Source organism: Paenibacillus tyrphae (assembly GCF_024158745.1).
In the GTDB taxonomy this organism is placed as follows: Bacteria; Bacillota; Bacilli; order Paenibacillales; family NBRC-103111; genus Paenibacillus_G; species Paenibacillus_G tyrfis_A.
Genome location: NZ_JAMZAW010000006.1, coordinates 1 through 230,686, shown reverse-complemented (window position 1 = coordinate 230,686; position 230,686 = coordinate 1). Strand labels below are relative to the sequence as shown.

The following is a 230,686-nucleotide window of genomic DNA, read 5'->3' as shown; positions in this document are numbered from 1 at the left end:
TCATCGCGCGGCAATGAAGCCGCATCCGTGCGATTTCCTCCCGCGTATAGCCCGCAAGCTTCTCGAACGCTGGATTCACATCCATGTAATAACCGTCCAAATCCAACACAAACATCGGATCGGGATGATAGTCAAACAACGAACGGTAGCGCCGTTCGTACAGCTGCGAGCGACCAGGATCGCAAGCCGCGATATGTGCAATATAGCAAGTAAGCGCTTCATTCTGTTCGTGTAAATAGCGTGTCACGCTGATCAAAACAGGTACGGCGTCCCCTTCCCGATGAAGGAAGCGAAGAGATCGTTCGCGAGGACTTTCATCCCGGACATCGTGCGTCAATTCCTGCCAAAACTCGGCCCAAACGGCGCCATCGTCCGGATGGCAAAGCTGAGCTACCTCCCGCTCTTTCAAATTCGGCTCCGTCTCATCCAAGAGCCGGCACAACGCCGGATTGGCCGCAAGAAAGCGGCCGCCGGCAGAAACGAGAGCTATCGCATTTGGACTATATTGAAAGGTTCGGTAAAAAAGAGCATGTGAAGTGAGGTCCAAGTCCACGTCAAAGTTCATGCGTGCCTCCTGTTTCGAGCCTACAGCAGCTATCAGAAATGATCGATCATCGAGAGGCATCCGACCATTGCGGGCTGCCATGTCCTATTAGTTAACATTCTATGGAAAAGTAGTTTCTCCTCCCGTTTTCACAAAAAAAGAACAAGAGCGCAAACGCTCCGTTTCGGAACGCTGCGTCCTTGTTCGCAAAAGGATTATCGTTTGCCGGTTTCGTAAGGCTCGCCAAGCGAAGCGGGCGGCACTGCCCGGCCTACAGCGCCGGCAAGCACCAGAATCGTCAGCACGTATGGCAGCATGAAGAGAAATTCCATCGGAATGCTCTTGGCAAAATCGAACAGCTGCACGAAATTGCGGAGCGCTTGAGCAAAACCGAAGAAGAGCGCGGCGCCCAACACGCCGACTGGATGCCATTTGCCGAAGATCATCGCCGCAAGGGCAATAAAGCCTTGACCGGAAATCGTATTGTGCGAGAAGCTGCTCGTCGTCGTCAGCGTAATCGTCGCCCCGCCAAGACCTGCGAGCGCACCGCTGATCATGACGCCGATATACCGGTAACGGGAGACACGGACGCCCATCGTGTCGGCTGCGCTCGGATGCTCCCCGACCGATCGCAAACGCAAGCCGAACGGCGTTTTATAGATGACGTAATACGTAACGGCCACCAGAATGAGGGCCAGATACGTCGTAGGATAAGCTTTAAAGAAAGCCTCGCCAATCAGCGGGATGGAAGACAGTCCCGGAATCGCCACTTTGGTGAATACCGCATTCAGCGTCTCCGTTTGCCCCGACCCTTCAAAAAGGATTTTGACCAGATATACCGTAAGCCCGGCCGCCAAAAAATTGATGACGACGCCGCTGACGACTTGGTTCGCATTAAACGTAACCGTCGCCACGGCATGAATCAAGGAGAAGGCAATCCCGAAAATAAGGGCGGCGACCAGGCCGATCCACGGCGCCGCTCCATCCATCCCCGACTTCTCGGCGAAATGCGTGGCGATGGCGGCGGCGAACGCGCCGGATACCATCAGCCCTTCCAAGCCGATATTGACGATGCCCGACCGCTCGGAGAAAATACCGCCCAAGGCGGCAAAGATCAGCGCAGTGGAAAACACCAGCGTGGTGTTGATCAGCTCGCCGAAAATATTCAATGCCTCCATCTAAGCCGCCTCCTCTTTTTTCCGTTTGGCGTATATCGGGAGCAGAACCCAGCGCACGATACCGTGAGTCGCTACAAAGAAGATAACCGAGCCGATGACGACGCGGATGATTTCCGGCGGAACGTCTGCGGCGAAGCTCATCCCGGCGGACCCGTACGTGAGCGAGCCGAACAACACGGCGGCCAGCACGACGCCAAGCGGAGTATTGCCGCCCAGCAGCGCTACCGCGACCCCGTCGAAGCCGTAGCCCGGCGAAGCGGCCACCACGGTTTGATAATGGAACACGCCCAGCACATCGACGACGCCGGCGAGTCCTGCGAAAATGCCGCTGATAAACATCGATTTGACGATATTGCGGTTCACGTTCATTCCCGCGTAGCGGGCGGCGTGCGGATTATGTCCGACGGCGCGCAGCTCATAGCCTTGCTTCGTCTTCCACAGCAGCACGTAGAATACCGTTGCTGCCGCCAAGGCAATCACCGTCCCCCAATGCATCCGGGCGTTACCCATCAATTCGGACAGCCAGCCGAACGAGAGCGAGGCGGAATCCTGCGTCGGGTATGAACGCTGCTGTCCCGGCTGCAGCAGAAATTGATTGACCACATAGTTGGACAAAAACAACGCAATCCAGTTCAGCATAATCGTGGTGATAACTTCGTTCACGCCGCGCTTCGCCTTCAAATAACCGGCGATCGCGCCCCACAGCCCGCCGACCAGCGCACCGGCTACAACGGCGAGCGGCGCGTGGATAAACCACGGCATCTGCAGCTTGATCCCAATGACGGAGGCCGTGGTCATCCCCATCATGAACTGTCCTTCCCCACCGATATTGAACAGTCCGGTCCGGAATGCAAAGGCGACGGACAGTCCCGTCAAAATAAGCGGAGTAATCTCACGGACCGTCTCCCCGAAATCGTAAGGGTCCCCGAATACTTTGCCCACCAGCGCGCCATAGGCGGTCAGCGGATTGTAGCCGCCGGCCAGCATCACCAGCGCTCCGAAGAGCAGTCCCATCAAGATCGCGACAAGCGGGACCAACGCCGAATCTTTGGTTACGATTTTAATCAATTTATCCATGGTCGGTCCCTCCTTGTCCATGTCCGCCGGCCATCAGCAGCCCCAGCTCTTCTTCATTCGTCGTTTCGGGATCCACCTCGCCGACAATTTGGCCGCTGTGAATGACCGCAATCCGGTCGGATACGTTCCGAATCTCATCAAGCTCGAACGAGATCAGCAGCACAGCTTTCCCATGGTCTCTGGCTTCGATCAGCTTACGGTGCACGAATTCGATGGCGCCGACGTCCAGTCCCCGGGTCGGCTGCGCCGCGATCAACAGCTCGGGATCTTTGTCCAGCTCGCGGGCGATGATCGCCTTCTGCTGGTTCCCGCCCGACAGCGCGCGCGCCTTCGTATGAATGCTTGGCGTACGCACGTCGAACTCGCTGATCAACCGCTGCGCCTGCGTCTCGATCGCTTCGCTGTTCAAGAAGCCGCCGCGGTTATACTTCGGCTGATAATACGTCTCCAACACCATATTCTCGCTCATCGAGAAATCCAGCACGAGTCCGTGTTTGTGCCGATCCTCCGGAATATGCGATACGCCTGACTCGGAAATGAACCGTGGGGACCGGTTGGTCAGCGGCTTGTCCTTCAGCACGATCTCTCCGCCTTCCACGGATCGCAGCCCCGTCAGCGCCTCGATCAGCTCGCTTTGCCCGTTGCCATCCACACCCGCGAGTCCGAGAATCTCTCCGGCCCGCACCTCGAGCGAAAGGCTGTTCAAGGCGGGAAGGTTCCGGTTATCCTTGACCGTCAGGCCGCGGATCTGCAGCACCGGAGCTCCCGGCGAAGCCTTGGTCTTATTGACCTTGAACGTGACGCTGCGCCCGACCATCTTCTCGGCTAGCTGCTGCGGATTCGTTTCGGCGACATTCACCGAATCGATAACCTTGCCGCGCCGGATAATCGTGCAGGTGTCGGCAATCGCCATAATTTCCTTCAGCTTATGCGTGATCAGAATGATGGATTTCCCTTCGGCGGCGAGCCGGCGCAAAATATCCATCAGCTCTTGAATTTCTTGTGGCGTGAGTACGGCGGTCGGTTCGTCGAAAATCAGGATGTCCGCTCCGCGATACAGCGTTTTCAAAATCTCGACGCGCTGCTGCATACCGACGGAAATATCTTCTATTTTTGCTTTCGGATCGACCATCAGGCCGTACTGCTCCGAGATGTTTTTAACCTTCTCGTTCGCTTCCTTATAGTTGATGGAAGAACCCTTTCGGGGCTCGCTGCCGAGAATAATGTTTTCCGTCACGGTGAACGGCTGTACGAGCTTGAAGTGCTGATGCACCATGCCGATCCCCAGCTCGATCGCCTTCGTCGGGCTGTCGATGGGGGTTTTGCTGCCTTTAACCCAGATCTCGCCTTCATCCGGCTGGTACAGACCGAACAAAATGTTCATCAGCGTCGATTTACCTGCTCCGTTCTCGCCCAGCAGCGCATGGATCTCTCCCTTGCGCAGCTTCAAGCTGATGGAGTCGTTGGCCGTAATGCCGGGAAAACGCTTCGTAATCCCTCGCAGCTCGACCATCATGTCGGGTGAACTCATGAGCTTCCCTCCCCGCAAAATGTACAAGTAAGTTCAAGGTGCAAATCAAACGACAAGGCCGGTGGGTCACCAGCCTTGTCGAATTGGAATTTATTTTTCCGGTACTTTGATTTCGCCTTTAACGATCTTTTCTTTATATTCATCCACTTTCTTCAGCACGTCGGCCGGTACGTTCTTCTTGGAGGTTTCCGGCAAGCCTACGCCGTTGTCTTTGAGACCGAGAACAACGTTTTTGCCGCCTTGGAATTTGCCGTCGATCACGTCCATGGTCACGCGTTTCACCGCTTGGTCGACACGCTTCACCATCGAGGTCAGCGTCACATCGTCGCCGAATTCAAGCGACTGGTCCTTGTCCACGCCGATGACCCATACTTTTTTGCCTGATTTGACACGGTCCTTCGCTTCGTTGAACACGCCGTTGCCGGTTGCACCCGCCGCATGGAAAATGATGTCCGCGCCGTCGTTAAACATCGTTGCCGCAGCAGCTTTGCCCAGGTCCGGCTTGTCGAAGGCAGCCGCATAGATAATGTTTACTTTCGCGTTCGGATTTACCGCCGCAACCCCTGCCTTAAAGCCCACTTCGAAACGCTTGACGACCGGAATTTCGAGGCCGCCGACGAAGCCGACTTTGTTCGTCTTGGTCATCAGACCGGCAACGACGCCGGTAAGGTAAGAACCTTCCTGCTCCGCGAACGTTACGGATTCGACGTTCGGCCCTTCCACAACGTTATCGATAATCGCAAAGTTCGATTTCGGGTTTTGCGAAGCAACCGTCTTGATGGCGTCGCCCATCAGGAACCCGATCCCCCAGGTCAAATTGTAGTTATCTTTCACGTATTGATTGAGGTTAGGAATAAAGTCCGCGTCGCTTTTGCTTTGCAGGTATTTCACATTGGCACCGGTTTCTTTCTTAACCTCGTTCAGGCCTTCCCACGCGCTTTGGTTAAACGACTTGTCGTTTACGCCGCCGATGTCGGTAACCATGCCGATGTTAAATTTTTCCCCTTTTTTGCTGGCTCCCGCTGAAGTCTCCGCTGGCTTTGAACCGCTGCCAGCCGCATCTTGCGGCGCCGGCTTCGTTCCGCATCCGCTCAGGACGAGCGTAGCCGCGAGCATGAGGCCTGCCGTCGATTTGAACCATGTTTTCATTTTTGTTTTCCCCTTCCATGTATCTGTATGTAAGCGTTAAAATAAGTGCTGTAGCAATCTCCATTATAAAGGTTTTATTTAACCATCGTCCATATGTTTCTGAACAAAATTTCAAAAAAAACGCAGATTTTGTTACAAATCTGCGCCTTGTGTCATATTTCCTTATTAGGAAAGGTTATTTTGCTTTTGTAGATCACCGCAGGCCTGCAATGATATAATGAAAAATAGCAACAAAGTACAGGAGGGATACGTTCATGATCCATTTCGGCGCGCTTCATCTGCAGGCGGTATCGGGGATCGGCATGGCGGCGATGGCGCTGCTTGCGATATTTGTTCGGGCGCGGGCCAGCCGCAAGCCGGTTTCCCCGGTGAAAATCGTTATGCCGCCAATCGGCATGAGCACCGGCTTTCTCATGTTTGCCGTACCGGCCTTCCGGGTCCCTATGCTGTGGGCGCTGATCGCTTTGGCTGCGGGGCTGTTATTGTTCTCTTACCCGCTGATCCTCAGCTCCAAACTAGAGCTTCGCGGCGGCGATGTGTACGTTAACCAGTCCAAATCGTTTATGTTCGTGCTGCTCGGGCTCCTCATCTTGCGCCTGGCGCTGCACAGCTACATCGAGCAATATATATCGATTCCGCAGACGGGAGCGCTTTTCTTCCTGCTGGCTTTCGGAATGATCGTTCCATGGCGGGCCGCCATGCTTCTTCAGTACCGCAAGCTGCGGCGAGCAGCCGCTTAACGGGGCAACGGTCCATGTGAAAAGGCAGTCCTTCGAATGCGAAGAACTGCCTTGTTTCGTTATTACAGCCTGACGACTTGACCTGTAGCCTGCGATTCGAACGCCGCCAAAATCACCTTCAGCGAACGCATGCCTTCTTCCCCGGAAATGCTCGGCGGGGTTTTCGTCACGATCGATTCCACGAACGCGTCGATCACGCCGCTGGCCGTCTGCTTCTCGTTGGTGGCGATGGCGCCCACCTTATGCCGCTCGATCGAGCCGTTGCGGAGCTCCACGATAATTTGATCGTCCGGGTGCGTATCGATTTTCATGATGCCGTTCTCGCACCAGAGCACCGTGCTGTTGTCCCCGCCTTGGTAATAGGTCCAGCTTGCGACAAGCGTACCGATGATTCCGCTCTTCATACGGAGCACGCAAGCCGCGTTATCGTCAACATCCGTTCCCGCTTTGTCGAGCGTGCCGATAAAACCGGCGACATCCGCCACTTCGTCATCGAGCAGCCAACGGATCAGGTCGGATTTATGCACGCCCAGATCGCCCATGGCGCCCATAATCGCTTCATCCTTGCGGAAAAACCAGCTGTCCCGGCCGTCGACGCTCCAGCTTTCCGGTCCCGGGTGTCCAAATGAAGTACGGAACGTCAGCACTTTGCCGAGAGCTCCCGCGCTCAAAATCTGTTTGGCCTTCATATGGTGAGGCATCAGCCGCTGGTTGTGGCCGACCATCAAATAAACGCCGTTCTCCTTCGCCGCTTCGATCATCGCCAGCGCCTCTTCTTCCGTCGCAGCCATCGGCTTTTCGACCAGCACATGAGCGCCGGCCTTCGCTGCTGCAATCGATACCGGAGCATGCAGGGCATTCGGGGTGCACACGCTCACCGCATCGGGTTTTACCTCGCGCAGCAGCGTTTCATAATCGGTGTAAGCTTTTGCTCCGTACTGCCCGGCGTAATGCTCGGCTCTCTCCTTAACCGGATCGCAAAAAGCAACCAGCTCCACATGAGGATTTGCGGCATACTCGGGAATATGACGGTGTTTGGAAATGGCGCCGCAACCGATTACGGCCACTCTCAATTTGCTCATGGAATTCAATGCTCCTTCGGTTTGTTATATTAAATATGTTGCAAGTAGTTCGTTTTCACCCACTGCAAGCTGTTCGCCACGCTTTGCAGCGGAGGCTTCTGGCATACGTCCTGCTCTACGACGAGCCATTCCACTCCTGCTTCGGACGCGGCGGCGATGACCTTAGGCAGGTCGACAACCCCTAAGCCGAGCTCCAGCGTTTTCATCTGCCCGTTGTCGTCTTTGCCGAAATCTTTCAAGTGCAGCAGCGGCAGCCGGCCGGCGTATTTCGGAATATAGGCCAGCGGGTCCTGTCCGGCGAACTGCACCCAGCAGACGTCCATTTCGACCTGCACCGCTTCAGGAGAAGTCGTTTCGTACATCGCATCGAACACATAAGAGCTGCCGACGTTCATCTCGAATTCGAAAGCATGGTTGTGATAGGCGAAAATAAGCCCCTGCTTACGCACTTCCGTTCCCGCTTCTTGCAGGAAAGCAAACAGCGATTTCCAATCCTCTTCGGTACGGCGGTCTTCCTCGGCCACATAAGGACAAATCAAATATTGTCCGCCGATCGTTTTTAAATAATCGATTTGGCCCTGCAGATCGTCCCGCAGCTGCTGCAAGCCGACATGGCTGCCAATCGCTTTAAGTCCAAGCTCCTGAAGCAAATCTCTCAGCTCTTCCTTCGCCAACCCGCCGTATCCGGCAAATTCGACGCCTTCGTAGCCGAGCTCGGCTACTTTCCTCAACGTGCCGCGGAAATCGGCGGCGGTTTCATCCCGCAATGTGTAAAGCTGAAGCCCGATGCCCATTCTTCTCATCGTGAACACTCCCTGATTAGGAATAGATTGCTTATTTGCTTTCATCATACACGAGAATAGCCTAAAATGAACATAAACGATATAATCGTAACATCAACAATTTTGCTATAACTTTTTACGAATCGGAGAGACGGCGATGGAAGCGGAAGTGTTCACATGCGGTTATTCGTATCATGCGCAGCGGTTTCATACCCATTATAAAACCGGACTGCCGCTCTACTTGTTCCGGCTGCAGACGGAAGGGGCCAGCGAGGCGGTGATCGACGGCAAAACGCACCGGCTCGGACAAGGGGATCTGCTGCTGCTGAATCCCGGAAGAACCTACGAGCTATTCGTAGACGAATACGAAACGACATCCAAGGGAAGATCGATTTCGAGCGGGGATTACTATTTGATCTGCGGAGGCCGTTGGATGGATCAATGGTGGAAACGCGGAGACAAGCCGACGCTCTCGCGAATCGATCCGGGAGAACAGCTGTTGACGCTGTGGCGGCACTTGATTATTGAAAAGCAGCGCCCGGCGGACAAGCAAACCGGCGAGCTCATCAGCTGCTTGCTGCAGGCCCTTTGCCTGTCGCTGGAGCGCGCGGCGACGGAAAGCGCCCCCTCCTATGGCCGGTCCTTTACGGCGCTTCGGATGAAGCGGTTCGTGGAGGAGCATGCCACTTCGACGTTCAAGGTAGAGGATGCCGCGCGTCAGGCAGGGCTCAGCGTATCCCGGGCGGTTCATCTATTCAAGGAATGCTACGGCAAGACGATGCTCGAATACGCGCTCGAAATCCGGCTGGCCGCCGCTCTGGAACGGATGAAATATACAGCCATGACGCTCGAACAAATTGCCGAAAGCTGCGGGTTCGGGGGATATTCATATTTTCACCGGGTATTCAAGGACAAGTTCGGCATCTCCCCCGGCGCCTACCGAAGCGGCGAACGCCGGGAATAAAAAAAGTCTCTCTAATTTAGTAGAGAGACAAAGCAAGCGAATCTTTTTCGTTAAACGAATGCAAAATGGCCTCGCAACCGATCACTTCGATGCTGATTAACGTTTGGAGACATTTTTTCAGCGTCTGTCTTCCGTTTTCTACCTTTTTATCCAGCGCCAGCTTAAGGAGCTTCAATGTTTTTTTATTCAAGTTGTCGGCGAAAACGGGGACCTGTTTGTTTTGAATGGTTACAAAAACTTTCATCCTCACACCGTCCTACATCATATTTTACTAGTTACTAATAGGATAAATTACGATCATTAAAATAAGCTTAAAATAATATTACAATTTGTCAACAAGTTTCTTAACCCTTTCTTAAAGTCCTGTTCGCACGGTGTTTCCTCCGCTCGTTTCGCAAGCGTTATTTCCCGGAAATCGGCAGGCCAAGTAAAAGGAAGTATGTTTTCCCCGATTTTTCTCATACTAATGCGGGATTGAATGTGTGATGGGATGGAGGGAACGGCATGCGCCGTATCGCATGGATCATTATCTTATCGCTGATGTTGAGCCCGTTTCAAGCCAGCGCCGAGCCCTCGTCGGAAACCGAGGAAGTCCGCAATTTTCTTACGGAATTATACCGGGCTCGATCGGAATTTCTAATCCGGAACGTTCCGATAGATACCTTTTATTTCGAAAAGGTGCCAACCAGCCAACAAGCCTTGTATCTTGAAAAAAAACGGAAGGCTTATTTTCAGGCTTGGGCCAATAAAAGAGACATCATCGTTCATACCGCCGAAGGGACGCTGAAGATCTTTCGTATCAGGCCGACCGATTCGCTGATCAAAGTATCGCTCGTGCACAGGCTGAAAGTCGCTTATTCGTATGCCCCGGGGAGCAAAACGCCGGCCGAGTTCGGGCTCGGAACACGGCACGTTCTTACCTTGAAAAGAGAAAACGGGCAGCTGCGGGTGCTTAAAGAATGGTATCTCGACCCGCTCGACATCGATTCGGACGATGCCTGGCTCCACCAGCCTTCGGTCGTATCGGAGCCGGAAACAGAAAGCCTGAAGTCCGGTACGGTCCCTCAATCCCCGAAAAAGAGGCGATACAACCGCGAGAAAGCCGTGGCGTATGCCAATAAGTACGCCGGGTCGGCATGGGGGGCCGGAAACGATAACCGTTACAATCCGAAATACCGCGATTATACCGGTATCGGCGGCGATTGTACGAACTTCGTTTCCCAAGTCATCGGCGATCCGGCCGAAGGCGGCGGGCTGCCCATGACGCACACGTGGAGATACAGCGGCGGCAACGGGAGCCGGGCATGGGTAAGCACCGACGCTTTAAAGTCGTTCCTCCTTTATTCCGGTTACGGGAAAGTCGTTGGCAACGGCACCTTCGACCAAATCGTGCGCGGCCCTTCGGCGCCCAACATCTGGTCCAAGCTGCAGCCCGGCGATCTGATTGCTTATATGTACAATAACGACGTGGACCATTTTGCCGTCGTCGTGGGTAAGGATGAGCGGGGACTGCCCTTGATCAACTGCCACACGACGGACCGTTACCACGTTCCCTTTGATCTTGGCTGGGAAAATTATACCCACTATGTATTGATTCATATCGCCGATTAGAGAAATCATACGGCCGCCGCCTTGGACATAAGATGAGAGTGGACAACACTTTTCCGTCCGGCCGAGGTGGTGATGCGGATGATTCTGCCCCCGATATTCAAACAGATGGCGCTTCGGACAAGCGCAATGTTAATTGTGAAATTGCTCGGGCTGCTCCTCCGCATTCCGTTATTTCGTTATTTGGGTCCGGAAGGGGTCGGCTTATATCAGATTGCCTACGCGTTTTACGGCCTCGTCTTGACCTTGCTCACCGGCGGTTTGCCTATGGCGCTGACCTTATCCACCGCTAAAAGCGCCGGAAACGGCTGGCGGATTTACCGCAACATGTCCTTGCTCTACATCGGGGTATGTACGCTGCTGTGCGCAGGCTTCTTCCTGTTCACGAACGAAATTGCGGTTCGGCTCGGCAATGGAAAGCTGGAGCTGCCGATTCGCATGTTCTTGCCGGCGCTGTGGCTCGTGCCGCTGCTAAGCCTGCTCCGCGGGTATCTTCAAGGCCTGGAAGCGTTCGGGACTATCGCCGTCTCCGAACTTGTCGAGCAATCGGTCCGGGTCGGGACCATCCTGCTGCTCCTCTCGATCGGCACGAGCCTCAGCATGCCGCAAGCCTTAGGTACGGCTGCGCTGGGCGCATCGACGGGGGCCGGCTGCGCCTTGGCTTTCCTGCTTGTGATGCTGCTTCGCCATTCACAGTCTTCCGCGAGTGCGGTCTCAGGCCAAGTAGAGCCGGATCGCAGTCTCCGCTTGTTCACGCATACGGCGCTCGCCTTGACGGCCACCCGGCTCATCATTCCTTTGTCGGATTTTCTGGAAGCGTCCATCGTTCCGATGCGGCTCCAGGCCTCCGGACTTTCGTCGGGACAAGCACTTGCCATATTCGGCGAAATGACGGGCATGGCGATGACGATCGTCTATATCCCGACCTTGATCACGTTTTCGCTCACCCATACGCTTTCCCCAAAAATCGCCGCCGATTGGCAGACCCGGCGGTTCGACCGCGCCTTCCGGAGAATCGGCAAGGCTCTAAACCTGAGTATATTATGGGGAATCAGCGCGGCGCTCTTCCTGTTTACCTTCGCTGAAGAACTGGCGCGCCTGCTATTCGACCAAGAGAAGCTTGCGACAGCGATTCGCTTGCTTTCGCTCTGCCCGCTGCTTGCGGGATTGCGGGAAGTGACGACGAGCGTTCTGTGGGCCGTCGGCCGGAAAAAAGAGCCGATGCGCGGCATTCTCGTCGGCATTGTCTGCTCCATGATGATGCTTTACGTATTGACCGGGATTCCCGGATGGGGCTATACCGGGATCGCGGCAGGCGTGCTGCTGTTTGAAACGATCCCGGTACTGTGGAATCTTAACGTACTCCGCCGCGATCTGCAGCTATCCTTCTCCGGGAAGACGCTTGTGATGAACGCCGTCGTCCTGCTGCTGCTCACCAGTGTCGTCACGCTTTGGGGAGGCCGACTGCTGCCCGCCGCAGGCTTCTCCGGAATGCCTCTGCAGCTAACGCTCATGCTTCTGACGTTCGCTTGCTCCGCCGGTTACGTTGCACTTGTCGCGCTAACGCGTCAAAAGTAACGAGGCACTGCGCCGGAAACGACGACAGCCTGATCCCTTTCGGTCGTGAAAGGATTCAGGCTGCTTCGATTTAGCGTGCGCCGGATTGGATTTGCTGCTCCGTCTTCCCCTTGGTGTTTGCAGGGGTAAACTTCGGACCGGCAACCGGTTCGGAGGAGGTTTGTGCGCCGGAAGCGCCGCCTGGCGTTCCTCCGCCGGCTTTGGACGCGCTGCTCGCCGGAAGCGGCGGGCCTTGCATCGGAAGGTCGAGCTGCACTTTTTTGACGACCGGCTCGCTGGCTTTGCCGTATTTGTTCTCCGCCTTGATCTCGATCGTATTCTCGCCGATCATCAGGACGACGGGAGCAGATACTTGTCCGCTGCCGACGTGCTGCCCGTTCACGAAAATGTTCGGGTTCGGATCGTAGCCGCCGTCCGTCGCGCTTGCTTTTACGGTAACAACCGGCTGGGCCGTTTTTTCCGGCAGCGTCTCGACCGTGAGCGTGGGCGCTGGGCGAAGAATCGCTCCCATCATCGGCGTCCAGAACGTGGACAACAGAATGATGATAAGCAGCAGCGGAAGCACGAGAATGCCTAGCCGAAAAAGTTTTCTTTTACGCCGCAGTACAAACTGGATGATGCCCGGGTCCTGCTTCAGCTTGATTTCTTTAAACACGGCGGCGAACGCTTCGTTCGGCACGCCAAGCAGCAGCTCCTTGATCGGCTTGTTCTTGAACGCCTTGGAATCGTGCCGGTCAAAATACCGCGTCAGCGCAGCGCGGTAGTGAACGTCAATTCCCGAGCCGCCGGAAAACCGGGAATCTCCCGCGCTCCATAGCATAAATTCGTAGATCGTATCCGTCCCCCGGGTCTGGGCGGCTACGTACTCCAGCATCCGGTCGAAGTCATACCCGGCTTCGTATCCGCCCCCGCCCCGGACTCCCGCATCCGGACGGCTGAAGGCGTAGGCGATTTTGCCGAACGTCTCCGGTCCTATCTTATCGCCGAGCGTCTTCTTCAGCAGCTCCTGCGCCCGTTCCAGATCCAGCGGACCAAGCCGCTCGATGGTTGCTACGACATCGGACGGCTTGCGCCGCTCCAGCGTCAGCACCCGGTACACGGCGGTCAGCAGATCCAGCGTCATGCGTCCGCCGCTGTTCAGGTTGTGCAGAAGCTCCGGCTGCGGCGGGTCCAGCATAAACTCAAGCTGCAGCAGGTCTTCGTAGCTCAGCCCAGTCGGGGTCAGATCTTCCAGCAATTCGAGCTGGATTTCCAGCTTGAGCTGCATGCAGAAGTCTTCGAACTGCGGCTTTCCTTCGCGCTCCGGCAGACGGTCGAAGTAGATGTATGTATTTTTGGCCACTTCCATCCGTCTGGATTTCTCCGCCTTGAGCAGCTGCTTCATTTTTTTCAATACTTCATTGCGGAAAAAGTGCTGCAGCAGCAAATCATCCGCGGACATCAGCCAAAACTTGATTTCTTCCAAAAACTCCTTGACCGATCCGCTCGCCGTGATGCGATAGGCTGCATACTGCTCCGCCGTCTGGGGATGCTGCTCGTGCAACTGCTTCAGAACGGCGAGAAAGACCGCATTCTGGTTCCGCAGCGGATCGATCAGCGGAACCGCCGCGCGGATATCGCCGGAAGCCGCAGACGCCGCCCGCCGGATATAAAGCGCAAAGCTGGCGATCAGCAGCGTCTTCGTCCCCTCGTCGGCAAAAGCGTAATAATCCAGCAGCGGCGTAACGAATTCCGCGGTAGGTACACTGTCCCCATCCATCAATTCCTTGCGGATCAGCTTGCCGAGCAAATCGTTCAGCCGTTTTTTCCGCCCTGCGGTTTCCGCGGTCAAGTACTGAAGAATGCCCTTCACAGTGCCTGCCCGATTCTGCTCGTACAAGCCTTCCTGGCCCTGCTCGATCCGGAACAGCTCGCTCAGCTGGGAATAGGTCGGAACGGCGAGCGCGACGGGATGGCCAACGTCCTGCAGCGCTTCCTCGCAAAAGTCGTAGAACCGCTCCAGACCTGCCTTATCTCCCCGGTGCTCCCAGACGTAGTCCAGAACCGAATGCTCGGTGCCGGACACGTCCACACCATGAATCCGCTCATTCGGCAGATCGAACAAATAATCTTTTTCGAGCTGACGGTCGGGCAGACGAATGCTGCCCTTTTCCACGAACATGACATGGTAATGCTGCTTGCCTTCCGGCTCGCTCTGGTACGTGACGAATCCGAGCTGCCGGCGCATCGCATACGGCAGGCAGCGGTAAACGAGCTCCATCAGCCGTTTCGCTTCCGCGCTCCCGGCCGACACGTCCGCGTCCAGCGCGACGTACACCTTCTTCTTGTTCGTGAGCGACGCCATCACGGCGCAAAGCAGCTGCAGAAAGCGGGTGCGGTCCAGCTTCAGTCTGCCGAGCAGCCGGTCCGGGTTCTCCGGTTTGGCCGCGGTGTCGTAACCCAGCTCGTCCAGCTCCGGAATCGACTTCCCGTCCTGAATATCGTAGCTGCTTCGGAAGTCGCGAATAGCAAACAAACGTTCCGGCTCGCGTACGAAGGCCTCTTGACCTTCCTTGGGCACGACGTAATGATGCGTGAAAAAAGCGCTCCGCTGTCCGGTAAAGTCGGCGCTGACGTAAACGGTGCGCCCGATCACAAGCTCCCCGCTGTCGGTATGGAAGACGCCGAACGCTTCCGGATACCGGCTCTCGTCCGCCTCTCCGCGTGTGAGCAGCTCCTGCGGCGCCTTATACACGCAGTACGGATGAAGCGCCGCTTTAATAAAACCGTTATCGAGCCCGGCGGATTTCGCTACCGTATCGAACCCTTCGTTCGTGCGGAAAATTCCTTCCCGGTCCCGGGTAAAATAGTGCTGCTGAATGTTTCGGTCCCGGCTCACGGCGCATCTCTCCTGTCGATGTAGTCGAGCTGGTGAAGCAGCCAGATGAACGGTTCGTCCACCCGGGTTGGGCTAATGACACCGGTCACCTGCCGGTTTACCGGGTTCGAACCAAGCGCGGATACGGCGAAGTAGGCGGTGTTCTGGAAATACACGTCGACCGCATCCTTGAACGGCCGGTCCACCTTCTCGATAAAGCGGCGGATTTCGCCGTTAATGTTCTCAAACTCGGTCTGGTCCAAATAGCCTTTGTGAATCACGTTGCGGAACACGTTGCTGTTGGACTGAATATATTCGCTGTCTTCCTCTTTCAAATATTGCAGCATATCGCTCTTCGTCAGAACGATGGCCGTCGGAATTTTCGTCTTGCTGCCCTGCTGATGGGCGATGAAGTTTTCGAACAAGCTGATGACAACCTCGCGCGGCTCGTCATAGCGGCTTGCGAACTCGCCTTCTTCCTGGCCGACGTTCAGGCGGATTTTGTCGCGGATCGTGCGGATTTGCAGCGGATCGACGAGAAACAAAATGCCCGAGGAATTTTTAATATGCGACGCATAGATTTCCAAATAATCGCGCTCCACCATGCCCTCGCCCGCAACATCGAAGAACACGAGCGTGAGCGGCGCGCGCTGTTCGTCCTTGAATACGAACTGGAAAATAAACGGCTCCTGCTGCTCGTTCGGGTTCGTCGACTCCAGCATCATGCCGCGGTCGAAGATCGGCTCCAAATAATTTTGCCGGAACTTCCGGCTGATTTCGGCGCTGAGCGGCATGCAAGCCGCGTCGAAATTCGAAGCCGTCGAGGATTGCAGCGTATGGATCAGCGACGTCATATAGACCGATTTGCCGACCTGCGACGCCCCGACGATGGAGATGATGTTGCTCGGCATTTTGCCGGCCGAAATCGGCAGCTCGTTGTGGCAGCTCGGACAGAGCCGCCGCCGCGTCGCCACGCCATAACGGTCGATGACCGCCACCAGCACGTTTTCCGAGTACACGTGGTTCTCTTCCGGGATCGTGTGCGGCTCGATCACCGCCTCCATGTCCTGCTGCGACAGATTGAACTTGCGCCGCCATGCGTTCAGCCGCTCGTCTTCCTGCAGCGTGAATTCGTCGTCGTTCTCCTTCGTATGCACGGCGCGGAACACGACCTCGTCCGGCTCGAATTTATGGAAGCAGTACGGACAAACGATGCTGTAATAAGGCGGACGTTCTTTTTCCACAGGCTTCTTTTCGAAAAATTGCTTAAAAAACCCCAACATGCCCAGGTCCCTCCTTTAGTCCGGAATGAGTTCAAACCGCTCGCCATAGATCGGTCCGTCGGTAAAAAACAACCGGATATAGTCGTTTTTGCCGACCTCGATGGGCGGCAGCTCCGTGCGCCCCGGCGGAAAATCGTTCATGAACGGATAAAAGGTCCCGTCTTCCTTATTTCGCGGGGCCGCTCCTTCTTTTTTCACGTAGCACAGGGCTTCCCGGGGGACCGGAATTTCGCAGAACAGCCGGATCTGCACGGTTTTATATTTACTGAACCAACCGCCGCCGTATTTGATGCCGTAACGGATTTTCGCCCGGCCTCCGCTGACGCGGGTCAGATTGTCTCCGTCCCGCTGCAGCAGCGGGGTCAGCCGTCCTTCCAGCATCACGCAAGGATAGATCCGGTAAAAATACGGCCCCGTAAAGTCGACACGGGCTCGGTAGCCGGCTTTCGCCTTGTATTCCTCGCGAGTAAACAGCTTGAGCCGCTTCGGGTCCAGCCCGTCCGGGGGCAGTTCGCCCCCGTCTTCGAAGCTGTCGATGTAGACGTAATTGATTTCCTTCGGCCAATGCCACGTCAGAAGACATTCGCCTTCCCTGACCTCGGAGGCCGCTTTCGTAATCCGGTACCGCTCGTCAGGTTCGCTCCATTGCATCATCTGCCAGCCTCCCGTCGTTACCGGAACCGTTTGCCGGTCCGGCTGCCGTCTCTTCCGCCATAGCGGCTGCTCTCGCCATCCGAACCGGCATACAGCTCGCGCGGTCTGCCGCGGCGAAGACCAGTGTTCGCGCCGGTGCTTTCATGCACGGCGAACAGCAAGGTGGACAGCGACAGCACGACGGCCAGAATAAGGTCCGCTATAGCGCGCACGGTGCTCGGATGCTCTGAAGGCAGGCCGTATTCCAGCGTCAGGCCTGCGAGCAGACCGGCTATCATGCCGCCGACAACGAAGCTGCGCGCCAGGAAGCGGTTATCGAACACGATGCCAAGCGACAGCCCGAGCAGCGCGCCGATGAACAGAATCAGCACGACCCGCAGCGCCGCATGCCAACCGCTGCCTTGCATCTGTCCCTGCCGTTCGTTCATGAGATGGAAATGATGGTCTTTCAAATAAATGTTGCGGAATGCGTCCGTCACCAGCTCGGCCTGCTTCACCTCTTGGAACGTTCCGCCCGTCGCTTCGGCGATCCGCTGCAGCAGTTGGCTCCCTTCCTCGTTCGGCTGCTTCATCCCGATCGTGTGTATGGCGATATTTTCCAAATTATAAGGCTGTACGACTTGCGCGATATCCACATCGCTGTAGCCGTCCGAGATGAGAATGACGGCTCCTTTGCGGTGCGATTCCTTCTGCATATGGTCGATCGCTTGGGTAAGCGCCTGCGCAATGTCGGTCCCCCCGGTCGGGGCGGGAATCGCGTCGATCTGCGCCAGCACTTGGCTTTTGACGGCTTCGCTGCTGAGCTGCGTCAGCTTCTGCACCCAGGTCACCGTATCGTTGAACGTCAGCACGCCGACCCGTTTGTTGCTGTCCATCTGCCCGATCAGCGACTTGACCGCCTGCAAGCTCTGCTTGTTCGGATCGTTCTGCTTCATGCTCTCGGACGTATCCAAAATGAGCACGTAATCTTGCGGCCGCCCCGATTTCGCAGAATCGAAATACAGCCCGTAGGCCCATTGAAACAGCGCCCCCGCCCCAAACAGAAGAAGAAGCGTGCCGGGAACGAGCAGCTTCCATCCGTCGGAGGCATAGCGGAGACGCCAGTTTCTTCCGTTCAATTGCGGTGACAGGATCTCCGCCAGCAGACAGCACAGCCCGACGATCAGGGCGAACACCCCGAAATATAGCCCCATCAGCACAGTTTCGTGCAGCGTTCCTTCCCACCGGCTGAGCATCATTTCCCCTGCGATAAATCCTAGAAAGCCACCTACGATGCTGAGTCCGGTCAGCAGCGGATTCCATTTCCGACGTTTCATCGGCCTTCCTCACTTTCCACTTCAAACGTCCTCGTCCAAAAGCGAAAACATTTGATGATCTTCCCAAACCCCGTTGATTTTCACGTTTTTGCGCGCCAAGCCTTCCGGGCGGAAGCCCGCCTTCTCCAGAACGCGCAGCGAGCCTGCGTTGCGAGGCATCGCGCCCGCTTCGATCCGGTGCAAGCCGGCCTCTTTAAACGCAAACTCCACGATCAGCCGCACCGCCTCAGACGCGTACCCTTTCCCGTTGTGCCGCTGATCCAGGGAGTAACCCAGCAAACATTTTTGCAGCGGACCGCGCTTCACTTCGAACAACGAGATTTCTCCGATCAGTTCATCCGTCTCCCTCAGGAAAATACCGAAAGGGTACCGTTTGTCCTGGCTCCGCTCGTCTTTTCCAGTGCCGATGTTCGCAAGCTGGGTTTCCAGCGTATAAAAAGATTCGTCGCGAGCGGGGTTATACATTTGAAAAAACTCCCGGTTATTCAGGTGCAAAGCGAGCAGCGCCTCCGCATCCGAAGGTTCGTAAGCACGAATATAAATGCTTGAGTTCTTATCGTTCATGCGTTCCATTCACCCTTCCGCCGCCGGTTCTTCCGGCATCTCGCGTCCGTGAAACTCGTATCCGCTGTGCACATACGTATCGTAATACCGCCTGCCGTTCCGGTAGTACATCAGGTCGGCCAGGCGGAATCCACCCATCAGATTCAGCTTCTCGACGCCGCTCTGCTTCTTCTCATGGATGCAGCCCAGCTTGTAGGTGCGACTGCCATGATCGACGCTGTACGCATACTGGATCAATTCGCTTTGAAAATCCCCGAAAAAATATTTTTCCTCGTACCGGTGCTTGTGCGTATAGTTGTAGACGTCCAGCCGGATCGCCGCCTCGCTCTCGAGCGTCACGTACAGATCGCGGTACAGTTCTTCTTTCGTCAGCACCTCGCGGTTGTCGTAGCTGACCGCCACGTTCGCCCTCGCCAGCAGCTCCTGCTCGAACGGCTGATGGAACAGCGGATGGACGAACCATTCCCGCTTCGCCGCCGCAATCAGCCTGTCGACCAGAGCTTCGTCGCTTTGCGCAAGCAGTGCGGTCACGTTCCCGACCCACCGTTCGTCAAAATAAAACTGCGGCCCCCGGCGGTTTTCCGTTTCGGCGGCGATGACTTCGACGACATGGCCGTAGTATTCGTTAATGTTGCGTCCCAGCTCGTCGTTCGTCTCCGAGATGCTCCGGCGGCTTGCGTCGAGCAGCGCCGCTTCGATGTCGTGGAGCCGCTGGACGTACCGCTTCATCCGGTCATGGATCTCATCCAGCTTCCGCTCGTAGCTTCGAAGCTCGCGGATGGTCAGCTCCAGCAGCAGCAGCTCGTATTTCAAGCCGTAGATTTGCTCGAGCATTCCACGGGCCAACGGTTTTACCTGACTCTTGGGCGAAAGAAATCCGAGCAGCGAGCCTTTGGCATACCGCTGATCTTCCACCCGCTCCTCGTACAACGCTTCGAGGTCCAACTTGCCGTCTTCGAGCTGCCGCTCGGCCTCCTTGCGCCACTCCCGGACCATGGTGACGAGACTGGGCGTCTCTGCTCCGCGTTCCTGCTCCGAGGTCCACAGGTACATGCAGTAGCACCCGTACGACGGATGATCGACCGCCTTGCGCTGCAGCGTTTGACCGAGCCTTCCGGCCCCGTCCCGCGCCTCAAGCGCCGCTTCCATGACCCGTACGGCATTCGTCTCGAAGAAGGTCCGGGCGTTCGCCCCGAACAAAGCCGCCTCCGCCTGCCGCAGAGACATCGACCGCAGCTCGTGGTGTGGCACGTTCTCATAGAGCAAGCCGTACATGGCGTCGACCGGGTTCGCCCGTTCACCCGTCACGGCCCGGACGCTCGCCTCCGCCTTCCTCGGGTCCAGCTCGGCCAGCTCCAGCAGCTCCGTTTGATGAATTACCGCGTTATCCCGCATCCGCTGCAGCATCCCCCGGTACAGGTGATACAGCACCGTCAAGGCGATCGCCTGATTGGGCCGCGTTACCTTGGCGAACCCCGCGGAGGCGTAAATGCCTCCCGCTTCGCCTGGCGGCATCATGTTTTGCTTGAACTGCTGGTGATTGTAAGCACCGTGCCTCGGATCGACCTCGTCAGCGGCTTTGCGGTTCTTGAGCAGGTTCAAATGGCACACGATTTCGTAGCACCGCTGCATGCCGCCGGCCGCAAATAGCCCGCGCTCGTCCTTGTCTCCGACCATATACACCGTGTCGAACAAAGCCGCGTCCCGGTGCTCGACCGGCAGCCGGATGCCGTCGCCCGTCACCTGCAGCTCCGCGGCCAAGCGGAATTCCCGCTGCTGGACCACATCCAGCTCGCGCATAAAGCTGACGCCGAGCGATGCCGCATACGCGAAATCGTCGCCCGGCTGCTGCTCCTGCAGCAGTCCGTAAAGATCTACGACCACGGAGCGGAAGCTCTCGCCGAAGATCGATTTCATCAGCACCGTCAGCTCGGGCACGAGCGCGTTGAGCGGATCGTCGACCCGCGTGACTACGGCGATATTGACCCGCTGCAGCGAGGCGTACAGCCGTCCGAACTCCGAGATGCGGCTGTTCATCTGCCGCAGAAGGACGTTCAGTTCAAGCAGCTTCGCCTCGTTTCGGTAAAACTGCCTATATCCTTCGGCGCGCTGCGTTTTTTTGTCTCCGCCGCCTCCGCCGAGATACCAGCCGTAGACGTTGTCCCGCGCGGCGGCCTCCTGTGTGCCGGCCTCCGTGCCGATATGTAAATAAACGACGCCGGCGCTGTTGTTCCACTTCTTCCGGTTCAGGTCGTACACCTGTTCCAGCGCTTCTGCCGACCGGTCGCCGACGAACAGGAACACGAGGGGATGGTTGATGCTGCGAAGCTCATCCCCGCCCGTTCCCATGCTGTCTGTTTCCGCGGCGTATGCGCTCGCGAATTGCATCAATTTCTCCCGCATGATCCTGACCCTCCAATCGAGAGGAGTTTGAGATTTCGCCGTTTGTTGGAGCGGTGACCTATCCCCCTCCAGCCGCTCTTGAAACCCATGAATGTCGATTATATTTTAAGGAATATTCATGGGTTTCAAAGGCGGACAGCGCAAGCGCTTCTTCCGGGGGACAGGTCACCTGTTTCACGACGAAATCTCAAACGAAATATAACTAAAAAACCGCCGCAGCCTTGGATCGGCTGCGTATTTAAATGCTGTCGCTATGACTTACGAAGCTTCTATTTCAAGCTGCGAAGGATATCGCTCACCTTGCTGGCGATTTGCTTGTAGAATTGGTACATGTCTTCGCCGTCGACGTATTCGCCGCGGTCGTAGTCGAGCGCGGACTTGGCGTCCTGGTAGGCGCCGGCCATGTCCTGCAGCTTCGTCAGCAGGCCGCTGATGTCTTCTTGCGCGGTAAGCTGCTGGCTGAGCTTCGACGATTTGCGCTGGAGCAGACCGAGGCGCTTCGCGTCGAGGGCGCGGATTTTGCGGTAAATTTCGTATTCCGGGAATTTACCGGCCTGCATCAGGTTGACGAACGGCTCCCACGGGTCCTCATCTGCGTCATGGTCGTACACGTACAGCGCACCTTTTTTGACGATCGCGCCGGTATACATCGCTTCGATGAACTGCTGGATGAATTTCTCCTCGTCCTGATGGGCGGCGAGCACCTGCTCCAGCTCGGCGATTTTCGCTTCGATCCGGCGGTACTTGCCTAGCTCCTCGCGGACGCGGCGCAGAAGCTCCGGCGAGCGGATCAGGTTCTCCTTCGCCATCTCCTCGTTCACGCTGCCAAAGATGTCCTTCAGGCCGTCCTGTTCCAAACCGTTTGCCACAAGCTCCTTCAAATCGGCGACGCAGCGCTTGATTTCGCCGAGGTTCGGCTTCGCCGCGTCAAGCTGCATCGGGTACGACGCCAGCTTTTGCTCCAGATCGAACGGCTTCGTGAATACGCACTCGTACCGGCCCGTTGTGCCTTGATCCGCCGACTTCTCGCGGATAATGCGCAAGGCCAGCGATTGGTCGAACATGCTGCGGACGTCGGCGTTGTAATGTTTTACGCGTGCGTTTTCGTACGTATCGCCCCACGATTTTTCCGGAATCGGCGACGGCAGGTACGTCCAGTTCGTCTTCTCCGTTTGGACAAGATGGCGTCCGACGCCTTCCGGCTCCAGAATCGAGCGCTCGTAGCTTTCCTCGTACACTTTCAGCGGCGTATACAGGAACAGCGGAATACCGTTCTGGGTGTTCAGCCAGAAGACGCGGTTTTTCACTTCGCTCTCCTTGATCGTGAAGCGCGAGTTCGCAATGGCATTATCCTGGAAGTTGCGGATGCCCTTGAAAATATTCGGCGCCTTCACCGGCACGGAGACGAAGCCCCACGACGGGAAGTTGAAATGGCCCGAGCTGTTGGTCAGATGGAACACCGGCTTCGCTTCCTCGTACAAACGGCCTGCGATCTTCTGCTCCACCAGCTTCTCCAGCGAATCCTCGTGACCGTATTTGATGATCAGGAAATCCTCCATCGACTTCGTGATCAGGTCGCTGAACTGCTCGGTCAAAAACTCGGAAATCGAGCTGACGACGTCCACTTCCTGCTCCTTGATCCACTGGTTCGACTTCTCCAGCAGCTCCTGCGTAAAGTCGCGGATCAGCTCGGTGACGTTCTTCTCGTCGGTCACGTCGCCGATCAGCTTCGCCATATCCGGCACGCTGACAATGTTCCAATAGTACGTGCGGTTGCCCTTGTGATCGACTTCCTCCTGCCCTTTGGTAAGGATATCGCCGTTTTTCTGGAAAATTTTGTTCAGCTCGTTCAAGATTTCGGTGAACACTTGATAAATACGCGAGTTGTCGTTGTTGATGAGCGTATACAGATCCTCGTAGAACTCGATCATCTGCTCCATTCGCTCGCGGTCGGAGTGCAGCAAGTACTCCTGGATTTTCGCTTCAATATAGGCGTCCTTCTTCTTGTCCTTGGAGATGAACGCGCTCTTCGCTTCGGTCAGCTTCTGCATGGCGGTATCGCCCGCCGCCTCGATATCCCGCGGAATGCGGTACACATTTTCCTTCAGCGATTCGATGTACGACGAAATCAGCTTCAGCAGGCAGAAGCCTTTATCCTGCAAAATGATCCGCGACACGTAAAACGGCCCCTGCTCGGGATGCCGGAACATTTTGCCCATCTGCTCGGCGAACACTTCCCGGATTTGACCCGGCAGCTGCTTGCGGGCCTTGATGTACTCCTCCCGGGCCCGGGACAGGTAACTCTGCTCCAGCTCCGTGTCGATATGAACGATCTGCTGCTTGACGACGTTGTTGTAGCTGAGCCGCTCGCTGTTCTGGTAACCGGGCAGCGGCTCCGGCACGTTTTTGTCGAATTCGCGATGGATCGAATCCGGGTCGAGGCCCAGCTTGTGCGCCAGCTTCTCGACGTCCTCCTGACTCGGACCCGCCTCGAACATCGTCGACATGCGCTGGAACACTTTGTACGCCAAAAACGTCGTCATTTCCTCGATCGGCAGAACCGCGGACGACGCGCCCAAAATATTGTATTGATAGTTCGCCGCATACGTCTTCGGCATCTGATTGATGTTCGTGCGGATGTTGCTGATATAGTCGTGAATGGCGAATTCCTCGCCGGACTGCTTTTGCTCGCTCGCCATGAAGTTCGTGATGTTCTCCGCCGTCACGTTCATGCAGTAGTCATACGCATTTTCGAGCTGCTTGCCTTCGAGGTTTGTCGCTGAAATAAGATGCGCGAGGTTAAAAGGCGGCATTGGCGAGTTGACCGTCAAAATGTTCGCGTACTGCTGCTTGAACCGGTCGCCGCGTTCGTCTACGTTCATCCAGTAGTCAAGCTCCTTGAGCGCCGCATAGCCGTTTTTCTTGATATATTCGCGCGAATGCTCGGTCAATGCCTTGTTCGCCAAATTGACATCCGGCGTGAACAAGTAGCCGAGAATGCCGACTTTGTCGACGCCGGCCGAGCCGTAATCCCGCTCCAGAATGCCGCGCACGATATACGCGATGTCGAGGAAGCAGCCACTGCCCGTGCCGCCGGAGATGCCCGTCAGCAGGAACACCATCAGCTTCTTGTTCGTGCCTACCGACAGCGTCTTGATTTTGCGCTCGATCGTTTGCACGACCTGTACGATCTTTGTGAACAGCAGCAGCCGGCCCGCTTGCCGAACACCGGAAGCGCCGTTGATGCCGTCCGTAATCGTCAGCTCCGGTGACAGCCATTCTTTCATATACGGCTCCAAAATGCTGCGGTTTTGCAGCACGCTGCCGATCTCCGCGTTCGACAGCAGCACGAATTCGGTCATCGGATCGAGGCCGATACCCTTGTACCGCTTGTTGCGGTCGTGCTCGTTCGTCTCGAACGCGAGAAACTCGATGTTGTCGGGCTTCTCGCGTTTTTTCTTCGTGAACGGGTCCTCCGGCAGCTTGAACCGCCGGTTCACCTGATACTTGAGCCGCAGCAGCGCATCAATGCCGGTTCCGCCGAGACCGATGACCAGCATCGGGTTGTCGATCGTGTCGACGCGGATTTTCTCGCTGACAATGCCGCCGCCCAAGGATACGTCCAACTGCTGTATATGCTCTCTGACTACTGCTTTCATGTCCGGACTCCTCCTGTTACCAAGGCCATATAGGATATTTATTTCAAGTATTCGACGCTTATCGACTTATTGACGTTTTGAAGCGCGATTTTGATGCGGTCATTTGCACGAATTTCTTTTCCTTTGGCGGCATCGAACACCCGTCCGCCTTTTTCGACGACGCAGGGCGTCGCATTGTGCAGCAGCACCGTGTCGTTCGGACCGGGCCGGAAGACGATATCCTTCGTTTCCGCAAACTCCGGCGCGAGCTGGAGCAGCTGATGCAGCGTCACTTTGCCCTTGAACGCGTTCAGCTTGCGGTACTGCGGGTTGGCCCGCTCGCCCGTGTCCTCGTCCTTGACCTCGATCACGAGCTGCCCGACGAAGCCCTTGTTCGCTTTGCGATAAGCCGACAGCGCGTACAGGACGGCTCCCGCAAGCACAAGCACCCCGGCGATGATCGCCGCCCATACGGTCGGGCTGAGCGCACCGGCCGCCGGCTCCTTCGCCGGCTCGGGCGCAGGCTTGGATGCCGCTCCGCCGGATTTGGCCGTGAGCTTCACGGGCGCCGTCTCGCGCAGGAAGTTCGCGCCCTCCGCCTTGATCTTAAGCTCGTAGTCGTGCGCATCCGCGACCTTGAAGCTGCCCGCGATACCCTGTGCGCCGATCGTCAGGGGCTTCTCCTCACTCTTCTTCGTATCCAGGTCCGTCAAGACCGCCGACGCCTTCAAGCCCTTGTACAAATCCGCATCGGCCGTCTTTTGTCCGGCGGTCTGCAAATACGCTTTGACCTGCACTTCGTCGCCCGGTTTTAACGTCGTCGATGCCAAGGGCTCCATAACGAGCTGGAGGTCGTAATTGTACACGAGGTTAATGTTAATTTTTTCCTTCTGGACGCCTTTGACCTGCAGCTTCCAATCGCCTTGCGCCGGAGTCAATACTTTCAATAAAGAGTAGGCGCTCGAAGCCGTATAAACGACGCGGTCGGACGGAATTTTCTGCTCTTTGCCGGACGGATCGAACAGCTTGACCTCCACCGGCTTCGCGGACATGATCGAGATGTTCGCTTCCTGCACGCTGGCGTTCGGAATCGTCACCGTCACATCCTGAAACTGCCCGTTCGCCACAAAGCCGGTCAGCGGCACGACCTTCAACTTGAAGTGGCTCGCATAAATTTCGCTCAAAATTTGCGGCAGATTGTCCGCCGTGCTCGTGATGAACGATTTGCCCTTCGTTTCGTGTGAAATGCGCTCCAGCACCGCCTTGTTCAGCTTTCCGTCGGCATTGAGCCCGATCGTATAAATCGGGATGCCTTTGTCCTGCGCTTTCTTGATCGCATCGGCGAGCTCTTGATCGGACTGCTGCTGCGTGCGGCCGGCGTTCAGCCAGTTGTTGCCGTCGGTCATCAGCACGATAAGCGGAACATGCCCTTGCTCCGTACCGGATTCAAGCACCTTCACCGCTTCGTTTACGCCGACGGCGATGTCGGTGTAAGGCCCCTTGGACAGCTTGTCGATGAATGATTTCAAGTCCTGCTTATCCGCAGCGGAGTTGATGGTGAGCAGCGCCTTTTCGCGCATCACTTGATCGGTATAGGCGACGATGCCGATTTTGTCGCCCTGCACGGACGCCATGTCGACGAACATTTTCATCGCTTCGTTGCTGACCTTGTTGACGTCGCTTTCGTTCATGGACGTGCTGACATCCACCGATAGAACGGCATCCATCTTCATATCGACTGCGCCTGCCGGAGCAGCTGCGGCCTGAAGCGGCATCAGGACGGCGAGCAGCAGAGCGACGGCGGGTCGGAGCAGCGCTTTGATGATTTTCACGGGGTTCATTCCTCCAAACCTATGGACGGCCCGATGTCGAACCATCCCGAACCAATATGGTATAGTGTAGTAAATTGCCGTAGAGGGTAGTACAATGGAACTGCATGTCGTCTACTAATCTACATATTAACTGGTCACAAAGTAAAATTCCACTAACGAAACCTTACAGAATTCTTAAATTATCGCCTTTCAAATTCGAAAATACCGGGGAGAGAATCATGCTGACCGTAGCTGTGTTGGCTCTTGGAGCCCTGTTTCTTCTAGCATTTTTTATGTATTGCTCATATAGCCGGAAGCAAGACGTCCCGCTTGCAGACATCGATGCCGCATTCGCGGCAAGATTAAATCAGGGTGAAAGCCATGACGACTAAAACCGCCGTTCAATTCCGCAAAACGCAGGCGACCTCGCATTTGTTTGACCGCTTGCAGCAGTGCCGGCGCTGCAGCCGGTATTCTTGCCTATGGGACGACCGCTGCCTCTCGTGCGAAGCCGAGCAAAGCCGCAGCGCCGTCCCCGAGCAGGCCGGAGCGGTTCTGAAGCACCGCAGGCAGACCGGCATGCTGGCCGTCGGCGCGATCGGCGCCCTCGCCTTCCTGCTCGCCCGCAACGCGGAGCAGATGATTTTGTCCGTCGTCGGTGCCGCTCTGCTGCTCGCGCTGTTCGTTTTTTTGCATAAGCGCTATGAGGCTATCTTATATAGACGTACGCTAAGCCGTTTACTCCTGCAAGATCAGCAAAAAATTCGCGAAGGCCTGCTGCTCGACATCGATGATGCGGAAGCCGACCTCCGGGCGGAAGACTTTAAGACCGCCTATGAAAAGTTCCGCGAGATCGGTTATTTCATTCAAGACGACTCGATCAAAATTTTAAAGGTATACTGCCTGAACAAATTTATTTTGCGCAGCGATATGGACCTCGAGCTCAGCTCCCTTCTGCCGAACCGTTTTGACAAAGACGTGATCGAATACATGCATGAAATCGGCAAAGTGCGTCCTCAGCTCATTACCCGCGAAGCGCTCGACTACGTCATGAAATACCGGGGCATGATCGAAAGGCTTCCCGAGGGAAGAGACGTTCTCACGGCGGCGGCCGGAGCCGCGCTGCGCGTGAAGTCCAATTTGCACGCATACCGCAGCCTGCTGCTGGACCACGCCCAGGAGCTGCCGAAGGAACGGCTGCTTCGGCTATGCCGGCTGCTTGCCGAGCAGCCGGACGCCGACCCCGAGCTGACCCAGAAAGCGCGCGATGCCGTGAAGCTGAAATACGACTTCGATCCGGAATTCCAAGGCATCCTGTAGAAAGGAAAGGAGGCTGCCTATGTCTATCTCTACGTATAAACGGTCTATCCGTTACAGAAACGCTGCGATTGCCGTCCTCGTCCTCCTGCTCTTGGCGGCGGGCGTCAAAGTCTACGCCTGGTGGCAAAAAGCGGAGCTTTACCAGCAGGCGGCAGCGCAGCTTGCCGCAGGCAACGCGGTCGAAGCCGAGGAGCTGCTCCTCAAGGCGCAAAAAATCGGCTTCGTCGATTATAAAGAAGCGGAAACGGAGCAGGCGCTCAGCGCTCTTCAGCCGGTTACGCAAGCGAAGCGGCTGTTCTCGTCCCTGACCGACCAGATCGCGTCGGCCGTTGCCGTAAACGATGCCGGCAGCTTGGTGAAAGCGTACGACTCGTATCAAGGCGCAAAATCGCAAGTTGCCAAGCTGGACGAAGGGTCGCAGAAGCGGTTCGCGGAAACGGCGGCGTCCTACAATATCGACCAGCGCTTCGCGGAAGCGTTCGGCTCGGTCAAGACGGCGCTGATCCAGAGCGTCGAAGGCGCCGTCGCCAAGAAAAAATTCGACGCCGACACCGCTGTCGGCTTCCTGCTGCAAATTCCCGCGGTCTATTATAAAGACGAAGCGGCGAAGCGGAAAGCGTTGAACCCGCTGCTGCAAAAATACGATCAAGGCCGCCTGGACGCACTCGTCAAATCCAAATCGCTGGACGAAATGTTGAAGGAAGGCGAAGGGCTGCAAAAATTTTATAAGGATCGGGGCTGGGAGGCTCCTTGGGTCGCTGCAAAACTTGAGAAGACGACTCAGGACACGCTGGCCAAGCTGGAGAAAAACGATCTGGGCGGCTTTCTGGCCGCTGCCAAAACCGTGCAGTCCTATAAGGAGCTCTTCGGCAACAACAGCAAGCTGAACGGATATATCCAAACGGTGGTGAACGGCCGATTGGCCCGGGCGGAGCAGCTGATTGCCGCGAAAAAGTATGCGGAAGCGGGCGAGCTGTACAAAACGCTCGGCGCGTACCGCGACACGTCCAAAGAACTGCAGGCGCTCGATCAGCGCCGGTTGGAAAGCGATCCGGCCGTGTTGCTCCAAAAGGCCGGCATCGAAGGCGCCCTCACCGCCGCCACGAGTCTGAAAGGGACGAACGGCGCGCAAACGGCAGCGGCCGCCATTACGGACAAGAAAAAGCTCGTGCTCGTCCGCTTGTTCTCAGACCAGCGCATCGAGGTCGTAGAAGGAGCGATTCCGGGTGACCTGACCGCTGTCAAAGCGATTCGCCCGGCTGACGAGCTCAGCCCGGAAGGACAGCCCGTGCTGCTGCTCGAAGCGGCTTCCAAAAAGCGAAAGGCCCGCTATGTCGTGTTCGAAGCGCACGGGTCCGAGCTTAAGCCGATTCTCGATCTGGAGGCCGATAAGCTGGAATCGGTGCGTCCGGGTGTCGTAAGCGCCGATAATCCGGTGCCTGAACGGCCGGAGAAGAACGGTACTGACAAGAACAGTACGGACAAGAACGGAACGGAATCTACAGGCTCCCAATCCGGGGCGAAAGCGATCTACGAATACCGCAGCGGACGGTATGTCTTCGCCAAGTCCGAAGAAAACGGGAACAACGCTGTCACGAATGGAAACAGCGACGTGAAGCAGGACGGGGACAAAAAAGATCCGAAAGATAGCTCGGTTAAGGATGCCAAGGAAGGCGCGAAAGAGGTCAAAAGCATTACGGCCAACGAGCTGCCGAAGTACAAAAACGCGAAGGTCGTGTTCCAATGCGACATCCAATCGGTTGCGGACAATCGGGCCATCGTCAAGTTCGACGATCTGTACATCGTGTTGACCGGCAAATTCAAGTTCGGCACCGGGCCGGCGGTCGTCACGGGCACGTACACTTCCACCGAGGATTTGAAGCAAGGAAACAAGACGGTTAAAGCTTACGTCGTGCAAGTATCGTCGCTCGTTCAGGACGAAGAGGCGTAAGCCGACCATTCGGCGTTTAAAAAGGGAAGATTTTTCGCCTTTGGAGGCGGGGTCTTCCCTTTATTTAGTTCCATGCTGCAACAAATGACCGGGCTTTTCCGTATGAGGAGTATATCAATTTGAGGATCGGAGTTTGAAGGATCGTGTTCGATGACGAAGCTTTGCTGAACAAAATACGGGATCATTTTCAATTGCCGGCGTTCGCCGGCTTGCGCCGAGTGCAGCACGAAGAAGAGCCGGACGACCTGCGCATTATTTTTAAAGCAACGACGTCCGACGGACAGAGCTATGCCGTGCGGATGATGTCCAACTCCTATTCGACCTTGGAGGACCTTGCAGGGCAAGCCTCCTTGTGCGAGCTGCTTTCCGGCGGCGGACTGAATGTCCCGACGCGCTTGTACGGAAGCGACGGACGTCCTTACCTGATTTTATCGCGGAAAGGATGCGAGGTTTGGACCACCGTGGAAACCTGGCTGCCGGGAAAAGAAGCGGAAAGCTTGACAATCGGCCTCGCCGAACAAGCGGGCGAATGGCTTGGAGCGATGCATCGGATTGCCGGTCAGGCACTCGCACCGATCCCTTTTACCTCCGAGAGCCCGTGGAGCCTGTTCGGCTCGGAAGACGAGCTGGACCAAGATGCCCAAGCCTTGGAAATGACGCTCCAGACTAGCGGCGCGGAACCGCTGCTGGTACGGGAGTTGTTCGCCCTGTACAGGGAAAGACGCCTCAAGCTGCGGACAAGCTGGCCCGAACTGCCAGGCGGTCCGGTGCAAGGAGATTTTTCTTTAAACAATTTGCTTGTGGACGAAAACGGACGTCTGTGCGGCGTGATTGATTTTCATCTTGCGGGAACCGACGTCTTTGTCGGCCATTTGGCGGGGGAAGCGTCGTTTCTGGCTTATGCGGCGGATAAGGAAAACGCGGAAACCTCCGAAGCCGCAGGGAATCGATACTTGGGTGCCCTGATGGCCGGCTATGAGCGGAGCCGTCCTCTGAGCATGCAGGAACGGAGCGTGCTGAACGACTTGATCGGTTTGCGCAGGGCGTTTGCCTGCTATCAGGTGGATGAAGTGCTCGGAGAGATCAAGGCGGGAAATACGAAGCAGGTGAATCGGGAGCTAAAAAACATGATTTTATACTTAAAAAAAGATTACCGCCGAACGGCGTTGTAACCTCCGTTCATGCAGAAACCGGGAGTCCGTCTCCCGGTTTTCCTTTTTACTGATTCTGCTGCGGCTGCACGGGCTGAAGCGTGCCTTGGACCATCCGATTGTTGACCAAGGCGTCCCCGGCCCGATGGCCGACGCTGCGCCCGACCGAGCTGCCAACAAGTCCGCCCAGCACCGCTCCGACCGCTGTTCCGAAGCCCGGAAGCACGGTTGACCCGAGCATCGCGCCGTACTCTACCCCGGCCATAACGCCGACGGCCCCCGTCACATTTTCTACGGTTTGCACAGCATATTCCTTTGTCTTCATCTGCCCTTTGGCCAGCGCATTTGTATCCTGTATTTGAGACAAGCCGCCCGAAATCAGTCCGGTCCATACGGAACCGCTTTGAAACATGATCCCACCTCATTTCGAGTCATCCGGCCATAGCATGGCCGTTTTGTTAGCTTGCCCTGCTCTCGTTCAAAACACTCGAAAGAAAAAACCTCTGTCAGACCCTCGGCTTACTTCCGCAAACCTTCCACCGTGTCTTTGGCCTGCTCCGTCAAATTCAACACGGCTTCCGTCCCTTTCACCGCAAATTTGCGCATCGTTTTCCGGGCTCCCGGGGAAAATGCCAGCATCATCGCGGCACCCGCAAGTACATAACCGATCGGCAGCTTCGCCATGGTCTCACCCTTTCAAAAAATAATGTACTACAGATCATCCCACATTGACGAAAAATTATGCATGAACACGAGCTGCATAAATCGCCAAAGGCTGTGTATACTAGCGAAAATCAGCCCTAGACTCCAAAACGAGGAAGCCCAAGGAGCGTATGTATGCCTACGGAAAGCTTGAAACATCGACGGTTTGTTCGAATGCTGCCAGGACGCATTCGCATCGAATTTTACGGTCTTCATAACAATCCGGATACGGCACAGCGGATTCAGGCCAAGCTTTCGGTCTGGACCGGAATCACCCTTGTCCGCGCTTGCCCGCTTTCAGGCAGGGTCCTTCTGACATACGATCAGCGGCAGCTTAAGGCGGAGCAAGTCCTCGAACGCATCGAACGGCTGGAAGAGGAGCTTTCGCAGCCTTGCGCCGACGCAGGACCGTTTCGGATCGATGATGCTCCTCCAACTTGCGGGCAGTCCTCCCCTTCCCCGGATGCATCGTACGTCAAGCGGGAAGCCGCAGCCGCGGCAGATCTGCCCGGGGCGTCATGCGCAGCGCAAGCTGCAGGCCGCATGCCTATTCCCCTTGCGCTCAGCATGGGCGGACTCGCTGTGCTCGGTGCGAAGCAGCTGCTGCTTGGCAGATCGGCTTTGGCCCGCAGTCCGGCTCCCTTTTATTTATCCGCCGGGCTCTCTGTCATTACGGGCTATCCGCTGCTGAGACGAGGGTTTCAGAGCTTTGCCAAGGAACGCAAGTGGAACGCCGACCTGCTTCTGGGTACCGGCGCGTTAGCGCTTGCTTTGGTGCGGGAAAATTTAATCGTTTTGGTGGGAATCAGCCTGCTGCAATATGTGGAGTGGAAGCGAAATCAGTCGACGGCGAACCACTCGCCGGCGGTGCTTCCACCTGAAATTCGGCGGTATACGGAGCAAGCCAACAAGTGGGGGCTGATCGGCGCCGGAGCGACTCTTGCGCTCACGCGCGACCCTCTGCGCGCGGTTGCGGTACTGCTTGCCGCCAACCCCAGACCGGCATTCATTCCGGCGGAATACGGCTGGCAGCAGGCGGAGCTTGTGTGCGCCGAAAATCGAGCCTTGCTGCCGGACAGCGGCTCCTTGTCCAAGCTGGCAAGAACGAAAACGCTGCTCCTGGAGGATGCTTCGGCGCTCTATCGGGTTGAAAACGAGGAAATTCAATGTTCGACGAAAGAAACGGCGGCAGACAAAGTCATTTGCTTAACGGCCTCATTATTTGAAAAAAGCAGCCATTCGTGGAAAGCCGAGCTATCGGAAAAAGCCAGACGAACGTGCCGGACCCTCCGGAAAGCGTTTCAGGTTGAAGAGTCCGAGGAGGGCCTGCAGGGTAAAATCAACGGGGCCCGCGTATTCGCCGGGAGCTATGCCTACTGCCAGAAGCAGGGCATCGACTGCGAAATGTACGAGCTGGAGGCTAAGAGATTGGCGAGGCACGGCTCGGACGTGCTCTTCGTCGGGGTTAAGGCCGAAAGCAGCGGGGGAACCTGCATCGGATTATTGAGCAAGAAGCGACAGCTTCATTCGGCGCACACCCCTTTGATTCGCGAATTGAAAGCGCAAGGCTGGTCGGTCGGAGCCTTAAGCTGCAGCGAAGGGACGGACATCCCGTTGCTGGAGCGGCATGGTCTCGATACGGACTGGCTATCGCTTCAGCCGGGCGAATGGGCCGAACGATTGGCAGCCGGCGTTCCGCGTGGAGAGAACGCATTGCTGGTAACCTGTGGCGATACCTCGCCGGTTCATGCCCTGTGCCGGGAATACGGCATTCCATCGATCACGGTGCAGCAGTTGTCCGAGCTTCCGCGGACGCTGGAACTGGCCGGCCGCATGGACCGCAGCGTACACCGGAATTACCGGCTTACCGCGATCTGGAACATGCTCGGCTCCGCTATGGCGGCGCTCGGCTTCATTCGTGCGCCGCTCGTCAATTTGGCTTCCGACGCCCTTTCGTTGGCGTTTATGTCCGCTTTCCGGCAAACGAGCGAGCGGGCGGCTCTGCCCCAGCTTACGACAGGCCACGGCGAAGCGGCTGCTGCGGCAGAGGCGGCGCCCGTTCTGTGGCACGAGGCTCCGTGGGAGCGGGCCGTCAGCCATTATGGCACCGATACCGGGCGCGGGCTCAATGCGAAACAGGTTCGTGCGATGCGATGCGCTCACGGTAGCAATCATTTGGAAGCACGACCGCCGGCGCCTTGGATCGTCTCCTTTTTGGGACAGTTCAAAGAGTTTACAACCTTAATCCTCCTTGGGACGACGGCTTTGTCGTTTTTTACCGGCGGTCTGTACGACGGTATTGCCATGGGGGCGGTGCTGCTCGCCAATGCGGCAGTCGGCACGATGCAGGAGCGCAAAGCGGAACAAGTCATCGAATCGCTCAACCGGTACCAGCCCCCGACCTGTAAGGTGCTCCGTAACGGCATGCTGGAAGAGATCTCCGCGCTGGAGCTCGTCCCCGGCGATATCGTGCAGTTGGAGGCCGGCGACCGCGTACCGGCCGATATCCGGTTGGTCGAATCGTATAACTTACAGGTCAGCGAAGCAGCGTTGACGGGAGAATCGGTCCCTGTCCCGAAACAGGAAGCCCCCGTCGACGGAGCGCTCCCGCTGGCGGAACGCTCCAATATGATCTATATGGGAACCGATGTTACCCGGGGCAAAGCGACCGGTGTCGTCGTCCAGACCGGCCTGCATACGGAAATGGGCCGTCTCATGTCCTTGCTGCAGAGCGATGAAAAAGAACTGACACCGCTGCAGCGGCAGGTCACCTCCATCAGCAAAAAATTCATTAAAGGAGCGTTGTTCGCCTGCGGCATCGTGTTCGTCACGGGACTGCTGCGGGGCATTCCGCTGACGCAGATGGTCTCTACGTCCATCGCGCTCGCGGCTTCGGCCATACCCGAAGGGCTGCCCGTAACCATTACGATCGCGCTCAGCGCCGGCATCTTCCGAATGGCCCGAAAGCAGGCGCTCGTCCGAAAGCTGTCCGCTCTGGAAACGCTCGGCCGGACGACGGTCATCTGCTCCGACAAAACCGGAACGCTGACCAAAAACGAAATGACCGTCCGACACGTCGTCTCGTTGAGCCGGAGCTGGGAGGTGGGCGGTACCGGGTACGCCCCGTCCGGGGAAATTCGCCGTACGGCCGTCTCAGCCCGGGCAGCCGCGGCACTCGAACAGAGCCCCCAGCAGCCTGAGCTGGCCCGCATCCTGCAAATCAGCATGCTGTGCAACAATGCCAAGCTAGAGCAGGACGACGAAGGACATTGGACCGTCAAGGGCGATCCGACCGAAGGTGCGCTCCTTGCTTTTGCCGCCAAAGCGGGCATACATCCGGAAACCATGCGGCAGTGGCATCGCGGCAAAGAAATTCCTTTCGATTCAAGCACCGGCAAGATGAGCGTCGTGTGCAAGGATACGGCCGTGACCAAATCCCGGAACTGCTATGTTTTCACCAAAGGGGCTGTAGAGATGCTCTTACAGCGCTGCAGCCAAGTTCAGTCGGATGGCCAACTGCTCGAACTGACGGAAGAACGCAAACGAATCATTTTGGAGCAGAACGGGAAGCTGTCGGGCGAAGCGCTGCGCGTGCTCGGTTTCGCCTATCGTCCGCTCACGGATGGAGAACTTCCCGAGCCGGACGAGCGGGACATGATTTTCGTCGGTATGGTCGGCATGATGGACCCGCCGAAGCCGGAGGCGGCGCACAGCATCCAAGAAGCGCTGTCGCTCGGCGTCAAGCCGGTTATGATTACAGGCGACCATCCGATCACGGCCATTTCGATCGCCAAACAGCTCGGCATGTACGACGGCTCGCAGCGGGTGCTCTCGGGCCATGAGCTCGACCGGATGACCGACGAAGAGCTCCAAGAAGCGGTCGAGCATACCGCCATTTATGCCCGAGTTTCGCCGGAGCATAAGCTGCGCATCGTGCGCGCTTTTCAACAGCGCGGCCACCTGGTGGCGATGACGGGGGACGGGATTAACGACACGCCCGCCATCAAGCAAGCCAATGTCGGTATCGCGATGGGAAGAACCGGCACCGAGGTGACGAAGCAAACGGCGGATATGGTGCTGAAGGAAGACGATTTCGGCACGATTGTCGAGGCCGTAAAGGAAGGCCGGACGATTATGGGCAACATCCGTAAGGCGCTCGGCTGCCTGCTCACCGGCAATCTGGCGGAAGTCATCGTGTCGAGCACGGCGGTTATTCTGGGCATGCCGCTGCCCCTCGTCCCCGTACAGATTCTGCTTATGAACCTGATCACGGATGCGCTGCCTGCCATGATTCTGGCCGTCAATCCCGGGAATAAAACGAAGCTGACGGAGCGTGTCGAAATTGCCGACGGCAATCTGTTTCGTAAAGTCTTCACGCGCGGCGCACTGCTCGGCTTAGGCTCCCTTGGACTGTTCGCGGCAAGCCTTGCGTCCGGAATTCCTCTCCCGGCAGCCCGGAGCATTGCTTTTGCCACGCTGGTGTCGGGCCAGCTCATGCAGACGTTCTCGTGGCGGCAGGAGGGCTCGACCGAGTCGGTCAAGGATTGGAGCCGGGACCGCTTTCTGGTCGGAGCGCTGGCCGTATCGTGGCTCTCGCTGCTCGCCGCGCTGTATATACCGCCGGTGGCCCGCTTCTTCCATGCAGCCCCGATCGCATGGAGCCACTGGATCCCGGTGCTTGCCGTTGCCGGCTCGGTAACGCTGCTGTCGAAGCCGATCGTGGCCTGGGTCGAATCGGGACGCCAAGCGGCACCGAATCCGGTTCGACAAATGCAGACGGCCATCGTCGCATAGCTTGCTGCCCATTCGGAGGTAAGAATCATGAGAGAACAACAGATCGAGAAATGGCTGGTAGGCGCCGCGCTTGCGTTTGCGGCGTCGGCGCTCCTTCCCGTTGTCAAAACCACGCTGCTTCCCGTTGCCGAGGCGGGTTACCAAGGCCTGCGGAGCGCGGCGGGCGCAGCCCGTTCGTCCTTGCAGCGGGCTCGGGAGGAGCTGGAAGATATCGTCGCGGAAGCTCAGTTCGAGCGCATGAAAAAAAAGCTGGACCTCGAAATCGCCTCTTCCGGGGACGAGTTCGGACCGGTGCTGTCCGGCAGCGAGGCGGGGGAAACTGCGCTTGAAAGATGACTCTGTCGAATTTCACTTGAAACAGGCGCGGCTCCATCTGGAGCAAGCCTTAACCGTGACCAAGTTACAAGCTTTCAACGAGGAAGCGCACCAATCGATGTCGGAGCAATGGGGGCATTTTTTCGCCTTTCTGATCGGAGACGGCCATCGAGAAACGGAAATAAAGGAGATTTGAAGCATGCAGGAACCCTCTGTCGATTTCCATTTGCGCGAAGCGCTGTCCCATTTGGGCGCGGCGCTGAATAAAAGCATTCTTCACGTCCAAGCGGACGCGGCGGCAAAAAAAGAAGTGGGACAGCAGTGGGAACGATTTTTAGGGGAATTTTTTCAGCAGGTCCGGGAAAAGGGAAAGCAATCCAAGCTCAACCTGTGGAGTTGGGTCGCTTTCCCGCGTATTCGCTAAGCTCGTCGGTCCGATCGCAGCGTAAAGCCGAACGGCTTACACGAAGGCTTTCGTTTGCCATGACGGTCAAAGTGAAGCGTGGCGTTGATCTCGCCGCCCAGAATCATCACGATGCTGGACAAATACAGCCACGTCAAAAGCACGATGATACCGCCGATGCTGCCGTACGTTTTCGTATAGCTGCCGAAATGATTGACATAGTAGGAAAATAGCAGCGAAGCGGCGATCCATCCGGCCGTGGCGAATAAAGCGCCGGGCAGCACTTCGCGGAACGTCAGCCGCAAATTCGGCGTGTAGCGGTATAAGAGGACGAATACGACAGCGATCGTGACGAGCGGAATCGCATATTGGATAAATCCCCACAGCAAATCGAAATTTCCCGGGAAATGTACAAATTTGTAAACCGAGGCCCCGACGATCTTGCCGAAGATTAGCAGCACGAATGTGAACAAAACGACAATCGCTAGAACTAAGGTAAACAGGATGGAAATCCCTTTGACCTTCCAGAACGGACGGCTCTCTTCCTCGTCATACGCCTTGTTCAACGCCTTCATCACCGCGCCGATGCCATTGGAGGCCGACCACAAGGCGGCAAGCAATCCGATGGAAAGCACGGAGCCGCTGCGCGACCGTTGAATTTCCTCGAACGCGTTCGCAACCGCCCGGCTCGACAGATCCGGCATCATGCGGGCCATGCTGTCGATGACCTCCGATGCCGAAATCTCGGTGAAGCCGAGGAGTGCAATGACGAAAATTAGAAAAGGAAAGAAAGCCAAAATCAAATAATACGTAAGCTGTGCCCCCAATGCGGGCACCTCGTCGTCTTGAAAGCGGCAGTACAGCTGAACCAAAAAGGCCGCGCAGCCCATCCGCCTTTTCCTCCGTCCGAAGGACGTCCGTGAAGCGCTGTCAATTCGGGTCCCGCTGAACGAAGCCCCCTTCCGATCCCGAGGCTCTACGGTTCTCGCCATCATCCCAGCCTCCTTCCGCTGCGTAAGCTTGGAAAGTCTTTGCTTGGATAGTTACTTAACCGTAAAGGACCTTCGCTGAATCAAGAGTGCAGAACCGGGGTCCCAGGCCTGTCCTTGTCCCGTACCGCGGCCGGCACTTGCGGAATCAGACGGGGGAACGCTGCTTCTCCATAAACCCGGCGGCATCTTGGTCGGCCTTGCTCTGGTTGCATGCATAACAGGAGCATACGCAGTTCACCGGCGTCGTATGGCCGCCTTTCGATTTCGGGACGATATGGTCGATCGTATCGCCGTATCCGCCGCAATAGCGGCACGTATAACGATCCCTGGTCATAATCATAGTCCGGAAATCATCATTGCTGTACAGCCGACGAATCATGTATGGCGTCACGACAACGGCCGCCTGTTCCTCCACCAGCAGCACCGCGAGGCTCCATTCGATCTCTTGCATCCACGGCCTGCCGTTGTTGCTCTTCCCCTTCATGCGAATCATGCCCTGCCTGTCTTGTCTTAGCAGCTTCGCCGCGCGAGGTATCGGGGGCGCTTGCGGGACTTGCGCGGCCGGCTTGCGCCGCTCGCATTTGCGGCATACGCTTTTGCGGGATGCTCCGCTTCCTTTCCGGCCGCCCCGGGGCGGGAACTGCCGGTAATATTTGCTTTGTCCGCAGCGTTTGCACGCTTTGTACAGGCTGCAGTAGGCTCCAGTCATGTTGTTCCTCTTCTTTTCGTCTGACATCGCTAAGGTCTAGTATAACAGGTTTGCCGGGATTTCCGCATGTTCCATTCTTTAACGGACCTTATCGTTGATCCTGTGCATCATTAACGGCGCAAAAAAAGCCGGAGAGTCCCTCTCCGGGTGATTGTTGAGCAAGTGGTTATATTGAAGTAATAGAGGTGTACGAATGGGTGGGGTATCCACTTCCGACCGCTGTTGTCATCGGGAAATTTTGATTGGAAGCCGCTTAGTAGCGGACATTTCCCGAAGACAAAGGCGGACGCTATCGCTTCTCCAGTGGATACCCCACCTACGTATGTTTCTCTATTTCAGTCAAAACCGCTTTCTCAACACTCTATTCGGCCTCCGGCCTACCCGCTAACCTCCGTTTGCGATTTCACGCCGGGCTGCGTGGTAATTTGTTTATAGAGCATGAAAAACACAGCGACCACGATAACCTCAAATGCGCCTGCCCAAAAGTACATCTGTCTGACCCCGAGGCGGTCGGTCAGAAAACCGGTAAAAAAACGGGACAACGGCGTAGAAGTCATGCTAATCGCTGCAAACAGACTGCCGACCCGCGCCATGTAGCGGCTGGGCACTTCTTTTTGCATCATCGTGCGGATAAAAATGTTGACCAACGCCGTACATACGCTCAGCCACGCGAAGTTTAGACACAAAAATACAAGGGTCGAAGTAAAGCATACCGTTAAAATCGCCAATCCCTGGCCCAAAAATCCGAGCAGTACATATAGAAAAGACGGCTGCTTCACGCTTTTCACCGACAATAAACTCCCGCAGACGATCCCGGCAGCGGCCTGCCAAGTATAAATATACGACATATGCTGCGCATCCCAGTTCATGCTTTTCATTAGAAACGGAAGCAGCAAGCCGTTGCTGTTCGCCCCGATATTTACACAAAAAATAAGCCATAGGAGCGTCATCATCATTCGGCTGTTCCGAATAAAGACCCAGCCCTCCGTAAGGCTTTGCGTATAATGCTTCCATTTGCCGGATTCCGGTTTAGGTTCGGTTTGTACCTTTTGAATACGAACGAAGAGAAGAAGCAGTGCCGATGCCGTATAGCATCCGGCCATACAAAGAAAGGAAGCTTGAATGCCGAGCAGATTCATGCATAGTGCGCTGATGGAGGGGGCAATCAGGGACAAGACGCGGGCAAGGGTGTACCACACGCCGTTCATTCGGCTTAAGTGATCCTCGGACACAAGCTGAGGCTTGATCGTTTCTACCGCAGGATAAAAGCTGGCATCCGTGATGGCAAAAGCGATAGCGATCAGCAGAAGCACATACAAGGACGGGGCCTGGGCCATGCTCACAAGCATCAGTCCAATCATGAGGAGCGCGCGTATCACATTGGAGACGGCGATGATTTTTTTGGCTCCCCATACGTCGACCCAGGCCCCGCAAAATATGCTGGCCGCAAATTGGGTGATCCCGCTGACCAGCATAATCGTCCCCATATATTGAACGGAATGAGTCGCCGAAGCGATATACCAGGAAAATACAAAAAAGTAAAGCAAGTCCCCGATGCTGCTTACCATTCCACACGCGACAAAGGCCAAGAAATTTTTGTTGAGCATGGGTTACTTCCCTTTCTCACGCATGCTACGCGTTTGCGGAAGTGGCCTGCCTTTGCACCGCCATTTTACGTTTTTCTTTGCCGACGATCCGGATGACGTCTTTAATTTTGGACTTTAACGGGGGACAGGGGGCTACCCCCTTCTCGATCCGCACGAGCGGACAGGACGCGCCTTGACAGGAGGGGCGCAGGAAGCAGGATTTACAGCCGGAATCCTCCGACTCGTCGTTCATAATCCACAGCGCGTGCTTGTCGGCATCAAGCTGCATTTGTCCGTCCGGCGTGATGCGCCCGATTTGATTGTTCTCGTTGTACAAGGCCACGGTGCATTTGTATACGATGCCGTCCGAACCAATGACAAAGGAATTGGATTTGGCCGCATAGCAAACGTAGCCACCCGGCTTCAAAATGTCTTCCAAGTCATTGTTAAGCCCTTCTTCCAAACCCATCGTGCACAAGTCCAACTGATGCTTAACCGATTCCTTAAGCGACAACACTTCCAGATTCTCGTCGTTCTCTCCCCCCCATTTGCCGATGGGGAAATAATCGATGCGGAACCGCGGATCCTCTCCGAAATGCGCACGGAGCTTTCGGATAAAGCTCGGAATCTGATGCACGTTCGTCTGGTCAAAGTTAATGCGGATCTTACAGCGGAACGGTTCGGGGCGTTCCTTGAGGTGCAGCAGGTTTTGAAAAATCGTTTCAAACGTGGGGGCGCCGTTTTGCAAGTACCGGTTGGCGTTATGCTGCTCGGCATCGCCGTCCAGCGTAATTTGGAAAGTAAATACACGACAGGCAAACAGCCGCTCGATATTTTTTTTCGTTAACAGGTACGCATTCGTGGTCATGTTGGACCGGTAGTTAACCCCGTACTCGTCGCACAGGGGGATCACGTGCTGCGATATTTCTTCTATAGCGTCAAGCGCAAGGAGGGGTTCGCCTCCAAACCAGCTCATTTGCAAATGGTTAAGAAAACGGACCTTGTGCTGGAGGAAGTTTTTGACTCCTTGAATGACCTCCGGCTGCAGCTTGCCTTTTTCAAATTTTTCATAACAGTATTTGCACCGGAAATTGCACTGTTCGGTCGTCAAAAAGATGAGTCTGAGCTTCTGCTCGCTTCTTCCGATCATTTCGTGCAGCATGCGGGCGCGAAAAAACTCGTTGATATCCTCGCGGACGATAAAGCCTTGCTTCTTGAGGACGGCGGCCCCCCCCTCCAACGGTTCATCCGCACCAAGCTTGAGCAGTTGATCGACATAGGGAACCTGCTCGGCCGAGATATGCATAAATGCGCCTGACATCGTATTCGTGATGTACATGCTTCCATCGGGCTCCACCGCTTTAATGTTGTAACGAGAGGCACGATAACGAGTACTTTTGGTTGGACTTTTGCGTTGTGGCAGTACTGTAAATGGCTCCATTTCATTCACCGCCCTATTTAAGAGTTAGAAGAGCTGGAAACGAATGTCTCCAGCTCTGTCGTTACCTAGCGACCGTTAACTAGCAACCGTTACAGTTGTCATTCGCATCGCTTTCTTTGTCATCAATAATCGAAGACAATTCCGCCAAATCCACAGCTTCGTCCAATACGTCTACGCCATGAAAAACTACAGCATTTTCCATTTTCATATGATATCACCTCCTTTCATGGAAGAAAAAGACGGATCATCATGTGGTCATGCAATAGAGCTCATACATGTTATTTATGTATTTCGCGCAGGTATACGGATTGGGGGGATGGCCTCCCGACATTTTTTCTCCCGTTGCGGTAACGGTTACATTTCCGTCCGGAATGGCGACGCGGTGGCCTAAATCGAGCAGCTTTTGCACATTGGCTTGTACAACCGCCGTGTTGTACATGTTCATATTCATCGTAGGGAAAAACAAGACGGGTCTTGGAAAACAAAGGATGAGCATGGTGAGCAGGTTATCCGTTATTCCGTTGGCAGCTTTGGCTAACGTGTTGGCGGTGCAGGGCAGCACGATGAACATGTCCGCCCAAGAGGCAAGGAAAGAATGAGGCACGGCGACGTCATACGCAGGGTCGAGCATTTTTTGATAGACTTTCCCTTCGATATGTGCGCCCAAGAATTGCGGGTTGATGAAGTTGGAAACGTTGTCCGAAACGACGACCCTGACTTCGGCTTGCAGTTTGTCCTGAAAAATCCGTATATAGTACGGCAATTCGATGATCGCCGAAGAGGCGCTTGCTCCGATCAGCAGCTTCATAGATTCCCCTCCTTGGTATAATCCAAAAAAGTTCGACGCGTCGTTGCGAACGAATATGTAATCGCTTCCATTTATGATTTAAAAAAAAGCGACGAGGGGAATTCCTGTAGATCCGTCTGCACAGAGTAGATTCTCTTAATTAACATTTTCGATTGAGGAGTTCTTGAAACATAATATACACCATGAGAACATGGTTGTAAATTACTTTTTGAATAAAATATTACTTTTTTAGTTTTTTTGTTAATTAATATAAATATATCCCTTTTCATTCCGGCGCGCGGCCATGTCTGCTCCCGGCCACTCCAGCAGCTTGCCGAGCGCCCGAAAACGAAATCGACAAGCTGCGTCGGCCCGGATGCGGATTTTGCACGCCTTTTTTCCATGACTGTAACTATTTCACCCAACCGGACGACCCTAAGGGAGACGGCTAAATTCTTCGATAATTCGGGACCTGTTCGCTGAAAAGGGGTAAATTCGGCGAATGTCCGGTTTGTCAACGCGGCAAGTTGTTTCTATACTGTAATTAGTGGCATGTGCAACTATTTTAAGAACGGGAGGAAGCCGGATGATCGATCAGCGCCATACGATTACAAGGTGGGTGTCGCTCCTGTACCGTTACGGACAAATGTACATCGGCGAGCGGCTCAAAGCGCATGGCATCGGCAAAGGCCAGCATATTTTTCTGAACGCGCTGTATAAAGAAGACGGCCTCAGTCAAGAGGAGCTGTCGAGCTATTTGAAAATCGATAAAGGAACGACGGCCAAAGCGCTGAAAAAACTGGAGGCGCAAGGTTATGTGCTGCGGCAGGTACGGGCGGAGGACAAGCGTTCTTACCGCGTCTTTTTGACGGAAAAGGCTTGGCGGATCAAGGACGAGGTGCGCGGGGTGCTCACCGACTGGAGGCACATCCTGTCCGACGGCTTGACGGAGGAGGAGCAGCGGCTCGCCCTGGAGCTGCTGGAGAAGATGGGCGCCAATGCGGCCCGGTTTATCGAGGAAAACGACAAGACTCCGAAAGCTTAAGCAGCGAAATTACATTTGGAGGCAGGTGAACGCTTGTGAATCTGAAACATGCGGGGATGAGGGTCGTCAACAACAACTTTCACGCCCTGACCCATAAAAACTACCGTTACTTTTGGTTTGGACAATGCGTTTCCCTGATCGGCACCTGGATGCAAAACATCGGCCAATCCTGGCTCGTGCTGACGCTGACGGGCTCGCCCCTGCTGCTCGGGCTGGTAGGAACGATCCAATTTTTGCCCATTACCTGCTTTTCGCTATTTGCGGGAGCGCTCATCGACAAGTTTCCGAAACGGAACATTCTGATTGTGACCCAGACGGTGTCGATGCTGCTGGCCTTGATCCTGTCCGCTCTTGTTTTTACGGACACCGTCAAGTACGGCTATATTCTGGTCCTCGCCTTCCTGCTCGGGCTGACGAACACGTTCGACATGCCGACGCGGCAGGCGTTTAATATCGAGATCGTCGGCAAGGAAGACCTTATGAACGCGATCGCGCTCAATTCGACGACATTCAATCTGGCCCGCATCGTGGGGCCGGCAATCGGCGCCGGTATGATGGCTTACCTCGGAGCCGGGTGGTGCTTTCTGCTGAACGGACTCAGCTTCGTGGCCGTCATCTACGGGCTGCTGCAAATCCGTACGACGCCTTACGTCCGCGAGAAGAAAAAAGACACCGGGCTGCTCAAGGAAATCAAAGACGGCATCGTGTACATTTCCAAAGACCGGCTGCTGGCGCGCACGCTGCTGCTCGTGACCGTCGTCGGCACGATGGCCTATAACTTCAGCGTGCTGATTCCCGTCTTCACGAAAGACGTGCTGCATATGCAGGAGAAGACGTACGGGCTGATGATGTCCTGCCTCGGCGTCGGATCGCTGATCGGGGCGCTGACGATGTCGTTCCGCAGCAAAAAAGGCCCCCGGCTGTCCTTGATCATCACTTGCTGCATTCTCATCTCGGTCTTCCTGCTGTTGAACGGGATGACCGGCTCTGTGTACATGTTCGGCCTGCTTCTGGCGCTGCAGGGCTTCTGCAACATCCTGTTCGCGACCAACTGCAACTCGTCCCTGCAAATTCACTCCAAGGACGAGTACCGGGCCCGGGTCATGAGCGTGTATTCGCTCGTCTTCGCCGGCTCGACGCCGGTCGGCAACCTGTTCACCGGCTTTGCGGCCGATCATTACGGGGCCAACGGCGCGTTCTTCCTGTGCGGCTTGTTCTGCCTGATACCGTGTCTGATCATTATCATCGCGTACCGCAAAAAAGCGGACGAACCCGAAGAGTCCGCAGCGGCTTGAGATGGCGGAAGCTGATCGAGCGATAGGTAAACAGAGAATTGACCGCCAGGCAAGCTTAGCGGTCAGAGCGTTGAGAAAGTGGTTTTGACAAAAATAGAGATGCAAACGGAGGTGGGTATCCACTGGAGAAGCGATAGCGGCCGCCTTTGTCTTCGGGAAATGTCCGCTACTAAGCGGCTTCCAATCAAATTTCTCGAAGACAAGAGCGGTTGGAAGTGGATACCCCACCCCCTCGTAACTTCTATTTCATCATTTGACAACTTTCTCGCCAAGACTAAGGCAACTCAGCGGTCAATTCTCTTTTTATATTATAGCTGCTACGCGCTTTTTTGCCGAACCAGCTTGGCGCTCAGTTGCGGACTAAACTGCTTCTCCCATTTCGAAACCACAATCGTAGCCAGCGCATTGCCGATCACGTTGACGGTCGCTCTGCCCATATTGAGCAGGAAATCGATGCCTGCGATGAACGCCAGCCCTTCGAGCGGAAGCCCGACCGATTTCAGCGTCGCCAACAGCACGACGAACGACAAGCCGGCGACCCCCGCGATGCCTTTCGAAGTGATCATCAGCACAAGCAGCAGCGAGATTTGCTCGCCAAGCGACATGTGAATGCCGTAAAGCTGGGCGATAAAGATGGAAGCAAGCGCCTGATACAAGGTAGACCCGTCCAAATTGAACGTATAGCCGAGCGGAATAACGAAGGAAACGATCGATTTCGGACAGCCGTATTTCTCCATCTTCTCCATAAGCTTGGGCAGCACGGTTTCCGAGCTGGCTGTAGAAAAGGTCAGGATCAGCTCGTCCTTCAGCAGGTTGAGCAAGGCGAAAAGCTTGATGTTCACCAGCTTGGCCACCGCCCCGAAGCAAATGACGACAAAGAAAGCCATCGCGCCGTAGGTCACAAGAATCAATTTGCCCAATGGAAGCAGAGATTGCACGCCGAATTTCGACACCGTCACCCCAATAAGCCCGAACACCCCGAATGGAGCCGCTTTCATCACATACCCGACGACATTGAACATCGTTTCGGACACCATCTTGAACGTGGCGACCAGCGGTGCGCCTCTTTCCCCGAGCGCCGCCAGGCCCAGCCCGAAAATAACCGAGAAAAAGATGATCGCCAGCAAATCGCCCTTCGCCATGGAATCAACGATATTGGTCGGGACGATGTTGATCAGCATATCGAAATGCCCTTTGGCCCCGACCTGATTCGTCGTCTCGACGTATTTGGAGATATCCCCTTTTGTCAGCTCCTGCATGTTGACACCGGCCCCGGGATGAAAGAAGTTCGCGAAAAACAATCCGACCACGATCGCCAGCGTCGTGACGATTTCAAAATATAGTATCGTGCGGAAGCCGAGCGTTCCGAGCCGTTTGGCATTCCCCATCCCCGCGACGCCGACGACAATGCTGGAGATGACGATCGGGACGACAATCATTTTGATCAGCCGGAGAAAAATGTCGCCTAGCGGCTTCAAGTACGCCTCTACCCCGGGGTTTTTGTAAAAAATGATGCCGACGATAATTCCCGCCACCAGCCCCGCGAAGATTTGATACGCGATTCCAAACTTTTTCATAACGTCCCCCCACCTTCTTCGTTGTTGAACAAAACCATCAGACCACGCATAAGTTGTTATACAAATCCCCCACAAAACGCTTGCATTTTCGACAAACCATCGCGTATGATAGCGATAGGTGTATGACAAATTTCACAATCACATCATACAAAAGCGTTTTCATTTTGTCTATAGCTAATTTTAAATCCATTTTTGTATAACAACTTATGAGAACATCAGAATGAACGAGTTGAGAGGAGAGGCAAAATATGTATGACTACATTGTGATTGGCGGCGGCATTGTCGGACTTTCGACGGGATATGCGCTCACCCGCCGTTACCCGCAGGCGAAAATTCTCGTCATGGAAAAGGAGGAGCGGCTTGCCTTTCATCAAACCGGGCATAACAGCGGCGTCATTCACTCCGGCATTTATTACAAGCCTGGCAGCCTGAAGGCGCGTTTTTCCAAAGAAGGCGGGGATGCGCTGCGCCGCTTTTGCGACCAGCACGGGATCGCTTACGACATGTGCGGGAAAGTGATTGTAGCTACGGAGCCGGAGGAGCTGCCGTTGCTGGAAAACTTGTACGCACGCGGCCTGCAGCACAAGCTGGATCTGGCGCTGATCGACGCCGAGCAGCTTCACGCCATCGAGCCTCACGCCGCCGGTCTGCGGGCGATCCGCGTCAACGCAGCAGGGATCGTCGATTATAAGAAAGTGGCCGTGGCGTTCGCGGACGTCATCCGGCAGCGGGGCGGCGACGTCCTCTTGAATACCGAGGCGCAGCGCATCCGGGAAGGAAGCGAAGGGATCGAGGTCGAATGTAATAACGGAACCTACCGGACGCATTACCTAATCAACTGCGCCGGGCTGCACTGCGACCGGATCGCGACCATGCAGGGCCTGACGACCGGCATGAAGATTGTCCCTTTTCGCGGAGAATATTACGAATTGAAGCCGGAGAAGCATGGGCTGGTCAAGCACTTGATCTATCCTGTGCCGAATCCGAACTTCCCTTTTCTGGGCGTGCATTTTACGCGGATGATCGACGGTCACGTTCACGCCGGGCCGAACGCCGTGCTGAGTCTTAAGCGGGAAGGCTACCGGAAGACGGATTTCGACCTCCGCGATTTTATGGAAGTGATGACGTACCCGGCTTTCTGGAAAATCGCCAAGCAGAACATGGGAGAAGGCTTGAAGGAAATCGTCCGCTCGTTCAGCAAAGCCGTGTTCGTGAGCAGCTTGCAGCGGCTGATCCCGGAAATCCGGGAGGACGATTTGATCCCGTCCGCGAACGGCGTGCGCGCGCAGGCGTTAACGAAGGACGGAAAGCTCGCCGACGATTTTCTGATCGTCCAGAACGAGCGCTCCATCCACATTCTCAACGCGCCCTCCCCGGCCGCTACCGCATCGATTGCCATCGGAGAATCGATCAGCGAGCGAATTCCGGAGCCGAAGCATTCCATTCCCTATGCCGTAGGGTAAGAAGGATGAGGAAACGATATGGCCAAAAAAGAAAAGATTTCGCAAAAAATTGTGCGCGACGTGCTCGCGATGATTGAGGAAGGGCGGTTTCCGGCGGGCTCCAAGCTGCCCACGGAAACCGAGCTGGCTGCGCATTTTGGCGTCAGCCGGCTGCCGGTCCGGGAAGCCCTCAGCGTGCTTCAGGCGATGGGGATCGTCTCCTCGCAGCAGGGCGGCGGAAGCTACGTGGAAGACGCCATCCCCTCTTCCCTGCTGCAGCACTTTCAAATTCAATATGCCGATGCCGAAAGCATCCGGCACTTGTTTGAAATGCGTAAAATTTTGGAGCCGGAAGCCGCCGCTCTTGCCGCAGCCAGACGGACGCCGGAGCAGCTCGCAAGCATCCGCGAGGCTTTGAAGCGAATGGAGGACGATTTGAACACGGAGGGCGGAACGGCGCAGGAAGCGGATTTTGAATTTCACCGCTCGATTATTGCGGCGACGAACAATCCGATCCTGATCCGCATGATGGAAAGTCTATCTTCGCTGTACCGCAAATCACTTGAAATTACGCTCAAGCAAAACATCGGCTTGAAACGGAAAAAGCAAGTCGTCTATAACGAGCACGAAAATATTTTGCTGGCGATCGAAGCCGGAGAGCCCGAACTGGCGAAGGTACAGTCCGCGATTCACGTCCGGAATGTGGAGAAGAAGCTATTCTTGTTTCTTGAATCGTGAGTCAGCCGCTGCCCTCGGCCGCTTCGTAACGAATCGTTCCCGGCTCCCGGCGGAAGCCGCGCGTCATCCAGAGCAGGTACAGCAGGCCGAACAGCGTCCAGGCGCCGCCTAGCATAAGGGAATTGCGCTCCAGGTGCGTCCAGAAAAACAAGACGAAGCCGATGCCGGCGAGCGGAAACAGCAAGTAGCGCAGGAGCGCCAGCCAGGACCGCTGCTTTTCCCGGAATATATAGTGTACGATGACAGATAAATTCACAAAAGTAAATGCTGTCAGCGCACCGAAGTTGACGAACGACGTGGCGACGAGCAGATCCAGCACGAGCGCCGTCAGCGAAATGAGGCCGATCAGCACAATGTTGAACACCGGCGTGCCGAGCGAGCGGTGGATGTAGCCGAACACCTGACCCGGCAGCGTCCGGTCCCGCCCCATCGCGAACAGGAGACGCGATCCGCTCAGCTGCGACACGAGCCCCGAGGCCAGCGTGGAGGTGAGCGCAGCGGCCAGGAACACGGCCTGAAACAGGACGCCGCCGAGCGCCAGCGCGATTTCGGCGGATGCACCTTCCGGGTTGTTCAATACGGATACGTCCGGGAACAGCCTTTGCGCGAAGTACGAGGCGGTGAAAAACAGTCCGCCACCGAGCATCGTGATCCATAGAATGCCTCTTGGAATCGTCGTCCGGGGCTCTACCGTTTCTTCGGACAAGGTCGTCACCGCATCGAAGCCGAGGAAGGCAAAGCACAAGATCGACGCTCCGGTGAGCAGCGCTCCCCAGCTCGCATCCGCGGACAGCAGCGGCTGCGCCGATACGAGTGCCTCTCCGCCCGCGCTCAGCCGGTAAGCGGCCAGCACGACGAACAACGCCACAACAAGAAATTGAAACGCCACGAACAGCGCGTTCACCGAGACCGAGACATTGACGTTAAACAAGCACAGCGTCGTAATCAGCGCCACAAATCCGGCGACCCATACCCACTGCGGCACATCGGGGAACGCCGACGACAAATAGATCCCGGTGAGCAGCGCGTTCATCATCGGCAGAAACAAATAGTCGAGCAGCGAGACCCAGCCGACCAGAAAGCCTGCGTACGGCCCGATCGTCTGCCGGGTATACGTATAGGCGCTTCCCGCGGACGGGTACACCTTCACCATGTGTCCGTAGCTCATCGCCGTGAACAGCACCGCCGCAATCGTAAGCAGATACGCGGCCGGAACATGCCCCGCCGTCACTTCGGATACGATGCCGAACGTATCGAATACGGCCATCGGGGCCATATAGCCGACCCCCATCGCCACAATATGCCAAAGCTTCAGCCGACGCTGCAATACCGGTTTTTGTTCCATGCGATCATCCACCTATTCTAAGATACACGTTCCTATTCATGTTACTTGGCGAAAGCCGCAAGTCCGAGACGCGCCTTCCGTTGGACGCTCGCCAATCGGGCGAACAAGCCGAACGCGCCCAGAGCCAAGCCGGATATCAGACCGATCCAATAGCCGTAGGCGCCGAGATCGGTATAGTTCGCCAATCCGTAGCCGACCGGCAGACCGACGACCCAATACGAAACGAGGGCGACGATGAGGGTCACATTCACGTCCTTGTAGCCGCGCAGCGCTCCCTGAATCGGGGCGGCGATCGCATCCGACAGCTGGAAGAAAATCGCGTAGATCAGAAAATGCTGCGTCAACGCGAGCACGTCCGGCTCCCTAGTGTAAATCCCGGCTACCTGCTCGTTAAACAGCCATAACACGACCGCGCAGAGCAGCGACATCCCGACCGCGAGGCCGATGCCCAGATAGCCGTATTGTCTGGCGTCCTTGTACCGTCCTGCCCCGGCTTCGAAGCCGACCAGAATCGTCAGCGACAAGGAGATGCTGAGCGGAATCATATACAGGAACGAGGCGAAGTTGATCGCCGCTTGATGTGCCGCGATCGTTACCGTGTTGAAGTTGCTCATCAGCAGCGTTACCGCGGCGAAAATACTCGTTTCGAACAAAATAGCGAAGCCGATCGGCACGCCCATCTTCAGCAGCTCTTTCCAGACGGACAGCGAGACGCGGTACAGCTTGCGGAAAATGCCGAACGCGGCGAACGGCTGCATGCGGGCAGCCACGGCCAAAGCCACGAGAAAAATGACCCAGTACGTAATCGCCGAAGCGACGCCGGTTCCTGCGCCGCCCAACGCGGGCAGCCCCATTTTGCCGTAGATCAGCATATAGTTCAGCCCCCCGTTCACCGGCAGCGACAGCAGCGTGATGAACATCGTCACCTTCGTATGGCCCAGGGCATCGATAAAGCAGCGCAGTACCGTATATAAGAACAGCGGCAAAATGCCGAACGCAATCGAAATCAGGAACAAGCGGGCGATCCGGCGCACCGGCTCCTCCAAGTTCATATTCTCCAAAATCGGATTCAGCGCGAACGCTCCGGCCAACAGCACCGCAGCCGATACTCCGACGGCCAAATAGAGCGCCTGCACGACCTTAAAAGGAATTTCCTCCTTGCGGCCGGCCCCTACCAGCTGGGCGACCATCGGCGTAACGGAAAACAAGATGCCGCTGAGTCCGGTCTGTATCGGAATCCAGATGCTGGTGCCTATCGCCACCCCCGCCAAATCCTTGGCGCTCACATGCCCCGACATGAACGTATCGAAAAAGTTCATCGCAAACATCGCAAGCTGCGTCACCAGGATGGGAAGCAAAATGACGAACAATTGTTTTGTTTTTTGAGATAGCTTGTCTGTCGATTTCATGATTAAAACTCCGAACCTCCTTTTACCATTCTTGCAGCCGCATCGTTCCAGTTTATGCGATGAAAGGGATTACAGGCAAGATTTTTTTGCGAGGCGGTTGCGGGAGGACCATTCGGGAAACAAGGCAAGCGGGCAAAGGATAGACGGGCATGGATCGCTGTGACGAACGACGCTGCTTCTTTACAACATCCTCTTCAAGATCCATAATACAATGAGTACCAAATTATGGAGGAGTATCGAGAAATCATGAAATCGGCAGTTCCTTATTTGCAAGTCGCAGCGGCGATGCTGATCGTCGGAAGCTTTGTCATCGTCAATAAAATCATTATCCGCACGTTTCCCGTGTTTTTGGCCTCCGAGCTTCGGCTGTTAACCGGCGCCATCATTATGACGCTGCTTCTGCTCGCCCGCGAAGGACGTTTTCCGGCCCTGACGAAGAAGGATCGGGTCGTTTTATTTTTCCAATCGTTTATCGGCGTGTTTCTGTTCAGCTTCTTTATGCTGTACGGCTTAACCTACACGACCGCGCTGGAGAGCGGCATCATCACAAGTATGACCCCGGTGATGGTCGGGCTGATTTCACTGTTGTTTTTCAGGGAGCGGCTGCGCTGGAATCAAACGGCAGGCATCGTATGCGCCGTCCTCGGAGCGCTCGCCATCAATATTTTCGGGGGCATGTTCAATGCGTCCTGGAGCTTGCATACGTTGTGGGGAAACCTGCTCGTGCTGTTGGCCGTTGCCGGGGAAGGCGTGTTTTTGACGTTCGGCAAGCTTGTCTCCAAGCAGGTCAGCCCGATCGCCATCGCGACGATGACGAGCTTGCTCGGCTCGGCGTTTTTTTTGCCGTTTGCGGCATACAATGCAGCAAGCTTCGATTTTGCCGCGGTGAGCGCGACGGATTGGCTGCTTGTGCTGTACACGGGAGTTGTCATTACGGTCATCGCCACGATATTGCTGAACCAGGGGATGGCGAAAATTTCGGCGGGCTCGTCGGCGGCTTTCACCGCATTGATGCCCCTCAGCACCATCGTCATGTCGGCGTTGTTTTTGCATGAATCGTTTTACTGGTACCATTTCCTGGGGATCGCCTTCGTCTTTGCCGGGATTGCGTTTGCGACCCTGCCCTCATTTCGGCCGAAACGGGATACGAAGCTGTCGGCACAGCCAAAAGGCTACGAGGGATTGTGATCCCAAAAGTCGTCGTTGAAACATTTTACAGAGGGAGAGCGTCTTAACAAGCTGACGGTATAATTGAACAGGAGAGTATGCATAGCAATGAAAAAAACCGGACGATGGATCTTAGCCTCTATGATCGCTGCAAGCATGGCGCTTCCCTTTACCCCTTCATCCGCCAAAGCGGCACCGGTCGTAAAGGTCATGCTGCCGACCTATGCCGTGAACGTGGACGGAAACAAAATCGACAATATCCATCTGGCGTATCCGCTCATTAATTATAACGGGGTCACTTATTTTCCGTTAACCTGGAATGTCGGCGCAGGTTTGGGGCTTGGGATTTCCTGGAGTCCGGATACCGGACTGTCCGTCCAATCCCATAAGCCGAAGCAAAACGAGCTGTCCATGGAAGCCGGGGCAACCAATACCCGAGCAGCGTATACGGCACAAATCGCACCTTTTCCCGTGACGGTTGACGGTCAGACGATCAGCAATGAGACAGAGACTTATCCTCTATTGACGTTCCGGGATGTGACATACTTCCCGATGACTTGGGAGTTCACAGTAAACCGATTCGGCTGGAAAACCTCTTGGGATGACCGGACCGGTTACGCCATTTTCACCCAACAGCAGAGCTTGGTTTGGGACCGCCTGATTTACGATGACGCGTCCTTCTTGTATGCTGCCGCTACATACAATGGCGGTAATCGGATCGTCAAGATCCCGAAAGATTTCCAAGGCGTGCCTGCGTTGTTGAATGACGAGGAAGCGGCGAAGGTTCGACAGCTTGCTTATCCGTCACCGGAGCTAAACAACGCCAAACAAACCGAGCGCAAAGGGGATAAATTATATGGGGGAGGGGCCGAACTTCTCGATATCAAAACCCACACGGAGAAGCATACGGCGCTGTACGGGCCCGGAATCAGCGATGTGCAATACGACGAGCATTTCGTGAAAATGAACAACGGGGGCACCGTGTTCAACCTGGCTTTGCGCGCGCCACTAGCGAGCATGACGATCGCGGACCCTGATACGCACACTTACTTCGTCAAGAACGGCAAATCCTCCGAGATCCAAGCCTTTGACAAAACGATCCAAGGCATGGAAACCGCAACGGGTGGAACGTGGTTGTGGAGCTACGCTCCGACAACGCAGAAGTCCGGCAACCCTATCGGCAGCGTCGGCTTGATCGGCAAAGTGCTATGGCTCGACAACGAAGGGAACTCCCGGTTGTGGAACGATACGCTGAAGGCGGAGCAGTTGCGCGTGCTCAAAGCCGATAAAAACGCACTGATCGTCGAGGCGTACCGGCTGACAAGCCCGGTCACCGAACCGTCCGCCGCCACCCAAGGCTACTTCCGACTTCAATCAGACGGCTCCTACGAAAAATTGGCCGACTATACCAACAGACAAGGGTATGCCGACCGGCAAGGAAATTTATATGAGCTGAGCGGACCGAACCGGATTACGAATCTTACGAAAAACATAAGCCATACATGGAAAGACAGTGAGCTGGCCGAAAGCGGCAGCGAACCGGTGCCCGGAGCGTAAAAAACGAACGCAGCAGCCTTGGCCCCCCTATCTTGAAAATGCAAAGACCGTCTTCCAGCAAAGAAGGCGGTCTTTGCTGTTGATAAAGTGGTTTTGACAAGAATAAGAGATATAAACGGAGATGGGGTATCTACTGGAGGAGCGATAGCGTTCGCCTTTGTCTGCGGGAAATATCCGCTATTAAGCGGCTTCTAATAGAAATTTCCCGCTGACAACAGCGACCGGAAGTAGATACCCCACCCTCTCGTAACCTCTATTCACACGAGATGGCAGGCCACGTAATGGCTGCCCCCGACATCGCGGTAATCCGGCACCTGCTCGCGGCAGACCGGCTGCGCCAGCGGGCAGCGCGTGTGGAACTTGCAGCCCGAAGGCGGATTGGCGGGGCTCGGAATGTCGCCCTTCAGCACGATCCGCTCGCGCCGTACGGTTGGGTCGGGCACCGGCACCGCCGACAGCAGCGCCTGCGTGTAAGGATGCAGCGGGCGGGCGAACAGCTCATCCCGCGGGGCCTGCTCCACCATCGTGCCGAGATACAGCACGCCGATCTGCGTGCACAGATGCTCGACGACGCTGAGATCGTGCGAGATGAACAGATATGTCACTCCGCTTCGCTCCTGCAGATCGCTGAACAGGTTGACGATCTGCGCCTGAATCGACACGTCCAGCGCCGACACCGGCTCGTCGGCTACGACGAAGTCCGGATTCAGGATGATCGCCCGGGCGATCCCGATCCGCTGCCGCTGGCCGCCGGAAAATTCGTGCGGGTACCGGTCGTAGTGGTCGGGAAGCAGGCCGCAGACGGCCAGCACTTCCCGCACCCGCTCCCGAGCCTCCGCCTTCGTCGCCAGCCCGTGGTCGATCAGCGCTTCGCCGATCGCCTCGCCGACGCGCATCCGCGGATTCAGCGAGCTGAACGGATCTTGGAACACAAGCTGCATCGAGGGCCGCAGCTTGCGCAGCTCGTCTCGGGACAGGCCGTACAAGTCCGTCCCTTTGAAATAGACGTCGCCCGCCGTCTTCTCCGTCAGCCGGAGCACGGTGCGGCCGATCGTGCTTTTCCCGCTGCCGGACTCGCCGACGAGTCCGAACGTCTCGCCGCGCCGGATGGCGAAGCTGACCCCGTCCACCGCCTTGACGTCGCCGACGCGGCCGCCGAAGACGCCGCCTTTGATCGGATAGTATGTTTTGAGTTGTTGAACCTTCAGCAGGGCGTCCGTCATCGCGATTCCTCCTCATAAAGCCAGCAGGCGACCCGGTGCTCCGCCCCCTGCGCCCGCATCGGCGGCTGCTTCGTGCGGCAGATGTCCATGCAGTGCTCGCACCGGTCGCTGAAATAGCACGAATCCCCCAAGCCGATCAGGTTCGGCACCTGCCCGGGGATCGAGTACAGCCGGTCCTTCCGCTCGCCGATGACGGGCTTCGATTTCAGTAAGCCCTGCGTATACGGATGCTTCGCATGGCGGAATAGCTCGACTACCGGCGCTTCCTCAATTACTTTGCCCGCATACATCACGACGACGTAATCCGCCGTCTCCGCAACGACGCCCAGATCGTGCGTGATCAGGAGAATGGCCGTATTGTACTGCTCCTTGACTTGACGGAGCAGATCGAGAATTTGCGCCTGGATCGTCACGTCGAGCGCCGTCGTCGGCTCGTCGGCGATGAGCAGCTTCGGGCTGCAGGCGAGCGCCGAAGCGATCATGACCCGCTGCAGCATGCCGCCGCTCAGCTCGTGGGGATAGGCAGCGAACACACGCGCTGCGTCGGGAATGCCCACTTTTCCGATCAGCGATATGACTTCCGCCTTCGCTTCCTTGCGGCTGAGCAGCCGGTGCTCCATCAGCGGCTCCATCAACTGCTCTCCGATCGTCAGCACCGGATTGAGGGACGACATCGGCTCCTGGAACACCATCGCGATCTCGCTGCCGCGAAGTCGCCGCATCTCCTCGGGCTTCAGGGAGAGCAGGTCGCGGCCGTCCATCTCGACGGCTCCACTTTCGATCTTCCCGTTATCGGCCACCAGCCGCATGAGCGACAGCGCCGTGACACTTTTGCCACTGCCCGATTCGCCGACGATGCCGACCGTCTCCCCTTCCCGAATGCGGAAGCTGACATCGTTGACCGCCTTGACGACGCCGGACTCCGTATGAAAATACGTATGTACGTGTTTGAATTCGACGAGTGTTTTGTTCAACGCCGCTTACCTTCCTTTCAATCGGGGATCGAGCGCGTCCCGAAGCGCATCGCCTAGCAGGTTGATGGCGATGACGGTGGTCAAAATCGCCACGCCCGGCGGAATCCACACCCAAGGCCGCTTCTGGAAATCGATGAGCGAGTTCGCCGCATCGAGCATATTCCCCCAGGACGGCGTCGGCGGAACGACGCCTAGTCCGAGGAAGCTGAGCGTCGATTCGCTGATAATCGCGCCCGCGACATGCAGCGTAGCGACCACGATCAGGGTCGGTACGGTGTTCGGCAGTAGATGCCGGAACATTTTGCGCCGGTCCCGCAGCCCCAACGCTTCCGCCGCCTGCATATACGCCTGCTCCCGCAGCACCAGCAGCTCGCTGCGGACGAGCCGCGCCAAGCCCGGCCAGCCCAAGAAGCTCAGCATCAGCATGACGATATAAATCCGGTAATCCGACGGCACCTTCCACTCCGACATGACCGCCCCCATAATAATGAGCAGCGGAAGGCTCGGAATGGTCAGCAGCACGTCGGCAAAACGCATAATGACTTGATCGACGATCCCGCGGTAAAAACCGGCGAGCGCGCCAAGCACCGAACCGACCGCCACCGACAACACGACCGAGGCCACACCTACGGTCAGCGAGATGCGTCCGGCCTGCATCAGCCGGGTCAGCACGTCCCGGCCCAGACCGTCCGTCCCGAGCCAGTGCAGCGCACTGGGCGGCTTGTTGATCCGGGCGACGTCGACCTTGCCGTTCGCGTAAGGCGACAAATACGGCCCAAGGAAGCAAAACAAAATCATAAATACCAAAAACGCCAGGCCGAACAAAGCCAGCTTGTTTTTGCGCAGCCGGCGCGCCGCTTGCCTCCACGGCGAATCCGCCGCGGTCTTCCGGGCAGGTACCGCAGCGCCGGGCAATCCGGGACCAGCCGTTCTTTTTGCATCGATCATCATGACGTCCCCCTACTTTAACCGAATCCGGGGGTCGGCCACCCCGTAGAGCAGATCCGCGAGCAAATTGCCTATCACCGTCAGCAGCGCGAGAAACATGGTGAAACCCATCAGCACGGGATAATCCCGCACGCTGAGCGCCCCGAAATAAATGTACCCGGCACCCGGCCAATGAAAGATTTTCTCCGTAATGATCGCGCCTGCGAACAGTCCCGGCAGCTCGAAGCCGAGCAGCGTAATCGCCGGAAGCAGCGCATTGCGCAGCGCGTGCTTGAACAGCACGACCCGTTCCTTCAAGCCTTTGGCCCGGGCGGTCCGGATGAAATCCCGGCGGATCACCTCCAGCATGTTCGTGCGGAAATACCGCGTGAGCGACCCGACGCTGAGCAGCGTCAGCACCGTTACGGGCAGGATCATGTGATGCGCCACTTCCCAGACACGCGCCCAGCCTACGGTTTGACTGCCCGTATTCGTGATGCCCCCGACCGGAAACCAGGCGAGATCCACCGCGAAAACTTTGATCATCAGGAGCCCGAGGAAGAAGGACGGGAACGACATGGCCGCAAACACGCTGAGCGTCACCAGCCCGTCAAACCAGGAGTACTGCTTCACGGCCGAGAATACGCCGACGACCAGCGCGATCGTCCACGTCAAAATCATCGACACCAGCGCGATCATAAACGAGTTCCAAATGAACTTGCTTAGAAGGTCCGACACCGGCTCCTGATACTGCATCGAGTAGCCGAGGTTGCCCGTCAACAAGTTGCCGAGCCAAATAAAATAGCGCTCCAGCACGGGCTTATCCAACCCGTAAAGGGTCCGAAGCTCCTGCGCCCGCTCGGGCGTCAGTTTCGGATTCGTATCCACAAAATCCCCGGGCGTCATCGCGAAGACGACAAAAATAAGCAGCGACGCCCCCACCAGCATCGGGATCATCAAAAGCAGCCTGCGAACGATATACGATTTCATGATCGTCCCCCCAAGAAAGTGAGCCCAGCCTTGACCGGCTGGGCGTAAAAATCACGGTTACGGCTCGATTTGGACCGTCGGCAGGCTGGCGTTCACGCTGTTGAAGCCGTTCAGCTCCAGCCCTTTGATCCGACTGTTCGAGGCGCCGAGAATTTTGCGGTAGTTCAGCAGAATGTACGGCGGGTCGTCGCTGAGCTCTTTGTACAGCTCCTTATAGGCCTGCTTCCGCTTCTCGATATCGAGCGTGCCGACCGCTTTGGCCACCAGCTCGTCGACCTTCGGATTATTGTAGCCGTTCGTGTCCGTGAAGCTGCCTTTATATTTCGAGTTGAACGATTGCACGCCGTCGTCCGGGTCGATCAGAATCGAGGTCGAGAACGAAACCAGATCGTGCTCGCCCTTTTTCGTTTTCGCCAGCAGGGCATTGTAATCCATCAATTCGGTTTGGAAATCGATGCCGATCGCTTTGTAGTTTTCTTTGGCAATCGGAATCAAAATATCGGTTACTTTCCCTTTGGAGCCGAAGTAGCGTACCGACAGACGCTGTCCGTCTTTCTCGCGGATGCCGTCCTTGCCCGGCTTCCAGCCGGCTTCGTCCAGCAGTTTCTTCGCCTTCTCCTGGTCGAACGGATACGAATTGACGCCCTCTTCCGTGTACGCCCAAGAGATCGGGGACACCGGCACGTTCGCCACCTGCCCATAGCCTTGGTAAATGGTGTCGACGATTTTTTGACGGTCCAGCCCGTAGATGAATGCCTGCCTTACCAGTTTGTCTTTGAAATACGGCTTGGAGTGGTTGAACTTGATGTACGAGTATGAGCTGGCCGTATAGACGTCGATATTGGCAAAGCCAAGTGTCTGGAGCAGCTCCATGTTATCCTGGTTGCCCGTAAAGCCGGAGTAATCCGTCTCGCCGGTTTGGAAAAACTGGGTGGCGTCGCCTTCCGTCGTTTTATAGATGAAATGCTCAACGGCCGGTTTTCCTTTATAAAAATTCGGATTGGCCACGAATCGGACTTCCTGTCCCGGAATGAACTTCTCCAGCTTGTACGGGCCCGATTCGAGCGGTTTGCTGTGCAACTGCTTAATTGAGTCGAGCTTGCCGGGCTTGTAGTCTTTGCCGTAGTACGCTTTGGACAGCACCTGTCCGCCGAGAAGGTACAAGGCTTGCGCGTTGACCTTGTCCGTCGTAATCTTGATCGTCTGCGGATCGACGACCTGGATTCCTACGACCGTCGCAGCTTTGCCCTCTTTGTAGTCCTTGCCCCCTTTGACGGCGGCTTGGGCAATGTCGGTTTGCCCGTCGTACGCAGGGTCGTGCAGCAGCGTCAGCGTGAAGGCGACATCGTCTGCCGTCAGCGGCGAGCCGTCGCTGAATTTAAGCCCGGCGCGCAGCTTGAACGTATACGTCAACTGGTCGTCCGACAGTTCCCACTTCTCGGCCATTCCGGGAATCGGTTTGCCGTTCTTGTCGATGTCCACGAGCTGGGCGAACAAGACGGAGTTGACGTTGCCGTCGTAGCCGTTCTGATAAAAGTACGGGTTGAAAATGCCGCCCGGCTCGGTGAGCGAAACGACGAACGTATCGGTGCGCTTCTTCGCAGCCTCCGGAATTTTCGACTTGTCGGAGGCCGGTATCAAGCCGTCCTTAATGCCGGCCACCCCGTTCTGGCCCGTGCTAGGCGTTCCTACGGCTTCCGTGCCTTTGGCATCGCCGCCTCCAACTGCTGCATCTTGTCCGCTGCAGGCGGACAGAAGCAGCGAGCAGGCGACAATCGCCGACACGGACAGCGTCAAGGCTTTTCTTCTCTTCATAAATGATCCCCTCCGGCATGATCGGGAAGAAGGAAATAGTTCCAGTTCCCCTTTAATTTTATAATTCCGATATGTATAATATGTTTTGCTGTGGATAAGCCTCATTATAGATATTTTACTTTGTTCTGTAAATAGAGAACAACAAAAATTTTCTCCATGTGAAGAATTTATGACGAAGAGCGATTAAAAAGAAGGCCTTGGCCCATGAAAAAGTTCATGAGAAAGAAAAGCTGCCGGAAATGGAAGTGGCTTATTCTTGGACTGGGGTATGCGCAAAAGAGGGCATGTTGGGGGAGTTGGCACCAAATTCGGGAACGCCAAAGAACCTTCCGATGCGTCATCGCAAGGTTCGCGCCGAAGGCACTGGTCGGCTGCGGCCGCCGTCAATCGGCGAGCAGATAGCCCAGCAGAGATTCCTGCACCCCGCCGATCGCCTCCTTTCGCAGGCTGTAAGCTACGGCCGAATCTCCGGACATATGAGCGCGCAGCAAACCGGCGGAACGGAGGTTGAAAATATGATCGTGTGTAATGCCTTTGGAGATGCCGATATAGCGCACAATTTCGGTAAAGCTGCGCGGTCCGGCGTTCAAATAGCGCAAGATGCGCAGGCGGCTTTTTTCGCTGAGGCTGCGAAGCTGGCGGTACAGGCGACGGGACGGCTCGTCGGCCGGGTCGTCGTAGGAGCCGTCGACGGCATACTGGCAAACGGTCAAGCCGCCAAACGTATAAATAATGTTGGCCGGTTGAAAATGATACTGCGGCGACAATACCAGCTTTTCGCACTCGGCTCCCGGTTCGAAATACAGCCCGTTCGTGATCTGCTCGGCCAGCGCGTCCGGCGCCAGTGTTCCGATCCGCGCGCGTTTGCAAGCGGCATCCTGGCTCAGCCATTCCATCAGCTTCGGGTCGACGGCGGCAAAGTACTGCCCGTTCCATTCGGACAGCAGGTGCAGCCACCGGTCCCGGACCGCTCCCAGCTCGCCGGGGAACGAGCTCATATACGGGGCCAGCAGCTCGTACATTTCCCCCGCCGTCATCCGTTCGAACCAGGCCAAGAAACGCTCTGCGTTTTCCTTGTGCGGACACAGGTACAGAAATAAATACATCAGCTTCCACTCCGCCGAAATTTCGGTTTCGGCCAGCGTCGAGGCAAACGTTGGGTTGAGCTGCCGCTCCGTTTGCCCGGCCCATGGGGAGCCGAGGTCGGTTTTTTTATAGAACTTTTTGCAAAGATACGTATGGAGGCTGTTCAAAAGCTCATTAGCAGGGCCGAACGCCACGTCCAGTTCGTACGACATTCCGGAACACTCCTTCAAGCCATTTTCGGGCATCGTTTTTCAGATTTTGGCGATCCGGAAAACGGTATTTCGATTTTTAAGCAATTTTGATTTTAACACTTCATCGGAACAAAGAAAATCCCTCGACAAAGGAGCGTGACCGCCGATGGCTCCCCTCGATACGTCTTCCCTGGTGTTGCTGCTGTTTGCCGCCCTCGGCATTCTGAGCGGCAATACGTCCATCACGATTGCCGTGCTCGTGCTGCTTTTATTGCGGGTGACGAACCTGCATCAAACGTTTCCCTGGCTGGAAAAGTACGGGCTGACCTGGGGAATCGTCATCCTGACCATCGGCATCCTGACACCGATCGCTTCCGGCAAGACAAGCCTGCAGGACCTGCTGCACTCGTTCCTGCACTGGAAGTCGCTGCTGGCCGTGGGCGTCGGCGTACTGGTCGCTTATTTGGGCGGCCGCGGCGCCGCGCTGATGGCGAGTCAGCCGACCGTCGTCACGGGGCTGCTGATCGGCACGATTCTCGGCGTGACCTTTTTCCGCGGCGTCCCGGTCGGACCGCTGATCGCGGCGGGGATTTTGTCGCTGCTTGTCGCGAAATGACATGCCGCTGGCGGCCTATGCGGAAGCACGCGGTGCGACATCCCGCCGATAGGCCGCTGAGTCCCCGCAATGCAAAAAAGGCCGAGCTCATGGCCGGCCTTCTGCAGTGCTGCGGGTGATGGCAACGAGAATTGCAGCCGGTTGGCAGCTGCATTTTGTAAATAAAGGAACTAGGATGCGCTAACCGGAGCGATTCAATCGTACCACGATTCATAGAGGAACTCAGATGCTTTAAGTGTGTCGAAAAATGTTCGTGCCCCTCAAAATCGGCTTGTTAGCACATCCCAGTTCCTCTAATTTTCAAAAAGTAGCAAATCGAGTTAAATAGCACACCTGTGCTTCCGCTAATTTTGCGGGCTGGCTGCCAACCCGGCGCAAGCCGGGCTCGATAAAGCCAGTTCAAGCGTGCCACACTTGAACACTTCATTCCGGGCGCGCGTGGCGGCTCTTTTCCGGCTCCTCTTCCGACCAGCACCGGCCCGTTAGTCGCAGCGACGGAGCAGCTCGCACAGCGCCCGGACCGCTTCACGTTCATCCTCGCCCTCCGCGCTGACCCACAGGCGGCTCCCTTTCGGCGCTCCCAGCTGAAGCAGGCTGATGATGCTTTTTCCCTTCGCCTGCCGTCCTTCAAATTCCACCGTAATGTCCGCGCGGAACCGTTGGGCGGCAAGAGCAAACAGCTTGGCGGGGCGGGTATGAAGGCCTGCCTGGCATCTCACGGTGACTCCTTCTGTAACCATGCCCCTTCCCCTTTCATTCGATCGTATCGCTTGCCGGCTCCTGCAAAAAGGCAGAGACCCGACGGTGCATTTCCAGCGGACTTCCAGCATGCACGAGAGCTTGGACGGTGTCCGGGTTCTCGATCATAAAAGCGATCCGCGAGACCAGCCCCATCTGCTGCTCCCCGCCGACCACAGCAATGAGCAAATAAGCCTTGCTCCCTTCGTCGAACGTCACCCCGTCCGGGTACTGCGCGATCACGATCCCCGGCTTCAGGATGCCGGTATCGACAGCCCCGACGCCGTGAGGCAGGGCGACGCCGTTGCCGATGAAGGTGGACAGCACCCGTTCCCGCTCGATCATCCGATCGATATAATTGTCGCGGACAAGCCCCAGCCGAACAAGCAAGCCGCCGACCTGCCGGATCGCCTGCCACTTGTCGTCGGCTTGCGCCCCGATCAGCACATGGTCCGGCGTGAACAGCGCCCCGCTTCCGCCGATTTCCCGCTCGTCCAAGCGGCCCTGCAGCCCCTCGCTGCGAAGGCGGTCGATCAGCCCGTCGTAAAAAGCGGCGTCGACGAAGGAGACCATCGACAGATGCTCCGGACGGGGTGCAGCCTCCTGCGCCCTTGCCGTCAGCATCGCTTGGGAGATGACCAGATCCGCATCCGCGGGAATGCCGTCCACGGAGCAGTTGCTTACCTCGACGGGCAGGCCGGCTTGCTTTATTTTTTTGCGCAGCAGGGCAGCCCCCATCGCACTGGAGCCCATGCCGGCGTCGCAGGCAAAATAAATTTTGCGGATCGTCTTCCGCTGTGGCTCTTCTTTCAATGAAACCTCGTCCTCGGATTTCTCGGATAGGTGATGAACCGTTGCCAAAGCCGCCGGATCGTCGAAAGCCGACCCGCCCTTCCACGAAAGGACCAGGTAACAGCCCGCAAAGCTGACCGCGGCGGAAGCCAGCACCCCGCCCAGCACCGGGAGGTGCATCCCTTTCGGAGCCATCAGCATAAGCGCGATGAGGCTTCCCGGAGAAGGGGTCGCGACCAATCCGGCGTGCAGCAGCACGAAAACCCAGTTGCCCGCCAGTCCCGCCGCGATTAACGGCACAATGACAAGCGGTCGCATGAGCGCATACGGAAAATACACCTCATGAATGCCGCCGACAAATTGAATGAGCAGCGACGAGCGGGCGTTGTCCCGCGGTTTATTTTTCAGCAGCATATAATAGGCCAGCAGCAGGCCGGCCCCGGGACCGGGGTTCGTTTCCAGCAAAAAGAACACGGATTGGCCGAATTCCTTCGTCTGCTGGATGCCCAGCGGCTCAAAAATGCCGTGATTCATCACATTGTTCAAAAACATCACCTTGCCCGGCTCCACCGCGAGCGCAACCCAAGGCAAATAGTTGGATTCCAGCACAAGCTTGGCCGCGCCATGAATGCCCTGCATGCCGAAGACGAACCAATGGGTCACCTCCGCATAGCAGAACAGGCACAGCACGACGCCGATCAAACCGGCAGCTACATTATAGCACAGCAACTCAAGCCCTACCGGAATGCGGTCCGTCAGCCACCGGTCCGTACGGGCAATGATCCATCCGGTCAGCGGTCCGACAAGCATGGCGGGCATCAGCATGCTGTAATCCGACGTGTTTCCGGCGATCATGCCGATCATGACGAAGGAGGCGATCACGCCGCCGCGGTGCGAGCCGATCATCCGCCCCCCGGTATAGGCGAACAGGAGCGGCAGAAAATATTTCAAAACGGGATTGATAATGTCCTGCACCGCCGGGTTCGGGAACCAGCCGCGCTCCCCGAACAGAACGCGGATCAGGCCCAGGCCGATCAGACCGGCGATATTTTGAAACACCAGATAGCTTAAAAAGCGGCCGATGCGATTGATACGATTCATTGCGTCCCCCGAAAGAAGACGCCGGTTCGATTCATATATCCTTGCCCGATCACCGATTTCAGCTCCTTCTGCACCAGGTCGAAGGGGGCGCCGGCCACCGTCTCGGCAAAGTCTTCCTCAATCAGCATCGCGCTGATCTCGCCGATCATCTCGATGTGCTCTTTCGGTGCGGATCGGGGAGCGAGCAGCAGCAGCACCGTCCGGACGTCGGCGTCCCGCCCGGGCGCCTGCCAGGAGAGAGGCTGCGCGAACCGCAGCACGCAAGCCAGCAGCACCGGGACGGCCGTGCTGCGGCAGTGCAGCATCGCAAGCTTGCTTTCCTCCACGACGATGCCCCCGAGCTCTTCCCGCTGGAGCAAGTCGCTCTCCAGCTGCGGCACGGGAATGCCGGGTACGACCGAACCGGCAAAAGCGGCCGCCGCCGCAATGGCTTCCCTCTTCGACGCCGCTTCGAGCCCGTCGGCAAAAAACAGGTGGTTCGTCAATTGAACGACGCCTTCGCCATAACGATTCACGGTCATTACGGTATCCTCGATTTCTGTATAAGCTTCACGGGCCGCGGTCCCGATGAGCGGCAGCCCGTGCAAATGCGTTTCGATCAGCTCGATATCGTCCTGCTCCAAAAACGAATTGACCACTACGACACGGTGGGTTTCATGCTCGAACGGCACGGTCGATACGATCAGATCGATCGGCGCATGCTTGCGGATGGCTGCCTCCAAATGCAGCAAAGACACCGTATCGACGATGTGAATATGCGGAAAGCTTTTGCCGATCTGAGCGGCCAGCAGCCGGGAGGTGCCCATGCCGCTGCTGCAGGCGAGAAGCACGCGGAAGCGCTGCGGCGAGGTCGTCTTCGTCCGAACGACGGCCGCTCCGAAATGCATCGCCAGATAGCCGATTTCCTCCTCCGGCACTTCGGCTCGAAGCTCCTCTTGCAGGTACCGGGACGCCTTCGCCGCGGCTTCAAAAATATCCGGGTACGTCTCGCGGATATGGGCGAGCAGCGGGTTGCGGATTTCCATGTGCAGGCGAATCCGGTTGATCGCCGCCTCCAAATGCACCAGCAGCGCCTCGTACAGGGAGGGGTCGTTTTCCAGCGTGAGCTTGAGCTCGTTCTCTACGATTCGAATCATCCGGGCGGCGTAAGCCTCCGCCCCCCTCTCCTGCGGCTCCCCGGCCGGCGCAAGTATGCGCTTTCCCTTCGCTCCAAGCAAATGCATCGTAATATAGCCGACTTCGCTTTCCGGGATGTCGATGTCCAGGCGGACGCTCAGCTCTTCCGCCATCTGCTGCGCCCATTTGAACTCGCCCGCCGCCTTTAATTTGCCCAGCGCTTCGGCGTCGATCGAGATGTTTTCCCCGCTCTTGAGCCGCTGCACGGCCAGCGCAATGTGCACGACAAAGCCGACGTAGGCGCTGTCCGTCATCTCGTAGCCGCGCCGCATTTCGCTGCTGCGGACGATTTCCTCGATCTGGCCGATGATGCCGGGATCGATAAAATGCAGCAGGTGATTGCGGATGGACAGCTCCAGCTTACGCTGGTTCGTAAACGATAGCGAATACGACGACAGCATGTCCATCAGCTGCTCCTGCGACAAATGCTCATACAAGTGATCGATCATCGCGGCGCGGATGCTTTTCTCGTCGGCTTCGATGTAGACACCCAGACCCGGCTTTCGCACCAGAGCGATCCGATGCTTCGCAAACCACGGCTCCAGCTTGTCCAGATCGTTGCTGACCGTCGCTTCCGTCACGTCCAGCTTGCTGCTGAAGTAAAAAAGCTTGACCGCCTCCCGCTTCGTCAGCAGCAGCCGGATCAGCAGATGCCTACGCTCCTCCGGGGAAAAAATTTTGAGCGAAGGGCTGACGGATAGCTGCTGGAGCAGCTGCTTCCTGGCCGCGTCGCTTCCTTCGACGCTCAGGCCGACGCCCGTCTTTTTGATCAATGTGACGCCGAAAGGGACAAGCCTCCGGCTTATCCCTTCCAGTTCCCTTTGCATGGTACGTACGCTGAGCCCCAGCTCCCCCGCCATCTCCTTCAGCGTAACGGGAGCCGAAGCCTGCAGAAGCAGCGCCAACATTTGCTTCTGTCTGGAATTTAACGTTAAGCGCGGCTCCATGGCAGCGTACCTCCTCCGTTCCTTCGTTGTCTTGAAATCGATTATATCACAATTTGCACCTTCATCAGATCGGGCGCTTTGGGCTTTTCCAGAAATTCGACCGTCTCTTCCAGCGTGATCGTCCGGGAAATGAGCGGACGGACGTCGATCCGGCCTTCCTTGAGCCAGTGAAATGCCGGGATAAACGTTTGGTTGATCGCCATCGAGCCGAGCAGCGTCCAATCCTTGTTATACAGCTTGAACGGGTTGATCCGGATGCTTGCGCTCTCCGCTGTCACGCCGAATTGCAGGTACTTGCCGGTTGGCCCCAAGTAATTCAACGCTTGCTCGATCACCGCAGGAATACCGGTCACGTCCACCACCGCGTCAAATCCGTAAGGGTACGTCTCCTTGCCCAGCGCGGCTTCCAGGTTGCGGCTCAGCACACCCTTCGTCGCGCCGTAGCGCAAGGCCATATCGAGCTTTTCCTGCGCCACATCGACGACGACCAGCTCCGATGCTCCCGCACGGGCCATCGCCTGAACGAGCTGCTGGCCCATCGCGCCCGCGCCGAACAACAGCACGCGGCTGCCGACCTGCAATTGCAGCCGGTTCATGCCGTGCACGACGCAGGCCAGCGGCTCGATAAACGCGCCTTCCTCGAACGACATCGTGTCCGGCAGCTTCACCACGTTGCCTGCCCGAACGGCCACGTATTCGGCCATGCTGCCGTTCACCGTGTTGCCGAGCGCCTGCCAATTTTCGCATTGGTTGCTCCGGTGGGTCAGGCAAAATTCGCAGGCCCCGCAAAACAGCGACGGGTCGGCGCTGACCCGGTCTCCCGGCTGCAGGCCGGTAACGCCTTCGCCCACCTCGTGCACGATGCCGGAAAACTCATGCCCGGGAATAATCGGGTACGGGGAAATAAATTCACCCTCGAAAATATGAAAATCGGTTCCGCAAATTCCGACGTTTTTGACCTGAATCGTGACTTCGCCGCGCTTCGGCGCCGGATAAGGCACTTCCTTGACCACGGCCCGGCGCGGTCCTTCGATGACCAGAGCTTTCATGCTAAGCTTCCCCCTATTCGGTTCCATTTCTTCATTCGTTCTCATTCGGGTAAATCATGATTTTAATGCTGGTATCCTTCTGCGTCCGCGCGGTCTCCACCGCTTCGCGAATCCGGCTAAGCGGAAACCGGTGCGTAATCGTCTTGGCGATGCTGTGCTCGCGGCGGCTCAGCAATTGAATCGCCGCCGGGTACGTATTCGCATAGCGGAACACGCCGTACACGTCCAGCTCCGCATCGACCAGCGCCGGGATATCCAGCGGAATTGCGTCGCTCGTCGGCAGTCCGACCAGGACGATCCGCCCGCCCCGCTTCGCCAGCCCGATCGTATCGGCGATCGCTCGGGCGCTGCCGGACGTCTCAACGATGACGTCGACGCCCTCGCCGTCCGTCAAGCGGTCGAGCTGCTCCTTCACCGGCGCACCCGCCGGGTTGAGGACTCCGGCCGCGCCCATCTCCAGCGCCAGCTCCCGGCGGCTTTCCATGACGTCGCTGCCGTAAATTTCGGTCACGCCGAACAGCTTGGCCGCTTCCAGCGCCAGCAGGCCGATCGGCCCGAGCCCGGTCACGAGCACGCGGTCGGACGGCTTGACACGCCCCCGGGTCATCGCGTGAATGCCGACGGACAGCGGCTCCAGCAGCGCTCCTTCCTCGAAGCTCATCGCCTCCGGCAGCTTGAACAGGAAGTCGCTGCGCACTGCGACGTAGTCCGCCCAAGCCCCATCCACGGGCGGCGTCGCCATGAAGACGACGTCCGGGCACAGGTTATAGCGGCCCGACTTGCAGTAATCGCACCTGCCGCACGTCACGCCCGGCTCTACGGCAACCCGGTCGCCGACCGCGACATTCGTCACCGCGCTGCCGACCTTCACCACCGTGCCGGCCACCTCGTGCCCGAGGATGATCGGCTGCTTGACCTCGTATCGGCCGATCCGGCCATGCTCGTAATAATGCACGTCTGAGCCGCAAATCCCGATGCAGTGCACCTGCACCAGCGCTTCGTCCGGACGCGGCTCGGGTACCGGCACGTCCTTGACTTCAATCGATAACGGGCGGTCCAGCACCGCCGCTTTCATCATTTGCTTTTGCATAGGGTTCTCCCTCTTCCGAATTTGGAAATTTATATATATCTTCTCGTCTAGCTCACAGCTAGCCCTTCACCGCGCCCATCGTCAAGCCGCGGACCAGCTGCCGCTGGGTAAACCAGCCCAGCACAAGCGCAGGCAGAACGGCCAGCGTGGCGACCGACGACATTTTGGCCCAGAACAGCCCTTCCTGCGTCATGAACGACGACATATAGACCGGCATCGTGGCCGCGTCCGTCGAGGTCAGGCTGACCCCGAAGAAAAACTCGTTCCAGACGAAGACGAGACACAACAGCGACGTCGAGACGATCCCCGGCCGGACCAGCGGCAGCGTAATCTTGAAGAAGCCCTGCAGCCCGGTCGCTCCGTCCACCTGGTACGCCTCAATCGTCTCGTAAGGGATATCCTTGAAGAACGAGCGCATCATCCAGACGACCAGCGGCACGTTCATCGCCGTATACAGCACGATCAGCGCCGTTAACGAATCCAGCAAATGCAGCTGCTTGAACACGAGATAAAGCGGAATGATGACGCCGACCGCCGGAAGCATTTTGGTCGAGATGAACCAGAACAAAATGTCGTCCGCCTTCTTGATCTTGAACATGGCGAGCGCATATGCGGCCGGCACGCCGAACGCGAGCGCAAAGATCGTGGAGACGATCGAGACGGCAGCGGAATGCCCCATGAACGAGCCAGCGCCCGAATCCCAGATCAAGCGGTAATTGTCCAAGGTCGGTTGGAATACGAGCGACGGCGGCATCGCCACGGCGTCCCCCTCCTGCTTGAACCCGGTAATCAACAGCCACAGTACGGGGGAAAAATAAATCAGCGCAAGCACATACGTTCCGGCCGTCAGCAGCATAGACAGCGGTCGTCTCATGACAATTCCCCTCCAAACGTTCTTCGCATAAACTTAAACAGCACGGTCATAAACACCGTCATCAGGATGACGATCATGACGCCGACCGCCGAAGCGCCGCCGATATCCCAGCCCTGGAACCCGATCCGGTACAGATAGAAAGGCAGGTTCGTCGACGCATAGCCGGGGCCACCCGCCGTCGTCACGTAAATTTCGCCGAACGTTCCCATGATAAAAATCAAGCCGAGCAGCAAAGCCACCTCTATATATCTCAACAGATGAGGAATAGTCACATGGAAAAATTGCTGAATCCGGTTGGCGCCGTCCAAGACGGAGGCTTCCATCAGATCGGGGGAAACCGACTGCAATCCGGCGAGCAGCACCAGCATGAAGAACGGAATCCACTGCCAGGCGACGACGAAAATAATCGTTTCCAGCGGATACTGTCCGAGCCAATCGACCGGAGGCAGGCCCAGCTTCGCAGCCAAATACGCGCTAAAGCCGAAATTCGGATTTAAAATGACCGTCTTCCATACGATGCCGGACACGGCGGGCATGATGAAGAAGGGCGAAACAAACAGCGTGCGAATAATCCCCTTGCCAATAAAATCGCGGTTCAGCAGCAGCGCCAGTCCCATGCCGCCGATCAGACATAACGCCAGGCAAAGAATCGTCAGCAAAAACGTATTTTTCAACACTTCCCAGAACGCCGCTTCGCCCAAAATCGCAACAAAATTGGACAGCCCCGCAAACGTAATGCCTTGATCCGGCCGCATCAGGTTCCACTGATGGACGCTCAAATACAGGGTGACGAGAAAAGGAATTTGCGTAATTAAAGCGACAAAAGCGATGCCCGGCCACAATAGCCCTTTTGCCGCGGCGGACGTATTGTCCGCCCGTCTGGCCTTCGCGGTATAAGGTTTCATATCGGCTTTACTCCATTCTACCGTGTTCATTCGCCTCTCCTCGCGTGATGTAGTGCGGGAAAAGGGAACGGACCGCCGCTCCCCTTTCGCCGGATGGGTTTATTTCTTGTATCCGCCGCTGACGGCGACTTTTTCCGCTTTTTCCTGCGCCTTCTTCATTGCGTCCTCGACGCTGATGCTGCCGGTCAGCGCGGAGGCGATGTCTTGGCTGACCTCCGTGCCGAGCTGCTGGAACTCCGGAATGGATACGAATTGAATGCCTTGGTACGGCACCGGATCTTTGGCCGGCTTCTTGTAGTCCGCGGACATCATCGACTGCATCACGATGTCGGCGAACGGCGCGGCTTCCTTGTACTTCGGATTCTCGTACGTCGACTTGCGCGTGCCCGGAGGCGCGACGACCCAGCCTTCGCTTTCGCCGACTTTGGCGATGTATTCTTTGCTTGTCGCCCACGTCATGAACTTGAACGCTTCCGCTTTGTTTTTACTCGCCGCTTCGATCGCCAGGTTCCAGGACCACAGCCAGCCGGTGTTGTCTTTAGCCGCCGAAGGCGCTTTTACATAGCCGATTTTACCTACTACCTGAGAGTTTTTCGGATTGTTCAAAAATCCGGCCGCAACCGTCGCGTCATACCACATGGCCGCTTTTCCCGTCGACATCAGCGTGAGCGCTTCCGTAAATCCGGTCGTCGTCGCTCCGGGCTGCCCCGCTTCCTTCAGCAGGTCCGCGTAAAACTTCACCGCTTTGACCGTTTCCGGGCTGTTCAGCTTCGCGTTCCAGTTCATGTCGTACCACGAGCCGCCGAACGCATGGATGATCGAGTTGAGTGGCGCAAGCACCTCGCCCCAGCCCGGAAGCCCGCGCAGCACGATCCCCGGCACGTTGTTGGCCGCCTTCACTTTTTTGGCGATTTCCGCCACCTGCTCCCAGGTCGGATGCTCCGGCATCGTCACGCCGGCTTTCGCCAGCATGTCCTTGTTGTAATAGAGCATGCTGCTTTCGCCGTAGAAAGGAAGCGCATACAATTGTTTGTCGTAAGTCAAGCCATCGCGGACAGCCGGAAAAATGTCTTCCAGATCGTATTTCGCTTTCGCATCGGCAGGCATGCTGTCGAAGTAGGACGTAAGCGGCTCGATCCATTTGTTTTTGGCCCAGATTGCCGCGTCGTAGTTGCCGATTGTCACAATATCGTATTTGCCCCCGCCCATGGAGACGTCGACCGTCACCTGCTTGCGAAGATCGTTTTCCGGCAGCACCGAAAACTTCACCGTGGTCCCGGTTTCTTTCTCGTAGTCTTTGGCCAGCTTCTGCATAATGGCCATATCAGGGTTGTTCACCGTCGCGATCGTCAGCGTCTTCTTGCCGCCGTCCGCAGCCGTCGCTTCACCGGTTGCGGCATCCTTACCTTCTTTTCCCGGGGACGCCGGCGTCCCGCATGCCGTAAGCGCTACCAACGCGGACAAAGAAAGCAGTCCGAGCGATATTGTCCATTTCTTCAAGATCATTACCCCCTGTTCTGGTTAGGGACCTCTCACGGAGACTGCCTAGGGCAATCATGACAATTTTTAATTATGCGATCCCATGAAGCTATTATAACGGGGGGAAAAATGTGATGTATATAACATCATACGGAAGTTTGACGCCATCTCATTGATGCCAGGATTAAATAGTTCGGGGCTTAGGGATAAAAAAAGCCGGCGCCGATTACCATGGACGCCGACCAGCAGAGAAGAAAATGTAATTTATTTACACTGTATTTAAAAACGTGCAGTAAGCTTAAGCGCAGAATCATTTTTTTACATTTTACATTAAATCCCAATTGGGGAAAGGAGTCATTTTGATGACAACGTACAGCGTACCCGTGATTATCGTCGGAGGAGGCTTGGTCGGCTTGTCCGCCGCCTTGTTTCTAAACCGGCAGGGCATTTCTTATCTGTTGGCGGAGCGGCATTCCGGCACGTCCATCCATCCCCGGTCCCGCGGCTTCAATCTTCGCACGATGGAGCTGTACCGGAACTTAGGCCTGGAGCAGGCGATCCGCGAGGCCGGCGCATCCTTGTCGAAAAGCAAGGGGATGTATACGGCCGAAACGCTGGCCGCCGCCGAGCTGGATCTGCCCCAAAACGGCGTGCCTGAATCGACGCTTCGCCTTATGAACCCGTTCGTTCCGAACGACGACATCAGTCCTACGCGCGGCAACCGCTGCACTCAGGACGTCGTCGAGCCGCTCTTGCTGCAGGCTGCACGCGACCGCGGCGGCGATCTGCGCTTTTCGACGGAGCTCCGTTCCTTTCGGCAGGATATCGACGGAGTCACGGCCGAGCTGGTCGATCGGGCCACCGGAACGGCCTCAACCGTCAGAACCCGCTACCTGATCGCCGCCGACGGAGCGAAAAGCTCGGTCCGGCAAGCGCTAGGCATTTCCATGATGGATGAGTACTCGCACGGATTTCTGATCAATATCTACTTTCAGGCAGATCTCCGCGATGTGGTGCAGGGGCACGAATTCAGCATCTGCAACATCCTGCATCCGGAAGCGACCGGAATGCTCGTCGCCATTAACAACAGCGACCGCTGGTGCTTCCATGCCCCCTACGACCCGCAGAACGAATCGCCGGAGGATTATACGCCGGAACGGTGCAAGGATCTGTTAGCCAAAGCGCTCGGGTTCCCCGGCCTCGACATTCGAATCCTCAGCGTGCTGCCTTGGGAAGCCGCCGAAGGCGTAGCCGAGCGATTCCAAGCAGGTCGCGTGTTTCTCGCCGGAGACGCGGCGCACGTCATGCCTCCGACCGGAGGCTTCGGAGCGAATACCGGTGTGCAGGATGCGCACAACTTGGCTTGGAAGCTGGCGGCGGTGCTGCGCGGCCATGCGGGCCCCGGGCTGCTGGAAACGTATGAACACGAACGCCGGCCCGTCGCCCGGTTTACGGCGAAGCAGGTCGGCTTGATTGCGGCGAACAGCATGCTGTCCTTGTTCAAAGGGAGAACGGAGGGAACACTCGCCAACGTGCTCGTCACCGCCATGGGGTACCGTTACAAGTCGACCGCCGTACTTGCTAGCGACGAGTGCGAAGCGCCGCAAGACCAGCCGGAGTTTCACGCGGCTCCCGGCACCCGGGCCCCGCACGTCTGGGTCGGGCATTGGAACGAGCAAATCTCCTCGCTGGACTTGTTCGAACGGAGCTTCGTGCTTGTGGCCGGACCCGACGGGGCGCCGTGGCGTATAGCCGCCGACACGGCTCGCAAGCGCCTCGGCATCGGCATCGAGGTCTATCTGCTCGGCCCGGATGGCGATCTCTCGGACCCTGACGGTCTCGGACAGCAGGCGTTCAGGCTGAGTCCCGGCGGGGCCGTGCTGGTCCGTCCGGACGGCTTTGTCGCTTGGCGAAGCGATGACGGCGGCACGGACGATCACGAACAGGAGCTCGTACCGGCGCTGGTGCAGATTCTGAGCCGCGAATCCGGCGGGCATCCAGCTCAGGACGCATGACGACGGTGGAAGGCTGTTGGCGCGAAATCGTTCGAATTCGTGAATCCCGCTCTGCGGGTCACACCTTAAACCGGGACATCAATTCCCGAAGCTCCTCGACCATGAGTGTCAGCGATTCGGAAGAGGCGGCAATCTCCTCCATCGCCGCGAGCTGCTCCTCGCTGGAGGCGGCCACATGCTGTGCATTGGCTGCAGCCTCCCGCGCGATCCGGGACAGCTCCTGCGTCGTTGCGTTCACCTGCTCGGAGCTGGCGGACATTTGCTGGGAAGCGGCGGAAACCTCCTGGATTTGGTCATCCATCGCATGAATGTGGTGCAGAATGGCCTGGAACGCCTCGCCCGCTTGACCGACCAAGCGGGTCCCCCGCTCCATTTCCACGGCGCCCGTTTCCACCGAGGCAGCGGCCTCCGCGGCGAAGCTCCGGATTTGACCGATCAGTTCTCCGACCTGCTCAGCGGATTGCTTCGTTTGCTCGGACAGCTTGCGGATCTCATGGGCCACCACGGCAAACCCTTTGCCGTGCTCCCCGGCCCTGGCCGCTTCGATCCCTGCATTCAGCGAAAGCAGATTCGTTTGGTTGCTGATCCCGGTAATCACTTCCATAATTTTGCCGATTTCCCGGGAGCACGCGTTGAGCTGCCGGATGATGTCGGCCGTCTGCTTGGCGTTCTCGTTCACCTGATTCATGCCGGCTACCGCTTCCTGAATTTTCTCGTTACCCTCCGAAGCTTTCGCCGTCGTTTCCTCGGAGGAATCGCGGACTAAGGAGGACGACTCGGCAATGCGCTGAATCCCGAGCGTCAGCTCATCCATCGCCCGGACGGTTTCCTCCGCTCCGCGAAGCTGTACATCGGAACCCATTGCCACCTCCTGAATCGTCACAGAAATGTTTTCCGCCACTTTGCTGGTCTGCTCGGCGCTGGCGGACAGCTGCTCGGAGGTTGACGCGGCATGCAGCGTATGCTCGGACACCTTATTCAGCATCTGTCTAAGCTCGCCGGTTGTCCGGTTGAAGTGCTCCGACATTTGTCCGAATTCGTCCCGGCTCGAGACTATAATGTGATGCGTCAAATCCCCGGCCGCCAGCTTCTCGGACAGCTTGTTCAGCTTGGCGATTTGGACGGTAATCCCGCGGCTGTAGATCAGAATGACCGCCGCGATCAGCAGAATCCCGGCCACTCCGATCAGGCAGAGCTTAAGGAGCAACTGCGTAAGCGGCTCCGTCAATTCCTTGTCCGGCATCACGACCGCAAGAATCCACTGCGTCCTCGGAATTTCTTTATAGAACACGTGGTTCACGCCGTTTGCGCCTGCGTACGTCGTGTTCCCGTTTTTGTTTTGCAACAGCTCTTGACCCAAAACGGCCAATGCAGAATCGGGGTCCTGCTGGAGCTTGGATTTCATGACTTTACCTTGATCCGGGCCGGCCAAATAAGTGCCGTCCTTATGTATAAGTAACGCCCAGCCCGTAGCCCCGACCTTCATGTCCGACACGGTCTTTTGCAGCGTGGACAGGTCGATATCGCCCGTCGCCACGCCGATAAACTGTTTCCCGGCATTAAAAACGGGTACCGACGCCGTCACCATGGACACCTTCGTTATTTCATCGTAATACGGATCGGTATAAACGGCAGCCTTTTGATTGACGCCGGCTTTGTACCAGTTTTGGCTCAAGTAATCGTAGTTGGGATCGTTGTAGTCTTCCGTCGATTTGATCCCTTCCTTGTCCCGGAAAGCGTACGTGGAGAAATATTTCGTTTTCGCGTTATAGGTGCCGGGTTCGAAAAAAATCCCGAGACCGAACGTCTCCCCGTTCACTCGCAACCCGCCCTTCGTCATGGACTGGTAATCCTGAAGCGTAAGCTTTGTATAGGTATCCTCGACCGAATGGGCGATCATCTCCGGCAGCCTCGTATGCGCAACGAGCCGGGTGTCGATGTCGTTCGCGATGCTCTTCAATTGCTCGTTCATGCCATACCGACTCTGGTCGAGAATGATCCCTTTGGCATAAACATAAGCGGCGACTAGGACGGCAGCAAACAAAACAAGCACGGCGGGCATAAACAAGAGGAACGTTTTGGCTTTGACGCTTCGAAGTCTCATGAAGGCAGCTCCCTTTGGATGCAGATTTAAGAGGAATGTACCAAAATAAAATTCGACATATTTCGCCAAAACCCTCTGACTCCCGTAAGTTTACACGCTATTAATCTTTTTCGGGCAACGAACCGCAAAAAGCCCCAGTCCGGATTGTTAGACTGGGGCTAGAGCGGCCATGAGCGCTTATCTTTTTATGCATCTTCTTAATCCGCCATAAAATACTTCCTTCGAACCGCATCGATATGCATCAACTCCAACGTCATGCTTCCCGGCATGCCCAATTCATGTCTGACACTAGTTACAATGAAAGCCAAATCTTTAATCTGAACCTTATCTCCCGCCCGAATCGTGTTGATATCGATGGCAGTCACCGTAACCGTTTCTTGCATCCCGGTCAGAAGCTTTTGAGCCGCTTTCTTCGCCTGACTGGCGGTTTCAATATTGCTATTTTGAATAATGCGCTGCAGCGTCCCGTATTTTTCCGTTTCCCCCTTCTCTACCGCTAGTACCGGCACCGGCTTGTCTTCCTCTTTTGCCTTGCCCAGCACTTTCACTTGGGTGACGGCGCCTTCCAGCGTCCGCTTCTGTGTAATCTCCTCGACATTCTGATCCATGTCCAGCATCCAAACCGGCGAATTGCTCCCTATTTCGTACAGTTCCAGCCCGTTCGGGGTCATTCGGGCCCGATACATCAAGCCGTCGCGAGATACCGTATCCTTCAAATCGTTCAAAATCATGGAGAAAATCGTCTGGGACCGATAGACGCCTTTGGCAAGACTTTTTCCCGTTTCCGCCACATGGCCTAACGGAATTTTCCAGTCCGCCGCATACCGTTTCAGCCTTTGTGACGCCGTTTGGCCCGCCGGAAGCAAATACTCGTCCTCGCATTTGTTCAAGTAAATGGTCTTGTCGTAAGCCGTTACCGTCAAATGCTTCTGCCCGCTGTTGCGGCTGCTACACTCCCAGATCACCCCGGGGTGAAAAAGATAGACCAGACTCGTGCCCTGGGGAGCAATCCCCGATATACGGATCTCTTGACCGGGCCCAATGGCAGGAAAATCGTCCGTGATGACCAAATCGATGGTCGCCCGATAAGCGATTTCGTCCAGCGACTCTTCCAATGTGATTTTTTCGACCATGTCCGTGATGATGTATTGATTGGCCAAGATGACCTCGTATTGGTTGGAGTGTATGATCGGAGGCTCTTTTTTTTCAAAAACCGGCTCTTCTTGACGCTTCATGATTTGCTTGAACTGTTCAGGATCGATTCGGTTCGTTGCCAACTCGAAAAAATATTCGCCCATGGCCCAGGAGGAGCCGTCCTGCTTGATATAATCGCTTTCCCTTATCAAAATATTATCGTTCGATTCGTTGCCGGAGCCGATATCGTAGTATTTCGTATGAATGGCGGTAATCCCCAAATCCGGTAGCGTAAACAATTCGTTCGGGGTTGACTTTCCATCGCTATTGGAATCTTTCCAAACCTTGAGCTGGGCAAATCCAGCATCGTTTTTGTCGATCGTACCGTCGCGGTTGTCGTCCAATTCCGATAAGGCGGCATATCCGTTCTGAGAACGCGAGCCGTCCTTCATCAAGGCATATTCGCCAAACAGCTCGGTCCCGTTATTAATGACTCCATCGCCGTTCAAATCGCGCACGAGCAAGCCGTCATCAGGACCTACCCAGCCCATCAAGCTGCTCTTCCCATCGCCGTCATGGTCAAAAAACACTCTTTTTTCAATGCCTACGGTCTCCAGACCGTCTCCGTCCAGATCCATCACGATCGGGTCCGAAGCTTCATAAGCCTCCTTGTCATTCACTTCGAAAGCCTGCCCGTTCTTCGTTGCGAATTCGAGCAGATAGGTGAGCGAAAAATAATCGTCGTCGTTGGTCAATTTGTTTTTCATCGTAAAGTAGTCTGCCAGTTTCTTGAAGTTTATTATTTTAATCGTATTTTGATATTCGTCGCAAAAGTGAATGTATTCGATATTGTTCCCTTTGCCATAGGAATGTACGAACGTTAGCGTATCGGATGAACTTGTAAAACTAATCGTAACTTTAACTTTTGTCGGACCAAATACGTCTTTCCGGTTAAAATTCACTTTGATTTCATCCAAGGCAAACCCAGTGATTCTAATTACATCTACACCGAATGTTTCGCCCTCATCCGACTCTACAATGACATCATTCCCATCTCCCTTTTTAAAAAAGTAGAGATCGTTGCCAAGGCCTCCTTCCAGCAGGTCATCCCCTGGACCGCCAATTAATTGATCGTTCCCTCCCTTGCCATAAAGTTCATCCTTTCCCGCCCCTCCGAACATGTAATCCGTATAATCTCTTCCATATAAAATATCGTCTCGTTTACTATCGAATTGATTGATAAAATGATCTTGAAAATTTCCATCCGAATCCAAGTAATATTCCATATGGTAAATATCTTTAATATAGTTGTGAAGAGTAACGGGATTTTCAGATATTTTTTTATTATTTTCGTCCCGGTAAGGATGGGATTTGGGTATTACGATCTGTTCTCCAAAATGCTGGCTGCCAGGAAGATATAAACTATTAAGAAGTTCGTTTTCTGTAATATAATGCTTTACAGGATACTCCTCGAATGGAATAGAGTTTGCCGGCCTATAATAATACAAATTTTGAGTCGGGGCAGCATTAAATATAACGGCAATTTTTACATGATCCCGTGAAACGTGTGTACCTTTACTGTTCTCGTAACATTCGTATAATAATTGCTGCGCTAACTTCCCTCCTAAAGAATGTCCGGTAAAGCTCATTTCGTAGTCATCAATTTTTTTTTCTATTAACAGATTATGGACGTCCCTAAGCAGCAATATCGCTGAATACATTTGAAGTGTATACCATGTTGTATTGGAGTTTTCCACCGCGAAGTCTGCAGGACTATTGGAACCGCGGCAAGCAAAGACGATTTGGTTGGTTTCTTTGTCGGCTTCCATTTTTATATACACGGCTGCATAAAAACCATTAGCATCGTTTCTCCCGACTTTCAACACTTTCCACTTGCTTTTCCCTCCCTTCAAATCGCAATCCATTGAAAACTCACTATTTTCCACATCATCCGAATATGATCTTTTAATTAAATTAACAAATTCTAAAGTAGAATGCATGAGTACACCCCATTTAATTTATTTCATACTTAAATACAAAAAAAGACATACCTGTATTAGGTATGTCCTCAGAGTGTTGAGAAACCCTGGTAGTAGAAAAACTCAGCCAAATAGAGGTGGGGTATATCCCGTAAGAGTTTACGTTCGCCTTTGAAACCCGTGAAAATACCGCTAATTCTAATCCAATTCACGGGTTTCAAGAGCGGCTGGAGGGATATACCCACCGGCGTATGCAGAGAGTTTCCTACGCGAAGCGGGTTTCTCAACAAGCTCAAGACATACCCAGTCAGGTATGTCCTCATAGCAAGCCCAGCTCTTTCATTTTCGGCTCCAACTGAATAATTTTGTTTAGCGCCCACTCTGCGTTTCCATCACTGCCTTGCGCCATGTTGTACATGTACAAAATTTGATTGGCGATGGCATAGGCGTTCTTTCTTTTACTTTCGCTGCTGCCCATATATTTGAGCTTCATATCCAAATCTTTCAAGTCCGCCCGCACCTGATTCATGCTGATGCACGGACAAGCCGTGTTGTTGTTCGGATATTCATTGTGCCCCATCACGTTCTCGACGGGAATGTTGAATATGGAGCGCACCGTCATAATCGCGGCATATAGACACTCGCGTTCTTGCGAGGTCAAATTGCGCTTGGACAAATCTCCCGAGACGGAAATGCCTACCGTGTAACCATTATTCGACGAAGTATGATAGCTGAACGTGAGCAAATCGTTCGTTTGGTAAATTTGATCGCCTTTGATCACGATATGGTAGCCGATGCCGCCCCAGCCGTTCGTGTTCACGTGCGCTCTCGCATAGCCTTCGGGCGTTCCGCCTTCTACCGCGGAGTGATGGACACTGATATGCGTGATATCCTCGAACCGGCGCATTTTGTATGGATTGGCCGGATTGGTCAACAGGGAATCCGTAATGTCGAGAATAGGCTTGACGCTATACGGCAGTTGAACCAGTTGAATCGCTCTTAGAGTAGTCGGGCTCCCCATTCTCGGCACCTCCTGTCTGTTCTTTGGCGATCCTTTTGCCATCAATGTAGCCCTCGACCAAGATGTACGTCGCAATCGCTCCTACATTCATCACCAAGGCGACGACTTTCGCAATCGTATTATTATCGACATTGAATAGGACCAGAGTACTCGTGATAACCGCCGCCAGTAATGCCCAAAATTTGCGGCTGCCCAATTTTTGCTTCAGCATGGCCATCTTCCCCTTCCTAAGTTTCACCTAGCTGCTTTTCATCTTCATATTGATTTCGCGAATTTTTCCTTCCACGTATTGTCGGGTCACTGCGGACTCTTTCTCCAAGCTATTGACCTGAAAATGCAGTTCTTTAATGATTTCGCTTTGCGTTTTGAGCAGCTCAACCATATTGTCTTCATCTTTGAAGTATTTGGGCGCCACCTGGGTCAGGTATTTCTTCACCTGCTTAATTCCTACGCGTTTGGTCCAAATGACCGCCAGAGAGGTCAGTGCAGCTTGCAGACTAATTTCCTTCCAATGCGCCACTAACCACACAATGAAATCTTCAATGACCTTCATCATCCATATCACAACCAATTCATATCAAAATTTCGCTACTCCCACTGGATATGATCAAGCTCCTCCACATTCCGCGCAACGTTCAGCTGTTCTTTTAATTGCTGATACCGGGTCAAGCAGCCTTTCTTATGGGCGTCGGCCTCGGATGCAACGGAAATGAACTCTTCCCGGGTATGCGTGACGAATCCCTGATCCTCCGTTTTCCAGACGACATCCGTAATGCTGTTATCGGCCAACAGCATTACGATCTGCCCTGTCGTATTAATCTGATCATAAACGCTAAAAGAATACTTATGCTTCGTCCTGACTGAAGAAAAACCGGATAAAATCCGATTCTCGCACTGCAGCCGCAGCTGTCTCAGCTTCTTTTCCTTCAAGAATTCCAAGCTAATAGGGTGATGCAAAATATCCGCCATATCCCAATTGATCCCATCCACAATGTATGATTACAAATATTCCTGAAATTGATCCCATGTCAGATGAAGGTTTTCGATCATGTCCCACGTTACATGCTTGGACTCCAGATTATCCCAGGTCAAGTGATTGTACTCATATTGAATATCCAAATGAGCGGGAACCACTTCTCTCAAAGCCGTTTGCAGGTCCTGGATATTCGATGGAATACCCGTTTTTTCGGCAAATCTTACGATAATCCGGTACGCCCGGAAATCTTCGACGATATCCATGCTTCCGTTCCCGAACGATTCGGCCACTTGTTCCACGGTAGAACGAGTCGCTGTGCCTATGCCGCGGATTCGTGAAAGAATAAAGCCCCTTCGCTCGTTGTCCGGCAGCTGATACCGGACCGGAAGCCCCAGCTCCATCTCCCACAAATCAAGTCCCCACGTCGCCGTTTGCACAAAATATTGCTTCAATACTTCGTCCAAAGTCTGGTATAACTTATCGAGTTCACCAGCCTGCTGATCGATAATGGCCCCCATAATGGCGGAGGTGCCGTAATACTCGGGCAAATAGTCCAGCATCGTTTGTGCCCTGGGACTCGTCAGCTGATACTTCATCGGAACGTCACATCTCCCAGCACAGCCACTTCATTGGCGGACACAATGACATTTTTCTGGCTGTTATTAATAAAGAAGCTCGTTTGATCGTAATCCACGACGCCCTGTGTATCCAAGATGATTTGCCCCAGACGGGTATAGAGCACATCGTTATTTTCTTTGAAAGAAAGCGATGTGAGATATTTGTCAAACTTTTGCTTGATTTCGTTCTGAATGGCGGTCACATTGCTGCCTGGAAGCACATTGAGCGTTACCTTGATGTCGATCGGTATCTGAATGGCAGGGCGTACCGAGACGCGTACACCGATCGGCGCCTTGCCTTCTCCCGTATTCTTGGAAAATGCAGACGTATATACGACGTTATCCAGCCAAAGCGTCGTCGTCGTATCGCTCTGCAAACGGGTGATTCGCAATTCGAGATGGTCTTCCCCATTCCAGTAAAAATCGACCCACACCGGCCAATCCCGCGAAGCAACGACAGGGTCAACGGAGCCGGAATATTTGAAGAAGCTGAGCAAATCCTTAGCCGATTTCACTTGTACGGCATCCACCGTGCTGCTTGGCCCCGTTTTCGCCCATCCGTTGCGGGAATGATTCCATATCCCGAATTCAACCAAATTCGCCGTCCCCGCCGTACTGCTCACTTTGAAATGCGGCCTCACCCTCCATATGCCCGCTTGCTTCGGCAGAGCCGCATCCAATTCTGTACGCTTGGCCGTACCTATGCCGTCGGAGCTGTACGCAAACTGGAGGGCAGACTTGTTTCTGGCATCCTGCTGGGACGTATCCGTGGATACGCCTTTTCCCCCTTGTACCAGCACGGAATCCTCTTCGACCAAGGTATACGGGGGCGCAATGTAATGCTGCACCGCTTCCGCGATAGCCAAAGACGCCGGCTTCATGGATGCATCCACCACATAGATGCCTACGGTGCCGGGACCTTCATCAACAGGCATGATGGCAGCGCCGCCGACTCCCGCTACCTCGGTGACCCAATTCATATAGTCCGCCTTGTTTCCTCCGGCGGATGTAGAACGTACCCGCTGCAAATAACGAAGCTGCAAGGCTGCGTCATCTTCCATATCGAGACCGCCGGAAGTTTCCTTCAGATTGGTTATACTGGAAACTCCCGAAAGCGGCGAAACCAACAGTTGAATCGCCCGGGCAGAGACGTTGCCGCTTTTGCCGCCGACGATCGCTTCAATATTGACGGTCCCCGCACCGCTAGAGTCCAACACGACTTTGGACAGCGTCTTGAACTCAATCGACGGCTCGCCAATGGCGGAATCGGCCAGCGTAGCGACAATCGTTCCAGCCGAAATTTCCGCCCCCGCCGCTCCTTTAAATTGAATTTCGCCCCGCGCTTTTACCGCCGCCTTGCGTGTAATGCCGTGCTCCGCGCAGCGCAAATTCAAATATTCGCCAAAGGTTGAGCCGACAAACCCCCTGCGCAAAATTTCTCTCGCCCAAATGGCTCCTTGGGCCAATTGAATGGCGGCCGGGGCCAGAGAGTCCCATATATAACTGCCTTCAGCCTTGTCCAGATCGGAGGGCAGGGCGTCCAGCATTCTTTGCATAATCGCTTCTTCCGTTTGATCCTTTAAATAATCAGGCAACACTGTCATCTACTTGGCCACCACACTTCCCGTTAAAGTGCCTGTCGTTCCATGAATATTTCTTACCTCGCAGGTGAACATGCAGGTTTCGCCTTGCCAGTCAAATTGAAAGTTGCTCACGCTTGCCGTGCGAGGGTCGACAGTCAAGCATTCGGCTGCGATCCGTTTAATCTCGCTTTCGTTTCCGGAACGATTCAGTCCCTTGGCGATTAAGTCATCGAACTCCTGACCGTAGTTGCGGGTGTAGGCCAGATATCGGTAACGGGCTGTCGAAAGCGCCTTGTTGCACCATTCCAGCCAAGCCTCTACCCCTCTGGACTCCGCCACTTTCCCCGTCGGCGTCGTAACAAACTCTCCTGCTGCATAATCGAACTTCCAGCTGCGTCCGAAGCCGATGGTGCGCACGGCGAAATCCGAAGCCTCCGGCCGTACGGGCGAGCTAGGAAATAAACTTGCCATCTACACCACCACCTTGCATAAAACGACAAAATCACTGCCGTTGTTCACGGGCTGCACCAGAACCCGGTCTCCCGGCTGCAGGCCCTCTTTGAAATGAATTTTTACATCAGGGATTCGGGCGGTTTCAAAATCGATCTTGGCCGAGCTGCCCCCATTAATTGTTCCCGTTAAACTGAATGCCGGCAGTTCAAGCTCAATTCGCCAGTCTGCCGTCATGTAATCCTGAATTTCATACTTGTAACTGTCCAGTTTTAACCCGCTTGTCGTCATCGTTCCCATCTCGGCCTGCAATCCAGCCACCGCTTGCGACGTGTGGCCGGATATTCTCGTATCGAGCAGAGAAGCAAGTTGTTTAAACGGACTATCCAAGAATTAAACCTCCCTAAATGTGGTGCGAGCTTGTTAAGGCATCACTAATTCTTGCCCGGGAAAAATTTGATTTGGATCTGGACCGATGAGGTCTTTATTTAACTCATAAATTTCATCCAATCTGCTCCCCGATCCAAGATTCAATTTGGCAATTTTCCATAAGGAATCGTCGGATTTTACCACATAGGTTTTGGGTACGGGCTTTAAATCCGTTCTCTGGGAAGGCGAAGTGTCGGTAGCTGTCCGAATCTTCACTTCCCTCCAAGTCCGGCAAGTCAGGTCAAAATAGACGTCTCCCGGTTCCCCCCCGCGGAACGTGCTGACATGCGAAGATACGAGTACGAACACATTGACGGCCGTATCGGTAATAATCAACTGCACGGGCTTCTTGTCCACCATCCACGTATTCAGCTGATTCATCGCAAACTGCGGGTCCGGGACCGGCTCGTACCGGCAATAGCTCATGTCATATTCTTTAGGAAAAAAAGAAGAGAAGGTAATTTCCTTTACCTTCTCTCCCTGCGGAAAATCGATCTCTCCCAAACTTAGGATATTGACCGTTTCAAATTTCTTCTCGCGACGAATGCTGACCTCTTGAGGGTTAACCGGAAAATGCAGCTTTGTTCCCGCAGGGTCCATCAGTATAAAGTCCATCGCATCATCACCACTTTGTCTTAAACTCTGTTTTCCATGGCAAGTCTGACATCCTTGACGATTTTCTGGCCGATACGCAGCGCCAAGTCGTCTTCGTTTAATTTATCTTCAACTCGAACATTGATACCGGAAACGGAGACATTGAGAGGACTCGGTCCGACCGGCTTTTCTACGACCGCGGGCGCTCCATTCCCAGCCGGATAAAGCGCACTGCCGGATGCCAGCGCCGGATTTGTGCCCGGATAAATAGCCGGCTGCGCAGGCGGTTCCGTTTTCACGGCAGGCTTCTCCTCTTTCTTGAACCATTTGCTGGCGAAGCCGGACACCTTTTCCGCCAGAAAGCCTCCTGCCATCGAGCCCACCATGTTGCCTACGAAGCCCCCTGCTACCGTTCCGATGCCAGGTAACAGCGCCGTGCCGATGGCTGCGCCAATCGTCCCGCCGATCGCGCCGCCGGCCAGCTCGCCAGTTGCTTTCGTCGCCGCAGCAGCTTTGTTGTCTGAGGTGGCAACATCCATCACGCCCGACAAGACGTTCAAACCGGGAATCTTCTTGGCAATCGATTTGACTCCCGGGAGCTTGGTTAGCTTTCCTAACCCTTCGGATAGCAGTCCGCCCGCCGTACTCTTCACGGCCTCCATAGGACTATCTTCGCCGGCTGCGCCGACGGCCCCTAAAGCAAGAGCACCTAAGAGGCCGCCTTTTTTCCCGCCCAGCTTCGGACCTTTGCTTGTAGGGGCTTTAGCAGAGCTTTTCACTCCGTCAGCCGCCGAGTTCATGATTGCGGACGCCGCGCCTTTGGTACTCTTACCGGGCGACTTAGAGGAGCTCTTCACTTTGTCGGACGCCGAGCTGAGGCTTGCGGATGCCTGACCCTTCGTTTTTTTACCTTTACTGCTTCCACGCTCCGGGCCACCTTTTCCCCCGCCTCCTGCTGCGGCGGCTCCGGTTCCCTTGAGTTCTTTCAGCGCTCCGGCAAGCATGTTGATGACGTCAACAATGCCCTTCCCCAAATCAACCAGACCTTTGCCCAGGTCCGTCAGTGATTTGCCGACCGTGCTAATCCCGGTACCGACGCCGCCAATAGCGCCGCTTAAATCTTTGATACCTTGGCTAACACCGGTTAAAGCGGTTGTACCGATACCTCCAATGGCTTCGCTCAGTTCTGTGATGCCTTTACTGAGGCCGCCAAAGGCGGTCGTGCCGATACCCCCGATCGCTTCGCTAAATTCTTGGATGCCTTTGCTCAGGCCGCTAAAGGCGGTTGTACCGATACCTCCGATGGCTTCGCTAAATTCTGTGATGCCTTTACTCAGGCCGCCAAAGGCGGTTGTACCGATACCCCCGATTGCCTCACTAAATTCTGTGATGCCTTTACTGAGGCCGCCAAAGGCGGTTGTACCGATACCTCCGATGGCTTCGTTCATTTCTTTGATGCCTTTGCTTATGCCACCCAAAGCGGTCGTACCGATACCCCCGATAGCTCCGCCGAGTTCTTTGATGCCTTTGCTTATGCCGCCCAAGCCGGTCGTGCCGAAATCCTTAAATGCTGCGCCAATTTCCTTCACGCCTGCGCTCACGCCGCCCAAGCCGGTCGTGCCGAAGTCGTTGAACGCCGCACCGACTTCCTTCACGCCTGCACTCACACCGCCCAAACCGGTCGTGCCGAAGTCGTTGAACGCCGCACCGATTTCCTTCACACCGGCGCTCACGCCGCCTAAGCCGGTCGTGCCGAAATCATTGAACGCTGCGCCGAGTTCCTTCACGCCAGCGCTCACGCCGCCCAAGCCGGTCGTACCGAAATCATTGAACGCTGAACCGAGTTCATTTACACCGGCGCTCAGTCCGCCTAAGCCGGTCGTGCCGAAGCCTTTCAATGCTTCGCCCAGTTCCCTCACGCCCGTGCTCATGCCGCCAAAAGCGTCCGTGCTGAAGCCCTTCAGCGCTTCGCCAAGTTCTTTCACGCCCGTGCTCGCACCGCCAAACGCATCGAGGCCCATGCCTTTCAGCGCCTCGCCGAGCCCCTTCACGCCCGTGCTCGCGCCGCCAAAAGCATCCGTGCCCATGCCTTTCAGCGCCTCGCCGAGCTCCTTCACGCCTGTGCTCACTCCCGCAAGAGCGTCCGAGCCCAGACTGTTTAGCGACTTGCCAAGATCCTCGACGCCGGCGGAGACTCCGCCCAAAAAGGACGGCCCCAAGCCTGACAGCGCCTTTTGTACGTCGCCCAATCCATCGGCCACGCCGGTCATGAGGGACTTGCCCATATTGCCCAAGCCCCCGACCGACCCTGAAGCTCCTCCCGAGCTTTCGACCCGAATGCTGACGATCGATTCAATCTTCGGCGTAATCTTCATGGCGCTTAGGGCGCTTGCTGCCGCTCCCGCACGGTTCATCTTATCTTCAACCGCTTGAATCGCAGAGCTTATAGGGCCGAATGACTGGCGCAGCCGTTCCTGCATTTGCTGTAATAGCTGGATTCGCCCCAAAGCAGCTTCAGCCATCTGCACTTCACTTCTTTCATTCTCTCATTTGACGAACTTTCTCTTCATGCTCAAGCTCCAGTTCCATACTGGCGAGCAGGAAGAGCTGTTCCCCGCGAGGGAGCTTCCAGAATTCTCCGGGGCGGAGGTGATGTCTTACCCATATGGCATGGAGCATTCCTCCAAGTCCGCCGGAGACGATTAGTTTTTTACTTCTTCCAGCGTCGTATTGAAGCCGCTAACGTCGAGCACGGAGTCGCCGAGCGCAGACAGTTCGCCCGCCAGCAAAATCCGCTTGATAACCTCCTCGGCTCCGCTCGCCTGGTATTTCGCCAGCAAACGGGAGTCCCCCCAATTGGGGGAAACCGTAGAGGCCGCGATCAAAGCTACGTTGAACTGCTCTTCATCCAGACGCTCCACCATCTGCCCTTTTCTTTCCGTGCGCTCCGTGCAGCGCTCGCGAAGCAAGTAAACTTGCTTGCCGGTTAATCCGCGCAGCGTGACAGGAACTCCCAGACGAGACAGGTTTACCGTTTTTTCCGGGATACGGTCCGCTTCCAGCAGTCTTTGCAAAATTTGTTCATCCATCATCGTTTATCTTCTCCTTTGTACCGTTACTTTTGTCGTTACGCTTTAATCGGGTCTAAAAGCTCGTAGCCTTCAAACGTGAAAGAAATTTCTTCTTTCACTTCTTCGCCGGCCGTCCAGTTGGCAAGCTGCAGGCGGTCCGGAATGACGTTGACCAGACGCACGCGCTCGAAGCCGTAGCTTTCCGGGTCTGCCAATTTGGAAATAATCTCGAATTTAGTAAAGCCTTTTTCCAGCATAAAGCTGGTCACTTTAAACCCGCTGACCGTTCCCGTTCCCTTCTTCGCGCCCAGCTTATGGCGAACCCAGGAATCTCCGGAGAGATTCAGCTCTTTCTTCTGAACCTCTACCTTGGCTTCCAAATGGTTGAAATTCGCTTGCCAATTCCCGTCGATAAATACTTGACCGTACGTTCCAAGTATGACTCTGCTCGCATCTAATGACATTTGTTAGTCCTCCTTAGGTTATCGCAAAAAATTTGCTTCGAATGATCGGCTTACAGCACGATAAAGGTTCCGAAAATTTGCTCCATCGCGTCCGTTAACCGCGCTTCCCACTGAATATAGACTTGATCTGGAGCCGGAGTGATCGTTGCCGACGGACCATAATAGAGCGGGTTCAAATACACGTCCCAGCCGGTCGCTTCAATGACGCCGCCTTGAACCAGCGACTGCATGTACTGCTTCGATGCGCCGACAAGGGCGAGACGGCCTTCCTCGGTATTGTTCACTTTGCCGATATAGTTGCTCTCGGCCGCTTGCATCAAATCGCTGTTAATGGCATCCATGACGCGAATCGTTCTAATTTTTTTCCAAGAGCTGTTCTGGCCTTGACGCAAGGTGACGAGCGAGTTGACGGCTCTAAGCGCCTTCACGATTCGGCCGTCATGGTAAAATAAGAACACGCCGTTCGTCACCGCAAGCTCTTGCTCGCTACGCGTCCATCGGCGAACGACATCGCTGAATGGCGAAGCGGCATACGTCGCGGATTCGCTAAGCTTCTGTCCGGCGATCACACCGGCGACGTAAGCAGATACTTGAGCGGAGCTATAGCTCACGCCATTCCAGACCACGCCTGTCCCCACGTTAATAACGCCCTCATGGTTGAAGTTCGCCGTACTGCGCGCGCTCGCCTTGTTCACGGCATCTGCAGCCGTATCGTCCGCGAGGCTGCCTCCGAGCACGACAACCGCCCCTTTGCCTTCGGAGCGAATTCGTTTCACCCATGCCACAACGCTGGCTTGAATAGCCGAGTCCGAAACGCCGTCCAGTGCAAAATAGTTGAAATCGCGCGTTTCAAACGCCGTTAGCGCATTCGTGTAATCGGTCGCCGTCACGCCGCCAATCCCCGAATTGCCGCCCGCGAGCGCTACGTTGGAAATATCCTTAAGCTCGCCACTGCCGTCATCCAGCTTGGTCGCCGTCACCCACACGTTGCCGCTGTCGTTGTTGATGGCATCGACAACCGTTTGAACCTTTCCGCTCGCGAAGACAAACGTTTTCAGAAGCTTCGTACCTTCAAAAAGCTTCATACTCTTCTTGGTCGCGTCCGCGATATCCGGTTGAATCGTTACCTTAAAGTTGTTGCCTCGCGCGCCGGGGTATTTGGCATTCAACTTGAGAACATCCTTCGGCGTTCCTGCCGTATCTTGAAGCGTCAAAGCGGAAGCGGCTACCGTGTTATCGGCCAGACGGTATGCGACCACCTTTTTCGCTCCGCCCAGCAGCGCCAGCTTCAACGTCGTCAAAGCGGTAGCGTTGCCATCCGTGTCACCACCGAAGTTCTCCAAAATGCCCGCTTCGCTTGTAATTTCTACAAAGCTGCGTACCGGCCCCCAGTGTGCCTTAACCGGAACGCCAACGACGCCCCGCGCGCCCGATTGAATCGAAGCCAAGGCCGCCGCCTGAAAATTCACATACATGCCTGGCAAAACCGATTTATCTACCGTACTCCAAGTTCCTCCTGCCATTACTCATTCACTCTCCTATTCATAAATTGTTCAATGCGCTCCCGTGCTTCCTCTACCGAAAACGTTTCTTCCTCTGCTCCGAACAACGCTCCGATAACCGCTTCCGGAGACACGCCAAATACAGTTAAGGCGTTCGCCATTAACTCTTCGCGAGTATACATCGACATGTGACTCATTCTCTCCTTTTAAAATTATTCAATAATGGCATTGGGTTTAACGCCGCCAATCAACACAGCCGTTGGTTCGTCCCGAGAACGGCGATCCACCATTCTGCTCAATGTCAGCGTCAGCTGACCTTCGATCATTTCGTCCTTCGGCGTGTGCAAGGCGGGACCGACAATCGTGACGTACCTCTTGTTCGCTTCATCCAACATGATTTTTTTGGCGCCGATCAGCTTGCTGACCATCTCGGTGGCCTTCGAATTTTGCTCCGCCAAGGTGCGGCCCAGAACATGCCCCGTAATCTTTTTCTTTAATTGGCATAGGACGCTGCCCTGATCCCGCATCTCAACGTCGTTCAGCCTCCACAAGATCGATGGAGCCAAATAATCGACAGGCCATGTGTTGCGGTACACCTTCCATTCGGAAGGCAATTGAAGGCTTGTCCATTTGGCCAGCGCTTCCACCCACGGGTCTGCAGCGGTTGCGGCATCCGTCCCTCCGGAAGGCTTGATCTGTACGGAAAATCTGGCGCTTCTTGATATAGCCGACAGCGTCGTATCCACTTCATCCGAACGATGCGTGCCCTCGTAACGGCATGTAAACGATGCGCCGCCCGCGCCGCCTTCCGTCAAGCGCTGTCCATCCAGCGCCTGCTTGACTTTAGCCATCAGCGCATCGACTTCGTGAAAAGACGCCATTCCGCTGTAGCACCGCACCTCGTAATGGCGGACAAGCCCCCTCCACGGCTCTTCCTGCTCCTCCTTGCGCTGAAGCAGCACCAAATACGGCTTCGGCGTGGATGAGCTGACCTCGTGAAGCTGGTAGCAGCGCCCCCCGATCTCAGGCAATTGTGCGATCAGGCGCGCTTGAATTTCAGCTCTCATGTTTTCAGCCTCCTTGTGCGTTTCATTGGAGTTCACCTCCTTTCCGGCGGGCTAGTCTGGCCCTATCTTGCCTGTTCCATTGCGCTCCGGGTCAACTCCACTTGATTTGCTCAATCTCGGAAGATGAGGTTGCCGCTTGCAGTTTGGATTCAAGAAATCTTAATTTATCCAACTGGGCGATCTTGTGCATCATGCCGTCCGTCCATAACCGGGAAAATTGGTCTTTGGTATGTACGATAACGCCCACATCGCGAGTGTTCCATTTCGCTTCTTTCAAGGCAGGATCCGTCGCAAACAATTCCTTCAAAGAATGCATATTGATTTGAGCTTCCAAGTCATACGAATACTCATGCATTTCGCCGACAGCGGAAGACAGAAAGGTTCCGGTAATGGCTTGCGAGCAGCACTTGTCCAAGTAACGCAGCTTTTCGGCTTTCTTTTGTTCTATGGAATTATCCGATTCCTTGGGCTGCATCGCTTCCAACGCGGCTTGCAGCTCTTCGTCCGTCGGTTTCGGAGCGTCAAGGTTCCATTGCGCAATGTAGGCCCCCTTGCCATCCAAGTCGTCCTGTACGACGAAATCAACCATTCGCACGGCGGTCGGATAAAGATGTTGGATAGCGAGCCACTTCTTCCTCTGGTCTTCGGTAGGCACACAAAATTCGCCATTTTGAACAACGTACTTTCCTTGTTCGCTGACGGCGTCCTTCCATTGCTCTTCGGTGATCTGGACAACCATGGAAGGGATTTTATCCACGTCCCACACATCGTCATTGTAGAAAGCAAGGATATTCCCTTTCGCATCAAACTCCACATAATATTGAGCCACTTGAAGTCCCTCCTCAGTAACCAATGGCAAACCAATGGATAGTTTGTGGCGGCCCTGTTACCGTCCATGCCATGAACTGCGTGTTCGAGTAGCTTCCGATTCCAACGGTTTGCGAGGCCACGGATGTTTCCACTTGACCATAGACATGCATCACATAGTTAGGAAACGCAACGGGAAACGTCACCGCTCCGGAGTTGCTTATCAATGCCGTACCCCATTGAAGGATGAGACCGCTCGGCAATTTTTGATAGCCATTGATGGCTTTGCTTATCGCGCTGTTGTTATCCCCCCAAGGGTTTACGACGCCTTTCTGGCTGATATGTACTTGTCGGGCTAAATTTTCCGTCGCACTGACCCGGGCCTCTACGTCCGCTTGATGGGCTGCCAGTTGATCGACAACCTTTTTCAAGTTGCTCGCATACTCGCCTTGGATGGATTCAAGGTTGCAGGTGAGCGCGTATTGGTCGAGAGCCAGATAAGTGACGGTGTAGGCAGCGGCGGGATCGTAGTTGCTTGCGGGTATTACGGCGTAATTTCTGCTCTCTGGACCACCTGTTCCAAAAGACCATTTTTTATCGGCGTGATTTCCGCGATATACAGTAATATACTTCCTAACCCCAGCGCGTAAAGGTGCCTTCACGCTATGAGCATTGAGAAAGTATTCGTTTAAAAATACATCATAAAAAGGAACAGTCTTCTCCCTTACAATCATCCCATTACCTACTTCAATCTGATTCGGCCCCTCGTGCAACGTGATTTCGCCCTCGGACGCAATTTCTTCGACGGTCGCCTCGATAAGCTGGTATTGTAGTTTGTACGGTGTGAATCCAGGTGCTGGAGTCGTTGGGGCATTAATTCCTACGTCCTGCCACCCGCCGTCGGGTCTCCTGTACGCCCATGCTTTTATCCCGGACCCGTTATAGTGGATATCACCGCTGCCACCCGCGACATACATTTTGTACCCAAGGAAATACGCCTTAATTTCGTTTGTTGATAGATCCTTGTACAAATCACCCCAGCCGCTGTCTGAGTTGGAAACGGTTAGTCGTAAAACACGCGAGCTTTGGGATAGAATCGACTGATCTGCACCTGTCAATGGAAACACATGGGGAATAGTTTTCCCATCATATTTGATAACTTTTTCAGTGTCCGAAAGGCCGTCAGCTATGGATATTTCCACTGTTCTGTACCCTGAACCATCTTGATATAGCCGCCACCCTAAATTCCCGTCCAAATCCACCGTCTTGAACCGCGTCTGCTTCCAATACTTCCCGTCACGCTGAAACAGCGTATCGTAGACTGTCCCATCAACGTTTGAGGCGAGTTGGATGTTCGGGAAGAGCAAGTAATCGTCGTTACGCGGCTTGAACGGTAGCGCATCTGGACCGAGATTAAGCATCGGATTCGTGAATGTGAACGTTCCTGCGGAATCCGCAGAAAACAGCACGCGTAAATAAGCACAATTCGCCTCCGTAGTCTTACTCTGTCGTTGCGAAGTCGAATAAGTTCCATTTGTAATCATCATCTTGCTGGAATCGAGAGAAATAAATTTAGCTTTGCCTGTCATGGCAGGGCAACTTAGCGTATAGGTTGTATTTGGCTTGGCCGGAATATCGATATAGCACTCATTCTGCAAAACGTCCGTTCCCGTTGATGTAATCGTCAAAGCATACGGATCGGTTGCGACCCCGTTCCCGTTTGTAAGCTTATACTCGCTGAACGGCGGCAGCAGGTTTTCCCCGTACTTGATGACATATGGCGAGTAGATGCTTTTCATATCATCGACATAAGGCCATTTGGCGGCGATCTGCTCCGGCGTCATGCCATCAAGCGCATCGTATTCCGCTTGTGAAATTTCGTAGAGGCGGATACCGTCTACATACGCATACTGACCTCCCGACCCTAGCACGATAAAAAACACAAGTCTAAAAGAACTTGAAACCTTGATTTGACTGGCGTCAATTTTGGCATAGGTAAGGTTAAATCTTGTTGCATCGGTGACAAAGGATGCTAAAACACCGTACCCGGCCTCGTCTGAAAATTTAAGGACTCCGCTTGTACCGTTGCCATTCTTCACTTCACCGATGAGAATATACTTTTTTTTCTGATCATTCTTAATCAAGCTGGATACTTCTAAAAATGCATTGCCAGACGTAGAACCTGTTGGAATCTCGACCTTCAAGCTCCTTGTTCCGTAAACGTAATGTGTTGTATCCGTCGTTAGTACGGCGCCGTTTCCGGTTTTGAACTTGGTCGAATCTTCACAATTCCCATCCCGCCCGAGCAGGTTCACCAAGGTCCTTCCTTTGATGCTGACGTTCTCCAACATACTGGTCTGCTTCGCATTGATAACTTGCATCCCATAGCCTAGCTCCACCGGGGTCGGATCCTCTGCCAGCAGTTGACCCGCAAAAGCATCTATCTTCTCGAAGTTCTCGTTAAATTCTGTCCTTAAGACCTGATCCGCGCCTGTCCAATGATGCAATCGCAAATTTGAAGTTTTATTGCCGCTCACCAATAATCCCTCATTTCCAAATAAAATAGCGCGAAGAAATCATTCGTTCGCGCTACGGTCGAATAACCCAAAGGAACCGACTTCAAAAACTTAAGTTCGCCAGTTTAATGATGGGATCCGCTTCGGTTTTTAAAGCCATAATGTCGTCAAGCTCTTGCCGACTGATCCAGCCTTTATCCAGAGCGCGGTCAAGCTCGTCATAATCATAATTGCGGGCTACATAGCTTTTCACATCCGTACAGTAGCTTTCCGGTACCCCTTTGAAACCATCCCGAGGCGTCAAGCGCTCGTTACCAAATATGGTAATGTTGCGCGCATAAGTAGAGACAAGAAACGGCAAGTTTGGCATGGCGGGTCTACTCCTCCCCTTTGCTCATGAAATATTCCATGAATGCCTGCAAGTCGGCGCTGACGGCTGCTGCTTGTTCTTCTTGCTTTTTCAATTGCGCGGTCAGCGCAGCAATCTTTTCTTCGGGCGTCATTTGCGCAACTAGTCGGGCAGCCCACTCGGCATCCAACTCCACTTGGCTTCGTTCGGCGAGCGCTCCGCTTTGCCACTTGTATTTGCATTGCAAGCGCTCGTTGCGTAGTTGTGTCGCAAAATGCCTGCCAGCGTTTTCGTCAATGCAAATGTCCGTCGGCTCTGGCGTTTCGAACGCGGTCGAAAATCCGTGAATGACGAGATCGGCCTCGTCCGTGCGTACGTAGTGTTTGTAAGCGTCCATAAGGCGTGCCCCTTTTCATTAGATTTCAGCGTCGGCCGTCCAGTGCCATATATATGTTCCCGCCGACATGCCACCACTACCGTAATAGAGTCTCCCGGCACGATTTGTCGAAGCGTACTCCATCCCGCTGACCGCCGAATCATTGACGTCACCGAATCTCCGCGCTTTGGAAATTGCGCCTGTGAACGGAGAATATACCTTCATAGTTGGGATGGTTCTCTTGGCTACTGTAAACTGTCCACCGTCTGCAATGATGTAGCCGCCTTCAGAGTAGGCCGTTATAAACCCTTCATAACTCACTGTCCCCGGAGTTATTCCGTAATTATACGACTTCTCATAATATCGTTGACACAATGCCAGCTCATCTGCAAAATGCCTCGGCTGGAACGGAAGAGTTACGTCACCGGCGCAAAGCTGCACTTGGGCGAAATCGAAATCTCCTGTTTCATACGTGCCAACCTCGTCGGATGGTATGGAAATGACGTCGTTGTCTTGTTTGTAAGGAATAAAGTAAAGCCCCAGGTAGTCACTTTTACTTGTTCCCAAAGTTTTCCCCGCAATAGACGGAACATCGAACGTGACAATGAAAAATTGCCAAGCCGTTGTCAGGTTGATCGTTTTACCGCCTGGGCATGACACACTTGATGATGGGCTGCCGTACCCGAAATTTTGAAACAAAGAGACCGCGATTTGGCGACTGCTGCTCGCCTTGGCCCAAAAGCTTACCGTGCATTTTTGTCCGGCAAACGTGAACACAGACTCGACAAACTGCGCCATCCTCATGAATGCACTTCTGGTTCCCTTGGTACCGACCGAAGTTACGCTTAACCTTCCGAAGTACTTTGGATTTCCGGGGACTGCGGTCTGGCTTAATGCAAAAGGCTGTTGCGACATCGTAAAGCTGCTAGATCCTGTTCCTCCTGTCCCTGCAAATACCTGGCCAACCCATCTATCCAAACCATATCCATACGCATTTTCCGAACCGTAATTACCATTCCGGATAACGCTGGAACCTCGCTGCGCTACATCGAACCCGCCATTGATGATCGCTTGCCGCGACATGGCGTTAAGCGGCAATGCTGCTTCAAGTCGATCCTTTATACCTTGAACCACCGAGACCTGCTCCGACATATCCGCCTGATTAACTGCCAGCGTATCGACAACAGTTCTCAAATTGCTCGCGTATTCACTTTGTATGGATTCAAGGTTACAGGTCAGAGCGTATTGGTCACGGGCAAGATAGGTGACCGTGTAGACCGCTGTGGGGTCGTAACCTCCAGATAAAGCAGGGATGAATGCATCTGCTCCGCCGTAAGCCGATGAGCTTTTAAAGCTATCTCTTTTGATCCACGCCAGATCAATTCGATCATTTCTGAACACGGTTAGAATCCTATTTGTTCTATTCTTAAGAGTAGAGCCTGAGGCAGCCGTGTTATTTATCAAATAGTTTCCGTCCAGATCAATCGGATTCGCTCTTTCCCTTACAATCATCCCGGTTCCCACTTCAACCTGATTCAGTCCTGAGTGAAACGTTATCCCGCCTTCAACCCGAATTTCCTCGACCGTTGGTACAGCAAGCTGGTATTGAAGACTGTAAGGCTGGTATCCCGGTGCGAGGTTGCTGGGAGCCGTTTTTTTAGTAAATTCATTTTCTTTGTCTGGATTCCACACAGCACCAGGCGACCAATAGGCGTACCACCGTTTAAACCGAGCTTCTCCTCCGCTCCATGGCTTTCCGCTTGTGTCGATTAATTTCCACCCGTAGAAATATGCCTTAATCTCTTCTTCTGACGGTTCATACTTATCCCACCACCCGCTGTCTTCGTCGGAAACGGTAACATAAACGATACCCGAATCCTGTGCAATAGCTCCTCTGTCCGGGGCAGACGGGATGCCCGTAAGATTCGGGAGTACCTTGTCGTACTTCATAAATAGTCCTAAGTCCCCTGTGATAGGAAAAACGGGGCTTTCAAGCGACAATTGCTTGAAGCCGGTATAATTACCCGTACGTTTCCAACTTTTAGAGCCATCCAGTACCATCGTTTTGATCCGTGTATGCTTCCAGTATTTCCCGCCACTCTTAAACAATTGGTCGCATACCGTCCCGTCTGCGCTTGAAGCAAGCTGCACATTCGGGAAAAGCAACATGTCATCATTACGCGGCTTGAACGGCAGCGCCGTTGGTCCGACGTTAAGCATCCCCTTCTCAAACGTAAACGTACCGACAGGCTCCGGATTAACGGTGTATACGACAATATAGCTCACGTCGGACGGAGACGTTCCGGTAACGGACTGTTCGGCGGTAAAGCCACCCCCGGCGTCAACGAATGTTCCATCCTTTTTATAAAACCGGAGAAGCATTTTGCCCGTATGGTTCATGCTCAACGTATACGGCGTAGATGGCATGCACGGCAGCTTGGCCGTTCCCAGCCACGTATCCTTAGCCGTCGTTTGCTGTTGAATTTTGTACGGACCTAGAATATTCGTGCCTCCGTCAGTACGGATCATTTCCCACTCTGTGAACGGGGGCAGCAGGTTCTCCCCGTACTTGAGAATATACGGCGAGTAGATCGATTTCCTATCTTCGACGTACGGCCATTTGACGGCGATCTGCTCCGGCGTCATCCTGTCGATGGCATCATAGTCATCTTTGGATATTTCAAAAAGTCTTACTCCATCCGCATACCCAAATTGCCCGGCAGTTCCGGTTGCAGTGACATTTATTCCTACGTCTGTTGCAGATATGCCGGTAAACTTTCCAAAAGCAAGAGTAAACTTCGAAGTATCTACAACCGCATTCGTTGCCGTTGGCGGGCCTTGTCCGGATATAGACAAATTCATCTGTGTGGCGTTGCCGTTCTTTAACTCGCCCATAAGAAGATAGTACTTATCCGCATCAAAATTGAACCCTCTCACAGTAACGGCGGAACCGATCGTATAACCATCTGCGATGGTGACCTTCAAGCCGTTGCTGCCGTAAACAAAGTTGTTGGGATCAAGCGCATGAGTGGTGTGATAATCGTTCCAATTCCCGACGTCCTCACAATTACCTGCCCTTCCGAGCAGATTCACCAGTGTCCGGCCCTTGATGCTGACATTCTTCAGCATACTGGTCTGCTTTACGTTGACGACTTGCATCCCATGATTTAAATGAACCGGAGTCGCGTCCGCTGCCATGAGTTGGCTGCCATAAGCATCTAGCTTCTCGAAATTTTCATTAAACTCCGCTCGCAATACCTGATCCGAGCCTGTCCAATGATGCAAGTTCAGATGCGGCGTTTTATTGCTGCTCAACAGTTATCCCCCCCTAGATTGCAAATGTATAAAAAATTCTGTTTACCACTGAACGTGGTTTCTCTACTTATTTGACATGTTGAATAAATATTAGTAGTATTCGATCACTTCCCACTGGTAAGTACCGCCGACCGCCGCACGGATCTGAATGGTAGAGGAATCCAGCAGCTTTCCCCAGCCATTTCCTCGGTCCACGTTGTATTCGCTGCCACCTGTATTGGGGAAGTTTATCGTGGATTTGTCGATATTTACGGACTCCCTTAGACGAACCTCCACAGTAGCATTGGAGCCGACATTTACTTCTCCGCGCTGCACCTTTTTCACTCCACCCACTGATTGCCACCCTCCCCCGTTCCAAAATTCGAATACACCATTGTTAACGCGTGTAGGCGCCATGACCGTCCCGCGCTGAATAATGTCCCCATTCCAATTTACGCGAAACTTTTCACCGCCATTGTCTACCACGAAACCATTTTTCGTCGTCCATTGACCCGCGCGGAAATCATAAACTCCGTTAACGGAACCATCGTGCGTCTCCATGCCCAGGCCATAATGACCGCGTATTCTTATGTTGTGGCTGGAGTATGTTGCGCTATCCCCACCACCGCTTGCAATAAAATTTGTTCCAAAACTATCAAAATGCAGACCATGTCCAGTACCAAAGCCGACGCTATTGTTCAGCGTTCCGCCTGTATTAACATCCAACGGCGTAACATTCCCGGCATGCCATGCCCTGTGTCCATTGACATATACGCCGTCTCGGTGCGGAGTTTTAAGATTGATCGTATCGGCCGGATCATTTTGAACCTCGATCGTCAATTCCTGATCTTCGCCGGATTTTTGACGAAGCGTGATGCTCGCCGTATCTCCGCTTCCACCGAATGCATCATTTGGAAAATGAAGACCGCCGCCCGGACCCGCAGGAACGACGAGTCTGCCGGTCATCGGTTCACTGCCGTCTTTCGGCAAGCATGCGTTTGCCCTTGATTGAGCGGCGTCGGTCTCCTGTTTTCTTGCGATATCGTCGGCAGCAGCCGGTGCAGCTACTTTGGCCCGCCCGGCGGCGTCCCGTTGAATGATCTTGCTGGCAACCGCTGCCGATGTAGCCCCATGCGCGCCCGAGGTGGATTCTGCATGAGCGTCGACCTTATTTTGAGCTCCGCCAGGGGTTTCTGCGCCGATCTGTGCCGGAGTTACGTCGTGCGGGTTGTCCTTCCTTAATATATGTTCTTCGAACGATTGTCTGGTTGCATCCGTTCCGCCTTGAAGCTCTGTGATCTGCGCCGTCATGTCCGCCTGATTGGCTGCCAGTGCATCGACAACGGACTTCAGATTGCCTGCATATTCCCCTTGAATCGATTGAACATTGCAGGTGAGAGCATGTTGATCAAGGGCAAGATAAGTGACCGTGTAAGTCGCAGATGGGTCTACATTCGACGAAAGCGTTTGGGCATAGCCCCATCCATAATTCACGTCAAAACTTGCTCTGCGCTTCAGCGACCACCCCGCGTTCACACCATCCTTATATACTGCAAACGCTCGATCCGCACGGTACTTTTGCCCCGCTCCCGTTAGCATGTAAGAGTTACCGCCAATGGTCACTACGTTGTGATGCTCCCTGACGATCATCCCATTGCCGACTTCCACTTGATTGAGTTCTTCATGGAAAGTGATTCCGCCTTCGGATATAATTTCCTCGACCGTTGGCGCAGCAAGTTGGTATTGGAGTTTGTATGGGGTCGGGCCGTTAATAAAACCATAGGCGGCCGGCACTATTTCCGCCGTAGCTGAATCGAACCCGGTCCCATTGCGTCGCGCCCACCATTTTTTTCCTGACACATATATTCCGGTTGCTGCTGACATATCTTCTTGATACATGCGCCAACCATTAAAATAAGCCTTAATATCTTCCTCGGAGGGTTTATACGAATCCCCCCATCCGCTATCAGAGTTGGAGATCGAGATAAACAGATGATTACTGCCCGTCGTTAAAGTAAACTCGTCCCCGCCCGAAGGTTTGGTTCCGTCCGGTTTAACTTTTAACAGCTTACCATCATGCTTAACAAGTACTGCGGCATTCGTAACATCCCCCATTATAGGGACTTTGACTTCCTTAAATCCTGCATAGACACCATCTACTAAAGACCAGTCCAGCTTCCCGTCCAATTCCATCGTTCGGAGTCGCGCTTGCTTCCAGTACTTCCCGTCACGTTGATATAAGGTGTCATGGATCGTTCCGTCAGTGTTAGAGGCAAGATTGACGTTCGGAAAGAACAAATGGTCGTCGTTACGGGATTTGAACGGCTTCGCCGTTGAACCCAGGGAAAGCACAGGCTTCATGAACCTATACGTCCCCGCACCAAAAGTATGATTACCAAGCATGACCCGCAAATATCTTACGTTCGACTCGGTTGTAATGGTTTTACTCACTTTTGATGTATAACCTTCATAAGCACTTACAAACTGCATATTTTCATCAAAACTATTCACTCCTATAAAACCATTGGCAGGCAACGACGCTAAAGCTAACGTATACGTTGTATTCGACGCGACGGGTATATCCACATAAATCGCTTGACCGCTCATATCGGCGATTAAACTGGCAGAGAAGGGGTCATCAATGTCCAATTTCGGTGTTCCGCCGTTTCCTGCCGTCACATTCCACTCCGTAAACGGCGGCAGCAAGTTCTCGCCGTACTTGATGACATATGGCGAGTAAACAGACTTCATACCATCAATGTACGGCCATTTGGCGACGATCTCTTCCGACGTCATCCTATCGATGTTCGCGTAGTCTTCCGCGCTTATTTCATAGAGACGGACATTATCAACGTTGGCCGTCTGGTCGGGTGCACCAGACCCAAAAATGCTTAGAAGTTGCTGACCGCTCACGATTGGGGCCAGTTTCACCCATTTTGTCACGAACGATGTTCCAGTATATTCGGCCGTTTTATTGCTGCCAAAGTTCAACACGACCCCGTTTTGAATGTCAGTGTTCGCTACGTCCGCTATCGCGATGTAATATTTTCCCGCTGAGACCGTGTATGCTTTCACAATGCCGGCCGAATGTTGCCCGCTGACTATTTTAAACTGTATGCTGTTCGACCCGGACGCTTTTTTTACGAAATCCAGCGAAAGCATGGCACTGGTATACGGGTTCCACCTAGAGGCATCCTCACAATTTCCGTCCCGCCCCAGTAAATTAATCAACGTTCTCCCTTTCATGCTGACGTTTTCCAACATTCTGGTGTGCTCTACGTTGATGGTCTGCATCCCATAGTTTAACCGAACCGGGATCGAGCCCATGGCCATGAGCTCACTTGCAAAAGCATCTATCTTCTCAAAATTTTCATTAAACTCCGACCTCAACACCTGATCCGAGCCTGTCCAATTATGCAATTTCAGATTCGATGTCTTACCGCTGCTCATTTTAGATTCCCCCAGATTTCCCCTACATAAAAAGAAGCTTCTACCACCGGATAGAATTGACCGCATCCACTGAAGTGGCGTGCTCAATTTCTTTTTCCAGTCGTCTAAACTTCTCGATCAGGTTTGTTTTATGCATTTGTCCATCGAGCCAGAGTCGGGTGAACTGTTCCTTCGTATGCATCAGTACGCCCGCGTCGCGTGTTTTCCACGACGTTTGTGTAAAATTAGGGTGCATATTCATCAATTCTTTAGTGCTTTGAAAATTAAGCTGTGTTTCCGTATCGAAAGAGTAAACATGCTCCTCCCCCAGAGCAAAAGAGGTGAAAGTTCCCTCGATGGCTTCCGTGCAAAGTCTTTTTAGTTCAGCGAGTTTATTCGCTTTCTGCAGGACTAGCAATTCGCCTGCGGGCTTGCCCTCGACCCATCGCTCTTCGGCGAAATCCCATTTAGGTAGATGCAATCCTTCCGGGACGGGAACGGCTATAGTGTAGCCGATTAGCTCCACCGCTTTCTGCGGTTGCTCCTCCGTGCCTCTTGCGGGCAACTCGCGGTAGATAGGAAAAACGCCTGAGATATGGTCGTCTACAAGCGTTACGTCTGTGATAAAACCGTTTAGATCGACTATGAGTGCTTCTTTCATTAATCCGTTGCACCTCCATATTATCTTTCGGAAAGGAACGATATGCCATCGAGTGAAAACCAGCCCGTTCCACCTAATGTATGATACACAGACCCATTAAAGTCAATCGTCAAGCGGCCCAATATAAGTTGACCGTTACCATCCGTAGCAACCGGAATTACCATCGCGCGAGCCGGTCTATACCCGAGAGGGAGCATAAAGATAGAGGCATTCAGTTGGCCGTTCTTTACCAGCCCTCGGATATGAACGATACCGAATTCGTCTTTAAAGTAGCCAGCATCGGTGTATGCCCCGTCACCGTAATTGACCCATCCATTAAGCAGCGTCGGCTTAATCCACTGCGGCTGCACACGCTGAGCACGCGTAATCTCAAGCGCCCCGACTCGCGCTGCCATGTCGGATTGTCCGGCTGCCAGCGTATCGACGGCGGATTTCATATTCGACGGATGCGTAGCTTCGAGCGATGGGATATTGCATGACAGCGTGTATTGATCTAGTGCAAGGTAAGTAACGGTATAGGCTGCTGCAGGGTCGAAGTTAGCAATTGGCGTGTCGACGTAATAATTCCCATTGCCGCCGCCAGCTTTTTGCGTCCAATTACCGTCTATTCTGGAATTCTTGAAAATTACCAAAATTTTGGAATTCCTTTTATTTAAAGCCCCTAAATCACTGTAATTTGGTGAACCTTTGACGTTAATCGCAGCATAACCCAGACCTGTGTTAATTTGCGGGTTAGCCTTCTCACGTACAATCATCCCGGTACCGACTTCAACTTGATTCAGCCCTTCGCGGAGCGTAATTCCGCCCTCGGATGCAACTTCTTCAACGATTGGCGCAGCAAGTTGGTATTGGAGCTTGTAAGGTGTGAATCCCGGTGCTGGAAAGTTCGGCGGCGTTGATGTGCCGCCAGTCAATCCGCCAGCGCCGTAAGGATCACGGTAGCCCCAAGCCTTAGTCCCACTGCCGTTGTACGGCTGAGGATAGTTGCTTGCGTCGTACATCACCCATCCGTAGAAATACGCCTTGATCTCGTCATTCGACAAATTCGTGAATGCATCACCCCATCCGCTGTCTGCGTTAGGGATACGAATCAACAGGTGCCCAGTAGTTTGCAGGTTTGACGTATCGTTATTCGTGTCGATAGACGTATGGATAATTTTCCCATCAAACTTTACGACTGTTTCGGAATTTCCGACTGCTCCAGTATCAAAGTTGAGTATTGCCGCTTCTTTAAACCCAGTCCACGATCCGTTTCGTATCCAGTTTAAGTCACCCTTTAAGTCCATCGACTTAAACCGAGTCTGCTTCCAATACTTACCGTCGCGTTGAAACAGCGTATCATAGACCGTTCCGTCAACGGTGGACGCAAGATTAACGTTCGGGAAGAACAAGTAATCGTCGTTGCATGGCTTGAAGGACTTTGCTTCCGCACCGAGACAGAGCGTCGGATTTGTTAGCGAGCCGATCTTAGACTTATCCTGTGCCTTGACTACATATGAAAGTTCCGTATTGTTGCCAGAGTTGAAAGTAAACGAAGTTTCCGTTGTATAACTGACAATGGCCTCACTCCAATTTACCTTTGAAATTCCGTGATACATATTGTCGAGCGAATCAACCTTAAGCGTATACGCGGTGTTTGGAACACAGCGGAAGTTGTACGCAGCGAAATCGCCGTCACCATTCGCAAAAAATGTTATTTTATATGGATCTGTAGAAGTAGCCTTTGATGCTGCTGTAACTCTCGTCCATTCCGTAAACGGCGGCAGCAAATTCTCCCCATACTTGACGATATACGGCGAGTAAACGCTTTTCATATCGTCAACGTAAGGCCACTTGGCGGAGACTTGATCCAGCGTCATTCTGTCAATCGCCTCGTATTCCGCTCGCGTGATTTCGTAGACGCGATAATTGTCAACATACCCCGTCTGGCCCGCAGCACCACTGCAGTTAAAGATGACGTAATCCTCACGATCATCCTTTTCATAATTTACTTTTACGAACTGCGTCGTCCATTTGGTTGCATCAGTATTCCATGCAGAAAAAAAGTCATTGTTGCCAATCCGAACGCCTGTCTCTGCCGTACCGTTCTTCGTCTCTGCGATGAGGATATAGTATTTCCCCTTCTTGAAGGTGAACCGCTGCGCTATGAAGCAAACCTTTGCTTCCGTTATCGTCATTTTTCCGCTAGATTTCCCTGATACGAACGTGCTAGTATCGCTCGTTAGCGTAGCAGCCCCCTTTAGCCACTGGGCAATGTCGCTCGCCTCGAAACCGCCTGTACGCCCAAGCAAATTAACCAACGTCCGCCCTTGAATGGTTACATTATTCAGCGGACTGCTCTGGTTCACATCAATCACCTGCAAGCCCTGCTTCAACTGCACGGAAGTTGTCTTCACCGCCAAGCTGTCATTCACATACGCATCGATCTTGTCGAAATTCTCGTTAAACTCGGCACGCAGAACTTGGTCGGAGCCGACCCATTTATTCAACCCCAGGCGCTTCGTCTTATCACTGCTCATATGTACCCTCCTGTATCGTCTAAAATAAAAAGTGATGTTCACCGCACCAAACAGCGCCGGTTCCCATCACTTTTACATGTTTCATCTATAGTAGTCTCGTGGCTTCACTCGTATCGATTCTTTCTCATGGTATTACTATATCATGGGAAAGGTGGTTGAAAGGTGGTTGTTTACGCAAACGCCTCTTGAGTTTCGCCCGGCACGCTGCGGTTTTGCACCGGCAGGATTTCCGCCGGCTCGGTGAACATGAAGCAAATCGCCAGCTTCTCCAGCGCGCGGCGATGGATCGCTTTGGTCGAATCGATGCCGTAATTTCGGCGAACCTCGATTTCTTTCAAGGTCCAGCCCTTCATCCATTTATAATGAATAATTTCATATTCGACATCCGACAACGTTTTGAGCGCGCCTTCGATCATTTGCACGAGACGGCTGTACGTTCGATAGTCCGCCGCGTCCTGTTCGCAGCTATGGGTCAGCACGCCGGGCTCCCTCGAACCGTAACTGCCGTTACGGGGAGCAAAATCCAGCTTGGACACGGAGAGCGTATACGAGCTTTCCGACACGTAGTTGTCTACCGCATATTTATACGATTGATAGTTTTTGAGAAGCGTTACGACTTTTTCCCGCTCTGTATTGGTCATGCGTCTCTCCCTTTCTTCAATTAAACGTTTGCGGTCAATGACGCCAAAGTCGCATGGCTGAGTCTGGACAACTGCTTCTCGACGTCAACCCGCCAAGCGGCCTCGCCTTCCCGCCATTCCTCCATATCCTTTTTCCAATCCAGCATGTCTTTCATCTGTTCTTGCAGGTGCCCTACAGCCACCGCATCGGTTTGGGCAGCTTGTTCTGACAATGCAGGCACAGGGATAACAGGGTTGGGCTGGAACGCAAGAGGGGGCAGCACTTCAGCATGGCTCGCAAGGAGCTGCTGCGTCGCTTTTTCTGCCGCGTTTTCCTTCGCTTTTTGCACAAGCTCCTCAAGCGTCTCGGAAGTCCCTGTTACTTTCACGCTTGGCTCCGGACTTTGCCGGGTCTCCGTCTGTTTCAAAAGCTGCTGCAAGCGCAGGATTTCATCTTGCTGCTCTTCCGCTTTGCCGTTGAACTCGGCTTTCAAATGGTCCAGCGCGGAAATCGCCTCATCGCGTTCTTGCTGCAACTGACTCATTTGATCTTGAAGCTGCTTATTTTGCAGCGTCAGTCTGCCCAGTAAATCTTCTTTCTCCAAAGCACTCGTGTTTAATTCTTCCAGCTTCTGCTTAAACTGATAAATAAGCTCAACACCTGACTCCAATTCTTCTTCCTGCGCCGCGTAGGCGGATTGGAGTTCGCTCAACTGATTGTGATGCAGCGACTGCAAAGCGGCTTTCTGCTCCCGCAGAAGCTCGCTTATGATTTTGTTGGCCTGCGTGTTTCCGAAAATATCGTTAAAATCGTACTTCAGCTCAATTTCATCGCTATCCGGCGGGGAAACGATCAGCTCTTTATCGAATTCGCTCGATGTATGTTCTGCAGGGAGAACAGGGGAACGATCCTCTTCGGCTGGAGTGCTCAAAGGCTCGTGCATTTGCGCTTGTAGCTGCTCCTGTTCATTCTCGATCACTAAAAGTTTCAACATATCTGCCTGGTCGTTCATGTTCAATAACGATTTCTCAGCTTCCAAGACCTCGTATCTTTGTTGAAGGTTCTGCATGCTAAACTTCCTTTCCAATAATTTGATTTGTGAGCTACAACACATTGCGGATGACGATCAAATAGCTGCACCTCCTGTAATTCTCGTTTAATGAGATAATCAGCGAACAAAGCCTATTATAATTCTCATTTAATGAGAATACAATGTTTTTTTCTCAATTACTGAGACCGCTATGCTATAGTTATTTCCATAAGGAGATATTCCGGTAGCGAAGTCATTTGAACTTTGAACGCCTAAAGCGCCTCTAGTATACTGAGAAGCGTTCCTGCAAATCACAAGTCCATTTCGATGTGAAAAAACGAAAAAGCTTACATGCCGTCTTCCCCGCAGCGACCTAAGCCATGCACCTTTTAAGTCAACCTCGAAACCTGAGAATTAAGCCAGACGGCAGCCTGAACTATTACTTTTTTGATAAGTGGGAGGATTCCTTTATGTCTACGGTTTCTGAACGACTGCGCTATGCAAGGGAACGAATAAACTTTAAGCAAAAAGACGTGTCCGAACGGACCGGAATTAACAACAAGACCTTAAGCCGCTATGAAAATGGAGGCAGCGAGCCGGACATTAATACCTTGCGTATTTTGGCAGATTTATATGAGGTTTCCCTGGATTGGATCCTTACGGGGAAAGAGCCGGTGACGACGAATAGTTCCAACGAAGTAGATCTAGAGAGCATTTTGGCCCAAAAGAAGGTGATGTTCCGCGGAGTAGAGCTGACAGAGACTGAGAAAAATTTACTAGAATTATCTTTAATTAATGTTATACTTAAAGCAAAAGAACTATATATTACAAAAAAATAACTGGAAAACATCCTGATTGATTTAAAACAGTTGTCGTGCTTCTAAGTTTTAAAACTTATTAAATCGGACCTGTTTTCGGTAAATGATGGAGGTTGATTATATGATCGTGAGTCGTCGCCTGGCAGATGTTTCAATTAACAATTACTCATCGCTGCAATTTCTGAACAGACAGGCCAAATTGAAGATCGAACATCGTCACATCCAAGATCAAGCGTATGCCTTGACTCAACAATTTCATTCCAGCACTCCGTCCGAACTGGCCGGGCATTTGGGTCTTAAGATCGATTTTCAACCGATGCCCGATACTATATACGGGTATTACGTTTCTCTGTATGATACACACTACGCTGTGATCAACAGCAGCCTCTCTGATGAAATAAAAGACTCTACGATCACTTACTCCGTAGCCCACCATTTTTACGATAAAGGTCAGGATGAAGTCTTCCTGAAGGCAAATATCGATAGACGGTACGGGATGAAAGCCGTATTTTCTTCCTCCATCCTGAAATGCTTAATACAAACGAAGTATTAATCGTACACGCCCTCTCTTTCTCGTAGCCCTCGCTCCCCTAAGCTTGAGTTTCCCACTGTCCGACAATAACAAATGGTTGTAGCATAAGCTTGGCAAGTCAAAAGGGGATCGTCTCGTTTGATCCGGGTTAAGGGGAAAATATCTGCCACACATAGCCATAAAAGCAAACGGCTCTCGTTTTCCGAGAGCCGTTCCTTTATTGCGTGGCGAGGAACTCATAATCATACCATCTGCCCGTTTTGTTATCCGAGTAGTTGAATATCGTATTGTTCTTTGTGCGCAGGAGGTAAAATTTGCGGTCGCTCCCCATGTAGACCCCCTTATACAGGCTCGGACGGTCAGGAGAACTCTCTTCCTTGGCCAGCGCATCCAGAGCATCCGCTTTGGAGACGTTGAAGCCGGTATCCAACCAATAATACCCTTGCGTATCCCGGGGCGTAAATTTCCCGTCATTGCTTTTGCCGCTGCGGTAAATAAGAAGCTTTCCATCATCCGTTAACGGATCTTTCAACCCTACGCCGGGCACCACAATGTCCGATTCATTCAGCGCCTCATTTGCCAGACGGACGTTGCCCTTGGCGTCCAGCAGCGCGATCCGTCGGGTGCCGGTCATAATCCGACCATGCGTAGGCATTCCATTTGATACCAGCCAGAAGCTCCCGTCGTCATTTGCAATGATCCGATCCAGAGGTTGCTGCAGCTCCATGATTTCCGATACCTCTTTTCCAAGAATGAGGAACGTACGATATTCATATAATGAACGTCCAATGTTGTAAGCCGTGATTTTTTCAACGGACACCAACGTTATACCGGAAGGCAGCTCAAAACGCGCCCCCTTCAGTTCCCTGATATACGCCATACCCGCTTCTCCCGGACTTACCGTCATCTGCTCCTTAGTCATCAGCCGCAGCCCTTGATAATACAGACCATCATCCTTCGTCTCCAAAGAAGCCGGTTCGCCCGCCATCTTCCCCTGCAGCTCTTCGACGCGCTTTCGCAGCTCCTCCGTTTCCTCTTCGGTCATCCATACCGGCGTCTCTTCCAACGACTTTTTTACTTTCAGGCCGACTCGGCCCGGTTCCGTAACAAGCTCGGGGTACACATACAAGTAATCCGCATCGTCATAGTAAATCTCCCCGAGCACCTGCTGCTGTCCGCCGATGACGTTCAGTCCCTTGGTATCGTCCCAAATCAGCTCCAGCCCCAGCGCATCGTGAGCGTATTTCCAAGTCAATGGCAAATAAGTGACGTCGTTCCATTCGAGCAAAGGATAGGGCTCGCTCCCGTTATCGATATAGCTGTTGCCTATCGTCACCGGGAAATCGGGCATAGTCGCCGTATATGCGCGATTCCGCGGATTGGACCCGGACAAGTCGGGGCGGAACGCCTCCTTTTTCCATCCGATAAAGCCTCCGCTTAATTGCCCTCCCCCCATGCCGAGCTGCAGCCCCTTCTCCTGATCGAAGGACAGAGCGATGGCGAGCGCCCGGGTATATTCCCAGGTGAGCGGCAAATAAGTAATGTCCTTATATACGAAAAAAGGGTATTTCAGCTTCGAATTATCCAGCGTTTGTCCGTTGATGAGCACGGGAAAATCGGGAAGCCGCACTTTCTTGCCTCCGGCAGCCGCTTGGGTCGCCGCGGGGAAACAAAGAAGCAGTAACGAGCAAAGCGCCAACCAAGCCAAAGGCTTTTTCCAGTTCATGGAATCTCCTCCTTTTAACCATTAGACGCAAAGTCGCGCAAATGGTTGCTTAAGCAAGCACGGCCCCCGCCTATATCCGATTTCCACGCAAAAAGGCCAGCATCGCCTCATCTGTCTCCTCCGCGCCCTTCCCGAGCCAAATCAAATGGCCCCACGTATCCAACAGACGAAGCTCCGATTGCGGAAGATGGCGATGCGCGTGAAATGCGTGCTCCAACGGGACGAGACGGTCGTTTTTGCTGTGCAGTACAAGGGCCGGACATCGCACCTGTTCAAGCTCCGACGGGACGATGTCCCCGGTCTGGGACAAATCGATAAAAAAGCCGTCGCCCGACCGCTGCCGATTGTTCATCCGGCGGAACGCTTCCCAATCCCCCTCGCCGGTCTTGGCGACGATTTCGCTCCGGGACAGGGTGCTGAACGAGGGCGCCATCTGCCTGAAAAGGAAACGCGGAAACCGGTCGTTCAAGCGGCCGAGCAGCTTCCATACCGCCTTTTCCGCAGGAGGGCGGAACAGCAGCCGCGATAGGCGGTACTCCTTGTCCTGCGGAGTCAACCAAGCCTTCGTCACCGCGCATTGCAGCGTGAGCGAGCGGATACGGTCCGGGTACAACGAAGCGAAGCGGATGCCGCTCGGGCCCCCGGCCGAGACGGCCAGCAAATGCACTCTGCCAAGCTGCAGCTGGTCCAGCAAGTGATTGTATGCCCGGCAGGCCCGGGTCAAGCTCGACCCGAGCTCTTTGGAGGTGCCGCCGTACCCCGCGCGGGACGGGGTAATCAGGCAGTACCCCTGACGGATCAAGGACTCATAGCCGAACTCCTCGTAACAGTTGGAATGCCCGCCGTGCATCACAAGAATCGGCTCGCCCTCTCCTGCAACGGAGTATTCCAAGGGCAGGTCTTCGAACCGGCAGACGTCCACACGTCGGTTCATTGGCCTTCTCTCGTTCCATCGGCATCCGAAGCCGTCAATCCGTTGACGACAAAACGGATCAGCAGCTCCACTACCCGCTCGTAGACGTCTCCGAGCTCGGCTTTATGCAGCGAGACGAAGACGACCGCCCGAAGCAGCCCGGTCACGACCTCGTGTTCCAGCGGAAGCATGGCCCCTTGGCCCTGCCATTTCTCGAAGAGCTGCTGCGCGGCGCGGGTATCCTCCTCCGCATGCTGCTGCAGCGTTTCCTGCGGCAGCTTCCGGACAAGCTGCTCCCATTCGTCCTGCCGGAATACCCGCTGCAGAAAAGGATTCGCATCGATCGTCTCGAAGCTTGTCCGGAACAGCTCGTGGAGCAGGACTTTAGGCGGAAGCTCCGAGGACAGCATGTCCGCCAGCAACCGGTCTTTGAAGCTTTCCTCCCGCTTGGCGATCTCGAAGTACAATTCCTCCTTGGTGGCAAAAAAGCTGTAGAACGAGCCTTTCGCGATGCCGCAAGCGGCCACGATATCGTCCAGGCTTGTCTTCTTCAAGCCGTACTGGACGAACAGCTCCTTTCCTTTGGACAACAAGCATTCACGGATCGCTTCTTTTTCCTCTTTGCGAAATTTCGGCATCTTATTGTTCCTCCCCGCTTAATTTCAGACAGTCGTATACCGCGCGGCGCACGGCATTCTCCCGCGGATTACGGTCCATGTAGCCGCCGATCCGGTTCAAAACATAGGCGTATCCAATCCCAAGATCGGGATCCGCGAAGCAAAACGAGCCTCCGGCCCCGGGGTGCCCGAACGCATGCAGGCTGCTGCCGAACATGCGTTTAGGGATCGGCTTCCACAGCCCGAGCGAGTAACCGAGGTCGACCCGGTTCACCCGGTCGAACCAGCCGGAGGCAGGCGGCTCCGCAGGCCGGCACAGCTCCTGCATCGTTGTCGGAGCCAGCCCGAGCTTCTCGCCGCCCGTGGCGAATTCGCCGTAAATCCGCGCCATAGCCCGGGCCTCGCCGATTCCGTTGCCTGACGGGAACTCGATCGACAGCATATCCCGGTCGTTGAAGTTCGCATTGGCCACCAGCCGTTTGCGGTCTACCATGCTCCGGGAGGTAAGCGATCTCGGATTTAAAAATCCGGCGAACAGCGCCATCGGGATTTCATGAAGATGAAACAATAAGTCCACGGGACTATCAATTCCCCGCACCTTGGCGAGTCTCGAATCCGGCACCTCGTCCGGCAATCCGATGTAAAATTCCGCTTGCAGCGGCGCGCAGATTTCCTCCTGCAGCAGCCGCCCGAGGCTTCGCCCCCGCGGATCGGTCCGCCTCAGCAGCTCGCCGATAAACCAGCCGATCGTCCACGTATGATAGCCGTGCGCCGAGCCCGGCTCCCATTCCGGCTTCATCTCCGCCAGCCGGCCTGCGACGTTCGCCGTATCCAAATCGGCGTACCGGCGAAGCTCCAGCCCGTCCAGCGCGCACAAGCCGGCCTGGTGGGACAGCAGCTGCCGGATCGTGATCCGCTCCTTCCCGTGCTTCCCGAATTCCGGCCAATACCCCACCACCGGGTCGTCGTAACCGAACCAGCCCCGTGAATGAGCCACAGCCGCGCACAGCGCCGCGAATCCTTTCGTGCTGGAAAACACGGGAACCAGCGTATGCTCCTCCCACGGAACCCGTTGTGCCGGGTCCGCGTATCCGCCCCACAGGTCGACCACCTTCTCGCCTCTCCAATAGACGGCGCAGGCGGCGCCGGTTTCCCCAAGCCGCTCGAAATTGCGGACAAATGCCTCTTTTACACCCTCGAAGCCCCGCTTAACCGTTCCGCCGACGAAGGCGGCTTTCTCTTTTGATTGTATCATGGTGACTTCGCCTCTTATCCAATTTATATGACTAAATAATAGTTTATAGTCATATAAATTGCAATGAAAAAAGCTTCTTACCGAAGCCTATTCGACCAAGAATTTATATCTTTTCTCAAAAAGATGAGTCAGATCGAATGATCCAACTCATTAATCAACTTGTAATTGGCGGATGTTTCTCAGTCAGTATGGTTTCACACCAAAACAAGAACCAAGCGGATTATTTCCTCTTTTCAATATAACCCAACAATGTAATTATAAACATTCCGAACGCGAAGAGAACAGAAAGAGCCTGAAATAAATCCATTTAACAGCCTCCTCCTTTCGAAGAGCTGCTCCACCATCTTACAAGTTGTACTTTAAATTTAGCCCAAAATGGTTAAAAATGGTAGAACATTAAGAACTATTTTTGAACTTTTTGTTTCAACATTTTTCGCTAGCGAATGTTGGCTTGTCAGGGAATACTAGGAGCAAGCTTGACGAACCGTCGGGAATGACCGGGCTTGCAAATTCCGGGTAGTCCTACGTTTACTCCCGGGAAGCCGTCACGTATAATGAGCCTATATTTTATCGCGGAATAAAGGAGCGTCCGCATGTCAAACCGAAAATGGAACCTGGGACTTCTTCTCCTCTTTACTGTCTTTGCCTGCTTGCTGCTGCAATTTGTATTCTCTACGCTGCGCATAAGGGAACTGGTCCGGCCGCTGGAGTCCGGTCCCCAGGACGGAGACCGCCCCCGCCATATCGTCCTCATCCCTCAGGAGCTGGATAATCCATATTGGCGGTCCATCGAGCAGGGCGCGCGCGAGGCGGCCCGGCAGTACGGCATGGAGCTGGACTATACCGGACCGTTCCGCATCAACCCGGCCGAACAGTCCAGGCTGCTGGAAAAAGCGATCGCGGCCAAAGCCGATGCGATTCTGCTTCAGGGCATCGGCGACCCGCAGTACCGGGGACTGATCGACAAAGCGGCCGAGCGCGGCATTCCCGTGATCGCCGTCGATACGGACGAGCCGGAAAGTCGGCGGTTGGCTTATGTCGGCACGGACAATACCGAAGCCGGAAAACGGATGGGCGAGCTTGTGGCGCAGGTTTCGGGAACCATCGGCGTCCTGATCGGCAGCGAAGCGCCCAACCAACGGCTGCGGCTCGAAGGCTTCCGGTCGGTAATCGGCCGTTATCCGAAGCTGGAGATCGCCGAGGTCCGCTCGTCGAACATTTCGCGCCTGCAAGCGGCCGAACAAGCGGCAGCCATGCTGAGCGGGTACCCGCAGATCGGCTATCTGGCCGGATTCAGCGCCTTGGACGGCCCGGGCATGCTGGAAGCCGCGGGGCGCGTCCGGCCGCAGGGGCTGCGCATTTTTGCGTTCGACGACCTGCCGGAAACGACGGAAGGCCTCCGGCAATGTAGGCTTGCCGCTACGATCGTCCAGCAGCCGCGGCAAATGGGCTACGATGCCGTTGCGCTGCTGCACGATTATTTTCAAGGAAAAACGCCGCAGCCGCAGCACTATACCGATACGTCTGTGCTCGACCGCAGCGCCTTTGGGATCGGGGGAAGCTGCCCATGACGATCCGCACAAAGCTGCTGCTGTTTATTCCTCTGCTCGTGCTGCTCGTCAACTCGGTCACGTTCTTTTTATTTCAGAGCGGAAAAGTCGTGCAGCAAAGCTATGATCTGATGATGAACCGGATTCTGCTGTACAAGCAGTCCGCCCAGGCGGCGGAGGACCATCTCAAGACGCTCTATGCGTATTTGCTGAATCCGGGGGAAGACCGGAAAGCGGAGCTCGACCGGGAGCGGGCCAAGCTGCTGGAGCTGCGGGCTGCTCTTGGCGGGCAAAACGGCGCGTCTCCCCATACGTCGGAGCTAACCGGCTACCTCCATCTGCTTGATACGCAGATGGAGCAGGCGCTCGCCGCTCTGCCCGGCGCCGCCCCGGCCCGTTACGAGGAAGCGGAGACCACGACCCGCTTTATCCGCGAGGAAGAGCAGCAACTCGTCGATCTGGAGCTGAGCTCGTATCAGCCGGTCTACAAGCAAATCCAGGCGGAAAACGACCGCATGAACCGGCTGGCCGCAGCCGTATTCGTCGTCAATACGCTGCTCAGCGTCGTGGTCGCGGTCTGGATTTCCCGCAGCGTTACCGGACCGGTCAACCGGCTGGTCGAGATGGCCGGGCAAATTTCCCGGGGAAATCTGAATCCTGAGCCTCCGCCGCTGCAATCGGAGGATGAACTGGGCATTTTGTCCGATGCCTTCCAACGGATGCTGGCCGATCTCAAGCTGCTGATCGAGAAAGATAAAGAACGGCTGGAGATGGGCCGGCTGGTGAAGGAGCTGGAGCTTCAGGCGCTGCAAAGCCAGATCCATCCCCACTTTCTGTTCAATACGCTCAATGCGCTTTCCAAGCTGGCACTGCTGGAAGGCGCGGAGCGGACAAGCGACCTGATCGTATCGATGTCGAACCTGCTGCGCTACAATTTGCGCAAGCTGGACCGGCCGGTGACGCTGCGGGAAGAGCTGGAGAACGTCCGGGAGTACGTGACGATCCAGCAGGCCCGCTTCCGAGACCGGTTCCGGTTCGAGACGGACATCGACGAGTCCGCGTTGCAGGAGCCCGTCCCGGCGCTGACGCTTCAGCCGATCGTGGAGAATGCGTTCGTGCACGGCATCGAACGGATGGAGCATGGCGCCGTGATCCGCCTGACGGTCCGGCGGGAGCAGGAGCACGTGCGTCTGACCGTCTCGGACAACGGCTGCGGCATGAGCGAGGAAGTCCGGCAAGCCTTGCTGAGACTTGAGAACAACAACTTAGCAAGACCCGAACAAGGCGCGGCAAAAAAGGAATCCACCGGGCTCGGAACACGCAACGTATTCAAGCGGCTGCAGCTGTTTTTCGGGCGTAGCGATCTGGTGGACATAGAAAGCAAACCGGGAGAAGGAACGACGGTGACGATCCGGATTCCCCGGGGGAAGGAGGGCGAGGCGGCGAATGTACCGGCTGATGATCGCAGATGATGAAGCGCTGGAGCGCGAAGGGCTGGAATGGATCGTCCGGCGGGCGATGCCGGATACGTTCCGGGTCGTTCATGCCGAGAACGGACGGAGAGCCATTGAGCTGGCGGAGGAGCATCGTCCGCATATTATTTTGATGGATGTCAATATGCCCGGCATTCAAGGCTTGGCCGCTTTGCGCGAAATTAAGGAGCGGCTGCCCGATGCGAAGCTGGTCGTGGTCACGGCCTACGACTATTTTGCCTATGCCAAGGAAGCCTTGTCGCTCGGCGTGAAGGAATATATTGTAAAACCGGCGAAGCGGGAGCAAATCGTCCGCATGTTGCAGCAGCTCGTGGAAGAGCTGGAACGGGAGAAGCGCAAGCGGACGGAAGAATTGGAGCTCCGGGACAAAATGTCTCAGCAGCTCCCTTTGATGGAGAACGAGCTGGCCCTGATGTTCATGGTCGACCAAGTGCTGGACGCCGGCGCCGGGCAACTGTCCGAATGGCTTGGCTTCCCTCTCGATCAGGGCTGCGCGATGGTCGTTGCTTTTCCGGAGCTGGCTTTCATACCGGATAAGAAGAAAATCTATGACCTCATCCGCAGCTTTGTCAAAGCACAGGGGGAGCCTTGCATCGTCAGTTCGCTCATCGACCGCCATATGGCGATTTTCGTGCGTAAGAAGCCGGAAGAAGCTTCGGAGGCCGCATGGAAGGAGAAAATCAGGCGGTACGGAGAAAAGCTGTGCGAATTAACCGAGCGACAGCTCGAATTGGCGGTATCGGTCGGTATCGGGTCGATCCGTAAGGAAGCAGCAGGGCTGCGCACCTCGTATTTCGAGGCCGTTTTTGCCTCCACTTATTTCGAGCAGAGCGGCAAAGTATGCCTTTTCGACGAGCTGAAAGAAGACAAGGCGAGCGTGATCCAAGAGTCCGAAGCAAGATCCGCCCACAGAGAAACAGCGCGTCAGTCCTACGTAATCTCCGCGCTGCAGCGCATTCGGGAAGAGCGCGAGCGGCAGACGGTCACCGTCCTCGACAAAGCCAAAAGGTACATTCAAGAGCGGTTTGCCGAAGAACTGTCGCTGGAGGAAGTGGCGGATTACGTCCACCTGAATCCCCATTACTTCAGCAAAATTTTCAAGCAGCAGGTGGGCGAGACGTTTATCGATTTTGTCACGAATCTGCGGATCGGAAGAGCCAAGGAGCTGATGGCCTCGACGGATTTAAGCTTGAAGGAAGTGTGCTTCGAGGTTGGGTATAAAGACCCGAACTATTTTAGCCGAGTATTCAAAAAAGTGACCGGCGTAACGCCGACCGACTACCGGGGCCAAACGAAATAAAACGAACCATGTGGATGTCCATGCTCTCTTAAGGCATGGACTTTTTTGCGTTCGGAGAACAAGAAAATGCTAGCCCGCGCCGGGCAGCTTAGGAAGCAAGGGATTTCCGAATTAAATGCGGGAAGAGCACAAATAAGTGCGGATGATTGCCGGCTAGCCGCGCTGGCTTGCGTGATATAATGAACCCACTTCCGGATTCACGGAAAGGAGAATGTATCATGAGCACCATTCCCAACACGCAAAACGGACAAGTCAGCATGAAATTCGTCACGCTTGTTTCTATCGTTGCCGCTTTGGGCGGCTTATTGTTCGGATTTGATACGGCTGTCGTATCGGGCGCAATCGGTTTTATGAAGCAGCGCTTCGATTTGAACGAACTGGAGGTCGGCTGGGCCGTTTCCAGTCTGATTATCGGCTGCATTGCCGGGGCCGCCGTTTCCGGCATGCTGAGCGACAAATTCGGCCGAAAAAAAGTGCTGATTGCCGCGGCGGCGCTGTTCATTATCGGCTCGGTCGGCTCCGCAGTCCCGGAGACGTTCACCGGTTACATTATTGCCCGGATGATCGGAGGCATCGGGATCGGCATCACCTCGACCCTATGCCCGCTGTATAACGCGGAAATTGCCCCCGCCCGGTACCGCGGCCGTCTGGTGGCGCTGAACCAGTTTGCCACCGTGACCGGTATTTTCCTCGTTTACTTTGTCAACTCGGGCATTGCCGGCTACAGCAATGATGCCTGGAATATCGCCACCGGCTGGCGCTGGATGTTCGGTGTCGGAGTACTTCCGGGAGTGCTGTTCCTGGTATTACTGTTTTTCGTCCCGGAAAGCCCTCGCTGGCTGATCAAGCAGGGAAGACCGGTCGAAGCGCTGCCGATCCTGCTAAAAATTCACGGCGACGATCTGGCCCGGCAGGAAGTGCTGGACATCAAGGAATCGTTCAAGCAGGAGAACGCCTCGCTCCGTCAGCTGTTCAGCCCTGGGCTGCGCACCGCCTTGCTCGTCGGCGTGGTGCTGGCCGTGCTGCAGCAGGTGACGGGAATTAACGCCATCATGTATTATGCCCCGGAAATTTTCAAAGAAGCCGGCGCCGGGACGAACGCTTCGCTGGTCCAGACCATTTTGGTCGGGCTGATCAACTTCCTGTTCACGATTTTGGCCCTGTGGCTGATCGATAAAGCGGGGCGCAAAGCGCTGCTGCTGGTCGGCTCGGCCTTGATGACCGTCTCTCTGCTAGTCATCGGTATCGCATTCCATAGCGGGCAAACTTCAGGTCCGCTGGTGCTGGTCTTTATTTTGGTCTATGTCGCCGCCTTCGCCATCTCGCTCGGTCCGGTCGTCTGGGTGCTGCTGTCCGAGATTTTCCCGAACCGCATCCGCGGGCGGGCGACGGCGATCGCTTCCATGTCGCTCTGGGCGGCCGATTATATCGTGTCCCAGTCGTTCCCGCCGATGCTGAATACCGCGGGACCTGCGATGACCTTCTGGATTTTCGGCGCGCTGTCGCTCGTTACGTTCCTGTTTACCTGGCGCGTCGTACCCGAGACGAAAGGAAAATCGCTGGAGGAAATCGAAGCCGTCTGGGCGGCCAAAGCGAAAGCCGAACCGGGCGACCAACCGGCTCTGGCTGCAGCGGTCGATTAAGGGCTTTGCATATCATACGAAAAAGAGGAGCCGCTCCCCTGAAGTGCACCCCCATTGTTAGACAAACATCTAACAGCGGGAGGTGCTTTTCTTTTGGCTAAATGTCAAACAATATTTAGAAGGACCAATATCCTCTTTAGTGCTAGTTGAACCAATAGGCTTGCACCAGTGGATTGGAGTGATCATTATTTTAGGCGGGATTGTTAGTAGTAACCTTCGATCTGAACATTGTCTAACCTATGTACAGTTCAACTCTGGACGGCTGCCTATTGTCTTTGTTGAGGTACGTTAGCGATAGAAGTCAACCATATCTCCAAACAGCCGTTTGATAAATTCAAGCTCGCTTTCGTTGTATCTTTCCAAAAATTCGTACATTCTTTGCTTTTCCTTCGTATGGAGCTCATCATGAGCAGCAAATAGCTTTTTGCCGACAGGCGTTAGCCGAAAATACACTTCCTTTTTGTTATCGTTGAGTTGGGCTTTTCGCACCCAACCTGCCTTTAGTAATTTATTTGTGATCTTGGAAGTATTCCCTTTGCTTAAATTTATCCTTTCCGCGATGGAAGTGACATTGATCGGCTCCTGCTCTCCGATGCACGCAATGGTGTGCAGTTCCGTCATGTTCAATCTGAATTCCGGTTCGATATGCTTCCGGATATCCTCGAGGTATGTTGCAGTTATTCGGGTTTCATATTGCTCTTTTTGCTGAAGAAACTGAACGAAAAATTCATGAATTGCGGTTTTGTTTTTATTGGCAGTATCCATGATTATGCTGACTCCTCGACTCATTTGTTTCATTATAGCATAGATTATTTTCTGAGAAACAAACGGGCATGCTCATATCGGGGTTGACAGGATAAGGAGTGACCCAGTACAATAATATTGTTTCATATGAAACAAAAATTATATATTATTTTTATTTTCAACCTTTTTAAAAAGGATTAAAAAGAGTTCCTACGAAACAATAATTTATGAAGGAGGTTCTTTCGGAAACACTTATCCACTTTTCAAGAGAAGATTTATAAATATGGAAATGGAGCATGCTTGCCTATGGAAATCGTGAATCCAAAGACATTGACGGATAAGGTTACATCTGTAATTTCTCATGTCGTGGTAACTACTGCCTCTAAACTGGCCTTCATCTCAGGTCAGGTTTCTGTAGATGAAACAGGAGCATTGGTCGGTTCAGGGGACTATTACGCGCAAGCGATTCAAGTGTTCACCAATCTAAAGTATGCATTGGAAGCCGCGCGAGCGGATCCATTGTACATTGCAAAAATGAATATTTTTGTAGTAAACCACAACCCGGAATTGATTTCGATTATTTTTGACGCCGGATTTCATGTGTTTGGCCCTAACTGGCCGAAGACAGCAAGTACCTATATTGGCGTTCAAGCACTAGCCGATCCTGAATGGCTTATCGAAATAGACGCTATCGTGATCTTCCCATAATGTTTAAGAAAAGAGGTTATTTATATGAAATATGAAGTCATCCTTATCGGTGGCGGACCTGTCGGCATGATGTTGGCTGGAGAATTGGCATTAGCCGGTGCAAAGGTCTGCGTCATTGAGCGATTAAAAGAGACAACTCCATATTCACGTGCGCTTACAGTACATCCACGAACCCTTGAAATATTAGATATGCGTGGAGTGAAATCAAAATTAATCAGTAAAGGCCGCTTACTTTCAAGAGGGCATTTTGCCGGATTAGAAACTCCTTTGGATTTCTCGGTGTTGGATTCTTCTTCCAATCACACTCTCTTTTTACCGCAGAGTGAGACGGAGAAGGTGCTGGAGGAATGGGCTCTTAGCCTTGGCGCAGAGGTCTGGAGAGAGGTTGAGGCTTTATCTGTGCATCAGGATGAGGATGGGGTCGACGTTAAGATCGCGGGACCTAATGGAGAAACAACGATAAGATCTGCTTATGTGGTAGGTACGGACGGAGCTAGAAGTTTGGTTCGCAAACATGCCAATATATCATTTGAAGGTACAGACGCGACCTTCACGGCTATTCTGGGGGATGCCGTTTTATCTGATTTGGCTCCTATGAGTGTCATATCCCGGATTACAGAAAAAGGTTTGGTCAGCATCATGCCGATCAATGATCATATGTATCGGGTCTTAATTATCGATATGGAGAGACGTAACATCTCTAAGGATGAGACCGTTACATTTGAAGAGTTTCGTTCATCGATCATCCGTACGACCGGAAGCGACCTGGGATTGAACGATGTGAAATGGATGTCCCGTTTCGGAAATGCGACGCGGCAAGCGGGACGCTATCGGAATGGTCGATTGTTTTTGGCGGGAGATTCGGCGCACATTCATTTTCCGGCTGGTGGACAGGGAATGAACGTCGGCTTACAAGAAGCGATGAACTTAGGCTGGAAGCTTGCAGGAGCAATCAAAGGCTGGGCTCCGGACTGGCTATTGGACAGTTATCATACCGAACGTTTCCCATGGAATACGGCCTTGCTCCGGAATACCGAGGTCCAAACCCTGCTTCTGGACGTGACTCCTCCCATCACGGAACTGCGAAGCATGCTGGCTAATCTGATTCAAATACCGGAGGCTAATTATCAAATCGCCGCACAAGTTTCCGCAATTGATGTACATTATGCTCCAGACGCCGAAGCGCCTCCCCATCCTTTAAACGGGAAACGTTTCAAGGATCTAAGCTTAAAGCTGAAAGACGGGCAATTGATTAACTCCTATCCGTTCCTACACAAAGGTACTTTTCTTCTGTTGCACTTCCATTTTAACGTACAGAATAGCGGTCAATGGGAAACGTATAGCAACCTTCAAGTTGTACATGCATCTTTGGCTGAGGCAGACGCGGATTGGAACGACGTCCACACGGCACTTATTCGGCCGGATGGACATATTGCCTGGGCGATTTCTCTATCAGATCCGAATCCAATGCAAACCATAAATGAAGGAATCACTCGCTGGTGCGGAAACATTACGGATTAGTAATTCGTTTGAGGTGTGTAACCGCCTCCCCCTTACTCAGCCAAGGCAAGGTCTGTAGATGATGGAACAAGCCTCCTCCTGCATTCCGATCAAGGCTGGCATGATCAGATGAAGCAATATCATCATGCGTTGCAAGAAAGAAGAATCACGCAAAGTATGTCCCGTAAGGGCAATTGTTACGACAATGCGGTAATTGAGAATTTTTCGGTATGAAAGTATGGAACCTTTTAAAAAAGAACTAGCCCAATATATCGATTACTACAACCACAAACGAATGAAGGCAAAATTAAAAGGCATGAGCCCGGTTCAATACCGTACTCATGCCCTACAAGCTGCCTAATGAAATAACTATGTCTAACTTTTTGGGGTCACTTCACCCTGCGCGCTCCTCTTTTTACGCTATAAAACCGCACCGTACGCGTCAGCCGTTACGCCTCCCGCTCTACCAGCATCGCCACCCCTTGCCCTCCGCCGATGCATAGCGCCGCGAGCCCGAGCTTCCCTCCGCGCTTGCCCAGCTCATGGAGCAGCGTGACGAGCACGCGCGCGCCGCTCGCTCCGATCGGATGGCCGAGCGCGATGGCGCCGCCGTTCACGTTCAGCTTCTCCCGCGGCACGCCGAGGTCCCGTCCGACCGCAAGCGATTGGGCGGCGAACGCTTCGTTCAGCTCCAGCAGGTCGATGTCGTCCATCGACACGCCGGTTTTGCCGAGCAGCTTGCGGACCGCATCCACAGGACCGAGTCCCATGACCGAAGGGTCCAAAGCCGCATGCGCATAGCCTCTGATCCGCGCCAGCGGCTTCAGTCCGAGCTGCGCTGCACGGACCGCGGACATGACGACCAGCGCAGCCGCTCCGTCGTTGATGCCCGACGCGTTCCCGGCGGTCACGGTGCCGTCCTTGCGGAACGAAGGGCGAAGCTTGCCGAGCGTTTCCGCTGTCGTACCGTAGCGCGGATGCTCGTCGGTATCGAAGACGACCGGATCGCCTTTGCGCTGCGGAATCGATACGGGGACTATTTCGTCCCGAAAACGGCCCGACTGGATCGCCTGCTCCGCTTTCTGCTGGCTCCAAGCGGCAAATTCGTCCTGCTCTGCACGGGTAAGTTCATACCGGTCCGCGATATTTTCCGCCGTGATCCCCATATGGATATCGCACATAGCGCACCACAGTCCATCCCGAACCATCGAATCGACCAGCTTGCCGTCGCCCATGCGCAGCCCCGAGCGGGCGCCTTCCAGCAAGTACGGCGCTTGGCTCATATTTTCCATGCCGCCCGCCACGACGATCTCCGCATCGCCCAGCCGCACGCTTTGCGCTGCCAGCATGACGGCCTTGAGGCCGGAGCCGCACACCTTGTTCACCGTCACCGCAGGCACCGCATGGGAAAAGCCGCCTTTCAGCCACGCCTGGCGCGCCGGATTTTGTCCGAGTCCCGCCTGCAGCACGTTGCCCATGATCACCTCGTCGACCTGCTCCTCGCTGACGCCAGCCCGCTCCAACGCGTCTTTGATCACGAGACTGCCGAGTTCCGTGGCAGGAATGCCCGACAGCGCTCCTTGAAACCCGCCGATCGCCGTACGGACGGCGCTTACGATCACCGCATCGTTATTCATGTGAACCTCCTCCAAGCTTTGTTAAACCGGCATGTATAATTCAAGCGCCCAATTCCTCCGCCAGCCGGGGATCGACCGTAAACGAAGCTTCCGTTTTCGCCCGCACCTCGTCCAGCCCTGCGCCGCCCAGCAGTTCGATCAGCACCATCCCTTGAGTGGTAAAGTCGAAGACGGCGAGGTCCGTAATGAGCCGGTGCACGACGCCTTGGCCGGTCAGCGGGAGCGTGCACTCCTTCTTCACTTTCGCTTCCCCATGCTTGTTGACATGCTCCATAATGACGACGATCCGCTTGGCTCCGTTCACCAGATCCATCGCGCCGCCCATACCTTTGACCATTTTGCCGGGAATCATCCAGTTGGCCAGATCGCCCCCTTCGGATACTTCCATCCCGCCCAAAATCGCCAGATCGATATGGCCGCCGCGAATCATGGCGAACGACTCCGCGCTGTCGAAGTACGAAGCGCCCGGAATCGCCGTGACCGTTTCTTTCCCGGCATTGATCAAATCCGGATCTTCCTCACCCTGTTTCGGGTACGGTCCGATCCCCAGCAGCCCGTTCTCCGAGTGCAGCATGACATTCAGGTCGGCCGGAATTTCGTCGGCGACCAGCGTCGGCATCCCGATCCCCAAATTCACATACATGCCGTCCTGAATTTCCCGAACGGCCCGTTTCACAATTCTGGTTCGGCTATCGCTCATGTGGAACCCTCCTCTTTAGACACTGCGGACCGTTAACCGCTCGATCCGTTTCTCGTAGCTTCCGCCCTGTACGACACGCTGCACGTAAATGCCCGGCGTATGAATCTCATCCGGGTCCAGCTCCCCGACGCCTACGATCTCTTCCGCTTCCGCAATCGTAATTTTGCCTGCCGCAGCGGCCATCGGATTGAAGTTGCGGGACGTCTTGCGGAAGACGAGATTCCCCATCGGATCGGCCTTCCAAGCTTTGACCAAGGCAAAATCCCCGACAATCGCCCGCTCCAGCAGATACGTCCGCCCGTCGAACGTCTTGTGCTCCTTGCCTTCCGCAACTGGAGTCCCGACGCCGGTCGCCGTGTAAAAGCCCGGAATCCCCGCGCCGCCTGCCCGAATCCGTTCCGCGAGCGAGCCCTGCGGCACCAGTTCGACCTCCAGCTCTCCGCTCAAGAACTGCTTCTCGAAAGTTTTGTTCTCCCCCACATAGGAGGACACCATTTTCTTGATTTGCCGGTTGGCGAGCAGCAGACCCAGCCCCCAGTCGTCGACGCCGCAGTTATTGCTGACGACGGTCAAATCCTTCGTCCCCTGCTCCTTCAATGCCGCGATCAGATGCTCGGGAATGCCGCACAGCCCGAAGCCGCCGACGATCAGCACGGCTCCGTCTTGAATATCCCGTACCGCTTCCGCCATGGAGTCCATCAATTTACTTGTGGCCATGTCCTCTCCTCCTCTAAAAATCCGTTGATTTATGTTTTATTGCGCGGTGTAGCCTCCGTCGATAAGCAGCGATGCTCCGGTGACGCCCTTCATTTTGTCGCTGGCGATCAGCGCGGCGAATTCGGCGATTTCCTCGACCGACAACAGCCGTTTTTGCGGGACCAGCGGGTAAATGACCTCTTCCAGCACCCGTTCCAGCGGCACCTGGCGGGTTTTCGCCAGATCGTTCAGCTGGCCGCGAACGAGCGGCGTATCGACGTAGCCCGGGCACAGCGCATTGACGGTAATGCCGTGCGCCGCCCCTTCCAGGGCTGCGACCTTCGTTAGGCCGATCAGCCCGTGCTTGGCGCTGTTATAAGCGGCTTTGCCCGCGAAGCCGATCACTCCGTTGATGGAGGCCATGTTGATGATGCGGCCCCAGCCCTGCTCTTTCATGATCGGAAATGCGTGCTTAATCCCGATAAAAGCGCCGGTCAGCATCACCCTCAGCATGAAGTCGAACTTCTCCACCGGAAAATCCTCGATCGGAGCGACATGCTGCAGGCCCGCATTGTTGACTAGAATGTCCAGTCTCCCGTAAGCACCGCGGGCCGCTTCGACCGCAGCCGCAAAATCGCTCTCCCGCGTCACGTCGAGGCTCACGCCCATCGCTTCATAGCCCGCGCTGCGCAGCTCTTCCGCCGCGCTCTCCGCCTTGTCCCCGTGCATGTCGGAGACGACCACGCTGGCCCCTTCCTTCGCAAAGGTGCGGGCCATTTCCAGGCCGATGCCGCTGGCCGCTCCCGTAATTAGCGCGACTTTATTCGTTAAAAAATCTCCCATAGTCCATCCCTCCGCGTAGGTACTTATTTAAATGAACGACAAGATTACGGCCAAAATGAGCACGGTCAACGTCTTCAGCACGGTAACCGCAAAAATGTCCTTGTACGATTGGCGATGCGTTAAGCCGGTAATCGCCAGCAACGTGATCACCGCGCCGTTATGAGGCAGCGTATCCATGCCCCCGGAGGCCATGGAAGCGATCCGGTGCAGCAGCTCCGGGCTGATGCCTGCCGCTTGAGCCGCGGCCATGTACGTTTTGCCCATCACTTCAAGCGCGATGGATAACCCGCCAGAGGCCGAGCCGGTCACGCCTGCGAGGATGTTCACCGACACCGCTTCGGAGATGAGCGGCTGCGAGCTCAGCCCCATAATCCAGTTCTGAATCAACTTAAAGCCGGGCAGCGTTTTGACCACGTTTCCGAAGCCGACCTCCGAAGCGGTGTTGAAAATCGCCAGCAGCGACCCCATCGCCGCCGCCGTCAGTCCGGCCGCCAGCTTGCTCTGCACATGGCGAATATTAATGCACAGGGCGCTGACGATACCGATACACAGCGCGATAATGAGCGCCCAAGATGATGCAACCGTTTTCACATTCGCGATATTAAACGATTTTAGCAGCTCCGCATTATACCAGGTCGTTACGTCCAAAAAGCCGCGGCTGAGCAAATAGTTGAAGACGAGCACGAGAAGCAGCGGCAGCACGGAGATCCACAGGCTCGGATACGTCTGATTTTCCAGCAGCTCCGGCTCGTTCTTATGATCCGTTCCGTACCCTTCCCCTGCGGCTTCGGCCCTCTTGCGCCGGCGTTCCAGCCACCAGAGCCCTCCGAAAAATACCATCAGACTGCCGACAATCCCCACAACCGGTGCGGCATAAGCGTCCGTCCCGAAATAGCTGGTCGGGATAATATTTTGAATTTGCGGCGTGCCCGGCAGCGCGTCCATCGTAAACGTAAACGCGCCAAGCGCGATCGTCCCCGGAATTAACCGTTTCGGCACGTTCGCTTCCCGGAAAATCGCCACGGCAAACGGATACACCGCAAACGCAACCACGAATAACGATACGCCGCCGTACGTCAGTACCGCACAGGCCAGAATAACGGACAGAATCGCCCGCTTCGAGCCGAGCGCCCGCACGATGGACTGCGCAATGGAAGCCGCCGCCCCGTTCATTTCCATCACTTTACCGAAAATAGCCCCCAGCAGGAATATGGGGAAAAAGTTTTTTACATAGTTGGCCGCGTTCGTCATATACGTTTCCGTATAGCTGGGCATGAGCGCATTGCCCGAGATGACGACGGCCAGCAAGGTGAAAATCGGAGCAAATACAATGACCGGATAGCCCCGGTAAGCAAAAAACATGAGCAATCCCAAAGCGAACACAATGGCCAGAACTTCGATGATCATCTCGCGCTTGTCCTCTTTTCTTCTCTAAGATGAATACATTGCAAACCCTTCCAAAGATAGCGATTACAAAAAACCGGTACATCGGTTTGCCGAAGCTGTGTTGTTCTGGAAATTTTGCATCCCGAAATTGGAAGTTCTCGCGGCTATTCCAGTTTACAATGGGGAACGTCACGAGGTAAAATTCATACATCGAATAGCAACGATGCCAAAAAATTATAGGTGGGGATGAGTTATTTGGATTTGCGAAATTTGACTTATCTTCTTGAGGTCGCCAAGCTGCAAAATTTCACCAAAGCCGCGGAAGCGCTTCATATGACGCAGCCGACGCTAAGCAAGCTGGTCCGGAGCATGGAAGAAGAGCTGGGTGTTACGTTGTTCGACCGTTCGGGCAAGCAGGTCAAATTAACCGATGCGGGCAGCGCGGCGGTCCAGCAAATCCATCATATCCTTCAAGCGGTGAACGACCTGTATATTACGCTCGACGATGTCTCCCAGCTCAAAACCGGAACGCTTACGATCGGACTGCCGCCTGTGATCAGCTCCGTTTTTTTCCCGCGCGTCGTCGCGCCGTTTCAGAAGCTGTATCCCCGGCTCCAATTCGAGATGGTCGAAGAAGGCGCCAAAAGCGTCGAGCAGCTGGTCCTGAACGGGTCGATCGATTTGGGTGTCGTCATCTCTCCCGACGAGGAAGCCGGCTTCGGGACGATGCCTTTTATCCGGCAGCAACTGGCGCTGGTGCTCCACCGGTCGCACCCGCTGGCGGAGCATCCCCCTGTGAAGCTGGCCGACCTGAGCCGGGAGCCGTTCCTCATGTTCGCCAAAGGCTTCGGCGTCCGCCATCACGTGCTCGAAGCGTGCCACCAGGCCGGCTTTCATCCGCTCATCGCGCACGAAAGCTCCCAGTGGGATTTGCTAGTGGAAATGGTCGCCGCCGAATTAGGCATTGCCCTGCTGCCCGAAGCGATCTGCTCCAAGGTCGTGAACCCGGACGTCCGGGTGCTGCCGATGACGAATCCGGCCATTCCGTGGAATCTCGTCGTCATTTGGAACAAAGATCGGTACGTTTCCTACGCGATGCGCGAATTCCTCCGGTTTGTCGAGCAGACCTCCGGCCCGGCGGGCGGTGAGCCCGTTTGTTGAAAAAATTATATGTGCTTTATCTTGTCGTCTTTTTTGGAATCTCCATTGCTGCATTTGTTATCGGAAATTACGGAATTCATGATCAGAAAAGTCACATCTATTTATTGCCGGATGGTTACACGGGATGGGTCGAAATCAGATACGAGCAGGAAGGTAGCCCTCCGCTGCCTCGCGAGGGAAAGGAGTACGTTAACCTCATTCCTCGCACAGGGATTTTGAATACGCCGGATTCTCCGACATCGGGAGAAATGAAATTTTATTATCTTGACGAGCAAGGGAACCGTAAAAGAATTGAGCTTGACATGATACGCGCTCAGGCGATGAAATCGAAATACGTTCTTACCTCAAACGGAACCAAGGAAGAACTCTCAGTCAATGTTTTTTTCGTCGGTACGGAACAGCAATGGAATGATGAGAGAAGCCGCAATTGAAGCGTGCTAAAACAAATCATGGGGCCGCCGCGGATGTAATCAGGTGGCCCCATAACGTTTGATTCCGTCCGAGTTAGATCGGTGCTTTTGTCAATTGAATTAATTTGTGTAAACAAGATATCCCACACATTTGGGACTCGATCCTCTTATCTTGGAAAGTTCGGATTTTCTCAGCTATCTTCATGAGCATCTGCAGATCCGTATGTTCGGTAGTGGCGATTGATTGTTTAAATTTTACGGTTTCCTCTGAATAAACGGAGTTTTGAAGCATTTGGATCAACCTGACTTTTAGCAGATGAGCTCTATCGTAACAACGATAACGGTTTTCAGGGTTTCGGTACACCGTTACATAACCTGCTTGCTCCCAATAGCGAATCGTCGATTTAGGTACATGAGTCAGCTCAGATACTTCATGGATGGTGAAGCGTTCTTTTTTATATGGAGATGCATTTTCGTTCACTTGTCGTCGAATATCCTCGATCAACTTATCTAATTTCTCTTTGTCCTCGTATAAAGCGACTTCCTTTTCCCTAATGACCCACAAAGCATCATGCGTCTTGTCCAGCCGAAGATAATGAAGCACTTCGGTTGTCACTTCCATCCCAAAAGCCGGAGCCATGGCTTGAATACATGCCAAGTATGTTGCATGCAGGTCTGTATAAATACGATAGCCATTGACGGATCGTTCTGCTGGAGGAATGAGGCCTTTGGCCTCGTAATTCCGTAAGGTGCTGGCGCTAATCATGAATGTGGCCGCCATTTTTTTTGGACGCATTGTCAACTCGCGATCTCTCCCCTAAAAAAGATCAGGATTAAAGTTTATTGTAAGATTTTCTGGAATTACATTTGATTTTCCTTCTCATTTTTCGTTAAACCTTTCAATTGGCTTATATGTTATAGAATGAAAGTAGATTTGAGAAAGAGGTGTATGATGATGAGTAAACAATTTCCAACCTACCATTGTGACATGACGATCGAAGAAATCGGTGCGGAAGGCAACCGATACATTGCATCTGAATGGAGGGCCTTGTACGAGTCGATGTATGTCCAATTGACCGATGCTTTTCTTGAAATCGAGGATGCAGCGTACGGTCTTTTCTTGGATCAATTGATGCCGGTTGTATTTGAGAGGCTGGAAGAGGCTGGATTCGAAGTATCGGAGACCCTTGAAGAGGACGATTTTGTCATCGGCAAAAACTTGATTTTTCGAAACTCACTTGAAAAATGGGGATCGGAAGACAACAGATCGCGTGTATTCTGGAACGTTATCCGAAATAAGCAAGGTCAACCGATTGGAACTTTACTGACAGATATTCCCCACTCTCATTTGAAGTTTGATATCCCTTCAGCACCGATGTTTTACACGATACGGGAGAGCGTCAAGGAGCAGATCATTCAAGGGATTCGGCAACTCAAGGAGTAGTGGGAGGGAAAGAAGTTTGAAGATCAACGAAATTAAACGGAGAACGATAGTTTAACAATAAGGGGTTTCACATATTAGATACGTCTAGTATGCGAAACCCCTTATTTAATAAAGTTTTTCTTTTACATAAAAAGTAACTAATTGTTCGAAGTCGGCTGCTGCGTCAGGATGAATTACAGCTTCTTGAAGATCCTGTACAGGATAACGGCCGTCTCGGCTCTTGTCGCCTGTCCCTTCGGATTCAGTCCGCTGCCGTTGCCTTCCACGATTCCGGCTTTGACCATAGCGGCCACGCTGTTCGTTGCGTACGAAGCGACGGCGGCTTTGTCGCTATAGGAAGCCAGATCTGCCTCGGCTCCTCGAATTTCGAGCTTTTTGGAGACGTCCAGCGCTCTTGCCGTAAGCACCATCAAATCTTGTCTCGATATTTTTTCTTTCGGGTTGAATTTATTGTCTCCCACCCCGTCGGTAATGCCCAGCTTCTTCGCAATGCCGAGGGCTTGATAATAATAGTCGCTCGGATTGACATCGCTGAAGTTGGAATCGAAGTCGCTCTTCAAGCCAAGAGCGCGCACCAGCAAGGTGATAAAATCGGCTCTCGTTATGTTTTGACCCGGCTCAAACGTCGTGTCGGAGGTGCCTTGAATAATTCCTTTGGAAGTCAGCACGGCAATCGCTTCGCTGGCCCACGAATAGCTCTCGTTCACGTCGCGGAACGGATTCGGTACCGGTACAGGCGCCGGAGTCGTTGGCGTTTCCTTGCCCGGCTTCGGAGATGCCGGCTGATCCGGCTTCGGCTGCTCCGGTTTAGCCGGAGTTCCCGGATTGGCCCCGCTGCCGCTTCCGTTGCTGCTGCCACCGCTGCTGTCTTCGCCGCTCGAAGACGAGCTTTCCGTCCGCACGGTCACGCTCGGGCCGGCCGTCCACTTCCCCGCGGCGTCTACTGCCTCGACTTGGAACGTATAGCGGGTGTCGCTGCTCAGTCCCGTCACGCGGTACGACAGCTTGTCGCCAGGCAGCTTGACCAGCTCTTTATCCCCGCTCTTGATCCGATAGCCGGTAACCGCCACATTGTCCGTCGCGGCGTTCCAGCTTAACGTTACGGCCGTATCTGTCACGTCCGACGCCTTCAACGCGCTTCCCTCCGGCCATACCGGAGCCGCTTTATCCGTGCCGTCCGTCGGCGCAGCGCCCGTCGTGAAGCCCCAGATGTCCGACAGCGATTGCCCGCTGTTGTTGTCCGCTGCCCGCACGTACCATTGGTAGTAGCTTTGTGGCTGCAGACCGCTCCAAACGACGGATGCCTCCTGGCCTTCGGGCACCTGAGCCGCCTGACCGATGGTTTGGTCCGTATACACACTGATGCTCATGTAGTCCGTCGCCACGCGCTTCTGCATCGGTGTCAGGTTCACGTCCAGCTCGAACTCGTCCTTGCCCGGATACTCCTTCGGATCGTAGTAGTTGTAGTCGTCCAAAAACGGCGAATACGTTTTAACGTAAATTTTGTTGCGGTTTACATCGAATTGCAGCAGGCGGATGTAGCCGAGCCCGCCTTTTTCGGCTCCTTGGTAATCCGCAAGCATTTGGTAGACGGTGCGGTCCGGTTTGCCGTCGCCGTCGTCGTCGATCGGATCGATCTTCGTTTCCGCATCGTGATAGTGGCCGCTCAAGACGGCAATAACGTTTTTGTTCGGCTTCACGACCTGCTCGTAAATTTTATCCGCAATCGGGGCCCGGTTGCCGGAAACGAGCAAAAATTCATGGAAGTTCAAAATCGCTCTGCGGTCCGGATACTGCTTCAGCACTTCGTCCATCCACTGAATTTCGGCATCGCCGATGTTCCAGCCCATGTAGACGAAAATAAAGTCGTTGCCGCCCGCGGAAACCAGGTCGTAATGCCCGCGGTTGTTCTGATAAGACCCGCCGAAGGTCGGCTGCTTCTTAAACCGGTCCTCGCCAAAATATTTCCAGTACTGCGTATAGTCCGACAGCTGATGGGACACGTCATGATTGCCCGCAAGCACGCCGTAAGGAACTTTCGCATCCTCCAGCACCGTCATATTCTGGTCCGCTTCGATCCACTGGTACTCTTTGTCCGCTTCATCCACAATATCGCCGGTATGGACGACGTATTTGATTTTCATCGCGTCCTGATTCTGGGCAATCCACTGCACGTTGCGCCGGTAAATTTCCGGATAGCTTTCCGAGTAATACTGCGTGTCGGACATCCACAAGAACGAAAAATCGTACGGCTGCTGCGACACCGGAAGCTCGTCCTGCACGATCAATTGGATCGTGCCGTTCGTATTGTACTCTCCGGCGGTTACGGTAGCGGTCAATGCAAAATCTTCCGCCCCCGCCACCTTACTGTCTAGCATCGTCCACTGCTGCGCCTTCGGGCTCCAGCCATACAGGCTGACCTTGCGGCCTTCGAGCGATTTGCCCTGCCATTCCACCTTTACACGGTCCGTCGCTTGAACGGACGGGTCCAGCTTCGCTTCGAAACGGTGGTACGGGAATTGACCGACCGAGTCGTCGATCAGATAGTCGCCGTCCGCCGCGTTGATCTTCTGGTAATCTTCCTCGGTGAACGCCTTCTCCCCGGCCAGCTCCAGCTGCTTCGGCGGCTCGATATCCGCCGCGCCCCGCTTGGCGGTCAAACCGGTCCGATGGCTGCCGCCATAGTGGAACCCGCGATAGAACGCCACGTTCATCGCGTCGTTGTTCGGGTCCTCGACCTTCACCTTCAGCACGGCGTTCGGATCGACACCAGTCTGCCCGTCGACAGGCGCCACAACCGTCGGCTTATGCGGATCTTCCTCCGGTACCTCGAAGCTGACCGTGCTCTCCGCCTTGTTGCCCACGTTGTCCGCTGCCCGGATCACGAGCGTATGCGTCCCCTTGCCAAGCTGGGAAGAGGTCGTCGCATACGGCAGCGTTACCGGTTTTCCGTTCAAAACCGCCTCGACGGCTTTCAGGCCCGTCATCGCATCCGTTACCTTCGCATCAAGTGTAAACGCTCCCCGGTACACCTTTCCGCTTTCGACCGAAGGCTCGATGACCGGAGCGGTGTTGTCAACCGTCACGTTCGCCGTCACCGTACCGTACACCGCACTGGTGGCCGTCACTTGGTGGACGCCGTCGCTCAGCTGCTTCGTATCCCAAGCGTACGCTTTGGCCTTCAATTGATTGGCATCCAGATTGAATTGGAAATCGAGCGCCTCGAAACGGCCGTCGCTGTCACCCATCTTAATCTCTTTTTCCTTATTGGCATACTTGGAATCGTACAGGGCCGTTCCGTCGGCGAGAACCAGCCGCACGTTTTTCACGTTGAAATCGTCCTTGTTCTCCTCCGGACGATCGTCGAACGGAGACGACTTCGAGCCCGCCCGGATCGAAAATACGTTGCTGCCTACCCGCAGTCGGTCTGCGCCGATCGGCACCGAAAGGGTCTGATACGTCGGGATCGGATCTTGGAACGTATAGATAATTTCTTTGCCGATGGTTACGGCATTTTTGAAATAATAATCGACCGAGGCCGCCTCGAAAGCAAAATAGGCATCGCTCTCCATGGCAGCATACGTCTGGGAAGACAGGTCCTGACCGTCGATGGCCAGCTTCACCGCATCCGGGCCGGACTGCCCTGCAGCCGCCTTGACGATACGCTGGCCGGATACGAACTCCCCGTCCTTCAGGTTCAGCCGGAGGCCGTCTTTATTCATTCCCCCGGTCACGTTCGCACGGTATACGGGAGACGTCGTCTCGTTCGTCCCGTCGGACACCTTGAAATAATACTCGATGTACGTTTTACCGATCAGGTCGGGCGAATACACCGTATAATGATACTTTTTATCGTTGTAGTTCTGGTACAGGTACCGTTTCGTATACTCCGCCTGGTTATCGGAGCGGAAATACAGCGCCGTCGTCAGCACCTGACGGTCATCCTTGGCATCGGCGACCAGCTCCAGGTTGCTCCACTGCTCCACTTGCGACGCCTGGGTCAGGTTCGCCACCGTCGGAGCCGACGTATCCGGGGTGAAGATCAGCGATTGAGCCGGCACTTGTCCCGGCTCCAGGCTTCCCGGACTGGCCGGCTTCAATCCGGCGCTCGCCTTGATCATCGTGCCCGTACCGTCCATCGGATACTTGTAGACAATGCCGTAATTTTCTTTCGTTTCGTTCGGCAGCGAGCCGTCATAATACGCAACGGATACGTCGACGTGCGTATTGGTTCCGATGGAAACGCCCCGCTTGGAGCCATTGGCCATCCCGTCGCTGTATACTTTGACGATGTCCGTATTTTCCACCAGATTCGTCTGGTAGGCCGCGTTAAAATCCGCTACGGTTTTGGCCGTATTTTGGCTGTTGATGACCCAGAACACGAACGGCTTCTTCGGCGGAAGAATCAAGTCTTCCCGGTCCGTTGGCCAAATGACGTCGTCCTCCGGCCCCGAGTCGGTATACCGGTAGAACAGCTTGTAGTCCTTGAAGTTAATCGGCTGGTCCGTATTGTTGTAAATCTCGATAAATTCGTAGCCGTCCGCTCCTCCGACATTCGTGCTGTTCGGCAGCAATTCGGTCACGAGGATCGGCGGCAGCTTCGAATAATCGAAGTCGGGCAGCTTCACCGTTACCGTATATGTCTCCGAAGTAACCGTCCGGCTCCCGTCCTTCGCTTGAATGAAATACTCCAGCACGGATTCGGCCAGCGATTCCCGCGGAATTTTCGCCGTATAGCCGCCGCCCGGAGCCGGAGCCATCGGCAGCGACGAGAACGCCGACTGCGACCCGGTTTTGTAATAGACCGCAGCGGTTACCGTCTGCTGATTCCCTGTAAAGACGGCCGAAATCGGCAAATCGTCCGCATTCGACGCTTCCGCAGGAGGCGTATGGCTAATTTGCAGCTTGGAGCCCGACGGCACGTCGTCCGGCGTCAGCACCGGTACCTGAAAGGCCTCGACCCGGCCCGGCGACGCCGCCGTCGTTCCGGCGCTGCTCATCGTCATGTTGACGCTGCCGTCCGTCGGATACTGATACACGATGCCCATGTCCTGAACCGTCTGGGCGTCGTTCTGATACGATGCGGAAGAAATGACGCTGCCGCTCTTATCCTTCACCAGCAGGCTTCGGGGCGCGCTGTTCGACATGCCTCCGCCGCCGTTCACGCGGAACAAATTGACGTTTTCCTGTAGCGACGTGCCGTAATTCGCATTGAAGGCCGCCGTCGGCTCGTTCGTATTGTCGGCGTTCATGACCCACAGCACAATCGTCTGCTGAGGCGAAATCGTCATATCGTTGTTATAGACTGCCGACCATACCGTCTCGCTCGATCCGGCCAGGTAGGCTAGCGTATAGTCCTTGAAATTCACCATTTGCTTCGAATTGTTGTATACCTCGATGAACTCGTACGCATCGACGGCTTTTCCAGCCACATTCGAGCTGTCGGGGACAAGCTCCGTAATAAGCAGCTTCGGTACTTTTCCATAATCCGGCGTATCAGCTGCCTCCGCTGCCGGCGTTCCCCATCCGCCCGGAGGCAGCAGTCCAAGCAGCAGACCGCCCACCGTCAGCGCCGAAACCCATGATTTCCACTTCCTGTTAAACACGCTTTTGCACACTCCCGTCTGGTCTTGTAGGTGATTCGATCTTCCAAATCGAACTATACCCGGGAGCGGCCGAGCTGCCTATACACATCTTCTTCGATCCTTTGCACCGCTTGGCATCCGCCCGTTAAGCTTTTGTGAAGCGCCAAATCGTTAAAAATGCATAGGATCGAAAAAAGTGCCCATACCTTTGGGAGCCGGTATTGCGCTACAATATAAGGAAGCATCCAGACGATAAAGGAGCCTGTTCGCATGATTGCTTTGCTTGTTCGCCAATCTTTATTCCGCAAAATACTAAAGAGCTTTATCATCCTGATCGTCATCTTCGCACTGGTCGATGTCGCCATTTTCTCGCTAGTCAAAAACCGCCTTCACGGCGAACGGATCGAGCAGAACCGTTTGACGCTGCGCCATGCGGCGGACCGGTATCACTCCCAGTTCGAGCGGGTGAAGAACGCCCTGTACAAGCAGTACACGGACAAGGACGTGACCCGGCTGAACCGCCTCATCATCTCGATGACGCAGAAGGATTCGTTCAAAACTGGCGCGATTGTGGATGATATCCAAGTGATCGTACGGGAGCCGGAACTGTATTTGGACAATATGATGCTGCTGTTCAAGCCGGTTCCGCTGCTGGTGGACAAGAAGGGCGCCACCGAAGAGGAACGGCTGTTCTCCGACATCTTCACGAGCAATACGTATTCTTCTACATATTGGAAAGCGCAGTTCGAACGCGAGCCGAACTATGTCATTCATCCGGCGGCTTCGTTCTTTAACCCGGCGGAGCATCCGGAGGAAAAAACGCTCATTCCGTATTCCATCAAGCCGCCGACGGCAAGCTATCTGGTCGTCGCGATGATCGACGCCGAACGGCTGAAGCAAGCGATTGCCGGGGAGAGGTCCCCTCTCAATCTGACCATACTGGAGCCGGACGGGCGCGTCCTGTACCGGACGGCTGCCGGCGGATCGGAGCTGCCGGACGGGCTGCTGTCCGCGCTGCCGGCAGCCGGCGGCGGGCCGGATTACACAGTGCTGGACGGGAACTACTACTTCAGCCAACAAGATGCGGACGGCTTGCAGTACATCCTGACCGTTCCGGGCCTAAGCTTCGCGGAAGAGGCGAACCGGCTGAACAAGCTTATGCTGCTTGTGATGGCAGCGGCGGTCATCGTCAGTCTCGTGCTGTCGGTCCTGTTCAGCAAACGAATCCATAAGCCGGTCCGGGAGCTGCTTTCGTCCATCTCGAACCCCGGTGAAACGGCGCTGGATAGCCAGATCCACGAATTCGACCTGATCGGCCATAAAATTCAGACGTTGCTCAAGGAGAAAGACGAGATCCTCGGCGAGCTGCGGCAGCAGCAATCCGTGTTGAACGGCTATGACTATATCGCCAAATTGAAAAATATCAATCACGAGTTGAGCGACTGGCACAGCATTCCGCATCATGCGGAGACGTTTACTATCGTACTCTACGAGCTTCGCTTCCGCTCCGCCGCGTTCGTCGATATGCCGGTCAACCGGGAGCTCGCGGCCCAATCGATCGGAGAGCACCTCAAGCTGGTGACGGACGAGCGTTTCCCCGGCTCCTACACGTTCCGGATGGAGGCGCACCAATTCCTGTCGGTCGTGCCGGGCAACGAACGTGACCGCTTGGTGGCGATGCTGGAGGAGCTGAAGCCGATGCTCGACCGCGACCGGCGCCATTGTCTTGTCACGGCGGCCGTTAGCTCGTGGTTCGGCCATTCCGCCCAGCTCGGGCACGCCTACAAGCAGGTGCAGGAGATGGCCCGGCAAGCGAGACTGCTTGAGGAGATGCAGATCGTGCTGGAATGCCGCACCGATCCGTCTGTCTATGCGCTGACGCTGACGCAGGAGCAGGAGCTGAATGCCGCGCTGCAAGCGGCCAACGCAGCCGAAGCCGTCCGGCTCGTCGGACAATGGCTGGACGAGCTGGACCGGGACGAAGCGAGCGTCCGGCGGTTCCGGTTGTTCGCTTCCTCCGTCTCGGCGCAGGCGCAAAAAATCGTGGAACATTACAAAGTGGAGGCAAGCACCTCCTGGCGGCTGAAGCCGATGATCCAGCAGCTCGGAGAATGCTGTACGCTGAAGGAATACCGTGATACGCTGCAATCGTTCCTGAACGCCGTTACCGTATTCATCAAGGAGAAAAAGGAAGCTTCCGATCCGATCGTCGAGCATGTGCTCGGCGTGCTTCAAGGGCATTATGCGGAGGACCTCTCGCTGGAGGCGCTGGCGGGGTCGCTGAACCTGACGCCGGCCTACGTCTCCACCTATATTAAGGAGAAAACCGGGGTCAATTTTACCGACCATCTGCATGACATCCGCGTCCGGAAGGCGCAGGAGCTGCTGCTCGAAACCGGCATGAACATTCAGGAAATCGCCGAGCAAGTCGGCTACCGCAATATTTCCTCGTTTAACCGGATGTTCAAAAACCGCACCGGACAATCGCCCGGCGAATACCGGAGAACGCAAACGATGGCGCGAACTTCGTAAGGTAGGGAGATAGAACTAAGCATGGCGAATCAAGTATAATGGGATAAGAGACCAACTTAACCGTTCTGCGGAGGAATTATGATTCGCTACTCAGAGCCCGTCGTGCTAAAAAGCAAAATTTCACCGCCCGTAACCCGCGAAACGCTCGTAGCGCGGGATCGTCTTCTGCACAAAATTTCCAAAGGCATGAAGGGAAGACTCACCACCGTCTGCGCCCCTCCGGGGTTCGGTAAGACGACCCTTCTGTGCCAATGGGTTCGTCATAACGAACAAGCGGCCGCTTGGGTATCGCTGGACGAGAGGGATAACGATCTGGCCCGCTTCTGGCGTTATGTCGTTCACGCTGTGGACGCCGCCATTATCCCCGGATTCGCCGAGCTGATGGCGCCTGTGCTGCACACCCTTCCGCAGGGCTCCGTCGATACCATGATCGATGTCATGATGAACGAGCTGCATTCGCTGGATCGGCCTGCGGCCTTGATTCTGGACGACTACCACTGCCTGTACGACAAAAGCATTCATGAAAGCGTCAGCTATATGATCGATATTTTACCGGATAACATGCATTTGCTGATCGCGAGCCGGACGGAGCTTCCGTTTTCGACGGCCAAGTGGCTGGTCAGGGATGAACGGACAGATATTCCGGCGCCCCATATGTTGTTCACCAGCGAGGAGGCGGAGATTTTTTACCGGGAAGTCGTAAACCTTCCTTTGTCTGCCGACCACATCGCCAAAGTGCTCGGGGTGACGGAGGGCTGGGCCGCCGGCCTGCAGCTCGTCTCCCTCTCGCTTCAGGAACGCCCGGATTACGAGCGGCTGGTGCATGCCTTCTCCGGCACCGATCTTAACATCGCCGATTATTTGTTTCACGAGGTGCTCTCCCGGCTGCCGGCAGAGCTGTATGAATTCGTGCTGCAAACGTCCGTTCTGCAGCGTATGGACGCTTCCATCTGCGACACGGTGACGCTTCGCGGCGACAGCCGGCTTCTTCTGGAACGGCTTCGCAGCCGCAATCTGTTCATCGTTGCGCTGGACGACCGTCATACATGGTTCCGGTATCACCATGTCTTCTCGGAATTTCTGCGCACTCGTCTGAGGCACGAGCAGCCGCAGCAATGGACCCGGTTAAACCGGATGGCAAGCCTTGGCTTTGCCGAGCGGGGGCTGTTCGACGACGCAATCGACCATGCGATTGCCGCCGAAGATTACGCGCTCGCCTCGGGCCTCCTCGACAAGCACATCTTGACGGTGCTGCTGCGGGGAGAGTTCGCCACCCTGCTGAGCTGGTTCGCCTGCTTCCCTGCCCGTACGGCTTGGCCGCCTCAATTGCATTTGCTGTATGCTTTTCTGCTGATCGTGACCGGACAATTCGAACGCGCCGAGGACGAGATGCGAACCGTTGAGATTCGGCTCGCCAACGGCGAATATGCTCCCGAAATCCGGGACAGCGTGCACAGCGGATTGTTTTTCGTCAAAGCGAATCTGATGTTTTCTAGCGGCCGGTATGAGCAATGGTATGCGTTTGCCGAGCGGATGAACGAGCTGCTGCCGGAAGACCCGGTCTTCTACAATTTCAATTTCAACGAATCGGAGCCTCTGGTCCGCCGCACCGCCTTCGGTTTGAAGGGCGCGCTGTCCGACGAAGCAGGGAAGATCGGCAGACGGTTCGTGCAAATGCTCGAAGCCCGCGGCTGGAAAGACTCGCTGATCAATCAATATGTTGTGCAGACGTTGGCCGAGTCCATGTATGAGTGGAACTGCCTGGAAGAAAGCCGTCAATTGTCGGAGCAGGTGGAGAAAGTGTCCCGGGCCAAACGGATTCCCGGCTTGTTCGTGCCGAACCGCATTACGCAGGCCCGCATCGATATCGCCGAGGGCCGTCTGTCGCTCGCCGGGGAAACGATGGATGAAGCGATCGACTTCGCGTCCCGCTATACCGAATACTATTGGGTTCGCCCGCTCCGGGCGTTCCGAGCGCGAATTCATTTATTGCAGGGCCGGATCGATGAGGCCGCCGGGCAGATCGCCCTGCTGCAGCTGCCGCTAGACCGCAAGCCGACGTACAATCGGGAAATGGAGGTTTTGAGCGCCACCCGCCTGCTGGGAGCCCTGGGCAAGGAAGACGAAGCTCTTCGTCTGCTGGAGCAGCTAAAGCCGCAAGGCCGCAGGGAAGGCTGCTGGATCAGTATGATCGAGATTCCGATCCAGCAGGCGCTGATGGAGCAGCGGCGCGGGCAGTCGGGTCAAGCACTCGACTTTCTGCACGAAGCGCTCAGCGCCGCCGAGCCCTATACGTACATCCGCAGCTTTGTGGACGAAGGCCCGGCGATGGCGCGTCTGCTTCAGCAGTACGTCACACAGCAAAGCGCATCGGAGCCGGAAACGCGCTTGACCGCCTATGCGGACAAGCTGTTCGGATGGTTTCCGCAGCCGGACGATCCGCCTGCCGTTCCCTCTTCCGCCGGGCTCGTGGAGGCGCTGACGCCAAGCGAATGGAGAATGCTGAACGGCATTCGGCAAGGAGCCTCGAACAAGCAAATTGCTCAGGATCATGCATTAAGCGAAGGCACGGTGAAGGTTTACCTGTCCCGCTTATACGGCAAGCTGGGCGTCTCCTCCCGCACCCAAGCGCTGCTGCGGGCGCAGGAGTTGGGGCTTTTCGATCGGCAGGATTCAGAGTGTTGAGAAAGTGATCAAATAGGCCAATAGAGGTGTACGAGGGGGTGGGGTATCCACTTCCGACCGCTGTTGTCATCGGGAAATTTGATTAGAAGCCGCTTATCAGCGGACATTTCCCGAAGACAAAGGCGGCCGCTATCGCTTCTCCAGTGGATACCCCACCTCTGTATGTTTCTCTATTTCAGTCAAAAACCTCTTTCTCAACACTCTGAAAGCACCGTCCGTCGGATGCTTTCCGGCAAAATAGCCAAACGTCAAGCAATGACCTTATGTTTCTTGTTTCCTAGCGGCACGATGGCCGCAGGTTTGGTATAAATACAGCGGATGACGAACTCGGCCAACGTGAAGTTCAGCACCATCGCACCGTAGACTCCCAGCGTATAGCTGAGCGCATATTCGACGCCGAACCCGTTATGAAGAACAAACGTGAACATATGGATAAATAGATTCGTGAAGCAAAAAGCGTAGCTGCGAACCATCCATTTCCGATGGCTGTCGACCTGCTTTCGTTTGATTTGCACAAGCGCTGCGACGGTCAATCCCATAAAAATAAGATTCATCACATTAAACGCGATGCTGTTGATTTTTCCTCCCGTCGAGTAAGGGGCCATATAGCCCGAAGTGAGGACGACAACCGCAACGGACAGGAGGTACAAGTAGCCGTTTACCCGGTGCAGCTTCCGGTGCTTGCTCAATATTTTCGTCGAAAAGTTAATGGCCCCCGCGATCATGGCCACGCAGGCAAAAACAATATGAACATACATCACATTTAACCAGACCGGGAGAACGACGGGGCGCTTCAGACCGGTTTTATGGTTCAGAAATTCAGCCGCTTGCGGGTCATGAATGAAATTAACGTACGTCACGTAAAGCATATAGACGACGGCAACGACGATCATCAGCAGGTGCAGCAATTTGCTTCGGCTTTGCAGCCTTCTCATGCGAACAATCCCCTTTCCATTTTAGAGACCGGACCGTCCGGTTTCTTTTTTTATTATATATTACCAAGTACTATAGCTCACCCATAAAATGTTACAATATATGTACAAGCAAAAGAGCCCTTACATTCCGCACAACGATAAGGCGAGAAAGGAATCTGTCCATGCGTAAAGGCGAACAAACGAAGGCCCACATCATTAAAAAATCCGCGGAGCTGTTTAATCTAAGGGGATACTCCGGATCAACGATACAGGATATTATGGAAGCGACCGGCTTGACCAAAGGAGGCATTTATCGCAACTTCTCCAATAAAGACGAAATTGCCTTTGCCGCGTTCGAATATGCGGGGAAGGTGCTGTGGGAGCATTTCTCGGCGGCGATCCAAGGCTCCGAGACCGCTACGGAGAAAATATTGGCGATGTGCGGCGTATACCGCGACGCGGTTCATCATCCTCCGATCCAGGGCGGATGCCCCTTTTTAAATACCGCCGTAGAAAGCGATCATGCGTACCCCAGCATGCGCGAACACGCGCTGACAGCTTATAACGGGATGCTGTCGTTTCTGCAAAGCATTTTGCAGCAGGGTATAGCCGACGGGGAATTCAGAGCCGACCTGAATACCGAATCGGTAGCTTCCTTCGTCTTCTCCTCGATCGAAGGCGCCATTATGGCAAGCCGGTTGACCCAGGACAACAAGCATGTCGGATATGCAATGAAGCATATTGAGCAATTGCTGGGCACCTATAAGCGCGCTTCGGAAAAATAAGGCGCACAAAGTCCTGCTGCCTGTAGAGAGGGAGCAGGGCTATATCCTTTTTACCCTTTTCCCTGCCGGGATGCACCCGTGCTGAATCGCCTGACGTATATTTTTAACCATCCAGTTGTTATAATGTATAGGAAGTTAACAATTAAGGGAGACGTCTACATGGAACTCGATCATCTGATTACTTCTAAATTTCGTGAAATCAAAAGTGTGCTTTCCGCCTACTTAACACAAGTACTTCCTGCCTATGACATTTCCCCGATTATGATGTATACGCTCGAATATTTGCGCAAACATCCGGAGTGCATTGCCGTTGATATCGCGAATGAGTTCGGTTTGACGCGGGGAGCCGTCACTCAGCTTCTGGATAAGTTGGAAGAGCAAAATCTCGTTGTCCGCAAGCCGCATCCGAACAGCCGCAGGAGCTTGTCCCTCCAAGTAACGGATCAAGGAAATGAACTTGTAAATGCGATTCTCGATGCGTACAATAAGAAAATTGAAAAGCTATTTGTAAATTACTCGGCGGACGAGCTTGCGTCCCTGAAGCAGCTTTTGGAGAAGCTGCCTTTGTAAATCCCAATGCCTTGTGCGTTGGGATTTTTTATTCTGTCTTGACTTTATTGTTTATTTTATATATTGTTTAGTTAATAAACAATAAACATTAGGAGTGGTTAATGCATGAATAAAATTATTGCCATTACCGGAGCTTCCTCTGGCATCGGACTAGCAACCGCCATCTTATTTGCTGATCAGGGGTGGACGGTTTATGCAGGCACCCGCAACGTCCTGCGCGATCAGGAGCAGCACGGCGGTCGCCCTAACCTTCATTTCCTTGAAATGGAAGTTACGCAGCCAGAGTCGTTGGAGCGGGCTTTCGCAACGATCGAAGAGAGGCACGGACATTTGGATGTGCTTTTCGCGAATGCAGGCTTTGGCTTTCTACGTTCTCTGGGGCAGGCTACGTTCGAGGAAATTCAAACCGTCTTCGATACAAACGTCTATGGAGTCATGCATACCATTCGTGCCGGGCTCCCGCTCCTGCGCAAGGCGGCATCCGGTCATCTGATAGCTACAACAAGTGTCGGGGGGTTAGTCGGTCAACCTTTAAACGAAATTTATTGTGCCAGCAAGTTTGCGGTCGAAGGCTTGTTAGAGAGCTTAGCCACTTACTACAAGCCGACTTTTAACGTCGATGTCACTTTGCTCGAACCCGGCGCAATCGCAACCCATTTCAACAGTACCGTACTCGCGCATGTCGAACAAACCGGCGGCATCCGCGACGATGAATACAAACCCGTCTTCGAAACGTATATCGGCACGTTCTCCAAACGGAATGCCGTTCCGCAAACGCCGGAGTCCGTCGCTGAGGTGATGCTAAAGCTGGTGAACATGGAGACGAAGCCGCTGCGTATTCGCACATCGGAGCAAGCCGACGCTTTCGTGCGCTTCAAAGTGGAGCAAGATCCTACCGGACTCGAAGGCATGCTGAATACCCGTAAGCTGCAATTGAATATGTAAAACGAAACGAGAGGTGCAGTAAATTATGCTGCGCCTTTTTCTATACCCGGATGTCGAAGCAAAAAAAGCCTTTTGTTATAGGATGATTTATAATGATGGGAGCCTATATTATTCAAGGAGTGAAGTACAATGCAGGAGCCACCGCAACATTCCGTGTCGACGCACGGAGTTGTCACCACGCTGCAGGCGATCGGGGGAAAGTGGAAGCCGCTGATTTTGTTCATCCTGCTGGAAGAAGGGACGAAACGGTTCGGAGAATTAAGGCGCCATCTCCCCCATGTCACGCAAGGCATGCTGACCAATCAACTGCGCGAGCTGGAACGGGACGGACTGATCACGAGAGTCGTCTATCACGAAATTCCGCCCCGGGTTGAATATTCGTTATCGGAACACGGAAAAACGCTGCAAGCCGTGCTCAAAGGCATGTGCGATTGGGGCTACATGCACAGCAGTTGGATACAAAGCGATCAGCAGTCGGCCGCAGCGCAACAAGCCGAAAAAAAATAAGGGAGGGATCGTTCCCTCCCTTAGCTTGTTGAGAAAGTGGTCAATTGAGGTGATAGAGGTTACGAGGGGGTGGGGTATCTACTTCCGGTCACTGTTGTCTGCAGGAAATTTCTATTAGAATTCGCTTAGCAGCGGATATTTCCCGCAGACAAAGGCGAACGCTATCGCTCCTCCAGTAGACACCCCACCTCCGTATGCATCTCTATTTTTGTAAAAGCCACTTTTTCAACACTCTGAGGGAGGGTAGTTCCCTCCCTGAGCATTATGACCTTCAAACATCTGACCACCTGCCGCCGGCATCGCATGTCGCGGCTAGACCAGTTCTTATCGGCTCTTAACCAGCAGCTGCACGGCCTCTTGGATCACTTGATCGGGCGAATTGCCTTTTTCCAGCTCCTCCCGGATACAGTGCTCCAGATTCGCCCCGATGACCGTGCCGATCGTCCGGTCTACGGCCGTCCTTATCGCAGACAGCTGCGTTACGATGTCTCTGCAATCTTTTCCTTCTTCCAGCATGCCCAGCACTCCGCGGATCTGGCCTTCGATCCGCTTCAGCCGGTTTTTGACCGCATTATCGTATTCCACACCGACTCACCTCTTCTAAATAAACAAATTCAAGCCCGAATCCTCGGCATCGCCCAAATAGGCCGCTACGCCGGCATAATCGATACCGTCGATTAATTCCTCCTTGCGGATGCCCATAATATCCATACTCATCGTACATGCGACCAGCTTGACGCCGGACCGGATCGCATTGCCCATCAAGGCTTCCAGTGAATCGACATTTTTGCGCTGCATGACGCGGCGAATCATCTTGGCGCCAAGACCTCCCATGTTCATTCTGGACAAAGGAAGGGCGGCCGCGCCTTTGGGCATCATCATCCCGAACATCGCTTCCAAGCCGTCCTTCTTGAGGGCCGGGGATTCGGCCTTGCGCAGCACGTTCAAGCCCCAGAAGGTGAAAAACATCGTGACCGGCTTGCCCATCGCCGCGGCCCCCGAAGCAATGATGAAGGCGGCGATCGTTTTGTCCAGGTCGCCGCTGAACACGACCATGGTCGCGCCGTTTTTGGACGAAGCCGGGACGAATTGCTGCGGCGTGGCAGCGGCCCCTTTCACGAGCACCGCCCGCACGCCTTCGGGCGAAGATTCGACCGTCTCCAGCGGATTGCCTGTTTTTTCGCACCATTTGGCAATATCCGCGGCGAATCCGAAATCGGTGGCCTTCACTTCGAGCCGTTCTCCCGGCGCCATTTGCCGGACAGCTTCGTATACTTTCATAATAGGGCCTGGACACTGCAATCCGCAAGCGTCGACCTGAACTTGAACTTGAACAGGAGAATCCGGGGCCGGAGAATCGGTCGGCACCGCCGACGGACCGCTGCCCGTCTCGGGAGCCGGAAGCGGCGGCTCGTCAGCCATCGCGGCGTACGTCCTGTAGCCCCCGTCCAAATTGCGCACCCGGTATCCGTGCTGCTGAAGAAGCCGGGCCGCGACATAGCCCCGCAAGCCGACCTGGCACGAGACGACAACCGGATGTTGGAGCGGAAGCTCGTGCAGCCGGTTGCGCAAATCGTTCAGTGGAATGCAGACCGAACCCGGAATGTAGCCCGCCATCCGTTCGGCGTCGTCCCGGACATCGACGAGCAGTCCGCCACCCTCGACATACGCGTCCACCTCGTGCCACTGCATCGTCTCGACCAAGCCTTCCATCACGTTGGACGCGACGTATCCGGCCATGTTAACCGGGTCCTTGGCCGACGAATACGGAGGTGCGTACGCCAGCTCCAATTCGGCCAGCTCGGCTGCCGTCAGTCCTCCGCGCATCGCCGCGGAAATCACGTCGATCCGCTTGTCTACCCCATCCTGCCCAACGGCTTGCACACCGTAAATCGCGCCGCTTGCTTTATCGAACAGCAGCTTGAGCGACAGCGGCGCAGCTCCGGGATAGTACCCGGCGTGGGAGGCCGGATGGATATGGATAGCCTCATACGGCACCCCCAGCTTGTTCAGCGTCTTCTCATTTACCCCGGTGACGGCCGCGGTCAGGTCAAATGCTTGGACAATCGCCGTTCCGTAAGCCCCGGGGTAGGAGGCTTTCCGCCCTTGAATCGCGTCCGCAACCAGCCGCCCTTGACGGTTGGCCCCCCAAGCGAGCGGCACGACTGTTTCGAAGCCGAGCGTCCGGTCTTTCACTTCGATCGCATCGCCGACCGCGTAGATGGACGGATCGCTCGTTTGCAGCCGTTCGTTTACACGGATCGCTCCTCTCACGCCAAGCTCAAGCCCCGCCTCGCGGGCCAGTCCGCTCTCCGGCGTCACGCCGATGGCCAGCAGCAGCATATCCGTCCGGAGAACTTGCCCTGTGGACAGGCGCAGCGTTTTCCCGCGATCTTCGATGGCGACGACGGACGCACCGAGCACAAGATCAACTCCTTGGAGACGCATGTGCCGTTCCACCGGTTTGGCCATCTCGGGGTCAAGCGGCCCCAGCACCTGCCCGTTCCGCTCCACCAGCGTCACTTCAAGACCGCGATGGCGCAGATTTTCGGCCATTTCGACGCCGATAAACCCTCCGCCGATAATGGCGGCATGACGCGGCTTATGCCCGTCAATCCATGCGTGAATCCGGTCCGTATCGGGAATATTGCGCAGCGTGAACACCGCTTCCGCCTCGGTTAAGCCGGGAATTTCCGGCACGATGGGCTTCGCCCCCGGCGATAACACGAGAACATCGTACGAATATTCCGCTTCTTCTCCGGTATCCAATTGCTTGACCCGTACTTTTTTGCCCGCCCGGTCGATCGCCGTCACTTCCGTTCGCACCTTAACGTCGATGCCGAACCGGTCCTTCATCCCCTGCGGCGATTGAAGCAGCAGCTTGTCGCGGGATGCAATCGTCCCTCCGATATAATAAGGCAGCCCGCAATTGGCAAACGAAATATGCTCTCCGCGTTCGAACATCGTGATCGAATCGTGCTCGTTCAAACGTCTTAATCGGGCAGCCGCCGTAGCGCCGCCCGCCACTCCGCCAACGATGACAATATTTCTAGGCACGGCAATCAGTCCTTTTCTATAAAATAAGAAATACCCTATGGGGTATATGATATACCCAGTGGGGTATAAAAGTCAACCGGACAACGAGAAAAAGAGCCGTGCGCCGGCACGACTCCCGAACAACTTTATTCGATTCAACTCACACGACCTCTTGCATGCCCGTATTTGCTTTTACCAGAATCTCATCGTACTTCTCGTCGTTGCGTTTGGATGAGAGCAAGGTTCCGGCAATGGCGCCCACGAATCCGATCGGGATCGAGATAATTCCCGGATTCGTCAGCGATATGAGCGGCTCTCCGACGAGAATGGCCTTCCCTGCGACCGGGTCCCACACGTTAGGGCTGACCATCACCAAGATCAAAGAACTGATCAAGCCTACGAGCATTCCCGTCACGGCGCCGGCGGTATTGAATCTGCGCCAGAACACGGTGAACACGAGGACCGGCAGGTTGGCGCTCGCAGCAACGGCGAAGGCCAGCGAGACCAGAAAAGCAACGTTCAGCTTCTGGGCAAACAGCGCCAGTATAATCGAAATTATCGCAACTCCAACGGAGGCCAGCTTGGCGGATCTTACCTGCTCCTTCTCCGTCGCCTTCCCTTTACGCAAAATATGGCTGTAGAAGTCGTGTGCAAAAGCCGAGGCCGCCGAGAGCACGAGTCCAGCAACGACCGCCAGAATCGTAGCAAACGCTACAGCCGAGACGAAAGCGAACAGGAAATCTCCGCCGAGCGCCTTAGCCAGCAGCGGGGCCGCCATGTTGCCGGCCGCGTTCGCCTGCACGATCACATCCTTCCCGACAAAAGCAGCCGCGCCGAAGCCGAGGAAAATCGTCATGACATAGAACAGCCCGATAACCCAAGTAGCGACAACCACAGACTTCCTCGCGGTCGGGGCGTCTTTTACCGTAAAAAAGCGGATCAAAATATGCGGTAGGCCCGCAGTACCGAGCACAAGCGCCAGATTGAGCGAGATCGTATCCAGCCCGTTCGTAAACTTGTTGCCCGGATTCAAGAAGGCTTCTTTCAGCGGCGTAGCCTTCGCCATCTCGTCGAACATATGAAGGAGATTAAAGTCGAATTTGGCGAAGACAATCAGCGAAATGATGAACGTACCCGCCATCAGCAGCACGCATTTGATGATCTGCACCCAGCTCGTGGCCGTCATGCCGCCGAACACGACGTAGACGGTCATCAGCGCTCCAACGATCAGGACCGAGGTCGAATATTCGAGACCAAGCAGCAGCTTGATCAAGGCTCCGGCGCCCACCAATTGGGCGATCATATAGAAGATCGAGATCGTGATCGAGTTCAGCGCCGCCACGCCCCGCACTTTCTTGTTGTCGAAACGGGCCGCGATCATATCCGCCATCGTATACTTGCCCAGATTGCGCAGCGGCTCCGCCACCAGATATAACACGACAAGGTACGCGACAAGAAAGCCGATGCTGTAAAAGAAGCCGTCGAAGCCGAACAGCGCCACCATGCCGGCGATCCCCAGGAAGGAAGCCGCAGACATGTAGTCGCCCGCTATGGCCAGACCGTTCTGCCAGCCGGTTAACCCGCCCCCGGCGGTGTAAAACTCGCTGGCGGTCTTCGTTTTTTTTGCCGCATAATACGTAATGACCAGCGTTCCCGCCACGATGATCAGAAACAAGAGAAAGGCCGTATTCATCATCGGCTACCCCACCTTCCGCAGGCTCGTTTTGGATTCGTCTTTGATTTGTTCGGCCAAGGCGTCGAACTCGACCGCCTTGCGGGTATACAGCGAACACAGCACCCAAGTCATAATAAATTGCGCAAAAGCGAAAATCCATGCCCACGTGATCGAACCGACCGCTTTGGTGTTCAGCACTTGCGAATACGAGGTCAGGACCGGAAGAATGAAGTAGAACACGAGGAAAAAGATCGACATCGGCAGGATAAAACGTTTCTTTTGGACCATCAGTCTGCGAAACGTATCGGAGCGTACGATTTCGCTGTAAGCATTCCTTCGGGATTGTTCTTTCATGGGATTTCCCTCCTGCAAAGTTTGATCGTCGCTCTTGGTCTAACGTCTGCCGGAAATACCGGCCGCTGCGCTATCGGAACCAAGAAGCTTTTTTCATCGGCCCCAGATCCCAGTAATTTACTTGTAAGCGCTTTATAATTGTAGCATAGGAACATGCAGATCACTTGAACTTCGGCGCGAAATGTCAAAAAGCGCACCCCAAACGGTTAAAAGCCGTCCTGAACAGCGGCCTTTCCCGGCCTGTTACTCTCCCTGCAGCCGCTTGATCAATTCCTTGGCCGCGACTCTGGACAAAGGCACTTTGCTCCGCCCGGCATCCTTCAAGACGACGTTGTAAGCGCCGTTAAACCACGGCTCGATTTCATCGATGCGGTCCACGTTGACCAAATAGCTGCGGTGCGTCCGGAAAAAAGCATACCCCGTCAGCTTCTCCTCCAGCTCCTGAAGCGTCTGCCGGGTCATATGCACCTGCCCGTCGGCCATATGAATTTGCGTAAGCTTCTCTTCCTTAACCGCATAGCTAATCTTCGCCGGCTCGACCACCACCATACGGCTGCCGTCATCGATCAACAGCTTTGGCTTGAATGCGCTCCGGGACCGGCTCGCCCCATCCACAGCCAACGAAGCCGCCGCGGCAGCGGACGGGATCACCGTCCCTTCGGAGGGAGCCCGCATTTTGCGTATTCTCTGCAGCGTTTGACGCAGGCGTTCCTCGTCGTAAGGCTTTAACAAATAATCGGCCGCTTCCAGACGGAACGCTTCTACGGCATACTGCTCGTAAGCCGTAGCAAAAACAATATACGGCCGCGGCTCGACATCCATCAGCTTGTGCGCGGTCTGCACCCCGTCCAGGCCGGGCATATGAATGTCGAGAAAGACGATATCCGGCTTGTGAACTGTTGCCAGTTCCAGTAATTGAACGCCGCTCGTAGCGAAAGGCAGCAGCTCGACATCCCGTTCCCGGGACAATAAATAAGTCAGCTCCTCCCGCGCCAGCCGCTCATCCTCTGCGATCATCACTTTCATCTATCGCTTCACGCCTTTCCTCCGCTTGATAAGGTATCGTACATTCGATGCACGCCCCTCCCTCGGGCGGGTTAAAAAATTTCAGCCTTGCTTCCGGGCCGAACAAGTGGATCAGCCGCCGGTTCACGTTATAGACTCCAATGCCCGTACTCTCGCTCCCGCCGCCCGTGACCGGAGAAGCTCCCAGTGTCTCCAATACGTCCGCTGGAAAACCGTTGCCGTTGTCCTTGACCACAATGTGAACCCCATCCGCTACTCGGCGGAGCTCGACATGAATGTCGCCCCTGTCCGTCCGCCCTTTAAAACCATGATGAATGCTGTTTTCCACCAGCGGCTGGAGCGTGGAAGGCGGGATGGACACGGATTCCAGGCCGGGATCGCATTGACAATCGACGGAAAGCTGGTCCTCGAACCGGATATTCACGATACCGAGGTACGTATGAAGATGCTCCAATTCCTTATACAGCGGGACAAGCGGCGCTTGGGTCATCGTCAGGTTCATGCGCATGTAATGCCCGAGCTGCACGGTAACCCGTCTGGCTGCTTCGGGCTTGATGCGAATCAGCGTGACGATCGCATTGAGCGTATTGAACAAAAAGTGCGGGTTAATTTGCGCCTGAAGCGCTTTCAATTCTGCATCCTTCATCAAGCTTCTCAGTTGCTCCGCCATCGCGATATCGAGCTGAATCGAGATCAGCTTGCTCAGCCCTTGGGCAAAAGCCTCCTCCACCGGACGGATCTGCCTGACACTGGGATAATACAATTTGATTAATCCCGCAACTTGTCCCCCGCTTCGGATCGGAACGATAATCGCCGCGCCGATCGCCGGGTGGTGCGGCTGAATCTGCTCCTTCGTTCGGGCAATTTGAATCTCCCCGGTTTGGACCGCCTTCCTCGACAATTCCGAAGCGATCGGCGTTCCTTGAATGCCCGGCATCATCCCGGTGCCTGCATGCGCCAAGATTTGCTTCGTATCCGTAATGGCGACCGCACTGGCGCGAAGCTCGCGGCGCAGTACATTGGCCGCCGCTTCGGCGGTCTCGAAGGTCAGCCCCTGCTTAAGAAAAGGAAGCGCCATCTCCGCGATATGCAGCGCCCGCTGTGTCTCGGAGGCGGCGGCCCTCTCCTCCTCCTTCATGGCTGCTTGAATCATCGCAACCAAAATACCGACCCCTACGCTGGTGGCCGCCACCATCGGGATCCCGATGAGATCCACCGTGCGGATCGCGGCAGGCGAAGACTCGTTCACGATCAGCACGACGCCCATTTGCAGGATGGGAGCGAACACGCTGATAAACAGCGCCTTCACCGGCGCGATGACTCTTTCTTCGGCAAAGAAACGGGCGACCAGTCCGGCCAAGAGACCCAAGATTGGCGTAGACACCGCATCGGCGACACCGGTAATTCCGCCCAGGCTGTACGCGTGAATGCCGGAGATGAGACCGGCCCCCGTGCCTACGGCGACCCCGCCAAGCAGACCGGCCACCATCACCCCGATCAGCGCCGAATCCGCCATCGCCTCCTCCGGCTGAAGGGAAGCTACGAGAAAAGAAGAGTCCACCCTCTCCCCGGTAATCGTCACCCCGGCGTACGTGCCTCCGATGCTGACCAGACCGAAAACCAGCGAAAACGTCAATCCGGTTCTCCAATCCGGCCGCCGGTCGAGCAGGTAACGGAACTGCGGGATTCGGGTAAGGATGAACGTGATCAACAATAGCAGGCCCATCCGCTCCATGAGCAGCAAAGTTAAGTGCTGCATCCCCATCCCCCGTTCCTTGGTTAGTTATCCCCATTATACCCGGAATTGAGCGCGGGAGAATAAACTTTTTGGATCGACTGCGACCCTGCTTACGAAATAAAAAAAAGCACCATAAAGGTGCGCAGGCTGTTGAGAAAGTGGACTTTTACGAAAATAGAGATGTAAACGGAGGTGGGGTATCCACTGGAGAAGCGATAGCGGCCGCCTTTGTCTTCGGGAAATGTCCGCTACTAAGCGGCTTCCAATCAAATTTCCCGAGGACAAGAGCGGTCGGAAGTGGATACCCCACCCACTCGTACACCTCTATTACTTCAATTGAGCACTTTCGCGACAAGCACAGCACCTTGCAGGTGCTGTGAACCGAGTTACTTGACAATCAGCACCGGAACTTTGGAGTGCTGTACCACATGATGGCTGACGCTGCCAAGAACAAATTCGCGCAGGCCGCCTAGTCCTCTGCTTCCCATAATGATCAGGTCGCATCCGCTTTCTTCGGCGTATTCCAGAATGGCAAGAGCCGGCTGTCCCTGCTTCAGGGTCACCTTCACGTCAGGCAGCTGCGAGGTTAAGCGTTTGGCTTCTTCGATAATCGCTTGGGCGGCGAGCAAGTAATCTTTATCCTCGTTGAACGGTGCGGCATACAGCGGCCCTCCGAACACGGGAACGGGGATATGGCAGACATGAATCACTTCAAGCCTCGCGGCATGATCTTGAGCAAATTTTATGGCCTTTTCCAGCGCTTTTACCGATAATGCCGAGCCGTCAAATGCGGTCAAAATGTTTTGATACGGCATGAACAACATCCCTTTCTCTGAGATCTACTATAATTTATGTTACCGTTCTTCCTCCCCGATCGGAATGACATTGATCACAGTATTGCTGCAACACGGGGAATACAAATGTAAACACAACCATACGATAAAAATAGAAATAAGGTGCGCCAAATGTCCATAGAAAACCGGCGTCCGATACGAACGCCGGTCATTTCGCGAATCATGCATTTTCTCTGTTTTTGAAATAAATTTGCTTCAGATACGCTACTGTTTTGTTCATCCTCATCTGATTTGACCCTTTTACAAGAATAGTTGTGCCAGGTTGTATAACACGAGCCAATGCCTTGTGAAGCTGTGCCTTGGAGACGAAGCTGTGCAAGTTTTGGGAGGGAAAGCCTGCTTGTTTGGCTCCAGCGATAATCTGTGAGGCATACTTTCCAATTGCATAGATATGAGTGATGCTTTTTCGCGCTGCATAGCTCCCTATTTCTTTATGGCCTTTGACTGCATATGCGCCTAATTCCGACATGGAACCCAGTACGGCAATTTTTTTGTTTTTGCCGGTAGCGGACAATACATCAAGGGCGGCTTTTACCGCATCCGGATTAGCGCTGTAAGAATCGTCGATTATTCTTATGCCTCTTCTCAAGTTGTAGACGTACAGCCGTCTTTTTGGCTTTTCATAGGTTTTGAGGCCGTTCTGGATCTGCTTCGGTGTAAATCCCAAACGATGCGAAATCCCAATTGCAAACAACGCGTTATAAATATTATGCCTTCCTAAAATAGGGATATAGAAACGGTGTTCTTTCCCGCCAAGCTTCACCCGGAATGTCATTCCACGCTTGGCGTTATGGATTTTAGACGCCCGGTAAACGGCTTTGTTGCGGATTCCGATTCGCACGATGCGGCCCTTGAATCCCTTCGTTCGCAGCAGTTTGGAATGCTGGTCGTCGGCGTTCAGCCATAAGGTCCCTGTCGATTTCATGTAACGGATTAATTCCGACTTCGCCTTGGCTACACCTTGAATTCGGCCGCCGAAATTGCCGATATGGGCCCTTCCAATATGGGTGATAACTCCTATATTGGGACGAATATAGTGGCAGTGGCGTTTGATGTTTCCGTAATACTGCATGCCATATTCCAAAACAACGGCCCGGTGAACAGAACAGAGCAATTTTGCATGCCTTTTGGTGGCCGAAATGGCATTTCTATTTTGGGGGGATTTGAAGATTTTCCAACGTTTCTTCAATATCGCGGCAATCATTTCTTTTGTTGTCGTTTTACCGGAACTGCCGGTGACCGCAATGATCGGTTTGTACAGACTTGATTTTTTCCTCATTTACCCCGTCCACCGCCAATCGTAAAATGTATCCCCTGCAAGACTTATCCCTTGATCATAACTTTTTACAATTATTTTAAAGGATAATAATTTTGTCCCAACAGGGGTACATGCCCGATTACTCAATTGAAGGCGGACTTAGGGTACCGGCTTCCCGGAAGAGGGGCTGGAGGGGCTCCGACCCTATCAATCAAAATCGTACCTTTCCTCCTTGAAGGGATCGCCGTACATGTGATACCCGTTCCGCTCCCAAAAGCCCGGCTTATCCTTCTCCATAAACTCGATGCCGCGCAGCCATTTGGCGCTTTTCCAGAAATACAGGTGCGGGACGACCGCGCGCATGGGATAGCCGTGCTCCGGCGAGAGCAGCACGCCGTTATGCCGGATACCGAGAAACGTCGTGTCGCGCAGGAAATCCGCGAAAGGCAGATTCGTGCTCCACCCGTGCTCGGCGTGCAGCATCACGTACTGCGCTTCCGGCTTCAGCTTAATCCGCTCCATCAGCGTGGCTACGGCCACGCCTTCCCAGACGTTGTCCAGCTTGGACCAGGTCGTCACGCAGTGGATATCGTTGCGGAACTCCCGGCGCGGCAGCGCCAAAAACTGTTTATAGCTCAGCGTCAGCTCCTCGTCCACCAGCCCGAACAGGCGCAGACTCCATTTGCCCATGTCGTTGTAGTAAGGAATTTCGCCATAATGCAGCACCGGAAAGCCTTCCGTCACTTTCTGACCGGGAGGCACACGCTCCGGCGCAGGTCCTCCCGCTTCCGGCTGCGGCATTTTGTCATCTATCGTCATAAACTACGCCTCCTTTTCACGCTGCGTCTTTTCCTTCTAGTATACCCATAAAAAGGGGGCCGGGCATTGCGGTCGCTCAACAGGCTTCACCTTAGAGCGCATACCTGCCGACTGCTAACGGTGAATGGGCAGCGTGACCTGGATCGTCGTGCCGACGCCCACCTCGCTGGCGATGTGAATCCGGCCCTTGTGATGCTCGATAATTTTGTGGCTGACGAGCAGGCCGAGTCCCGTCCCCGCTTCTTTGGTCGAATAGAACGGCTCGCCGATCTGTCGCAGCTGCTCCTGCGAAATGCCGCAGCCTTGATCGGCGATACGGACCAAGGCAAGACCCTGCTCCACAGCCTCCATACTTACGTCAATGGTCCCCCCTCGCGGCATCGCCTCGAATGCATTTTTCAAAAAGTTGACGAACACCTGCTTGATCTGATTCGGATCGCAGCGGATCGGCAGCGGATCGTCGGTTGGGAAGAAGCGGATCTCGATGTTAAGAAGCATCGCCTGCGCACTGGTCAGCATGATCACCTCTTGAACGAGCACGGCGAGGTCGGCGATTTTCATTTGAACCGCTTGCGGCTTGGCCAGCATCAACAGCTCGCTGATAATCACCTCGATCCGCTCCAGCTCCTCCTTCATAATCGGCAAATATTGCGAATAGCTGTGTTCCGACTGGCCCATCAGCTGAACGAAGCCCTTGAGCGCCGTCAGCGGATTGCGAATTTCGTGAGCGACCCCTGCGGCAAGCTGCCCGGCAATCGACAGCTTCTCGGACTTGAGCAGCAGCTCGTCCTTTCGCTTCTGCTCCGTAATGTCCTTGGCGATAATGTAGCAGCCAACCTGCTTGCGGTTGACGTAGATCGGGGCCGGTGTCGCGAGCAGATAGGCCGGTTGCCCCGACTTGCGGACGATCTTCATTTCCATGCCGGACAAGGCGCCTTCGTGCATGATTCTATGGAGCAGCGTCTGCGCTTCCTCTTCTTCGGAGGCCAGCAAATCGGCAAAAGGCATGCCGATCAGCTCCAGCACGGAATAGCCGGTAATGGTTTCGGCCGCAGGGTTCGCCGACGTGATGATCCCGCTCTTGTTAAGCGAGACGATCGCGTCCAAATTATATTTTTTGAGCGACGTATACCGGTCTACGCTTTCTTCCAGCATTTGCAGCATCAGCTTCTGGCCCGTAATATCCTGGATCGTCCCGCTGATCCGAAGCGGTCTTCCTTTCGAGGTCAATGTCGTAACGCTTTGAATCCGGATGAATTTGACCGTCCCGTCGCCCAGGACGATCCTGCATTCCACTTGAATTTCGCGCCCGGCCAACGCTCCCCCCATCGACTGCCGCGCCGCCTCCCGGTCATTCGGGTGAATGCGGGCCAACAGCTCCTCGTACGTCACGTCTGCATGCAGATCGGTTTGCAGAATGCGGCGCAGCTCGCCCGACCACAGCATTTTGTCGGTCAGCGCGTCCCATTCAAAGCTGCCCAAACGGGCGATGCGCTGCGATTGCGCCAGATTCTGCTCGCTATGGCGAAGCGCAGCCTGCGCCCGCTCCCGCTCCGTGACGTCCCGGCCGATATAAATTTCTTTCACTTGGAGTCCTTCCGGGTCGATGACCCGCTTCACGGAAACTTCAAACCAGACGTAATATCCCTGCTTGTGGCGAATCCGGCAGATGAACGAATCGGAGTCCCGAAAGGTTTGTTCTCCCAAGGACTCAAGATCGTCCGGATGGATGAATTCGGAGGTGTGCTTTCCGATCAGCTCCTCCGGTTCGAAGCCAAGCTGATGCTTGAGCGAAGCCGGGGAAACGAACTGCAGCACGCCGTCAATTCCGTAAGAGATGACGTCGCGCGTATGCTCCGAGACCATCTCGTACAGCTCCGCCGCTTGGAGCATCTGAGGTTCCTCAGCTTCCGGCCATTCCGATGCGTAGGCGCAGAAGCCGGCGTGCGATCCGTCCCGATCGCGGATGAGGATGACGTCGAGCTTTACCCGGACTGTGCCGCCGTCTTTGCGCAGGTAGCGTTTGACCACCGCTATCCCGGATGCGGCGCCAGGCTCAAGCAACGGTGCGGCTGCCTCCTTAACGCCGGGGTCATTCGGATAAGTAAGCTGCTTCTCCGGCCGATTCGCCAACTCCTCTTCGGTGTAGCCGAGCAGGCTGCCGAACGCGGGGTTGACCCTGACAAAATATCCTTCCGCCGAAATGAGCGCGATACCGCCGGGGGCATAGGTGAAGCAGTACTTGATCAGGGAATCCTGCTCCATGAAAAGCAGACACCTCCTTCGCATGTCAACCTGATGCGGTCACGCTTCATTTCACTCCGGGAAAAGCTTTTCCACCAGACGGTGCGCCGGCAACGTCCGGTCGGCGCGGATCGTACAGCTCGAAGGGTCCGCGATGCATGCCAAGAAATGATCCACCGCATCGGCGAACCCCCGGCGGTGCAAGATCGAATCCCAGCTTCCGAACGTTTGCTCTTGGGGGGAAGCGCCCGCTGTTCTCCATACCGCGGTTTCCATGTTCAGCACTTCGGCGGACCGGCCGCTTCCGTGCAGCTCCAGCTGTTCCAGATCGGCTCCCGCTTGACGCACCATGCTGAATTGCGCAACTGCCGCATCCTGCGGGGAGGCTGCGGATGAGCCATGACCGAAAGTCAAGGTGCCAGCTCCGAACAAAAGCCGTCCTTCGTGATCGGTGCGCTGACGGTACGACGCCACGTCGAAGGTGTCTCCGCCAAGCCACAGCAATAAATCGAGCATGTGAATCAAATCGTCGTATAGCGTATGCTTGGCACCGTGGCTTTGTAGCTTCGTCCGGTGCTTCGCCGCCGTCACCAGATCGAAGCCGCCCCCTTCCTCCATCCATCGCTTGGCCTGCACATACAGCGGCGCGAAGCGGCGATTGAACCCGACGGCAAGCAGCAGCCCGCGATCGGCGGCATAGGCCGCCATCCGTTCCGAAGCTTCGATGTCGTAAGCCAGAGGCTTATCGACGTAAACGTGAATTCCCTCCTTTAAGCATGTCGTTACGATGGTATCGTGCGTTTCCGTCGGACCGTGGACGAATACCGCCTCCGGCTTGGCCTGACGCAGCATTTCCGTGAGGGAAGCGTATCGTCCGGCGATCCGATACTGTGCGCCGATTCGGTCTACAGTCGACATCGAACGGCTGGACAGTCCCACGATATCGACGTTTTCGTTCGTCGATAACAGCGGCAAATATACTTTTTGGGCGATATCTCCCAGCCCGATGATGCCAATTTTGCGTTTCATTCGGATGTCCCCCCGATTTAGGATTGGTACATATTACAATTCGGCCTTCCCCTTTCCAATCCCTTCGAAGCCCACGCAAGAGACCTTTATCTCCGCCGGTGCAGCAAGGAACCAAAGTGCAGACGCAATCCTTACAAAAAATTGACAATCCGTGAACATACTGATCGCTTTCAAAGGCTGTGAAGGTTATGGTAGAATAGGAGTGTCGGCTGTTTTTTGAAAATGCCTGATCATCTGGGGGATTTACATTCATGTTCAAATCAAACAAGTGGTTGCTCGTATTATCCGTTATTTTATTTATCGGTCTGCTTGGGCTCGCGGTTTACTATGAATCCATCGTATACTTGTATGCGGCCAGCGCGCTGCCGGTCGCGATCGTCATATTTTTGCCCGACTTGGGACGGCATCAATATATTCGCATGAAGCCGAAAGCCGGGGTCCGGTTCGTGAAACAAACCATCGGCGGCGATCCGGTGCTGACCATCGCGTTCAAGCCCGGATTTATTCGTTGGAATCACAGCCGCAAGCTGTATTTTCACTTAAACAGTATGGGGAATAGTGAATCTTCCGGAGCACCGGAAGCCAAAGCTGCGGGCGGCTCCGAAAGCACCGAAGCGGCGCTGGCCGTACTTCCCTTTGACCTGTCCCTCCATCCCCGCAAGCAGGGGTGGATCGGCATCGACCTCCCGCAATTGGCCGAGCGGACCCGCAGTCTGTCTTATACGACCGACGAAGTGTCGCGCCTGCTCATTCGGATGGCCGATCTGGAGGAAGCGGCGATGAAGGTGATGGTTACGCCCGGCGCGGTAACGGCGAACGAGGGCAAACAGCTTCAGGCTTAATTGCCGGACCGACCGCAGTCTCTGCATTTTCGGATCGCAAAAAAGCGGATTTCAAAGCGTACGCGACAGCGCCGCTGCGGAATCCGCTTTTTTGCGTCTCGCCAGACTCTACCCGTTCAATACGGAATGGCACAGATAGCAGCTTAACGTGCGCACCATGGCCCCCGTGCCGCCCAGCGGCTCCGTCCCCCGTTCGCTCCACAGCCATGCCGTGCCGCCCGTATCCAAATGCACCCACGGCGTCTCCCCGGCGAAAAAGCCGATGAACAGCCCGCCCGTAATGCTGCCGGCCCAGCGGTCACGCGAGGTGGAATTCCGGATATCGGCCACTTGGCTCTTCAGCATGTCGTGATATTCCGGATAGTTCGGCAAAGGCCATACCTTTTCCCCCGCCCGCTTGGCGGCCGAAAGCAGCTCCTGCAGCATCGGCTCGTCGTTCGCCACGGCCCCGGTCGCCACGTCGCCGAAGCAGACCAGCACCGCGCCGGTCAGCGTCGCGACATCGATCAGGCGCGTCGCCCCGAGCGATTTCGCATACAGCACACCGTCCGCCAGCACGATCCGCCCTTCGGCGTCCGTGTTGAGCACTTCGATCGTCTGGCCGTTCATTGCCCTAATGACGTCGCCAGGCTTGAAAGCCGAGCCGGAAGGCATATTCTCGGCAGCCGGAATGACGATCACCGCATTGACCGGCGGCTTGAGCCGGCCGAGCGCATGGATCAGACCGAGCAGCACGGCGGCTCCGCCCATGTCGCTGATCATCTCTTCCATCCCTTCCGGCTTCTTGAGCGAGATGCCGCCGGTATCGAAGGTGATGCCTTTGCCGACAAGGCCGATCACGTCGGCGTTCTCCTCCGCCGTTCCCCGGTAGCGGACGGCAATCATGCGCGGCGGGTTCACGCTGCCCTTGCCGACAGCCTCCAGGCCGCCCATGCCCTGCTCGCGAATGCCGTGCTCGTCGAGCACCGTGCATTCCAGTCCGTACCGGGCGGCCAAGGTCTGCGCTTCCCGCGCGAGCGTCTCCGGCACCAAATAGTTGCCGGGCAAGTTCGTAAGGTCGCGGGCGTAATTCGTCGCCAGCGCCAGCGCTTCCGCGGCGAGGATCGCACGCTCGAGTCCCGCGAGCGTGTCCATGGCCTCCGCCCTGCCGTGCAGCAGGGCGACTTCCTGCAGCGCGGGCGGCTGCGCCCCGCCGGCGGCGGCATAGCTCGGCATGCGGTACGCGCCGAGCCAGAGCCCTTCCGCGAGCGCCTGCGCCAGCTCGCGGGAAGCCGCGCGCCCGGCGCGCGGCAGCGGCGCCGCGAGGCGCGCGAGCCCGTGCTCGTGCGCGGCGCGGGCCGCGTAGACGCCTGCGCTGCGCCAGGCGTCGGTGTCTTCGGCGCGGGCGGCGTCGCCCAGGCCGCAGAACAGCAGGGCCTGATAGCCCGGCATCAGGCCGAGCGTGGGCAGCGCCTCGGTGTCCCCGAGGCCGCCCTTGAACCGCCCGCGCGCGGCGAGCGAGCGGACCGCCTGGACGAGCGGCTCCGGCACCCCCGTGCCGACCGCTTCCGTCCACGCGTCCGCCGCCAGCGCCTCCGGCGTGACGAACACCGCGAGCGCGACGGCCTCCGCCGCGTCTCCCTGCGCTCCGGCCGGCGCTTCGCCGGCACCAGCCCCGCCAACGCGCTCCTCATTCACCAATACGATGCGCAGCTTCAGCTCCTGCGTAATATAACGATCCAACGTATCCACTCTCGTCACTCCTTATCGGTTTGAGCGGGCGCTGATCCCCGCAAAATTCCACTTTAACCTCAGCCGAAATACCCGGCAGCCTCCATCACCACCTGCCGCATCGGCAGGTGGTACGGACACTGCTGCTGGCAGAGCGGCTTCTCCTTACAGGGCTCGTAGTCGGCACAGGACAATATTTTGTCCTTTTGCTTCTGGTAAAACCCGTCGCCCTTCGGCAGCAAGCCGAACGTCCGGCGCACCTGGCTTGAAATCATGATGTCGGGAATCGTCACGCCGATCGGACAGGAGCAGTAATTGCACCGGCGGCAGTTATGCGCTCCGAGCTCCACCGCCAGCACCTCCAGCTCACGCCGTTCGTCGTCTCCGACTTCTTCCCGCATCGCGGCGATATTTTCCTTCACCTCGTCCACGCTGATCATGCCCGAGATCGTCACATGCACATCCTGGCTGTAGGGATAGCGAATCGCCTTGGACACCGGCTGGATAAATCCGCCCGAGAGCGGTTTCATCGCCGTCTTTCCCATCTGCTGCCGATTTGCCTCCGGAATCAGCTCGTCCAAAGCGAACGGCTGCGCCAAGTTCAAGTGAAACAGCACCTGATCGAACTGCCCCTTGCTGATCCATTTGGCAAGCAGCTCCGGCCGGTGCCCGGTAAGGCCGATAAACCGGACATGCCCCTTGCGCTTCATCTCAAGCGCTGCCTGGTACGCGCCGTTCTCTTCCATTGCCGCTTTAAACTCTTGAACTGTGTTGACATAATGAATCTGCAGCAGATCGATGACGTCCGTTTTCATCCGGTCCAGGCTGCGCTCCATTTCTTCCATGGCCGACTTGTAATCCCGTTTCCCCGTCTTCGTCGCCAAAAAATATTCTGAACGGCGGTGTGAAATGCATTCGCCGATAATTTCTTCGCTGTTGCGGTAGGCTGCGGCCGTATCGATGTAGTTGATCCCTTCGTCAAGCGCGTAATTCAGCGCCGCCCGGGCCTGTTCGAGCGGTACGCCGGGCAGGTTCATCGCCCCGAAGCCGAGCGAAGACACGCGGTATCCCGTGCTTCCGAACGTCGTGTAACGCATGTCCAAGTCTCTCCCTCATGGAAAATTTACATGTTCTCCCCTGGATCAATTATAGAGCAACCGGCACCAAAATAACAGTCTGCGGACCACGCCTCGCCTCGCGACTCCCGTGCTTGACGGACTCTCTTCTCTGTCCTGAAACGGCAAAAAACGGGCCGCCCCGAAAGGCAAGACCCGCTTTTTGTATCAAAAACCTCGCAATGCGCACTTATGGTTTCGGCACGTCGTTTTTGTCGGTCGGCAAGCTTTTGAAGTTTTTGAACACCTTCACTGTTTTGCCTACCAGAGCGCTGCCTTCCGGCACCATATCCGCCGTAATGACCATATCCACCGGCTGGCCCATTTCTTCCAGATCCGTGAATCCGTCCCCGTCCGTATCCTTGCCGGTGAGCGGGTCGGTGCTCGTCCGGATGATCATGCCGTTCTCCAGCATCATCCCGGCCGTCTTCTCGTAGAAGTCGTCCAAGCCGTCTTGATCTTTATCTTCGTGATAGCTGTTCTCCAGCGCCGACTTGAAGTACGCCTCAAGATCCTCGGCAGTCTGCACTTGGAAGTACACCCCGCCGGTATATTCGGCAATTTGCTTCAGCAGGCTGAGGTCGGCATCTCTGCTCAGTCCCATCGTGACGATCGTGATGCCTTTCTCGAACGCCTCTTTCAGCATGTTCAGATCGTCTTGGGTCGTCGCAAAGTTGTTTTGTCCGTCGGTCAGCAGCAGGGCGATTTTCCGCTGTCCGTTGTCTCCATACGTATCGAACAGCTTCACCGCTTCGCGAACCCCTGCGAAAATATTCGTTCCGCCGTTGCTGTCGATGTGGTATACCGCATCGGCTACGGTCGAGCCGTGGGCCGAGAATGTCGCGTACGTCCGCACTCCGGAGTCAAAATCGATAATAGCCGCTCGGTCGCTCAAGGAATAAACCTGATTCGTTACGGTCGGATATTCGAAATGATACCCTTTGCCTTCCTCGTATACCGACTTGGCCACCGTCACCGTTTCCGTCTTCAGCGGACTCTCCGGATCGTGCTTCAAGCCGTAAACCAAGCTCGTAACCGCCGTTTTGCGCAAATTTTTAGGGTCCGTGCTATTCATGCTGCCGGAGCTGTCGATGATGAAGGCAAAATCGATATACGGCTTGTAGGTACCGTCGACTACGGTCGAGAGATGCGCCCGGAACGTTTGCTCCCAGGACGTTTTATCGATCAACACGTATTTGCTGTTGTGCGTCGTCGTAAAGCTCAGCGTCCCTTGATCCGCATTGTACGCGGTAGGCAAAAATTCGAAACGCTTCGTCGTTTCGTTATAATACGCCGCCGCCAAATTCTGTTTATTGGACAGCGCGGCCACGTCGAACGTCAGCGTGCCAGAAGCAAACGACCTGCCATTGGTCGAAAACTCGACCACGGGCCCCGTCAAGCCGGGAACGGACAGCTGACTGAATACCGTATTCGGCTTCTCCAATTTGACCGAAATGTCGCTAAGGCTTCCGCCAAAAGAGCTCAGATCCAGACCGACCAAAGCGATCTTGTTGTTCAAGTCGTCGGTCCCTTCCACAGGATTGCCGCCGCCAAGCGTATTTTGGATCGCCTCTTTATCCAGCGTGACCCTCTGCGTACCGGAATCCGAGCTCGAATCGGAGCCGGAGCTCGAGCTTCCTCCACTGTTCGTGCCGGATGTACCCGAGGCCGGGGTCATTGACGGCGCAGGAGCCGGCGTTTCTTTCTTCGGATCTTTGGTACCGGTATCCGTTGTTTTCAAGTACCGGGTCAGCATCGCCATCCCTTCGGCGCGGGTTGCCGCTTTTCCCGGATAAAAATAATGCTTGCCGCCCACCGTATCGCCTTCGACGATTTTATTCGAAGCGGCGATGTTCACGTAATTGTTCGCCCAATGGTCTGCCGTATCTTCGAATGCGACCGTATTGCCTTCCTGCATCCTTAGATTGTAGCTGCGGACCATCAAGGCTGCGATTTCCGCTCGGCTTACTTTATTATCGGGTTTAAACGTCCCGTCCTCATACCCGTCAGACCATCCGTTCGCTTTGGCCGCTTCGATATACTTCAGCGCCCAATGGGAGGAAGCTACGTCCTTAAACGAGCTCTGGGCCGGTTCGGCCAGCTTCACCTGACGGGCGGAGACGAGCAGCTTGATGTACTCCGCTCTTGTAATGCTTTGGTCCGGCAGGATTACAGGCTGTCCGTTTTGTATGACCCCGTCGACGATCCCTTTCTGTACGAGATACTCCACTTCGCTCTTTGACCAGTGATCTTTCAAATCGTCAAAAGCAGGAACTTGATTGTCCGCCGCCGCGATACCGGAAAGAGAAGAACCGAACATGAGACTTGCGATGGATACTGCTGTGATGGCTTTCCTTAGCATCTGTACACCTTCCTTGGCTACTGTGATTAAACTCTTGTGTGCGCCCCCCCTTGCTGCCAAGCGCCACTCTTAAATTTTATCGGTGGGCCATTTGGTTTTTTTTATGTGAAATAAACCCCAAAAAACCGTTTCCCGGGCGGCAAGTCCGCTTCGGTAACGGTTTTTTGGATAGAGAGCGATATACTGGCATCTAAATATTAATCCTTCTTCCGGTCATCCCCCGGATGATCCTCTTTCTTTCGGGAATCGTCCGGCTTGTTATCGTCTTTCTTCTTCGAATCTCCGGTCGGCTTTTTATTGTTATCGTCCGATTTCTTGCTGTCGGATTCCTTCTTTTTATCCTGTTCCTTCTGTTGGTCTTGCTCTTTCTTTTTAGATTCGTCAACGCGCCGGTCTGCATCATCGCGCCGGCGCTCATCGTTCGATTTGGTGGACTCTTCCTTCTTTCGGTCGTCCTCCCGGTCTTTCGAATTCGAACCGGAACGGTCGTTCTTTTGGCGATCGTCCTCTTTTTTCCGGTCGTCTTCCTTCTTGTCGTCGTTCTTGTCGCCGGGACGCGACGTGCCGGGAGTTGTCGTTCCCGGCTTCGTGCCCGCAGGAGGCGTACTGCCCGGCCTTGTATTGGCCGGCGTCGTCTTTCCTTGGTCTGCGGATTTATCGTCTCTATCGCTGCCCCGCTTATTGCCGTTCTTGTCGTCGTTTTTATCGTCGTCCTTGGTTTTGTCTTTTCCGCCGTTCCCGGTCGTGCTTCCGGGCTTTTTCGGATCGATCTTCGAATCGTTTCTCGAGTCGTTCTTGGGGTTGTTATTCTTGGGGTCGTTTTTCGAGTCGTTTTTCGAATCGTTTTTTCCATTTTTCCCGTTCTTGCCGTTGTCTTGCTTGCGGTCTTTCTGCTGCTCCTCCAGCTTCTTGTCCAGCTCCCCGTTTTTCTCTTCCTCCACCATCTTCTTGATGTCCGCTTTCGTCGGAAGTTTATCCGGTTGAATGAGCTTGGCCACTTCCGGCTTCTGCTTGGAGATCTGCAGGACCGACTCTCTCTTCAATTCGTCGAGCGTTACGCTCTCTCCGTTGCTTTTGGCATTCAAATACACGGTGTACTTGCCCATGGATACACCGTTCTGGGAGGCGGCCTCCCGCACCTCCTGCGGCGCGGCGAACGCGGCGACCTGATAAGCTTCCACTTTGGTCGGGTGCGCCTCTTGGATGTGCTTGGTCACCTGCTTGCGCAGCTTCTCGGCAATACCCGCATCGCTCACCTGGCTCTTAGGCTCGACGACGGTGCTGGCAATGACGATCTCCGCTTCTTGCTTGGCAAGCGGGCCCTGCTCGGCCTTGTCCAACAGCTTCGAGGTGACGGCCTCCAGCGTTTTCCCCTTGTAGTCGACCGCCTGCGCCAGCACCGCTCCATCGTCGTTAAGTCCCCGCAGCTCGAGCACGTTCTCTTTGGCGTCGATGCCCATCTCGATACTCGGGTTAATGTCCATCGAGATGTAAGCTACCACCTCGGGACTGCCCAGCTTCCCATTGAAGCTGGCAAACAAGACCAGACCGAAGACGACGGCTGCCGCAATCGCCGAACGGCCGGCGACGGAAGGACTTCTCCAATTGATACCGCTATCCGCATAGACGATCTCTTCGCCGATTTCGCAAGTCCGCTTTTTGCGGGGCACCCGCTCGAACTTGCCGTCCGGACGCATCACAACGATGCTTTTTTCCGTGATTTCCATCACGACCCCTTTATTCACGGACATCTTCCCCTTTTTCATGATCCTCTCTGATATGTAGGTAATCTCTGAGATACGGATAAGGTCCTTGATATATCAGAGCAACAGCAATAATAAATTTGCGGTTTCGTTCCAGCGTCTTGCGCGAAACCTTCACTTGAGCCAGTAGCTCCTTAATGGGAAGCATCCGTTTGGATATCATGAGCCGCATCAGCTCGCCGTCGTTCGAGAGCGTCTTGGCAATACCGAAGAGTGCCTGACGCGAGTCGTCGTGCTTAGGGGAAGCATCGACCAGATCTCCGAAGCGGATGCCGAATTCGGACAGGCAGCGGTTCAGATCGATAATCTCGCTGCGCCGTTCCTCCATTCCCTTCTGCTTCTCGTACTGCTCGACAGCCTGATGGATTTCGACCGGATTGACAATGTTGTCCTCCTCGTCCTCCACCTCGAACGTGCTGTACGGGATTTGCTGCGAGAAGCGCTGTTCCTTGCGGACATAATCGATGAGCCGCCGGCGGATGACCTGCTCGGAGAAGCCGAGAAACGACCTTCCGGCCTGCGGCGAAAACTGATTGATCGCTTCATTGAAGGCGCCGAGTGCGATGCTGAACTCATCGTCCCGGGCCGGGTCCACATATCTTTTGCAAAATCTGCTCGTTACCTTCGCAACATAAGGTTGATAATCGGTGATGAATTGATTGCGGAGGCGTAGATCACCTTCTTGAATCAAAATAACGATTTGTTCCGGCGTTTGCGCATCCGCGGAATCCGAGTGGTGTGCCTGGCGTTTTCCGAGAAATTTCTTAAATAAAACCAGCAGCAATCGTTCCACCTCTCTGCTTAAAAATTTCGTTGTCGCTTATACGATTACGGGGGTCATTTCGAAGGCTGGACGCCTATATTTCTTAAGGAATTTTTATGTGGGTCAGGGCAGGCTTTCCAACCGGGCCAGCCACAAAAAACGTCCCTTTCCAAGCCGCAGCCGCAACAGGCTTGCCCAGGCGCCGGACCGCATTGTCATGCAGCCGCAGCGCCGCGCTCACATGGGCATACGGCGCCGCTGCCGGCGCTGCCTTTGCCTGCAAAGAAGCTTGGCGAAGAAGGGACGTTTTTGCAAAAGGTTGGTACTGTTAAGACAGGCCTCGCATGGTCTTTTTATTCTTCAGCTTGTGACGGCGCTGGCTGAGGACGTTCAGCCTTTTTTTGAGCTGCTGCTCCCATTCGGCGTCGCCGATCTCTTTGGCCACCATCAACAGGTCGAGCGCCATGTCGATCTGGCTTCGAACGACCTCAAGCGGTTCTTCGTTCTCGTGATTCACGCAGTTCTCGAACATCTCCTGAACGTCCCGATGCTCGACGTACTCTTGGAAATCCACTTCCGGCGCGCCGTCTCCATGCGCATACTCGGCAAGGATCTCGTACTCGTTTTCCACCAGATGGTGCACTTCCACACGGTGGCATACCGGGCAGAACAATAACGGCACGTTATGAATCTGCGTCCGGATATGTCTTAGCGTCCCTTTGGTCCCCAACATGCTGGCGCCGCAGCAAAAACTCATCGTCCTCGTCCCCCTGTTTCCACTATGAATCTAAGACGGCTATGATTGCAAACTAGATCGAAAAGCGTTTCGCACAGGAAAAACCGTTCGTCGAATCGGCTCCAGAGGTCTCCCGGGATGATTCCAACTATATTGACGTTATTTTCCTGTAAAAGGTTTCTCGATGTTTGCGCGTCCCAAGCCGCATGGTCTCCTTGCTTTATATTGACGTTAACGAATTGTCGATCGTTCATGCGCAGCTGTAGGCTGCAAAAAGCTTATCCATTCTTATCAAACAAAAAAAGACCCATGCCGCTATCCCTAATCTATTCGACCAAGAGCGCCAAAAATCCTCTTTTTTCGCCCCGCGGATGCTTAGTTAAATGTTTCCTTCATGGAAACGGCAGGTTGTCCCCTCGCTTCCTGCGTGCATAAATTGGCTGTGATTTGCAAATTCTGTTAAAGATAAAGTTCGTTTCCAAGGAGGACTTGGCCCGTGCGGTCTATTCCGACGTCCGGCTTCGAGCTGCCGGATCGCTACGAGAAGGATCTGCTGCATCTGATGGTCCGGGATGCCCATGCGCTGTTCGTTTATTGGGAAGTCGGCAACCGCAAGCGCTGGCTGTGCTCGCAGCATTTTGAGTGCGACTGGGGTGTACTGCCGAAGGTGCTGCGGGTATACGACGTTACCGGCGTGTACTTTAACGGAAACAACGCGCACCGTCATTTCGATATCGAGACGACGCCGGAGGCGGACCGCTGGTACATTCACGGGGTTTCGGCCGACACCGTGTGGACCGTCGACTTCGGCGTCTACACGATCCGGCGGCAGTTCGTGCCGCTGCTGCGGTCCGGCGCCGTTCGCACGCCGCGGGACAGCGCCGCTCCGTGGGGCGCTCCGCTGCAGCCGACCGTACCGGAAGCACAGGAGCCCGGCAAAACTTCCGCGCGTATACGACCGTACGATTTTGAGAATTTCAGCGCTTACCACAGCTGGATGAAATGAGGTTCTTCGTTTATGCTGCTCAATCGAGGCCAGCCGAAGCCGGACCCGAAGGGCTATCTGGCTTTGGTTCTTCACGCCCATCTGCCCTATATCCGGCACTACGATCGCGACGACTATATGGAGGAGCGCTGGTTTTACGAGGCGATGACGGAAACGTATCTTCCCTTCGTCGACCTGTTCGACCGATTGGCGGCGGAAGGCATCGATTTCAGGCTCACCTTCTCGATGACGCCCACGCTGCTGGCGCTGTGTACGGATCCGCTGATGCAGGAGCGCTACGCAGTCCATCTGGCCAAGCTCATTCGGCTGGCCGATCGGGAAATTGTCCGGCTTCGGGGCGACGAGCGCTTCGAGCCACTGGCCCGCATGTACGCCAAGCGGTTCCGGGAGCTGAGCCGGCTTTACGAGGCTTGCGGACGCGACATCGTGACCCGCTTCAAGCATTACCAGGATCTCGGCATGCTCGAAATCGTCACCTGCGCCGCGACCCACGGCTTTTTGCCGCTGATGCGAACCGAAGAGGCGATCCGCGCCCAGATTGTTACGGCCGTCCGCGATTACGAACGGCATTTCGGGCGCCCGCCGCGCGGCATTTGGCTGCCCGAATGCGGCTTTACCCCCGGGGTGGACCGGGTGCTGAAATCGTGCGGCATCGATTATTTTTTCGCGGACTCTACGGCGGTCTCCTATGCGACGCCGCGCCCGAATCGCGAGCTGTACGCCCCGCTTATGACGCCCTACGGCGTCACGGCGTTCCCGCGAGATCCGGAATCGTCGCAGCAGGTATGGAGCGCCGAGAACGGATATCCGGGCGACTACGACTACCGGGAATATTACCGGGATATCGGCTGGGACCTCGGCTGGCACGATTTGGCGGAGTGGGAGCATATTCGTCCGTACGTATTGCCGACGCACGAACGGGTAAATACGGGCATCAAATATTACCGGATCACCGGCAAAGACGGCCACCGCGAGCCGTACAACCCGGAATGGGCAAGAAACAAGGCCGCCGGGCACGCGGGGAATTTCCTGTTCAACCGGCAAAAGCAGGCGGAGCATTGGCACCATCATTTGGACCGCAAGCCGATAATCGTCTCGCCCTACGACGCCGAGCTGTTCGGCCATTGGTGGTACGAAGGGCCGCTGTGGATCGAGATGCTGTGCCGCAAGCTGTTTTACGATCCGTTCGAGCTGCGGATGGTGACGCCTTCGGAGTATTTGCGAGAGTACCCGGTCGCCGATACGGGCAAAGTGAACGAATCCAGCTGGGGCCGCGGGGCTTCGGCGGAAGTATGGCTGCAGGGGAACAACGATTGGATTTACCGCCACCTGCACGAAGCGGAGCTGAGGATGATCCGGCTTGCCACGAAGCACGAGCATTTGGAGGATGGTGAGAGACTCCTGAAGCGCGCGCTGAATCAAACGGCCCGCGAGCTGATGCTGGCGCAAAGCAGCGACTGGGCGTTCATTATGGATTCGCAGACGGTCGTCGATTACGCCTGCCGCCGGACGAAGGACCACCTCGGCTGCTTCCGGCTGCTGTGCGAACAAATCGAGGCGCAGGTAATCAACGAATCGTTTGTCACGGAACTGGAAGCAAAGGACAACTGCTTTCCCGGGATCGACTACCGGGATTACGTTTCCATTCACCGGGCGTCGCCGGTTCCACTGCTGCCGGATGCGGAGCATTTCCGACAAATTCTGGAGGAAACGAAGCATAGCCCGAACGTGTTCATGCTCGCTTGGGAGTACCCGCCCAAGACGGTCGGCGGGCTCTCCCGCGCCGTAGCGGATTTGTCCGAGGCGCTGGCCGCCCAGGGCGCGATCGTTCATGTGGTGACGAGCGCGCACGACGGCGCGCCGTATTTCGAGAAGCGCGGCGTCGTGTACGTGCACCGCGTTCCGGTGCTGCATTCCGGCGATACGGATTTTTACGATTGGACCTTCGAGATGAATCTGGCCTTCACGGATCATCTTGTCCGCTATAAAGAAAACGGCGGCCGTATCGATCTGCTGCATGCCCACGATTGGATGGTGTACCATACGGCGCGCGAGCTGAAGATGAGCTACGGCCTTCCGCTCGTCTGCACGATTCATGCGACCGAATGGGGTCGGAATCACGGACGGCTGAATACCGACCTGTCGAACCGGATTCATCGGCTCGAATGGCGGCTCACCTACGATTCGGAACGCGTATTCGTCTGCAGCCATGCGATGAAGCGGGAAGTGCAGGACTTGTTCCAGCAAGCGGACGACAAAATGCTCGTCTTCCCGAACGGCGTGAAGCTGGAGAAGCCGGTCGAAGGCCCGGCCGATTCGCAAGAAGACGCCAAACGCTGGTTCAATGTTCAAGGGCGGCGCGTGCTTGTATTCGTCGGCAGGCTCGTCTTTGAGAAGGGCGTGCAGACGCTGCTCCACGCGATGCCAAGCATTTTGTCGGGCGCGCCGGACACGGTGCTGTTCATCGGCGGCTCCGGGCCGATGGAGGACGAGCTGAAGCGGCAGGCCGCCCACCTTGGCGACCGCGTACGCTTCACCGGGTTCATTGACGACGGAACGAAGGCGGCGCTGTACCGTGCGGCCGACGTGTGCGTCATCCCGAGCCTGTACGAGCCGTTCGGCATCGTCGCCCTGGAGGCGATGAAGCACGGATGTCCCGTCGTCTTGTCCGATACCGGCGGACTCGCCGAGCTCGTGGAGCACGGCATCGACGGGTACAAAGCGCTGCCCGGCCATGTCGACTCGCTCGCCTGGCATGTCGGCAACCTGCTTGGGCAGCCGGAGCTACGGCGAAGCATGGCGGAGCGGGCGCGGCTCAAGCTGGAGCGGCACTATGCTCTGGAACGCATTGCAGGCGCCGTAGCGGAGCAGTATCAGGAGCGGATTCGTTCGCGCAAGTCTCCGGCATCCGGCGTCGGCTCGTGACAGAGGCCCGGCCCTCCGGAGATTCGCAGCACGACAGAACGCCGCAAGGAGGGATCTGTATGAAAGCCGTCATTATGGCCGGAGGCAAAGGGACGAGGCTTCGCCCGTTAACCTGCCATCTCCCGAAGCCGATGGTTCCGCTTGCCGGCCGCCCGTGCATGGAGTACATCATCGAGCTGCTGGAGGCGCACGGAATTACGGACATTGCCGTCACGATCCAATATTTGCCGGACGTTATACGCGATTATTTCGGGGACGGAAGCCGGCATGGCGTCCGCCTCCATTATTTCGAAGAAACGGTTCCGCTCGGCACCGCCGGCAGCGTCAAGCACGCCGCCCCATTTCTGGACGAGCCGTTCATCGTCATCAGCGGCGATGCGCTGACCGATTTTGATCTGACCAAGGCGATCCGCTTTCATCAAGAGAAGCGTTCGCTCGCCACGCTTGTACTCACTCGTGCCCGGCATCCGCTCGAATACGGCGTCGTGATGACCGACGACGGCGGGCGCATCGTCCGCTTCCTCGAAAAGCCGAGCTGGAGCGAGGTGTTTAGCGACACGGTCAATACGGGCATCTACATTCTCGAACCCGAGGTGTTGGACCGCTTCGAGCCGGGCATCGCCTACGATTTCAGCCAGCAGCTGTTCCCGGGCCTTCTCTCCGACGGAAAACCGCTGTACGGCTATGTCGCGGACGGCTACTGGTCGGATATCGGCACGCTGGAGCAGTACAGGCAGACGCAGTTCGACATGCTCGACCACAAGGCGAACGTGCGCATCCGCGGCACCGAGCTGCGGCCCGGCATTTACGTCGGCGAGAACGTCACCGCCGCTCCGGACGTCAAATGGATCGGGCCGGCATTTATCGGCGACGGCTGCCGGATCGGGGAAGGCGTGGAGATCGGCGAGTACAGCATCGTCGGACAGGGCAACGTGCTGTCCGCAGGCAGCGTGCTGGGCCGGACGATCCTATGGGACCATAACCATATCGCCGAACGGAACGAGCTGCTCGGCTCGACGCTGGGGAGCCGAATTTTCTGCAAGGAAAGCGCGCGCTTCGCCGACGGGAGTGTCGTCGGGAGCCACTGCGTCATCGGCCCGAAAGCCGTTGTCGAGCCGCACGTGAAGATATGGCCGAAGAAACAGGTCCGCGAAAATACGCGGCTGACCTCCTCGTTCATTTGGGGCGAGCACCTGGGCAAGCCGCTGTACAGCGCCTACGGCGTCACCGGCACACCCAACCTCGATCTGACGCCGGAGTTCGCCGCCCGCTTCGCCACCGCCTACGGCTCCGCTCTCGCCGCCGGCAAGCGGCTCGCCGTCAGCTCCGCGCCCCACGAATTCGCGCGGCTGATCAAGCGCACCGTGGCCGCCGGCTTGCAGTCGGTCGGCGTCGACGTGGTCGATCTCGGCGACGTGCTGCCGCCGGTGGCCCGCTTCGCCGTCCGCGAGCTGCAGAGCGCCGGGGGCATTCACGTACGGCTCGGCGCCGACGGGCTCGGTTGCCTCGAATGCTACGACGCGCAGGGCCTGCCGATCGACAAAGCGGCGGAGCGCAAGGTCGAGAACGGCTTCCGGCAGGAGGATTACGGTCGGGCCCCGGCGGAATTGCCCGGAAGCTATCGGACGGACGAGACGATGACGGCGTCGTATCTCGGGGCCCTGCTCGCCTTCACGGCGATGGAAGGCGAAGCCGCCCTGCCGCTGCGCACCGTCGTCTGCACGCGCCCGGCCGTCTTCGCGCTGCTGCGGCCGCTGCTTGATGCGCTCGGCTGCGAGGCCGTGCATTTGCCCGCCGAAGCGCAGCGCGGGCGGCTGGCGGAACATGTCCGTGCGCTGTCGGCCGACCTCGGCCTATGGCTCGACGACGACGCCCGCGGCATGTCGCTCGTCACGTCCGGAGGCGAGACGGTGACAGGCGACCGTCTGATGCTGCTGCAGTACGTGTCGTTCTTCCACAGCTTCAAATCCGCCGTCATCGGCGCCCCCGTGAGCGCGCCTCACCTGCTCGAAAGCTTGGCGGAAGGGCTCGGCGCCCGGATCGTGCGCACGAAGCAGCAGATTCGCAGCATCATGGAGGTTTCTGCAGACCTTGCGATGCATCCGCTGTTTGACGGCCTGTTCGCAACCGGGCTCATCGTGCGCAATATGCACCGCAGCGGTTTGCCGCTTGACGAGCTGCTGCGGCTCCTGCCGAGCGTTTACGTCCGGCGCGAGCGGATCGACTGCCCGTGGGATCGCAAAGGCGAAATCATGCGCCGGATGCTGCAGGAAACAAAGGGACGGCCGGTCGAGCTCATCGACGGCATCAAGGTGCACCACGACGGCGGTTGGGTGTTGCTGCTTCCCGACTCGGACGATCCAGCCTTCAGCGTCGTCGCCCAAGGGCTTCACGACGAGCATGCGCTGTCGCTCGTTCACGAATACCGCGAGCAAATTCTAAACCTGATGCAGTGAGCATAACCATAAAGTAATGCCTAATTGAAAAGTCCGGCTTCACCGGACTCAGAGTGTCGAGAAAGTGGTCTTTGCTGGTATATAGAAACATACGGAAGTGGATACCCCACCCCCTCGTGACCTCTATTACCTCAATTGACTACTTGCTCGACAAGCTCAGTCCGGCTTCACCGGACTTCCCAAAGGAAGGATGATCGTATGAAGCTCATTCCGATCGGCTCGAAGCAGATTGCTTTTGTTCGGTATGACGACCAAGCTTCGGAGATGCACATTCAATACCATACGGGTCATACCCACACGTGCTGCGACGTCCTACCCGAGCATTACCAGCGGCTGCTCCAGTCTCCCAATCCATACGATTTGCTCATGCAAATGACATCCGCCAAAGCCTGGTGCCCTCCGCAAGCCTGAGGCAGCCGGGCTTTGCCTCTTCCTCCGCTCCGGTTCCATAGCCGACAAATTTGAAGCAAACTTGCCGCCGGCAGCCGTTTTCACTCATTTTCACGGATTGACCGGCATGGCATAAAAATGTATCTTAAGAGAAAGCAAGCATTCTGGAACGAGAAGGGTGTGGGTGGATTGCCTAGGCACTTAGTCATCGGAAACGGAAAGTTTTTGATCAACCTGGACCGTAATACGTACATGCGCGATTTGTATTATCCTTACGTCGGGCAGCTCAACCATGTCGGCGGCTATCAATGCCGCATCGGCCTTTGGGTGGACGGCGCTTTTACTTGGCTGGCCGACCCGGAATGGAAGTTCGAGCTTTCGTATATCGAAGACTCTCTGGTAACCGAAGTTCGCGCCTCCCATTACCATCTCGGGATTACTTTGCTTATTAACGACGGCGTGCATCAGCGCGAGGACGTGTATCTGAAACGCGTGCGTGTCCACAATCACTGGGATACCGTGCGCGAGGTGCGCATGTTTTTCAATCAGGACCTCGTCATCAACGAGACCGAGGTTGGCGATACCGCCGCTTATTATCCTCAGAACAATACCGTGTTTCATTATAAAAAAGACCGCTACTTCATGTTCAACGGGCTGGCCGGCACCGAAGGCATTTATCAGTACACGACGGGCGTCAAACGGTTTTACAACGCCGAGGGCACGTGGCGCGATGCGGAGGACGGCCATTTGATGGGCAATGCGATCGCCCAGGGCTCCGTCGACAGCACCGTCAGCTTCCGGCTGCATGTGCCGCCGAACGGCGACGAGACGCTCTATTACTGGATGAGCGCGGGCAAAAATCTCGAAGAAGTGAAGAAGCTTGACAACTACGTCAAAGAAAGCCATCCGGGCAAGCTGCTGGACCGGGTGGAAATTTATTGGCAGCGCTGGGTCAACAAGCCGGAGGAACGCAATTACGGCAACCTGAGCGAGGCCTGTGTGCGGTTGTACAAGCACAGCCTGTTAATCGTCCGGACGCAGACCGACGTGAACGGCGCGATCATCGCGGCGAACGACTCCGACATCATGCAGTCCAACCGCGACCACTACAGCTATATGTGGCCCCGGGACGGCGCGCTGATCGCTTATGCGATGACCATGGCCGGCTATCAGGGCATGATTACGCCGTTCTTCAACTTTTGCGCGGAGGCGCTCTCGCCGGACGGCTACCTGCATCACAAATACAATCCTGACGGAACGGTGGGCTCCAGTTGGCATCCGTACCTCAACGGCGGCAACATGCAGCTGCCGATTCAAGAGGACGAGACTGGGCTCGTCCTGTTCGCGCTGTGGCAGGACTACGTCCGTCACGGCATCATCGAGCTGCCGCAATCGCTGTACCGGACGCTGATCCGCCGCGCGGCGCGCTTTATGGCCGGCTATATCGATCAGGAGCTGAGCCTGCCGAAGCCGAGCTACGACCTGTGGGAAGAGCGGTACGGCATCTTCACGTTCACCACATCGGCCGTCTACGGCGGTCTCATTGCAGCCGCCAACTTCTGCAGCCTGTTCGGAGACGAAGAGCGGTCCAGCCGCTACCGGCATACGGCGGAGAAAATCAAATCCGGCATCCTCAAGCATCTGTGGGACGAAGAGGAGCAGCGTTTCGTGCGGGGACTCGTGTTGGACGGCGGAGTCTGGGTGAAGGACAAGACGCTGGAGAGCAGCGTCTACGGCATTTTCGAGTTTGGCGTGCTCCCGGCCGACGACCCGCGCGTCGTCAGCACGATGAAGGCCAACCGGGCCGGACTCACGATCAAAACGGACATCGGCGGTGTCGCCCGTTACCATCACGACTATTACTTCCAGCGTTCGTCGGATATCGATAACGTTCCGGGCAATCCGTGGATCATCTGCACGCTGTGGATCGCGGAATGGGAGATCGAGTGCGCCAAGACACTGGAAGACCTCGAATCGCCGCGGCGTACGCTCGAATGGGTCGTCAGCCACGCGATGGAAAGCGGCATTTTGCCGGAGCAGCTCGACCCGTTCGACGGAGGGCCGGTATCGGTCGCCCCGCTCACCTGGTCGCACGCCACCTATGTACTGACCGTCGTCAAGTACACAGAGAAATATAAAAAGCTGCTGGCCGCAAGCAAAGCGTAAACCCGGCGGTTTCGTAATAGCAAAAGAAACATGCCGGCAAGACGGGTCGTCCGTCCTTCCGGCATGTTTCTTTTGTTTCTGAGCGGCTCCTCCTGCATCCTCCGATCCCCTGCTACCGCTTGCGGGGAATACTGAGCGTCTGCCAACGGTTGCTTGTCAGGTGCTTGCCCAAAAAAACGATCTGCCCGACATGGTATCCGTAATGGGAAACCTGGCGCTGAATCGCCTTCACCACCGTATGCGCTTCACCGCGGATATAGACGGTACGCAGCACATCCTCCGGCGTCAGCGAGCGCAATGCCTGAAATACCCGCTCCCAGCCTTCCTCCCACATCCGCAGCAGCTCGGCCCGGGGGAGCCGGCTGACTTCGAATTCGCCGTCCCGGTTACGGTCCGGCTTCTCGCCGTCCGTCGTCAAAAAATCGGTCCAGCGCGAAATCATATTTCCATGCATATGCTTGATCAGTAGTTCTATCGAGTTGGATTCCGAATCGATCGTTTCGTAAAAATGCGCGTCCTCCAGTTGGCCCATCGTTCCATCGGCCAGCTTCTTCATGCTTTCAAAAGCCAAAATCGATTCTTTCAAAAATTCGTCGCCAAGTTGAATCGGTTGGTTCATCATGATCCTCCCTTTCCGCGAAATGGGTACAACACCATCTTACGGGAACGAGGCCGGAAAGTACATTCCCGTTTTTTTATCGGGGCGATAAGCCGTACAAGTGCGGGAGACGCAAAAAAACCTGACCGAAGTCAGGCTGCCGTAGTTATTCATGCACGTAGGTTTGTTCGTATTTGTCCGCTTCCCACAGCCGGTCAAGCTCGGCAGGATCGCTCATTTCGACGACGATCATCCAGCCTTGGCCATACGGGGACAGGTTTATGACGCCCGGGTTTTCCGTCAGCTTCGGATTGACGCTAACGACTTTGCCGGATACCGGAGCATACAGCTCCGTCACCGTCTTGACGGATTCCATGCTGCCGAACGGTTCGCCGGCCTGGAGGACGTCACCTTCTTCGGGGAGCTCCACAAAGACGATGATCCCGAATTCCTCTTGGGCAAAATCGGTGAGGCCGATCACGGCTCTCCCGTTTTCCACCCGCACCCATTCATGATTTTCGCTGTATTTGAGCCCTTTGATTACTTCCATAACGTCGGTTCCGAGCCCCTTTACTCCATGTAGTGAAAAACCCCCTAGCCTGCCGCGAGATAGGCCGAGGGGGAGATGCGAAGCGTATGAAGACGATTATTTCGCCGTCAGGTGCTTGTCGCCTTTTTTCCAGCCGATCGGGCACAGACCGCCGGATTGCAGAGCTTCGAGAACGCGGAGCGTTTCTTCGACGCTGCGGCCGACATTGTTGTGATGAACGACTTGGTATTGCAGTTCGCCTTCCGGGCTGATGATGAACAGGCCGCGAAGCGCGATGCCTTCTTCTTCGATCAGAACGCCGTAGTCGCGCGATACTTGTTTCGTAATATCGGCAGCCAACGGGAAGTTCAATTGGCCAAGGCCGTTTTGATCTACCGGCGTGTTGATCCAAGCGCGGTGGGAATGAATGCTATCGATGGAAACGCCGAGGATTTCGGCATTGATCGCTTTAAATTGCGAAGCGGCTTCGCTGATTGCCGTAATTTCCGTCGGGCAAACGAAAGTGAAGTCCAGCGGATAGAAGAACAATACGAGCCACTTGCCTTTATAGTCGGACAAGGAAACTTTGCCGAACTCTTGTCCGTTCCCAAGGGCAGTGTCCATTGTAAAATCGGGTGCTTGTTTACCTACCAAACGCTCTGCCATGTTCCAAAAATCCTCCCTTAAATTTGGTAAATTGATCACGGTTTTTCACGTTATAAATCGTATCATTCGGAGCCCATTGAAGTCAAGATTAAACTAATTACTTTTTTATAATAATTCTAATCTGTGACAACCCAGACACAAAACTGCGCTGTAGAAAACAGAAAAAACTCTTAAGAAATCGGAATTCCTCAAGAGTTTTTCCTGCTTTCCGGTCTTGCTAGTTCGGTTCGATCCTTATTTGCGGATGGCGTTAACGATCAGTTCGCCCATGGCGGTTGTACCGATGGCCTTGCTCTTGTCGACGGCAATGTCTCCGGTGCGGTGACCCGCGTCCAGCACTTCCTTCACCGCGCGCTCAATCGCTTCGGCGGCATCATGGTAACCGAACGTCAGGCGGTACATCAGCGCTACGGACAAGATCGTCGCGATCGGATTCGCAATGCCTTGGCCCGCAATGTCCGGCGCGGAGCCGTGCACCGGCTCGTACAGGCCGAATGCCCCTTCACCCAGGGAGGCGGAGGACAGCATGCCGATCGATCCCGTCAGCATCGCCGCTTCGTCGCTCAGAATGTCGCCGAACATGTTCTCCGTCACGATAACGTCGAAGCTGGACGGACGGCGCAGAAGCTGCATCGCGCAGTTGTCGACGAGCACGTGCTCCAGCTCGACGTCCGGATAATCCGGCGCGATCCGGTTGACCGTTTCTCTCCACAGGCGGGACGTTTCCAGCACGTTCGCTTTATCGACGGAAGCCAGCTTCTTGCGGCGGGTGCGGGCGATCTCGAACGCTTGACGGACGATGCGCTCCACTTCCGTGACGTTGTATACGCACGTATCGACCGCCTCTTCTCCGTTCGCACCCTCGCGGCGGAATTTCTCTCCGAAGTAAATCCCTCCGGTCAGCTCGCGGACAACGATCAGGTCCGTGCCTTCAAGCACTTCCGGCTTCAGCGTGGAAGCTTCCTTCAAGCAATCGAATACGTTAGCCGGACGAATATTGGAGAACAAGCCGAGCGCCTTGCGGATTCCGAGCAATCCCGTTTCCGGACGCAGCTCCTTCGAATTGTTGTCCCATTTCGGGCCGCCAACGGCTCCAAGCAGCACGGCGTCCGCTTTCTTACAAATCGCCAGCGTGTCCTCCGGCAGCGGCGTTCCTTTCTCGTCAATGGCGATACCGCCGAACAAGCCGTGCTCGAACTCAAAACGGTATCCGAACACGTCCTCTGTTTTTTTCATCACTTTAATCGCTTCCGCCACAACCTCGGGACCGATGCCATCCCCGGCGATAACGGCAATTTTCTTCACGTCTGCCATTGGTTTCACTCCTAAATTAAGTTCATTATCTCTTTTGTAGCACATTTAGCTGTCTTTGCGCCAAGACATAAATCGAATAAATTTGATAGACAAAACCTATAACCATCACCGTACCGATAACCGGCCTCCCGGACCTTCTCCAAAGCTGGAAGGCGGGACTCGCTCCGAATCGGGCACGCCGGCGCCCTTCTATTCCATTTTGACCTCTTTCCGGCGTCCCATATACCATTTGACGAACGACTCGGCCAGCTCGACCGGCGCATCGTCGATCCCAGCATGACGTACCGGCTTGGCCCGGTTCACGGTCCCGACGGACGCGAGCCCCAGCCATTTTTGAAATAGACTACGGGTCACTTTCACTTCAATAATTTTCTCCCGCTTCGATACGAATAAAGCCGTTGTCAGACTTCCCGTTTGGAACTGAATGAAGTTATCCTTCAAGATATACCGCGTATTTGCGTAATCAAGCCATCTGGATACAAAGATCCATATCAGCAGAACGCCGGATAACACCCACCAAGTCTGCTCGAATCCAAGGAACCGCGGCTTGAAATAAAATAGAGCGGCCGTCGATACAATCCAAAGCCAGCTTGGTCTTAGCATGCGTACCCATAACGATTTCGCGGGAAGCCGGTTCATCTCGCGGGTCACTTCATAAGCCGGCAGCATTTCCGAAATCATCTCATAGGCGCGTTGAACAGGCAAAAAAGGATACAGCGAGCTGATTTCGAGCTTGTCTTCCCCGTCGCCAAGGCCCCCTGCACTGGTCAGCTTCACTTCGGCGAATCCGAGCAAACGTTTCAGCACGGACTGCGTAATTTCAACCGCCTGTATCCTTTGCTTGGCAATGGAAAATACCGTTTCGTCGACCAGGCCTTTTGTGATGTAAATCCGGTCGGGATCGGAAGAGATCTCGTATTTCCCATACTTCACAAAGGTTCTGACGATTCCGAAAGCGACGGAGGCCACAGCAAACACAACGATCAGAATTGCAGCAATCCACCAGGAGTTCATAATGACGGAAAGCAAACCTTTCGCCTCTTGCTTCACATGAAAAAATTGATCGATTTTGGAATAAGCGGAACCGAGCAAAGGAATAAGGAGCAGAAAGCTTAAGGATGTAAAGGAAGCTCGGACAATATCTTTTCTTGTCGGCTTAAAGTGAACGGTCCGCCGCGAATTCACCGCTTCGGCATGCGACTCCGCAGTAGCTTCGCCGTCCTGTACCATCATCGGCTCGTCAGGCACCGGGCTCGCCACGTGCTTTTCAATATTGTCGGCTCCCGCTAAAGAGATGACCTCGAATTCAACGGCGGCCTCTTCACCGGTGAGCCCTGTTTCGAATCGGATGGAAGTCACGTTAAATAGCCGATGAAATAAGGTCGTGTGACGGTTAACGTTTTGAATTTTGGCAAAAGGAATCGTGCGTCCAAACTTGGTGAACACCCCTTCATATAGATGAAACGACGCATCGTCGAGCTTGTATTTGTGCGTCAGCCACTTCGAAAGAATGACAAGAACGGAGACCCCGACAAAAAGGAAAAAAGCAATCCTTCCATACTTGAGAAAGGCCGAATCCGAACCGAATTTGATCACGAATAAGTACACGGCGATGACAAACGAGAATTTGGCCAGCTTCCACAATTTCCAAACCATCGTCAGCGGATGGTGCCGTTTCGCTTCGGTCATGACTCCACTTCCTTTAGTTTGGCGAAATGGGCAATCTGATCCCTTAACTTGATCGCGACCTCTTTAGGCAGAGCAGGTATGGCATGCGTCGATCCCATCGTTTTGATCGAGACCGAGCATAGGCCGTACTTTCGCAGAAGCGGTCCTTGCTTCGTGGCGACCGACTGGATTTTGGTCATCGGGACAAGCTGATGCTCTTCGTTTAACGCACCCGATTTCAGCTGCAAAAACTCTTCATTCATATCGTAGCGCCAGTTGCGATAGAGCAAAAACGGTCTATAGAAAGACCAGATCGCAGACGGCACGGAAATGACGGCAAGACCGATAAGAATCCAGCCGATCCACGCTTTCCATGCGTACCGATGGTCCAAATAGAGCAAAACCCCAAGCACGACAAAGCCGATCACATTCGAAATCGTTTCACTGATGACCCATACTTTGACCGCATCCTTGGACAACCGTCTTTGAGGCGCGCCAATTGGAGAAAACATAATTTCACCCCTATAACTCCAAGCTGCCATGTTCATGTTTCTGATTTTTACCTTAGCAGCTTTCATCATCTTAATCAATAAATTTTTATCGAAAAACGATAAATTTTTATTGTTTAGGATAAAATAATATGGTAGATTAATGAACTGAAGCGGCCTTTTGCCCGACTCGTTACTACATTTCTGCCATAAAGGAGTTATCCTTCATGAAATCAAAAATCGTCTTTAAAATAGGCGCGATCCTGTGTCTCATTTGTTTTTACTTTGTTATCTTGGTGGGGATATTTGCATTAGGGGAACATTCCTTACGTCTGTGGAGCCCGGATAGCGATCTCGCCCGCTCCTTCGGAGACTTCCAGCCTTTATTTAGCTATATTGATCTCAACTTTTATCAGCAGCCGGAGCTTTATTCCGATCCGTCCTTTGTTCAACTATCGTTCATTTCCACGACGTGCATGCTCTTGTTCACGCTCTTGTTCCTATGGTTTATGCGCAAGCTCCTGAACAATATATATGAAGACAGTCTTTTTTCGTATGAGAACGTCTCGATTGTTTTCAAATTAGGGCTGACAATCATGGTTACGGGGTCGGCCTATACGTATACAGACGGCCTTCTGTTATCGAAGGCGTTTGCGGCCTTAACGGTTTCCAATGCGCAGATTTCGCTTTCCAACCTGTCCTATGTTGATACGATAACCGGCGGGATCGTGCTCCTGTTGATCTCTTGGGCTTTAAAAATAGCGGTACATGCAGTGGAGGAAAATAGCAAAACAATTTAACGGCGAAGTAGGCGATAAGATGATAAGAATCAAACTGGATGTCGTGATGGCGGAGCGTAAAATGTCGTTAAACCGGCTCTCCGAACTGGTCGGCATCACGCCGGCGAATTTGTCGATCTTAAAAAACGAAAACGGAAAAGCCATTCGCTTTACGACGCTTGATGCGTTGTGCAGAGCTTTAAACTGCCAGCCCGGCGATTTAATGGAATATATCGACGAGAACGAAAGTGGCCAAATGAGGTAATAGAGGGTTACGAGGGGGTGGGGTATCCACTTCCGACCGCCGCCCCACCCCGCAAAGTGAAGTTGAATCAGGGAAGCTTAGTCCGAGTACTTTGCGGGGGCCCCGGGTCATCGGGAAATCATGATTGGAAGCCGCTTAACAGCGGATATTTCCCGAAGACAAAGGCGGCCGCTTTCGCTTCTCCAGTGGGTACCCCACCTACGTTTGCATCTCTATTTTTGTAAAAGCCCACTTGCTCAACAAGCTCTAGGAACCCCTTAAACCGGGTTCCTTTTGTTGAATAATAACTAATTCGTTCCAAAGACCGCAGCAGCGGTGGCTGCGTTGCTTCCGCCGGGTAACCCGCTCTACCGCAAATCCCGCAGCAGCCGCAAATTGCCCAGCGTCAGCACGCTCTTCCATGCTTCTTTCGCTAGCGGCCATACGTCCTCGTACTGCCCCCAAGCCCACGCTGGTTCCCATGCTCCCTCCTCCGCCTGACCCCGGACGATGAATTCCAAATTAGCCGGTATGATATCCTTATACCGCTCGTAGTATGGAGACTGCCGTGTTGTCGCCACTTGAACCGGATGCAGTCCGTACCCGCTCCACTGTGACGGATCGACCGTGACACAGCGGCCGATCATCGTGTCGAGCCGGTCGGCGATCCGTGCCCGCTGGTCGCCGGCGAGCCGCTCGGACAGGCGCAAGTAACACAATAGCTCATGGAATTCGTCCAGCGACGATTCCTCGCACAGCTTACCGACGGCAAGCTCCGTCAGCTTGTCCGCCCAGCCTTCTGCCTCCAGCCATTCCCGGAACTCAATAAAGTAGCCTGCGATTTCCGCGCTCGGATTGCCCCAGTACGGATTCGCCTTGCTGTAATTCCACCACGGGGCCCGAGGGGAGTGCTCGACCTCCGGCGGCACCTTGTCCCAGCCCGAAATTGCAGGGTCGTACGTCTGCGTAAAGTAGCGCAGCGCTTTTCTTGTTATCTCTCCGCCTGCCTCCCGGGGAAGCAGGGACAGCGTTTGCAGCGCCACGGTCGTGGCGATAACCGAGGACGCCTCGCAGCGAATATCCGGCTCCAGTCCATGCCCGAAGCCGCCGTCTTCGTTCTGGTAAGGCTCCAGTGCCCTGACTACGTCCTCCGCGCGTCCCTCCTCGAACTCGTACTCATACATCGCCTTCTCCAGCGGCCGCGCTTTCGTTTGCAGGTAGTGCTTGGCCCGTTCTTCCGCCGCTGCAGCGGCTCTATTGAATTCCATTGCCCACACGCCTCCTCGATGTTCGAATTCCGTACACCAGTGTAACCGGCGTAAGGCGTTTTGTATTGAATAAATCGGACATCATATCACAATGAGGAAGGGAGCTCTCCGTAAAAGCGCTTGAAGTCGCGAATGAAATGCGCTTGATCGCAGTAGCCGTAAGGCCCGGCGATTCCCTGCCAGGAAAGCTTGGGATGCCTTTCCGCATCGCGCAGTATATTTTGAAACCGGACAATGCCGCAAAACGTTTTCGGCCCAAGCCCGATCCGGCTGTCGAACAGGCGCTGCAGTTGCCTGGCGCTAATATTCCCCGACCGGGCCAGCTGCTGGACACTGACCGTCCCCTTGGCTGCAAAAATACGCACCATCGCCTCATACAATGCCGGCGGCGCTTCGGCCCTGCCGCGATCCGCAGCCGCCAGCAGGCGGAGCAGCGCCGTTTCGACACGGACGATCCGTTCCGCCGTCCCTGCGGCAAGCCTCAGCTGCTCCCCGAGCTCCGCCGCCGCTTTTCCCCATACGTCCGTCCCTCGAAACAGCGCATTTTTAAACTCGCCGAGCGGCACTCCTATAAAAGGATACGCTCCTCCAGGAAAAAACCGCACCGCAAACGTTGCCGACGCACCCTCGCGTTTCGGCTCCGGGCTGAAGGGAAGCTCAAACGCCCCGCAATAACGGATCGAAACGTCTCCCCCGCCCGCGGCTTCCCATTCGAAAATCAAATCCGTACAGCCGTCCGGGACGACGGTGACCGCAGGTTCGTTCTGCAATTCCGTTCCATCCGTCCGGGAGCTCCAATAGCACGATACATACGCCTTAAGTGCAGGACATGGCTTGTATTCCGAGTAATGACCCGGGGTTCGTGTCCCCTGCGTCGGTTCGAACATCAGGTAAGATTCCACATTGTCCGGCCCCTTCCATCTCCGTGCTGATACGAATAGTTTACCACACCGGTCGTTCGGACGTCTTGGCAGCATGCGAACGGCTGCTGGGCAATACGGCTGCTGTCGACTGTTGGCGGCAGTTGTCATCTCCCCCGGATAAGTTTACAATTAAATTTATCACTTGAAGCAACATTCACTTCTTTCCGCCAAAGGAGCCCTAACCGATGAAATACCGTTTTTCCGATACAACCAAAGCTTTCGAATCGTCGGCTGTGCGCGAGATTCTGAAATTGACCCAGGGCCGTTCGATTATTTCGCTAGCCGGCGGCTTGCCGAACGAGCAGTATTTTCCGGTAGAAGCGGTCAACGAAGCGTTCGATCGCGTGTTCAAGCAGGGCAAGGGCGTGCTGCAGTACGGCTTGACCGAAGGCTATACGCCGCTGCGCGAGAACATCTCGAAGCATCTGGAACGTAAAGGCATCCGCGCCGGCGTCGACAACATGCTGCTGACGACAGGGTCGCAGCAAGCGATCGACCTGCTCACCCGCGTCTATATCGATCCGGGCGACGTCATTCTCGTCGAGCGGCCGACTTACTTGGCTGCTATTCAAGTGTTCCAATCCCGCCAGGCGAAACTTATTTCCGTCGACTGCGATGCGGACGGCATGATTCCCGAGGATCTGGAATGTAAACTCAAGCAGCACCGCCCGAAGCTCGTTTACGTCATCCCGACCTTCTCCTACCCGACGGGGAAATCGTGGAGCTTGGAGCGGCGCCAAAGCACGTTGAACCTGTGCAAAGCGAACGACGTGCTGATTTTGGAGGACGACCCGTACGGCGAGCTGCGCTTCGGCGGCGGCGAGCCGATGCCGTCGATTTTCTCGTTGGAGCAGGAAGCGAATGGCGGCGCGGTTGTTTACACCAGCACGTTCTCAAAGATCGTTGCGCCGGCACTGCGCACCGGCTGGGTCATCGGCGACGAGCAGGTGATCCGTCACATGACCCGCGCCAAACAAGCGGCCGACCTGCACTCCAGCACGATGGACCAGCAGGCGCTGCATCAGCTGTTTGAGCATTTCGATTTATACGGCCATATCGACCAGATCCGAACGGCTTACGAGACGCGGATGCGGCAAATGATCGACCTGATGAAGGCGAAAAACTGGGACGGCGTGAAATGGATCGAGCCGAAAGGCGGCATGTTCGTCTGGGTGGAAATGCCGGAGCATATCAACACGCAGGAGCTGCTTAAGCTGGCTGTCGAAGAGGGCGTCGCTTTCGTCCCGGGCATCAGCTTCTTTGCGAACGAACCGCAGACGAACACGATGCGGCTGAACTTTACCCATACGAACAGCGAGGACATGGTCCGCGCTTTCGACCGGTTGGACCGCGCCCTGCAGCGCATGCACCAGACTGTGGCGCGCTGAGCGAACGAAAGTAAATACCGATAAATAAATATAGGCGATAGCATTCCCCGGTATTCCGGGGTGCTATCGCCTATTTCACTTCCTAAGCCTGTAGAAAACGCTAAATCAACGTCACGTTATCGCGGCTGCGAGCCGGGCTTTTGCGTTTCTCGATCAAGCGGTTGATCGCGTCCACATACGCGCGGGCGCTCGCTTCGAGGATGTCCGTGCTAACGCCGCGGCCTAGCACGGCGTAATCGCCCTGCTTCAGCACCACGTGCACTTCGCCAAGCGCATCCTTGCCGTGCGTAACTGATTGGATCGAATAGTCGTCGAGCTCGACTTCTTCCTTCGTCGCCTTGTCGATCGCTTTGTAGATCGCATCGACGGAGCCGTTGCCGACGGCCGCTTCTTCCAAGTGACCGCCTTCCAGCAGCTTGATCCGCACGGTAGCGGTCGGGGTCGATTGATTGCCGTACGAGACTTGAATCGTCTCAAGCGAGAACACTTCTGGCGTCTCGATCAGCTTCTCTTCAAGCAGTGCGACAATGTCTTCGTCCGTAACGTTCTTCTTCTTGTCGGCCAAGTCTTTGAACTTGGCAAACGCGGCATTCACATGCTCCTCGTCGAGGTTGTAGCCGAGGTCGACCAGCTTCTCGCGGAACGCATGACGTCCGGAGTGTTTGCCGAGCACCAGCTTGCTTTCCTTGAGCCCGATCGTCTCCGGCGACATAATCTCGTACGTCGTCTTTTCCTTCAGCATGCCGTCCTGATGGATACCGGATTCGTGCGCGAACGCATTGGCGCCGACAATCGCCTTGTTGCCCGGCACAACCATACCGGTCAGCTTGCTGACCAAGCGGCTCGTACGGGCAATCTCGGACAGCGTGAGCGTCGTCTTCGCTTGGAAAAACTCCTGACGTGTCTCAAGCGCCATCGCCACTTCCTCAATCGACGTATTGCCCGCGCGCTCGCCGATGCCGTTGATCGTCCCTTCGATCTGGTCCGCTCCGTTCAAAATCGCCGCCAGCGCATTCGCCGTCGCCATACCCAAGTCGTCGTGACAGTGCGCGCTGAGCTGAATTTTCTCGATGCCCGGCACGTTCTCTTTCAACGTCTTGAAAATGTTGCCGTATTCATAAGGCGTCAGGTAACCGACCGTATCCGGGATGTTCACAACCGTCGCCCCGGCGCGGATCGCCATCTCCGTCACTTCGCACAGAAAATCGAGCTCGGTGCGGCCGGCATCTTCCGGCGAAAACTCGATTTTGCTGAAATACTTCTTCGCGTAACGGATCGCCGCTTCCGCCGTTTCGAGCACCTGGTGCTTTTCCATCCGCAGCTTGTGCTGGCGGTGAATCGGCGAAGTAGCGAGGAACAAATGCAGACACGGATCCTGCGCATCCTTCAGCGCTTCGCGGGCCGCCTCGATATCCTGCTCGCGGGAACGCGACAGGGCGATAACCGAGGCATTCTTTACGGCGCGGGCTACGGCGCTGACGCCCGCCAAGTCTCCGGGCGAGGCTGCCGGGAAGCCGGCTTCCATCCGGTCGACGCCGAGCTTCTCAAGCTGCAGCGCAATCTCGACTTTTTCCTGCATGTTCAGGTTGACGCCCGGCGACTGTTCGCCGTCACGAAGCGTCGTATCGAAAATATAAATTTTTCTCATGGGTCTTGGCCGGCCTCCTTTGGAAGTAACTTCATTAAAGCAGAAAAAGGTGCGACCCGAAACGGACAGGGATCGGATCTCTTGTTGTCCATTTCCCTGCGCCGCCTTCAAGCCGACCTTATGCTGCTTGTCCGTTATACGTTGAAATCGTCTGCCGAATTACTTTTTGATCCAGTGCATCAATTCGCGCAGCTGGGAACCGACTTGCTCGATCGGATGCTCGGCTTCCAGACGGCGGGTAGCAGTCAGGAACGCACGGCCCGATTGGTTCTCCAAAATGAAGTCGCGGGCGAATTTACCTTGTTGGATGTCGGACAGGACGCGTTTCATTTCTTTCTTCGTTTCTTCCGTAATGATGCGAGGACCTGTGACATAGTCGCCATACTCCGCTGTGTTGGAGATGGAATGTCTCATCGTCGCGAGACCGCCTTCGTACATCAGGTCAACGATCAGCTTCAGCTCGTGCAAGCACTCGAAGTAAGCCATTTCCGGCGCGTAGCCTGCTTCCACCAGCGTTTCGAAGCCTGCTTTGACAAGCGCGGAAGCACCGCCGCACAGAACGGCTTGCTCGCCGAACAGGTCGGTTTCGGTTTCTTCGCGGAACGATGTTTCGATGACGCCCGCGCGGGTGCAGCCGATCCCTTTGGCATATGCCAAACCGATGGCTTTCGCTTGACCGCTTGCATCTTGCTCAACCGCAATCAGGCCGGGAACCCCGAAGCCTTCGACGTAAACGCGGCGAACCATGTGGCCCGGCGATTTCGGAGCGACGAGGAATACGTCTTTATCCGCGGAAGGTTGAATTTGGCCGAAATGAACGTTGAAGCCGTGGGAGAACATGATAGCTGCGCCATGCTTCAGGTTCGGTTCGATTTCGTTTTTGTATACGCTCGCTTGGGTTTCGTCCGGCATCAGAAGCTGTACGACGTCGGCAAGCTTGGTCGCTTCCGCTACGGAGTAAACTTCGAAACCGTCGTTTTTCGCTTGCTCGAAGGAACGGCCTTGACGAAGTCCGATGATGACTTTCAAGCCGCTGTCGCGCAGGTTTTGCGCTTGGGCGTGGCCTTGGCTGCCGTAGCCGATGATGGCGATCGTTTTCCCTCTCAATACGTTCAAATCAGCGTCTTTTTCATAGTACATCGTAACTGCCATGGATAATAGCTCCTCCTTTGAATTAAAACCCTGTGAACGGGTGCTCGAACGGACGACGGGGGACAGGAAGCTCGGACCACCGGCCTAGTTGGCTCTGTCATCCGCATGAGCCCCCGCTCACAGGATCATCATGTTTAGTAGTAAAACGAAAAATGAATTATTTGTTCATACCGCGAATCATGGCCGTTACGCCGGTACGGGACAGCTCCTTGATGCCGTAAGGCTTGAGCAGCTCGGTCATGGCTTCGATTTTCTCGGAATCCCCGACCACCTGCACGATCAGCGAGCTCGGACCGATATCGACGATAGCCGCGCGGAACGTCTCGACGACGCCGAGAATTTCCGGCCGCATGCTTGGTTCGGCGTTTACTTTGATTAGCGCCAGCTCGCGCGCCACCATCGGATGGGCGCTCAGGTCGACGACTTTGATCACGTCGATCAGCTTATAGAGCTGCTTGGAAACCTGCTCCAGCGTCTTGTCGTCTCCCGTCGTGACGATAACCATGCGGGAGAGCCCTTTTTCCTCGGACTCGCCCACCGTAATGCTCTCGATATTGAAGCCCCGGCGGCCGAACAGGCCGGATACGCGCTGCAGCACACCGGGCTGGTTGTTCACTAGAACGGATATGGTGTGTTTGCGTGTCATTCCGAATCCCCCATTAACATTTGGTCTATCGTCGAGCCCTGCGTTACCATCGGGAACACGTTCTCGTGCTTCCGGACGACGAATTCGACGAGCACAGGACCCGGGGTATCAAGCGCTTCCTGCCAAGCGCGGCGTGCTTCGTCTTTGTTCGTTGCACGAAGACCCTTCACGCCGTAAGCTTCCGCCAGCTTCACGAAATCCGGGCTGCCGGCCAAGTCGATGTGGCTGTACCGGTTGTCGTAAATGATTTCCTGCCACTGGCGCACCATGCCAAGCACCTGGTTGTTGATGACGACGATTTTGACCGGAATTTGGTGAATCGCGCAAACCGCAAGCTCCTGAGAGCACATCTGCATGCCGCCGTCGCCGTTGATCGAGACGACCAGCCGGTCCGGGTGCGCCTTCTGTGCGCCGATCGCCGACGGGAATCCGAAGCCCATCGTGCCGAGGCCGCCCGAGGTGATCCAGGAACGCGGATGATTGAATTTGTAATACTGCGCTGCCCACATCTGATGCTGGCCGACGTCCGTCGTCACAATTGCCTCGCCCTTGGTCGTCTCATGGATCATTTCGATAACGTACTGCGGCTTCAGCTCCGTATCGGAATCTTTGTAACGCAGCGGGAAATTCCGCTTCGTCTCCTGTACCCATTCGATCCATTTCTCGGAACGGGACGGCTTCGCCTTCAGGTTGGCAAGCTGCAGCGCAGCCTTCACATCGCCGACGACCGGGATCGCCGTTTCGACGATTTTGCCGATTTCCGCAGGGTCCACGTCGATGTGGACGATTTTTTTCGCCTTCGGCGCAAAGCCGTCCACCTTCATCGTGACGCGGTCGTCGAACCGGGCGCCGATGCCGATCAGCAGATCGCAGTTTTGCAGCGCGTTGTTGGCGGTGTACGTTCCGTGCATCCCCGGCATGCCGAGCCACAGCTCATGCGCGCTCGGGAAGCCGCCCAAGCCAAGCAGCGTCGTGGCGACCGGAATCCGTGTTTTGTTCACGAACTCAAGCAGCTGCTCCGCCGCGTCGGCATAGACGACGCCGCCTCCGGCGATGATCACCGGACGCTCGCTCTCGGCGATTGCCTCCAGCATCTTGTCGACTTGGAGCTTGTTCGGCTGCACCGTCGGATTGTAGCCGCGGATGTCCACCTTCTCCGGATAATAGAACGGTGCCGTATCGTTCGAGACGTCCTTCGGAATATCGATCAGAACCGGGCCTCTGCGGCCGGTCGAAGCGATGTGGAACGCTTCTTTGATAATGCGCGGCAAATCTTTCACGTCGCGCACCAAGTAGCTGTGCTTCGTAATCGGCATCGTGATACCGGTAATGTCCGCCTCTTGGAAAGCGTCCGTACCGATGACCGATGTCGCGACGTTGCCCGTGATGACCACGAGCGGCACCGAATCCATGTAAGCCGTCGCAATTCCGGTAACGAGGTTCGTTGCTCCCGGACCCGAGGTGGCGATACAGACGCCTACCTTGCCGGTCGAACGGGCATACCCGTCGGCTGCGTGAATCGCGCCTTGCTCATGCCGCGTCAGCAAATGGTTGAAATCCGGATTGCCGTGCATGGCATCGTAAATATATAAGACCGCTCCGCCGGGATAACCGAAGACGCAATCCACGTCCTCCAGCAGCAGGCTGCGAAGCAGCATTTCCGAACCGGTAATGACGTCCGGCTGCAGCAGCTCTTCGCGAAGCTGTTCCTTTGACTTTTGTGTGGTTTGGACGATCATGAATATTGGCCTCCTCTCAGATAATCCGACAAACGACTAAAAAACCCCTCTCATCCCCAAACGCAGCATGTGCGTCTGACGGGACGAAAGGGGTTAATCTTCCGTGGTACCACCCAGAATTTGTTAGATGCCTCGCGGCAAATAACCTTAGCAGGTAATGCGCGCCGCAGCAATCCTCATCGGCTAGCACGATGACGACTCGTGAATTCGCGTCTCTTACCTTCAGCACGGTAACGTGTGCCAATCCGATTTTCCCTAGTAACATTATCGCTTTCAAGCAGTAAAGCCTGATGCTATGCGACAAAAGCTTTCAGGAAAACAGCTCCGAGGTGAGCTCGTACATAAGGGGTTAAGGCATTGGTTTCAGCATCTCCGCTGCTCTCTGAACATAAGAGCCCTTATAACTTCGTCCTCTTCATAGCCGATATATCTGATGTGTTTTTTTGTATTATATGCTGAATCGATTTTTTAGTCAAGCATCATTCCCGACGAAAAAACGGACGCGTAAACGCCCTTGATCCGGGACCTCCCGCTCAAGTCGGAGACGGCGTTTGCGATTTCTTTACACGAAGTCGGACCTGAGACTCTTTCGAAAGGCCCGCTTACAAACTTTCCTTCCCCCCAGCTGCCGATTACCGTCGCATCGAATGAAGATTTTGTGAATGCCCCTCGTCGGCTTCACAAACAATTATTGCCGGCTTGACTGCCCACTAACAAACTTTGGTTATGTTAAAAAGGAGCCCTCGACAAGAAACAGAGAACGGCCGACCGAAAATTGGGTGCACTGAAACTTTTACCAAAGTGAACTCGTCTTCAATCTTGCGGCTTTGGGCCAATAATAGCCATGATGGAGAAAAGTTTACCGTAATGGGTCAAAACAGAGGAGCCGTACGCCGAAGTATATAAAAGACCGAAAGGGAAAAAAGCGCAACTAAGAAAAAGGAGTGATTTCATGCGAGACATGCTGCAAACCGCCGTCCTGTCCATCACCTTGATCTCCGGCGCCCTTGCAACCGCTGCAGCCGCTCCTTTTGCCATCGGTTCCGAACTGATGGCAACCGGCATGGGACAAGCCATAAGCCAAGCTTCCGCCGCACCCGGCCCGCTCCTGGGCGGCGAAGCCGTATCGCCGGCCCCGCAGACGGCCCTCTCCGGCACCGCTCCGCAAACGAAGCCGCCGCAAGACGCGGCCGCTGGAAGCGGTCAACCCCAAGCGGACGGAAGTCCGGTGCTGACCTTTCCCGTCATCAGCGATATCCACGTTCAATCGTGGGAGGATGGGTCGCACGAGAAGCTGGTTCGCGTATTGAGCGATCTGAACGAAATCAATCCGTCGGCCGATACACTCGTGATCAACGGGGATTTAACCGAAGGCATGCCCGAGGACTACGCCAAGCTCAAGGAGCTCATGCAAAGCGCGCCGCATCCGGAGAGCGTCTTGTACAATATCGGCAACCACGAATTTTACAAAGCCTGGTACAGCAGCCGTACCCGTTGGAACCCGGACGGCTTCCCGAATGGAGAAACGGAGCAGGCGTCGATTTCCCGGTTCCTCACGTTCTCCGGAGAGAACAAGGTCTACTACGAGAAGACCATCAAGGGCTATCACTTCATCTTCCTTGGCTCCGAGCGGTACCGGCAGTCCGACCAGGCTCATGCCGAGGACGCTTATTTGTCTCCCGAGCAGCTGGAATGGCTGAAGCAGACACTGAAAAAAGACGCCCATACGAACAAGCCGGTCTTCGTCTTTCTGCACCAACCGCTGCCTGCTACGGTATCGGGAACGCATTTTTGCTGCACGAATAACCGGGCCGTCATTCAGCACGAGGAACTGAAGGCGATCTTGTCGCAGTATCCGCAGGTCATCTACTTCAGCAGCCATTCGCACTGGGAGCTGAATCAGCCGGATACGCTGGTGCGGGACGGCTTTACGATGGTCAACACCGCCTCGGTGTCCGAAACGTGGACGAGTGACGGCAAAGGAGCGGAAAAGCTGAAGGGCAAGGAAGAAAGCGAAGGGCTGTACGTCGAGGTGCATCCGGACCGGGTCCGGATCAAGGGCAGGGATTTTTACCGGAAACAGTGGATTCCGGAAGCGCAGTTTAACGTGCCGGTAGCTCAGAAGAAGTAATCAGCAGCCGGCAGGCTATATTTTTTAAGGTCCGATGAATAAGAGCAGGCCGCTCGGCGGCTGCAGAGTGTTGAGAAACCCTGGAAGTAAAAAATCTCAGACAAAATAGAGGTGGGGTATATCCCGTAAGAGTTTACGTCCGCCTTTGAAACCCGCGAAAATACCGCTAATTCTAATCAAGTTCGCGGGTTTCAAGAGCGGCTGGAGGGATATACCCCACCGGCGTATGCTGAGAATTTTATACGCGTAGCGGGTTTCTAAACAAGCTCAGGCCGCCCAGCGGCTTCTTATTCACCGGACCTTTTTTCGCGAAACGTCCAGTAATAGTTAAACAAAAAGTTCGATAGCGGCACGGCAACGACAACGAGACATTGGCCGACGGCATAGTGCCAGTGCAGCCGGTCGACGGCCAAATACATGAGGCCGGTGTTGAGCAGCAGGCCGGTGACGGACACAACCGTATATTTGGCAAGCGGCTTCCAGCCCGATGCGGAAGCCTGAAACGTCCAGCGCCGGTTCAGCGCGTACGATACCAGCAGCACAAGCACGAACCCGAGCGCCGAAGCCGGCACCGGATGCAGCTTTGCCGCTTCGACGAGCACGAACAGCGCCGCAAAATGAAGCGCCGTTCCGAGCAGCCCGACGATGCCGTACCGAAAGAGCAGCCGCAGCGTCATGAAACCTCGCCCATCCGGCGGCTTTCCTCGCCAGCCGCTGCGGACGCTTCGCTGAAGATGCGCTGGCTGACCAAGTACCGCGGCCTTCCCTTCACTTCGTTGTAAATGGAGGCAATGTACTCGCCGATGATGCCGAGCGAAATCATAATGACGCTGCCGATGACGAGCAGCAGCAGGATGACCGTCGTAAAGCCGGTCACCGCATTGCCGACGATTTTCTGATACAGCGTCTGGACCCCGAGCACGGCGGCGCCGAGCAGGAACACGATCCCGAACAGACTGACAAACCGCAGCGGAATGGAAGAAAATGCAACCACGGCATTCACCGCCAGCTTCATGAGGCCGAGAAAGCTCCATTGGCTGTGACCGTCCGCCCGCTCCGGCACCTCGAACGAAATCTGCGCCCGGTTGAAGCCGAGCCAGGCCGTCATCCCGCGGAAAAATGTATTCCGCTCCGGCATTTCCCGCCATGCCTGCACGACCTTCCGGTCCAGCAGCTTGAAATCCGACGCGCCGCGCAGATCGAAACCGGACAGCCGGTTGAGGATGCTGTAGAACAGCGCGGAGCCGACCGCCTTATCCAGCGACTCCTTGCCCCGGTCCTGCTTGACGCATTCCACGATCTCCTTGCCTTCCTCGCGCCACAGCCGGACCATCTCGGGGAGCAGCGCCGGCGGGTGCTGCAGGTCGGAGTCCATAATAATGACCGCCCGTCCCAACGCATGCTCCAGCCCGGCGCAGAGCGCCAGCTCCTTGCCGAAATTGCGGCTCAGCCGCAGCGCGGTCAGCCGGGGCGAACGTTGCCCGGACAAAATCAGCTGCTCCCATGTGGCGTCCCGCGAACCGTCGTCGATGACGATGATCTCGTAAGAGGCCGTCAGCCGCTTCAGTTCCTCTTCAATATGCTGCAGCGAGCGGTAAATATGAATTTCCTCGTTATAAACCGGTATAATGACGGTAATCTCGGGCTCCGCGCGTTCCACGTTTCCCCGCCTCCCTCTTGCTAACGAATGACCTTGTACAATCTCCATTTGCCCCCGAATTCCTTATACAGCTCCGTCCATTCCGTGCCCTTCTCGTAGAAATCTTTATACGTCCGCTCCTCTGCACTCAGCGCCGAGCTCTTGTCCGGCTTCGCCGTAAGAATAAAATCGACGCCCCAGCCGACCGGATCTTTCAGCGAAGGAGTAAATTCGAAATCGCTGGTAATCAAAAATTTGTCGGGATGCCTGCTGTTCAGAATGACCGAATAAGCGGAATACGAATCCATCAAAATGTTGTAGCCGTTCAGCTCCGTATCCAAATAACGGGCAATCTCCTTCTCCACCTGCTGGGAAGCCGCATACTGCGACGCATGCAAATACTTGTTCTCGTCCGGAGCAATCTGCGGGTTCGTCCAGGCATACCCGAGCACGACGCAGGCTCCCAGCATCCCCGCCAGCACGATCCCGTAATTGACGAAGGACCGTTTCACCCGGGCAAGCTCGTACGGCAGCCAGGCCACGGTGATCGGAAACACGTACATAAAGTAACGGAACCAGCCGTAAGACGTTCCTTTCATGAGCATGAGGAACTGCAGCGCGATGATCGAGACGAACAGCAATAACAGCACCAGCAGGTCCCACAGGAACCAGCGCCGGTTCCAGAGCCGCAGCAGTACGACGGCGGCTAGCGGAAGCGAATAATAGGCCGTTTTCTTGGCCACGAATAGCAGACCGAGCAGCGGATTGCCCATTATGTCCACAAAAGTCTGCTCAGTCGCCAGCCCTTGCGCCTGAGCCACGTTCGAGTATTCGGAACGCAGGAAATAAAGCGCGTCTCCCATGATGCTGTAGTTGAACCAAAGCCACAGCAGCCCGGAAAAGACGACCGGCGCCATAACCATCGACCATGTCCCCTCGATATGGAACAGCTTGTACAGCATTCCGTACTGCCGCTTCGGCAGATCGACCCGAGGGTCCGTCGGCGGAATCCACAGAACGATCAGGATGATGGCCAGGGCGACCGCCGCTCCCAGGGGCACCGCTTCGTACCTGGTCCAAAAAGCAAGCGCCAGCGCAAAGCTCACTTTGATCAGACTGCCGACGCGCCGCCCGTAAATCCAATGCGTCAGATGAATGACCGTATACATGATGAAAAAAATAAACGGCGCATCGCTAAGTCCGTTCGCGCCGAACAGGAACATGAACGGGTTGCAGCTGAAGCTCAGGCTCAGCAGCACGGCGAAAGTGCGCGACAGCCCGAAATCGACTGCCGCCCGCGCCAGCAGCACTGCCGTCATCCCGGCGAACACGCTGCTCATGAGCACGCCGGCCAGCGCCGACGAAGCAAGCTCCGGCAGCCAATGGTACGGCAGCAGAAACAGCAGCTCGACGAGGCTAGGCAGCGGGTTCCACACGAAGCCGATGGCGGCAAGGTGCGGGTCACGGCTATAGAGCACATAGAAGGCGTTAGCCACCCGGCTCATCGCATCCGAATGCACGTAGCCGATGACGTGGCTCACATAGTAGCCGGCGGCGAATTCCAGCGAGAAAATGAACAAAAACAAGCCCCAATAGACGCTTTTCGGCAAGTGGACCTCCATCGTCAGCCACCTCCCTGCGACACGCCGCCGCCCGGGGCAGACGGATGATTTTGCTTCGCCAGACCGTGCGTCGTTTTTTCCCAATAAAATGGCTTCGTGATCAGTTGCCAAGCCGCTTTCACGGCTGCAATGCTCATCAGCACCCAATAGATCGGCGTCAGCAGCGCGTATTTGACGAGCCCGTAGGAGAACGTGCGGTCTCCGCGCTTCTCAAGATCGTGAATGACCCAGTACACTCCCGCAACATTGCTGAAGACGAACAGGAAATTGCCGATCAAAAACTCCGCCGCCGCCAAATAATAAATAATGCCGGGGAAAAACTGCGGAATCCATGCGAATTTCCAGCCATACCACAGCACCAGCATGATCCAATAAAACGGATTAAGCAGCGGCAGCATCGGAGTGGCGAGTACCATCACCTGAAAGCCCAAAAATCCTTTCGGCCCGAGCTCCCGCCACAACCGGATCGGGTTGCGCATATGGACAAGCCATGTCTGCATATATCCCTTGATCCAGCGGGAACGCTGCCGGATCCAGTTGCCGACGCGGCTGTTGGCTTCTTCCCACGTCCGGGAATCGACGATCGCCGTGCTGTAGCCCGATTTGTAGAGCCGGATGCCGAGGTCCGCGTCCTCCGTCACGTTGTAGGGGTCCCAGGCATTGATCTCTTTGAGCACCGACATTTTAAAATGATTCGACGTCCCGCCAAGCGGAATCGGAATATTAAGCTGCATGACACCGGGCAGCAGCAGCTCGAACCACATGCTGTATTCGTGCGTAAACCAGCGGGTCAGCAAGTTCTGATCGCTGTTGAAATAATTGAGCTTGGCTTGAATGCATGCCGTATTCTCCGGGCTTCTCATGAAGGCGGCATGCACCTTTTTGAGCTGATCGGGATCGGGCCGGTCCTCGGCATCGTAGATGACGACATACTCGCCCCGTGCGCGGATCAATCCGTAGTTGCAGGCCTTAGGCTTCGTCTTCGGCAAGCTGTGCGGCACGACGATCGTCGTGTAATACGGCGGCAGCTTCATGCTCTGCAAAATCTCCTGCGCTTCGATATCGTCCTGCTCGATCAGGAGCCGCACATCCAGCTTCGCCTTCGGATAATCGAGCTGCTCGATATTATGCAGCAGGTGCGGGATGACCTCGCTCTCCTTGTACATCGGAACGAGAATCGTGTAGACGGGCAGCGTCCGTTCGTCGATGGCGTCGATCTCTTCCTGCTTGAAGCGAATTTGGGCGAAATCGCGGGTTCCGTACATAATGATCATGAACTTGAACAGCGTCATGGCAAAATAAAACAGTTGCACGGCTATGTTGAGAACGATCAGCGTATGCAGCCAATCGAGCCCCAAGCTGAGCAGGACGAGGAACGTGCAGATGCCGATGACCGTCAGCTGCGGCGTCGTAAACGTGATGTGCGCGGAATTTTGCGGCTGCTCGTCCGCCAGCTTCTGGGTGCTCTCGCGAAGCAGCTCGGACTGGTACGCTTCCTTCCAGAAATATTCCATTTCCTCCCGCGTCGCCAGTACCTGCTGCACCGGCATTCCGAGCATGTTCTCAATCGCAACGACCGCTTCGTCCGTCAGCGGATGGCCGACGGCTACCAGATAGCGGTTCGCGTCTTGGTGAATGACGACGGCATCATACTGCCGGGCCATCGCTTCCGGCAGCTTGTTCACTTCCTCGAACATATATTCCGAACCGATTCGTCCGAGGTTGTATTGCGTAGCAATATGGCGATACAGCTTCTCCGGCTCGATGAAGCGCATCGACATCAAAATGTCGCCGAGCAGCCCGCCGCTCTTGCGTTGAAACTCGAGCGCCCTGTCCAGCTGTTCTTTCGTAATGGCGCCGGTTTCGACCAGCATGTCGCCAAGGCGTCCTTTGCTTCCTTGCTGATGCAAAATAGGCGCAATACGCTCACGCGGGGTAAAGCCGAGTTCCACGAGAATGTCCCCTAGGCGTCCGCCGAATTTCTGCTGCCGCTCCATCGCCGTTTCGAGCTGCTCGGGGGTTACCAGCCCCTCGGCTACCAGCCGGTCGCCAAGACGCAGCCTGGGCTTGTCCACGGGCTCATCGTCCAGTTTCGGCTCGAAGCCGGGCCGCTCCATAAGCTCCATCTTGGTTGCGATAAGCTGCTGCACCGCATGATCCTTGCTCTCGATCTGAGCGTTGAGCTGCCGTGCCCGTGCCTGCAGCTCGCCGATCCGCTCCTGCCGACGGCTGCGTTCCCGATTCAGTTGTTCTTCCTTCTCCCGGACCTGTGCTTCCAGCTCGTCGACGAACCGGTCGGTCACGCTCTTGCGGAGCCCAAGCAGTGTGCGCCCGAACGGCTTTCTCTTTACTCGTTTCTTTGAATCCATTGCTTCAGACCCGCTTCCATACGCTCCAATTCGGTCAATCCCTGCTCCAAGGTGGCGATTTCGTTCAATAGCTCCGCTTCCGTCCGTTCATATGCTGCGCTTTCTTCTTGCTGCCGTTCCTCCAAAAGCTTGAGCTCCGCTTCGAGCGAGGAGACGTACCGGTGTACCTGATCGGCGTTATAGCCAAACAAAGCCTTGTCTACCCTCACGAGTCTCCCCCCTTATGCATGACATTCCGTAATAATCTCGATGAGATCAAGCGGGTCCAGCGCTTTCAGCCTGGCGCTATCCTCCTCTCCGAGCACGAAGCTTCTTCCAATAGCTACCGGTAGCTCCCCGCCGTTTTGGAACAAGCGGCACCTGCCGTGCAGAACGGTCCAAGAGACGATACGCCGCACATCGCCAGACGGGGCGGTGACGAGCTCCTCTCCCGCTTCCAGATGAATGCGGCGCGTCGTTACCGAGGTCCCGTCCGGGAAGGCGGAGCGGTCTACCGTCTGCTCGGAGGACGCCTTCTTGTCACCGCTCGTCTCCCGCCCCATGCGACCGAGCGCTTCTTTCAAGCGGGAGCTGCTTTCCTTATGCGTCACCAAAATACCTTCGGGGCTTGCCGCGACGACGACATCGGACAAGCCAAGTACGACCGCAGGCACATCAAGCTCGTTCACTACGTGAACGTTGTCACATTCCTCTCCGATATATCCCGGACCGATCAGAGGCCGATTCATTTCCTCCGTCAGCGCGCACCACGTTCCGAGGTCCTTCCAGGGTCCTTCGTATGCGAGCGCCACAATCCGCTCTTCCCGTTCCACGACGGCATAATCGAAGCTTCGGCTCTCGATCCGGTCATACGCCAGCAGCAGCTCTTCATACGCTTCCGGAAGCTCCATGGCTTTCAGCCGGTCCAATAAGTATCCGGCACGGAAACAAAACACGCCGCAGTTCCAAAGCGCGCCTTGTTCGATATAACGAACGGCATCCGTCTTCGAAGGCTTCTCATGAAAAGCGCGGATCGTCAGCGCAGCATCGGCTCCGCCATCCCCATCCGGGACCATATATCCGTATTTCTGCGACGGAAAATCAGGCCGGACCCCCATTAGAGCGAGGTTTGCGCCGGAGCTTATCAACGTCTCGGGCAGTTGCAGCAGCCTGTCGTAGAACGAGTCCTCCGTCCGTCCGTCCACAGGCATAACGATGATCGGCTCATCACGGGATACGCCGCGATGCGAGCACAGGTAAGCGACCGAAAGCAGGATCGCCGCAAACGTATCGCGCTTCTCCGGCTCCAGCACCAGATCCGTTTCGTATCCGAGCTGCTCCAGAATCGCCTCCCGTTGGTGGCCCGAAGTGGCAATAACAGCCGATCGGTGAAGCCCCTTGCCTCCCAGCCTTCCCCATACCTGCTGCAGCATCGAGACCGGGTGCCCCGCTTCGTCATGAAACAACCGTATAAATTGCTTGGAGCGCCGCTCCGTCGACAGCGGCCACAGCCTCGTTCCCGAACCTCCGGACAGCAAAATCATGTTCATCCGTTCACCTGATTTCCGTGCGAAACCTTCGTTTCGTGTTTTATGAATACAAGTATAATAGCATAATCGTTTTAAAATTTTATTTAGCAAATATTAGCCGGAAGTCAAAATTTCATAAAAACCGATCCATTTGTTAGCCTTGCGTTAATATCAAACAAACACCCCTTGCAAGGATACGGTTGTACGCATCGTTACAAGGGGTGTACTGGGCAGGCCCGGTTGAAAACCGTGCCTTATGCATTCACTTTTTGCTTGGCAGTTTCTGCCAAAGAGTTGAATGCATTGATATCGTTAACGGCGAGATCCGCCAGCATTTTGCGGTTCACTTCTACGCCAGCCAGTTTCAGGCCGTGCATCAGCTTGCTGTAGGAAAGACCGTTTTGACGTGCTGCCGCATTGATCCGCACGATCCACAGTTTGCGGAAATCGCGTTTTTTCTGACGGCGGTCGCGGTATGCGTAAAGCAAGGATTTCATCACTTGCTCTTTTGCCGTTTTAAACAGTCTATGTTTCGAGCCAAAGTAACCTTTAGCAAGTTTCAATATTTTTTTACGACGACGCGTACGGATAAATCCGCCTTTCACTCTTGCCATGACAATCTACCTCCAGAAATGTTGTAAGTATGCGAATTCGAGACGAACGGGATTACTTAATGTTAGCGAGCTGCTGCTTCAGGCGTCTTACATCGCCCGGATGCATAACCGGATTCGTGCCCAGAACGCGTTTTTGGCGAGCGGATTTGCCGGACAGCAGATGGTTTTTATACGCTTTGTAGCGTTTTACTTTGCCGGTACCTGTAATTTTGAAGCGGTCTTTCAAGCTGCTGTGAGTTTTCATTTTTGGCATGGGGTGTTCCTCCTTAAAGAATGAGATTTTACTGTTGCTGCTTCGGCGCCAAGATCATGATCATGCTCCGGCCTTCCAGCTTCGGCTTGCGCTCAACGATGCACAGCTCTTCCACTTGGGCTGCCATGCGCTCCAGAACGCGCTGACCGATATCGGCATGAGCGATCTCGCGGCCGCGAAAACGGACGGACAGCTTTACTTTATCGCCATCGTTCAGGAATTTCACAACGTTGCGCAGTTTCGTTTGGAAATCGTGCTCGTCAATCGTCGCGCTCAGACGAATTTCTTTCAGCTCGACGATCTTTTGATTCTTACGGGCTTCTTTCTCTTTCTTCTGCGTTTCGTAGCGGAATTTACCGTAGTCCATGATCCGGCAAACCGGCGGTTTCGCCGTAGGCGCCACGTTCACCAAGTCCAGATTCTGATCCTGCGCAATTTGCAGCGCTTCGCGAATCGGCTTGATGCCGAGCTGTTCTCCGTTCGCATCAATCAAACGAACTTCTCTCGCCCGAATTTCATCGTTAATCATGTGCTCTGTACTGATAACCTGCCACCTCCAAAAGATTTTGCAAAAAAAAAATACGTGGGCGTTAAACGCCCACGTTTGGTTTTAGGTCCAATGAATTGACTGATCTGTTCGAAAACGGATCAATCAAACAAAGTCACTCTCAGTCATAACCAGCCAACCAAGGTCGGGCAGGTGAGAAGCGGGCGCTTCTTCTTTCGCACTAAATTAATATACCATTGCCATTGACTATAGTCAACAGCGAAATTCGTTTTTTTGCGCGGCTTATACTAGCCGGCCTGCTTGCTCTGCATATCCTCGAGCCGGATGACGCGGGTATGCTCGGTATGGCTCCACTGCTTGTTGTTTTGCGTGAAAAACGCGTAGAACGTAATCGGCCACCAGGACAGCAGGAAGAGCGGGAACGTAATCAAGTACTTATACGATTTCCAAGGCGCTTTTTCCAAAATCAGCGCGATCACAAACTGGGCGTAGGTTAACACCGAGAATATTGCAAAGAAGCTCGGCGCAATCTGGAACAAGGAACTAAAGTTCGGAACGCCCGGAAGCGTCATATCGACCCACAGCACCACGGTAACGATCGATCCGATGAACAGGTTATAGACGTTGAGCGCGTAAACGGCCGTATCGATCTTCGCCCAGCTTCCTTCCTTGAGCCCTTTCCAGAACAGCGGGAAGAAATAGCGTCTCGCTACGTTGAAATGGCCCTGCATCCAGCGGAGCCGCTGGCGCGCCGAAGCTTTGAACGTGAGCGGCTTTTCGTCGTACACTCTTGCGTAATAGTTGAACGTCGGGTTGACGCCGCGCATCACGCAGCGCATCGTAAACTCCAAGTCCTCGACGAGGCTTGTCGCTCCCCAGCCGATTTCCTTCAGCAGGTTCGATTCGAAGCACATTCCCGTGCCGCCCAAATAGTTGGCCAGACCAAGGTTGGTCCGCGGCAGCTGCCAAAGACGGTTACAGTACCAGTAGGTTACCGCGTAAGCGGCAGTAATCCAGGAATCGTGCGGATTCTTCGTATCCAGATAAGCCTGAATAACCTTGGAACCGTTGCACAAGTCGTTGTTCATATGCTGCAGGTAATCCGTGCTGACGAGGTTGTCGGCATCGAACATGACGACGGCATCGTACTGGCGCGGCATTTTCCACAGCTCTTTGAGCATCCACTCAATCGCGTAGCCTTTGCCTCTCAGCTTCGGATTGTTGCGTTCGCAGGCGTGCACGCCCATATCGCGGGCGATTTGAGCCGTATTGTCGGTGCAATTATCGCAAATCACGAATATATCATATAGTTCTTTCGGATAGTCCAGATTCTTCAAGTTCTCGATAAGCGCCCCGACAACCTGCTCCTCATTGTGAGCCGCTACAAGAACGGCAAACGTTTTTTGAGGCGCATGATCAATTTGATTTTTGCGGCGGTACCAACCGAAAAACGTCAGAACCAGCTGGTAGGCTCCAATCATAGCCAAAACAATCTGGAGACCTAACAGAATACTGTCCAACATGAAACATCCCCCTTTTTTTGTATGTACCCCTTATGTCTGTTTCTCTTAGCGCCTTCAAAATTTTTTTCGATGGTGTGGATTAGATTACGAGGGTCGCCGAATATGATTTTCCTCTCTTTGGTCCGATTTGTCAAAACCGCCAAGTCGCTTCCTGCGGCCGGATCTTTGTTTTTCCGGGAAATACGGCAGGAATTCCGGCAAGACTCTTTGCTATCCATCTTTTTACGTCTTATTTTCATCGATTTTCAAACTTTTTATAAGCGCCAACTGGAAAAAACTTTCTAAAATCACAAACGGAAAAGCGGTCATTTGGAAAAGACGGCCTCCTGCTTCCGCATTGTTCCGGCTTCGTGCACGACTTGGCCATAGCTTTGGTACAGCCTGTGAAAAATCGCATCCCAAGACTGCCGTAAGCTGTAAGCCCGTCCGGCTTGACCGAGCCTTGCGCCCAGTCCGCGATCCTCATACAGCCGCAGCATCGCTTCGGCGAAATCCGATACGTTCCCCGGTCTGCAGAGCAGCCCGGTTTCCTCGTGCGCGATCGATTCCCCGACGCCTCCCGCATCTGCGCCGACAACCGGCGTTCCCGAAGCCATCGCTTCAAGCACGACATTGCCGAACGTTTCCGTCGCCGACGGGAACACAAAGACGTCCGCAGCGGCGTACAAGTCGCTCAGTTCTTTTCCTTGCCGGAAGCCCGTAAAAGTCACGTCCTCCCTGCCCGCAAGAAGCTCCTGCATAGGCCGCAGCAGAGGCCCGTCCCCGGTCACGATCAAATGCGACCTGCTGCGCACCTCGCCCGGAAGCGAATCGAATGCGCGAAGAAGAACATCGACGCTTTTCTCCGGCGCCAACCTCCCGACATATAATATAACGAATGTGGACGGGGAAAGGTTGCAAGTCCGCATCACTTCTTCCCGGTTGACAAACGGGTGAAACCGGTTCACTTCCACGCCGCGGGACCAAATTTCCAGCGATTTCAGTCCTTTTTCCTGCAAATGCCGGAGCGTCGAACGGGACGGAACATAAATTTTGCGGCAATCCTGGTGAAACCACAGCATGTATCTCCACAGCAGCGGCTCCATCCATTGCAGCTTGTAATAAGCAAGATATTGATCGAAGTGGGTATGGTACGAGGCGACGACCGGCACCTGATGCCGCTTGGCATACTGAAGCCCGATCCATCCCAAGTTAAACGGCGTGGCGACATGAATCAGGTCGGGAGCGAACGCCTTCAGCGACTTGGCCAGGTTGACAGGATTAGGGATAGCCATACGGCACTCCGGATACAATAAGAAGGGGATACTGCCAAATCTTTCTATCATCCACTGATCGGATTCGGCTGCCGATTGACTATGCGGCGCAAACACTTTGCAAGCCACTCCGCGCGCTTCAAGAAACTTAACCCACCTGCCGAGCGTCTTCGCTACCCCGTTCACGTCCGGTACGAACGTATCCGTAAATAGGGCTACTCTCATACTTTAACCTCCTCCAAGTTTTGTGAAACAACAACTATAAAAAGTTGATGAAGACAAAACTGCATCGGAAGCATAGGCTTGAGTTTTGTGAAACAACAACTATAAAAAGTTGATGGAGACAAAACTGACATCGGAAGGATCGGCCTGTACAAGCGCACAAAACAGGCCTTTTTTGAAACCAAACCGGTACCGGAAGCGTTTAGTTGTATGAAAACGAAGCTTTTTCAGAGCATGGAATGCAACCTTCGCTTTAGCACATTTTTCAAAAATTTATTTCATCGTTGAAGGGGAAGCCGGACGGTCGTCGTCAAAAATGATTGTAACGAGGCAATGTTAGCGCAGCGTCAATGGAAGATTAAATTTACCTTTTATATTGTTTTTATATTCCTATAACATTTGCCCCCTACACTTATATATGAGCTGGCCAGACAGCTTATCCCACACTGCAAGGAGGCGTTGTTCCCTTGAGCCGTGTCGTTTCGTGGCTGCAAAAGCATGAGCACCGGATGTTTTTCTTCGTGAATCAACGTATTCAGCACTCTGCGCTGGATTACTTTTTTAATGCGATTACCCATTTGGGGGGCGCTACGGCTATGATTATCATTGCGCTCTGCGTCGCTCTGTTTACGGAAGGGGTATGGAGAATAGCCGGCATCGAGAGCTGTATCGCCCTGGCGGTCAGCCATTTGCCCGTCGCGATCATTAAAAAGAAATATCCGCGGCTTCGGCCCTATCTCGTGCTGAAAGGCACGCACACATGCAAAAAACCGTTAACGGACCATTCGTTCCCGTCCGGCCATACGACGGCCGTATTCTCCGTCACCGTGCCGCTCATGCTCGTTCATTCGTGGATCGCTATTATTTTGCTTCCTATTGCATCTCTCGTCGGTCTGTCGCGTATATATCTAGGACTCCACTACCCGTCCGACTGTTTGGCCGGGCTGCTGATCGGAACCGTAACGGCCCTGTCGGCCGTTGCAATTTTGGGTTAAAAGCATTAATGTTAATTTTGTGTAAATTCCATTTGGTACAAGGTTGGGTGAAGCGCCTATGCGTAAAAAGAGAGTCTTGTTATTATCCGAAGGCTTCGGCGCCGGGCACACGCAAGCGGCCCACGCTCTGTCCGACAGTCTTCGCATGCTCTCGCCCGAAGTCCAGACTCGCGTACTTGAGCTCGGCACGTTCCTGCATCCGACGCTGGCTCCATGGATTCTTACCGCTTACCGCAAAACCGTGTCGACTCAACCCAAGCTTTACGGGCTGATGTATCGTTCCCAATACAAAAAATCGTTAAACCGTTTTACCCAGCTTGCGCTTCATCGTATCTTTTATGCGCAGGCTGCCGAGGTCATCCATCAGCTGCGTCCGGATACGATCGTATGCACGCATCCGTTCCCAAGTGCGGTGATCTCCCGCTTGAAGCGTTCCGGTTTGAACGTGCCGCTGTGCACCGTGATCACCGATTACGACGCTCACGGCACCTGGGTCAGCCCCGAAGTGAACACGTACCTGGTATCGACCCCGGACGTCAAAGAAAAGCTGCTCAGCCGCGGAATTTCGTCCGAAACGGTAAAGGTGACGGGCATTCCAATTCATCCGAACTTCTGGGAGCAGCACAACCGGGAAGAGCTGCGGAGCCGATTCGGCCTGTCGACTCTGCCTACGGTGCTCGTTATGGGCGGCGGCTGGGGACTGGTGAAGGACGAAGGATTCCTGCAGCACTTAACCACTTGGCGCGACCGGATCCAGCTAGTCGTCTGTCTCGGAAACAACGAGAAGGCGTTGGCGGAGCTGGCCGAGGACGAGCGTTTCCGGCATCCGAACATCCGTCTGCTCGGGTTCACCAAAGAAATCGACAAATGGATGGACGTCTCCGACCTGCTCATCACGAAACCGGGGGGCATGACCTGTACGGAAGGGCTTGCCAAAGGAATTCCGATGCTGTTCTACAAGCCGATCCCGGGACAGGAAGAGGAAAACCTGCAGTACTTCATGCAGCACGGCTTGGGGGAGCCGATCAAATCGGCGGAGACGGTGGATCATTGGTTCCGGCTGCTATCCGACAAGGTGTTCGAGATGCGCAAAGCCCGAGCGGGACTGGAGCGAAAAGAGGGCGCATACAATCCCACCCAGTGCTCCCAAGCGATCATGGAAGTACTGACCCGCTAAAAAAAAGCAAAAGCCTTGTGGCTCGCATGAGCGCACAAGGCTTTTTCGTATGGTTTTATTGGTCTGCTGCGTCTTCTGCGCCCGTCTCGGGCTCCTGCCGTTCGGACAGCTGCTTCTGATGCGCGACCAGCGCTTCTTGCCCGATCACGGCCTCCAATCGGTAAATCGGCATCCCCTGCTTGTAGAACTTCGTTTCGTATTCCGTCATTATCAAATCGGTCCGCGCTTCTTCCGCGTGAAGGTCAAGCGAAATGTTGCGCATGCGAAGACCTAGATCGGCTAACGAGTTTAGCGAAAACTCAAACAGCGAACGGGAATCCGTTTTGAAATGAATTTCTCCCCGCTCATTCAAGATCGACTGATATTTATGAACAAAGTTCGCATGAGTCAGCCTGCGGCGCGCATGTCTTTTTTTCGGCCAAGGATCGCTGAAATTCAAATAAATGCGTTCCAGCTCGCCGGCGGCGAAAATATTTTCGATCAGCTCGATGTTGAAACGCGCGAGCCGCAGATTGGACAAGTCACCGCCATGCTCCTCGCGGGAAGCATGTGCCTTCTCGCCGGCCCGGCGGACAAGCTCGTCGTACATGTCGACGCCTATGTAATTAATGTGCGGATTGAGGGCGCTCAGCTCGCTAATAAACCGCCCCTTGCCCATCCCGAGCTCCACATGGATAGGACGGTCGTTGCCGAACAGCTCGGCCCACCGGCCCTTGTACGGTTCCGGCTCCAGCACGACCAGCTCCGGCTGCGCCTCCAACGCTTCCCTGATTCCTTTACGTCCTCTTAACCGCATAGATCAACCTTCCTCCAACCGCTTGCGCATCGTACCGCGCGTTTTCGTCTTGTCGATTATACTCCAGAAGACCGGGAATGAAAAGACCGGCCCGTGCCGTATGGGCGGATGGACCGGTCGACATGCCGATTAATCTTGCGAAGCGGTCATGAAGCTTGCCGATTCGGAAAAAAGCCGTTATTTGCGGAACTCGCCTTCGTCGCGGTTCCGGCTGCGCAGACCGGCTAGCCCCAGCAAGCCAAGCAAACCAAGCCAGCCCCAGTTGGAGCCATTGTTGTTGGCAGCGGCGGTCGTACGATACGTGTTGGTGTTATAATTGCCGCCGTATCCGTAACCCGTGCGGTCGTTTGCACCGGTGTAGGTATTCATGCGGTCCAGCATGTTGTAGTTATAGCCATTAGTCCCTGTCATGCCTGTAGTCGTACCTGTTGCTGCGCCTGTCGTACCTGTCGTGCCTGTTACCCCAGTCGTTGTGCCTGTTGTTGTCGTGCCGGTCGCCGTGGTCCCATACGTAGTCGAGGCCCCGGTTCCCGTAGCCGTCGTTTCCGCAAAGGCTTGCCCCCCCGTACCGATAGCAGCCGTAAGAGCGAGCGCAAGCACCGTTTTCCCGAACTTGTTCATGGTATGAAAGATTCTCCCTTCTCAAGCTGGATTGGTTTTTAACGCCTTGCAACCTTAGCATAGGCCACGCGTTGTTTTCTTATCCCGTTCCCCGGCAGGAGGGTTTTGTCAAGGACTAAGTTCGCTTTTGAAGCCGTTTTTCGGTACAATATATATTGTAATGCTCTGCGAAAGAGCCGGTCCGAGTTTATTTGAGCTTTATCGATTTTTTATAAAAGGAGTTTCGCCTTATGAAGCAAGCTGAAATGATCCGACCGCCATTATGGGGCGATAAACGTTTTCATACATGGAACTACGAAATGCGGGAGCAGTTCGGCGGCAAGGTATTCAAGGTCATGCTGGATGCCGGATTCACTTGTCCGAACCGCGACGGAACGATAGCCGCCGGAGGCTGCACGTTTTGCAGCGCGCGGGGCTCCGGCGATTTTGCCGGAAGTCGCCGGGACGATCTGGTGACGCAGTTCAACAAAATCCGCGATTTGCAGCATCAAAAATGGCCGGAAGCGCAGTATATCGGCTATTTCCAAGCCTATACCAATACGTACGCTCCCGTGGAGGAGCTGCGCGAATATTATGAAGCGATTTTGCAGCAGCCCGGCGTGGTCGGCTTGTCGATTGCCACAAGACCGGATTGTCTGCCGGACGATGTCATCGATTATTTGGCAGAGCTGAACGAACGCACGTACTTGTGGATCGAAATGGGCCTGCAGACGATCCACGAACGGACGTCGGAGCTGATCAATCGGGCGCACGATACGCAGTGTTATTTGGATGCGGTCGCGAAGCTTCGGGCCAGAGGCATCCGGGTCTGCGCGCATATCATTTACGGTCTGCCCCAGGAAACGCACGAGATGATGCTGGAAACCGGCCGCGCCGTCGCACGGATGGACGTGCAGGGGATCAAGATCCATCTGCTCCACTTGATGCGCAAAACGCCGATGGTGAAGCAGTATGAGGCCGGTCTGCTGCGGTTTCTGGAAAAGGACGAGTACGTGTCGCTCGTCGTCGATACGCTGGAATTTCTTCCGCCGGAGATGATCGTTCACCGGCTGACCGGGGACGCGCCCCGGGATTTGTTGATCGGGCCGATGTGGAGCTTGAAAAAGTGGGAGGTGCTCAACGCCTTCGACGAAGAGCTGCGCAGACGCGATACGTGGCAAGGAAAAAAGTGGCCGCACGGCGCACAAGGTTCCGGTTCGGGCTTGGCCTGAACCGGGGAGGCGCCAGGCTCGGGGACCGGTAAGATCGCACGGCACCCGGCGGCCCGCGGGAGGAGTGAGGAACGATGAACGGCAAACGGAGAGTCGTTTGCTTCATGCTCGGGGCCGCGGCATGTCTCGCAGCCGGCTGCACGGACGATCCGGCGACGCCGACGCCGCCGGTCAATGTGGCCCCCGCCCCGACGGAGGACGGGGCGAAGGTACCGCCGCCGAAGGCGGAGGCGAACGCCCCCGGCGGGGCGGTCGGCTCCGCCGTCCCGGGCGGCGCAGGCAGCGGCGAAGCCGGGGGCGGCAGCGCAGCCGCAGGCAGCGAAGCGCCGACGCCGCCGGCGGGCGGCACGGTGCCGCAGGCGGGCGCGGAGCGCCCCGCGGCGAAGCCGGGGGCCGAGGCTGCCGCGAAGCAGCCGGTGGCGCCGAAGGCGCCGAGCGCGCCCGCGCTGCCGCCGGCGAAGCTGCCGAGCCCCGCGAAGCCGGGGGGCGCGGAGCCGGAAAGCGGCAAGGCGGTGACGCCGCCGGCGGGGCCGATCGAGCCGCCGAAGGCGAGCTCGGAGCCGGAGACGTCAGGCTCGGCCGTGGCGAAGCCGGGGTTTCAGACGCCGGCGAGCCCGGCAGGCGATGGGGATCTGGCGCCGCCGGGACGGGCAAGCAATTAGGAGCACGGCGAAGCCAGGACGAGGCATGCTTCCATGACTTACATAGCTTCATAGCTTCAACATTTGTCCTTGCCCTGGACAAATAAGACATTTCCGGTGCGTTATAGGACTATGGTAGAGGCGATCTAGACCAATAGAGGAACTCAGATGTGTTACTCATGTCGAATGTGGGTCGCGTATCTTGTTTTTGTCGTATTAAGGCACCATAGTTCCTTTATTTACCACATTTTATCCAACTACGGCTTATAACGCATTGCTGTTCCTCTATTGGACTTTATTGGAAGTCAGACATCGCTTGTCCATGTCTTCATACTCGTGAGGAACAACTATTTTTCATTATCTGTAACAGGAGGAATTACTCCTTTGGGCTTTATTTCCATACTCAGCTTTGCACATAAATTAATAGAAGAACGGGTGCAGCCGGGAGAAACCGTTGTCGACGCTACGGCGGGCGGCGGAGTCGATACGGCGTTTCTGGCTCGGCTTGTCGGGCCTTCCGGGACCGTGCACGCCTTCGACATCCAGCAGCAGGCGCTGGACCGTACGGCTTCGCGGCTTGAACAGGAATGTCCCGGCCGCGATGTCCGGCTTCACCTCAGCAGCCATGAAGCGGTGCTGGAGGCCGTCCCCGAAGAAAATCATGGCCGTATCGGGGCCGTGATGTTTAACCTTGGCTACTTGCCCGGAGCCGATCATGATACCGTGACCGAACCGGCGTCAACGCTGGCCGCCTTGGAAGCTTCCGCTCAGCTTATTCGACGCGGCGGCATTATTACGATCGTGCTGTACACCGGCCATCAGGGAGGCTTGGAGGAAGCGGCCGCGGTCGAGCGCTGGGCTGCCTCCTTGCCGCAAAAGCATTTTCAGACGCTGCAGTATCGTTTTATGAATCAGATCAACCACCCGCCTTACCTTATCGCCATCGAAAAGAGATAGTGTGATGCCCAAGCTTTCAGTACTTTTAGCTATAGCAAAACGCGGAGCGGATTGATATAATGCAAAATAGAAAAAAATGAAAGGCCCGGTGTACTCCGGTAAACCCGGCCGACTAGGATAAGGAAGTGGAGAGTAATGAAGCCGTATCCGTTGCAATGCAAGCCTGAATTTAAAGAAAGAGTATGGGGCGGACGTGCGCTCGAACAGTTCGGACTCGAACTGCCGGAAGGCAAAATCGGCGAAGGATGGATGATTGGCGATCACCCGAATGGAACGACAACCGTCGCGAACGGCGAGTTGGCCGGCATGGGACTCGATCAAATCCGCGAGCAGTACGGGAGCGAGTTTTTCGGCAGCAAGGGCTTTTCCGAGAAAAACGGCCGGTTCCCGCTGCTCATCAAGCTGCTGGATTGCCAGGACGACCTGTCCGTGCAGGTGCACCCGAACGATCATTACGAGCGCCTGCCGCAAGGCGAGCTGGGCAAAACCGAAATGTGGTACATTCTGGACGCCAAACCGGGCGCCAAAATCATTTACGGCTTGAAAGACGGCGTTACCCGCGAGCAATTGGCTGAAGCTATCGAGCAGAACCGCATCCTGGACTGCTTGAACGAAGTTACCGCGGAAGCGGGCGATTCCTTCTATATCCCGGCAGGCACCGTACATGCGCTCGGAGCCGGCGTGCTAGTCGCCGAAATTCAACAAAATTCGGACAGCACTTATCGGCTGTACGACTACGACCGTCTCGGTCTGGATGGCAAGCCGCGCGAGCTGCACATTGAAGATTCCTTGAACGTCATCGCCTACGAAAACTCGGGCGCTACGTATATGAAAACAAACCTGAACGCCTCCGGCGAATGGTTGACCCTGGCCCGCTCCCCGTTCTTCGTGACGGAAAAAGGCCGCGTCGAAGGCCGGTGGCCGCTGCAAACGTCACCGGAAAGCTTCGTGATCCACATCATCTGCGAAGGCACGGGTTCGATCCGTTGGGCCGACGGCGAGCTGAACGTGAAACCGGGCGAATGTTACCTGCTGCCGGCCAGCCTTGGCAGCTATTCGCTTGAGGGCAGCATGACGGTCCTGCGCAGCTACCTGCCGTAGATTTAAGCGGACATAAAAAACAAAGACCACCTCGTCTTGTTCGTCAAGAAGAGGTGGTCTTTCATTATGGCCTACGCATTCAGGCGCTCGTCGGCTCCAGTGCCAGCGTGAACGGCTGCGGTTTGGCCGAAGCGTCCGGCGGGAAGTACACGATGAGCAGCTGCTCGCTCGTCCGGTCCAGCTCTCCGCTTTGTAAGTAACGGTCCAGCCGGAACGGCAGCTTTTCGATCATCACATGCTTATGCAGATCCTTCTCCCCGATGCCCAGTGCGGCGAACGAACCGGATACCGCTTCAGGCTGCTCGGCAAGCAGCCGCAAATAATCGGACTGCCGAGGCTTGTCCAAGGTGAAATTCCACCAAATTTTGCGCGGCTTGTATTTGTGGTTCAGGAAATAATCCAGCTTCATCAAGCCTTCGATGACGTCGAGCTTGGCCGTGCCGCGATGTTTCAGGAACGCATGAAGCCGGGTGAACAAATCCTCAAGCTGGTGCCCGATTTTTTGCCAGCCCCGCTCCTCCCAATAATCGCCGAACTCTTGGAAGAAGTCGAACGCCGACGTAAATTCGCGCTCAATCAAATACCGGACCGTATGATCCATACGATGGGCGTTCCAGTATTTTTCCAGTACATCCTCTACCCGCTTGATCCGCACCAAGTCCGAGAACGGCAAAATCTTGTTGCCGAGAATTTCATACGGCGCATGGTCCATGTAGAGGTAGCCGTATTTTTCCGCATCGTGGCGCATCCCGGTGCCTCGGAGCATTTTCAGAAACCCGAGCTGCAATTCCTCAGGGCCGAGGGCAAAAACGTCGTTGAACGTCTTACGGAACGAATTGTAATCTTCCTCGGGCAGCCCGGCAATCAGATCGAGATGCTGGTCGATTTTGCCGCTTTCCTTCACCTTCGTCACCGTACGGGTCAGCTTGGCGAAGTTTTGGCGGCGCTTGACGAGGCTGTTGGTCAAATCGTTCGTCGACTGAACCCCAATTTCGAAGCGGAATATGCCGGGCGGCGCATTCTCCGCCAAATAATCGAGCACTTCCGGCCGCATAATGTCCGCCGTAATCTCGAACTGGAACACGCAGCCGCTATGGTTTTGGATCAGGAACTCGAACATTTCCATGGCGTAATCGCGCTTAATGTTGAACGTCCGGTCCACGAACTTGATCAGCTTCGCTCCGGATCGGATCAGATAAAGCAGGTCGCTCTTGGTCCGCTCCATATCGAAATAACGCACGCCTACCTCGATGGAAGACAGACAGAATTGACAGCTGAACGGACAGCCGCGGCTCGTCTCGAAATAAACGACCCGATTCGCCAGGCTCGGGACATCTTCCGCAAAGCGATGCGGCGTCGGAATATCGTCCAAGGCCAGCTTCGGCCGCGGCGGGTTAATGACGACCCGTCCCTCTTTGTTGCGGTAGGCGAGGCCGAAGACGCTGTACAGAGCGCGGTCTCCCTCAAGCTCGGTCAGCAGGTGATGGAGCGTCTCCTCCCCTTCCCCGACGACGATGAAGTTGACTTCCGGCAGCCGGTTCATCCAATACTCCGTATCGTAGGAAACCTCTGGACCGCCCAGGACAACAATCAGCTCAGGCATGATCTTCTTGAGCATGCTGACCACGACGATCGTTTCTTCGATGTTCCAGATATAACAGGAGAAGCCGACAACGTCGGGTTTACGCTGGTAAATGTCGGACACGATATTCATCGCCGGGTCCTTGATCGTGTATTCGGCAATCTGGATGCCGGGAAAATCGTGCTGGCTGAACGCCTTCAAATACCGGAGCGCGAGCGAAGTGTGAATATATTTGGCGTTTAACGTCGATAAGACAATATTTTTCATGGGAATTTGGTACCTACCTCTTTACTTATCCATTATCGTATTGAACAGTATCCCTATTCTACCGCGAAACGGAACCGAACACAAAAAAAAGAAAATGGAACGTGACGTCCCATTTTCCCAAAATTAATACACAGATTCGTTGACAGGCAGGCTGTCCGGCTCGGGGGCCAGCGCAGCAAGCATAAATTCGTCCTGCCCCTCTTCCTTCCACATGTTGGCCTGGGTCAACAGTTGCTCCTCCACCTGCTCCTTTTGCGTTACCAATGCTTCGATATTGCCCTCGGAACGCTCGATATTGTCCTGCAGTCGATTGCGCTCCGCCAGTCTCTTGGCCAATTGGTACAAAATCATGATCTAAAAATCGTCCCTTCGCATCGAATATTATTGTCTTCATGTTACCGGGCAAACATTAAGACAACATTAGGAGAATATAAACAAAAGGTTAAATTTCTCCTTTCCTCTATATATGCAGCGAGATGAGCATAGTATTTCCCATTTTTAAGAAAAAAATGTGGAATTTTCGAGCGGAAGGGCCGGCGCCGTCTGTCAAAGCTGCGGCCTGGACCGGAGTCCCGGCCGGCTTATTCCCACCGGAACGTAAAGCTTGCCACGATAAACGCGACGAGGAGCCAACCGCCGAGCAGCGCCGCTTCGGTCCAGACGACGGAAAGTCCCGCTCCTACGTTCATCACCTGACGCAGCGCCGTCGTCAGATGGGAGATCGGCAGCAGCTTAACGATCGGTTGAAGGAACTCCGGCATGTTTTTGATCGGAAAGAAGACGCCGCCCAGAAACAGCATCGGAAACGAGATGAAACCGGCGATCGGTCCGGCGCTCTCCGGCGTTTTGGCCAAACCGGCAATGATAAAACCGATCGACATGAATGCCAGCGTCCCGAGCACGATAAAGCTGAGCAGCAGCAGCCAGGACCCGTTCACCTGCGTGCCGAAAAAGAGCGAGCCGACGACCAGCACAATGACGGCCTGTAAGCCGTTCAATAGCAGCCGTGCCGTAATCTGCGAAGCGATAAACGTCGAAGCTTTTAGCGTCGTGCTCTGCATCCGCCGCAGGATGCCCCTCTCCCGCCACGAAGCGATCTGCCCCGCCACCCCGTTCAGGTTGTTGGACATAATCATCATGGCGACGATGCCCGGCACCAGGAAGTCGATATAGCTGAGCTTTAGCGACTGCACGCCTTCCGGCCGGATCGTAATTTTCGGCGTATAGCCCGACAGCTTCTTGTCGATCCCGTCGATGACCGGAGCCAGCACCTGCAACCCGATTTGCGAGGTCGCGGCATTCGTTTCGTCGTAATACACTTTGATCGCAGCGGCCACCCCTGTGCTGCCGGGCTTCGTTTGTTCCTCATAGCCCTTCGGAATGACGAGCACAAGCTGGTAATCGCCGCGTTTCAGTGTCTCCAGCTCGGGATTTAAATCGGAGGCCGCGTTCACCCGCAGGATCGGGTTGTCCTGCAGTGCCTTCATCAGCGCTTCGGAAGCAGCCGTTCGGTCCTCATCGACGATGGCGCCGGTGACGGAGACCGGATTGCCTTTGCCCAGGAACGAGCCAAGCATGACCATGAAGAAGATCGGAAAAAGCAGCGTCCAGAACAGCACCTGCCGGTTGCGGGCGAACAGCCGCAGTTGGGCAAGCGTCAGATGAATGTAAGCGTTCATGCTTCCCTCAAGCTCCTTCCCGTCATGTGGATGAAGACGTCCTCCAGCGTGGCCGTCCGGGTCTGCAGCTCCTGCACGCGCCATTCCTGCCCTTCCGCCCGGGCGATCAGATCGACAAGCGAGGTTTGCAGATGGTCGGTATACAGCACGAAAATGTCTTTGCGCTGATCCACCTGCTTCACCTCGCTTACTTCCCGCAGCGCTTCCGTTACAGCCTCTTGCCGCTCCTCGCTCCAAGCGTCGGCGCCTTCCAGCCGGAATTCGATGGCGCTGTCGGATTGCAGATTACGGACCAGATTCCGGGGTGTATCGAGCGCGATCACCTGTCCGCTGTCCATCAGACAGATGCGGTCGCACAAAGTATGTGCTTCTTCCATGTAATGTGTGCTGAGCACGATCGTTTTACCGCGTTCCTTGAGCCTCAGCACAATGTCCCACAGCATCCGCCTGGCCTGCGGGTCCAGACCTGTCGTCGGCTCGTCCAAAAAGACCACCTGCGGATCGTTCACAAGCGCCAGCGCAATCGCCAGACGCTGTTTTTGCCCGCCGGAGAGGTTTTTGACGCGGTCGTTGCGTTTTTCCTGCAAAATCATATCTTCCAGCAGCGGCTCGATCGGGACGGAGCTCGGGTAAAAGCTGGCGTACATGCGGACAATCTCGTGCACTTTCAACAGATCGAACAGCGAGGTGGATTGCAGCTGGACACCGATCACCTGCTTGACCTGATTCAGCTGCGTCCGGGTATCGAAGCCTGCCACAATCGCATGCCCTCCATCCGGCCGCCGGAGCCCCTCGATCATTTCCATCGTGGTCGTCTTGCCTGCGCCGTTCGGTCCGAGCAGCCCGAACACCTCGCCTTGATATACTTCGAAATGGACGCCTTTTACGGCCGTAAAATCCCCGTACCGTTTAACTAGACCGTCCGCCTTAATCATCGTTTCCGCCATCGGCAACATCTTCAGCTCCTTTGGGGGCGTTGTTGGAAAAAGCTACAGCTAGAGTATACCATCCGGCCGACCGGGATGCCTAATCTTAAGCACGGAGCCCGTTTCGCCAATCCGGCCCGGTCATGGTATAGTAAGAACAGCGATTTGACAAGAAACGGAGAGAACGGCATGAGCACTGAATGGAAAAAGAACCGCGATTCTTTGCGCCCGCAGGGAAAAAGATCGGAAGCCGCACGCAGGCCTAGTGGGAAGAAGCCTGCGGCAAGCCGGCCCGCGACGGCAGAGGATTTGAGAGCCGGCGACCGGATCGTGGTCACGATCAAACGGATCGGCATTAACGGCGAGGGCGTCGGCTACTACAAGCGTAAGGCGGTTTTCATCGACGGGACGCTGCCGGAGGAAGTCGTGAAAGCGACGGTGACGAAGGTCGAACCAAGCTACATTACGGCCAAGCTGGACGAGGTGGAAAAGGCTTCGCCTCACCGCCAAAAGCCGCCCTGTCCCATCTACGACAGCTGCGGCGGCTGTCAGCTTCAGCATATGACGTACGAGGCTCAGCTGCATGCCAAGGAGGAGCTGGTACGTGAAGCGTTCCGGCGTTACGCGGGGATGGAAACGGCCCCGATCCGGCCGATTCTCGGCATGGACAACCCTTGGAGCTACCGGAACAAGGCGCAGCTGCAGCTCGGCCGCGCAGGAGAGAAGGTCGTTGCGGGCTTGTACTCCCCCGGCACGCATAAGCTCGTGGACATTACCGGCTGCGCCATACACGATCCGGCGATCAACCGGGTCACGGAGACGGTCGCCAAGCTGCTTGGCGAGCTGGACATCCCCGTATACAACGAACGGACCCGTCAAGGCGTCATCCGTACCATCGTAGCCCGGGTAGGCCGGCAAACCGGGGAGATCCAGCTCACGCTCATCACCGCGGCGGACCGCATTCCCGACCGCGAACGGCTCATCCGCCGCATCCGCGACGAGCTGCCGCAGGTGACGACCATCGCGCAAAATCTGAATCGAGAAGCTTCTCCGCTCATTTTTGGCGCGAAAACGACCGTGCTATGGGGTAAGGAGCGGCTGGACGAGACGCTCGGCGACATCCGCTTCTCCCTCTCCCCCCGCGCCTTCTTCCAGCTGAATCCGGAGCAGACGGTGAAGCTGTACGACGCCGTCCGCGAAGCCGCCGCGCTGACCGGCGAAGAGCTTGTCGTCGATGCCTACTGCGGCACCGGTACGATCGGGCTCTGGCTCGCCCCGCACGCCCACGAGGTGCGCGGCATCGAGCTTATCCCCGAGGCGGTCGACGACGCCCGGGACAATGCCCAGGCGAGCGGCGCAGTGAACGCCCGCTTCTTTGTCGGGCGTGCCGAGCAGTTGCTGCCCGAATGGGTGCAGCGCGGCATCCGCCCCGACGTCGTCGTGGTCGACCCGCCGCGCACCGGCTGCGAGCGCCCGCTGCTGCTCGCGCTCGCCGAGGCGAAGCCGGCACGACTCGTCTACGTGTCGTGCAATCCGTCCACCCTGGCGAAGGACTGCCAGGTGCTGCTTGAGCAGGGCTACCGGCTGGATTGGATTCAGCCGGTGGACATGTTCCCGCAGACGGCGCATGTGGAGTGCGTGGTAAGGATGTGCCGGGTCGATACCTAGAAGTCTATAGTTTTCAGTTTTCGGCGAAGTATTTCTCCTTTGTACAGGATGAGAACGACTATAAAAATAAGGTGTTGCGAGATACCATTAAAGTTTCGGTTGTGCTGGATTTGAAATGGGAAGATCTGACGAGCGATTTTTAACCAACAGCAGGTCTGTCCAATAAGCTCCCCTTTTGAGTATATGAAAGGCCACCTTCGTAAGTATTAAAGAAGGTGGCCTTCGTATATCGTGGATGAACACTTAAATTTGCATAAAGCATTCATTCACGCCGTATAATTTCATGAATGAAATTATACTCTAATATGAGGATGTGGCTTTTTTCCTGTCGATGACCGACATAATGAACTAATTGTGTTTTAGCCATCTCCGCCATGCAGTCTCGCAACTCATTTTGTATCGTCATTTGTCATAAATCCCAATAAAGACAAAGGAGAGGGTGAATTGAAAATCAAGTGGGATGATCTCGATGAAGCAGAGAAATGTGACTTAATAGAACGGCAAGTCCTAGGATACAAAGTGGATGCTTTGGATGATTCTTGTGCTTATAAACTTCTTGATAACTTTAATACTTATCAGGTCACAAAGTTGTTTCCATTAAAATATAAAACAATAATAGAAGCCAATAAATATGTTGCCACGGCAGACACGCTAATTGATTCTGTTTGTATGGCAGCATTAAAACGTATAGGAATAATCGATTAAGATATATTTATTATTCAAATGTCAGCCGTTTGATTTTTTTCTCCGTAAGCAGCGGAGAATCAATTATATAGACTTGGATTTCATCTTTTCGGTGTTCATTTTTTTTGATAAAGAGTTTTACGAACTCATAATCATGTGTCGCAAAAAAAAGCTGTTTGGATAACGTTCCAAGTACGTCACATATGGAAAACTGATTTACATCGTCCATGTTTTGAATTGGATCATCAATTGCTACAAAATCAAGAATACTTACTCGCTGAGATTGATTCACTGCAAGAAAAATTGAAATAGCCAGTACGTTTAGTTGTCCAGAACTAAGTGTGTACTGAACATTAGATAGTGGTTTATTCTCACTTGAAGTCTGAACCATGATCTTTAGTTCATCATCGTCTCCTTCGAACCGAATAGGAGCAGTAATAGGCATTGGATTCAAGTAACGGAAGTATTTTTGTATGGAGGATGATGACTGGTTCAACATGTCTTTAGCTGTGGTACCAAGTCGATTTCCTGCCTCGTCTAGGAATGTCTGAATCTCCGCTAATTTTGCTGTTACAATAGAAGCTTCCTGAGCCTTATTATTCTGGCTATCTTGCAGTTTTTGAATATCTTCCTGGATTCTTTGATTGGTGGAAATAGATTGAACAAATGCTGCTGCTGCTGCGTATTCTTCTTGTAGTTTCTGTAACTCTGTCTTATGTTGACTAATCAGTAGGCTCAATGATATTTCATACTCATCTTGAGTAACAGATTCTTGAAGACTCAATAATTCTCCATTTAATGAGTTAATTCCAGAGATAATCTTATCCCTTGACAGATTTAATAATGAAATATAATTATTTATGCGGTCTAGCGCCCGTTGAAATCGCTGAAGTCTTGCTTCAGCTTCTTTTTCAGTATAAACTTTTGACAGGCCAGTAGTACTTTTTAGATTATTTAAATCTAGTCTGACTTGTGTTAGTTTATCAATAGCCTGTTTTGCTGCCTCAATATTATTGATTTCATTTTGAATTAATTCTCTAGATTGCTGGATTTTTTGGAAAGGTTGATTAAACAATTCCAACTGGAAGGCTTCAAATTGTTTAATCTGTGACAGACGATCATTGCTATTGTTAAGATTAAGCTCGTATTCTTTGTCTTTGTCTTGGGCAACTTTTTGTTCTTTTTCTGTTTGCTGAAGACGAGTTTCATATCGCTTTTTTCGACTCAATAAGCTCTCAGAAACAGTTGTATAATGCTTTAGATTTTCATTATGTTTTTGGATTGACTCTTGAATTCGATGTTCAAGTTGATCCCCGTGGTCAACGGAACATACGGGACAAATTCCATCATGAACTTGTTCTCTTTTTAGATAATCAAATATATTTTGAACATTCGCAACAAGATTTATAACAGACCCATTGGCATGATGTGATAAACGATTATTTACTACACTCAATAATGTAAGTAGCCGCTCACGTCGCTTTCGGAGTTTATTAACTTTTATGTATTGTTGTTGCTTAAGTGCGGGGATTGTTGCAAGTTGTCGTTCTAGTTCTTGATATTCCTGAATATATAATAGGGCAGTATCATGCTTGGTTATTAATCTTCTCTTTTGTGATAGTAACTTTGTTAGTTCTAGAGTGTCAGGCACATCATTTTTTGAACCCCTTTTTATGATCTCCAAACATTCCTTTTCTTCCATCTCCAATCTTCTTAATGTATCATAATGAACTTTGTCACCGCTAAGTGAATCAATTACCATATTAACTTGAGTAAGTAATTTCTGGGCATTCTCTGTTTGTTCATTATGCAGTTCTAATTCTTTTGCCAGTTCATTTTTACGATCTACACATTCTTGAATCATACTATACCCTAATCCATGTAATATCTCTAATCTATCCACTTTCTGACTAATAAACCCTGAGCGCGACAACAACTCCTCTTGTATTTTAGGAACTCGAACCTGTAAATGGTCTAAATCGGATGAAATAGCTAAACCATCAGACCATTTTTTTATATATGAGGAATCGTAGGACACTAAGTCCTCTCTTCGTTTGTCAATTACAGAATTTAGGCTCTGAATCGTATCCTCAATTTTTGAACTTTGTGATTGTAATTTACTTTTAATCGATTTCATGTTATCCAAGAGACTTAAAACGCTTTTCAGCCCCATAATATCAGCAAGCGCTTCAAATCTTTCTTTTGCATCATCATGAGAAATGAAATCTGTAATTTGATCCTGTGACAATATATGAGTTTGTTTTATTAAGTCCCCTACCAAAGTGCGACCTGCCTTAAGGTAGGAAGCTCTCCTTAAAAATTGATCTACTAGAGTTTTTCCGCGAATAATTGAACCATCAGGCTTAGTGACTGAAACCGTCATATTAAGGGGTATTCCATCAACTACTCTAAAACCTCTAGCTAATTTATGATTTGCAAAATCGATTTCAACCGAACATATAGCTTCTCGTTCGTCACATTGAAAACAAATCACATCTTTGTCGCTAAAATCTTTTTGTCTACTGAATCTATGGATTGTACCAGATATGCACCACTCTAAAGCATCAAAAAAAGTGCTTTTGCCATAACCATTTGGCCCATAAAAAATTGTTATTTCTTTACTAAGATCAAACTCATGTAGACCAAAATATTTACGGAAGTTTTGAATACGTACCATTTGGAGTTTCACTGAACAATACCTCCGTCCATCTTTTCTATTTCAATAATGGCCGTCTCTAATTCCTTTTGACTCAACTTCCGCCGCTCGCCATCATGTTTACGGATATACTCGATCAATCGAGTAACCGTCTCAGTCATTTCTATTGAATCAAGTACTTCGGTTGAAATTTCTTTTTTCATTGATTGTGTCGGATCTAGAAAAGGTACCCTTTGAAGGTCTAATGCGGACCGAATGACATATTTACGTAGAGCTGTTGGTTCTCTTTCTATTGAATAAACCGTCTCTTCACTAATTGGATTGTTTCCAGCTTCGCAGATTAGGTAATAAGCATTCCAAGCATTCACTCTATTCCGCAACAAACTGTCTCTTAAAAAAGCAGCCTCTGCAAGTACTCCTTGAATTGTAGTCGTGACTTCCCATCTTTGTAAAATAACAAACTTTGAACTGTTACTAAAACATTTTATCCCCATTTTATCGCTTGTAATATTAGAGACAGCTTCGAAACCTACATCAGATAATCTATGAAGAGCATGATTATAAGCTTCCATCTGGAGCCTCCTTTAATTGTCTCCAAAGATCTTTTAAGTGTGTTTTCAACTCCTCCATAGTGTTGAAGACGTAAATATTGTCATACTGTTCAAGCAATTTCCCCCCTGGGAGGAAGTTGAGTACAATTTTAAGATTAACTAGTGAGTCGTCTTGCGGCAATTCCGATAATTCTGGCTTCTCCTCGCAAATCGTAACCGATCTTGACGGACCGTTATGACCAGTAAAGCGACCCTGTAAAAGCACTGTTGAAGGTGGATGTAAAAGTATATCAACTGACGATTCCGGATCTGTAAAAATACTACGTACTTTATCAACTGCAATATCTAATGTTTCACCTCGGTTAAGACTAAGAAATGAGAGTAGCTGAGTTCCCATTTCTTTTACTAACAAAGATTGATGTTTTAATGATATACGGAGCATTTCTTCATTTATCAATATTAGAAGTAATGCAGAATTAAACAATTCGAGTAGTTTTGTAATTTGATCATGTTCAGTTATTTCTCGATATTTGTTAGAATATTTCCTTCCATCTAGATAGCGATTTAGTAAATTTCGAATCGTTCCACCTGCACTTACCCACTCTATCAAGTGGGCTTTATATGCGTGAACCTCACGCTCTAAATCTTCATATAAATTTACAGATCGGATCTCATGTAGCAATTGGTCAAACACGCGATCAACAACTTCTATGCTGCTATGTCTCCTAACAGACTCACCAACTGTTTTCATAGCTCTATCATGAAGTTGTTGTCTGATTCCTTCTACTTCTGTTCTATCTATATATAGAACCATGTTATCGCCAATTGCTTGGCATTTTTCCATTAATGCACCAATTAACCACTGTAGGTCTTCGACAGACACCCGTATTCCAGGTTCAAGTTTTTCACTTAGTCGGTATAGAAGTAGACTGACAAAATCATAGCTGTCTAATAAATCTATTTTTTTGCAAATATTAAATCTGGAAAGAAGCGAACTAATTTCCTCACCACAAACTGCTGGATAATCAAAAGAACTTTGGTTTTTTTTATCGTACATTTGACTGGACAAACGACCTAGCAAATGATCATTAATGGGAATCCTGTTATTAAAATTATAATTTTTACAGTGTGTTGAAACATCGACATCTCGTGAAGGAGTTACAACAAAACTAGTGATTAACTCAAATTGAGTGTTAAAGCCCTGATCCTGAGGAAAGTAACGAGCTTTTAAGAGCAATTTGTCAACCCAACTATCAGGCAATCTGTGGATATTTCCATCTTTTTCATAAGGGGATCGATTGTAGATGCCAGTTTTACTAACTCTTAAATCTGTCTCACTACTTGTCTTGACTTGAACAAATCGAATTACATTATCTTTTCCCACTATAATATCTTCATGCAGCTCTACAGATACGAAGTCCCATTTGCCTTCCATTACCTCAATTATGTACTCAATTGTCACCAAAAACTGATAGAAAAAACCAGCCAAAGCCGTTCTCCCACCAATTTCTTCGGGTTCTACTGCCAACAAAATTTCCTTTAGAAGCGCTGTTTGGTCTGTTTTCACACGAGCAACAACACTATTGATCTCAGGAGCCGCTTCAACAGGCTCAGACAGAGCCTGCATTATCCGCATTCTATGCATAAGAGTCAGTTCCTTTACATAAGACATTTTATACGATTATACCGCAGTATTTCTGTAAAAATTGTCGAATGATGACGAACCCGTTACTTTTGATTCATTTTTCCTCGAATAAATTGGGTATCGAAATTTCGGGGGAATCTGAACTCGCCTTTGACAGGTGATATATGTAAAATACCGCGTTGAGTCCAGAAAGGATAAAAATACGACGGTTCCTTCGCTAAAGCTGCGGATGACGTAGATTTGCCGGTACTCGGCAAGCCGTTTACGGGAAGATCAAGCGTTTTGATCAATATGTCGCGGAGAAGCAGTATTTTGTAACCCGTATCAAAGAGAATGTAACGCTTGTGAACCCACATTCCTTAAAGAACAGGAAAGTGGAAACCTCGAACGTCATACGGGATATTACTTGTTATCTTGGAACACCTCATCGGTCATTTACTAAGATGTAATCCTTGTCCGCAAGCTTCTCACCGATAGGGCCATCATGAACCGTACCGATCGTTTCAATGACCCGAAAGGCCCACGGTAAGTTTACTCGGGTAATGGTATCGCACTTGCCGCAATTCGTTCTGGGAAGCTCAGCATGAATGCAACTCAGATATTCGAAGAAGTTGAAATGACGCCATGTGCGATCATGATTGGCGATATCCCGAACGGGTTGGTCCGGCGCCCCACAATTCGAGCAAGGGAACAAGGCTCTTTTACGAAACTTGACATACACGTCTAACTGTTTGGCCTCCAGACTGAAATCGACGCGATCGATATACCACGGCTCCGGAATGTGAAGCAGATACTCGAGTTGGCCTTCCTTTAAATTTGCTGCAAACATATGAAAACACCTCGTCCTCTACTGGGCTTTTAATTTCCAGTATTGACAGATGTTCGCATTTATAACGGCGAAGAAGCGTATTTTTCAATGACAGATAAAGGTACTTAAAATTTTTTGCTCCTTCTTTTCTACTTCTGCTTTTTACTGAAATCCCAATTCGTTCATCATTCTTACTTGCGATAATATCAATCCCAACATGACGCACAAGAACACATTCGTAGCCGTTTTTGGAGAACCAGTACATCATTAAATATTCTCCAAAGTCCCCTGTAATGTGTGTATGATTAGAACTATATTGTGATATCATAAAGTTTTTGTCGCTCCCTATAAGAACGTATATCTACGAACTTAACGCATTTACAAAGGGATCAATCAATTCTCGAAATCCCTCTATCGAAATCTCATGTCCGTAATCATCCAATATCTGGTTTAATTCTGAAGAGAATTTGGTTCTTTAAGTTTTTTTATTTGCTCAATTACTTCGTCAGTTAAGGTATCACCTTTCATTGTCTTGTAAAGTTGAATATGTGTAATAAGATTTGCTAGAGTAGGAGCTTCATTATAGTTCATGTAATACATTGCCATAAAATGCTCGAAGGTTGTAAAATCATTCATTTAACGTATCCCCTTACCATGAAATTGACCTTTTATTATATTCAAGTATTATTTACAGTAAATATGCCATCCTCCAATTCACGACCCTCTAAATAATCAAAAGAAACCCAATCTACATTTACTAAGCCAATTAAGTTAGAAAATTGATGTGCAGGAGGAATCTTGCCAAAAATTACATCTTCATGTTCATTTATAAAAATAGCTTCGATGTCATCAACTAAGACTTCTGGATGTAGAACCAATTCTTTTATGACGTTGATATCGTATAGATTTTTTTCAATATATATTTCATCTGTCCACTCACATTTATAATCAAATACTAGTACATTCTTTTTAAATATCTTCAACTCCCAACAGTGATCTCCAGCATAGATATAATGCAGTAAGATTCCCTGATTGTGTGAAACAATCTCTTCATCAACTTGAAATTGGTTTCCATTGCAAACAAATGTAACCCACCCATTAGCTTCCTCAAAAACATAACCTTTTTTCTCTGCTTTTTTTAGTAATTCAACAACATCTTCTTGTTTTTTCGTTTTCAAATGATAACTCTCACTAAATTCGCTCATAAACATAACACCCCGTTTATCTTATTCAGTCATAAATTTAAAAGATTGAATCAAAAATTGCATAAACAAAGATAAACAAAAAAATAGGTGTGAGCCAAAAAATAGGAAGAGCTGCAAGTATATAAGCTTGCTTAAATTTTCCTTTTTGGTATGCATTCCAACAGCTAAACGAGACTAAAAATGATAAGGGGTATATGGTCATATAAAGATTACCTAAGTTTAATGGATTAGTTGGATTAACAGTAAAAACATCTATCGTCATCACATAAAAGGCAGGAAGGAAGTGGTAAAAAAATGAAACCTGATACAATATTAATCCCTAAGCAAAAACCGAAACATATCCATTTTTTCAAAAGTGGGTCTTCCCTTCTGTGGTGTGGAAAAATCCAAGCCTAGTAGTCCGAGGGGTCATTCATTTCACTTTAAAACTAGTATTTTATTCGGATTCTGTCGTTACAGTCACATCTTTAATTGAAATGATTTTTATTTTCTCAATATCAACTTCATTAGTTCTACATATTCGTTCTTTGATAATTTTTCTAAGATTTAATTCATCATTTTCTTCAGTCCATATTCTCATAGTAAAACTCTTTACTATTCTATACTTAACTTCATATAATCTCTCCATTGATTCTCCCCCTCATGAAACCAATCTTTTATTCACTTCACATAATCCAACAGTTCGGAACTGTCGATTGCCATGGTCGGATGATCATCATCGCATATAACCGTATACTCCGTGTTAGTCAAATGTCTAATCGTTGGTGGTATTCAAGATTTTCTTCTAACACATCGAAAACAACATGCTGATCATAATAATCTTTTAGTTCGGAGTAATCATAGGACAAATTATCAGTCCAAGATACCAAAAACAACTTATTGATGGTTCTTGTTTCAAATAAGTCATCAAGTATCTCGATCCGCTGCTTACTTTTAAGTACATTGTCAAGAGGATATAAGATAGCAAAATCATATTCCATTCCAGTGTTATTCCAACTCGTCTTTTTGATACTGTCGAAATATAAAGTATGTATCCCAAGTTTATAACCTATTCCTGTTTTGAAATCCTTTGAGTGTTCATCGAAAAACGAACCGATGTTTTGCATATAATTTGCACGAAATAGAACTTTCGACCTGTCTGATATGTATTCTTTTAAAATGTGCATAATCAATCTGTGTTTTTCATATTGATGAGTGCCAGTAAGAAGCAGTGACCTTTTATCAGATTGCAAGAAGTCCAAAATACCTTTAACGGCTTCTTCTCTTGTGTTCAACTATATTCATCTCCTTAGCAGTTTTCATTCGCTGTCAATTCAGTTCATGAAATCTCCGTTTTATTTACAATCTGTCGATAGCTTTTTTCGTTTCTTCTTCGTCACCAATATATAACCAACGGTATTCTTCGCGATCCCAAACAATTTCCCCTTGATTAATTTTACGAAATTCCCTTGTTATTTTTTTGTCAATCGCAAGATTGCCATTGTCATTGTAGTAAGTATATTTTTCTCCAAATTTCTCAGATATCTCATGTACGGCTTCAAGTTGATAAACTCCACCTTCAGAAATGATTTTATCGTAAAGCCACTGAGCAATTTCTTTATGCATCAACTTTCATCTCCTCATGAAATCCGTGTTTTATTATTGCTTCTTGGTATCTTCAATCAATTTTGCATTATACATAACGCCACCATTCCAACTAACAATAACTGCGCCACAGTCGCATCTTTCACTATCTTTGTCTCTCATTGCAATTCTATGTTTGGTGACTTTCCATTTACGACCGCATGAACATTCGTGAACGTAACTACTATCTGACATGATACAATTCCCTCCATAAATTCAGACTTTTATTGCTCAAGATAAATCCAGCTCCACTCCAACGGAAAAGTTTATCCTCTTTCCATGTAAAACCTTACAGGTTACTCAACATTAACAAGCAGTATCCTGTCCCCAAATCCACCGCGCTTCTCTTTCTTCTCCTGCCTTATTCGTTCGAACTCCTCTATACTGATCCCCTTTTGCTCTAATATTGCATAAACAACCTCAACCAAATCAGCCAATTCCGTTATTTGCTCAGCTTCCCCAGCCTCAATAAATTCATCGAGCTCCTCTTGAAGCTTAATACTCAACATTCTCTTGTATTCGGCATCATCCAAAACTCTAATTTCAGCTTGTTTCCCTGACGCTTCAATGATCTGCGGTATCTTGTCTCTTACCAACTTGTTATAAACAATCATCCTACGTTCTCCTCTCTGACTACCCTTGGCATGAGATCCAAAACTTTCTGACTAGGCCATTGTTAATAGCCATATCAAGCTCTGAAACATGCTTATTTGTTTGTCCCTGGTTTATAAATATGGCGAGCAACCTTGAATTTCTTTCTTCCAGTCTCTGTATCGTTGTTTCGCTTGGAATGACATTTGATTTGCTTGAGTTGCAGGTTTGGTGAGAATAGACCAAATTCCATAAGTCATCGCTATATAAATACGACCAAGGAATTACATGGTCAATAGCGGGAGTCCCATCAATGATTTTATTCCCACAGTGAAAACAAATATGGTCTGGGTTTTCTGCGGCAATAAGTTGAAAATATTTAGTCAATGGTTTACGCCTGACTTTATCTTCATCAATAATCTTTACCTTCTTGCATATGCGCGGCGAATGATTGAAATTTTCAAGCATTTGCGACCATCTGTAATTGATCGCGTCAAATACGATTAAACTATTTTCTTTCAGCTCTTTCATATTATCAGTAGCTATATATAAGAAATCTGCGTTCCGTTCGTAATTGTAAACATCGTCAACCACTTTTCCTTCAACAGTCAGAAATCGGTAACTTACATCAGCTTTCAAAGCTGTTTTCACTTGTTTTACCGTTTTTTCATACTGCATCTTACAAATTACCTCAATGTTAGACCGAAACCATTTAACCGGTTGAGCGCTTTGAGTTACTTTCTGGTACTCAACAATTAACTCCTTCACTAAGGATACGATCTTCGGCGGCTTATTAGGGTTGGGGCTTTGCTTTAAATCAAAAAAGATCGTTTGCTCGAAGTAGTATCTAATCACCTTCTTAGCAATGTCTTCAAGTCCAATTTGCATTGTTCTTCCAATTAGTTGGTGAGAATCATATTCAACTGCAATTTCGGTGATTGCCTTGGCCCATGCTGCTTTATAACTATTGTCAAACGAACAGTTGCGGATAATATAGAGCCATTTCTCAAGAAATGTCATATCTTTCCCTCTATAGTCTTAGTTTTCAAATTGTCTTAATAGTAAAATTATACCACATATTTCATAAGACAGAAGTCGAAAAAGGTAGAAAAAAACAGAAAATAGAACCCAAGACATATTGCCGTCTTTAGTTAGTCTATCTTCTGTCAATTAATTTAAACAAACAAAAATAGTTTCCACATGTTATCACGAATAGTTTCTGGAATAATTTTTATATTTCGGAAAATGCGAGCGCAAAATTCTCTCTCTCTTATTTTCAAGTAAAAAAAACCAAATTACATTAATTTTTCAATTTTTTCTCTAATCAATTATCGAACGCATGATCGCCACTCTATATTACAAGGCTATACGTTCTAAACCGATTATTTGTTGCATCATCCTTCACATTCCGGAAAAATATTGATAATTTTTTTCGACAAAGTGCTATGTTTAAAGGAAAAAAGGTGGCAATTCAATGAGCAGGTACTTGTTTCATCCACATATTATTTTTAAATTTCCTTTTTACTTAATGAGCTTTGGATTAGTAGAGAAAGTAAAGATAACTGGAGTTACATATCAAAGAATCCAAATGTCTAAAGATGGGTTCAATTTTTTAGCACAGAGCATGCAATTATCCTCCGATAGCATTACTTAGGACACTTTTTAATGTATCCTTTTT

At 54.2% G+C, this 230,686-nt stretch carries 195 protein-coding genes and 2 pseudogenes (1 of these 197 cut by a window edge); 55 read left to right on the top strand and 142 right to left on the bottom strand.

Annotated features, from left to right (window positions below; genetic code table 11):
* The 5 genes from NI000_RS11425 to NI000_RS11405 all read right to left on the bottom strand — a co-directional run.
* Window positions 1-565, bottom strand: partial view of a PAS domain-containing sensor histidine kinase gene (locus NI000_RS11425; RefSeq protein WP_253410576.1) — the 5' portion only. Its footprint begins 1,670 nt before the window's first position; the window shows 565 of its 2,235 coding nt (coding positions 1-565); it begins with the start codon at window positions 563-565; its stop codon lies beyond the left edge, outside the window.
* A 194-nt stretch (window positions 566-759) separates the two neighbouring features.
* Window positions 760-1,722 carry an ABC transporter permease gene (locus tag NI000_RS11420; protein WP_253410574.1) on the bottom strand — a complete coding sequence of 321 codons (963 nt, stop codon included), beginning with the start codon at window positions 1,720-1,722 and terminating at the stop codon, window positions 760-762.
* A complete protein-coding gene (locus NI000_RS11415; protein ID WP_253410572.1) occupies window positions 1,723-2,799 on the bottom strand; it encodes an ABC transporter permease in 1,077 nt (358 codons plus the stop codon).
* Window positions 2,792-4,330 carry an ABC transporter ATP-binding protein gene (locus NI000_RS11410; RefSeq protein ID WP_253410570.1) on the bottom strand — a complete coding sequence of 513 codons (1,539 nt, stop codon included), beginning with the start codon at window positions 4,328-4,330 and terminating at the stop codon, window positions 2,792-2,794. The genes NI000_RS11415 and NI000_RS11410 overlap by 8 nt, the downstream gene beginning before the upstream one ends.
* A 90-nt stretch (window positions 4,331-4,420) precedes the next feature.
* Entirely contained in the window at window positions 4,421-5,479 is a 1,059-nt protein-coding gene (locus NI000_RS11405; protein WP_253410568.1) for a BMP family lipoprotein, read from the bottom strand.
* 254 nt (window positions 5,480-5,733) lie between these two features.
* Here NI000_RS11405 and NI000_RS11400 point away from each other — a divergent pair, with 254 nt between their 5' ends.
* The gene (locus NI000_RS11400) at window positions 5,734-6,219 is read left to right on the top strand and encodes a CcdC family protein (protein ID WP_253410566.1); all 486 of its coding nucleotides are present in this window, start codon (window positions 5,734-5,736) and stop codon (window positions 6,217-6,219) included.
* 62 nt (window positions 6,220-6,281) lie between these two features.
* Here NI000_RS11400 and NI000_RS11395 read toward each other — a convergent pair whose 3' ends face one another.
* Together NI000_RS11395 and NI000_RS11390 are read right to left on the bottom strand one after the other, a co-directional pair.
* The gene (locus tag NI000_RS11395; protein WP_253410564.1) at window positions 6,282-7,301 is read right to left on the bottom strand and encodes a Gfo/Idh/MocA family protein; all 1,020 of its coding nucleotides are present in this window, start codon (window positions 7,299-7,301) and stop codon (window positions 6,282-6,284) included.
* Between the two features lie 29 nt (window positions 7,302-7,330).
* The gene (locus NI000_RS11390; RefSeq protein WP_253410562.1) at window positions 7,331-8,104 is read right to left on the bottom strand and encodes a sugar phosphate isomerase/epimerase family protein; all 774 of its coding nucleotides are present in this window, start codon (window positions 8,102-8,104) and stop codon (window positions 7,331-7,333) included.
* 136 nt (window positions 8,105-8,240) lie between these two features.
* Between NI000_RS11390 and NI000_RS11385 the strand changes: the two genes are divergently transcribed.
* Complete coding sequence (locus tag NI000_RS11385; RefSeq protein WP_253410559.1) at window positions 8,241-9,047, top strand: AraC family transcriptional regulator; 807 nt, start codon at window positions 8,241-8,243, stop codon at window positions 9,045-9,047.
* 16 nt (window positions 9,048-9,063) lie between these two features.
* Here the strand turns inward: NI000_RS11385 and NI000_RS11380 are convergent, their stop codons facing one another.
* Window positions 9,064-9,291, bottom strand: a complete 228-nt coding sequence (locus tag NI000_RS11380) for a 3-dehydroquinate dehydratase (protein ID WP_253410558.1) — start codon at window positions 9,289-9,291, stop codon at window positions 9,064-9,066.
* Window positions 9,292-9,551: 260 nt separating this feature from the next.
* On the opposite strand from NI000_RS11380, the gene NI000_RS11375 reads away from it, so the two are divergent.
* On the top strand, window positions 9,552-10,658 hold the full coding sequence (locus NI000_RS11375) for an amidase domain-containing protein (protein WP_253410556.1): 1,107 nt from the start codon (window positions 9,552-9,554) through the stop codon (window positions 10,656-10,658).
* A gap of 72 nt (window positions 10,659-10,730) precedes the next feature.
* Entirely contained in the window at window positions 10,731-12,233 is a 1,503-nt protein-coding gene (locus NI000_RS11370; protein ID WP_309247889.1) for an oligosaccharide flippase family protein, read from the top strand.
* 70 nt (window positions 12,234-12,303) lie between these two features.
* Here the strand turns inward: NI000_RS11370 and NI000_RS11365 are convergent, their stop codons facing one another.
* From NI000_RS11365 to NI000_RS11330, 8 genes are all read right to left on the bottom strand, one after another.
* Window positions 12,304-15,111 carry a GAP1-N2 domain-containing protein gene (locus NI000_RS11365; RefSeq protein WP_253410552.1) on the bottom strand — a complete coding sequence of 936 codons (2,808 nt, stop codon included), beginning with the start codon at window positions 15,109-15,111 and terminating at the stop codon, window positions 12,304-12,306.
* On the bottom strand, window positions 15,108-16,373 hold the full coding sequence (locus NI000_RS11360) for a TRAFAC clade GTPase domain-containing protein (RefSeq protein WP_253410550.1): 1,266 nt from the start codon (window positions 16,371-16,373) through the stop codon (window positions 15,108-15,110). Before NI000_RS11360 ends, NI000_RS11365 begins: the two co-directional genes overlap by 4 nt.
* Before the next feature lie 15 nt (window positions 16,374-16,388).
* Window positions 16,389-17,024: a hypothetical protein gene (locus NI000_RS11355; RefSeq protein ID WP_446030834.1), complete on the bottom strand. Its 636-nt coding sequence runs from the start codon at window positions 17,022-17,024 to the stop codon at window positions 16,389-16,391.
* A 20-nt stretch (window positions 17,025-17,044) separates the two neighbouring features.
* Window positions 17,045-18,343 (bottom strand): vWA domain-containing protein, encoded by a 1,299-nt coding sequence (locus NI000_RS11350; RefSeq protein WP_253410546.1) that lies wholly within the window; start codon window positions 18,341-18,343, stop codon window positions 17,045-17,047.
* Between the two features lie 21 nt (window positions 18,344-18,364).
* Entirely contained in the window at window positions 18,365-18,907 is a 543-nt protein-coding gene (locus tag NI000_RS11345) for a GNAT family N-acetyltransferase (RefSeq protein ID WP_309247887.1), read from the bottom strand.
* Window positions 18,908-18,916: 9 nt separating this feature from the next.
* On the bottom strand, window positions 18,917-21,310 hold the full coding sequence (locus NI000_RS11340) for a hypothetical protein (RefSeq protein WP_253410542.1): 2,394 nt from the start codon (window positions 21,308-21,310) through the stop codon (window positions 18,917-18,919).
* A gap of 269 nt (window positions 21,311-21,579) precedes the next feature.
* Window positions 21,580-24,969, bottom strand: a complete 3,390-nt coding sequence (locus tag NI000_RS11335; protein WP_253410540.1) for a tubulin-like doman-containing protein — start codon at window positions 24,967-24,969, stop codon at window positions 21,580-21,582.
* Between the two features lie 38 nt (window positions 24,970-25,007).
* Entirely contained in the window at window positions 25,008-26,789 is a 1,782-nt protein-coding gene (locus NI000_RS11330) for a vWA domain-containing protein (RefSeq protein ID WP_253410538.1), read from the bottom strand.
* 351 nt (window positions 26,790-27,140) lie between these two features.
* Here NI000_RS11330 and NI000_RS11325 point away from each other — a divergent pair, with 351 nt between their 5' ends.
* The 3 genes from NI000_RS11325 (at window position 27,141) to NI000_RS11315 (ending at window position 31,202) form a co-directional block, all read left to right on the top strand.
* A complete protein-coding gene (locus tag NI000_RS11325) occupies window positions 27,141-28,079 on the top strand; it encodes a hypothetical protein (protein WP_253410536.1) in 939 nt (312 codons plus the stop codon).
* A gap of 19 nt (window positions 28,080-28,098) precedes the next feature.
* Window positions 28,099-30,030 carry a hypothetical protein gene (locus NI000_RS11320; RefSeq protein WP_253410535.1) on the top strand — a complete coding sequence of 644 codons (1,932 nt, stop codon included), beginning with the start codon at window positions 28,099-28,101 and terminating at the stop codon, window positions 30,028-30,030.
* Between the two features lie 143 nt (window positions 30,031-30,173).
* Complete coding sequence (locus NI000_RS11315) at window positions 30,174-31,202, top strand: phosphotransferase enzyme family protein (RefSeq protein WP_253410533.1); 1,029 nt, start codon at window positions 30,174-30,176, stop codon at window positions 31,200-31,202.
* Between the two features lie 46 nt (window positions 31,203-31,248).
* Here the strand turns inward: NI000_RS11315 and NI000_RS11310 are convergent, their stop codons facing one another.
* Window positions 31,249-31,593 carry a hypothetical protein gene (locus NI000_RS11310; RefSeq protein ID WP_253410531.1) on the bottom strand — a complete coding sequence of 115 codons (345 nt, stop codon included), beginning with the start codon at window positions 31,591-31,593 and terminating at the stop codon, window positions 31,249-31,251.
* Between the two features lie 107 nt (window positions 31,594-31,700).
* Window positions 31,701-31,865: a hypothetical protein gene (locus NI000_RS11305; protein ID WP_253410529.1), complete on the bottom strand. Its 165-nt coding sequence runs from the start codon at window positions 31,863-31,865 to the stop codon at window positions 31,701-31,703.
* Between the two features lie 153 nt (window positions 31,866-32,018).
* Here NI000_RS11305 and NI000_RS11300 point away from each other — a divergent pair, with 153 nt between their 5' ends.
* Genes NI000_RS11300 through NI000_RS11285 form a run of 4 tightly spaced genes read left to right on the top strand, consistent with a single transcriptional unit; the run spans window position 32,019 to window position 37,416 of the window.
* Window positions 32,019-36,677: a cation-translocating P-type ATPase gene (locus tag NI000_RS11300; protein ID WP_253410528.1), complete on the top strand. Its 4,659-nt coding sequence runs from the start codon at window positions 32,019-32,021 to the stop codon at window positions 36,675-36,677.
* Window positions 36,678-36,704: 27 nt separating this feature from the next.
* Entirely contained in the window at window positions 36,705-37,013 is a 309-nt protein-coding gene (locus NI000_RS11295) for a DUF5132 domain-containing protein (protein WP_253410526.1), read from the top strand.
* Entirely contained in the window at window positions 37,003-37,188 is a 186-nt protein-coding gene (locus NI000_RS11290; protein WP_253410524.1) for a hypothetical protein, read from the top strand. Before NI000_RS11295 ends, NI000_RS11290 begins: the two co-directional genes overlap by 11 nt.
* A gap of 3 nt (window positions 37,189-37,191) precedes the next feature.
* Window positions 37,192-37,416 (top strand): hypothetical protein, encoded by a 225-nt coding sequence (locus NI000_RS11285; RefSeq protein WP_253410522.1) that lies wholly within the window; start codon window positions 37,192-37,194, stop codon window positions 37,414-37,416.
* On the opposite strand, the gene NI000_RS11280 is transcribed toward NI000_RS11285, so the two are convergent.
* From NI000_RS11280 to NI000_RS11260, 6 genes are all read right to left on the bottom strand, one after another.
* A complete protein-coding gene (locus NI000_RS11280; RefSeq protein WP_253410520.1) occupies window positions 37,413-38,387 on the bottom strand; it encodes a YihY/virulence factor BrkB family protein in 975 nt (324 codons plus the stop codon). The two genes, NI000_RS11285 and NI000_RS11280, sit on opposite strands and share 4 nt — an antisense overlap.
* 145 nt (window positions 38,388-38,532) lie before the next feature.
* Entirely contained in the window at window positions 38,533-39,096 is a 564-nt protein-coding gene (locus NI000_RS11275) for an HNH endonuclease (RefSeq protein ID WP_253410518.1), read from the bottom strand.
* Between the two features lie 377 nt (window positions 39,097-39,473).
* A complete protein-coding gene (locus NI000_RS11270; RefSeq protein ID WP_301292445.1) occupies window positions 39,474-40,703 on the bottom strand; it encodes an MFS transporter in 1,230 nt (409 codons plus the stop codon).
* A 25-nt stretch (window positions 40,704-40,728) separates the two neighbouring features.
* Window positions 40,729-42,021, bottom strand: coding sequence for a radical SAM/SPASM domain-containing protein (locus tag NI000_RS11265; RefSeq protein WP_253410514.1), 1,293 nt, complete (start codon window positions 42,019-42,021; stop codon window positions 40,729-40,731).
* A 181-nt stretch (window positions 42,022-42,202) separates the two neighbouring features.
* Window positions 42,203-42,331 carry a hypothetical protein gene (locus NI000_RS36730; RefSeq protein ID WP_272948128.1) on the bottom strand — a complete coding sequence of 43 codons (129 nt, stop codon included), beginning with the start codon at window positions 42,329-42,331 and terminating at the stop codon, window positions 42,203-42,205.
* Window positions 42,332-42,370: 39 nt separating this feature from the next.
* On the bottom strand, window positions 42,371-42,931 hold the full coding sequence (locus NI000_RS11260) for a flavoprotein (protein ID WP_054974656.1): 561 nt from the start codon (window positions 42,929-42,931) through the stop codon (window positions 42,371-42,373).
* Between the two features lie 565 nt (window positions 42,932-43,496).
* Here NI000_RS11260 and NI000_RS11255 point away from each other — a divergent pair.
* Complete coding sequence (locus NI000_RS11255; RefSeq protein ID WP_253410512.1) at window positions 43,497-43,955, top strand: MarR family winged helix-turn-helix transcriptional regulator; 459 nt, start codon at window positions 43,497-43,499, stop codon at window positions 43,953-43,955.
* Between the two features lie 35 nt (window positions 43,956-43,990).
* Entirely contained in the window at window positions 43,991-45,250 is a 1,260-nt protein-coding gene (locus NI000_RS11250; protein ID WP_253410510.1) for an MFS transporter, read from the top strand.
* A 317-nt stretch (window positions 45,251-45,567) separates the two neighbouring features.
* On the opposite strand, the gene NI000_RS11245 is transcribed toward NI000_RS11250, so the two are convergent.
* Window positions 45,568-46,827: a cation:dicarboxylate symporter family transporter gene (locus tag NI000_RS11245; RefSeq protein ID WP_253410507.1), complete on the bottom strand. Its 1,260-nt coding sequence runs from the start codon at window positions 46,825-46,827 to the stop codon at window positions 45,568-45,570.
* 248 nt (window positions 46,828-47,075) lie between these two features.
* On the opposite strand from NI000_RS11245, the gene lhgO reads away from it, so the two are divergent.
* Both lhgO and NI000_RS11235 read left to right on the top strand, forming a co-directional pair.
* Complete coding sequence (gene lhgO / locus NI000_RS11240; RefSeq protein WP_253410505.1) at window positions 47,076-48,290, top strand: L-2-hydroxyglutarate oxidase; 1,215 nt, start codon at window positions 47,076-47,078, stop codon at window positions 48,288-48,290.
* Window positions 48,291-48,308: 18 nt separating this feature from the next.
* The gene (locus NI000_RS11235; RefSeq protein WP_253410504.1) at window positions 48,309-49,007 is read left to right on the top strand and encodes a FadR/GntR family transcriptional regulator; all 699 of its coding nucleotides are present in this window, start codon (window positions 48,309-48,311) and stop codon (window positions 49,005-49,007) included.
* A gap of 1 nt (window position 49,008) precedes the next feature.
* Here the strand turns inward: NI000_RS11235 and NI000_RS11230 are convergent, their stop codons facing one another.
* Both NI000_RS11230 and NI000_RS11225 read right to left on the bottom strand, forming a co-directional pair.
* Window positions 49,009-50,352, bottom strand: a complete 1,344-nt coding sequence (locus NI000_RS11230; protein ID WP_253410501.1) for an APC family permease — start codon at window positions 50,350-50,352, stop codon at window positions 49,009-49,011.
* Between the two features lie 41 nt (window positions 50,353-50,393).
* A complete protein-coding gene (locus NI000_RS11225; RefSeq protein ID WP_253410499.1) occupies window positions 50,394-51,761 on the bottom strand; it encodes an MATE family efflux transporter in 1,368 nt (455 codons plus the stop codon).
* Window positions 51,762-52,007: 246 nt separating this feature from the next.
* Here NI000_RS11225 and NI000_RS11220 point away from each other — a divergent pair, with 246 nt between their 5' ends.
* Both NI000_RS11220 and NI000_RS11215 read left to right on the top strand, forming a co-directional pair.
* On the top strand, window positions 52,008-52,949 hold the full coding sequence (locus tag NI000_RS11220; protein WP_253410497.1) for a DMT family transporter: 942 nt from the start codon (window positions 52,008-52,010) through the stop codon (window positions 52,947-52,949).
* An 87-nt stretch (window positions 52,950-53,036) separates the two neighbouring features.
* On the top strand, window positions 53,037-54,485 hold the full coding sequence (locus tag NI000_RS11215; RefSeq protein ID WP_253410494.1) for a hypothetical protein: 1,449 nt from the start codon (window positions 53,037-53,039) through the stop codon (window positions 54,483-54,485).
* Between the two features lie 257 nt (window positions 54,486-54,742).
* Here NI000_RS11215 and NI000_RS11210 read toward each other — a convergent pair whose 3' ends face one another.
* From NI000_RS11210 to NI000_RS11185, 6 genes are all read right to left on the bottom strand, one after another.
* The gene (locus NI000_RS11210; RefSeq protein ID WP_253410492.1) at window positions 54,743-55,708 is read right to left on the bottom strand and encodes an ABC transporter ATP-binding protein; all 966 of its coding nucleotides are present in this window, start codon (window positions 55,706-55,708) and stop codon (window positions 54,743-54,745) included.
* Complete coding sequence (locus NI000_RS11205) at window positions 55,705-56,682, bottom strand: ABC transporter ATP-binding protein (protein WP_253410490.1); 978 nt, start codon at window positions 56,680-56,682, stop codon at window positions 55,705-55,707. Before NI000_RS11205 ends, NI000_RS11210 begins: the two co-directional genes overlap by 4 nt.
* Window positions 56,683-56,688: 6 nt before the next feature.
* Window positions 56,689-57,630 (bottom strand): oligopeptide ABC transporter permease, encoded by a 942-nt coding sequence (gene opp4C, locus NI000_RS11200; protein ID WP_253410465.1) that lies wholly within the window; start codon window positions 57,628-57,630, stop codon window positions 56,689-56,691.
* Window positions 57,631-57,642: 12 nt separating this feature from the next.
* Window positions 57,643-58,599, bottom strand: a complete 957-nt coding sequence (locus NI000_RS11195) for an ABC transporter permease (RefSeq protein ID WP_253410463.1) — start codon at window positions 58,597-58,599, stop codon at window positions 57,643-57,645.
* 57 nt (window positions 58,600-58,656) lie between these two features.
* Window positions 58,657-60,414: an ABC transporter substrate-binding protein gene (locus NI000_RS11190; protein ID WP_253410461.1), complete on the bottom strand. Its 1,758-nt coding sequence runs from the start codon at window positions 60,412-60,414 to the stop codon at window positions 58,657-58,659.
* Window positions 60,415-60,797: 383 nt separating this feature from the next.
* Entirely contained in the window at window positions 60,798-61,712 is a 915-nt protein-coding gene (locus tag NI000_RS11185; protein WP_253410459.1) for an ArsR/SmtB family transcription factor, read from the bottom strand.
* 145 nt (window positions 61,713-61,857) lie between these two features.
* Between NI000_RS11185 and NI000_RS11180 the strand changes: the two genes are divergently transcribed.
* Window positions 61,858-62,307, top strand: a complete 450-nt coding sequence (locus NI000_RS11180) for a DUF441 domain-containing protein (RefSeq protein ID WP_253410457.1) — start codon at window positions 61,858-61,860, stop codon at window positions 62,305-62,307.
* 482 nt (window positions 62,308-62,789) lie between these two features.
* Here the strand turns inward: NI000_RS11180 and NI000_RS11175 are convergent, their stop codons facing one another.
* The 8 genes from NI000_RS11175 to NI000_RS11140 all read right to left on the bottom strand — a co-directional run bounded on the left by NI000_RS11175 (window position 62,790) and on the right by NI000_RS11140 (window position 72,485).
* Window positions 62,790-63,047: an HPr family phosphocarrier protein gene (locus NI000_RS11175; RefSeq protein ID WP_253410455.1), complete on the bottom strand. Its 258-nt coding sequence runs from the start codon at window positions 63,045-63,047 to the stop codon at window positions 62,790-62,792.
* A gap of 13 nt (window positions 63,048-63,060) precedes the next feature.
* Complete coding sequence (locus NI000_RS11170) at window positions 63,061-64,938, bottom strand: PTS sugar transporter subunit IIA (RefSeq protein ID WP_253410453.1); 1,878 nt, start codon at window positions 64,936-64,938, stop codon at window positions 63,061-63,063.
* A complete protein-coding gene (locus NI000_RS11165; RefSeq protein ID WP_253410451.1) occupies window positions 64,935-67,061 on the bottom strand; it encodes a BglG family transcription antiterminator in 2,127 nt (708 codons plus the stop codon). Before NI000_RS11165 ends, NI000_RS11170 begins: the two co-directional genes overlap by 4 nt.
* A 41-nt stretch (window positions 67,062-67,102) precedes the next feature.
* Window positions 67,103-68,110, bottom strand: coding sequence for a zinc-dependent alcohol dehydrogenase family protein (locus NI000_RS11160; RefSeq protein WP_253410449.1), 1,008 nt, complete (start codon window positions 68,108-68,110; stop codon window positions 67,103-67,105).
* 31 nt (window positions 68,111-68,141) lie between these two features.
* On the bottom strand, window positions 68,142-69,200 hold the full coding sequence (locus NI000_RS11155) for an NAD(P)-dependent alcohol dehydrogenase (protein ID WP_253410447.1): 1,059 nt from the start codon (window positions 69,198-69,200) through the stop codon (window positions 68,142-68,144).
* A gap of 58 nt (window positions 69,201-69,258) precedes the next feature.
* On the bottom strand, window positions 69,259-70,074 hold the full coding sequence (locus NI000_RS11150) for a carbohydrate ABC transporter permease (RefSeq protein WP_253410444.1): 816 nt from the start codon (window positions 70,072-70,074) through the stop codon (window positions 69,259-69,261).
* On the bottom strand, window positions 70,071-71,009 hold the full coding sequence (locus tag NI000_RS11145) for a carbohydrate ABC transporter permease (RefSeq protein WP_253410442.1): 939 nt from the start codon (window positions 71,007-71,009) through the stop codon (window positions 70,071-70,073). The genes NI000_RS11150 and NI000_RS11145 overlap by 4 nt, the downstream gene beginning before the upstream one ends.
* Window positions 71,010-71,078: 69 nt before the next feature.
* Window positions 71,079-72,485: an ABC transporter substrate-binding protein gene (locus NI000_RS11140; RefSeq protein ID WP_253410440.1), complete on the bottom strand. Its 1,407-nt coding sequence runs from the start codon at window positions 72,483-72,485 to the stop codon at window positions 71,079-71,081.
* 335 nt (window positions 72,486-72,820) lie between these two features.
* Here NI000_RS11140 and NI000_RS11135 point away from each other — a divergent pair, with 335 nt between their 5' ends.
* Window positions 72,821-74,473, top strand: coding sequence for an FAD-dependent oxidoreductase (locus tag NI000_RS11135; RefSeq protein WP_253410438.1), 1,653 nt, complete (start codon window positions 72,821-72,823; stop codon window positions 74,471-74,473).
* 58 nt (window positions 74,474-74,531) lie between these two features.
* Here NI000_RS11135 and NI000_RS11130 read toward each other — a convergent pair whose 3' ends face one another.
* The 28 genes and pseudogenes from NI000_RS11130 to NI000_RS11000 all read right to left on the bottom strand — a co-directional run bounded on the left by NI000_RS11130 (window position 74,532) and on the right by NI000_RS11000 (window position 107,030).
* A complete protein-coding gene (locus tag NI000_RS11130) occupies window positions 74,532-76,577 on the bottom strand; it encodes a methyl-accepting chemotaxis protein (RefSeq protein ID WP_253410436.1) in 2,046 nt (681 codons plus the stop codon).
* A gap of 197 nt (window positions 76,578-76,774) precedes the next feature.
* The gene (locus NI000_RS36935) at window positions 76,775-78,478 is read right to left on the bottom strand and encodes an XkdQ/YqbQ family protein (RefSeq protein WP_309247886.1); all 1,704 of its coding nucleotides are present in this window, start codon (window positions 78,476-78,478) and stop codon (window positions 76,775-76,777) included.
* Window positions 78,479-78,781: 303 nt separating this feature from the next.
* Window positions 78,782-78,997 (bottom strand): annotated as a pseudogene (locus NI000_RS37095) (hypothetical protein); the annotation flags it as partial.
* A 1,012-nt stretch (window positions 78,998-80,009) separates the two neighbouring features.
* Window positions 80,010-80,711, bottom strand: a complete 702-nt coding sequence (locus NI000_RS11120; protein WP_253410434.1) for a peptidoglycan recognition protein family protein — start codon at window positions 80,709-80,711, stop codon at window positions 80,010-80,012.
* Entirely contained in the window at window positions 80,659-80,922 is a 264-nt protein-coding gene (locus NI000_RS11115; protein WP_253410432.1) for a hypothetical protein, read from the bottom strand. Before NI000_RS11115 ends, NI000_RS11120 begins: the two co-directional genes overlap by 53 nt.
* Window positions 80,923-80,949: 27 nt before the next feature.
* Window positions 80,950-81,267 carry a hypothetical protein gene (locus NI000_RS11110; RefSeq protein ID WP_108530156.1) on the bottom strand — a complete coding sequence of 106 codons (318 nt, stop codon included), beginning with the start codon at window positions 81,265-81,267 and terminating at the stop codon, window positions 80,950-80,952.
* Window positions 81,268-81,299: 32 nt separating this feature from the next.
* The gene (locus NI000_RS11105; RefSeq protein WP_253410431.1) at window positions 81,300-81,680 is read right to left on the bottom strand and encodes a DUF4376 domain-containing protein; all 381 of its coding nucleotides are present in this window, start codon (window positions 81,678-81,680) and stop codon (window positions 81,300-81,302) included.
* A gap of 30 nt (window positions 81,681-81,710) precedes the next feature.
* Window positions 81,711-82,283, bottom strand: a complete 573-nt coding sequence (locus NI000_RS11100; protein ID WP_253410429.1) for a putative phage tail protein — start codon at window positions 82,281-82,283, stop codon at window positions 81,711-81,713.
* Entirely contained in the window at window positions 82,280-83,908 is a 1,629-nt protein-coding gene (locus NI000_RS11095; RefSeq protein WP_253410427.1) for a baseplate J/gp47 family protein, read from the bottom strand. Before NI000_RS11095 ends, NI000_RS11100 begins: the two co-directional genes overlap by 4 nt.
* Window positions 83,909-84,358, bottom strand: a complete 450-nt coding sequence (locus tag NI000_RS11090; protein WP_253410425.1) for a DUF2634 domain-containing protein — start codon at window positions 84,356-84,358, stop codon at window positions 83,909-83,911.
* A complete protein-coding gene (locus NI000_RS11085; protein ID WP_253410423.1) occupies window positions 84,359-84,727 on the bottom strand; it encodes a DUF2577 family protein in 369 nt (122 codons plus the stop codon).
* Between the two features lie 33 nt (window positions 84,728-84,760).
* Window positions 84,761-85,381: a LysM peptidoglycan-binding domain-containing protein gene (locus NI000_RS11080; RefSeq protein WP_253410421.1), complete on the bottom strand. Its 621-nt coding sequence runs from the start codon at window positions 85,379-85,381 to the stop codon at window positions 84,761-84,763.
* Window positions 85,382-85,401: 20 nt separating this feature from the next.
* Complete coding sequence (locus NI000_RS11075; RefSeq protein ID WP_253410419.1) at window positions 85,402-87,882, bottom strand: hypothetical protein; 2,481 nt, start codon at window positions 87,880-87,882, stop codon at window positions 85,402-85,404.
* A gap of 180 nt (window positions 87,883-88,062) precedes the next feature.
* Window positions 88,063-88,452, bottom strand: coding sequence for a phage tail assembly chaperone (locus NI000_RS11070; RefSeq protein ID WP_063915641.1), 390 nt, complete (start codon window positions 88,450-88,452; stop codon window positions 88,063-88,065).
* 35 nt (window positions 88,453-88,487) lie between these two features.
* Complete coding sequence (locus tag NI000_RS11065; protein ID WP_063179992.1) at window positions 88,488-88,895, bottom strand: phage tail tube protein; 408 nt, start codon at window positions 88,893-88,895, stop codon at window positions 88,488-88,490.
* Window positions 88,896-88,945: 50 nt separating this feature from the next.
* Window positions 88,946-90,418 (bottom strand): phage tail sheath family protein, encoded by a 1,473-nt coding sequence (locus tag NI000_RS11060; protein ID WP_253410417.1) that lies wholly within the window; start codon window positions 90,416-90,418, stop codon window positions 88,946-88,948.
* On the bottom strand, window positions 90,418-90,585 hold the full coding sequence (locus tag NI000_RS11055) for a hypothetical protein (RefSeq protein ID WP_163852416.1): 168 nt from the start codon (window positions 90,583-90,585) through the stop codon (window positions 90,418-90,420). Before NI000_RS11055 ends, NI000_RS11060 begins: the two co-directional genes overlap by 1 nt.
* Before the next feature lie 24 nt (window positions 90,586-90,609).
* The gene (locus NI000_RS11050; RefSeq protein ID WP_253410415.1) at window positions 90,610-91,464 is read right to left on the bottom strand and encodes a DUF3168 domain-containing protein; all 855 of its coding nucleotides are present in this window, start codon (window positions 91,462-91,464) and stop codon (window positions 90,610-90,612) included.
* Window positions 91,465-91,555: 91 nt separating this feature from the next.
* A complete protein-coding gene (locus NI000_RS11045) occupies window positions 91,556-92,293 on the bottom strand; it encodes an XkdW family protein (protein ID WP_253410413.1) in 738 nt (245 codons plus the stop codon).
* 13 nt (window positions 92,294-92,306) lie between these two features.
* Window positions 92,307-94,808, bottom strand: coding sequence for a gp53-like domain-containing protein (locus NI000_RS11040; RefSeq protein WP_253410411.1), 2,502 nt, complete (start codon window positions 94,806-94,808; stop codon window positions 92,307-92,309).
* Between the two features lie 82 nt (window positions 94,809-94,890).
* Entirely contained in the window at window positions 94,891-95,157 is a 267-nt protein-coding gene (locus NI000_RS11035) for a hypothetical protein (protein ID WP_253410410.1), read from the bottom strand.
* Between the two features lie 7 nt (window positions 95,158-95,164).
* Window positions 95,165-95,533: a hypothetical protein gene (locus tag NI000_RS11030; RefSeq protein ID WP_253410408.1), complete on the bottom strand. Its 369-nt coding sequence runs from the start codon at window positions 95,531-95,533 to the stop codon at window positions 95,165-95,167.
* An 18-nt stretch (window positions 95,534-95,551) separates the two neighbouring features.
* Entirely contained in the window at window positions 95,552-98,827 is a 3,276-nt protein-coding gene (locus NI000_RS11025) for a hypothetical protein (RefSeq protein ID WP_253410406.1), read from the bottom strand.
* A 90-nt stretch (window positions 98,828-98,917) separates the two neighbouring features.
* Window positions 98,918-102,256, bottom strand: coding sequence for a hypothetical protein (locus NI000_RS11020; protein WP_253410405.1), 3,339 nt, complete (start codon window positions 102,254-102,256; stop codon window positions 98,918-98,920).
* Window positions 102,257-102,296: 40 nt separating this feature from the next.
* On the bottom strand, window positions 102,297-102,896 hold the full coding sequence (locus NI000_RS11015) for a DUF4376 domain-containing protein (RefSeq protein ID WP_253410403.1): 600 nt from the start codon (window positions 102,894-102,896) through the stop codon (window positions 102,297-102,299).
* Between the two features lie 20 nt (window positions 102,897-102,916).
* Window positions 102,917-105,415: a hypothetical protein gene (locus tag NI000_RS11010; RefSeq protein WP_253410401.1), complete on the bottom strand. Its 2,499-nt coding sequence runs from the start codon at window positions 105,413-105,415 to the stop codon at window positions 102,917-102,919.
* Between the two features lie 170 nt (window positions 105,416-105,585).
* On the bottom strand, window positions 105,586-106,056 hold the full coding sequence (locus NI000_RS11005; protein ID WP_253410400.1) for a hypothetical protein: 471 nt from the start codon (window positions 106,054-106,056) through the stop codon (window positions 105,586-105,588).
* A 20-nt stretch (window positions 106,057-106,076) separates the two neighbouring features.
* On the bottom strand, window positions 106,077-107,030 hold the full coding sequence (locus tag NI000_RS11000) for a hypothetical protein (protein WP_253410398.1): 954 nt from the start codon (window positions 107,028-107,030) through the stop codon (window positions 106,077-106,079).
* A 506-nt stretch (window positions 107,031-107,536) separates the two neighbouring features.
* On the opposite strand from NI000_RS11000, the gene NI000_RS10995 reads away from it, so the two are divergent.
* Complete coding sequence (locus NI000_RS10995) at window positions 107,537-107,905, top strand: helix-turn-helix domain-containing protein (RefSeq protein WP_253410396.1); 369 nt, start codon at window positions 107,537-107,539, stop codon at window positions 107,903-107,905.
* A 100-nt stretch (window positions 107,906-108,005) separates the two neighbouring features.
* Window positions 108,006-108,437, top strand: a complete 432-nt coding sequence (locus NI000_RS10990) for a hypothetical protein (protein WP_253410394.1) — start codon at window positions 108,006-108,008, stop codon at window positions 108,435-108,437.
* A 196-nt stretch (window positions 108,438-108,633) separates the two neighbouring features.
* Here the strand turns inward: NI000_RS10990 and NI000_RS10985 are convergent, their stop codons facing one another.
* The 5 genes from NI000_RS10985 to NI000_RS10965 form a co-directional block, all read right to left on the bottom strand.
* Window positions 108,634-110,142 (bottom strand): hypothetical protein, encoded by a 1,509-nt coding sequence (locus tag NI000_RS10985; protein ID WP_253410393.1) that lies wholly within the window; start codon window positions 110,140-110,142, stop codon window positions 108,634-108,636.
* 70 nt (window positions 110,143-110,212) lie between these two features.
* Window positions 110,213-111,076 carry an alpha/beta fold hydrolase gene (locus NI000_RS10980; RefSeq protein WP_253410391.1) on the bottom strand — a complete coding sequence of 288 codons (864 nt, stop codon included), beginning with the start codon at window positions 111,074-111,076 and terminating at the stop codon, window positions 110,213-110,215.
* A complete protein-coding gene (locus tag NI000_RS10975) occupies window positions 111,073-111,693 on the bottom strand; it encodes a TetR/AcrR family transcriptional regulator (RefSeq protein ID WP_253410389.1) in 621 nt (206 codons plus the stop codon). Before NI000_RS10975 ends, NI000_RS10980 begins: the two co-directional genes overlap by 4 nt.
* 1 nt (window position 111,694) lies before the next feature.
* Window positions 111,695-112,927, bottom strand: coding sequence for a serine hydrolase domain-containing protein (locus NI000_RS10970; RefSeq protein WP_253410387.1), 1,233 nt, complete (start codon window positions 112,925-112,927; stop codon window positions 111,695-111,697).
* Between the two features lie 220 nt (window positions 112,928-113,147).
* A complete protein-coding gene (locus tag NI000_RS10965) occupies window positions 113,148-113,234 on the bottom strand; it encodes a putative holin-like toxin (RefSeq protein ID WP_220388992.1) in 87 nt (28 codons plus the stop codon).
* Window positions 113,235-113,520: 286 nt separating this feature from the next.
* Between NI000_RS10965 and NI000_RS10960 the strand changes: the two genes are divergently transcribed.
* The 4 genes from NI000_RS10960 to NI000_RS10945 all read left to right on the top strand — a co-directional run bounded on the left by NI000_RS10960 (window position 113,521) and on the right by NI000_RS10945 (window position 118,913).
* Complete coding sequence (locus NI000_RS10960; RefSeq protein ID WP_253410386.1) at window positions 113,521-114,498, top strand: substrate-binding domain-containing protein; 978 nt, start codon at window positions 113,521-113,523, stop codon at window positions 114,496-114,498.
* Window positions 114,495-115,949, top strand: coding sequence for a sensor histidine kinase (locus NI000_RS10955; protein ID WP_253410384.1), 1,455 nt, complete (start codon window positions 114,495-114,497; stop codon window positions 115,947-115,949). Before NI000_RS10960 ends, NI000_RS10955 begins: the two co-directional genes overlap by 4 nt.
* Complete coding sequence (locus tag NI000_RS10950) at window positions 115,924-117,270, top strand: response regulator (RefSeq protein ID WP_253410382.1); 1,347 nt, start codon at window positions 115,924-115,926, stop codon at window positions 117,268-117,270. Before NI000_RS10955 ends, NI000_RS10950 begins: the two co-directional genes overlap by 26 nt.
* A gap of 218 nt (window positions 117,271-117,488) precedes the next feature.
* Window positions 117,489-118,913: a sugar porter family MFS transporter gene (locus NI000_RS10945; protein ID WP_253410380.1), complete on the top strand. Its 1,425-nt coding sequence runs from the start codon at window positions 117,489-117,491 to the stop codon at window positions 118,911-118,913.
* Window positions 118,914-119,201: 288 nt separating this feature from the next.
* On the opposite strand, the gene NI000_RS10940 is transcribed toward NI000_RS10945, so the two are convergent.
* Window positions 119,202-119,678 carry a MarR family transcriptional regulator gene (locus NI000_RS10940; RefSeq protein ID WP_063184661.1) on the bottom strand — a complete coding sequence of 159 codons (477 nt, stop codon included), beginning with the start codon at window positions 119,676-119,678 and terminating at the stop codon, window positions 119,202-119,204.
* Window positions 119,679-119,963: 285 nt separating this feature from the next.
* On the opposite strand from NI000_RS10940, the gene NI000_RS10935 reads away from it, so the two are divergent.
* From NI000_RS10935 to NI000_RS10925, 3 genes and pseudogenes are all read left to right on the top strand, one after another.
* Window positions 119,964-120,365 (top strand): RidA family protein, encoded by a 402-nt coding sequence (locus tag NI000_RS10935; RefSeq protein ID WP_063184662.1) that lies wholly within the window; start codon window positions 119,964-119,966, stop codon window positions 120,363-120,365.
* Between the two features lie 24 nt (window positions 120,366-120,389).
* A complete protein-coding gene (locus NI000_RS10930) occupies window positions 120,390-121,886 on the top strand; it encodes a monooxygenase (protein ID WP_253410378.1) in 1,497 nt (498 codons plus the stop codon).
* 72 nt (window positions 121,887-121,958) lie between these two features.
* Window positions 121,959-122,226: pseudogene (locus tag NI000_RS10925) on the top strand (IS3 family transposase); the annotation flags it as partial.
* 88 nt (window positions 122,227-122,314) lie between these two features.
* Here NI000_RS10925 and NI000_RS10920 read toward each other — a convergent pair.
* From NI000_RS10920 to NI000_RS10900, 5 genes are read right to left on the bottom strand one after another with little or no spacing between them, the layout of a single operon-like run.
* On the bottom strand, window positions 122,315-123,502 hold the full coding sequence (locus NI000_RS10920) for an acetyl-CoA C-acetyltransferase (RefSeq protein ID WP_253410376.1): 1,188 nt from the start codon (window positions 123,500-123,502) through the stop codon (window positions 122,315-122,317).
* 40 nt (window positions 123,503-123,542) lie between these two features.
* Window positions 123,543-124,202, bottom strand: a complete 660-nt coding sequence (locus NI000_RS10915; RefSeq protein WP_253410374.1) for a CoA transferase subunit B — start codon at window positions 124,200-124,202, stop codon at window positions 123,543-123,545.
* Window positions 124,203-124,217: 15 nt separating this feature from the next.
* Window positions 124,218-124,919: a CoA transferase subunit A gene (locus NI000_RS10910; RefSeq protein ID WP_253410372.1), complete on the bottom strand. Its 702-nt coding sequence runs from the start codon at window positions 124,917-124,919 to the stop codon at window positions 124,218-124,220.
* A 36-nt stretch (window positions 124,920-124,955) separates the two neighbouring features.
* Window positions 124,956-125,741, bottom strand: a complete 786-nt coding sequence (locus NI000_RS10905; protein WP_253410370.1) for a 3-hydroxybutyrate dehydrogenase — start codon at window positions 125,739-125,741, stop codon at window positions 124,956-124,958.
* Window positions 125,742-125,768: 27 nt separating this feature from the next.
* A complete protein-coding gene (locus tag NI000_RS10900; protein ID WP_253410368.1) occupies window positions 125,769-127,148 on the bottom strand; it encodes a GntP family permease in 1,380 nt (459 codons plus the stop codon).
* 234 nt (window positions 127,149-127,382) lie between these two features.
* Between NI000_RS10900 and NI000_RS10895 the strand changes: the two genes are divergently transcribed.
* A complete protein-coding gene (locus NI000_RS10895; RefSeq protein WP_253410366.1) occupies window positions 127,383-128,288 on the top strand; it encodes a LysR family transcriptional regulator in 906 nt (301 codons plus the stop codon).
* Window positions 128,282-128,719, top strand: a complete 438-nt coding sequence (locus NI000_RS10890; RefSeq protein WP_253410364.1) for a DUF6843 domain-containing protein — start codon at window positions 128,282-128,284, stop codon at window positions 128,717-128,719. The genes NI000_RS10895 and NI000_RS10890 overlap by 7 nt, the downstream gene beginning before the upstream one ends.
* Before the next feature lie 73 nt (window positions 128,720-128,792).
* Here NI000_RS10890 and NI000_RS10885 read toward each other — a convergent pair whose 3' ends face one another.
* Window positions 128,793-129,494, bottom strand: a complete 702-nt coding sequence (locus NI000_RS10885; RefSeq protein ID WP_253410718.1) for a MerR family DNA-binding transcriptional regulator — start codon at window positions 129,492-129,494, stop codon at window positions 128,793-128,795.
* Between the two features lie 159 nt (window positions 129,495-129,653).
* Between NI000_RS10885 and NI000_RS10880 the strand changes: the two genes are divergently transcribed.
* The gene (locus NI000_RS10880) at window positions 129,654-130,142 is read left to right on the top strand and encodes a DUF6022 family protein (RefSeq protein WP_253410362.1); all 489 of its coding nucleotides are present in this window, start codon (window positions 129,654-129,656) and stop codon (window positions 130,140-130,142) included.
* 173 nt (window positions 130,143-130,315) lie between these two features.
* Here the strand turns inward: NI000_RS10880 and NI000_RS10875 are convergent, their stop codons facing one another.
* Window positions 130,316-135,748 carry an S-layer homology domain-containing protein gene (locus NI000_RS10875; protein WP_253410360.1) on the bottom strand — a complete coding sequence of 1,811 codons (5,433 nt, stop codon included), beginning with the start codon at window positions 135,746-135,748 and terminating at the stop codon, window positions 130,316-130,318.
* Between the two features lie 249 nt (window positions 135,749-135,997).
* On the opposite strand from NI000_RS10875, the gene NI000_RS10870 reads away from it, so the two are divergent.
* Complete coding sequence (locus NI000_RS10870) at window positions 135,998-138,259, top strand: AraC family transcriptional regulator (RefSeq protein WP_253410358.1); 2,262 nt, start codon at window positions 135,998-136,000, stop codon at window positions 138,257-138,259.
* A 78-nt stretch (window positions 138,260-138,337) separates the two neighbouring features.
* The gene (locus NI000_RS10865) at window positions 138,338-140,944 is read left to right on the top strand and encodes a LuxR C-terminal-related transcriptional regulator (RefSeq protein WP_253410356.1); all 2,607 of its coding nucleotides are present in this window, start codon (window positions 138,338-138,340) and stop codon (window positions 140,942-140,944) included.
* A 248-nt stretch (window positions 140,945-141,192) separates the two neighbouring features.
* On the opposite strand, the gene NI000_RS10860 is transcribed toward NI000_RS10865, so the two are convergent.
* Complete coding sequence (locus tag NI000_RS10860; RefSeq protein WP_253410354.1) at window positions 141,193-141,879, bottom strand: DUF2306 domain-containing protein; 687 nt, start codon at window positions 141,877-141,879, stop codon at window positions 141,193-141,195.
* Window positions 141,880-142,040: 161 nt separating this feature from the next.
* On the opposite strand from NI000_RS10860, the gene NI000_RS10855 reads away from it, so the two are divergent.
* The 4 genes from NI000_RS10855 (at window position 142,041) to NI000_RS10840 (ending at window position 144,665) form a co-directional block, all read left to right on the top strand.
* On the top strand, window positions 142,041-142,643 hold the full coding sequence (locus NI000_RS10855; protein WP_253410352.1) for a TetR/AcrR family transcriptional regulator: 603 nt from the start codon (window positions 142,041-142,043) through the stop codon (window positions 142,641-142,643).
* A 159-nt stretch (window positions 142,644-142,802) separates the two neighbouring features.
* Window positions 142,803-143,213: a MarR family winged helix-turn-helix transcriptional regulator gene (locus NI000_RS10850; protein WP_253410351.1), complete on the top strand. Its 411-nt coding sequence runs from the start codon at window positions 142,803-142,805 to the stop codon at window positions 143,211-143,213.
* Between the two features lie 105 nt (window positions 143,214-143,318).
* Window positions 143,319-144,158, top strand: coding sequence for an SDR family oxidoreductase (locus tag NI000_RS10845; protein WP_253410349.1), 840 nt, complete (start codon window positions 143,319-143,321; stop codon window positions 144,156-144,158).
* Between the two features lie 129 nt (window positions 144,159-144,287).
* The gene (locus NI000_RS10840) at window positions 144,288-144,665 is read left to right on the top strand and encodes a winged helix-turn-helix transcriptional regulator (protein ID WP_253410347.1); all 378 of its coding nucleotides are present in this window, start codon (window positions 144,288-144,290) and stop codon (window positions 144,663-144,665) included.
* Window positions 144,666-144,989: 324 nt separating this feature from the next.
* Here NI000_RS10840 and NI000_RS10835 read toward each other — a convergent pair whose 3' ends face one another.
* From NI000_RS10835 to NI000_RS10785, 11 genes are all read right to left on the bottom strand, one after another.
* Entirely contained in the window at window positions 144,990-145,250 is a 261-nt protein-coding gene (locus tag NI000_RS10835) for a metal-sensitive transcriptional regulator (RefSeq protein ID WP_010493553.1), read from the bottom strand.
* A 15-nt stretch (window positions 145,251-145,265) separates the two neighbouring features.
* Window positions 145,266-147,722: a CoA-disulfide reductase gene (locus NI000_RS10830; protein ID WP_253410345.1), complete on the bottom strand. Its 2,457-nt coding sequence runs from the start codon at window positions 147,720-147,722 to the stop codon at window positions 145,266-145,268.
* Window positions 147,723-147,861: 139 nt separating this feature from the next.
* A complete protein-coding gene (locus NI000_RS10825) occupies window positions 147,862-149,397 on the bottom strand; it encodes a solute symporter family protein (protein ID WP_054972742.1) in 1,536 nt (511 codons plus the stop codon).
* A gap of 3 nt (window positions 149,398-149,400) precedes the next feature.
* On the bottom strand, window positions 149,401-149,730 hold the full coding sequence (locus NI000_RS10820) for a DUF485 domain-containing protein (protein WP_010493559.1): 330 nt from the start codon (window positions 149,728-149,730) through the stop codon (window positions 149,401-149,403).
* A 243-nt stretch (window positions 149,731-149,973) separates the two neighbouring features.
* Window positions 149,974-150,756 carry a LytR/AlgR family response regulator transcription factor gene (locus tag NI000_RS10815; RefSeq protein ID WP_253410343.1) on the bottom strand — a complete coding sequence of 261 codons (783 nt, stop codon included), beginning with the start codon at window positions 150,754-150,756 and terminating at the stop codon, window positions 149,974-149,976.
* Window positions 150,731-152,515, bottom strand: coding sequence for a LytS/YhcK type 5TM receptor domain-containing protein (locus NI000_RS10810; protein ID WP_309247885.1), 1,785 nt, complete (start codon window positions 152,513-152,515; stop codon window positions 150,731-150,733). Before NI000_RS10810 ends, NI000_RS10815 begins: the two co-directional genes overlap by 26 nt.
* Window positions 152,516-152,880: 365 nt before the next feature.
* The gene (locus tag NI000_RS10805; protein ID WP_253410339.1) at window positions 152,881-153,309 is read right to left on the bottom strand and encodes a universal stress protein; all 429 of its coding nucleotides are present in this window, start codon (window positions 153,307-153,309) and stop codon (window positions 152,881-152,883) included.
* Window positions 153,310-153,508: 199 nt separating this feature from the next.
* On the bottom strand, window positions 153,509-154,627 hold the full coding sequence (locus NI000_RS10800; RefSeq protein ID WP_253410337.1) for a UDP-N-acetylmuramoyl-tripeptide--D-alanyl-D-alanine ligase: 1,119 nt from the start codon (window positions 154,625-154,627) through the stop codon (window positions 153,509-153,511).
* A 186-nt stretch (window positions 154,628-154,813) separates the two neighbouring features.
* Complete coding sequence (locus tag NI000_RS10795; protein ID WP_253410335.1) at window positions 154,814-155,425, bottom strand: sulfite oxidase-like oxidoreductase; 612 nt, start codon at window positions 155,423-155,425, stop codon at window positions 154,814-154,816.
* Window positions 155,426-155,539: 114 nt separating this feature from the next.
* The gene (locus tag NI000_RS10790) at window positions 155,540-157,690 is read right to left on the bottom strand and encodes a PAS domain S-box protein (RefSeq protein WP_253410333.1); all 2,151 of its coding nucleotides are present in this window, start codon (window positions 157,688-157,690) and stop codon (window positions 155,540-155,542) included.
* A gap of 51 nt (window positions 157,691-157,741) precedes the next feature.
* Complete coding sequence (locus tag NI000_RS10785; protein WP_253410330.1) at window positions 157,742-158,698, bottom strand: Gfo/Idh/MocA family protein; 957 nt, start codon at window positions 158,696-158,698, stop codon at window positions 157,742-157,744.
* Window positions 158,699-158,949: 251 nt separating this feature from the next.
* Here NI000_RS10785 and NI000_RS10780 point away from each other — a divergent pair, with 251 nt between their 5' ends.
* Entirely contained in the window at window positions 158,950-159,540 is a 591-nt protein-coding gene (locus tag NI000_RS10780) for a hypothetical protein (protein WP_253410328.1), read from the top strand.
* Window positions 159,541-159,648: 108 nt separating this feature from the next.
* Here the strand turns inward: NI000_RS10780 and NI000_RS10775 are convergent, their stop codons facing one another.
* From NI000_RS10775 to NI000_RS10745, 7 genes are all read right to left on the bottom strand, one after another.
* Complete coding sequence (locus tag NI000_RS10775; protein WP_253410716.1) at window positions 159,649-161,130, bottom strand: leucyl aminopeptidase; 1,482 nt, start codon at window positions 161,128-161,130, stop codon at window positions 159,649-159,651.
* A gap of 200 nt (window positions 161,131-161,330) precedes the next feature.
* On the bottom strand, window positions 161,331-162,347 hold the full coding sequence (locus NI000_RS10770) for an aldo/keto reductase (protein ID WP_253410326.1): 1,017 nt from the start codon (window positions 162,345-162,347) through the stop codon (window positions 161,331-161,333).
* A gap of 208 nt (window positions 162,348-162,555) precedes the next feature.
* A complete protein-coding gene (locus NI000_RS10765; RefSeq protein WP_253410324.1) occupies window positions 162,556-164,727 on the bottom strand; it encodes an S-layer homology domain-containing protein in 2,172 nt (723 codons plus the stop codon).
* 197 nt (window positions 164,728-164,924) lie between these two features.
* Window positions 164,925-166,478 (bottom strand): anti-sigma factor domain-containing protein, encoded by a 1,554-nt coding sequence (locus NI000_RS10760; protein WP_253410322.1) that lies wholly within the window; start codon window positions 166,476-166,478, stop codon window positions 164,925-164,927.
* A complete protein-coding gene (gene sigI, locus NI000_RS10755) occupies window positions 166,465-167,274 on the bottom strand; it encodes an RNA polymerase sigma factor SigI (protein WP_253410320.1) in 810 nt (269 codons plus the stop codon). Before sigI ends, NI000_RS10760 begins: the two co-directional genes overlap by 14 nt.
* Window positions 167,275-167,356: 82 nt before the next feature.
* A complete protein-coding gene (locus tag NI000_RS10750) occupies window positions 167,357-167,536 on the bottom strand; it encodes a hypothetical protein (RefSeq protein WP_253410317.1) in 180 nt (59 codons plus the stop codon).
* A 45-nt stretch (window positions 167,537-167,581) separates the two neighbouring features.
* Window positions 167,582-168,010 carry a hypothetical protein gene (locus NI000_RS10745; protein ID WP_216797958.1) on the bottom strand — a complete coding sequence of 143 codons (429 nt, stop codon included), beginning with the start codon at window positions 168,008-168,010 and terminating at the stop codon, window positions 167,582-167,584.
* A gap of 475 nt (window positions 168,011-168,485) precedes the next feature.
* Here NI000_RS10745 and NI000_RS10740 point away from each other — a divergent pair, with 475 nt between their 5' ends.
* The 5 genes from NI000_RS10740 (at window position 168,486) to NI000_RS10720 (ending at window position 176,932) form a co-directional block, all read left to right on the top strand.
* A complete protein-coding gene (locus NI000_RS10740) occupies window positions 168,486-168,995 on the top strand; it encodes a DUF4912 domain-containing protein (RefSeq protein ID WP_253410315.1) in 510 nt (169 codons plus the stop codon).
* 12 nt (window positions 168,996-169,007) lie between these two features.
* Window positions 169,008-171,920, top strand: coding sequence for a 1,4-alpha-glucan branching protein domain-containing protein (locus NI000_RS10735; RefSeq protein ID WP_253410313.1), 2,913 nt, complete (start codon window positions 169,008-169,010; stop codon window positions 171,918-171,920).
* 59 nt (window positions 171,921-171,979) lie between these two features.
* Window positions 171,980-174,376, top strand: a complete 2,397-nt coding sequence (locus NI000_RS10730) for a sugar phosphate nucleotidyltransferase (protein ID WP_253410311.1) — start codon at window positions 171,980-171,982, stop codon at window positions 174,374-174,376.
* A gap of 198 nt (window positions 174,377-174,574) precedes the next feature.
* Window positions 174,575-174,787: a KTSC domain-containing protein gene (locus NI000_RS10725; RefSeq protein WP_253410309.1), complete on the top strand. Its 213-nt coding sequence runs from the start codon at window positions 174,575-174,577 to the stop codon at window positions 174,785-174,787.
* A gap of 168 nt (window positions 174,788-174,955) precedes the next feature.
* Window positions 174,956-176,932 carry a glycoside hydrolase family 15 protein gene (locus NI000_RS10720; RefSeq protein ID WP_253410307.1) on the top strand — a complete coding sequence of 659 codons (1,977 nt, stop codon included), beginning with the start codon at window positions 174,956-174,958 and terminating at the stop codon, window positions 176,930-176,932.
* Window positions 176,933-177,044: 112 nt separating this feature from the next.
* Here NI000_RS10720 and NI000_RS10715 read toward each other — a convergent pair whose 3' ends face one another.
* From NI000_RS10715 to NI000_RS10690, 6 genes are all read right to left on the bottom strand, one after another.
* The gene (locus tag NI000_RS10715; RefSeq protein ID WP_253410305.1) at window positions 177,045-177,551 is read right to left on the bottom strand and encodes a DUF1572 family protein; all 507 of its coding nucleotides are present in this window, start codon (window positions 177,549-177,551) and stop codon (window positions 177,045-177,047) included.
* A gap of 145 nt (window positions 177,552-177,696) precedes the next feature.
* Window positions 177,697-178,080 carry a glycine cleavage system protein GcvH gene (gene gcvH / locus NI000_RS10710; protein WP_036694249.1) on the bottom strand — a complete coding sequence of 128 codons (384 nt, stop codon included), beginning with the start codon at window positions 178,078-178,080 and terminating at the stop codon, window positions 177,697-177,699.
* 96 nt (window positions 178,081-178,176) lie between these two features.
* Window positions 178,177-178,725 carry a peroxiredoxin gene (locus NI000_RS10705; RefSeq protein WP_054972761.1) on the bottom strand — a complete coding sequence of 183 codons (549 nt, stop codon included), beginning with the start codon at window positions 178,723-178,725 and terminating at the stop codon, window positions 178,177-178,179.
* A gap of 234 nt (window positions 178,726-178,959) precedes the next feature.
* The gene (leuB, locus tag NI000_RS10700; protein ID WP_253410303.1) at window positions 178,960-180,039 is read right to left on the bottom strand and encodes a 3-isopropylmalate dehydrogenase; all 1,080 of its coding nucleotides are present in this window, start codon (window positions 180,037-180,039) and stop codon (window positions 178,960-178,962) included.
* Window positions 180,040-180,228: 189 nt separating this feature from the next.
* A complete protein-coding gene (locus NI000_RS10695) occupies window positions 180,229-181,728 on the bottom strand; it encodes a PH domain-containing protein (protein WP_253410301.1) in 1,500 nt (499 codons plus the stop codon).
* Window positions 181,725-182,219, bottom strand: a complete 495-nt coding sequence (locus NI000_RS10690) for a PH domain-containing protein (RefSeq protein ID WP_253410299.1) — start codon at window positions 182,217-182,219, stop codon at window positions 181,725-181,727. The genes NI000_RS10695 and NI000_RS10690 overlap by 4 nt, the downstream gene beginning before the upstream one ends.
* A gap of 203 nt (window positions 182,220-182,422) precedes the next feature.
* Here NI000_RS10690 and NI000_RS10685 point away from each other — a divergent pair, with 203 nt between their 5' ends.
* Both NI000_RS10685 and NI000_RS10680 read left to right on the top strand, forming a co-directional pair.
* Window positions 182,423-182,995 (top strand): DUF2975 domain-containing protein, encoded by a 573-nt coding sequence (locus NI000_RS10685; protein ID WP_253410297.1) that lies wholly within the window; start codon window positions 182,423-182,425, stop codon window positions 182,993-182,995.
* A 19-nt stretch (window positions 182,996-183,014) separates the two neighbouring features.
* Complete coding sequence (locus tag NI000_RS10680) at window positions 183,015-183,239, top strand: helix-turn-helix domain-containing protein (RefSeq protein ID WP_253410295.1); 225 nt, start codon at window positions 183,015-183,017, stop codon at window positions 183,237-183,239.
* A 347-nt stretch (window positions 183,240-183,586) separates the two neighbouring features.
* Here the strand turns inward: NI000_RS10680 and NI000_RS10675 are convergent, their stop codons facing one another.
* Complete coding sequence (locus tag NI000_RS10675) at window positions 183,587-184,486, bottom strand: hypothetical protein (protein ID WP_253410293.1); 900 nt, start codon at window positions 184,484-184,486, stop codon at window positions 183,587-183,589.
* 86 nt (window positions 184,487-184,572) lie between these two features.
* Window positions 184,573-185,388, bottom strand: coding sequence for a DUF6597 domain-containing transcriptional factor (locus NI000_RS36930; protein ID WP_253410291.1), 816 nt, complete (start codon window positions 185,386-185,388; stop codon window positions 184,573-184,575).
* 206 nt (window positions 185,389-185,594) lie between these two features.
* Here NI000_RS36930 and NI000_RS10665 point away from each other — a divergent pair, with 206 nt between their 5' ends.
* Window positions 185,595-186,797, top strand: coding sequence for an aminotransferase-like domain-containing protein (locus NI000_RS10665; protein WP_253410289.1), 1,203 nt, complete (start codon window positions 185,595-185,597; stop codon window positions 186,795-186,797).
* 100 nt (window positions 186,798-186,897) lie between these two features.
* Here NI000_RS10665 and NI000_RS10660 read toward each other — a convergent pair whose 3' ends face one another.
* From NI000_RS10660 to ilvB, 4 genes are all read right to left on the bottom strand, one after another.
* Window positions 186,898-188,445, bottom strand: coding sequence for a 2-isopropylmalate synthase (locus NI000_RS10660; protein WP_253410287.1), 1,548 nt, complete (start codon window positions 188,443-188,445; stop codon window positions 186,898-186,900).
* 159 nt (window positions 188,446-188,604) lie between these two features.
* Complete coding sequence (ilvC, locus tag NI000_RS10655; protein WP_063185729.1) at window positions 188,605-189,597, bottom strand: ketol-acid reductoisomerase; 993 nt, start codon at window positions 189,595-189,597, stop codon at window positions 188,605-188,607.
* Window positions 189,598-189,754: 157 nt separating this feature from the next.
* Complete coding sequence (gene ilvN, locus NI000_RS10650) at window positions 189,755-190,243, bottom strand: acetolactate synthase small subunit (protein WP_163859751.1); 489 nt, start codon at window positions 190,241-190,243, stop codon at window positions 189,755-189,757.
* Window positions 190,240-191,982 (bottom strand): biosynthetic-type acetolactate synthase large subunit, encoded by a 1,743-nt coding sequence (gene ilvB / locus NI000_RS10645; RefSeq protein WP_253410285.1) that lies wholly within the window; start codon window positions 191,980-191,982, stop codon window positions 190,240-190,242. Before ilvB ends, ilvN begins: the two co-directional genes overlap by 4 nt.
* A 952-nt stretch (window positions 191,983-192,934) precedes the next feature.
* Here ilvB and NI000_RS10640 point away from each other — a divergent pair.
* Complete coding sequence (locus NI000_RS10640) at window positions 192,935-194,113, top strand: metallophosphoesterase family protein (RefSeq protein WP_253410282.1); 1,179 nt, start codon at window positions 192,935-192,937, stop codon at window positions 194,111-194,113.
* Between the two features lie 287 nt (window positions 194,114-194,400).
* Here NI000_RS10640 and NI000_RS10635 read toward each other — a convergent pair whose 3' ends face one another.
* The 11 genes from NI000_RS10635 to NI000_RS10585 all read right to left on the bottom strand — a co-directional run bounded on the left by NI000_RS10635 (window position 194,401) and on the right by NI000_RS10585 (window position 205,627).
* A complete protein-coding gene (locus NI000_RS10635; RefSeq protein WP_253410280.1) occupies window positions 194,401-194,790 on the bottom strand; it encodes a GtrA family protein in 390 nt (129 codons plus the stop codon).
* Window positions 194,787-195,773, bottom strand: coding sequence for a glycosyltransferase family 2 protein (locus tag NI000_RS10630; protein WP_253410278.1), 987 nt, complete (start codon window positions 195,771-195,773; stop codon window positions 194,787-194,789). Before NI000_RS10630 ends, NI000_RS10635 begins: the two co-directional genes overlap by 4 nt.
* Before the next feature lie 20 nt (window positions 195,774-195,793).
* Window positions 195,794-197,374 carry a glycosyltransferase family 39 protein gene (locus NI000_RS10625; protein ID WP_253410276.1) on the bottom strand — a complete coding sequence of 527 codons (1,581 nt, stop codon included), beginning with the start codon at window positions 197,372-197,374 and terminating at the stop codon, window positions 195,794-195,796.
* A 2-nt stretch (window positions 197,375-197,376) separates the two neighbouring features.
* Entirely contained in the window at window positions 197,377-199,743 is a 2,367-nt protein-coding gene (locus NI000_RS10620; protein ID WP_253410274.1) for a glycosyltransferase family 2 protein, read from the bottom strand.
* Complete coding sequence (locus NI000_RS10615; RefSeq protein ID WP_253410273.1) at window positions 199,722-199,952, bottom strand: hypothetical protein; 231 nt, start codon at window positions 199,950-199,952, stop codon at window positions 199,722-199,724. Before NI000_RS10615 ends, NI000_RS10620 begins: the two co-directional genes overlap by 22 nt.
* A 12-nt stretch (window positions 199,953-199,964) precedes the next feature.
* Window positions 199,965-201,272, bottom strand: a complete 1,308-nt coding sequence (locus NI000_RS10610) for a sugar phosphate nucleotidyltransferase (protein WP_253410271.1) — start codon at window positions 201,270-201,272, stop codon at window positions 199,965-199,967.
* A gap of 233 nt (window positions 201,273-201,505) precedes the next feature.
* Window positions 201,506-201,865: a 50S ribosomal protein L20 gene (gene rplT / locus NI000_RS10605; RefSeq protein ID WP_025849278.1), complete on the bottom strand. Its 360-nt coding sequence runs from the start codon at window positions 201,863-201,865 to the stop codon at window positions 201,506-201,508.
* A gap of 52 nt (window positions 201,866-201,917) precedes the next feature.
* A complete protein-coding gene (gene rpmI / locus NI000_RS10600; RefSeq protein WP_025849277.1) occupies window positions 201,918-202,118 on the bottom strand; it encodes a 50S ribosomal protein L35 in 201 nt (66 codons plus the stop codon).
* Between the two features lie 28 nt (window positions 202,119-202,146).
* Complete coding sequence (gene infC / locus NI000_RS10595; protein ID WP_253410269.1) at window positions 202,147-202,647, bottom strand: translation initiation factor IF-3; 501 nt, start codon at window positions 202,645-202,647, stop codon at window positions 202,147-202,149.
* A 266-nt stretch (window positions 202,648-202,913) separates the two neighbouring features.
* Entirely contained in the window at window positions 202,914-204,149 is a 1,236-nt protein-coding gene (locus NI000_RS10590; RefSeq protein ID WP_253410267.1) for a glycosyltransferase family 2 protein, read from the bottom strand.
* 305 nt (window positions 204,150-204,454) lie between these two features.
* Complete coding sequence (locus NI000_RS10585) at window positions 204,455-205,627, bottom strand: glycosyltransferase family 4 protein (RefSeq protein ID WP_253410265.1); 1,173 nt, start codon at window positions 205,625-205,627, stop codon at window positions 204,455-204,457.
* Between the two features lie 464 nt (window positions 205,628-206,091).
* Here NI000_RS10585 and NI000_RS10580 point away from each other — a divergent pair, with 464 nt between their 5' ends.
* Entirely contained in the window at window positions 206,092-206,619 is a 528-nt protein-coding gene (locus tag NI000_RS10580) for a phosphatase PAP2 family protein (RefSeq protein WP_253410263.1), read from the top strand.
* A 58-nt stretch (window positions 206,620-206,677) separates the two neighbouring features.
* Window positions 206,678-207,796: an MGDG synthase family glycosyltransferase gene (locus tag NI000_RS10575; RefSeq protein ID WP_253410261.1), complete on the top strand. Its 1,119-nt coding sequence runs from the start codon at window positions 206,678-206,680 to the stop codon at window positions 207,794-207,796.
* A gap of 55 nt (window positions 207,797-207,851) precedes the next feature.
* Here NI000_RS10575 and trmB read toward each other — a convergent pair whose 3' ends face one another.
* Both trmB and NI000_RS10565 read right to left on the bottom strand, forming a co-directional pair.
* Window positions 207,852-208,592, bottom strand: a complete 741-nt coding sequence (gene trmB, locus NI000_RS10570) for a tRNA (guanosine(46)-N7)-methyltransferase TrmB (protein ID WP_253410259.1) — start codon at window positions 208,590-208,592, stop codon at window positions 207,852-207,854.
* A gap of 177 nt (window positions 208,593-208,769) precedes the next feature.
* Window positions 208,770-209,213 carry a WGxxGxxG family protein gene (locus tag NI000_RS10565; protein ID WP_253410257.1) on the bottom strand — a complete coding sequence of 148 codons (444 nt, stop codon included), beginning with the start codon at window positions 209,211-209,213 and terminating at the stop codon, window positions 208,770-208,772.
* A gap of 230 nt (window positions 209,214-209,443) precedes the next feature.
* Here NI000_RS10565 and NI000_RS10560 point away from each other — a divergent pair, with 230 nt between their 5' ends.
* The 4 genes from NI000_RS10560 (at window position 209,444) to NI000_RS10545 (ending at window position 213,123) form a co-directional block, all read left to right on the top strand.
* Window positions 209,444-210,424, top strand: coding sequence for a TIGR01212 family radical SAM protein (locus tag NI000_RS10560; RefSeq protein WP_253410255.1), 981 nt, complete (start codon window positions 209,444-209,446; stop codon window positions 210,422-210,424).
* 74 nt (window positions 210,425-210,498) lie between these two features.
* Window positions 210,499-211,086, top strand: coding sequence for a hypothetical protein (locus NI000_RS10555; protein WP_253410253.1), 588 nt, complete (start codon window positions 210,499-210,501; stop codon window positions 211,084-211,086).
* Between the two features lie 363 nt (window positions 211,087-211,449).
* Window positions 211,450-212,022, top strand: coding sequence for a class I SAM-dependent methyltransferase (locus tag NI000_RS10550; RefSeq protein WP_253410251.1), 573 nt, complete (start codon window positions 211,450-211,452; stop codon window positions 212,020-212,022).
* Between the two features lie 135 nt (window positions 212,023-212,157).
* Window positions 212,158-213,123 (top strand): type I phosphomannose isomerase catalytic subunit, encoded by a 966-nt coding sequence (locus NI000_RS10545; protein ID WP_253410249.1) that lies wholly within the window; start codon window positions 212,158-212,160, stop codon window positions 213,121-213,123.
* Between the two features lie 79 nt (window positions 213,124-213,202).
* On the opposite strand, the gene NI000_RS10540 is transcribed toward NI000_RS10545, so the two are convergent.
* The 4 genes from NI000_RS10540 to NI000_RS10525 all read right to left on the bottom strand — a co-directional run bounded on the left by NI000_RS10540 (window position 213,203) and on the right by NI000_RS10525 (window position 217,598).
* Window positions 213,203-214,972, bottom strand: coding sequence for a B12-binding domain-containing radical SAM protein (locus NI000_RS10540; protein ID WP_253410247.1), 1,770 nt, complete (start codon window positions 214,970-214,972; stop codon window positions 213,203-213,205).
* Window positions 214,973-215,095: 123 nt separating this feature from the next.
* Window positions 215,096-215,323, bottom strand: a complete 228-nt coding sequence (locus NI000_RS10535) for a hypothetical protein (protein WP_253410245.1) — start codon at window positions 215,321-215,323, stop codon at window positions 215,096-215,098.
* 230 nt (window positions 215,324-215,553) lie between these two features.
* Window positions 215,554-216,651, bottom strand: a complete 1,098-nt coding sequence (locus NI000_RS10530; RefSeq protein ID WP_253410243.1) for an ABC transporter permease — start codon at window positions 216,649-216,651, stop codon at window positions 215,554-215,556.
* Complete coding sequence (locus tag NI000_RS10525) at window positions 216,648-217,598, bottom strand: ABC transporter ATP-binding protein (RefSeq protein ID WP_253410714.1); 951 nt, start codon at window positions 217,596-217,598, stop codon at window positions 216,648-216,650. Before NI000_RS10525 ends, NI000_RS10530 begins: the two co-directional genes overlap by 4 nt.
* Window positions 217,599-217,766: 168 nt before the next feature.
* On the opposite strand from NI000_RS10525, the gene rlmD reads away from it, so the two are divergent.
* Together rlmD and NI000_RS10515 are read left to right on the top strand one after the other, a co-directional pair.
* Window positions 217,767-219,245, top strand: coding sequence for a 23S rRNA (uracil(1939)-C(5))-methyltransferase RlmD (rlmD, locus tag NI000_RS10520; RefSeq protein ID WP_253410241.1), 1,479 nt, complete (start codon window positions 217,767-217,769; stop codon window positions 219,243-219,245).
* Window positions 219,246-219,689: 444 nt separating this feature from the next.
* Window positions 219,690-219,950 (top strand): hypothetical protein, encoded by a 261-nt coding sequence (locus NI000_RS10515; protein WP_253410239.1) that lies wholly within the window; start codon window positions 219,690-219,692, stop codon window positions 219,948-219,950.
* A 10-nt stretch (window positions 219,951-219,960) separates the two neighbouring features.
* Here the strand turns inward: NI000_RS10515 and NI000_RS10510 are convergent, their stop codons facing one another.
* The 12 genes from NI000_RS10510 to NI000_RS10455 all read right to left on the bottom strand — a co-directional run bounded on the left by NI000_RS10510 (window position 219,961) and on the right by NI000_RS10455 (window position 230,028).
* Window positions 219,961-222,618 carry an AAA family ATPase gene (locus NI000_RS10510; protein ID WP_253410237.1) on the bottom strand — a complete coding sequence of 886 codons (2,658 nt, stop codon included), beginning with the start codon at window positions 222,616-222,618 and terminating at the stop codon, window positions 219,961-219,963.
* Window positions 222,615-223,157, bottom strand: a complete 543-nt coding sequence (locus NI000_RS10505) for an ABC-three component system middle component 1 (protein ID WP_253410235.1) — start codon at window positions 223,155-223,157, stop codon at window positions 222,615-222,617. The genes NI000_RS10510 and NI000_RS10505 overlap by 4 nt, the downstream gene beginning before the upstream one ends.
* The gene (locus NI000_RS10500) at window positions 223,144-224,772 is read right to left on the bottom strand and encodes a dsDNA nuclease domain-containing protein (protein WP_253410232.1); all 1,629 of its coding nucleotides are present in this window, start codon (window positions 224,770-224,772) and stop codon (window positions 223,144-223,146) included. The genes NI000_RS10505 and NI000_RS10500 overlap by 14 nt, the downstream gene beginning before the upstream one ends.
* A 433-nt stretch (window positions 224,773-225,205) precedes the next feature.
* Complete coding sequence (locus NI000_RS10495; protein WP_253410230.1) at window positions 225,206-225,610, bottom strand: hypothetical protein; 405 nt, start codon at window positions 225,608-225,610, stop codon at window positions 225,206-225,208.
* Between the two features lie 429 nt (window positions 225,611-226,039).
* A complete protein-coding gene (locus NI000_RS10490) occupies window positions 226,040-226,225 on the bottom strand; it encodes a hypothetical protein (RefSeq protein ID WP_253410227.1) in 186 nt (61 codons plus the stop codon).
* A gap of 41 nt (window positions 226,226-226,266) precedes the next feature.
* Entirely contained in the window at window positions 226,267-226,794 is a 528-nt protein-coding gene (locus NI000_RS10485; RefSeq protein ID WP_253410225.1) for a hypothetical protein, read from the bottom strand.
* A gap of 436 nt (window positions 226,795-227,230) precedes the next feature.
* On the bottom strand, window positions 227,231-227,422 hold the full coding sequence (locus NI000_RS10480; protein WP_253410223.1) for a hypothetical protein: 192 nt from the start codon (window positions 227,420-227,422) through the stop codon (window positions 227,231-227,233).
* Between the two features lie 118 nt (window positions 227,423-227,540).
* A complete protein-coding gene (locus NI000_RS10475) occupies window positions 227,541-228,068 on the bottom strand; it encodes a hypothetical protein (RefSeq protein WP_253410222.1) in 528 nt (175 codons plus the stop codon).
* A gap of 64 nt (window positions 228,069-228,132) precedes the next feature.
* The gene (locus NI000_RS10470; protein WP_253410220.1) at window positions 228,133-228,399 is read right to left on the bottom strand and encodes a DUF6953 family protein; all 267 of its coding nucleotides are present in this window, start codon (window positions 228,397-228,399) and stop codon (window positions 228,133-228,135) included.
* Between the two features lie 33 nt (window positions 228,400-228,432).
* A complete protein-coding gene (locus NI000_RS10465) occupies window positions 228,433-228,612 on the bottom strand; it encodes a hypothetical protein (protein WP_253410218.1) in 180 nt (59 codons plus the stop codon).
* 101 nt (window positions 228,613-228,713) lie between these two features.
* Window positions 228,714-229,031: a nucleoside triphosphate pyrophosphohydrolase gene (locus NI000_RS10460; protein ID WP_253410216.1), complete on the bottom strand. Its 318-nt coding sequence runs from the start codon at window positions 229,029-229,031 to the stop codon at window positions 228,714-228,716.
* 19 nt (window positions 229,032-229,050) lie between these two features.
* Window positions 229,051-230,028 (bottom strand): HNH endonuclease, encoded by a 978-nt coding sequence (locus tag NI000_RS10455; protein ID WP_253410214.1) that lies wholly within the window; start codon window positions 230,026-230,028, stop codon window positions 229,051-229,053.
* Between the last annotated feature and the right edge of the window lie 658 nt (window positions 230,029-230,686).

Coding starts and splice junctions, on each gene's coding strand:
- NI000_RS11105 (WP_253410431.1), bottom strand. CDS start 81,680: ATGGCGGATATTTTGCATCACCCTATTAGCTTGGAATTCTTGAAGGAA.
- NI000_RS11310 (WP_253410531.1), bottom strand. CDS start 31,593: ATGTTTCAAAGCGGTTCCGTATGGACCGGACTGATTTCGGGCGGCTTG.
- NI000_RS11020 (WP_253410405.1), bottom strand. CDS start 102,256: ATGAGCAGCGGTAAGACATCGAATCTGAAATTGCATAATTGGACAGGC.
- NI000_RS11330 (WP_253410538.1), bottom strand. CDS start 26,789: ATGAACCCCGTGAAAATCATCAAAGCGCTGCTCCGACCCGCCGTCGCT.
- NI000_RS10695 (WP_253410301.1), bottom strand. CDS start 181,728: ATGACCGAAGCGAAACGGCACCATCCGCTGACGATGGTTTGGAAATTG.
- NI000_RS10665 (WP_253410289.1), top strand. CDS start 185,595: ATGAAATACCGTTTTTCCGATACAACCAAAGCTTTCGAATCGTCGGCT.
- NI000_RS10885 (WP_253410718.1), bottom strand. CDS start 129,494: ATGCGTCCAAAAAAAATGGCGGCCACATTCATGATTAGCGCCAGCACC.
- NI000_RS10620 (WP_253410274.1), bottom strand. CDS start 199,743: ATGGATTCAAAGAAACGAGTAAAGAGAAAGCCGTTCGGGCGCACACTG.
- NI000_RS11390 (WP_253410562.1), bottom strand. CDS start 8,104: ATGAGAAGAATGGGCATCGGGCTTCAGCTTTACACATTGCGGGATGAA.
- NI000_RS10790 (WP_253410333.1), bottom strand. CDS start 157,690: ATGGAGCAGGATTCCCTGATCAAGTACTGCTTCACCTATGCCCCCGGC.
- NI000_RS10540 (WP_253410247.1), bottom strand. CDS start 214,972: ATGAAAAATATTGTCTTATCGACGTTAAACGCCAAATATATTCACACT.
- NI000_RS11255 (WP_253410512.1), top strand. CDS start 43,497: ATGATCGATCAGCGCCATACGATTACAAGGTGGGTGTCGCTCCTGTAC.
- NI000_RS11050 (WP_253410415.1), bottom strand. CDS start 91,464: ATGAGAGCTGAAATTCAAGCGCGCCTGATCGCACAATTGCCTGAGATC.
- NI000_RS10765 (WP_253410324.1), bottom strand. CDS start 164,727: ATGCTAAGGAAAGCCATCACAGCAGTATCCATCGCAAGTCTCATGTTC.
- rpmI (WP_025849277.1), bottom strand. CDS start 202,118: ATGCCAAAAATGAAAACTCACAGCAGCTTGAAAGACCGCTTCAAAATT.
- NI000_RS10715 (WP_253410305.1), bottom strand. CDS start 177,551: ATGAACCAACCGATTCAACTTGGCGACGAATTTTTGAAAGAATCGATT.
- NI000_RS10465 (WP_253410218.1), bottom strand. CDS start 228,612: ATGTCAGATAGTAGTTACGTTCACGAATGTTCATGCGGTCGTAAATGG.
- infC (WP_253410269.1), bottom strand. CDS start 202,647: ATGATTAACGATGAAATTCGGGCGAGAGAAGTTCGTTTGATTGATGCG.
- NI000_RS10660 (WP_253410287.1), bottom strand. CDS start 188,445: ATGAGAAAAATTTATATTTTCGATACGACGCTTCGTGACGGCGAACAG.
- NI000_RS10690 (WP_253410299.1), bottom strand. CDS start 182,219: ATGTTTTCTCCAATTGGCGCGCCTCAAAGACGGTTGTCCAAGGATGCG.
- NI000_RS11370 (WP_309247889.1), top strand. CDS start 10,731: ATGCGGATGATTCTGCCCCCGATATTCAAACAGATGGCGCTTCGGACA.
- NI000_RS10525 (WP_253410714.1), bottom strand. CDS start 217,598: ATGGCGGAAACGATGATTAAGGCGGACGGTCTAGTTAAACGGTACGGG.
- NI000_RS11215 (WP_253410494.1), top strand. CDS start 53,037: ATGAAAAAAACCGGACGATGGATCTTAGCCTCTATGATCGCTGCAAGC.
- NI000_RS11165 (WP_253410451.1), bottom strand. CDS start 67,061: ATGGAGCCGCGCTTAACGTTAAATTCCAGACAGAAGCAAATGTTGGCG.
- NI000_RS11075 (WP_253410419.1), bottom strand. CDS start 87,882: ATGGCTGAAGCTGCTTTGGGGCGAATCCAGCTATTACAGCAAATGCAG.
- NI000_RS10920 (WP_253410376.1), bottom strand. CDS start 123,502: ATGAATAACGATGCGGTGATCGTAAGCGCCGTCCGTACGGCGATCGGC.
- NI000_RS11090 (WP_253410425.1), bottom strand. CDS start 84,358: ATGGCAAGTTTATTTCCTAGCTCGCCCGTACGGCCGGAGGCTTCGGAT.
- NI000_RS11320 (WP_253410535.1), top strand. CDS start 28,099: ATGTCTATCTCTACGTATAAACGGTCTATCCGTTACAGAAACGCTGCG.
- NI000_RS10815 (WP_253410343.1), bottom strand. CDS start 150,756: ATGAAAGTGATGATCGCAGAGGATGAGCGGCTGGCGCGGGAGGAGCTG.
- NI000_RS11195 (WP_253410463.1), bottom strand. CDS start 58,599: ATGAAATCGTATATCGTTCGCAGGCTGCTTTTGATGATCCCGATGCTG.
- NI000_RS10870 (WP_253410358.1), top strand. CDS start 135,998: ATGATTGCTTTGCTTGTTCGCCAATCTTTATTCCGCAAAATACTAAAG.
- NI000_RS10935 (WP_063184662.1), top strand. CDS start 119,964: ATGGAAATCGTGAATCCAAAGACATTGACGGATAAGGTTACATCTGTA.
- NI000_RS10785 (WP_253410330.1), bottom strand. CDS start 158,698: ATGAAACGCAAAATTGGCATCATCGGGCTGGGAGATATCGCCCAAAAA.
- NI000_RS11395 (WP_253410564.1), bottom strand. CDS start 7,301: ATGAGCAAATTGAGAGTGGCCGTAATCGGTTGCGGCGCCATTTCCAAA.
- NI000_RS10940 (WP_063184661.1), bottom strand. CDS start 119,678: ATGGATACTGCCAATAAAAACAAAACCGCAATTCATGAATTTTTCGTT.
- NI000_RS10985 (WP_253410393.1), bottom strand. CDS start 110,142: ATGAACTGGAAAAAGCCTTTGGCTTGGTTGGCGCTTTGCTCGTTACTG.
- NI000_RS10730 (WP_253410311.1), top strand. CDS start 171,980: ATGAAAGCCGTCATTATGGCCGGAGGCAAAGGGACGAGGCTTCGCCCG.
- NI000_RS10975 (WP_253410389.1), bottom strand. CDS start 111,693: ATGCCGAAATTTCGCAAAGAGGAAAAAGAAGCGATCCGTGAATGCTTG.
- NI000_RS10575 (WP_253410261.1), top strand. CDS start 206,678: ATGCGTAAAAAGAGAGTCTTGTTATTATCCGAAGGCTTCGGCGCCGGG.
- NI000_RS11385 (WP_253410559.1), top strand. CDS start 8,241: ATGGAAGCGGAAGTGTTCACATGCGGTTATTCGTATCATGCGCAGCGG.
- trmB (WP_253410259.1), bottom strand. CDS start 208,592: ATGCGGTTAAGAGGACGTAAAGGAATCAGGGAAGCGTTGGAGGCGCAG.
- NI000_RS10705 (WP_054972761.1), bottom strand. CDS start 178,725: ATGGCAGAGCGTTTGGTAGGTAAACAAGCACCCGATTTTACAATGGAC.
- NI000_RS11265 (WP_253410514.1), bottom strand. CDS start 42,021: ATGTACATCACGAATACGATGTCAGGCGCATTTATGCATATCTCGGCC.
- NI000_RS10685 (WP_253410297.1), top strand. CDS start 182,423: ATGAAATCAAAAATCGTCTTTAAAATAGGCGCGATCCTGTGTCTCATT.
- NI000_RS11065 (WP_063179992.1), bottom strand. CDS start 88,895: ATGTCATTAGATGCGAGCAGAGTCATACTTGGAACGTACGGTCAAGTA.
- NI000_RS11140 (WP_253410440.1), bottom strand. CDS start 72,485: ATGATCTTGAAGAAATGGACAATATCGCTCGGACTGCTTTCTTTGTCC.
- NI000_RS11100 (WP_253410429.1), bottom strand. CDS start 82,283: ATGAAGTATCAGCTGACGAGTCCCAGGGCACAAACGATGCTGGACTAT.
- NI000_RS10675 (WP_253410293.1), bottom strand. CDS start 184,486: ATGGAATTCAATAGAGCCGCTGCAGCGGCGGAAGAACGGGCCAAGCAC.
- NI000_RS10820 (WP_010493559.1), bottom strand. CDS start 149,730: ATGAAAGAACAATCCCGAAGGAATGCTTACAGCGAAATCGTACGCTCC.
- NI000_RS10930 (WP_253410378.1), top strand. CDS start 120,390: ATGAAATATGAAGTCATCCTTATCGGTGGCGGACCTGTCGGCATGATG.
- NI000_RS11415 (WP_253410572.1), bottom strand. CDS start 2,799: ATGGATAAATTGATTAAAATCGTAACCAAAGATTCGGCGTTGGTCCCG.
- NI000_RS10555 (WP_253410253.1), top strand. CDS start 210,499: ATGAACGGCAAACGGAGAGTCGTTTGCTTCATGCTCGGGGCCGCGGCA.
- NI000_RS11180 (WP_253410457.1), top strand. CDS start 61,858: ATGGCTCCCCTCGATACGTCTTCCCTGGTGTTGCTGCTGTTTGCCGCC.
- NI000_RS11400 (WP_253410566.1), top strand. CDS start 5,734: ATGATCCATTTCGGCGCGCTTCATCTGCAGGCGGTATCGGGGATCGGC.
- NI000_RS10455 (WP_253410214.1), bottom strand. CDS start 230,028: ATGACATTTCTTGAGAAATGGCTCTATATTATCCGCAACTGTTCGTTT.
- NI000_RS11210 (WP_253410492.1), bottom strand. CDS start 55,708: ATGACGGACGCCCTGCTGAAGGTTCAACAACTCAAAACATACTATCCG.
- lhgO (WP_253410505.1), top strand. CDS start 47,076: ATGTATGACTACATTGTGATTGGCGGCGGCATTGTCGGACTTTCGACG.
- NI000_RS10945 (WP_253410380.1), top strand. CDS start 117,489: ATGAGCACCATTCCCAACACGCAAAACGGACAAGTCAGCATGAAATTC.
- NI000_RS10980 (WP_253410391.1), bottom strand. CDS start 111,076: ATGAACCGACGTGTGGACGTCTGCCGGTTCGAAGACCTGCCCTTGGAA.
- NI000_RS10625 (WP_253410276.1), bottom strand. CDS start 197,374: ATGGAGGTCCACTTGCCGAAAAGCGTCTATTGGGGCTTGTTTTTGTTC.
- NI000_RS11035 (WP_253410410.1), bottom strand. CDS start 95,157: ATGCCAAACTTGCCGTTTCTTGTCTCTACTTATGCGCGCAACATTACC.
- NI000_RS11160 (WP_253410449.1), bottom strand. CDS start 68,110: ATGAAAGCTCTGGTCATCGAAGGACCGCGCCGGGCCGTGGTCAAGGAA.
- NI000_RS10855 (WP_253410352.1), top strand. CDS start 142,041: ATGCGTAAAGGCGAACAAACGAAGGCCCACATCATTAAAAAATCCGCG.
- NI000_RS10680 (WP_253410295.1), top strand. CDS start 183,015: ATGATAAGAATCAAACTGGATGTCGTGATGGCGGAGCGTAAAATGTCG.
- NI000_RS10900 (WP_253410368.1), bottom strand. CDS start 127,148: ATGATCATCGAAGTTCTGGCCATTGTGTTCGCTTTGGGATTGCTCATG.
- NI000_RS10480 (WP_253410223.1), bottom strand. CDS start 227,422: ATGGAGAGATTATATGAAGTTAAGTATAGAATAGTAAAGAGTTTTACT.
- NI000_RS10460 (WP_253410216.1), bottom strand. CDS start 229,031: ATGATTGTTTATAACAAGTTGGTAAGAGACAAGATACCGCAGATCATT.
- NI000_RS10735 (WP_253410313.1), top strand. CDS start 169,008: ATGCTGCTCAATCGAGGCCAGCCGAAGCCGGACCCGAAGGGCTATCTG.
- NI000_RS11270 (WP_301292445.1), bottom strand. CDS start 40,703: ATGCTCAACAAAAATTTCTTGGCCTTTGTCGCGTGTGGAATGGTAAGC.
- NI000_RS36730 (WP_272948128.1), bottom strand. CDS start 42,331: ATGAAAATGGAAAATGCTGTAGTTTTTCATGGCGTAGACGTATTGGAC.
- NI000_RS11115 (WP_253410432.1), bottom strand. CDS start 80,922: ATGCTGAAGCAAAAATTGGGCAGCCGCAAATTTTGGGCATTACTGGCG.
- NI000_RS10745 (WP_216797958.1), bottom strand. CDS start 168,010: ATGAGTTTTTGCTGCGGCGCCAGCATGTTGGGGACCAAAGGGACGCTA.
- NI000_RS11275 (WP_253410518.1), bottom strand. CDS start 39,096: ATGACTGGAGCCTACTGCAGCCTGTACAAAGCGTGCAAACGCTGCGGA.
- NI000_RS11230 (WP_253410501.1), bottom strand. CDS start 50,352: ATGGAACAAAAACCGGTATTGCAGCGTCGGCTGAAGCTTTGGCATATT.
- NI000_RS10805 (WP_253410339.1), bottom strand. CDS start 153,309: ATGCCGTATCAAAACATTTTGACCGCATTTGACGGCTCGGCATTATCG.
- NI000_RS10565 (WP_253410257.1), bottom strand. CDS start 209,213: ATGAACAAGTTCGGGAAAACGGTGCTTGCGCTCGCTCTTACGGCTGCT.
- gcvH (WP_036694249.1), bottom strand. CDS start 178,080: ATGGAAGTAATCAAAGGGCTCAAATACAGCGAAAATCATGAATGGGTG.
- NI000_RS10530 (WP_253410243.1), bottom strand. CDS start 216,651: ATGAACGCTTACATTCATCTGACGCTTGCCCAACTGCGGCTGTTCGCC.
- NI000_RS11285 (WP_253410522.1), top strand. CDS start 37,192: ATGCAGGAACCCTCTGTCGATTTCCATTTGCGCGAAGCGCTGTCCCAT.
- ilvN (WP_163859751.1), bottom strand. CDS start 190,243: ATGACACGCAAACACACCATATCCGTTCTAGTGAACAACCAGCCCGGT.
- NI000_RS11235 (WP_253410504.1), top strand. CDS start 48,309: ATGGCCAAAAAAGAAAAGATTTCGCAAAAAATTGTGCGCGACGTGCTC.
- ilvC (WP_063185729.1), bottom strand. CDS start 189,597: ATGGCAGTTACGATGTACTATGAAAAAGACGCTGATTTGAACGTATTG.
- NI000_RS11295 (WP_253410526.1), top strand. CDS start 36,705: ATGAGAGAACAACAGATCGAGAAATGGCTGGTAGGCGCCGCGCTTGCG.
- NI000_RS11220 (WP_253410497.1), top strand. CDS start 52,008: ATGAAATCGGCAGTTCCTTATTTGCAAGTCGCAGCGGCGATGCTGATC.
- NI000_RS11055 (WP_163852416.1), bottom strand. CDS start 90,585: ATGTCGATGTATACTCGCGAAGAGTTAATGGCGAACGCCTTAACTGTA.
- NI000_RS10965 (WP_220388992.1), bottom strand. CDS start 113,234: ATGGATTTATTTCAGGCTCTTTCTGTTCTCTTCGCGTTCGGAATGTTT.
- NI000_RS11000 (WP_253410398.1), bottom strand. CDS start 107,030: ATGTTGAAACTTTTAGTGATCGAGAATGAACAGGAGCAGCTACAAGCG.
- NI000_RS11410 (WP_253410570.1), bottom strand. CDS start 4,330: ATGAGTTCACCCGACATGATGGTCGAGCTGCGAGGGATTACGAAGCGT.
- NI000_RS11260 (WP_054974656.1), bottom strand. CDS start 42,931: ATGAAGCTGCTGATCGGAGCAAGCGCCTCTTCGGCGATCATCGAATTG.
- NI000_RS11190 (WP_253410461.1), bottom strand. CDS start 60,414: ATGAAGAGAAGAAAAGCCTTGACGCTGTCCGTGTCGGCGATTGTCGCC.
- NI000_RS11170 (WP_253410453.1), bottom strand. CDS start 64,938: ATGAATCGTATCAATCGCATCGGCCGCTTTTTAAGCTATCTGGTGTTT.
- NI000_RS11305 (WP_253410529.1), bottom strand. CDS start 31,865: ATGGCGAAGCTGCCGATCGGTTATGTACTTGCGGGTGCCGCGATGATG.
- NI000_RS11420 (WP_253410574.1), bottom strand. CDS start 1,722: ATGGAGGCATTGAATATTTTCGGCGAGCTGATCAACACCACGCTGGTG.
- NI000_RS10795 (WP_253410335.1), bottom strand. CDS start 155,425: ATGACGATAGATGACAAAATGCCGCAGCCGGAAGCGGGAGGACCTGCG.
- NI000_RS11080 (WP_253410421.1), bottom strand. CDS start 85,381: ATGGACTTTATACTGATGGACCCTGCGGGAACAAAGCTGCATTTTCCG.
- NI000_RS11070 (WP_063915641.1), bottom strand. CDS start 88,452: ATGATGGATGAACAAATTTTGCAAAGACTGCTGGAAGCGGACCGTATC.
- NI000_RS11185 (WP_253410459.1), bottom strand. CDS start 61,712: ATGTCGTACGAACTGGACGTGGCGTTCGGCCCTGCTAATGAGCTTTTG.
- NI000_RS11150 (WP_253410444.1), bottom strand. CDS start 70,074: ATGAGACGACCGCTGTCTATGCTGCTGACGGCCGGAACGTATGTGCTT.
- NI000_RS10495 (WP_253410230.1), bottom strand. CDS start 225,610: ATGTTTGCAGCAAATTTAAAGGAAGGCCAACTCGAGTATCTGCTTCAC.
- NI000_RS11015 (WP_253410403.1), bottom strand. CDS start 102,896: ATGAAAGAAGCACTCATAGTCGATCTAAACGGTTTTATCACAGACGTA.
- NI000_RS10640 (WP_253410282.1), top strand. CDS start 192,935: ATGCGAGACATGCTGCAAACCGCCGTCCTGTCCATCACCTTGATCTCC.
- ilvB (WP_253410285.1), bottom strand. CDS start 191,982: ATGATCGTCCAAACCACACAAAAGTCAAAGGAACAGCTTCGCGAAGAG.
- NI000_RS11005 (WP_253410400.1), bottom strand. CDS start 106,056: ATGACCAATACAGAGCGGGAAAAAGTCGTAACGCTTCTCAAAAACTAT.
- NI000_RS11355 (WP_446030834.1), bottom strand. CDS start 17,024: ATGCAATGGAGCGAACCTGACGAGCGGTACCGGATTACGAAAGCGGCC.
- NI000_RS11135 (WP_253410438.1), top strand. CDS start 72,821: ATGACAACGTACAGCGTACCCGTGATTATCGTCGGAGGAGGCTTGGTC.
- NI000_RS11145 (WP_253410442.1), bottom strand. CDS start 71,009: ATGAACACGGTAGAATGGAGTAAAGCCGATATGAAACCTTATACCGCG.
- rlmD (WP_253410241.1), top strand. CDS start 217,767: ATGAGCACTGAATGGAAAAAGAACCGCGATTCTTTGCGCCCGCAGGGA.
- NI000_RS10950 (WP_253410382.1), top strand. CDS start 115,924: ATGTACCGGCTGATGATCGCAGATGATGAAGCGCTGGAGCGCGAAGGG.
- NI000_RS10970 (WP_253410387.1), bottom strand. CDS start 112,927: ATGATACAATCAAAAGAGAAAGCCGCCTTCGTCGGCGGAACGGTTAAG.
- NI000_RS11300 (WP_253410528.1), top strand. CDS start 32,019: ATGCCTACGGAAAGCTTGAAACATCGACGGTTTGTTCGAATGCTGCCA.
- NI000_RS11375 (WP_253410556.1), top strand. CDS start 9,552: ATGCGCCGTATCGCATGGATCATTATCTTATCGCTGATGTTGAGCCCG.
- NI000_RS10840 (WP_253410347.1), top strand. CDS start 144,288: ATGCAGGAGCCACCGCAACATTCCGTGTCGACGCACGGAGTTGTCACC.
- NI000_RS11030 (WP_253410408.1), bottom strand. CDS start 95,533: ATGGACGCTTACAAACACTACGTACGCACGGACGAGGCCGATCTCGTC.
- NI000_RS11405 (WP_253410568.1), bottom strand. CDS start 5,479: ATGAAAACATGGTTCAAATCGACGGCAGGCCTCATGCTCGCGGCTACG.
- NI000_RS11350 (WP_253410546.1), bottom strand. CDS start 18,343: ATGAAACGTCGGAAATGGAATCCGCTGCTGACCGGACTCAGCATCGTA.
- NI000_RS10535 (WP_253410245.1), bottom strand. CDS start 215,323: ATGATTTTGTACCAATTGGCCAAGAGACTGGCGGAGCGCAATCGACTG.
- NI000_RS10560 (WP_253410255.1), top strand. CDS start 209,444: ATGAAGCAAGCTGAAATGATCCGACCGCCATTATGGGGCGATAAACGT.
- NI000_RS10485 (WP_253410225.1), bottom strand. CDS start 226,794: ATGAGCGAATTTAGTGAGAGTTATCATTTGAAAACGAAAAAACAAGAA.
- NI000_RS11245 (WP_253410507.1), bottom strand. CDS start 46,827: ATGAAAAAGTTTGGAATCGCGTATCAAATCTTCGCGGGGCTGGTGGCG.
- rplT (WP_025849278.1), bottom strand. CDS start 201,865: ATGGCAAGAGTGAAAGGCGGATTTATCCGTACGCGTCGTCGTAAAAAA.
- NI000_RS10810 (WP_309247885.1), bottom strand. CDS start 152,515: ATGCAGCACTTAACTTTGCTGCTCATGGAGCGGATGGGCCTGCTATTG.
- NI000_RS10990 (WP_253410394.1), top strand. CDS start 108,006: ATGATCGTGAGTCGTCGCCTGGCAGATGTTTCAATTAACAATTACTCA.
- NI000_RS10880 (WP_253410362.1), top strand. CDS start 129,654: ATGAGTAAACAATTTCCAACCTACCATTGTGACATGACGATCGAAGAA.
- NI000_RS11120 (WP_253410434.1), bottom strand. CDS start 80,711: ATGGGGAGCCCGACTACTCTAAGAGCGATTCAACTGGTTCAACTGCCG.
- NI000_RS10850 (WP_253410351.1), top strand. CDS start 142,803: ATGGAACTCGATCATCTGATTACTTCTAAATTTCGTGAAATCAAAAGT.
- NI000_RS10960 (WP_253410386.1), top strand. CDS start 113,521: ATGTCAAACCGAAAATGGAACCTGGGACTTCTTCTCCTCTTTACTGTC.
- NI000_RS10505 (WP_253410235.1), bottom strand. CDS start 223,157: ATGGAAGCTTATAATCATGCTCTTCATAGATTATCTGATGTAGGTTTC.
- NI000_RS11110 (WP_108530156.1), bottom strand. CDS start 81,267: ATGATGAAGGTCATTGAAGATTTCATTGTGTGGTTAGTGGCGCATTGG.
- leuB (WP_253410303.1), bottom strand. CDS start 180,039: ATGGCAGACGTGAAGAAAATTGCCGTTATCGCCGGGGATGGCATCGGT.
- NI000_RS10915 (WP_253410374.1), bottom strand. CDS start 124,202: ATGAGCGATAGCCGAACCAGAATTGTGAAACGGGCCGTTCGGGAAATT.
- NI000_RS11175 (WP_253410455.1), bottom strand. CDS start 63,047: ATGGTTACAGAAGGAGTCACCGTGAGATGCCAGGCAGGCCTTCATACC.
- NI000_RS10585 (WP_253410265.1), bottom strand. CDS start 205,627: ATGAGAGTAGCCCTATTTACGGATACGTTCGTACCGGACGTGAACGGG.
- NI000_RS10760 (WP_253410322.1), bottom strand. CDS start 166,478: ATGTCCGTGAATAAAGGGGTCGTGATGGAAATCACGGAAAAAAGCATC.
- NI000_RS10635 (WP_253410280.1), bottom strand. CDS start 194,790: ATGACGCTGCGGCTGCTCTTTCGGTACGGCATCGTCGGGCTGCTCGGA.
- NI000_RS10845 (WP_253410349.1), top strand. CDS start 143,319: ATGAATAAAATTATTGCCATTACCGGAGCTTCCTCTGGCATCGGACTA.
- NI000_RS11155 (WP_253410447.1), bottom strand. CDS start 69,200: ATGCAAAAGCAAATGATGAAAGCGGCGGTGCTGGACCGCCCGTTATCG.
- NI000_RS11345 (WP_309247887.1), bottom strand. CDS start 18,907: ATGAACGATAAGAACTCAAGCATTTATATTCGTGCTTACGAACCTTCG.
- NI000_RS11280 (WP_253410520.1), bottom strand. CDS start 38,387: ATGGCGAGAACCGTAGAGCCTCGGGATCGGAAGGGGGCTTCGTTCAGC.
- NI000_RS10825 (WP_054972742.1), bottom strand. CDS start 149,397: ATGATGAATACGGCCTTTCTCTTGTTTCTGATCATCGTGGCGGGAACG.
- NI000_RS10860 (WP_253410354.1), bottom strand. CDS start 141,879: ATGAGAAGGCTGCAAAGCCGAAGCAAATTGCTGCACCTGCTGATGATC.
- NI000_RS11130 (WP_253410436.1), bottom strand. CDS start 76,577: ATGAGACTTCGAAGCGTCAAAGCCAAAACGTTCCTCTTGTTTATGCCC.
- NI000_RS10780 (WP_253410328.1), top strand. CDS start 158,950: ATGTTCAAATCAAACAAGTGGTTGCTCGTATTATCCGTTATTTTATTT.
- NI000_RS11325 (WP_253410536.1), top strand. CDS start 27,141: ATGACGACTAAAACCGCCGTTCAATTCCGCAAAACGCAGGCGACCTCG.
- NI000_RS10865 (WP_253410356.1), top strand. CDS start 138,338: ATGATTCGCTACTCAGAGCCCGTCGTGCTAAAAAGCAAAATTTCACCG.
- NI000_RS10905 (WP_253410370.1), bottom strand. CDS start 125,741: ATGGGAGATTTTTTAACGAATAAAGTCGCGCTAATTACGGGAGCGGCC.
- NI000_RS11360 (WP_253410550.1), bottom strand. CDS start 16,373: ATGTTGGGGTTTTTTAAGCAATTTTTCGAAAAGAAGCCTGTGGAAAAA.
- NI000_RS11060 (WP_253410417.1), bottom strand. CDS start 90,418: ATGGCAGGAGGAACTTGGAGTACGGTAGATAAATCGGTTTTGCCAGGC.
- NI000_RS11335 (WP_253410540.1), bottom strand. CDS start 24,969: ATGAAAGCAGTAGTCAGAGAGCATATACAGCAGTTGGACGTATCCTTG.
- NI000_RS10910 (WP_253410372.1), bottom strand. CDS start 124,919: ATGGCCACAAGTAAATTGATGGACTCCATGGCGGAAGCGGTACGGGAT.
- NI000_RS10545 (WP_253410249.1), top strand. CDS start 212,158: ATGAAGCCGTATCCGTTGCAATGCAAGCCTGAATTTAAAGAAAGAGTA.
- NI000_RS10610 (WP_253410271.1), bottom strand. CDS start 201,272: ATGAACATGATTTTGCTGTCCGGAGGTTCGGGAACGAGGCTGTGGCCG.
- opp4C (WP_253410465.1), bottom strand. CDS start 57,630: ATGATCGATGCAAAAAGAACGGCTGGTCCCGGATTGCCCGGCGCTGCG.
- NI000_RS11380 (WP_253410558.1), bottom strand. CDS start 9,291: ATGAAAGTTTTTGTAACCATTCAAAACAAACAGGTCCCCGTTTTCGCC.
- NI000_RS10725 (WP_253410309.1), top strand. CDS start 174,575: ATGAAGCTCATTCCGATCGGCTCGAAGCAGATTGCTTTTGTTCGGTAT.
- NI000_RS10490 (WP_253410227.1), bottom strand. CDS start 226,225: ATGAATGATTTTACAACCTTCGAGCATTTTATGGCAATGTATTACATG.
- NI000_RS11340 (WP_253410542.1), bottom strand. CDS start 21,310: ATGCGGGAGAAATTGATGCAATTCGCGAGCGCATACGCCGCGGAAACA.
- NI000_RS11010 (WP_253410401.1), bottom strand. CDS start 105,415: ATGAGCAGTGATAAGACGAAGCGCCTGGGGTTGAATAAATGGGTCGGC.
- NI000_RS10470 (WP_253410220.1), bottom strand. CDS start 228,399: ATGCATAAAGAAATTGCTCAGTGGCTTTACGATAAAATCATTTCTGAA.
- NI000_RS10590 (WP_253410267.1), bottom strand. CDS start 204,149: ATGTTGGACAGTATTCTGTTAGGTCTCCAGATTGTTTTGGCTATGATT.
- NI000_RS10500 (WP_253410232.1), bottom strand. CDS start 224,772: ATGCGGATAATGCAGGCTCTGTCTGAGCCTGTTGAAGCGGCTCCTGAG.
- NI000_RS11225 (WP_253410499.1), bottom strand. CDS start 51,761: ATGAAATCGACAGACAAGCTATCTCAAAAAACAAAACAATTGTTCGTC.
- NI000_RS36935 (WP_309247886.1), bottom strand. CDS start 78,478: ATGAAAAACAAATTGACCAACGACGACGATTATTTTTCGCTCACCTAT.
- NI000_RS10995 (WP_253410396.1), top strand. CDS start 107,537: ATGTCTACGGTTTCTGAACGACTGCGCTATGCAAGGGAACGAATAAAC.
- NI000_RS11095 (WP_253410427.1), bottom strand. CDS start 83,908: ATGACAGTGTTGCCTGATTATTTAAAGGATCAAACGGAAGAAGCGATT.
- NI000_RS10800 (WP_253410337.1), bottom strand. CDS start 154,627: ATGAGGAAAAAATCAAGTCTGTACAAACCGATCATTGCGGTCACCGGC.
- NI000_RS10955 (WP_253410384.1), top strand. CDS start 114,495: ATGACGATCCGCACAAAGCTGCTGCTGTTTATTCCTCTGCTCGTGCTG.
- NI000_RS10770 (WP_253410326.1), bottom strand. CDS start 162,347: ATGCGTTACACGACGTTCGGAAGCACGGGATACCGCGTGTCTTCGCTC.